The organism is Flavobacterium sp. 2 (genome assembly GCF_049949195.1).
In the GTDB taxonomy this organism is placed as follows: Bacteria; Bacteroidota; Bacteroidia; order Flavobacteriales; family Flavobacteriaceae; genus Flavobacterium.
The window spans coordinates 2,825,899-3,056,584 of the sequence record NZ_CP188206.1; the positions used below are offsets into that span (position 1 = coordinate 2,825,899).

At 33.9% G+C, this 230,686-nt stretch carries 191 protein-coding genes and 1 tRNA gene (1 of these 192 cut by a window edge); 104 read left to right on the forward strand and 88 right to left on the reverse strand.

The genetic code is table 11. From position 1 onward, the window contains the following. Positions 1 to 177: 177 nt before the first annotated feature. The 11 genes from araA to ACNFIH_RS12190 all read right to left on the reverse strand — a co-directional run bounded on the left by araA (position 178) and on the right by ACNFIH_RS12190 (position 18,937). A complete protein-coding gene (gene araA, locus ACNFIH_RS12140; protein ID WP_132988144.1) occupies positions 178 to 1,686 on the reverse strand; it encodes an L-arabinose isomerase in 1,509 nt (502 codons plus the stop codon). 155 nt (positions 1,687 to 1,841) lie between these two features. Continuing rightward, positions 1,842 to 2,543: an L-ribulose-5-phosphate 4-epimerase gene (locus ACNFIH_RS12145; RefSeq protein ID WP_115887881.1), complete on the reverse strand. Its 702-nt coding sequence runs from the start codon at positions 2,541 to 2,543 to the stop codon at positions 1,842 to 1,844. Beyond that, on the reverse strand, positions 2,527 to 4,218 hold the full coding sequence (locus ACNFIH_RS12150; protein ID WP_426483351.1) for a ribulokinase: 1,692 nt from the start codon (positions 4,216 to 4,218) through the stop codon (positions 2,527 to 2,529). Before ACNFIH_RS12150 ends, ACNFIH_RS12145 begins: the two co-directional genes overlap by 17 nt. A gap of 167 nt (positions 4,219 to 4,385) precedes the next feature. Next, on the reverse strand, positions 4,386 to 6,371 hold the full coding sequence (locus ACNFIH_RS12155; RefSeq protein WP_426483352.1) for an alpha-L-arabinofuranosidase C-terminal domain-containing protein: 1,986 nt from the start codon (positions 6,369 to 6,371) through the stop codon (positions 4,386 to 4,388). A 259-nt stretch (positions 6,372 to 6,630) separates the two neighbouring features. Further along, complete coding sequence (locus ACNFIH_RS12160; RefSeq protein WP_426483353.1) at positions 6,631 to 7,614, reverse strand: arabinan endo-1,5-alpha-L-arabinosidase; 984 nt, start codon at positions 7,612 to 7,614, stop codon at positions 6,631 to 6,633. A 9-nt stretch (positions 7,615 to 7,623) separates the two neighbouring features. Beyond that, positions 7,624 to 9,939 (reverse strand): beta-L-arabinofuranosidase domain-containing protein, encoded by a 2,316-nt coding sequence (locus ACNFIH_RS12165; RefSeq protein ID WP_426483354.1) that lies wholly within the window; start codon positions 9,937 to 9,939, stop codon positions 7,624 to 7,626. Positions 9,940 to 9,993: 54 nt separating this feature from the next. Beyond that, entirely contained in the window at positions 9,994 to 10,953 is a 960-nt protein-coding gene (locus ACNFIH_RS12170) for a glycoside hydrolase family 43 protein (protein WP_426483355.1), read from the reverse strand. An 80-nt stretch (positions 10,954 to 11,033) separates the two neighbouring features. Continuing rightward, the gene (locus tag ACNFIH_RS12175) at positions 11,034 to 12,659 is read right to left on the reverse strand and encodes an arabinan endo-1,5-alpha-L-arabinosidase (protein ID WP_426483356.1); all 1,626 of its coding nucleotides are present in this window, start codon (positions 12,657 to 12,659) and stop codon (positions 11,034 to 11,036) included. A 12-nt stretch (positions 12,660 to 12,671) separates the two neighbouring features. Beyond that, the gene (locus ACNFIH_RS12180) at positions 12,672 to 14,219 is read right to left on the reverse strand and encodes an alpha-N-arabinofuranosidase (RefSeq protein ID WP_426483357.1); all 1,548 of its coding nucleotides are present in this window, start codon (positions 14,217 to 14,219) and stop codon (positions 12,672 to 12,674) included. Between the two features lie 81 nt (positions 14,220 to 14,300). Continuing rightward, the gene (locus ACNFIH_RS12185) at positions 14,301 to 15,863 is read right to left on the reverse strand and encodes a RagB/SusD family nutrient uptake outer membrane protein (RefSeq protein ID WP_426483358.1); all 1,563 of its coding nucleotides are present in this window, start codon (positions 15,861 to 15,863) and stop codon (positions 14,301 to 14,303) included. A gap of 29 nt (positions 15,864 to 15,892) precedes the next feature. After that, positions 15,893 to 18,937 (reverse strand): SusC/RagA family TonB-linked outer membrane protein, encoded by a 3,045-nt coding sequence (locus ACNFIH_RS12190; RefSeq protein WP_426483359.1) that lies wholly within the window; start codon positions 18,935 to 18,937, stop codon positions 15,893 to 15,895. Between the two features lie 557 nt (positions 18,938 to 19,494). On the opposite strand from ACNFIH_RS12190, the gene ACNFIH_RS12195 reads away from it, so the two are divergent. Beyond that, the gene (locus tag ACNFIH_RS12195; protein ID WP_035646480.1) at positions 19,495 to 20,184 is read left to right on the forward strand and encodes an NUDIX hydrolase; all 690 of its coding nucleotides are present in this window, start codon (positions 19,495 to 19,497) and stop codon (positions 20,182 to 20,184) included. 284 nt (positions 20,185 to 20,468) lie between these two features. Here ACNFIH_RS12195 and fsa read toward each other — a convergent pair whose 3' ends face one another. After that, positions 20,469 to 21,125, reverse strand: coding sequence for a fructose-6-phosphate aldolase (gene fsa / locus ACNFIH_RS12200; protein ID WP_035646483.1), 657 nt, complete (start codon positions 21,123 to 21,125; stop codon positions 20,469 to 20,471). A gap of 308 nt (positions 21,126 to 21,433) precedes the next feature. Beyond that, positions 21,434 to 22,432 (reverse strand): GntR family transcriptional regulator, encoded by a 999-nt coding sequence (locus ACNFIH_RS12205; RefSeq protein ID WP_426483360.1) that lies wholly within the window; start codon positions 22,430 to 22,432, stop codon positions 21,434 to 21,436. A gap of 102 nt (positions 22,433 to 22,534) precedes the next feature. Between ACNFIH_RS12205 and ACNFIH_RS12210 the strand changes: the two genes are divergently transcribed. The 7 genes from ACNFIH_RS12210 to ACNFIH_RS12240 all read left to right on the forward strand — a co-directional run bounded on the left by ACNFIH_RS12210 (position 22,535) and on the right by ACNFIH_RS12240 (position 32,074). Further along, positions 22,535 to 23,587, forward strand: a complete 1,053-nt coding sequence (locus ACNFIH_RS12210; protein ID WP_426483361.1) for an aldose epimerase family protein — start codon at positions 22,535 to 22,537, stop codon at positions 23,585 to 23,587. 5 nt (positions 23,588 to 23,592) lie between these two features. Continuing rightward, positions 23,593 to 24,633, forward strand: a complete 1,041-nt coding sequence (locus tag ACNFIH_RS12215) for a glycoside hydrolase family 53 protein (protein ID WP_426483362.1) — start codon at positions 23,593 to 23,595, stop codon at positions 24,631 to 24,633. 139 nt (positions 24,634 to 24,772) lie between these two features. Next, positions 24,773 to 27,115 (forward strand): glycoside hydrolase family 2 protein, encoded by a 2,343-nt coding sequence (locus tag ACNFIH_RS12220; RefSeq protein ID WP_426483363.1) that lies wholly within the window; start codon positions 24,773 to 24,775, stop codon positions 27,113 to 27,115. Further along, positions 27,115 to 28,275 carry a galactokinase gene (gene galK, locus ACNFIH_RS12225; RefSeq protein WP_426483364.1) on the forward strand — a complete coding sequence of 387 codons (1,161 nt, stop codon included), beginning with the start codon at positions 27,115 to 27,117 and terminating at the stop codon, positions 28,273 to 28,275. The genes ACNFIH_RS12220 and galK overlap by 1 nt, the downstream gene beginning before the upstream one ends. Positions 28,276 to 28,292: 17 nt before the next feature. Further along, positions 28,293 to 29,342 (forward strand): UDP-glucose--hexose-1-phosphate uridylyltransferase, encoded by a 1,050-nt coding sequence (locus ACNFIH_RS12230; protein ID WP_426483365.1) that lies wholly within the window; start codon positions 28,293 to 28,295, stop codon positions 29,340 to 29,342. A gap of 288 nt (positions 29,343 to 29,630) precedes the next feature. After that, positions 29,631 to 31,316, forward strand: a complete 1,686-nt coding sequence (locus tag ACNFIH_RS12235; RefSeq protein WP_426483366.1) for a sodium/sugar symporter — start codon at positions 29,631 to 29,633, stop codon at positions 31,314 to 31,316. A 152-nt stretch (positions 31,317 to 31,468) separates the two neighbouring features. Further along, entirely contained in the window at positions 31,469 to 32,074 is a 606-nt protein-coding gene (locus ACNFIH_RS12240; RefSeq protein ID WP_142449948.1) for a hypothetical protein, read from the forward strand. A 20-nt stretch (positions 32,075 to 32,094) separates the two neighbouring features. Here ACNFIH_RS12240 and ACNFIH_RS12245 read toward each other — a convergent pair whose 3' ends face one another. Next, the gene (locus tag ACNFIH_RS12245) at positions 32,095 to 33,345 is read right to left on the reverse strand and encodes an NAD(P)/FAD-dependent oxidoreductase (RefSeq protein ID WP_426483367.1); all 1,251 of its coding nucleotides are present in this window, start codon (positions 33,343 to 33,345) and stop codon (positions 32,095 to 32,097) included. Between the two features lie 101 nt (positions 33,346 to 33,446). Here ACNFIH_RS12245 and ACNFIH_RS12250 point away from each other — a divergent pair, with 101 nt between their 5' ends. The 34 genes from ACNFIH_RS12250 (at position 33,447) to dusB (ending at position 65,928) form a co-directional block, all read left to right on the forward strand. Beyond that, a complete protein-coding gene (locus ACNFIH_RS12250) occupies positions 33,447 to 34,967 on the forward strand; it encodes an HAL/PAL/TAL family ammonia-lyase (RefSeq protein WP_426483368.1) in 1,521 nt (506 codons plus the stop codon). A 38-nt stretch (positions 34,968 to 35,005) separates the two neighbouring features. Next, positions 35,006 to 36,229 (forward strand): WG repeat-containing protein, encoded by a 1,224-nt coding sequence (locus ACNFIH_RS12255; protein ID WP_426483369.1) that lies wholly within the window; start codon positions 35,006 to 35,008, stop codon positions 36,227 to 36,229. Between the two features lie 37 nt (positions 36,230 to 36,266). Further along, positions 36,267 to 36,998, forward strand: a complete 732-nt coding sequence (gene fabG / locus ACNFIH_RS12260) for a 3-oxoacyl-ACP reductase FabG (RefSeq protein ID WP_426483370.1) — start codon at positions 36,267 to 36,269, stop codon at positions 36,996 to 36,998. An 83-nt stretch (positions 36,999 to 37,081) separates the two neighbouring features. Next, positions 37,082 to 38,317: a beta-ketoacyl-[acyl-carrier-protein] synthase family protein gene (locus ACNFIH_RS12265; RefSeq protein WP_426483371.1), complete on the forward strand. Its 1,236-nt coding sequence runs from the start codon at positions 37,082 to 37,084 to the stop codon at positions 38,315 to 38,317. Further along, positions 38,310 to 38,564 carry an acyl carrier protein gene (locus ACNFIH_RS12270; RefSeq protein WP_035646520.1) on the forward strand — a complete coding sequence of 85 codons (255 nt, stop codon included), beginning with the start codon at positions 38,310 to 38,312 and terminating at the stop codon, positions 38,562 to 38,564. Before ACNFIH_RS12265 ends, ACNFIH_RS12270 begins: the two co-directional genes overlap by 8 nt. Next, the gene (locus tag ACNFIH_RS12275) at positions 38,564 to 39,445 is read left to right on the forward strand and encodes a lipid A biosynthesis acyltransferase (RefSeq protein WP_426483372.1); all 882 of its coding nucleotides are present in this window, start codon (positions 38,564 to 38,566) and stop codon (positions 39,443 to 39,445) included. The genes ACNFIH_RS12270 and ACNFIH_RS12275 overlap by 1 nt, the downstream gene beginning before the upstream one ends. A 146-nt stretch (positions 39,446 to 39,591) precedes the next feature. Continuing rightward, a complete protein-coding gene (locus ACNFIH_RS12280) occupies positions 39,592 to 40,494 on the forward strand; it encodes a dialkylrecorsinol condensing enzyme DarA (protein WP_426483373.1) in 903 nt (300 codons plus the stop codon). Positions 40,495 to 40,513: 19 nt separating this feature from the next. Then, on the forward strand, positions 40,514 to 41,647 hold the full coding sequence (locus ACNFIH_RS12285) for a beta-ketoacyl-ACP synthase III (protein ID WP_035646525.1): 1,134 nt from the start codon (positions 40,514 to 40,516) through the stop codon (positions 41,645 to 41,647). Further along, a complete protein-coding gene (locus ACNFIH_RS12290; protein WP_426483374.1) occupies positions 41,648 to 42,079 on the forward strand; it encodes a hypothetical protein in 432 nt (143 codons plus the stop codon). 8 nt (positions 42,080 to 42,087) lie between these two features. Continuing rightward, a complete protein-coding gene (locus ACNFIH_RS12295) occupies positions 42,088 to 42,552 on the forward strand; it encodes an ABC transporter permease (protein WP_426483375.1) in 465 nt (154 codons plus the stop codon). A 12-nt stretch (positions 42,553 to 42,564) separates the two neighbouring features. Next, entirely contained in the window at positions 42,565 to 42,831 is a 267-nt protein-coding gene (locus tag ACNFIH_RS12300) for a hypothetical protein (protein ID WP_426483376.1), read from the forward strand. Positions 42,832 to 42,852: 21 nt separating this feature from the next. Beyond that, entirely contained in the window at positions 42,853 to 43,257 is a 405-nt protein-coding gene (locus ACNFIH_RS12305) for a hypothetical protein (RefSeq protein WP_426483377.1), read from the forward strand. Then, positions 43,257 to 44,255, forward strand: coding sequence for a BtrH N-terminal domain-containing protein (locus ACNFIH_RS12310; protein ID WP_426483378.1), 999 nt, complete (start codon positions 43,257 to 43,259; stop codon positions 44,253 to 44,255). Before ACNFIH_RS12305 ends, ACNFIH_RS12310 begins: the two co-directional genes overlap by 1 nt. Before the next feature lie 6 nt (positions 44,256 to 44,261). Further along, positions 44,262 to 45,014, forward strand: a complete 753-nt coding sequence (locus ACNFIH_RS12315; protein ID WP_426483379.1) for an ABC transporter ATP-binding protein — start codon at positions 44,262 to 44,264, stop codon at positions 45,012 to 45,014. Beyond that, positions 45,004 to 46,287, forward strand: a complete 1,284-nt coding sequence (locus ACNFIH_RS12320; RefSeq protein WP_426483380.1) for an ABC transporter permease — start codon at positions 45,004 to 45,006, stop codon at positions 46,285 to 46,287. The genes ACNFIH_RS12315 and ACNFIH_RS12320 overlap by 11 nt, the downstream gene beginning before the upstream one ends. Then, entirely contained in the window at positions 46,262 to 46,711 is a 450-nt protein-coding gene (locus ACNFIH_RS12325; RefSeq protein WP_426483381.1) for an acyl-CoA thioesterase, read from the forward strand. The genes ACNFIH_RS12320 and ACNFIH_RS12325 overlap by 26 nt, the downstream gene beginning before the upstream one ends. Positions 46,712 to 46,832: 121 nt before the next feature. After that, positions 46,833 to 47,975, forward strand: a complete 1,143-nt coding sequence (locus ACNFIH_RS12330) for a beta-ketoacyl synthase N-terminal-like domain-containing protein (RefSeq protein ID WP_426483382.1) — start codon at positions 46,833 to 46,835, stop codon at positions 47,973 to 47,975. Positions 47,976 to 47,984: 9 nt separating this feature from the next. Further along, positions 47,985 to 48,416, forward strand: coding sequence for a hypothetical protein (locus ACNFIH_RS12335; RefSeq protein WP_426483383.1), 432 nt, complete (start codon positions 47,985 to 47,987; stop codon positions 48,414 to 48,416). A gap of 16 nt (positions 48,417 to 48,432) precedes the next feature. Next, complete coding sequence (locus ACNFIH_RS12340; RefSeq protein WP_426483384.1) at positions 48,433 to 49,050, forward strand: 3-oxoacyl-ACP synthase; 618 nt, start codon at positions 48,433 to 48,435, stop codon at positions 49,048 to 49,050. 2 nt (positions 49,051 to 49,052) lie between these two features. Next, the gene (locus tag ACNFIH_RS12345; RefSeq protein WP_426483385.1) at positions 49,053 to 49,310 is read left to right on the forward strand and encodes a phosphopantetheine-binding protein; all 258 of its coding nucleotides are present in this window, start codon (positions 49,053 to 49,055) and stop codon (positions 49,308 to 49,310) included. A 92-nt stretch (positions 49,311 to 49,402) separates the two neighbouring features. Further along, positions 49,403 to 50,605 (forward strand): beta-ketoacyl-[acyl-carrier-protein] synthase family protein, encoded by a 1,203-nt coding sequence (locus tag ACNFIH_RS12350; protein WP_426483386.1) that lies wholly within the window; start codon positions 49,403 to 49,405, stop codon positions 50,603 to 50,605. Continuing rightward, positions 50,602 to 51,663 (forward strand): beta-ketoacyl synthase N-terminal-like domain-containing protein, encoded by a 1,062-nt coding sequence (locus tag ACNFIH_RS12355; protein ID WP_426483387.1) that lies wholly within the window; start codon positions 50,602 to 50,604, stop codon positions 51,661 to 51,663. The genes ACNFIH_RS12350 and ACNFIH_RS12355 overlap by 4 nt, the downstream gene beginning before the upstream one ends. After that, positions 51,660 to 52,445 (forward strand): polysaccharide deacetylase family protein, encoded by a 786-nt coding sequence (locus tag ACNFIH_RS12360; protein WP_426483388.1) that lies wholly within the window; start codon positions 51,660 to 51,662, stop codon positions 52,443 to 52,445. The genes ACNFIH_RS12355 and ACNFIH_RS12360 overlap by 4 nt, the downstream gene beginning before the upstream one ends. Positions 52,446 to 52,545: 100 nt before the next feature. Continuing rightward, a complete protein-coding gene (locus ACNFIH_RS12365; RefSeq protein ID WP_426483389.1) occupies positions 52,546 to 53,172 on the forward strand; it encodes an outer membrane lipoprotein carrier protein LolA in 627 nt (208 codons plus the stop codon). Then, positions 53,138 to 53,773, forward strand: a complete 636-nt coding sequence (locus tag ACNFIH_RS12370) for a hypothetical protein (protein ID WP_426483390.1) — start codon at positions 53,138 to 53,140, stop codon at positions 53,771 to 53,773. Before ACNFIH_RS12365 ends, ACNFIH_RS12370 begins: the two co-directional genes overlap by 35 nt. Positions 53,774 to 53,793: 20 nt before the next feature. Continuing rightward, positions 53,794 to 54,399 carry a porin family protein gene (locus ACNFIH_RS12375; protein ID WP_426483391.1) on the forward strand — a complete coding sequence of 202 codons (606 nt, stop codon included), beginning with the start codon at positions 53,794 to 53,796 and terminating at the stop codon, positions 54,397 to 54,399. A 3-nt stretch (positions 54,400 to 54,402) separates the two neighbouring features. Beyond that, entirely contained in the window at positions 54,403 to 54,774 is a 372-nt protein-coding gene (locus ACNFIH_RS12380; RefSeq protein WP_426483392.1) for a 3-hydroxyacyl-ACP dehydratase, read from the forward strand. Positions 54,775 to 54,776: 2 nt separating this feature from the next. After that, positions 54,777 to 55,262, forward strand: coding sequence for a hypothetical protein (locus ACNFIH_RS12385; protein WP_426483393.1), 486 nt, complete (start codon positions 54,777 to 54,779; stop codon positions 55,260 to 55,262). 18 nt (positions 55,263 to 55,280) lie between these two features. After that, positions 55,281 to 56,468 (forward strand): DUF2062 domain-containing protein, encoded by a 1,188-nt coding sequence (locus ACNFIH_RS12390; RefSeq protein ID WP_426483394.1) that lies wholly within the window; start codon positions 55,281 to 55,283, stop codon positions 56,466 to 56,468. A 160-nt stretch (positions 56,469 to 56,628) separates the two neighbouring features. Continuing rightward, the gene (locus tag ACNFIH_RS12395; RefSeq protein ID WP_426483395.1) at positions 56,629 to 60,309 is read left to right on the forward strand and encodes a 1-acyl-sn-glycerol-3-phosphate acyltransferase; all 3,681 of its coding nucleotides are present in this window, start codon (positions 56,629 to 56,631) and stop codon (positions 60,307 to 60,309) included. A gap of 1 nt (position 60,310) precedes the next feature. Continuing rightward, the gene (locus ACNFIH_RS12400) at positions 60,311 to 61,825 is read left to right on the forward strand and encodes a phytoene desaturase family protein (RefSeq protein WP_426483396.1); all 1,515 of its coding nucleotides are present in this window, start codon (positions 60,311 to 60,313) and stop codon (positions 61,823 to 61,825) included. Between the two features lie 7 nt (positions 61,826 to 61,832). Beyond that, positions 61,833 to 63,500 carry a C45 family autoproteolytic acyltransferase/hydolase gene (locus ACNFIH_RS12405; protein WP_426483397.1) on the forward strand — a complete coding sequence of 556 codons (1,668 nt, stop codon included), beginning with the start codon at positions 61,833 to 61,835 and terminating at the stop codon, positions 63,498 to 63,500. Beyond that, positions 63,497 to 64,786, forward strand: coding sequence for a phenylacetate--CoA ligase family protein (locus ACNFIH_RS12410; protein ID WP_426483398.1), 1,290 nt, complete (start codon positions 63,497 to 63,499; stop codon positions 64,784 to 64,786). Before ACNFIH_RS12405 ends, ACNFIH_RS12410 begins: the two co-directional genes overlap by 4 nt. 149 nt (positions 64,787 to 64,935) lie before the next feature. Then, positions 64,936 to 65,928: a tRNA dihydrouridine synthase DusB gene (gene dusB / locus ACNFIH_RS12415; RefSeq protein WP_035646589.1), complete on the forward strand. Its 993-nt coding sequence runs from the start codon at positions 64,936 to 64,938 to the stop codon at positions 65,926 to 65,928. A 43-nt stretch (positions 65,929 to 65,971) separates the two neighbouring features. On the opposite strand, the gene ACNFIH_RS12420 is transcribed toward dusB, so the two are convergent. From ACNFIH_RS12420 to rbfA, 3 genes are all read right to left on the reverse strand, one after another. Beyond that, positions 65,972 to 67,399, reverse strand: a complete 1,428-nt coding sequence (locus tag ACNFIH_RS12420) for an MATE family efflux transporter (RefSeq protein WP_426483399.1) — start codon at positions 67,397 to 67,399, stop codon at positions 65,972 to 65,974. 167 nt (positions 67,400 to 67,566) lie between these two features. Further along, on the reverse strand, positions 67,567 to 68,766 hold the full coding sequence (locus tag ACNFIH_RS12425) for an ABC transporter permease (protein WP_035646596.1): 1,200 nt from the start codon (positions 68,764 to 68,766) through the stop codon (positions 67,567 to 67,569). Between the two features lies 1 nt (position 68,767). Next, positions 68,768 to 69,160: a 30S ribosome-binding factor RbfA gene (rbfA, locus tag ACNFIH_RS12430; RefSeq protein ID WP_035646598.1), complete on the reverse strand. Its 393-nt coding sequence runs from the start codon at positions 69,158 to 69,160 to the stop codon at positions 68,768 to 68,770. 229 nt (positions 69,161 to 69,389) lie between these two features. Here rbfA and ACNFIH_RS12435 point away from each other — a divergent pair, with 229 nt between their 5' ends. Further along, on the forward strand, positions 69,390 to 69,809 hold the full coding sequence (locus ACNFIH_RS12435; RefSeq protein WP_426483400.1) for a CBS domain-containing protein: 420 nt from the start codon (positions 69,390 to 69,392) through the stop codon (positions 69,807 to 69,809). 46 nt (positions 69,810 to 69,855) lie between these two features. Here the strand turns inward: ACNFIH_RS12435 and ACNFIH_RS12440 are convergent, their stop codons facing one another. From ACNFIH_RS12440 to ACNFIH_RS12530, 19 genes are all read right to left on the reverse strand, one after another. Next, positions 69,856 to 71,109: a murein hydrolase activator EnvC family protein gene (locus tag ACNFIH_RS12440; protein ID WP_426483401.1), complete on the reverse strand. Its 1,254-nt coding sequence runs from the start codon at positions 71,107 to 71,109 to the stop codon at positions 69,856 to 69,858. Between the two features lie 23 nt (positions 71,110 to 71,132). After that, entirely contained in the window at positions 71,133 to 71,915 is a 783-nt protein-coding gene (locus ACNFIH_RS12445; RefSeq protein WP_426483402.1) for a DUF4292 domain-containing protein, read from the reverse strand. A 6-nt stretch (positions 71,916 to 71,921) separates the two neighbouring features. Then, positions 71,922 to 73,271 carry a tetratricopeptide repeat protein gene (locus ACNFIH_RS12450; protein ID WP_426483403.1) on the reverse strand — a complete coding sequence of 450 codons (1,350 nt, stop codon included), beginning with the start codon at positions 73,269 to 73,271 and terminating at the stop codon, positions 71,922 to 71,924. Between the two features lie 51 nt (positions 73,272 to 73,322). After that, a complete protein-coding gene (locus tag ACNFIH_RS12455; protein ID WP_142449911.1) occupies positions 73,323 to 74,339 on the reverse strand; it encodes a sugar phosphate nucleotidyltransferase in 1,017 nt (338 codons plus the stop codon). Between the two features lie 93 nt (positions 74,340 to 74,432). Next, positions 74,433 to 74,867 carry a dUTP diphosphatase gene (dut, locus tag ACNFIH_RS12460; RefSeq protein ID WP_035646609.1) on the reverse strand — a complete coding sequence of 145 codons (435 nt, stop codon included), beginning with the start codon at positions 74,865 to 74,867 and terminating at the stop codon, positions 74,433 to 74,435. Between the two features lie 25 nt (positions 74,868 to 74,892). Next, positions 74,893 to 76,353: a lipopolysaccharide biosynthesis protein gene (locus tag ACNFIH_RS12465; RefSeq protein ID WP_035646884.1), complete on the reverse strand. Its 1,461-nt coding sequence runs from the start codon at positions 76,351 to 76,353 to the stop codon at positions 74,893 to 74,895. A gap of 93 nt (positions 76,354 to 76,446) precedes the next feature. Further along, positions 76,447 to 76,893: a GNAT family N-acetyltransferase gene (locus ACNFIH_RS12470; protein ID WP_426483404.1), complete on the reverse strand. Its 447-nt coding sequence runs from the start codon at positions 76,891 to 76,893 to the stop codon at positions 76,447 to 76,449. Between the two features lie 540 nt (positions 76,894 to 77,433). Next, the gene (atpG, locus tag ACNFIH_RS12475; protein ID WP_142449909.1) at positions 77,434 to 78,294 is read right to left on the reverse strand and encodes an ATP synthase F1 subunit gamma; all 861 of its coding nucleotides are present in this window, start codon (positions 78,292 to 78,294) and stop codon (positions 77,434 to 77,436) included. Positions 78,295 to 78,378: 84 nt separating this feature from the next. Beyond that, positions 78,379 to 79,956, reverse strand: a complete 1,578-nt coding sequence (gene atpA / locus ACNFIH_RS12480) for a F0F1 ATP synthase subunit alpha (RefSeq protein WP_142449908.1) — start codon at positions 79,954 to 79,956, stop codon at positions 78,379 to 78,381. A gap of 38 nt (positions 79,957 to 79,994) precedes the next feature. After that, positions 79,995 to 80,528, reverse strand: coding sequence for an ATP synthase F1 subunit delta (gene atpH, locus ACNFIH_RS12485; RefSeq protein WP_426483405.1), 534 nt, complete (start codon positions 80,526 to 80,528; stop codon positions 79,995 to 79,997). A gap of 4 nt (positions 80,529 to 80,532) precedes the next feature. Further along, complete coding sequence (locus tag ACNFIH_RS12490) at positions 80,533 to 81,033, reverse strand: F0F1 ATP synthase subunit B (RefSeq protein ID WP_026727280.1); 501 nt, start codon at positions 81,031 to 81,033, stop codon at positions 80,533 to 80,535. Positions 81,034 to 81,121: 88 nt separating this feature from the next. After that, complete coding sequence (gene atpE, locus ACNFIH_RS12495) at positions 81,122 to 81,322, reverse strand: ATP synthase F0 subunit C (RefSeq protein WP_026727281.1); 201 nt, start codon at positions 81,320 to 81,322, stop codon at positions 81,122 to 81,124. A 33-nt stretch (positions 81,323 to 81,355) separates the two neighbouring features. Further along, the gene (atpB, locus tag ACNFIH_RS12500) at positions 81,356 to 82,534 is read right to left on the reverse strand and encodes a F0F1 ATP synthase subunit A (protein WP_426483406.1); all 1,179 of its coding nucleotides are present in this window, start codon (positions 82,532 to 82,534) and stop codon (positions 81,356 to 81,358) included. Between the two features lie 118 nt (positions 82,535 to 82,652). Further along, the gene (locus ACNFIH_RS12505; protein WP_142449906.1) at positions 82,653 to 83,045 is read right to left on the reverse strand and encodes a hypothetical protein; all 393 of its coding nucleotides are present in this window, start codon (positions 83,043 to 83,045) and stop codon (positions 82,653 to 82,655) included. Positions 83,046 to 83,108: 63 nt separating this feature from the next. Then, entirely contained in the window at positions 83,109 to 83,330 is a 222-nt protein-coding gene (locus ACNFIH_RS12510; RefSeq protein ID WP_035646626.1) for an AtpZ/AtpI family protein, read from the reverse strand. Next, positions 83,311 to 83,706, reverse strand: a complete 396-nt coding sequence (locus tag ACNFIH_RS12515; protein ID WP_035646629.1) for a bactofilin family protein — start codon at positions 83,704 to 83,706, stop codon at positions 83,311 to 83,313. Before ACNFIH_RS12515 ends, ACNFIH_RS12510 begins: the two co-directional genes overlap by 20 nt. A gap of 4 nt (positions 83,707 to 83,710) precedes the next feature. Then, positions 83,711 to 86,320, reverse strand: coding sequence for a tetratricopeptide repeat protein (locus tag ACNFIH_RS12520; protein WP_426483407.1), 2,610 nt, complete (start codon positions 86,318 to 86,320; stop codon positions 83,711 to 83,713). 87 nt (positions 86,321 to 86,407) lie between these two features. After that, positions 86,408 to 87,103, reverse strand: coding sequence for an ABC transporter ATP-binding protein (locus ACNFIH_RS12525; protein ID WP_426483408.1), 696 nt, complete (start codon positions 87,101 to 87,103; stop codon positions 86,408 to 86,410). A gap of 81 nt (positions 87,104 to 87,184) precedes the next feature. After that, complete coding sequence (locus tag ACNFIH_RS12530; RefSeq protein ID WP_035646638.1) at positions 87,185 to 88,645, reverse strand: DUF5687 family protein; 1,461 nt, start codon at positions 88,643 to 88,645, stop codon at positions 87,185 to 87,187. 126 nt (positions 88,646 to 88,771) lie between these two features. Here ACNFIH_RS12530 and ACNFIH_RS12535 point away from each other — a divergent pair, with 126 nt between their 5' ends. Both ACNFIH_RS12535 and ACNFIH_RS12540 read left to right on the forward strand, forming a co-directional pair. After that, positions 88,772 to 89,824 carry a 2Fe-2S iron-sulfur cluster-binding protein gene (locus ACNFIH_RS12535; RefSeq protein WP_426483409.1) on the forward strand — a complete coding sequence of 351 codons (1,053 nt, stop codon included), beginning with the start codon at positions 88,772 to 88,774 and terminating at the stop codon, positions 89,822 to 89,824. 439 nt (positions 89,825 to 90,263) lie between these two features. Beyond that, positions 90,264 to 90,509: a hypothetical protein gene (locus tag ACNFIH_RS12540; protein ID WP_426483410.1), complete on the forward strand. Its 246-nt coding sequence runs from the start codon at positions 90,264 to 90,266 to the stop codon at positions 90,507 to 90,509. Positions 90,510 to 90,595: 86 nt separating this feature from the next. Here the strand turns inward: ACNFIH_RS12540 and ACNFIH_RS12545 are convergent, their stop codons facing one another. Together ACNFIH_RS12545 and ACNFIH_RS12550 are read right to left on the reverse strand one after the other, a co-directional pair. Continuing rightward, positions 90,596 to 91,603 carry a glycosyltransferase family 9 protein gene (locus ACNFIH_RS12545; protein ID WP_426483411.1) on the reverse strand — a complete coding sequence of 336 codons (1,008 nt, stop codon included), beginning with the start codon at positions 91,601 to 91,603 and terminating at the stop codon, positions 90,596 to 90,598. Between the two features lie 40 nt (positions 91,604 to 91,643). Next, positions 91,644 to 92,249, reverse strand: a complete 606-nt coding sequence (locus ACNFIH_RS12550; RefSeq protein WP_426483412.1) for a DUF4254 domain-containing protein — start codon at positions 92,247 to 92,249, stop codon at positions 91,644 to 91,646. A gap of 111 nt (positions 92,250 to 92,360) precedes the next feature. Between ACNFIH_RS12550 and upp the strand changes: the two genes are divergently transcribed. Beyond that, positions 92,361 to 93,014 carry a uracil phosphoribosyltransferase gene (gene upp / locus ACNFIH_RS12555; protein ID WP_426483413.1) on the forward strand — a complete coding sequence of 218 codons (654 nt, stop codon included), beginning with the start codon at positions 92,361 to 92,363 and terminating at the stop codon, positions 93,012 to 93,014. Here upp and ACNFIH_RS12560 read toward each other — a convergent pair. Beyond that, on the reverse strand, positions 93,009 to 93,938 hold the full coding sequence (locus ACNFIH_RS12560) for a DUF6427 family protein (protein ID WP_426483414.1): 930 nt from the start codon (positions 93,936 to 93,938) through the stop codon (positions 93,009 to 93,011). The two genes, upp and ACNFIH_RS12560, sit on opposite strands and share 6 nt — an antisense overlap. 142 nt (positions 93,939 to 94,080) lie before the next feature. Here ACNFIH_RS12560 and ACNFIH_RS12565 point away from each other — a divergent pair, with 142 nt between their 5' ends. Continuing rightward, positions 94,081 to 94,311 (forward strand): DUF6341 family protein, encoded by a 231-nt coding sequence (locus ACNFIH_RS12565; protein WP_031453858.1) that lies wholly within the window; start codon positions 94,081 to 94,083, stop codon positions 94,309 to 94,311. A gap of 43 nt (positions 94,312 to 94,354) precedes the next feature. Here ACNFIH_RS12565 and purD read toward each other — a convergent pair whose 3' ends face one another. After that, positions 94,355 to 95,629: a phosphoribosylamine--glycine ligase gene (gene purD / locus ACNFIH_RS12570; protein WP_426483415.1), complete on the reverse strand. Its 1,275-nt coding sequence runs from the start codon at positions 95,627 to 95,629 to the stop codon at positions 94,355 to 94,357. A 135-nt stretch (positions 95,630 to 95,764) separates the two neighbouring features. On the opposite strand from purD, the gene ACNFIH_RS12575 reads away from it, so the two are divergent. Genes ACNFIH_RS12575 through ACNFIH_RS12585 form a run of 3 tightly spaced genes read left to right on the forward strand, consistent with a single transcriptional unit; the run spans position 95,765 to position 97,634 of the window. After that, complete coding sequence (locus ACNFIH_RS12575) at positions 95,765 to 97,075, forward strand: phenylacetate--CoA ligase family protein (protein ID WP_426483416.1); 1,311 nt, start codon at positions 95,765 to 95,767, stop codon at positions 97,073 to 97,075. 36 nt (positions 97,076 to 97,111) lie between these two features. Continuing rightward, the gene (locus tag ACNFIH_RS12580; protein ID WP_426483417.1) at positions 97,112 to 97,237 is read left to right on the forward strand and encodes an ORF6N domain-containing protein; all 126 of its coding nucleotides are present in this window, start codon (positions 97,112 to 97,114) and stop codon (positions 97,235 to 97,237) included. Continuing rightward, positions 97,218 to 97,634, forward strand: coding sequence for an ORF6N domain-containing protein (locus ACNFIH_RS12585; protein ID WP_426483418.1), 417 nt, complete (start codon positions 97,218 to 97,220; stop codon positions 97,632 to 97,634). Before ACNFIH_RS12580 ends, ACNFIH_RS12585 begins: the two co-directional genes overlap by 20 nt. Before the next feature lie 66 nt (positions 97,635 to 97,700). On the opposite strand, the gene ACNFIH_RS12590 is transcribed toward ACNFIH_RS12585, so the two are convergent. Continuing rightward, entirely contained in the window at positions 97,701 to 98,468 is a 768-nt protein-coding gene (locus tag ACNFIH_RS12590) for a glycosyltransferase family 2 protein (protein ID WP_426483419.1), read from the reverse strand. Between the two features lie 72 nt (positions 98,469 to 98,540). Further along, positions 98,541 to 99,524: a UDP-glucuronic acid decarboxylase family protein gene (locus ACNFIH_RS12595; protein WP_426483420.1), complete on the reverse strand. Its 984-nt coding sequence runs from the start codon at positions 99,522 to 99,524 to the stop codon at positions 98,541 to 98,543. A 184-nt stretch (positions 99,525 to 99,708) separates the two neighbouring features. Here ACNFIH_RS12595 and ACNFIH_RS12600 point away from each other — a divergent pair, with 184 nt between their 5' ends. Beyond that, on the forward strand, positions 99,709 to 100,785 hold the full coding sequence (locus ACNFIH_RS12600) for a glycosyltransferase (RefSeq protein ID WP_426483421.1): 1,077 nt from the start codon (positions 99,709 to 99,711) through the stop codon (positions 100,783 to 100,785). Here ACNFIH_RS12600 and ACNFIH_RS12605 read toward each other — a convergent pair. The 9 genes from ACNFIH_RS12605 to ACNFIH_RS12645 all read right to left on the reverse strand — a co-directional run bounded on the left by ACNFIH_RS12605 (position 100,754) and on the right by ACNFIH_RS12645 (position 110,827). After that, complete coding sequence (locus ACNFIH_RS12605) at positions 100,754 to 102,058, reverse strand: O-antigen ligase family protein (protein ID WP_426483422.1); 1,305 nt, start codon at positions 102,056 to 102,058, stop codon at positions 100,754 to 100,756. The two genes, ACNFIH_RS12600 and ACNFIH_RS12605, sit on opposite strands and share 32 nt — an antisense overlap. After that, positions 102,030 to 103,094, reverse strand: coding sequence for a hypothetical protein (locus ACNFIH_RS12610; protein WP_426483423.1), 1,065 nt, complete (start codon positions 103,092 to 103,094; stop codon positions 102,030 to 102,032). Before ACNFIH_RS12610 ends, ACNFIH_RS12605 begins: the two co-directional genes overlap by 29 nt. Positions 103,095 to 103,103: 9 nt before the next feature. Beyond that, positions 103,104 to 104,123: a glycosyltransferase family 2 protein gene (locus ACNFIH_RS12615; RefSeq protein ID WP_426483424.1), complete on the reverse strand. Its 1,020-nt coding sequence runs from the start codon at positions 104,121 to 104,123 to the stop codon at positions 103,104 to 103,106. 11 nt (positions 104,124 to 104,134) lie between these two features. Next, positions 104,135 to 105,439 carry an oligosaccharide flippase family protein gene (locus ACNFIH_RS12620; protein WP_426483425.1) on the reverse strand — a complete coding sequence of 435 codons (1,305 nt, stop codon included), beginning with the start codon at positions 105,437 to 105,439 and terminating at the stop codon, positions 104,135 to 104,137. 4 nt (positions 105,440 to 105,443) lie between these two features. Then, positions 105,444 to 106,418, reverse strand: a complete 975-nt coding sequence (locus ACNFIH_RS12625) for a hypothetical protein (RefSeq protein ID WP_426483426.1) — start codon at positions 106,416 to 106,418, stop codon at positions 105,444 to 105,446. Positions 106,419 to 106,426: 8 nt separating this feature from the next. Next, positions 106,427 to 108,106: a DUF6909 family protein gene (locus ACNFIH_RS12630; RefSeq protein ID WP_426483427.1), complete on the reverse strand. Its 1,680-nt coding sequence runs from the start codon at positions 108,104 to 108,106 to the stop codon at positions 106,427 to 106,429. An 89-nt stretch (positions 108,107 to 108,195) separates the two neighbouring features. Continuing rightward, positions 108,196 to 108,759: a transposase gene (locus tag ACNFIH_RS12635; protein WP_426483428.1), complete on the reverse strand. Its 564-nt coding sequence runs from the start codon at positions 108,757 to 108,759 to the stop codon at positions 108,196 to 108,198. 71 nt (positions 108,760 to 108,830) lie between these two features. Next, on the reverse strand, positions 108,831 to 110,315 hold the full coding sequence (locus ACNFIH_RS12640; RefSeq protein WP_426483429.1) for a GH3 auxin-responsive promoter family protein: 1,485 nt from the start codon (positions 110,313 to 110,315) through the stop codon (positions 108,831 to 108,833). Positions 110,316 to 110,326: 11 nt separating this feature from the next. Further along, entirely contained in the window at positions 110,327 to 110,827 is a 501-nt protein-coding gene (locus ACNFIH_RS12645; RefSeq protein WP_035646673.1) for a hypothetical protein, read from the reverse strand. A 210-nt stretch (positions 110,828 to 111,037) separates the two neighbouring features. Between ACNFIH_RS12645 and ACNFIH_RS12650 the strand changes: the two genes are divergently transcribed. Continuing rightward, positions 111,038 to 111,217 (forward strand): Sec-independent protein translocase subunit TatA/TatB, encoded by a 180-nt coding sequence (locus tag ACNFIH_RS12650; protein WP_426483430.1) that lies wholly within the window; start codon positions 111,038 to 111,040, stop codon positions 111,215 to 111,217. Positions 111,218 to 111,291: 74 nt separating this feature from the next. Here ACNFIH_RS12650 and ACNFIH_RS12655 read toward each other — a convergent pair whose 3' ends face one another. After that, complete coding sequence (locus ACNFIH_RS12655; RefSeq protein ID WP_426483431.1) at positions 111,292 to 113,415, reverse strand: Tex family protein; 2,124 nt, start codon at positions 113,413 to 113,415, stop codon at positions 111,292 to 111,294. Positions 113,416 to 113,531: 116 nt separating this feature from the next. On the opposite strand from ACNFIH_RS12655, the gene ACNFIH_RS12660 reads away from it, so the two are divergent. Then, positions 113,532 to 113,801 carry a DUF1294 domain-containing protein gene (locus ACNFIH_RS12660; protein ID WP_035646894.1) on the forward strand — a complete coding sequence of 90 codons (270 nt, stop codon included), beginning with the start codon at positions 113,532 to 113,534 and terminating at the stop codon, positions 113,799 to 113,801. Positions 113,802 to 113,945: 144 nt separating this feature from the next. Here the strand turns inward: ACNFIH_RS12660 and rpiB are convergent, their stop codons facing one another. Together rpiB and ACNFIH_RS12670 are read right to left on the reverse strand one after the other, a co-directional pair. After that, positions 113,946 to 114,377: a ribose 5-phosphate isomerase B gene (rpiB, locus tag ACNFIH_RS12665; protein ID WP_008465784.1), complete on the reverse strand. Its 432-nt coding sequence runs from the start codon at positions 114,375 to 114,377 to the stop codon at positions 113,946 to 113,948. An 805-nt stretch (positions 114,378 to 115,182) separates the two neighbouring features. Then, positions 115,183 to 115,416 carry a putative signal transducing protein gene (locus ACNFIH_RS12670; RefSeq protein ID WP_026727317.1) on the reverse strand — a complete coding sequence of 78 codons (234 nt, stop codon included), beginning with the start codon at positions 115,414 to 115,416 and terminating at the stop codon, positions 115,183 to 115,185. Positions 115,417 to 115,525: 109 nt separating this feature from the next. On the opposite strand from ACNFIH_RS12670, the gene rnr reads away from it, so the two are divergent. From rnr to ACNFIH_RS12685, 3 genes are read left to right on the forward strand one after another with little or no spacing between them, the layout of a single operon-like run. After that, a complete protein-coding gene (gene rnr, locus ACNFIH_RS12675; protein WP_426483432.1) occupies positions 115,526 to 117,706 on the forward strand; it encodes a ribonuclease R in 2,181 nt (726 codons plus the stop codon). A 23-nt stretch (positions 117,707 to 117,729) separates the two neighbouring features. After that, a complete protein-coding gene (locus ACNFIH_RS12680) occupies positions 117,730 to 118,398 on the forward strand; it encodes a head GIN domain-containing protein (protein WP_035646681.1) in 669 nt (222 codons plus the stop codon). 6 nt (positions 118,399 to 118,404) lie between these two features. Next, positions 118,405 to 119,085: a LysE family translocator gene (locus tag ACNFIH_RS12685; RefSeq protein WP_142449879.1), complete on the forward strand. Its 681-nt coding sequence runs from the start codon at positions 118,405 to 118,407 to the stop codon at positions 119,083 to 119,085. 444 nt (positions 119,086 to 119,529) lie between these two features. On the opposite strand, the gene ACNFIH_RS12690 is transcribed toward ACNFIH_RS12685, so the two are convergent. Together ACNFIH_RS12690 and folB are read right to left on the reverse strand one after the other, a co-directional pair. Further along, positions 119,530 to 119,600: transfer RNA gene (locus ACNFIH_RS12690), tRNA-Cys, on the reverse strand. Between the two features lie 94 nt (positions 119,601 to 119,694). Beyond that, positions 119,695 to 120,054 (reverse strand): dihydroneopterin aldolase, encoded by a 360-nt coding sequence (folB, locus tag ACNFIH_RS12695; RefSeq protein WP_035646687.1) that lies wholly within the window; start codon positions 120,052 to 120,054, stop codon positions 119,695 to 119,697. A gap of 107 nt (positions 120,055 to 120,161) precedes the next feature. Here folB and ACNFIH_RS12700 point away from each other — a divergent pair, with 107 nt between their 5' ends. The 5 genes from ACNFIH_RS12700 (at position 120,162) to ACNFIH_RS12720 (ending at position 124,689) form a co-directional block, all read left to right on the forward strand. Continuing rightward, entirely contained in the window at positions 120,162 to 122,279 is a 2,118-nt protein-coding gene (locus ACNFIH_RS12700; protein WP_426483433.1) for a glutamine--tRNA ligase/YqeY domain fusion protein, read from the forward strand. Between the two features lie 829 nt (positions 122,280 to 123,108). Then, the gene (locus ACNFIH_RS12705) at positions 123,109 to 123,588 is read left to right on the forward strand and encodes a hypothetical protein (RefSeq protein ID WP_426483434.1); all 480 of its coding nucleotides are present in this window, start codon (positions 123,109 to 123,111) and stop codon (positions 123,586 to 123,588) included. 90 nt (positions 123,589 to 123,678) lie between these two features. Beyond that, complete coding sequence (locus ACNFIH_RS12710) at positions 123,679 to 124,005, forward strand: YtxH domain-containing protein (protein WP_035646694.1); 327 nt, start codon at positions 123,679 to 123,681, stop codon at positions 124,003 to 124,005. 73 nt (positions 124,006 to 124,078) lie between these two features. Next, positions 124,079 to 124,429, forward strand: a complete 351-nt coding sequence (locus ACNFIH_RS12715; RefSeq protein WP_035646698.1) for a hypothetical protein — start codon at positions 124,079 to 124,081, stop codon at positions 124,427 to 124,429. Positions 124,430 to 124,434: 5 nt separating this feature from the next. Next, positions 124,435 to 124,689: a DUF6327 family protein gene (locus tag ACNFIH_RS12720; RefSeq protein WP_035646701.1), complete on the forward strand. Its 255-nt coding sequence runs from the start codon at positions 124,435 to 124,437 to the stop codon at positions 124,687 to 124,689. A 25-nt stretch (positions 124,690 to 124,714) separates the two neighbouring features. Here the strand turns inward: ACNFIH_RS12720 and ACNFIH_RS12725 are convergent, their stop codons facing one another. Both ACNFIH_RS12725 and gltX read right to left on the reverse strand, forming a co-directional pair. Continuing rightward, entirely contained in the window at positions 124,715 to 125,701 is a 987-nt protein-coding gene (locus ACNFIH_RS12725) for an SPFH domain-containing protein (RefSeq protein WP_426483435.1), read from the reverse strand. A gap of 256 nt (positions 125,702 to 125,957) precedes the next feature. Then, positions 125,958 to 127,463, reverse strand: coding sequence for a glutamate--tRNA ligase (gene gltX / locus ACNFIH_RS12730; RefSeq protein WP_426483436.1), 1,506 nt, complete (start codon positions 127,461 to 127,463; stop codon positions 125,958 to 125,960). A gap of 162 nt (positions 127,464 to 127,625) precedes the next feature. Between gltX and ACNFIH_RS12735 the strand changes: the two genes are divergently transcribed. The 7 genes from ACNFIH_RS12735 to ACNFIH_RS12765 all read left to right on the forward strand — a co-directional run bounded on the left by ACNFIH_RS12735 (position 127,626) and on the right by ACNFIH_RS12765 (position 139,531). Then, positions 127,626 to 131,036, forward strand: coding sequence for a hypothetical protein (locus ACNFIH_RS12735; RefSeq protein ID WP_426483437.1), 3,411 nt, complete (start codon positions 127,626 to 127,628; stop codon positions 131,034 to 131,036). Next, the gene (gene ybeY, locus ACNFIH_RS12740) at positions 131,033 to 131,452 is read left to right on the forward strand and encodes an rRNA maturation RNase YbeY (RefSeq protein WP_426483438.1); all 420 of its coding nucleotides are present in this window, start codon (positions 131,033 to 131,035) and stop codon (positions 131,450 to 131,452) included. Before ACNFIH_RS12735 ends, ybeY begins: the two co-directional genes overlap by 4 nt. A 431-nt stretch (positions 131,453 to 131,883) precedes the next feature. Beyond that, positions 131,884 to 133,755: a tRNA uridine-5-carboxymethylaminomethyl(34) synthesis enzyme MnmG gene (mnmG, locus tag ACNFIH_RS12745; RefSeq protein WP_426483439.1), complete on the forward strand. Its 1,872-nt coding sequence runs from the start codon at positions 131,884 to 131,886 to the stop codon at positions 133,753 to 133,755. Between the two features lie 320 nt (positions 133,756 to 134,075). Beyond that, entirely contained in the window at positions 134,076 to 134,924 is an 849-nt protein-coding gene (locus ACNFIH_RS12750) for a class I SAM-dependent methyltransferase (RefSeq protein ID WP_426483440.1), read from the forward strand. A 672-nt stretch (positions 134,925 to 135,596) separates the two neighbouring features. After that, positions 135,597 to 136,178, forward strand: coding sequence for an OmpH family outer membrane protein (locus ACNFIH_RS12755; protein ID WP_426483441.1), 582 nt, complete (start codon positions 135,597 to 135,599; stop codon positions 136,176 to 136,178). Positions 136,179 to 136,281: 103 nt separating this feature from the next. Then, positions 136,282 to 138,561 carry a helix-turn-helix domain-containing protein gene (locus ACNFIH_RS12760; RefSeq protein ID WP_426483442.1) on the forward strand — a complete coding sequence of 760 codons (2,280 nt, stop codon included), beginning with the start codon at positions 136,282 to 136,284 and terminating at the stop codon, positions 138,559 to 138,561. Positions 138,562 to 138,769: 208 nt separating this feature from the next. Then, on the forward strand, positions 138,770 to 139,531 hold the full coding sequence (locus ACNFIH_RS12765; RefSeq protein ID WP_426483443.1) for a hypothetical protein: 762 nt from the start codon (positions 138,770 to 138,772) through the stop codon (positions 139,529 to 139,531). A gap of 35 nt (positions 139,532 to 139,566) precedes the next feature. On the opposite strand, the gene ACNFIH_RS12770 is transcribed toward ACNFIH_RS12765, so the two are convergent. Next, on the reverse strand, positions 139,567 to 140,010 hold the full coding sequence (locus ACNFIH_RS12770; protein ID WP_426483444.1) for a hypothetical protein: 444 nt from the start codon (positions 140,008 to 140,010) through the stop codon (positions 139,567 to 139,569). 128 nt (positions 140,011 to 140,138) lie between these two features. Then, the gene (locus tag ACNFIH_RS12775) at positions 140,139 to 141,104 is read right to left on the reverse strand and encodes an SPOR domain-containing protein (RefSeq protein WP_035646730.1); all 966 of its coding nucleotides are present in this window, start codon (positions 141,102 to 141,104) and stop codon (positions 140,139 to 140,141) included. A gap of 436 nt (positions 141,105 to 141,540) precedes the next feature. On the opposite strand from ACNFIH_RS12775, the gene ACNFIH_RS12780 reads away from it, so the two are divergent. From ACNFIH_RS12780 to ACNFIH_RS12810, 7 genes are all read left to right on the forward strand, one after another. Continuing rightward, complete coding sequence (locus ACNFIH_RS12780) at positions 141,541 to 141,948, forward strand: hypothetical protein (RefSeq protein ID WP_035646732.1); 408 nt, start codon at positions 141,541 to 141,543, stop codon at positions 141,946 to 141,948. A gap of 25 nt (positions 141,949 to 141,973) precedes the next feature. After that, positions 141,974 to 143,734, forward strand: coding sequence for a sensor histidine kinase (locus ACNFIH_RS12785; protein WP_426483445.1), 1,761 nt, complete (start codon positions 141,974 to 141,976; stop codon positions 143,732 to 143,734). Further along, entirely contained in the window at positions 143,731 to 144,342 is a 612-nt protein-coding gene (locus ACNFIH_RS12790) for a response regulator transcription factor (protein WP_426483446.1), read from the forward strand. Before ACNFIH_RS12785 ends, ACNFIH_RS12790 begins: the two co-directional genes overlap by 4 nt. A gap of 172 nt (positions 144,343 to 144,514) precedes the next feature. Then, positions 144,515 to 145,537, forward strand: coding sequence for a hypothetical protein (locus ACNFIH_RS12795; protein ID WP_426483447.1), 1,023 nt, complete (start codon positions 144,515 to 144,517; stop codon positions 145,535 to 145,537). 342 nt (positions 145,538 to 145,879) lie between these two features. Beyond that, a complete protein-coding gene (locus ACNFIH_RS12800; RefSeq protein ID WP_426483448.1) occupies positions 145,880 to 146,518 on the forward strand; it encodes a hypothetical protein in 639 nt (212 codons plus the stop codon). A gap of 200 nt (positions 146,519 to 146,718) precedes the next feature. Next, positions 146,719 to 147,819 carry a DNA-processing protein DprA gene (gene dprA, locus ACNFIH_RS12805; protein WP_426483449.1) on the forward strand — a complete coding sequence of 367 codons (1,101 nt, stop codon included), beginning with the start codon at positions 146,719 to 146,721 and terminating at the stop codon, positions 147,817 to 147,819. A gap of 75 nt (positions 147,820 to 147,894) precedes the next feature. Beyond that, positions 147,895 to 148,752, forward strand: a complete 858-nt coding sequence (locus tag ACNFIH_RS12810) for a hypothetical protein (RefSeq protein ID WP_426483450.1) — start codon at positions 147,895 to 147,897, stop codon at positions 148,750 to 148,752. A gap of 68 nt (positions 148,753 to 148,820) precedes the next feature. Here the strand turns inward: ACNFIH_RS12810 and trpS are convergent, their stop codons facing one another. Further along, a complete protein-coding gene (gene trpS, locus ACNFIH_RS12815; protein WP_035646749.1) occupies positions 148,821 to 149,795 on the reverse strand; it encodes a tryptophan--tRNA ligase in 975 nt (324 codons plus the stop codon). A 280-nt stretch (positions 149,796 to 150,075) separates the two neighbouring features. Here trpS and ACNFIH_RS12820 point away from each other — a divergent pair, with 280 nt between their 5' ends. Together ACNFIH_RS12820 and ACNFIH_RS12825 are read left to right on the forward strand one after the other, a co-directional pair. Continuing rightward, a complete protein-coding gene (locus ACNFIH_RS12820) occupies positions 150,076 to 150,453 on the forward strand; it encodes a GxxExxY protein (RefSeq protein WP_426483451.1) in 378 nt (125 codons plus the stop codon). 150 nt (positions 150,454 to 150,603) lie between these two features. Continuing rightward, on the forward strand, positions 150,604 to 151,389 hold the full coding sequence (locus ACNFIH_RS12825; RefSeq protein WP_035646751.1) for a lysophospholipid acyltransferase family protein: 786 nt from the start codon (positions 150,604 to 150,606) through the stop codon (positions 151,387 to 151,389). Between the two features lie 537 nt (positions 151,390 to 151,926). Here the strand turns inward: ACNFIH_RS12825 and recA are convergent. The 4 genes from recA to ACNFIH_RS12845 form a co-directional block, all read right to left on the reverse strand. Continuing rightward, on the reverse strand, positions 151,927 to 152,934 hold the full coding sequence (gene recA / locus ACNFIH_RS12830) for a recombinase RecA (RefSeq protein ID WP_142449857.1): 1,008 nt from the start codon (positions 152,932 to 152,934) through the stop codon (positions 151,927 to 151,929). A 161-nt stretch (positions 152,935 to 153,095) separates the two neighbouring features. Further along, positions 153,096 to 153,608 (reverse strand): acyl-CoA thioesterase, encoded by a 513-nt coding sequence (locus ACNFIH_RS12835; protein ID WP_035646756.1) that lies wholly within the window; start codon positions 153,606 to 153,608, stop codon positions 153,096 to 153,098. Positions 153,609 to 153,642: 34 nt separating this feature from the next. Then, positions 153,643 to 154,026, reverse strand: a complete 384-nt coding sequence (locus tag ACNFIH_RS12840) for a hypothetical protein (RefSeq protein ID WP_035646758.1) — start codon at positions 154,024 to 154,026, stop codon at positions 153,643 to 153,645. Positions 154,027 to 154,033: 7 nt separating this feature from the next. Continuing rightward, positions 154,034 to 155,182: an ATP-binding protein gene (locus tag ACNFIH_RS12845; RefSeq protein WP_142449854.1), complete on the reverse strand. Its 1,149-nt coding sequence runs from the start codon at positions 155,180 to 155,182 to the stop codon at positions 154,034 to 154,036. 435 nt (positions 155,183 to 155,617) lie between these two features. Here ACNFIH_RS12845 and ACNFIH_RS12850 point away from each other — a divergent pair, with 435 nt between their 5' ends. The 17 genes from ACNFIH_RS12850 (at position 155,618) to ACNFIH_RS12930 (ending at position 200,092) form a co-directional block, all read left to right on the forward strand. Continuing rightward, on the forward strand, positions 155,618 to 156,070 hold the full coding sequence (locus ACNFIH_RS12850) for a hypothetical protein (RefSeq protein ID WP_026727351.1): 453 nt from the start codon (positions 155,618 to 155,620) through the stop codon (positions 156,068 to 156,070). 188 nt (positions 156,071 to 156,258) lie between these two features. Further along, positions 156,259 to 157,548: a hypothetical protein gene (locus ACNFIH_RS12855; protein ID WP_426483452.1), complete on the forward strand. Its 1,290-nt coding sequence runs from the start codon at positions 156,259 to 156,261 to the stop codon at positions 157,546 to 157,548. A gap of 98 nt (positions 157,549 to 157,646) precedes the next feature. Beyond that, a complete protein-coding gene (locus tag ACNFIH_RS12860; protein WP_426483453.1) occupies positions 157,647 to 158,060 on the forward strand; it encodes a hypothetical protein in 414 nt (137 codons plus the stop codon). Next, positions 158,057 to 159,541: a gliding motility protein SprC gene (sprC, locus tag ACNFIH_RS12865; RefSeq protein ID WP_426483454.1), complete on the forward strand. Its 1,485-nt coding sequence runs from the start codon at positions 158,057 to 158,059 to the stop codon at positions 159,539 to 159,541. Before ACNFIH_RS12860 ends, sprC begins: the two co-directional genes overlap by 4 nt. Position 159,542: 1 nt before the next feature. Next, positions 159,543 to 164,420 carry a PorP/SprF family type IX secretion system membrane protein gene (locus ACNFIH_RS12870; protein ID WP_426483455.1) on the forward strand — a complete coding sequence of 1,626 codons (4,878 nt, stop codon included), beginning with the start codon at positions 159,543 to 159,545 and terminating at the stop codon, positions 164,418 to 164,420. A gap of 127 nt (positions 164,421 to 164,547) precedes the next feature. Beyond that, positions 164,548 to 189,273, forward strand: coding sequence for a T9SS type B sorting domain-containing protein (locus tag ACNFIH_RS12875; protein ID WP_426483456.1), 24,726 nt, complete (start codon positions 164,548 to 164,550; stop codon positions 189,271 to 189,273). Between the two features lie 43 nt (positions 189,274 to 189,316). Beyond that, a complete protein-coding gene (locus ACNFIH_RS12880) occupies positions 189,317 to 190,291 on the forward strand; it encodes a PorP/SprF family type IX secretion system membrane protein (RefSeq protein ID WP_035653473.1) in 975 nt (324 codons plus the stop codon). 158 nt (positions 190,292 to 190,449) lie between these two features. Beyond that, the gene (locus ACNFIH_RS12885; RefSeq protein WP_426483457.1) at positions 190,450 to 191,541 is read left to right on the forward strand and encodes a sensor histidine kinase; all 1,092 of its coding nucleotides are present in this window, start codon (positions 190,450 to 190,452) and stop codon (positions 191,539 to 191,541) included. Next, a complete protein-coding gene (locus tag ACNFIH_RS12890; protein WP_426483458.1) occupies positions 191,538 to 192,227 on the forward strand; it encodes a LytR/AlgR family response regulator transcription factor in 690 nt (229 codons plus the stop codon). The genes ACNFIH_RS12885 and ACNFIH_RS12890 overlap by 4 nt, the downstream gene beginning before the upstream one ends. A gap of 168 nt (positions 192,228 to 192,395) precedes the next feature. Beyond that, positions 192,396 to 193,139 carry an intradiol ring-cleavage dioxygenase gene (locus tag ACNFIH_RS12895; protein WP_426483459.1) on the forward strand — a complete coding sequence of 248 codons (744 nt, stop codon included), beginning with the start codon at positions 192,396 to 192,398 and terminating at the stop codon, positions 193,137 to 193,139. Between the two features lie 18 nt (positions 193,140 to 193,157). After that, complete coding sequence (locus ACNFIH_RS12900; RefSeq protein WP_426483460.1) at positions 193,158 to 193,853, forward strand: hypothetical protein; 696 nt, start codon at positions 193,158 to 193,160, stop codon at positions 193,851 to 193,853. Positions 193,854 to 193,862: 9 nt separating this feature from the next. Beyond that, positions 193,863 to 194,366, forward strand: a complete 504-nt coding sequence (locus ACNFIH_RS12905) for a hypothetical protein (RefSeq protein ID WP_426483461.1) — start codon at positions 193,863 to 193,865, stop codon at positions 194,364 to 194,366. 258 nt (positions 194,367 to 194,624) lie between these two features. Continuing rightward, positions 194,625 to 195,812, forward strand: a complete 1,188-nt coding sequence (locus ACNFIH_RS12910) for a phosphoglycerate kinase (RefSeq protein WP_426483462.1) — start codon at positions 194,625 to 194,627, stop codon at positions 195,810 to 195,812. A 110-nt stretch (positions 195,813 to 195,922) separates the two neighbouring features. Then, positions 195,923 to 197,749, forward strand: a complete 1,827-nt coding sequence (locus ACNFIH_RS12915; protein ID WP_426483463.1) for a LysM peptidoglycan-binding domain-containing protein — start codon at positions 195,923 to 195,925, stop codon at positions 197,747 to 197,749. A 45-nt stretch (positions 197,750 to 197,794) separates the two neighbouring features. After that, entirely contained in the window at positions 197,795 to 198,760 is a 966-nt protein-coding gene (locus tag ACNFIH_RS12920) for a DUF4837 family protein (RefSeq protein WP_426483464.1), read from the forward strand. 137 nt (positions 198,761 to 198,897) lie between these two features. Then, positions 198,898 to 199,545 carry a DUF1579 domain-containing protein gene (locus tag ACNFIH_RS12925; protein WP_426483465.1) on the forward strand — a complete coding sequence of 216 codons (648 nt, stop codon included), beginning with the start codon at positions 198,898 to 198,900 and terminating at the stop codon, positions 199,543 to 199,545. 100 nt (positions 199,546 to 199,645) lie between these two features. Further along, positions 199,646 to 200,092, forward strand: a complete 447-nt coding sequence (locus tag ACNFIH_RS12930) for a GNAT family N-acetyltransferase (RefSeq protein ID WP_426483466.1) — start codon at positions 199,646 to 199,648, stop codon at positions 200,090 to 200,092. 151 nt (positions 200,093 to 200,243) lie between these two features. Here the strand turns inward: ACNFIH_RS12930 and ACNFIH_RS12935 are convergent, their stop codons facing one another. From ACNFIH_RS12935 to rnpA, 4 genes are all read right to left on the reverse strand, one after another. Further along, positions 200,244 to 201,047, reverse strand: a complete 804-nt coding sequence (locus tag ACNFIH_RS12935; protein WP_426483467.1) for an OmpA family protein — start codon at positions 201,045 to 201,047, stop codon at positions 200,244 to 200,246. Positions 201,048 to 201,054: 7 nt separating this feature from the next. After that, positions 201,055 to 202,692, reverse strand: coding sequence for a S41 family peptidase (locus tag ACNFIH_RS12940; protein WP_142451324.1), 1,638 nt, complete (start codon positions 202,690 to 202,692; stop codon positions 201,055 to 201,057). A 2-nt stretch (positions 202,693 to 202,694) separates the two neighbouring features. Then, positions 202,695 to 203,519, reverse strand: a complete 825-nt coding sequence (locus ACNFIH_RS12945) for a DUF4349 domain-containing protein (RefSeq protein WP_426483468.1) — start codon at positions 203,517 to 203,519, stop codon at positions 202,695 to 202,697. An 80-nt stretch (positions 203,520 to 203,599) separates the two neighbouring features. Beyond that, entirely contained in the window at positions 203,600 to 204,004 is a 405-nt protein-coding gene (gene rnpA, locus ACNFIH_RS12950; RefSeq protein ID WP_426483469.1) for a ribonuclease P protein component, read from the reverse strand. Positions 204,005 to 204,129: 125 nt separating this feature from the next. Between rnpA and ACNFIH_RS12955 the strand changes: the two genes are divergently transcribed. From ACNFIH_RS12955 to ACNFIH_RS12965, 3 genes are all read left to right on the forward strand, one after another. Next, entirely contained in the window at positions 204,130 to 204,870 is a 741-nt protein-coding gene (locus tag ACNFIH_RS12955) for a lysophospholipid acyltransferase family protein (RefSeq protein WP_035653482.1), read from the forward strand. Positions 204,871 to 204,924: 54 nt separating this feature from the next. Beyond that, positions 204,925 to 205,917 carry an acyl-ACP desaturase gene (locus ACNFIH_RS12960; RefSeq protein ID WP_142451328.1) on the forward strand — a complete coding sequence of 331 codons (993 nt, stop codon included), beginning with the start codon at positions 204,925 to 204,927 and terminating at the stop codon, positions 205,915 to 205,917. Positions 205,918 to 206,124: 207 nt separating this feature from the next. Then, positions 206,125 to 206,775 carry an HD domain-containing protein gene (locus ACNFIH_RS12965; RefSeq protein ID WP_426483470.1) on the forward strand — a complete coding sequence of 217 codons (651 nt, stop codon included), beginning with the start codon at positions 206,125 to 206,127 and terminating at the stop codon, positions 206,773 to 206,775. Between the two features lie 426 nt (positions 206,776 to 207,201). Here the strand turns inward: ACNFIH_RS12965 and ACNFIH_RS12970 are convergent, their stop codons facing one another. From ACNFIH_RS12970 to ACNFIH_RS12990, 5 genes are all read right to left on the reverse strand, one after another. Then, positions 207,202 to 207,324: a FeoB-associated Cys-rich membrane protein gene (locus ACNFIH_RS12970; protein ID WP_208110888.1), complete on the reverse strand. Its 123-nt coding sequence runs from the start codon at positions 207,322 to 207,324 to the stop codon at positions 207,202 to 207,204. A 6-nt stretch (positions 207,325 to 207,330) separates the two neighbouring features. Further along, the gene (feoB, locus tag ACNFIH_RS12975; protein ID WP_035652601.1) at positions 207,331 to 209,430 is read right to left on the reverse strand and encodes a ferrous iron transport protein B; all 2,100 of its coding nucleotides are present in this window, start codon (positions 209,428 to 209,430) and stop codon (positions 207,331 to 207,333) included. Beyond that, complete coding sequence (locus ACNFIH_RS12980; protein ID WP_035652602.1) at positions 209,430 to 209,669, reverse strand: FeoA family protein; 240 nt, start codon at positions 209,667 to 209,669, stop codon at positions 209,430 to 209,432. Before ACNFIH_RS12980 ends, feoB begins: the two co-directional genes overlap by 1 nt. 103 nt (positions 209,670 to 209,772) lie before the next feature. Next, positions 209,773 to 210,438, reverse strand: a complete 666-nt coding sequence (locus ACNFIH_RS12985; RefSeq protein ID WP_426483471.1) for an SCO family protein — start codon at positions 210,436 to 210,438, stop codon at positions 209,773 to 209,775. Between the two features lie 84 nt (positions 210,439 to 210,522). Next, positions 210,523 to 211,446 (reverse strand): DMT family transporter, encoded by a 924-nt coding sequence (locus tag ACNFIH_RS12990; protein WP_426483472.1) that lies wholly within the window; start codon positions 211,444 to 211,446, stop codon positions 210,523 to 210,525. A gap of 202 nt (positions 211,447 to 211,648) precedes the next feature. Between ACNFIH_RS12990 and ACNFIH_RS12995 the strand changes: the two genes are divergently transcribed. Then, positions 211,649 to 213,709, forward strand: a complete 2,061-nt coding sequence (locus ACNFIH_RS12995; protein ID WP_035652609.1) for a M13 family metallopeptidase — start codon at positions 211,649 to 211,651, stop codon at positions 213,707 to 213,709. A 44-nt stretch (positions 213,710 to 213,753) separates the two neighbouring features. Here the strand turns inward: ACNFIH_RS12995 and ACNFIH_RS13000 are convergent, their stop codons facing one another. The 13 genes from ACNFIH_RS13000 to hemA all read right to left on the reverse strand — a co-directional run bounded on the left by ACNFIH_RS13000 (position 213,754) and on the right by hemA (position 224,195). Further along, positions 213,754 to 214,203 (reverse strand): GyrI-like domain-containing protein, encoded by a 450-nt coding sequence (locus ACNFIH_RS13000; RefSeq protein WP_426483473.1) that lies wholly within the window; start codon positions 214,201 to 214,203, stop codon positions 213,754 to 213,756. 162 nt (positions 214,204 to 214,365) lie between these two features. Next, positions 214,366 to 214,776, reverse strand: coding sequence for a c-type cytochrome (locus ACNFIH_RS13005; protein ID WP_426483474.1), 411 nt, complete (start codon positions 214,774 to 214,776; stop codon positions 214,366 to 214,368). 1 nt (position 214,777) lies between these two features. Next, on the reverse strand, positions 214,778 to 215,770 hold the full coding sequence (gene hemB, locus ACNFIH_RS13010; protein ID WP_115887722.1) for a porphobilinogen synthase: 993 nt from the start codon (positions 215,768 to 215,770) through the stop codon (positions 214,778 to 214,780). Between the two features lie 77 nt (positions 215,771 to 215,847). Continuing rightward, complete coding sequence (locus ACNFIH_RS13015) at positions 215,848 to 216,750, reverse strand: fructose bisphosphate aldolase (protein ID WP_426483475.1); 903 nt, start codon at positions 216,748 to 216,750, stop codon at positions 215,848 to 215,850. A 63-nt stretch (positions 216,751 to 216,813) separates the two neighbouring features. Next, positions 216,814 to 217,752: a DUF4421 family protein gene (locus tag ACNFIH_RS13020; protein ID WP_426483476.1), complete on the reverse strand. Its 939-nt coding sequence runs from the start codon at positions 217,750 to 217,752 to the stop codon at positions 216,814 to 216,816. After that, on the reverse strand, positions 217,743 to 218,645 hold the full coding sequence (gene hemF, locus ACNFIH_RS13025) for an oxygen-dependent coproporphyrinogen oxidase (protein WP_426483477.1): 903 nt from the start codon (positions 218,643 to 218,645) through the stop codon (positions 217,743 to 217,745). Before hemF ends, ACNFIH_RS13020 begins: the two co-directional genes overlap by 10 nt. Beyond that, on the reverse strand, positions 218,642 to 219,187 hold the full coding sequence (locus ACNFIH_RS13030) for a GNAT family N-acetyltransferase (RefSeq protein WP_426483478.1): 546 nt from the start codon (positions 219,185 to 219,187) through the stop codon (positions 218,642 to 218,644). The genes hemF and ACNFIH_RS13030 overlap by 4 nt, the downstream gene beginning before the upstream one ends. A 3-nt stretch (positions 219,188 to 219,190) precedes the next feature. Then, a complete protein-coding gene (locus ACNFIH_RS13035) occupies positions 219,191 to 219,568 on the reverse strand; it encodes a hypothetical protein (RefSeq protein WP_426483479.1) in 378 nt (125 codons plus the stop codon). Between the two features lie 77 nt (positions 219,569 to 219,645). Beyond that, positions 219,646 to 220,671, reverse strand: coding sequence for a uroporphyrinogen decarboxylase (hemE, locus tag ACNFIH_RS13040; protein WP_426483480.1), 1,026 nt, complete (start codon positions 220,669 to 220,671; stop codon positions 219,646 to 219,648). A 52-nt stretch (positions 220,672 to 220,723) separates the two neighbouring features. Continuing rightward, a complete protein-coding gene (locus ACNFIH_RS13045) occupies positions 220,724 to 221,389 on the reverse strand; it encodes a uroporphyrinogen-III synthase (RefSeq protein WP_426483481.1) in 666 nt (221 codons plus the stop codon). Next, positions 221,389 to 222,312 (reverse strand): hydroxymethylbilane synthase, encoded by a 924-nt coding sequence (gene hemC / locus ACNFIH_RS13050; RefSeq protein ID WP_426483482.1) that lies wholly within the window; start codon positions 222,310 to 222,312, stop codon positions 221,389 to 221,391. Before hemC ends, ACNFIH_RS13045 begins: the two co-directional genes overlap by 1 nt. 103 nt (positions 222,313 to 222,415) lie before the next feature. After that, positions 222,416 to 222,820 (reverse strand): GxxExxY protein, encoded by a 405-nt coding sequence (locus ACNFIH_RS13055; RefSeq protein ID WP_111425384.1) that lies wholly within the window; start codon positions 222,818 to 222,820, stop codon positions 222,416 to 222,418. 124 nt (positions 222,821 to 222,944) lie between these two features. Then, the gene (gene hemA / locus ACNFIH_RS13060; protein WP_035652641.1) at positions 222,945 to 224,195 is read right to left on the reverse strand and encodes a glutamyl-tRNA reductase; all 1,251 of its coding nucleotides are present in this window, start codon (positions 224,193 to 224,195) and stop codon (positions 222,945 to 222,947) included. Between the two features lie 227 nt (positions 224,196 to 224,422). Here hemA and ACNFIH_RS13065 point away from each other — a divergent pair, with 227 nt between their 5' ends. From ACNFIH_RS13065 to ACNFIH_RS13090, 6 genes are all read left to right on the forward strand, one after another. Next, complete coding sequence (locus tag ACNFIH_RS13065) at positions 224,423 to 225,295, forward strand: helix-turn-helix domain-containing protein (RefSeq protein ID WP_035652643.1); 873 nt, start codon at positions 224,423 to 224,425, stop codon at positions 225,293 to 225,295. A 246-nt stretch (positions 225,296 to 225,541) separates the two neighbouring features. Then, a complete protein-coding gene (hemH, locus tag ACNFIH_RS13070) occupies positions 225,542 to 226,555 on the forward strand; it encodes a ferrochelatase (RefSeq protein ID WP_426483483.1) in 1,014 nt (337 codons plus the stop codon). A 33-nt stretch (positions 226,556 to 226,588) separates the two neighbouring features. Continuing rightward, on the forward strand, positions 226,589 to 227,137 hold the full coding sequence (locus ACNFIH_RS13075; protein WP_426483484.1) for a CopD family protein: 549 nt from the start codon (positions 226,589 to 226,591) through the stop codon (positions 227,135 to 227,137). 142 nt (positions 227,138 to 227,279) lie between these two features. Further along, positions 227,280 to 228,695 (forward strand): ATP-binding protein, encoded by a 1,416-nt coding sequence (locus ACNFIH_RS13080; RefSeq protein WP_081909398.1) that lies wholly within the window; start codon positions 227,280 to 227,282, stop codon positions 228,693 to 228,695. A gap of 10 nt (positions 228,696 to 228,705) precedes the next feature. Further along, positions 228,706 to 229,488 (forward strand): enoyl-CoA hydratase/isomerase family protein, encoded by a 783-nt coding sequence (locus ACNFIH_RS13085; RefSeq protein WP_426483485.1) that lies wholly within the window; start codon positions 228,706 to 228,708, stop codon positions 229,486 to 229,488. Positions 229,489 to 229,683: 195 nt separating this feature from the next. Next, on the forward strand, positions 229,684 to 230,082 hold the full coding sequence (locus ACNFIH_RS13090; protein ID WP_035652651.1) for a hypothetical protein: 399 nt from the start codon (positions 229,684 to 229,686) through the stop codon (positions 230,080 to 230,082). Positions 230,083 to 230,151: 69 nt separating this feature from the next. On the opposite strand, the gene ACNFIH_RS13095 is transcribed toward ACNFIH_RS13090, so the two are convergent. Beyond that, a protein-coding gene (locus ACNFIH_RS13095) for a metal-dependent transcriptional regulator (protein ID WP_035652653.1) crosses the window boundary here: on the reverse strand, positions 230,152 to 230,686 show its 3' portion. It continues 119 nt past the right edge of the window; only the last 535 of its 654 coding nucleotides appear in the window; its start codon lies off the right edge, out of view; its stop codon occupies positions 230,152 to 230,154.

Genomic DNA, 230,686 nt, shown 5'->3' on the forward strand with positions numbered 1-230,686 from the left:
TTACACAGATTTTCAGATTATTTTTAAATCCGTTTTATCTGCGCTTTTGCGATAGCAAATCCGTTTTATCTGCGTTTAATTTTTTCCATATAATTAAGCGCAACAAGTTAAAAGTAACAAAAAAACTTTAGTCCCGATAGCTATCGGGATAGCAACTCAGAACCTTAGTATCTTAGATTAAAGTCCATGTTGAAACAAATGATAATACGCTTCGTTAGCGTTGATTTTATCTTTGAAATCTCTTACAGTAGTTTTTTCATCGATTACTAATAACTCAATTCCAGCGATATCAGCAAAATCTTCCATATACTCAGTTGTCAATGATTGGCTGTAAACTGTATGGTGCGCTCCTCCAGCAAGAATCCAAGCTGTTGCTGCGATGTCAAGGTTTGGTTTACAATCCCAAAGAACTCTTGCAACTGGTAATTTTGGTAATTCAGCCATTGGTTTTACCGCTTCAACTTCGTTTACAATTAAACGGAAACGAGTTCCCATATCTACCAAAGAAACATTGATTGCGTCTCCAGCTGGCGAATTAAACACCAAACGAGCAGGATCTTCTTTTCCGCCAATTCCTAAAGGATGCACTTCACAAGAAGGTTTTCCGTCAGCAATAGAAGGACAAATTTCCAACATATGCGATCCTAAAACGTATGATTTTTGTGGCGTGAAATGATACGTATAATCTTCCATGAAAGAAGTTCCACCTTCCAAACCAATATTCATTACTTTTAAAGCTCTTACCATTGCAGCAGTTTTCCAGTCTCCTTCTCCACCAAAACCATAACCATCGGCCATTAATCTTTGTGTTGCAATTCCTGGTAATTGTTTCCAAACTCCAAGGTTTTCGAATGTATCAGTGAAAGCTCCGAAACCTCCTTCTTCAAGGAAAGCTCTTAATCCTAATTCGATTTTTGCCGCTTCCGCTAAAGAACTTCTTTGCGCACCGCCTTCTTTTAAAGAATCAGTTAAGTTATATGATTGTTCGTAAACCGCTAATAAATCAGCTAATTGTTTATCGGTTACTTTTTCGATGTGTTTTGTAACGTCTGAAGAATCGAATCCGTTTACTGAAACGCCAAAACGAATTTGAGCTTCTACTTTATCGCCTTCTGTAACCGCAACTTCACGCATATTGTCTCCAATACGAGCCACTTTTAGGTTTTGAAGTTCATCCCAACCTAAAACCACTCTTGACCAGATTCCTAGTTTTTTCTGAACTCTTTCATCTTCCCAATGCCCAACAACAACTTTACGTTTTTTACGCATTCTTGACATAATGAAACCGAATTCACGGTCACCATGAGCCGATTGATTCAAGTTCATGAAATCCATGTCGATACTTCCCCACGGAATTTCAGCATTATATTGTGTATGTAAATGACATAATGGTTTTTTCAAAATGCTCAAACCGCCAATCCACATTTTTGCTGGTGAAAAAGTATGCATCCAGGCAATAATCCCGATACAGTTTTTCTCTGAATTTGCAGCCAAACAAACATCTAAAATCTGCGAAGGCGATTTTACCACATCTTTGTAAACCACTTTTACCGGAATTGAAGACGAAGCGTCTAATCCTTTTGCAATTATCTGCGAATGTTCTGCTACTTTTCTTAGTGTTTCTTCACCGTATAATTCCTGGCTTCCTACTACAAACCATACTTCTTTTTGAGAAATGTCTATCATTTTGTTATTTTTTGTTTCAAGTTTCAGGTTTCAGGTTGTTGGAATCTGAAAACTCGATTTGTTATGTTTTTGTTTTGTTTCTGTTTGTTTCAAGTTTCACGTTTCACGTTCCAACAACTTGAAACTTGAAACAAAGAAAACCTGAAACAAAACCTTTACTGTCCGTAATACGAATCTTTTCCGTGTTTGCGGTTGTAATGTTTCTTTATTAATGAATCTTTTAATCTTGGTGCATTTGGATTTATTTGCAAAGTCAGGTAGGCCATTTCTGCCACCACTTCTAAAACTTTACTGTTGTAAACCGCTTTTGCAGCATTTTTTCCCCACGCAAACGGACCGTGATTTCCTATCAAAATCATTTCTACTTCTTCGTATGAAAGATTCTTTTCTTTGAAGCAATCCAAAATCTGAATTCCGGTATTGTGTTCATAGTTTCCTTCAATAAGAGAATCTGCCATTGGCGGAGCACACGGAATATCAGCTGTCAAATGATCGGCATGTGTTGTTCCGAAAATTGGAATATCTTGTTGCGATTGTGCCCAAGCAACTGAGTACGTTGCGTGAGTATGTGCAACGCCTCCAATATTTGGCCAATTTTTATATAGATAAGCATGCGTTTTTGTGTCAGATGACGGACGCATGGTTCCTTCAATAACATTATTATCAAAATCGACAATTACGATATCTTCTGGTTTTAAATCTTCGTAAGGAACACCGCTTGGCTTAATGGCAAAAACACCATTTTTTCTGTCCACGGCGCTCACATTTCCGAAAGTATAGACAACCAAATTCAATGCATTTAACTGCATGTTGGCTTCGTAACATTCCTGTTTTAAATCTTTATACTGAGAACTCATTTTGAGAAATTTTAATGGTTGGATCTGCAAAAACACTTAATTGTTCGTAAGCGATAAGCAGTTTGTTATACGCCGCAACTTTATCTAATTGAGGGAAATATTCTCCGTCAAAATCACTTCCGATTTTCTGACTTGCCTCAATTACATTTGGATAAATTCCTGCTGCAACGGCTGCATAAATTGCCGCGCCTAAGGCCGGAGTTTGGTCTGAAGCTGCTATTTTAATTGGCTTGTTTAAAACATTCGCCAATGTCTGCATAATGAAAGGAGATTTTCTAGCAACACCGCCAATTCCGATAACGCTGTCGATTTTTACACCTTCTTCTTCAAAACGGTCTACAATTTTCTTCGCTCCAAAACAAATTGCATTAACTAAAGCTTTAAAAATATGAGGCGCTTTTGTTCCTAAAGATAAGTTTGAAATAGCACTTTTTACTTCCTGATTGGCATCTGGAGTTCTACGTCCATTAATCCAGTCCAAAGCAATTGGAAGACTTTCTGAAACCGGAATTTTCTCCGCTTCTTTCGTTAATTCTACAATTAATTTATCGCTGAATTCTTCTCTTAATTGTTCTTTTTGAGTTTCATTTAAAAGTGATGTAGCACCTAATAAATGTTCTGTCGACCACATTAATAATTCTTTATACCATGCCAATAAATCTCCAAAAGCAGATTGACCTGCTTCAAGACCAATAAATCCTGGAATAACCGAACCATCAACTTGTCCGCAGATACCGCGAACCGTTTTTGTTCCCACTTCGTCATAAGAACCAACTAGAATATCACAAGTTGAAGTTCCCATAACACGAACTAAAGTATTTTCTCCAATTTTAGCTCCCACAGCTCCTGAATGCGCATCGAAAGTTCCAACAGCAATTATTGTGTCTGTTGAAAGTCCTAAACGGTCTGCCCATTCTTTGCTTAAATTTCCTGCTGCTAAATCAGATGTATAGGTTTCATCGTATAAATTACCACGAAGCTGTGCTAAATACGGATGTAATTTTTCTAAGAATTCAACTGGCGGTAATCCGTTCCAGTCTGTGTGCCACATCGCTTTGTGACCTGCAGCGCAACGGCTTCTTTTGAAGGTTTTTAAGTCTTTATCTTCAATTAATAAATACGTCATTAAATCGCAGTGTTCCATCCAAGTATACGCTGCATTTTTAACCGCTTCATCTTGTCTTGCAATGTGAAGGATTTTTGCCCAAAACCATTCTGATGAGTATATTCCCCCAACATATTTTGTAACGTCTTCTCCGCCCCAGCTTACCGCAAGTTCGTTGATTTCGTTTGCTTCATTAATAGAAGTATGATCTTTCCATAAAACCATCATCGCATTTGGGTTTTCTTCAAAGCCTTTTGTCAATGCTAATGGTGTTCCGTCTTTTGTAACTGGAACTGGAGAAGATCCTGTTGTATCAATACAAATTCCGCGAACTAATGACGGATCAACTTTGCTTTCTTTTACAACATTTTGAATCGTGATTTCTAATCCTTCGATATGATCCAAAGGATGCTGACGAAATTGATTTATAGACGCGTCACAATATTGTTTGTTTTTCCATCTTTTGTAATGAGAAACATTCGATGCTAATTCCTGCCCATTTTCAGTATCGATAAGCACCGCTCGAACAGAATCTGTTCCGTAGTCCAATCCTATAACGTAATTTTTCATTCGAAATTCATTTTTAATAATGACAAATATAATTATAATTCATTTATAAGTGTACAATAAACACTTAATAAAAACTGAGCTTTGAATTTTTACAAATAATGCATCAAAACAAGCAATTATGACAAAAACAGAAAATAAATGTTGGTTTAACATTTATTCTGTTGCGATTATTTCATCTTAATTTTCAAAACCGTTACTGAATAAGCTGGAAAATCGTACTGAACTTTGCTTCCGCTTACTTTAAATTCGCTTTCTTTCGGACTAATTTTAGTTGGAGCATCAAAAGAATTTTCATCGTTTATTCCGTCTCCTTTTAAAATTATTGCTGTGCCTTTTGAATCTAATTTTGCTCCTTTCAAATCAATTGAAACATTTTGAGAAGCCGAATTTGCATTCACAATTTTCAAAATCACTTCTTTAGAATTCACATCTTTTACTGCCGATGCAAACAAATCATTTTGACCTGTAACTGCTTTTCCATCTTTTGTAATGTTGATTAAATCGGTTCCTTTATTATTTGAAAATAATTTCTGAACATAATAATTTGGCGTTCCGTATGACTGTAAATTGTTGAACCAAATCATATCTGGTGTCCATTGCCAACCTTCTACGTGCGCTAATAAAGGCGCGTAAGAAGTCAGCTGAACAACCTCAGCATTACGCTCCATTCCGGTCATGAAAGCGGCTTCAGAGAAAGCGCATTCCCAGTTGTTTTTATTTTCCGGACTTGCAATGGCTACACTTTGTGCTGCATATTCTCCAGCAAAAATCTTTGGTCCTTTACGGTCGTAATTGTCGTAACGCGTTACATTTTTACGGAACCAAGCTGGATCTTTATAATAATGTTCATCAACAATTTCGGCGTTTAATTTTTTAAGTTCTTTCATGCCATAATCGTAAAAATCTCCGTCAGGAAAAGGTCCCGTTCCAGACACAATTGTGATGTTTGGATATTTTGCTTTAATGGCTTTTTGAAACACTTTAAAACGCTCAATATAATCGGGGCCCCATTGCTCATTTCCAACTCCAATGAATTTTAAATTGAATGGTTTTGGATGTCCCATATCAGCTCTAACTTTTCCCCAAGCTGTAGTTGCATCGCCGTTTGCAAATTCGATTAAATCTAAAGCATCTTGAACATAAGGATCGATTTGATCCATCGGAACTAATTCTCCTGTGTTGAATTGACAAGCCATTCCACAGCTTAAAATTGGAAGCGGAGAAGCGCCAATATCTTCTGAAAGTTGGAAATATTCAAAAAATCCTAAACCAAAACTTTGGAAATAATCTGGTGCCGGGCGATGTGAAAATTCCATGTTCCAACGGTTTACTGCTGTTTCTCTGTCTTCAACATTTCCTACCGATTTTTTCCATTGATAACGTTCTGCCAAAGTTCTTCCTTCAACAATACATCCGCCAGGAAAACGTAAAAATCCTGGTTTCAAATCGTATAATAATTGTACTAAATCTTTACGAAGTCCGTTTTTTCTTCCTGCCCAAGTATCTTCTGGAAACAATGAAATATTATCTAAATCAATTACGCCATTTCCTTCAAAAGTGATTTTCAATTTTGCTTTTGCTTCTGTTCCTGAAGATGTTAATTGAGCCGAATAATTGGACCAATCACTTGATGTTGGCACAACCGAAGTTTCGCCTAAAACTTTATTGTTTTTGTCAATAAATTGGAATTTAATTTTTGAAATATTTCCTGAAATTTTTGAAGCTTTTAAAGTCAGATTGTACTTTAAATCTTTCTTGATTCCCATTCCTCTGAAACCTTCATTAATCAATTCATAACCAGAAGCGTCATTAATAGTAACTCTACAATAATTATGATTTGTTCCTTTTTGAGAATACTGAATCACATTTGCAATTCCTGATTCGGTGTTTAATTTATGACGGTCGCTTTTAGGCTGATTCCATCCCATTAATGGAAATTGGAATTCGAAAGATCTGTTTTTGATCATTTCGGCATACAAACCACCATCTGCAGCAAAATTGATATCTTCAAAAAACACTCCGTACATTGTAGGCTGAATTTTTGTTACTGTTTTCGCAACATCAACTTGAAGATTATTTTTTTGTGCCGATGCATAAACGCCGCTCAGCATTAAACCGCAAAGGGTAATTTTTGTAATTAAATTGGACTTCATTTTTTATTTATTTAAATGTGTTTTATGGCACGCGGATGACGCGGATAAAACGGGTTTTTAATTTTGTTTTCTATTGTGGCTTTAACTTAAACACATAAAATCATAGTTGTACATTGTCTAAAAAAGGCATTTCATTTATTTAAAACACACATAGTTGTGTGTTTAAATTTTCTCTCGCAGATTAGGCAGATCTATTTTGATCTTTTATCTAAATAGTCTAAAATCTTGCTTCTTTGTTCTATTTTCTATAATCTATATTCTATTTCAAAACAGGCCATAAATCAGCATCCCATTTCATTTCTTTTACTACTAATCTTGGTGTTCCGTTCGTTTTCTTTTCATAAGCGTGATAAAAAATGTAATCTTTTCCATCAAATGTATAAGCACTGTTATGTCCTACTCCAAAATAATTTTCATCGCCTTGAACTACGATGGTTCCACCGCCTTCGGTTAATAATTTTCCATCTTTATCAACATAAGGTCCGGTTACGTTTTTTGATCTTCCAACCACAACCTTATAGGTGCTTTTTTCTCCGCGACAGCATAAATCCCAAGAAAGAAATTGATAGTAATATCCGTTTTTCTTAAAAATAAATGGAGCTTCAAGTGCGCCGTCACCCGGATCAGAATCAGCTAATTCAAAAGTTCTTTTTCGTTTTGAGATCGTGTGCCATTCTTGAGGCTGGGCGATCGATTTTAGATCGGGATTTAATTTTACCATTTTCAAGCCTTCCCAAAAAGAACCAAATGAAAGCCAAGGCGTATTGTTTTCATCAAAAACCAAATTCGGATCAATGGCGTTCCACATGTCACGATTAGGCTGTGATTGAATTACAATTCCCTGATCGACCCATTTGTAATTTTTATCAGATGGATCTAAAGTCGTATTTGTAGCGACTCCAATTGCCGAAGTATTTTTGGCGAAAGCCGAAACCGAATAATACAGATAATATACATTGTTGTGCAATGAAATATCTGGTGCCCAAATATGATTTTTGAAATCGGCGGCAACACCATCTGCCCAAACCGGTTTTTCTTTGAAAACCGGTGGCTGTTTGTCCCATTTTTTTAAATCTTTTGAACTAAAGACACTAATTCCGTTTCCGGTACAATATAAATAATAAGTGTCTTTCTGTTTAATCACAACCGGATCGTGAACAACAATGTCTTGTGCAATTACTGCTGATCCGGTTAGAATAAATAGGAGTGATAATATTGATTTTATTTTGGTGTACACTTCCATGATTATTTTTTATTTTACAATTCTTATTTGAGAAATTTTAGACGTTTTTTTGCCGTCTTTAGACATAATTTTCAAATTAATAATTTGAGTATTGTCTAATTTGAATTGAATTATCTTATCTTTTTTTGTGACAATTGCAGCAGGTTTTTCATTAATAAAAACATCAAGGTTATCCGTTTTAAAGTCTCCTAAAAAACTAATTTCAATAAATTTGCCTTCTAGATTTTTATTAACCATTTGATAGGAAATATAAGAGCTGGTATTTCTCCAAAAACCATCTTCCTCATAACCCGATTCACTTTTTTCTCCTTTATAATGGTGATCTACTTCAGGCTGTTGTTCTCCACAATTTATTTTATCGACCGTGTTAGCTTCAATAGCCATCGCTTCGATTTCCTGTTGTTTTAACAATGCTTGTTTTTCTTTGTAATCTTCTGGTTTATAGGTTTGAAAATAAATTTGATAACGGGCATCGTGTATTTCAAAGAAGGGTTGTAATTCTAATGAATCTAACTTAAAGCGCATATTACCTAAATCTTTAAGTTTTGAAACATAACTTCCCTCTTCTCCTACTAGTGCATAAGCTTTGTCTAACGAAACATATTTTCCTTGAGCAACATGTCCCATTCGGCTATCATCGGCAAACAAACCATCTAAATTTTCAGTAGAGGTTTTAGCCGCTAATACAATAGGACCATTTACAAATGCGGCCCAATTGGAGCCATCGGGCAACTTTTCCAAATGAGTTGAAGTCTGGAATGTAATAGTTATTTTATCTCCTGATTTCCATTTTCTTGCCAGACTAACATAGTTGGCTGGTTTGGTATCTGTTTTTTGCAATTTTCCGTTAACTAAAATTTCGAAATTCGTTGCCCATTTTGGATAACGAATATTCAAAACAAAAGATTTAGGATTTTTAAGTTTTAGAACAATCTCAGTATTATTTTCATAAGGAAATTTTGTAGTTTGCTCTAATTCTATTCCTTTTTCCTTCCAATTTAAAGTGGATGGAATAAAAAGATTTACAAAAATATCATGCTCTGAATGGCTATAAATTAATTCTCCATATTTAGAATGATTTTCAAGTCCCGTCCCAACGCAACACCACATGCTGGTTTCTGGCTGCGAGTATACACGATAATGATTTGGTCGAATTGGAGTAAAATACACAAAACCACCTTTATTAGGCTCTTGGCTAGAAAGAATGTGATTGTAAAGTGTACGCTCATAAAAATCAAGGTAACTCACATCGTTTTTGTCTAAAAACAACGCTTTACTTAAACGTTCCATATTGTAGGAATTACACGTTTCCGGGCCTTGATTTGATTTTAGCATGCCGCTAAAATCATTTATAGGATTGAAATGTTCAGCAACGCTATTTCCTCCAAAAGCGACAGTTCTTTTTTCGGTGACATTTTTCCAAAAAAACTGCGCGGCATCGGACCATTGTTTATTATCCGATAGCTTTCCAATTTTCTCAAAACCAATAACTTTTGGTATTTGTGTATTAGCATGTAAACCCGTTAGTTTGTCTTCCTTTTTAATTAATGGATCGAGAATGGCTTTTTGCGAAAGCTTTTCAGCCGTTTCAAGATATTTTTTGTTTTTTGTGATGCTATATAAATCAGCAAAAGATTCGTTTATACCACCATGTTCTGTTTTTAAGATTCTTTGAATTTGCTCATCAGAAAGAGGTCGGATCAATTCGATAAACCAATCTCCTAATTTTATTACAATTTCTTTTGCCTTTTCATTACCCGTATAATTGTAGGCATCAATTAAACCTGCAAAAAGTTTATGAATATTATAGATTGGAACCCAGGTATTATTTAAACCAAAACCACTACCATCTATATCTCCTTTATGAATTCTATCCCAAAAGACTTTTCCTTCAGGAATACCTCCAACATAACCAGTTCCGTCCTTTTGCTGGCAACGATCCAATTCAGAAATCATATAATCCAAACGTTCTTTAATTTCTTTATTTCCCGTAGAAGCATACATCATTGATAATGCTGCTAAATAATGACCTCCTATATGTCCATCAAGACCTATATTTTCCCAGTTGCCATATCTATCCGCTTTTGTAGCTAAGCCGGCAGCTATCAAATAAGGTGCTAGTAGTCGATCTGGATTTAGGTCTAATAAATATTTAAGATCAACATTTTGAGCATTTTTGAAAGGACCACTAGTTAGTTTTATCTCTTGCAATTTAAATTCCTGCATCTGCGCGATTGAAGGAATAGTAATTAAGAGAGTTGCGATTAAATAAAATGATTTAATCGTTATTTTTTTCAAACTCACTTTCATATAGGAGAAAACCATGTGTTTAAAATATAATTGTTAAAATGTTTGTGTTTTTTCTCAACCTTTTCTTGATTATTCTGTAATTCCTTCAGACGTCATAACTACTCTTTTCATTGTTCCATCTTTGTTATAAAATAATTTATCAACGCAAACCGATCTTCTAAAACTTCCTCCATGCGGAATTGATGCTCCATTGTGATAAATAAAATACGATTGTCCTTTAAAATCAATTATCGATTGATGATTCGTATTGCTGTTTCCAGCCAATTCATTTAAAATTCCTTTAAATTCCCACGGACCTTTTATTGATTTGCTCATGGCGTAGGCAATTTTTTCTGGAAATTCGTATGCGTATGACAAATAATACCAGTCTTTGTGTTTGTGAATCCAAGGTGCTTCTGTATAATTTGGAAGTTTTATATGATGAATTTCTCCATCTATTTCCGTCATATTCTCTTTTAATTTTGCATAATGGCAGGCAGTATTTCCCCAAAACAAATACGCTTGTCCATCAGTATCGATATAAACCGTCGGATCGATATCATCCCAGCTTATATCGGTATATTTAGTCATGTCATTTGTAATTAAGGCTTTTCCTAACGCATCTTTAAAAGGTCCGATTGGACTATCTGAAACTGCAACACCAATTGCTTTTCCAGGAATTGTTCCGTGTTCAACCGTTACAAACCAATAAAATTTCCCATTTCTTTCAATTACCTGCGAAGCCCAAGCATCACTTTTTGCCCATTTAAAATCAGTTACTTTTAACGGTACCGGATACGATTCCCATTTTTTCATATCTGAAGAAGAATAAACAACCCATTCATTCATCTTATAAAAATTAAAATCGTTTGGCGCTTCATCATGACCGGCGTATAAATACACTTTGTCTTTGTAAACCAATGCTGCCGGGTCGCCTGTGTATTGATCTTTTATAATTGGATTATTGAATTTTGAAGGATCAACTTGAGCAATCGTTTTGCACGAAATAATTAATGATAAAATGGATAAGCTTTTAAGTAAATTCTTCATTCTGTATTTTTTTTGCCACAGATTACAGGATTAAATTGATTTTTTTTAATCTTTTTAATTCTGTAATCTGTGGCTTATTTCTAATTTATCTTTTTACCCCAAACCGGCAAACCGGCAGCGGTGTATCCAGAATAACTCAAAGTCACTTTTCTGGTTGCTAGTTCCCAATCCCAAGCATCGGATACATTACATTTTACTCCGTTTACCGTCAAGATTTTTTTAGTGCTGTCATACGACCAAGTTCCTGTTGCGTCACCACTTACTTTTTTATCGGCTGTCAAATAAATTGTTCCTGCTTTTTGCATGGTTTTGTATTGGTAATTCATTGTGATTTGTTCCCAAGTTCCAATGAAACTTGCCTCTGTAATTGTTGTTGCTGGAACTCCTGCGTAACGTTCAGCTTCTACAACCGGCCAACCATCTTCTGTCCATTGAATGACGCGAACGTGTCCCATCATTACCGCATTTGAAACTGCAATTCCGGCAACACCTTCAGGCAAACGCGCCTGAGAAGCGTAATACCATTGTTTTCTATCTGGATTTTGAAAAACGGCACAATGCGAAAATCCAACCCAGCCTGTATGATTTTTAAATTGGTATGGATGCGTTACCATTGGATAACATTCTGATCCAGTTGTGATACTGCTTCCGCTGATAGTTAAATATGGACCTAAAATACTTTTTGAACGTGCAACACGCGTATTGTAAGCAACCGACAATTCATCATATGCTAAGAACAAATAATAATATTGTGTATCTGGATTGTAGATAATTTCAGGGCCTTCAAGCGCTTGCCAGCGATTTGTACTGACGTTTCCGCGTCCTGCAATTCGTACTCCGTAATCGTCAATGGTTTTTAATTTAGAGGGTTTTCCTGTTGCTGGATCCAGTTTTAAAGCTGCAATTCCAGAATGCCAAGAACCATAAATTAAATACTGATCGCCTTCTGGGGTCTGAATAAAACTCGGGTCGATGGCGTTGAATTTAAAATAAGCATCCCAATCGTTTCCTCCATTTCGAACGTAACTTTTTACGCCATCTGGTTCAGAGCAAACTACCATTCCTTTATCAACCCAATTATTTGAAGCCAAATCATCTGTTTCGGCTAAACCAATAAAAGCGCGTTCTGACCAAGATGTATTAGTATCTGTTCCTGTAATTGGATTCGTAACGACAATGCTGTAATACATTCTGAATTTGTTTCCCACTTTTCGAACGCAAGGCGCCCAATATCCGTAACTCGGATTGGTAATTGGAGGAAGCGCCGGATTCATTCTTGCTCTTTTATTGTTCAAAGAATCTTTTACCCAACCAGGAGCTGTAGTCATTGAAGATCCCATGAACTCCCAATTGATTAAATCTTTTGATCTTCTGTAGAAAAAATGTCCGTTGCCTTCGTGTGCATTTCCGTAAGAAGCATCAGTTTGGTACATATAATAATATTCTCCAGATTTTTCTACCGATGGATCGTGCACGTTGGCTAAATTCCATTGCGATCTGTTTCCCCAACTTGAAATTGAAGTATAATTATCAGCATAAGTTGGCCCCGGAAAAGCTGGTGTAACCACTGGCGGATCGACCACTACCGGCGGATCTGGAGTTACTGGTGTATCTGGACTGTCGCTTGAACAGCCAAATACCAATAACGCACCTAAAAACATTCCTATATACGGCATTATTTTTAGAATGGAATTTGATTTTTTCATGTTTTTATATTTTTATTTTCCTTCTAAAACAACAACTGAGAAAGGAGGAATTGTGATTTCAAGTTTTCCTTTTTTGTTTTCGAAACCTTTAAAAACTGTTGGAACAATTTTGTTTGGTGTATCGAATGAATTGTAATCTTGTAATTTAGCCGATGTTAAAACTATTCCTGTGAAGTTTTTAACGCCAAGTTCGTTTACATCAATTTCTATTTTGTTTTTGTTTTTTGCATCAACATTTACTAAAGAAATATGAACTGCACCATTTTTATCTTTTGATGCTGCTGCAGAAACGGCAGGAAGTGTTTCTCCGTTAAAAGTATAATTTGGCGAAGTAAAACTTACCGGCAATAATTTTGCGTCTTGATGCACGCTGTACATTTTCATTACATGGTACGTTGGCGTTGTGATCATTTTTGCTTTGTCAGTTAAAATTACCGCTTGTAAAACGTTTACGCATTGTGCTAAGTTTGCCATTTTAACTCTGTCAGCATGGTTGTTGAAAATATTCAATGTTGAACCAGCTAAAACTGCGTCACGCATTGTATTTTGCTGATATAAAAACCCTGGATTTGTCCCTTTTTCAACTTCGTACCAACCTCCCCATTCGTCTACAATCATGGCAACTTTTTTCTGTGGATCGTATTTATCCATAATAGCGGCATGTTTGGTAACAAGTTCTTCCATTTTTAAAGCCGATTTCATTGTTTTGAAATAACCTTCTTCTGTAAAATCTCTGTCATCACCTTTTTTAGCCCATTCAATTACAGCGTAATGGTGAACACCAAGTCCGCCTAACATATTATTTGGAATGTTTTTCATTAAAACTTCTGTCCAATTATAATCGGCACTGTTTGAACCTGACGCAATACGCGTTAATCCACCAGTATTTTCCCAATCCGACATGAATGTTGCAAATTTTCTGTATTCTCCAGCATAATATTCTGCTGTCATATTTCCTCCGCATCCCCAAGCTTCATTTCCAATTCCCCAGAATTTAACTTTCCAAGGTTCTTTTCTTCCATTTTTTACACGCAAATCGCTCATCGGACTTTTGCCTCCAAAATTGGTGTACTGAACCCAATCCGCTAATTCCTGAACGGTTCCGCTTCCAACATTTCCTGACAAATAAGGTTCAGCTCCAAGAAGTTCACACATATTTAGGAAATCGTGAGTTCCAAAACTGTTGTCTTCTGTTACACCGCCCCACCATTTGTTTACAATAGTTGGTCTTTGTTCTTGTGGGCCAATTCCATCTTTCCAATGGTACGTATCGGCGAAACATCCGCCAGGCCATCTTAAATTCGGAATTTTTAAATCTTTTAAAGCAGCGATAATGTCATTTCTAACTCCTTTTGTATTTGGTATTTTTGAAGTATCTCCAACAAAAAATCCGCCGTAAATACAACGTCCTAAGTGTTCAGCAAAATGTCCGTAAATGTTTTTGTTGATTACCGGAGCATCAGCATTATTTTTTATGGTTACAACTGTGGTTTGATTTTGGGCAAAACTAACCTGATTACAAAGGGTAATAAGAAATGTGATTAAAAGTGCTTTTTTCATAATGTTTTTATGTTATAATATCATGTGAAGATTTTTAAGCCTCCACATGATATTAGGTATTCTAACTAATTCAAATAAATATTAATAACTATCATTTTGTTTTGTTCCCGGATTGTTATCCATTTCTAACTGTGGAATTGGGAAATATTCTCTTCCTGGCGCATATGAATTAAACTCAACATCTCTTGTTTTTAACCAAGCTAGTTTTGTAGCATCCTGCAACCATCCCCAACGACGGATATCATCAAAACGGTGTCCTTCAAGAGGGAATTCCAAGAATCTTTCGTGTCCAATTTGATCTCTCATTTGAGCCTGATTCATTCCTGGTTTTGCTGTTGCTAAATCTGGCAAGTTCACTCTGTTTCTTACCATTTGAATATAAGTGTAAGCTCCAGGAGTATCTCCAGTTTCATTTAAAGTTTCAGCATACATTAATAAGATATCAGCATATCTTAACAAACGCTCGTTAATTCCTGATCTCCAATCGTACTCATCAGCAAATTGACCATCTGAATTTTGGTATTTTCTGCAGAAGATATCATTTAAATCGGCTGGACTTGTTGCATAAAAAGTAGCAAAATCTTTTCCGTACAATTGCATTCCGCCTGGTTTATTATAAAATATTGTCGCGTCTAAACGAGGATCTACAGCATTCGTTTTTGTTTTTTCCTGCTGATATTCATTAAATAATGTCCATGAAGGCTGAACGTCTGTCCATCCAAAAGCTCTTGGTGCATAAGTAATCGCACGAGCAGAAGTTTTTCCCCAACCTGAAGCAGGTGCACCGCCCCAGCCTAAATCAACTCCACCTGCATCTCTGCTGAATTGCACTTCAAAAAGAGATTCAGAATTGTTTTCATTTGCAGTAGTAAAATTATCTCTGTAGTTTGAAACTAATGAGTAAACTCCTAAATCAATTACTTGTTTGAAAGTTGTTTTTGCATTTGCAAAATCTTTAGTAAACAAATAGGCTTTTCCTAAATATCCTAAGGCAGCTCCTTTTGTTGCGCGTCCTTTTTGCCCTTTATCTATTCCTGTAATGGCGTCATAAGATGTTGGAAGCAATTCGGCAGCAGCTTTAAAATCAGCAATAACCTGAGCCCATCCTTCTGCTTCTGTTTTTTGTGGCGTGTATAATTTAATTTCTGTTGGAATTGGAACATTTTTAAACATGTTTACCGCATGAAATAAATACAATCCTCTTAAAAAATAAGCTTGTCCTAAAATTCTATTTTTAAGTGCTGCATCTTCGAATTGTATCTCTGGAACATTAGTCAAAACTTGATTGGCACGGTAAATTCCCTGATAATAGGTTTCAAAAGCCCATCCATAAATTGCAGGATCTGTTGGGTTTGAGTTGAAACGACCTACATTGTACATCGCTCCCCAAGGGCTATTACTGCGCGTATCATCACCTTTTAAATCTAAAAGCAATGGCGTGCTTCTCATATAAGTTCCATCTGTAAGCAAACTTCCGTAAGCGGCATTTACTCCTTCGATTGCATCTTGATCTGTTTTCCAAAATGAACCTGCAGTTTCAACGTTAGGATCCACTTGGTTCAAGTCTTCATTATCAACGCAACTTGTGGTTACAAGCGCCAGTGAAAAGAAAACTGTTATATAATTAAATACTTTATATTTCATTTTAATTCGTTTTTAATGGTTAGGATAGATTAAAAAGTTACTTCAACACCCAAAGAAATTGTTCTTGGATTTGGGAATGATCCAGCATCATATCCTCTAGAAAATAATCCGTCATTGTAATTAAAATCTGGATCGTAACCTTTGTATTTGCTAATGATCCATAAGTTTTGACCATTTACATATACTTTCGCTCTTTGAATAAACAAATCTTTTGGCATTGGAATTGAATATCCAATTTCCAATGTCTGCAATTTGATATAATCACCACTTTCAATAAATCTGTCAGAATCTCTTGCATTTCCGTTTGGATCTCCAATAATTGGACGAGGAACATTTGTATTTGTATTTGTTGGCGTCCAGTAGTTCAATGCGTCCACACTATGATTTCCATATTGCTCTGTCATTAAATTACGATACAATCCGTTGAATACTTTGTTTCCTCCTGAACCTTGCCAGAACATTGAGAAATCCCAATTTTTATAATTTGCACCAAAATTGATTCCGTAGCTGTATTTCGGAATTGTAACTCCCATAAACTTTCTATCAGCATCTGTAATCTGGCCGTCACCATTTAAATCAGCAAATTTTAAATCTCCCACACCTGCATTCGTCTGAGTTGGTGATGAAGCTAAATCAGCTGCATTTTGGAAAATTCCAGCCACTTGATACGTATAAAGTTCTCCGATAGATCTTCCAACCTCTGTTTTTGAAGCGGCTCCATAAATTGGATTTCCGTCAAGACCAATTTGTAAAACCTCATTTTTCAAGGTTCCTAAGTTTGCCGAAATATTGTATTTAAACTCGTGGTGATTGTTGTTGTACGTTGCTGTAAACTCAAAACCACTATTTTTAACTGCACCTGCATTTGTTGTAATACTTGCTGGGAATGCTCCAGTCGAATATGGCAATGGAACTCCAATCAATAAATCTGTTGATTTTTTCTGATAGTATTCAGCTGTAATCTGCAAATCATTGTCTAAGAATCCAAGTTCAACAGCAACGTTTGAAGTAGCTGTTTTTTCCCAGTGAACATTTGGGTCAATAGCACTTACAACCGTAGTTCCAGGCGCTAAAGTATTATTGAAATCATATCCTGCAAAAGCATTGATTGTTGGCGAATACGCATAAACTCCAAGTGTATTGTTTCCTAATTCCCCGTAACCTCCTCTTAATTTGATTGTGTTAAACCAATCTGGCAAATGGATGAATTTTTCGTTGCTTAATTTCCACGCTCCTGAGAAAGAGTAGAAATTTGCCGTATTATTGTCTTCACTGAAAAGTGACGTTTTATCTTGTCTGAAGTTTCCTGTAATGAAATAACGATCATCATAAGAATAGTTCAAACGACTTAAGTATGAAATATTTGTAAGCGTATTTTTGTATTCACCAGCGCTTGTAGCATCAGCGTATTGAATTTGGCTGATTTCGCCTGGCGTATATCCAACACCTCTTGACCAATGTCTGTAGTAATCATTTCTTTCTTGAATCCATCCGCCTAAAGCATCGATTTTGTGTTTGTCTAAAGTAATTTCGTAAGTCAATAAGTTGTTTACGAAAGTTCTTTGTTGATTTCCGTTATCAACATCTAAAGAAGCTTCATCATTTGTTGTAATATAATACCATCCTAAATCACTAGGCGGAATGAATTTTCTGTTTTGAAAATCCAATCTGTCATAACTTAAATCTAATTTATATTTTAAGCCTTTAATGATTTCCAATTCTCCCCAAAGATCCCCAATAAAACGGCTTCTTTGTCCATTATTCGTAATCAGATTATTGTAACCAATAACGTTCATAGAGATTGCTCTCTGAGTTAAATTGTCAGTTCCACCATAACCACCAAGTCTTTTTGAATCGTAAACTGGCATTGTTGGAACGGCTCCTAATAAATCAACAATTGCAGATTCTCCTCCATTGTATTCATTAAAGTTTTCTTTACCAGATTTTGTATATCCAATTTTTGAACCGTATTTGAATTTTCCTTTTTTACCATATAAATTCAAATTCATAGAATATCTCTCGTAATCCTGAGGCGAATTCAAATAACTTGTATTTTTGAAATAATCTGTATTTAAGTTGTAGCCCAACGTTTCAGCTCCTCCGCTAAAAGTAAGCGAGTGATTTTGAACAAGACCTGTCTTAAAAGCTTCTTTTTGCCAATTTGTATCTACATTTTTAATGTATGAAGGACTGTTTGGATCATTTCCTGGTGCAATTCCTAATCCAGCATTTTGTTCAGCAGCCGAAGTGATTTTTTGATACCCTACACGATCTGTTACATCCCATGTTTTAGCTACATTCTGAAAACCTACAAGCGATTTGTATTTAATGTCCAGTTTGCCTGACTTACCTTTTTTAGTCGTAATAATTACAACCCCATTTGCTCCCTGAACACCATAAATAGCCGCAGCAGATGCATCTTTTAAAACCTGCATCGATTCAATATCTCCTGGTGCAAAATCATTTGGGTTCGATACAATCATTCCGTCAATAACAAAAAGAGGATTGTTATTTGTGAATGAATTGATACCTCTAATTTTAACATTCACAAATCCTCCAGGCTCTCCAGATGATTGCACAGTTACACCGGCAACTTGCCCCTGAAGCATTTTTGCAGGATCATACGTTACGGTTTTTTTAGCCGCTTCCATATCAACTACACCAATTGAACCGGTAAGATCCGCTTTCTTTTGTGTACCGTAACCTACAACTACTACTTCATTAAGTTTATTTGTGTCTTCTCCTAATGCTAGATCAATTTTTGATTGACTTCCTACAGTGATTTCTTGGTTTTGAAATCCTATAAATGAAAAAACTAAAACATCACCTTGAGATGCTTTAATCGAATACTCTCCATCAAAACCTGTTGTTGTAACGGTTTTGGTTCCTTTTATCATAATATTCACACCCGGCAATGGTAATTTGTCCTGAGCCGAGGTAACAACTCCGCTAATCGCTTTGCCTTGAGCCGACATTTGATTAGCAGAGAATAATAGCATCATTAATGCTAAAAGCCATTCTTTTTTTGGCAACAAAAAGTTGCAATAAAAAAATAATCGTTGGTTTGTTATCATAAGGTTTAATTAAGTTGGTTAGTGTATAATTATAAGTGTTAATTTTACATTTGTAAATTTAACTAAAAAAAAACCTCATAAACAAATTAATATGGCAAAAAAAACGCTGAAAAAAAATGCATATCATAAATTAAGTGTAAAATACACATTAATAAATTGATGTTTTTTTCAAAAAAAAGACCTTTTTAAAGAGTTATTTGTGTAAAATCTACACTTTTTATCAAAAAGCCACTTTTTAATCAAAAAAACGACTTCTGAAAAAAATTTATAAATAGGCTGTTTTAGAATAATTTGCGGTTTAAAAAATATTTTATTTGTAAAAAAAATCTTGTTTATGAAGTTTAATTTTCTGCAAGAATTGCTTCGAATATTAAAAAAACGGCTTATTTTTGTTCCGAAAACGTTTGAAAATGATAAAATAAGCTTCTATTTGCTGTTTTATTATGATTTGTTTTAACTTCTATTTTTGATAATTTTTGGTTTTAAGTGTAAAATCTACATTAATAAATTATGAAACGTATTAGGAAGTTTATATATTTACCACAAAATATAGATTTATGCTAAACAGTTATAGCTCTGCTGATAAAGCGTTATTAGCGGTAGATTGTATCATTTTTGGTTTCGACAATCAGGGTTTAAAAATACTTTTGATCAAAAGGGACTTTGAGCCAGAAAAGGGCAAATGGTCTTTGATTGGGGGGTTTTTAAAGCGTGATGAAGTACTGGATAATGCCGCGACAAGAATTTTAAATACATACACAGGTTTAAACGATATTTATATGGAGCAGCTTTATGCCTACTCTGAAATTGATCGTGATCCTGTTGAAAGAACCATTTCGGTTTCCTATTATGCTTTGATTAATATCGAAAATCATAATGCTGAATTGATTAAAAATTATCATGCGCAATGGTTTAGTATTACCGATGCACCAAATCTGATTTTTGACCACAACGAAATGGTTGAACATGCCATTAGAAGACTTCGATACAGAACTTCAATAAAACCAATCGGATTTGAATTGCTTCCTGAGAAATTCACAATGCGTCAATTATTGGAATTGTATGAAGCTATTTTGAGCAAAGAATTAGACAAACGAAACTTTATAAGCAAAATCAATTCTTTAGAAATCCTGAATAAACTAGATGAAAAAGATATGGGATCTTCTCGAAAAGGTTCTTACCTCTATACTTTCAATAAAGAAAAATATGAAGAAAAGTTACTTAACGATTTTGTGCTGAATTTATAAATGATTGGCCCGCAGATCGAGCGGATCAAACTGATTTACACAGATTATTTTTTATATTTTTAAAAAAACAAAACCCTGAAAGCCACAAACTTTCAGGGTTTTTACTTCAATAAAACTACTATTAAAAAACTAAACAAATTTTCCTTTTAAAAATTATCTCTCGCAGATCTGGCAGATTTAAGGGATTTTTTTCTGCTGAATCCGCTAAATCTGCGGGAAACATTTTTTCACAAATCAATCCGTTTTCATCCGCTTGATCCGTAAAATCCGTGGTCTAAAAATTTTTAGCTATTTCCTTTTTGGTAATCTGCTAAAAATTGTGCTAAACCAATATCTGTCAACGGATGTTTCAACAAACCTTCAATTGCGCTTAACGGCCCTGTAATAACATCTGATCCAATTTTTGCACAATTGATAATGTGCATTACATTTCGAACTGAAGCCGCAAGAATTTGAGTTTCATATCCAAAATTGTCATAAATCAATCTGATTTCTTCAATCAAATTCATCCCGTCAGTCGAAACATCATCCAAACGCCCGATAAAAGGAGACACATAAGTTGCTCCAGCTTTTGCGGCCAATAACGCCTGACCTGAAGAAAATACTAAAGTGCAATTCGTTCTGATTCCTTTATTTGCAAAATATCGGATTGCTTTTACACCATCTTTTATCATCGGGATTTTAACTACAATCTGAGGATGCAACGCTGCTAATTTTTCGCCTTCGGCAATCATTCCTTCAAAATCCGTCGAAATTACTTCGGCACTTACATCGCCTTCTACCAATTCGCAAATTTTTATGTAATGATCTAAAATATTCTGCGCTCCTGTAATTCCTTCCTTTGCCATTAATGACGGATTTGTGGTTACACCATCTAAAACCCCTAAATCATTGGCTTCTTTAATATCTTTTAAATTTGCTGTATCTATAAAAAATTTCATTTGTCTTTTTTTTGATTGGTTATAATGTTTTCTGCGCCCTTATTTTTATTAGAAAATCCGGAATTTCAAATAAAAAAATTGGCCTTAAAATGTTTCTTTTTACAGAATTTCGAAAGAAAATCATTCTGTCAAAACGAAATAAATAATAAGTGTAAAATTTACATTTACAAATGTATGCAAAATAATTCCACAAAAACAAAAAAATTGTTTCCTTATTTTTTTAATTAAAAAGATGCTGATTTATCAAACAAAAAGAAATTTGTTTGATATATAATTCACAAGTAGAAGAAAATAATATTTTAAAAAGATTAGAGCGAATTACGCATAATCAAAGACGATTTGTTCTCGATTTGTTCTTTTTTTCCTTTCAAAACCATTTCGGCCAAAATTTTTCCCATGGTTTCAAAGTGAGTCGAAATTGTCGTGATTCCGTTTGCCACGATTTTTTTTAATCGTGTTTCGTTATAAGAAATTATTCCGAAATCAATTCCTAGTTTCAAATTCTGATTTCTTGCATTTTCAATTACATGAACCAATTCACGATCAGTTGGAATAATATAAACATCGCCAATATTGATTTTTCGATCTGTAAATTCGTTTATAATTTCATATTCAAAATTGTATTCGGAACAAAAAGCCTCAAAACCCAATTTCATACCGAGCGGCTCTCTAAATCCGGGAAAAATTAAAATCAGTTTTTTGTAGTTTTTCAATCTTCCTTTTGCGTTATACAAACCTTCAAAAATATCTTTCTCGTGATTTTGATAAATAGCAGGATACGCTTTCAAATCGGGATTAGTTTGATCCAGTATGATAACTTCGTTTACTGGTAGGGTTTTTAACGAAGCCGCCGTATCAAGCAAATTTGTTGGCATGATAATATATTTTGTGTAATTGCCATTACTGTCATTTATGAGCTTTTGAAAAACCTGAATATTGAAATGATGAAAGAAAATATCGACCTGAACATTTTTTCCGATATTTTTTAAAAACGAATTATAAATGTCTTCCTTGAAAATATTCAATTCATCAAAAAGCAAAAAAACCTTCTGTTTTATAGTGGTTTCAACGCTTTTAACATAATAACCTTTGCCAGGAATGGCGTAAATAATTCCTCTTTTTTTCAATTCGTCATAGGCTAATAAAACCGTATCGCGTGACAATGAAAAAGCCAGACAAACCTTATTGACCGACGGAAGACGATCGCCTTTCACCAATTTTTCTTCGTCAATAGCCTTTTCAATTGAAAGAATTATCTGCTTATATTTTGGCAAGCCAATGTTATTCTGGATAGAAATAATATTCATGGAAATTGAAATTTTGGCGCAATATACGAAAAACTGGTAGGTACTGGTATGCAAAAGCAGAAAATGTTTCTAATTTTGAATTTCACTTTTGTCAAAAATACCATGGAAATAAAACATATATCGCATTTTCAAGATTCATCTGCTTTCAAATCGTTTGGTTTAACCCTTGATAACGAAGAAATTCTCTCTTTTGAATTGTCAAATAAAAACGAAATGAAAGTACAGTTGATCAATTACGGAGCGACTGTTACTTCTCTGCAAATTCCTGTTAATGGAAAACTGGTTGATGTGGTTTTAGGTTTTGATACATTAGAATCCTATATCGCTTCATACAATTTGCCAAGTGCTCCATATTTCGGAACAACTGTGGGGCGTTATGCAGGAAGAATCAATAAAGGTGTTTTCACATTAAATGGAAAAACATTTCAATTGGCAGGAAATAATAATGGAAATGCTTTACATGGCGGAAATGTTGGTTTTGGAAAAAAAGCGTGGAATGTAACTGATATAACTTCTGGTGAAAATCCATCAATTACTTTTAGTCTTTTAAGTGAAGATTTGGACCAAAATTATCCGGGTGCTTTGCACGTTGATTTAAAATATACGTTGACAGAAGCAAACGAACTTCTGTTGGAATACAAAGCAACAACTACTGAAGATACAGTAATTAATTTAACGCATCACAGTTATTTTAATTTGAATGGTCACGATTCGACTGTTTTGGATCAGGAAATGACAATTGTTTCGGATAAATTTTTAGAAACAGATTCAGATAATATTCCGACAGGAAAATTCACAGCCGTTTCTGGTCATAATTTTGATTTCAGAACAGCCAAAAACTGTCCGGCGTCAATTGACAATTCATTTGTAATTGAACCTTCAAATGAAGTTGTAGCGACATTATACAGTACGAAAACGAAATTGAAAATGAGTGTTTACACCGATCAGCCAAGTGTGCATATATATGTAGGCGGAAATTGTTTTGACACTTTGAAAGGAAAAGAAAATGCAAATTATCATCCGTCAAGCGGAATTTGTTTTGAAACGCAAAATTTTCCAGATGCACCAAATCAAGAACATTTTCCAAATTCTGTTTTGAAAAAAGGAGAAGAATATCATCAAAAAACAATTTACAAATTTGAAAATGTAATTTAAGATTTATGAAGAAGATCAAATTATTATTAAGCCTTTTTGCTATTGCTGTTTTCGCTTCATGCACGACAACAAAAGACAGTAAGGAAACAAAACCTCAAGAAAATGGTTTTGCAAAAGGAGCCGATGTTGGCTGGTTGCCTCAAATGGAAGCAACGGGTTATAAATTTTATGACACTGACGGAAAAGAAAAAGATTGTCTGCAATTATTGAAAGACAGAGGAATCAACACGATTCGTTTGCGCGTTTGGGTAAATCCGAATAATGATAAAGCAAGCGGACATTGCAGTCCGGAAGAAACAGTGGTTATGGCAGTTCGTGCTCAAAAAATGGGAATGCGTATTATGATCGATTTTCATTACAGCGATTCATGGGCAGATCCTGGCAAACAAAATAAACCTGCCGCTTGGGCAAAACATTCTTTTGCTGAACTTTTGAATGATGTTTACAATCACACTTTCGATGTTTTGACTTTGTTGAAAAAAGCCGGCGTAACTCCAGAATGGGTTCAGGTTGGAAATGAAATTCCGGGTGGAATGCTTTGGCCGGAAGGAAGTTCAGACAATTTTGGACAATTGGCACAATTACTTAATAAAGGATACGATGCGACAAAAGCAATCGATTCAAAAATAAAAGTAGTCGTGCATCTAGACGAAGGAAATAAAAGCGAAAAATTCAGATGGTTTTTTGACAAAGCAACTACTAATAACGTGAAATACGATGTAATTGGAATGTCATATTATCCATACTGGATCAAAACCGATTACAAAAGCACCATTTTAGATTTAGAAAACAATCTGAAAGATATGGCTTCGCGTTACAATAAAGAAGTGATGGTAGTTGAAGTTGGTGGTGATTATACTGAGGTACAAAACACAAAAGAAATGCTTGAAGCTACTATAAAAGCAGTAAAAAGTGTTCCGAATAACAAAGGTTTAGGCGTAATTTATTGGGAACCGGAAGGCGAAAAAAGCTGGAGCGGTTATCAATTAAGTGCTTGGCTTTCTGACGGAAAACCTTCGCCGGCATTGGATGCTTTTAAGAATTAAGTAATTCAATACAATTAAATTTAACACAACATATATTGTAGAGACGCACCGCAGTGCGTCTACGCAACGAATATCCACAATACTTTAGACGCACTGCAGTGCGCCTCTACGAAATATTGGAACCATAATAAAAGTAAAAATGAAATTAATTTTTAAATCCATATTCTTCTTATTTCTACTTAATTTTTCTTTCGGAAAAATTCAGGCGCAGTCACGCACAAAAGTAAATTTTGGTGCCGACTGGGAATTTAAAAGAGAAGAAACTCCAGCTCAGGATTGGGAAAAAGTAACGATTCCGCATACTGCAAGATTAGAGAAATTAGTTGTAATTAAACAATTTCAGGGAACATCTTGGTATCAGAAAAAATTCAAAACTAGTATTTCAAAAGATCAAAAAGCCTTTATTTATTTTGAAGGCGTAATGCAGGAAGCTGATGTTTGGATCAACGACAAAAAAGTAACCAATCACAAAGGCGGATATTTGCCTTTTACGGTTGATGTTACGTCGTATTTGAATACCAACAATGAAAACACAATTAAAGTAAAAGTCAACAACGAAGACAATCCGGATTTCTTGCCTGGGAAACCAATTAAGGATTTGGACTTTAATTATTATGGTGGAATTTATAGAAATGTATATTTTGTTACCACTTCAAAATTATATATTACAGATGCTGTAAATGCTAATAAAGTGGCGAGCGGCGGTCTTTATGTAAACTTCAAAAACATTACAAAAACCGAAGCTTCGGGAACGGTTCAGGTGCATTTGCAAAATGATTTTGAAGCGGAACAAAAAGCGTTTTTAAAATTTATTTTAACAGATAATAAAGGCAAAAAAACCGAAATCAAATCGGATAGTTTTTCGGTTAAACCGAATGCTGATTTTGTCTTGACTCAAAATATTTCGGTTGCAACTCCAAAATTATGGTCAATTCATAATCCGAATTTGTACAAATTAGAAGTTCAGATTATTTCGAATAATAAAGTTGTTGATTCTTATTCAGAAAAAATCGGAATCAGAAAATCAGAAATAAAAGCTGATGGCTATTATTTGAATGACGAAAAAATCTACATCACCGGAACAAACGAACATCAGGAATATCCATATTTAGGTTACGCCATTTCTGATGAAGCACAATATCGTGATGCGGTAAAAATCAAAAATGCCGGTTTTGATTTTGTACGTATGTCACATTATCCGCACGCCGAAGCTTTCTTAAATGCTTGCGACGAATTGGGAATTTTGGTTATGAACAGCTTAACAGGCTGGCAGTTTTTTGGTGGAGAACAATTCCAAAAAAGTGCATATCAGGACATTCGCGATATGACAAGAAGAGATAGAAATCATCCGAGTATTATTTTTTGGGAAGCTTCATTAAACGAAACCAATATGTCGCCAGAATTCATGAAAGAAGCGACAAAAACCTTAAAAGAAGAATTGCCTTTTAACCATAATTACAGCGCAAGTTGGATCGACAACGACAATTACGACATCTTTATTCCGGCGCGCCAACACGCAAAAGCGCCAGATTATTGGACAAAATACAACAAAGGAAACCGTAAAATTTTCATTGCCGAATATGGCGATTGGGAATATTATGCTCAAAATGCAGGTTTCAACCAAACTGAATTTGCGAATTTAAAAGAAGAAGAAAGAACATCAAGACAATTACGCGGCGCTGGAGAAAAAAGACTTTTACAGCAAGCTTATAATTTTCAGGAAGCTTCAAATTCAAACCGAAGAGGAGCCTCAACAATTGGAGAAGCAAACTGGGTTATGTTTGATTACAATCGCGGTTACAGCCCAGATTTAGAAAGTTCTGGAATCAGCGATATTTTCAGAATCCCGAAATTCGCTTATTATTTTTATCAAAGTCAGCGCGATGCCAATGTGGTTTTGGATAAAAAATTATTTTCTGAACCAATGGTTAATATTGCCAACTTCTGGACTCCAGAATCACCATTAAATGTTACTGTTTACAGCAATTGCGATGAAGTGGCTTTATATGTAAATGATATTTTAATTTCTAAGCAAAAACCAACTGTAAACAACAACAGCGACAAATTGGAACATGCACCGTTTATTTTCAAAGTAACAGCATTTCAAGCAGGAACTTTGCGTGCTGAAGGATTCATCAAAGGAAAAAAAGTGGCTTCAAACAGTGTAAAAACCCCAGGAAAAACTTCGAAAATTGAATTGAGTTATGATCTTTCTTCGGTAAAAATAAATCCTGATTCTCCAGATATGGTTTTCGTTTACGCTAAAATTACTGATGAAAACGGAACAGTAATTCCAACAGCAACGAACGAAGTTACTTTTACTTTAAGCGAAGGAAATGCAGAAATCATTGGTCAAAATCCTGTTCAGGCTGAAGCCGGAATTGCAACCATAATTCTGAAAACAAAAGACCTTAAAAAGAAAATTGTGCTAAAAGCAATATCAAATAATTTACAAGAAAACACTATTACAATTACTAAATAATGAATGAGATTTTAATTCAAAACACCACAGCATTTTTTGAGAAAACTTTCGGGTCTGCTCCTCAAAAAATTGTACTTTCTCCAGGAAGAATCAACATCATTGGAGAACATATTGATTATAACGACGGTTATGTTTTGCCAGCCGCAATTGACAAAGTAATTTGTTTTGCTTTTGAGAAAAACAACACCCAAAAATCTAAAGTAATCGCTATCGATTTAAATGAAGAATTTGAAATCGATTTGACTCAAAAAATCGAATTGAATGATGCCGTTTGGACAAATTATATTCGTGGCGTAATCAAACAACTTCAGGATAACGGTTTTGCTTTTGAAGGTTTCAACTGTGTTTTCAGTAGTAATATTCCAGTTGGATCTGGATTATCTTCTTCGGCAGCTTTAGAATGCGGAATGATTTTCGGAATAGCAGCACTTTTCGACTTAAAAATTGAAAAGAAAGACATAGCATTATTAGGACAAAAAGCAGAACACTGGGTTGGAATCAACTGTGGAATTATGGATCAGTTTTCAAGCGTTCATGGACTTGACAACAAAGTAATTAAATTAGATTGCAACACTTTGGAATTTGAATATCACAATGCTGATTTCAAAGATTATTCTTTGATTTTAATGGACAGCAACGTGAAACATTCTCTTTTCACTTCAGAATATAATACGAGAAGAATTGAGTGCGAGCAAGGTTTAGCGATTATCAAAAATCATTTTCCTGAAGTAAAAACTTTTAGAGACTGTAAAGAAGAACAGCTTTTGAGCATTCAGGATAAATTTGATCCAACTGTTTTTAAAAGAGTTCATTTTGTTGTAAAAGAAATTAACCGAGTAATCAAAGCATGTGAGGCGCTTGACAAAGGAAATATAGAACTTTTAGGACAATTGCTTTTTGAAACGCATTACGGTTTATCACAAGAATATGCAGTAAGCTGCGAAGAATTGGATATGCTTGTAGATACTGCAAAAGCTGATGATGCGATAATTGGTTCTCGTTTAATGGGTGGCGGTTTTGGTGGCTGTACGATAAATTTAATTAAAAAAGGATATGAAAATGAGGTAAAACGTAAGTTTTCAAATCTTTATTTAGATACATTTGGAATTGAATTAAAATTCTATGATGTAAAAATATCAAACGGAACACAACTACTTTAATACCGCAACACATTACAATGAAAAATTTTGACATTAACGAAGATCCTCACAGACGTTTTAACCCTTTAATTAACGAGTGGGTTTTAGTTTCACCTCATCGCGCAAAACGTCCTTGGCAAGGGCAAAACGAAACTATCGCTACTGAAGCTTTGCCAAAGTATGATCCAACTTGTTACTTATGCCCTGGAAATGTTCGTGCCAACGGAATGAACAATCCTAAATATGAAAGCAGTTTTGTTTTCGAAAATGATTTTGCTGCCATGAAACAGGACGAAATTATTTTTGAAGAAGATATCAAACACACTTTCTTTAAAGCAAAACCGGAGCAAGGAATTTCAAGAGTAGTTTGTTTTTCGCCAAGACACGATCTGACTTTGCCAGAAATGGAAGTTGATGGTATTGAAAATATCATCAGAACATGGCAAAAAGAATATACCGATTTAGGAAGCATTAAATATATCAATCACGTTCAGATTTTTGAAAATAAAGGAAGTGTAATGGGCTGCAGCAATCCGCATCCGCACGGACAAATTTGGGCGCAATCCTCTTTGCCAACGCAAGTTGAAAAAACACAAAATAGCTTAAAATCTTATTTCGATAAAAACAACAGAACGCTTCTTGAAGATTATCTTCAGGCAGAATTAAAATCAGGAGAACGTATTGTAATCGAGAACGATCATTTTGTTGCATTAGTTCCGTTTTGGGCAATTTGGCCATATGAAACCATGATTTTAAGCAAAAGAGCTTTTGGAAAAATCACTGATTTTACTTCAGAAGAAACAACTGCTTTTGCTAAAATCTTAAAACAGCTTACAATTAAATACGATAATTTATTCAGTACTTCTTTCCCATATTCATCAGGAATTCATCAAGCGCCGACGGACGGACTGAAGCATCCTGAATGGCATTTCCATATGCATTTTTATCCACCATTATTGAGATCGGCAACGGTTAAAAAATTCATGGTTGGTTATGAAATGATGGGCGAATCACAAAGAGACATAACTCCTGAAAAAAGTGCCGAAATTTTAAGACAGCAATCTGATGTACATTATAAAAGTCTTTAAAAACAGACTTGAAAATGTGTCAAAATCAAAACTGTTTTAAAATTTAACATAATAAATTGATTATAAATGTAAAAAACACATTTGTAAATGGTGTAGATATGGAATTTTATTATACTTTTGGCTTTCATTCTTATTTTCATAAAAAAATAACAGAATAAAAACAGATATCTTAGTTTTAACAAGATAAAACAACAAAATAATAGGTTTCGGAAATTATAATTAAAAATGAATTCATAAAACCACTTTACAAACAATCACCTATACTAATTTTTTAAAATACTATTAACAATGAACCAGAACCTCGCTTTCGCCGATTATGCGGTTTTTATTATTTATTTCATCGTAGTTTCTGCCTACGGTTACAGTGTTTACCGCAAGCGTAAACAAGACGAACATGATGCTAAAGCTTATTTCTTGGCTGAAGGAAACTTAACTTGGTGGGCTATTGGAGCTTCATTAATTGCCTCAAATATCTCTGCTGAACAATTCATCGGAATGAGCGGTGAAGGTTTCTTTTTAGGAATCGCTGTTGCTGCTTACGAATGGCTTGCTGCTGTTGCTTTAATTATAGTAGCCGTTTGGTTTATTCCTGTTTATCTTAAAAACAAGATTTACACGATGCCTCAATTCTTAAAAACACGTTACAACGAATCGACTGCTTTGATTATGGCAGTTTTCTGGTTGTTTTTATATGTTTTTGTAAACTTAACTTCTATTCTTTATTTAGGAGCTGTTGCTATTAACGGACTTGCAGGTGGTCAATATCTGCATGTAATCATGATTGGATTGGCTGTTTTTGCTTTATTTATCTCTTTAGGAGGTATGAAAGTTGTAGCTTATACAGACGTTATTCAGGTTGCGGTTTTAATTATTGGAGGTTTAGTAACTTCTTATATTGCTTTGACAACTGTTGGAAGTGCTTTTGGAGTGGGAGAAAATGCGATTGCTGGTTTCAAGGTTTTAATGAGAGAAGCACCTGAGCATTTCAAAATGATTATTCCAAGACCAACAGCAACTTCGTCTCAGCTTGAAATTGATAAATATTTAACTTTCCCTGGTTTGATGTCTTACCTTGCTGGTATCTGGATCATCAACTTAAACTATTGGGGATGTAACCAATACATTACACAAAGAGCTTTAGGTGCTGATTTACAAACGGCTCGTACAGGAATTTTGTTTGCTGGTATGTTAAAATTATTAATGCCTCTTATCGTGATGCTTCCTGGTATTGCAGCTTATGTTTTATACCAAAACGGAGAATTGCCTCAATTAGTTGGAGGAAAAGATGGAGCTTACTCAGCCATTTTAACTTTCTTGCCAACAGGTTTAAAAGGACTTTCTGTTGCCGCTTTGACTGCTGCAATTGTAGCTTCGTTAGCTGGAAAAGTAAACAGTATTTCGACTATTTATACATTAGACGTTCATAAAAAATACATCCAAAAAGAAGCGGGTGAAAAACAACAAGTAAACATTGGTAGAATTGCGGTTTTTGCTGCAATGCTTTTAGCTGTATTATTTACATGGAATGATATTTTAGGAATTGGAGGAGTTGGTGGATTCACTTACATCCAAAAATATACTGGATTTATCAGCCCTGGAGTTTTCGCGATGTTCTTCCTTGGTATGTTCTGGAAAAGAACAACTGGAACTGCAGCTATTGTAGGTGTAATTTTAGGATTTGTTTTATCTGTTTTATTCAACGAATATGCACCTGCTTTATTCGGAAACGACACGTTACTTTATACTGCTTATCCTAACGGAAAAGGAGCTTTTGAAATTCCTTTCCACATTTGTATGGGATTATCATTCTTCTTTACAATGTTAGCGATGATCGGAATCAGTTTTGCCGGACCAAAAGTAAATCCAAAAGCGTTTGAAATTGACTCTGAAATGTTTAAAGTAAAACCACAAACTACAGTTTTAATCGTAATTACATTATTGATTATTGTTGCACTGTACGTTAAATTCTGGTAGTATAATTTTTACTATATTATTTTTTGAAGATTAAAAGGCTGTCTGATGATTAGACAGCCTTTTTTTATTTGATAAAATTTTAAAAGAAAAAACCATAATCTGACCGATTTGGTTATTTTTGGCCAAAAAAAATAAACTAACAAACCTAACAAATGAAAAAACTAATTATTGCCTGCTTCTTTATTTCAGCAACTGCTTTCTGCCAGGATATGGAAGTTTTAAATGGAAGCTTTGACTTTTTAAAAGATCAAAAAGAAATCAACGTAGAATTTGATTATAGCAATTTTACTATGATGAAAGAAAATAAACCGGAAGCACAATATGTTGAAGAACACAAAGCTGATTTAGATAAAAAAGCAAAAGGAAACGGAAATCTTTGGCACAAAAGATGGGTTGTTGCTAAAGACCAAATCTGGACTCCAAAATTTTTAGAAATTGGAAATGTTGTATTAGCCAAAGCAGGTAAAGAAGTAAATTTTCAGGAAGGCTTAAACACTCCTTATACTTTAATAGTAAAAACTGTATGGATTTACCCAGGTTGGGATGCTGGAATCATGAAACAACCAGCAAAGGTTACTACCGTTTTATCTTTTGTAGAAACAGCCAACAAGTCTAATGTTTTATTAGAAATTTCAAGTATGGAAGCTCCGGGAGATCAATGGGGAAATAATTTCAATAACGAAACAAGAATTGGAGAAGGATACGCCAAAACAGCAAAATCGTTATCTAAGCTTTTATTGAAAAAAGCATTCAAATAAAATCATAAAAAAAGCCCTGATTATTCAGGGCTTTGTTCTTTTTGCATATTTAGTAAATAGGCCATATTTGCAATAACATGATCATGTTTCTTCACAAACGGATTTTCTTCATTCCAGACATATCCTGCTAAAACCGAACATATTTTCTCTTTTACTTCGGGATTTTCAGGCTGATGGAAAAACAATGTTTGAAGATTTCCTGTGTACCATTCCTGAACATAGGTTGTGAAAACTGCTATTCCGCGTTTCATATATTGCGTAAATTCAACTTCCCAATCTACTTTAATTCCTTGTGATTCTTTCAAATATAATTTCGCTGCCAACATTCCGGATTCAGTCGCAAAAGCAACTCCTGATGAAAAAACAGGATCCAAAAATTCAGAGCTATTTCCAGTTAGAGCAAAACCGTCGCCGTACATTCTTTTTACAGCTCTTGAATAATTTTCTAATTTAACGGGTTCGAACAAAAATTCTGTTCCTTTGAATCTTTTAATATAATAATCTGATTTCTGAATTGCATTTCGCAAAGCCTCAGCATTGTCTTTATTTTCAGAAAGTGAATTAATAAAATCAGTCGGACCAACAACGCCCAAACTAGTATTTCCATTTGAAAACGGAATTACCCAAAGCCAAACTTCAGTTTCTAAAATATCAAATGAAATCTGAGTTCCTTCCTCGCCTTCTTCTCTGTTTATATCTTTAACATGCGTAAATATCGAAGAATGCGGATCTAGTTTTGACGGTGTATCCAAATCTAAAAGTCTTGGCAAAACACGTCCATATCCGCTGGAATCCACAATAAATTTGGCGTGGATTTCTTTTAAATTTCCGTCCTTATCTTTTACAATTGTTTTCGAATTTTTTCCTTCAAAAGAAACTTCTAAAACCTCTGTTTCAAATTCTAAGTCAATTCCTTTTCGAACTACTTCCTGCGCCATTGTGTTATCAAAATCGGCACGCGGAACCTGCCAGGTCCAGTCCCAGCCTTCTCCAAATTTCTGACTGAAATCAAAAACACAAATTTCTTCACCTCTGATAAAACGGGCTCCTAATTTTTTTTCAAAGTTCATTGCATTCAGCGCATCATACAGCTCTGCCTCTGCAAAATGGTCCATCACTCGCGGAATAAGGCTTTCGCCGACCACAAGTCTCGGAAATTTTGTTTTTTCTACAACTTTGACCTTGACATTATTTTTATGAAGATACGATGCTGAAACGCATCCTGAAGGTCCTGCACCAATCACTAAAACATCAACAAACTCCTTTGTCATAATAAAAATGTTATGAATTATTAACTTACATTTGCGTTCATCAAAATAACTACAATTATTTTGATAATTAAAATTAAATTAGCACAATCAAATACGGTTTAATGAACACAATTAATGAATATTTAAGTTTAGCAGAATTCGAGTCAATCATTTTTGGAAATAACAAAGTTGCAATCAGTGATGTAGTTTTAAATCGAGTAAATGAAAGCTTTAATTTCCTGAAAGAATTTTCGGGAAACAAAATAATATATGGTGTAAACACTGGTTTTGGACCAATGGCTCAATATAGAATTAAAGAGTCCGACCAAATTCAGCTACAATATAATTTAATCCGAAGCCACTCTTCTGGAACCGGGAAACCTTTGAGTCCGGTTTGTGCAAAAGCGGCAATCCTGGCACGTTTAAACACACTTTCTTTAGGAAATTCAGGAGTTCATCCGTCAGTTATCCACTTGATGGCAGAATTAATTAATAGAGATATTACACCTCTAATTTTCGAACACGGCGGTGTTGGTGCAAGCGGCGACTTAGTTCAATTATCACATTTAGCTTTAGTCTTAATTGGCGAAGGTGAGGTTTTTTATAAAGGTGAAAGAAGACCAACTCCAGAGGTTTTTGATATTGAAGGTCTAAAACCAATTCAGGTTGAAATTAGAGAAGGTTTGGCGTTAATCAACGGAACTTCAGTAATGACAGGAATTGGCGTTGTGAATGTTCATCATGCTAAAAAATTATTAGACTGGTCATTAAAATCTTCTTGCGCGATCAACGAATTGGTTCAGGCGTATGACGATCATTTTTCGGCAGAATTAAACCAAACGAAACGCCATAAAGGACAACAGGAAATCGCAGAAAGAATGAGACAAAACCTTTCTGACAGTACTTTAATCCGTAAAAGAGAAGATCATTTATATTCTGGCGAAAACACAGAAGAAATTTTCAAAGAAAAAGTTCAGGAATATTATTCTTTAAGATGCGTTCCACAAATTTTGGGACCAGTTTTAGAAACTATAAATAATGTCGCTTCAATTTTAGAAGACGAATTCAACTCGGCAAACGACAATCCGATTATCGATGTAAAAAACCAACACGTTTATCACGGAGGAAATTTCCACGGCGATTATATTTCGCTTGAAATGGACAAACTGAAAATCGTTATTACCAAATTAACGATGCTGGCAGAACGTCAATTGAATTATTTATTGAATTCAAAAATCAACGAAATTCTTCCTCCATTCGTAAACTTAGGAACTTTAGGATTTAATTTCGGAATGCAGGGTGTTCAGTTTACCGCAACCTCAACAACTGCTGAAAGTCAAATGTTGTCAAACCCGATGTATGTGCATTCAATTCCAAACAACAATGACAATCAAGACATTGTAAGCATGGGAACAAATGCGGCGGTAATTACCTCAAAAGTGATCGAAAATGCTTTTGAAGTTTTGGCTATCGAAATGATTACCATCGTTCAGGCAATTGATTATTTAGGTCAAAAAGATAAAATTTCATCGGTTACTAAAAAATGGTACGATGATGTTCGCCATATTATTCCGGAATTTAAGGAAGATCAGGTTATGTATCCTTTTGTTCAAAAAGTAAAAGATTATCTGATCAACAGCTAAATCTTTTTTTCACATATTAATTATTGAATCTTAAAATCATGAAAAAACCGCTTATTTTTTTGTTGCTAGTTTTCATTCAATTTGTTAATAGTCAAGAACTGGCATTAGTTAAAAAGAATTCAAAAATCGGATATATTTCCAAAGACGGCTCTTTTAAAATCGAACCTCAATACAAATCTGCCAGAAGTTTTTCTGAAGGATTAGCTGCAGTAGAAAATGGTGGAAAATGGGGATTTATTGATGCAAAAGGAACCTGGGTAATTCCAGCCGATTTTAGTAATGCCAAAGATTTTAACAGCGGAATTGCAATCGTACAAAAAGATAAAGAGTGGGTTTACATTAATACAAAAGGCGAAGTTCAGAAAGCTCCGGCTTCAGAAAAATTATTTGATTTTGACAACGGCGTTGCTTTTATCAGACAAAACAACAAAGTTGGATTAATCAATAATAAAATGACTGTTGTTTTAGAACCAAAATACGACCAGATCAAACCTTTTGAAAACGGTTTTGCCAGAGTTGAACTGAACAAAAACTGGGGAATCATAAACACAGCCGGAAAAGAACTTGTTGAACCTGCTTATGCTGAAATTGGAAATTATTTCAAAAACACAACCTGGGCAAGAAAAGACAAAACTTTCGGTCTTGTAAGTGCAGGGAAATTTATTCCTGTTGATGGTGCTGAAAAAATCTGGGATTTTGAAACTCAGGATTTGACATTTGCTAAAAAGAACGGAAAAATCGGTTATATTGATTTAAAAGGAAATTGGGCAATTCTACCTATATATGATAAAGGAAAAGCTTTCTCAAAAAACCTGGCTCCTGTTTTAGTTGGAAAAAAATGGGGATTTATTAATCCGGAAGGAAAATTTGTAATTGAACCAACTTATAATGATGCCGAAGTTTTCAGTTCAAACGGATTGGCTCCGGTGAAAGAAAGCAATTGGGGATTCATAAATGAAACAGGAAAAATAGTAATTCCGACACAATACGGAATTACAACAAATGCTATTATCGCCATGTTTACGCAACAAGACAAAGGATTTATTGATGGCGTTGCGAGAGTAAAAAACGAAGGAAAATGGGGTTTTCTTAAACCAGACGGAACGGTTTTAAGCAATCAATGGTTTGAAAATGCTGAATTATTTTCGAAATCAGAAAAAAATCAAACTACTGAAGCTGTAGCAGAAAAACCTAAAGAAGAAACCAAGCCAGCAAAAACTACTGCAAAACCAGCAAAAAAGCCGGTCAGCAAGAAAAAATAATACTATTTAGCCCCAATAAAATATAAAATCTTACATAATGAAATGTGTATTAGTAACAGGCGGTTCAAGAGGAATTGGAAGTGCAATTTGTAAAAAATTAGCCGTTGAATCTGATTATCATATTCTGATTAATTATCATTCCAATCAAACCGCTGCTGAAGAAACACTTCAGGAAATACAAAAATTAGGAGCAACCGGAGAAATTCTGGGTTTTGACGTTTCTAATTTTGAACAAGTACAAAACGTTTTAACAAAATGGCAGGAATCAAATCCTGAAGCTCTAGTTGAAGCGATTGTAAACAATGCAGGAATTACAAAAGACGGTCTTTTTATGTGGATGACGCCACAAGACTGGAATAGTGTAATGAATACAAGTACAAACGGATTTTTTAATGTAACGCAGTTTTTCATTCAAAAAATGCTGCGTAATAAATATGGCAGAATCGTAAATATAGTTTCGGTTTCTGGAGTTAAAGGAACTGCCGGACAAACTAATTATTCGGCTGCAAAAGGAGCTATTGTTGCCGCAACAAAAGCGTTGGCTCAAGAAGTGGCAAAACGAAATATTACTGTGAATGCTGTTGCACCAGGTTTTATCAGAACGGATATGACAAGTTCGCTTGACGAAAAAGAATTATTAAAATTAATTCCCGTAAATCGTTTTGGAGAAGCGGAAGAAGTTGCCGATTTGGTAAGCTTTTTGATTTCTAAAAAATCAAGTTATATTACCGGCGAAATTATTAATATAAACGGAGGAATATATTCTTAAGAATACTATGTTTGCATAATATTTTAAGTTTTTTTAAACATAGAAAATTACACTTTAAGGATAAAAAATTACTTTGAAAGACAATGAATAAGAGAGTTGTAATTACTGGAATGGGAATTTATTCTTGTATCGGAACTTCTTTAAATGAAGTAAAGGAATCTTTATACGAAGGAAAATCCGGAATTAAATTTGATTCTGAACGAAAAGAATTTGGTTTCCAGTCGGCTTTGACCGGAATGGTTCCAAAAGCTGATTTGAAAAATTTATTGACACGCAGACAACGTATGAGCATCGGTGAAGAAACCGAGTACGCTTATATGGCTACTATCGAAGCATTGAAAAATGCGAATATAGACGATGCTTTTTTTGAAGAAAGAGAAGTTGGAATCATGTACGGAAACGACAGTGTTTCTAAAGCCATTATTGATGCTACAGATATTGTTCGCGAGAAAAAAGATACTGCCTTAATTGGTTCTGGAGCGATTTTCAAATCGATGAACTCGACGGTAACAATGAATCTTTCGACGATTTTTAAACTTCGTGGAATCAATTTAACCGTAAGTGCCGCTTGCGCAAGCGGATCTCATTCTATCGGATTGGCTTATTTTTTAATAAAAAGCGGTTTTCAGGATATTATAATTACTGGCGGAGCTCAGGAAATCAACAAATATGCGATGAGCAGTTTTGATGGTTTAGGTGTTTTTTCGAATAGAGAAAACGAGCCTGAAAAAGCCTCAAGACCTTTTGACGCCGGACGCGACGGATTGATTCCGAGTGGTGGTGGCGCAACTCTAATTTTAGAAAGCTACGAATCGGCAATTGCAAGAGGCGCCAATATTATTGCCGAAGTTTCCGGTTACGGATTTTCATCAAACGGCGGGCATATTTCAACTCCAAATGTTGAAGGACCAGCCACAGCAATGCAGCGCGCACTTGAAGATGCCAAATTAAATGCATCAGATATTGAATATATAAATGCGCATGCAACCTCAACTCCGGTTGGAGATGCAAACGAAGCCAAAGCCATCTTTGAAGTTTTTGGTGAGAAAAATCCTCCTGTAAGCTCTACAAAATCAATGACAGGCCACGAATGTTGGATGGCCGGAGCAAGCGAAATCATTTATTCTATTATAATGATGCAGAACGATTTCATTGCACCAAACATCAATTTGGAGAATCCAGATGAAGATGCGATGAAATTAAATTTAGTTAAAACTACGTTAAACAAAAAATTTGACATATTTTTGTCCAATTCTTTCGGTTTCGGAGGAACCAACTCTGCGTTGGTGGTTAAAAAGTTTAAATTGGACAATGAATAAAGAAGAGATTATAGCGAGAATTAATGGTTTTTTGGTTGATGAGTTTGAAGTAGATAATGATGAAATTGAACCAGATGCTAATTTAAAAGATACACTTGGGTTAGACAGCTTAGATTATGTTGATTTAGTAGTTTCTATTGAAGCTAACTTTGGTGTAAAATTGGTTGAAGCTGATTTCGTTGGAATTGCAACTTTTCAAAACTTCTATGACCTTATTGAAGCCAAACTAAAAGCTAAAGCTGCTTAATGAGTCAATGGGATGGCAAATCAAAAGGTACTGTTTTAGGTTATAGAATATTCGTTTTTTTAATACAAAAAGCGGGTGTCAAATCTGCTTATGTCTTACTTTATTTTGTTGCTTCTTATTACTTTCTGTTTCTAAAGAAAAGTAATAAGGCAATTTCTTACTATTTCAAAGAAAGACTTCAGTATTCTTATTTTCAGTCAAAAAAAATGGTTTTCAAAAGTTATTACACTTTTGGACAAACTATTATTGACAAAGTTTCGATTTCAGCTGGAATGCGAAATAAATTCACCTATGAATTTGACGGAATCGAAATTCTGAAAAAACTTTTAGCCGAGAAAAAAGGCGGAGTTTTAATAAGTGCTCACGTTGGAAATTTTGAAATCGCCGAACATTTTTTTGGCGACATCGATCTTGATTTCCAAATCAATCTTGTAACAACAGATTTGGAACATTCTGCAATTAAGCATTATCTGGAAAGCGTTACACAAAAATCTGCCGTAAAATTTATTATCATAAAAGACGATTTATCTCATATTTTTGAGATCAATGCGGCTTTGGCCAATAATGAATTGGTTTGTTTTACTGGCGACCGCTATTTTGAAGGAACCAAATCACTTTCTGAAGAAATTCTTGGTAAAGAAGCTAATTTTCCTGCTGGCCCATTTTTAATCGCTTCCCGATTAAAAGTTCCTGTTGTTTTTGTATATGTCATGAAAGAACCAAATCTTCATTATCATTTATACGCCAGAGAAGCAACAGTAAAACACCGCGATGAAAAAGGTTTATTAAAAGAATATGTAAAAAGTGTTGAAAGCATTTTACAAAAATATCCACTGCAATGGTTCAATTATTTCGATTTTTGGAATGATTTGAAAAGCTAGTTTTTTCGTCACGAATTCACGAATTATCACAATTTAATTAAAAATAAATTCGTGAATTCGTGGCGGAAAAACATTCTATTAAACAAGAAAATTCGTTTAAAATAATTTACTTATTTTTGTTCGCAACCAAAGAAAGTAAACCTAAAATGAAAAATGTTCTCGTTATTTTTTATTCTCAATCTGGACAACTAGAATCCATTGCGCGTAATATTGCCAAACCCTTTTTAAATTCAGATGAAATAAAAGTAACTTTTCATGAAATTCAATTGGAAAAACCTTTTCCTTTTCCGTGGAATAAAACTACTTTTTTTGATGCTTTCCCAGAATCATTTCTACAAATTCCAACGGCTTTAAAACCAGTTCCGGATGAAATTCTGAACACAAAATTCGATCTTATTTTACTGCATTATCAAGTTTGGTATTTAACGCCTTCCATTCCTATGAATTCTTTTCTAAAAAGTGCTGACGGTAAAAATATTCTAAACAATACTCCCGTTATTACTATAAACGGTTCCCGAAATATGTGGATAATGGCGCAGGAAAAAGTGAAAGTTTTATTGCAGGAAGCCAATGCAAAATTGGTTGGAAATGTTGCATTAGTTGATCGTGTTGGGAATTTAATCAGTGTCATTACTATTGTAAACTGGATGTTTTCTGGAGTAAAGAAAAGATATTTAGGATTTTTTCCTTTGCCTGGAGTTTCCGATAAAGACATTCAGGAATCGGATAAATTCGGCGAAATCATGCTTTCAGAATTCAAGCAAAATAAATTAGAAGATTTACAGCCAAAACTAGCCGAAATTGGAGCCGTAAAAATCAGTCCGTATTTAGTAACTGTAGACAAAACGGCTAACAAAATCTTTAATAAATGGTCTAATTTTATTCATAAGAACCAAAAAAACAGAAAACTGCTTCTTAAATTATTTTATGTTTATTTATTCCTTGCAATATGGGTAATCTCGCCAATAGTATATATATTGCATGTTATTAGCTATCCGTTTAAGATTAAAACTATAAAAAAAGAAACTCAATACTATCAAGGAGTTTAGAAGAGGAGAAAATTATATTATGTTTGACGTATATATTACCAAAGCCGCAAAATACCTGCCTAATGAAGCTGTTTCAAACGATGAAATGGAGAATTATTTAGGACTGATAAACGATACTGCTTCAAAAGCAAGACGTATTATTTTGCGCAATAATAAAATTACAACCCGATATTATGCCGTTGACAAAAATGGCAAAAGCACGCACAGCAACGCTGAACTGGCAAAAAATGCAATTTCGCAGTTGTTTGATGAAAATTTCACCGATCAGGATTTAGAAGTGCTGTCCTGCGGTACTTCATCACCTGATGTTTTTGCGCCTTCACACGCCGCAATGGTTCACGGATTATTGAAAAATAAATCGGTTGAATTGAACTCTTCTTCCGGAATTTGCTGTTCTGGAATGAATGCGTTAAAATATGGTTTTCTTTCTGTAAAATCTGGAAATTCAAAAAATGCTATCTGTACAGGATCTGAAAAGGTTTCAACCTGGCTTTCGGCACAACAATATAATCAGGAAATCATCAACTTAAAAAATCTGGAAGAACAACCTATTATTGCGTTCAAAAAAGATTTCTTGCGTTGGATGTTATCGGACGGAGCTGGTGCTTTTTTATTGGAAAATAAACCAACCGGAGAAGTTTCATTAAAAATCGAATGGATGGAAGCCTATTCGTATGCCTTCGAATTAGAAACTTGCATGTATGCTGGCGGAGATAAATTAGAAAATGGAGAAATAAAACCCTGGAGTGAGTACAAACCTGAACAATTACTAAACGAATCTATTCTGGCAGTAAAACAGGATGTAAAACTACTTGACGAATTTATTTTGCCAAAAGGTGTCGAAAGTATGAGCGATGCCATGGCAAAACACAATGTTACGGCAGACGATATTGATTATTTTTTACCACACGTTTCTTCTCACTTTTTTGTTGATGGCCTTAAGAAAGGGTTATTAGAAAAAGGAATTGACATTGCCGATGAAAAATGGTTCATGAATCTTTTGAGAGTTGGAAATGTTGGGTCAGCTTCGATTTATATCGCTGTTGAAGAATTAATAAATTCTGGAAAATTGAAAAAAGGAGATAAAATTTTCCTTTCAGTTCCAGAAAGCGGAAGATTCTCATTTGCTTACGCGTATTTAACTGTCTGCTAAATGAATGCTTCTATACTTTTAGAAAAAGAAGCTGTAGAAAATCTGCTTCCGCAAAAGTTTCCTTTTGTAATGGTAGACCGTATGTTTTCGTATTCTGAAACCGAATTGACTTCTGGATTAAACATTCAAAATGATAATATATTTTTAGAAGAAAATACTTTTTTAGAAGCTGGATTAATCGAACACATGGCACAGTCTGTTGCTTTGCATACCGGTTATCAGTTTTTCTTAAAAAACGAAACTGCTCCTACAGGTTATATTGGTTCTATTAAAGATATTCAGATTAAAAAATTGCCTAAAACCAACGATACCATTCAGTCGAATGTTACAATTTTACAAGAATTTGCCGGAGTTACTTTAGTCGATATTGTGACATTTTTGAATGAAGAAGAAATTGCAAGCGGACAAATGAAAACCGTTTTAGCCAAATAATTATGACGATGAAAGTTGGAATCGACATACAAAATTATTTACCACACCGAGCGCCAATGCTTATGGTTGATTTGATTTTGGAAATTGATGCCACTTCAGTTGAAACCGAATTTTTAATCAAAGAAGACAATATTTTTGTTGATAAAGGCATTTTAATAGAAGCCGGTTTAATCGAAAACACAGCGCAAACTTGTTCTTCAATTGTTGGAAAAAAGTATTTTTTTGAAGAGGACGGAACCGAAAATGTAAATGTAAATGTTATTGGTTTTATCAGCGCTTTAAAAAATCTAAAAATACATGCATTGCCAAAAGTTGGCGACGTTATTACGACCAAAGCAATTTTGGTTTCCAAATTTGTTGGCGACGATTATACTTTATGCACCATGAGTTGCGAAAGTTTATTGGAAGACAAAATACTGTTAGAATGCGAAATTAATTTGTTTATTCAGAAGACGATTTCGGTTGAAGAATAATTAAATATCGAAATGGATACAAAAAAAACGCTTTATCATTTATTTATCCGATTAGGAATTTTAATAGCCATATTAGTTTGTATTTTTCTATATGGTTTTATTAAAGTCGATTTTTTTGCAGAAGCTTTTTTTTTGATTCAAGCTTATTGCCTGTTTCTATTATTAGAAATGATTTATTTTTTTGTCAAAAAATTTAAAAATTTAGCTTTAATAGATCTTGGTTTTTTAATTGTACTCGAAATATTACCTGTTTTGGTTTTTACAAAATTAATGGTATAGATTTTAAATAAAAACACCGTCATGGAAAAAGAAAATGTACCTCAGCACGATGGAAATTTAAGCAAAAAAAATCTCAAGGAATTGGTTTATGCAACCGATGAAAACGGGAATTATACTACCGCTTTGAGTACAGGCTGGGAACCAAAAGCCATTGCACTTTCCAACGCAATCGACGATATAAAAGAACGCGCAGAAGAAGCCAGAATCAAAGTTAAAAACGGAGAATTGAGTCCGATTTGTTATTTTATGGAACTCAATAAAATGGATCTTTCGATTCTTGCCGGATATGTCGAAATGTGGAAATGGCGCGTAAAAAGACATTTTAAACCTTCCGTTTTTGCCAAACTAAACGACAAAACTTTACAAAAATATGCCGACGCTTTTGACATTTCAATAGCCGAATTAAAAAACTTTAAAACAGATTAATGCAAGTTACTTTTACACATCATCAATCTGCTCATTGTGAAAACGGAGTAGCTTCAAACCTCTTAAAAAACAGCGGACTCAATATCAGCGAACCGATGGTTTTCGGAATTGGTTCGGGACTATTTTTCGTGTATTTGCCTTTCTTAAAAGTAAATCACGCGCCGGCGATCAGTTATAGAACTTTGCCGGGACATATTTTTAATAAAGTTGCCAATCGCTTAAATCTTAAAATAAAAAGACAAAAATTCTCTTCGGTTGCCAATGCAAACAAAGCTTTAGAAGAAAATTTAAAAAACAATATTCCGACTGGATTGCAAGTTGGCGTTTATCATTTGAGTTATTTTCCTGATGAATATCGCTTTCATTTCAACGCGCACAATTTAGTCGTTTACGGCAAAACCGAAACAGATTATTTGATCAGCGATCCAGTAATGGAAACGGTTACCACTTTGACTCACGAGGAAATGGACAAAGTGCGTTTTGCCAAAGGTGCTTTTGCGCCACGCGGACAAATGTATTATCCAATTCAGATTCCGAGTGAAGTTGATTTAAAAAATGCGATCATAAAAGGAATCAAAAATACCTGTCGCGATATGTTGGCGCCAATGCCAATTGTGGGCGTTCGCGGTATTAAAATGGTTTCGCGCCAAATTAGAAAATGGCCTAAAAAACATGGTGTCAGAAAAGCCAATCATTATTTGGCGCAAATGGTCAGAATGCAGGAAGAAATTGGAACCGGAGGCGGAGGTTTCCGATTTATTTACGCCGCGTTTTTGCAAGAAGCTTCGGTTGTTTTAGAAAATGAAGAACTGAAAACACTTTCGAAAGAAATGACACAAATTGGAGATTCATGGCGCGATTTTGCCGTTGAAGCTTCCAGAATTTATAAAAATAGAAGTGCGAAAGAAGACGCATACAACGCCATTGCCGATGAACTTTTAGACATTGCGAATCGCGAAGAAATCTTTTTCAAAAAACTAAAAAAAGCAATCAGCTAAGATATTTTGAATTCCATTATAAAAATAGAATCCCTTTCGAAAAAGTACAAAGATGCCGATCAGTTTTCTTTGAACGATGTTTCGCTGGACATAAATGAAGGCCAGATTTTCGGATTATTAGGTCCGAATGGCGCCGGAAAAACCACTTTAATTTCGATGCTTTGCGGATTGATCAAACCGACTTCGGGACATTTTTCGATTGATGATTTAGACTATCACAATCATTCATCCAAAATCAAAAAAATCATCGGCGTTGTTCCTCAGGAATATGCTTTGTATCCAACGTTGACCGCAAGAGAAAATCTGCATTATTTTGGAAGCATGTACGGTTTGAAAGGTTCCGACTTGAAGGATAAAGTCATCGAAACTTTAGATCTTTTGGGCTTATTGAAATTTGCTGATAAACAAATTCATACTTTTTCTGGCGGAATGAAACGCCGTGTCAATTTGATTGCCGGAATTCTGCACAATCCAAAAGTTTTATTTTTGGATGAACCAACTGTTGGCGTTGATGTCCAATCAAAAAATGCGATTTTAGATTATCTGAAAATATTAAATCAACACGGAACTACCATTATTTATACCTCACATCATTTGGCTGAAGCCGAAGATTTCTGCACGAATATTGCCATTTTAGACCGAGGCAAAATTTATGCAAAAGGAACGCCGTCAACCTTAATTGAGACCACAGAAAATGCCAGAAATCTCGAAGATGTTTTTATTTCATTAACCGGTAAAGACTTGAGAGATGCTATATAAAATCTGGATGTCGATAGTAAAAGAATTTCTTTTATTGAAAAGAGATTTAGGTGGTTTGATTATTTTATTTATCATGCCGTTAGTTTTGGTTATCACGGTAACGGTCATTCAGGACAGCTCTTTCAAAACGGTCAGCGACACTAAAATTCCGATTTTATTGGTTGATTATGACAAAGGTTCTGTTTCGAAAACGGTTTTTGATAATTTAGAAAAAAACCAATTATTCACCGTTATCACTCAAATTGACAACAAACCGATTACGGAAGAAGTTGCCAGAGAAAATGTTTACAAAGGAAAATTTCAATTGGCTATCGTAATTCCGAAAAATCTAAGCGTTGATTTGCAAGCCAAAGTCGATCAGAATGTCGAAAACATTGTGAGCAAAATGGGTTTTACAGACAGCGTTGCAAAACCGGAGAAACCAAAAGTTATCACGCAAAAAGAAGTAAAATTATATTTTGATCCGGCGGTTCAGCTGAGTTTCAAAAATTCGGTTATGAATGCGATTGACAAAATGATTTCGCAAATCGAAACCAAATCGATTTACACGACTTTTCAAAATCAGTTAGGCGAAGAAAATACCAAATTCGATCAAACGAGTTTTATTACTTTCAAAGAAATAATTCCGAAAATAAACAATAAAGAAGTATTGCCCAATTCGGTTCAGCACAACGTTCCGGCCTGGACACTTTTTGCAATATTTTTTATCGTGATTCCGCTTTCCATCAATATTGTAAAAGAAAAATCACAAGGAACTTTTGTTCGATTGTTGACCAATCCAACTTCCAATTTAATTGTCATTATTGGCAAAACCATTACGTATTCTGTCATTTGTATGATTCAGTTTTATATGATGGTTGCCGTTGCGATTTTCTTGTTTCCGCACATTGGTTTGCCTCCGCTAAATATTGAAGGACATTTATTTTTGATGAGTGTTGTCGCTTTATTTTCAGGTTTTGCCGCCATCGGATTCGGAATCTTATTAGGAACTGTTGCGAATACTCAGGAGCAATCAGCTCCGTTTGGTGCGACAAGTGTTATTATTTTAGCAGCCATCGGAGGCGTTTGGGTTCCTGTTTTTGTAATGCCAAAAATGATGCAGCTTATTGCCAAATCTTCGCCCATGAATTGGGGTCTAGAAGCGTTTTATGATGTTTTACTGCGCAATGTTTCTTTCATCGAAATCATTCCAAAAATAAGTTTGTTATTTTTGTTCTTTATAATCACCACTTCCATTGCCTTATTTTATGACAAAAAGAAAAGAACAGTATAACGAAGCCTCAGACTTAACCGTTTCGCACGAAATCAGAATTCGTTTTAACGAAACTGATCCGCTTGGAATTGTTTGGCACGGCCATTATATTACCTATTTTGAAGACGGTCGCGAAGCCTTTGGACGCCAACACGGACTTACGTATTTGGACATTGCAAAAACGGGTTATACGACTCCAATTGTAAAATCAAAATGCGAGCATAAATTGTCTCTGCGTTACGGTGATGTTGTCACAATCGAAACCACAGTTGTCGACACTCCGGCCGCGAAAATAATTTACCGTTTTAAAATTATTGACGCTCAAGGCGAAATTGCCTGTACCGGCGAAACAACTCAGGTTTTTTTAGATAAAGAAGGGAATTTAATGCTAACCAATCCTCCTTTTTATGAGGAATGGAAAAGGAAAGTTGGGTTGTTGAAGTAAATTTTTTTCGCCACGACCCGAGCGATAGCGAACAGGCGAAGCAATTCACGAATTAGCAAAAATTAAATCTGCTCAATCTGCCAAATCTGCGAGCAAAAATTTCACGAAATTAAAATCGAAAATGTCAAAAGAAATATACATCACACAAACGAATTGTATCACGCCTTTAGGATTTGATGTTGAATCGAACATCGAAGCGATTTTGCGTAGTGATTCTGGTATTCAATTGCATGAAGATATTTCATTAATGCCAATGCCTTTTTATGCCGCAATTATTTCTGACGAAAAAATAAACAACGCTTTTGCAAAAATCAGCGCTGAAACTAAATATTCCCGTTTAGAGAAAATGATGATTTTGGCTTTAGAGCCGATTGTCAAAAATTCGGGAGTTGAATTGAATTCAAAAACCGCTTTTATACTTTCCACTACAAAAGGAAATGTGACGGCTTTAAAAAACAATTCGAAAGAAAATTTTAATAATGCCAATTTAGATGTTTTAGCTAAAAATGTTGCCAATTTCTTCAAGTTTACAACACAGCCAATTGTCGTTTCAAATGCCTGCGTTTCTGGAATTTTAGCCGTTTCTGTTGCTAAAAGAATGATTCAATCGGAACTTTATGATAATGTTTTTGTAGTCGCTGGCGATGAAGTTTCAGAATTTGTTTTGTCTGGATTTAATGCTTTTCAGGCGATGAGTGAATTACCTTGTAAACCTTATTCTAAAAACAGGACCGGAGTAAGTTTGGGCGAAGCAACCGCTGCAGTTTTAGTTTCGGCGGAAGCCAAAAATGCTAAAATAAAAGTAATTGGTGACAGCTCGATAAACGATGCGAATCATATTTCCGGGCCTTCAAGAACGGGCGAAGGTTTGTTCAGAAGTATTCAGAATGCTTTGAAAGAAGCCAAAATTGAAGCCAACAAATTAGATTATATTTCAGCCCACGGAACTGCAACTCCGTTCAACGACGAAATGGAGGCGATTGCGTTTAGCCGTTTAGATTTACAAAACGTTCCCATCAATAGTTTGAAAGGATTTTACGGTCATACGTTAGGCGCTTCAGGATTATTGGAAACAGTAATTGCAATTGAATCTGCTAATCGAAATTTGCTTTTTGAATCGAAAGGTTTTGATGAAATTGGTGTTAGTGAAAGTGTAAATGTTATTGAGAAAAATGAAGAAGCAACTATTGAGTATTTTTTGAAAACAGCTTCTGGATTTGGCGGTTGTAATACGGCGGTTGTTTTTGAGAAAATTAATAAGTAAATCTTAGAAATGAAGAAAATTATTATCGCTTTGTTTATCATTAATCTAAACATCATTCATTGTCAAAGTTTAGAGAATTTAAAAAAATCTGATACTGTTTACATTCTATTTGATCATGGAAAAAACCAAGAAAAATTCTTTGAAGGATCTTTGAATCCATTTTATACTTTTTTCTTTCACAATAGTATTTATAAACAATTCCGTTTCAAGCATCTTATTTCTGAAAATTATGAAAGCATAACAAAGCAAAATGTTTTTTTAAAGAAAGAAAAAAACAAAATTATTGATGGCAATTTTTTTTATGAGTATAATACAACAGAGCTATTAGATTTTTTTGAGAAAAAAAGAGTTTTATATATTATAGATACTGATGATTTTAAAAACAACGATATCATTTTGAAAAAAGTAATTTTTGAAAGTACTTTTGAAAGAGGACAATAATATCTATGAAAAATAAATGACTCAAAACAAAACCTACATACAATCCTACATCACAATTCAAAACAACGAAATTGTTTTGAACGGAACTTCTGTATTCAAAATTGATCCGACAGATTTTGCTGATTTCTCCAAACAGGCATTGCGTAATTTTGAAATCCAATATCCAAAGTTTTTCAAAATGGATACTTTGAGCAAATTGGCTTTTTTAGGATCAGAATTGCTTTTGAGTCCGATAATTTCTGCAGAAGAAGAAAATAATATCGCTTTGGTTTTGGCCAATAAATCGTCAAGTTTAGATACCGATGTAAAATATCAGGAATCGATTTCTGATAAAGAAAACTATTATCCGAGTCCGGCGGTTTTTGTTTATACGCTGCCAAATATTTGTTTGGGCGAAATAAGTATCCGTCATCAGTTAAAAAGTGAGAATTCTTTCTTTATATTTGATGCTTTCAACGCCGAATTTCTGTCTAATTATTCAGATATTCTCTTAAACACAAATAAAGCAGATTCCGTTTTGTGCGGTTGGGTCGAATATTTTGACGAAAATTATAAAGCTTTTCTTTGTGTTATCAGCAAAGAAGAAAACGAAAAATATACACACGAAAATATCAATACATTATACAATAAATAATCATGGAAGCATTAAAAGAAGAATTAAAAAATAAAATTATAACGACTTTAAACTTAGAAGATATCGCTGTTGAAGACATTGCTGATAACGATCCTTTGTTTGGAGACGGTTTAGGTTTAGACTCGATTGATGCACTTGAATTGATCGTGATTTTAGATAAAGATTACGGAATTAAATTGGTTGACCCGAAGGAAGGAAAATCAATTTTTCAGTCGATCGAAACAATGGCGGCGTATATTAACGCGAATAGAACTAAATAAAGACTTCTTAGACTTGCTTAGATTTTTAGACTTCTTAGACAAAAAGTTTAAAAATCTAAGAAGTCTAGAATCTAAAAATCTAAGAAGTCTAGATGAAAAAAGGTGTAGCAATAACGGGAATGGGAATTATCTCTTCGATTGGAAATTCAGTCGAAGAAAATTATATTTCCCTAATCGAAAATAAAATCGGTATTTCCAGAATTGAAAATATCCCGACGGTTCATGCTGATGTCATCAAAGTTGGTGAAATCAAAAAAACCAATGAAGAATTGATTTCGGAATTGCAACTTTCAGAAAATAATAATTTTTCTAGAACGGCTATGATTGGTGCTTTGGCAGCAAAACAAGCGGTTGAAAATGCTGGAATTACTTCCATAAACGAATTTAGAACCGGACTTATTTCGGCTACAAGCGTTGGTGGCATGGACATGACTGAAAAGCATTATTTCGATTATTTCGAAAAACCGGAATTGGTCAAATACATAACTTGTCACGACGGTGGCGATGTGGCTGAAAAAATTGCATCAGAACTTGGTTTAAAAGGAATGGTAACAACAATCAGTACGGCTTGTTCCTCGGCAGCAAACTCCATTATGTTAGGCGCACGTTTAATAAAATCTGGAAAACTGGATCGCGTAATTGTCGGGGGAACTGATGCTTTAGCAAAATTTACCATCAACGGATTCAAGACTTTAATGATTTTATCTGACGATTATAACAAACCTTTCGACAATAACAGAAAAGGATTAAATCTTGGCGAAGCTGCTGCTTTTTTGGTTTTAGAATCGGATGAAATTGTTGCGAAGCAAAACAAAAAAGTCCTGGCAAGAGTTTCTGGTTACGGAAATGCAAATGATGCTTTTCACCAAACTGCTTCTTCAGAAAATGGCGATGGCGCTTATTTGGCAATGAAAAAAGCTTTTGAAATTTCAGGAATAAAACCTTCTGAAATTGATTATATCAACGTTCACGGAACCGCAACGCCAAATAATGATTTGTCCGAAGGAAGAGCTTTACTCCGAATTTATGAAGATGAAAAAGTGCCGGATTTCAGTTCGACAAAACCTTTTACGGGTCACACTTTAGCGGCGGCGGCGGCGATTGAAGCTGTTTATTCCGTTTTGGCAATTCAAAATAGTGTGGTTTATCCAAATTTGAATTTTGAAAATCAAATGGAAGAATTTGAATTGAAACCTCAGACAACTTTAAAAATGAAAAATATCGAACACGTTTTATCCAATTCTTTTGGTTTTGGCGGAAATTGTTCAACCCTTATATTTTCTGCTAACAAATGAAAAAAACATATATAAATGGAGTAGGCTGTATTTCGACTCAAAAAACATTTGATACTGTTTTTTTAGAAGAAGCTGTAATCAACAATTCTGAAAATGTTTTGTCGATCGTTTCTCCGGTTTACAAAGATTATATTTCGCCTGCGATGAGCAGAAGAATGGCGAAAGGAGTGAAAAACGGAATCGTGGCTTCGACTTTGGCGATGAAAGATGCCAATGTTGAAAACGTTGATGCAATTATAACCGGAACGGGTTTGGGTTGTATCGAAGATTCTGAAAAATTCTTGAAAAACATTCTGGATAATAATGAAGAATTCTTAACTCCAACTTCATTTATTCAATCGACTCATAATACTGTTGGCGCACAAATCGCACTTTCTTTACAATGCAAAGGTTATAATTTTACGTATGTAAACGGAGCGGTTTCTTTTGAATCGGCACTTTTAGATGCTAAAATGCAGATTGAAGAAGACGAAGCCAATTCAATTTTGGTTGGTGGAGTTGATGAAAACGGAGATTATACTTTATCGCTTTTTAAATTGGCCGGAAGAATTAAAAAGGAAAATGATCTTCCTTCTGAAGTTTTAAATGCTAATTCCAGCGATGTTGTTTATGGCGAAGGCGCGAGTTTTTTTGTTTTGGAAAATGAAAGAAAAGAAAATACGTATGCAGAAATTCTTGATATTGAAATCGTAAATACTTTGGAAGAAAATGAAATTGAAAATACTATTATCACTTTCTTAAAACATAATAATTTACAAATTTCAGATCTTGATGCTGTGGTTTTAGGTTTTGACGGAAACTCAGATTCTGATTTTTATTATAAGAATCTTTCTAAAAATGCTTTCGCAGAAACGCCTCAATTATATTACAAACACTTAAGCGGAGAATATGACACTGCTTCTGCTTTTGCTTTGTGGATGACATCTAAAATTATAAAAACTCAGGAAATTCCTGAAATTATAAAAGTAAATTCCATTGAAAAACCAGCTTACAATACCATTTTATTGTACAATCAGGTTAATGGAAAAAATCATAGTTTTACGTTGCTTTCAAAATGATAACGCATAAAAACATATCTGTTTTTTTTATCTTTTTATTGCTCGTATTATTTCTTTTGAATCTTTATACAGCAATTAATTTTTGGTGGTTTGTTTTAATTGTTTTGATTTGGCTTGGAATAAATGCTTTTGGTTCTGCTCGAATTTCTTCTAATTATCATGTAAAAGCTTTCTGCGATAATCCTTCGGAAACAGAAAAAAAAATTGCCTTAACTTTTGATGACGGACCAAGTGAATTTACTTTGGAAGTTTTGGAACTTCTGAAAAAATACAATACCAAAGCGACTTTCTTCTGCATTGGAAAAAATATTGAAGCACATCCTGAAATTTTAAAACAAGTTATTGCTGAAGGTCATTTGGTCGGAAATCATTCGTATTCTCATTCTAAGTTTTTCGATTTTTATCATGAAGACAAAATAACAGATGAACTTCGCAAAACTGATAAATTGCTGGAAAAATTCACTTCCAAAAAAATCAACTTTTTTCGTCCGCCTTACGGAGTTACGACACCTTCAATTCGAAGAGCTTTAAAAGTTACCGGACACAAAGTTATTGGATGGAATATTCGTTCGCTTGACGGCGGAATAAAAAATCAGGATTTGATTTTAAGCCGAATTAAAAAACGAGTTTCTCCCGGCGGAATTGTACTTTTGCACGATACTGCGCCACACACTGTTTTGGTATTGGAACAGTTTTTGCAATTTTTACAGCAAAATAATTATGAAGTTGTTTCTGTGGAGGAATTACTGAATCTTAATGCTTATGAAATTGAACGCGGATAAAACGGATTCGCTAACGCGAAGACGCGAATTTAAACGGATTTTCTTAAATTAAAAATTTGTGCAATTCGTGGCAAAAAAACAAAGCACAATTTAAAAAAATATGAAAACTAAAATAGCGCTACTAATTCTATTTATTTCGGGTAATTTGTTCGCCCAAGAACAAAAAATGACCGATGCTGAAATTGCTTCTTTCAAACAAGATGTAAATGTGGTTTCGAAAAAAATCAAAACTTTGAGCACTGATTTTGTTCAGTACAAACATTTGGATTTTTTGTCAAAAGACATTGAAACTTCGGGAAAAATGGTTTTTAAAGAACCGGCTTTATTGTCTTGGCAATACAAAAAACCATACAACTACAGCATTGTTTTCAAAAACGGAAAAATCCTGATTAACGACGAAGGAAAGAAAAGCGCGGTTGATATTGGCAACAGTAAAATCTTTGCAAGAATCAATAAACTGATTATTGGAAGCGTCAGTGGAAATATGTTTGACGACAAAGAATTTACGATTTCGTATTTCAAATTGAAAGGTCAAAATCTGGCGAAATTTGTACCGAAAGATGCGACGCTGAAAAAATACATCAAACAAATCGAACTGACTTTCGACAAAGAAGAAGCAACAGTTGTTCAGGTAAAATTATTAGAATCATCTGAAGATTATACCCGAATTGTACTTAAAAATAAAGTAATCAATGCAAAAATCGACGATTCAATTTTTACTAATTAATTGTTTTCTGGCAATTGTTCTAGTTTCTTGTGGCTCGGTCACCAAAAATTACACGCCTAAAAAATTAGATAAAACGGCTATTGAAGTTCCGTATTTCGCCGACCCAAATGCTGATTATGTTTACAAAACAAACATCACGGTTTACGGTCATGAAATGTCTGGAATTTTCATTGCCAAGAAAATAAATGACACAACGCATCGAGTAGTTTTTACCACTGAATTTGGAAATAAATTACTAGATTTTGAAATTGCTGAAAAGACTTTTAAAGTCAATTCTATAGTTTCTGAATTGGATCGAAAAATCCTAATTAATACATTAACTGAAGATTTCAGAATTCTTCTTAAAAAAGATTTTCTGATTCAGGAACAGTTTGAAAATGTAGATTTTAACATTTATAAATCGGCAGACGATGGTCGTGACAATTATCTTTTCTTCTCAAAAAAAGACCAAAAATTAGAAAAAGTAGTACGTTCTTCTAAAACAAAAGATAAAATAACAATTACTTTTACTTTAGAAAACGATAATTTTGCTAAAAAAGTCGTCATTTTACATCAGAATATCAAGTTGAAAATTGAACTGAATTATTTTAAATCAGAGTAAAAATATAAACCAAACCAACTATGAAAAAATTAACCTTATTTGCATTTGTACTATTTATTGGCCTTGCTTCAATGCAAGCACAAGTATCAGTAAATCCAGGTATTAGAGGTGGTTTAAACCTTACAAGTTTAACCAATATTGATAACAACAGCATGAAAGCTGATTATTATATTGGAGGATTAGTTGCAATAAAATTCAATAAGTATTTTACACTTCAGCCTGAAATAACATATTCAAGACAAGGTGCTGAAGGAAGAGAATATTATAATGGATCAAATGCTTTTCAGAATGCAAAATATGAGTTGAATTATGTAACGCTTGGAGCTGTTGCAAAATTTAACTTTGGAGGAAAAGGTTTTCATGTATTGGCGGGGCCATCACTTGATTTGAAGACAAGTGATAATTTTGGGCGTTACGGATATGATCCAATTGGTACAGATTTTTCATTTGTTGGCGGTATTGGCTATACGTTACCAAACGGTTTAACTTTTGAAGCAAGATTTAAACAAGGTTTAATCGATATTTACGGTTATGACGGTATTGATTATGATGACTACTATTATGACCAAATTATTTTAAATCAGGTATTGCAGTTTGGTATTAGTTATACTTTTAAAGTAAAATAAAAAATGGTTTTAAAAGATTTTTACAAAATACTTTCGGAAGAAAAAATATCAGATTCTAAATATACGATTACGATTTTGGTCAATGAAAAACATGAAGTTTTCAAAGGTCATTTTCCTGGAAATCCGATTATGCCGGGTGTTTGCATGATACAAATTATTAAGGAATTGACTGAGAAAATTACTGCGGAAACTTTAATGATTCAAACACTTGCCAATGTAAAATTTATGGCACTTATTAATCCGGAAGTTAATCCCGAGTTACGTTTAGAGCTTGACATCACAACAACCGAAGATAATTTGGTTAAAGTAAAAAACACCACCTATTTTAATGACACAGTTGCCTTGAAATTAAGCAATGTGTACAAAAGAATGTAATTATGAAACTGCTATTGACATTGCTTTTATGGGTAAATTTTGTGGGCACTCCAGATTTGGCGTCCATCAGAAAAATGTACACAACTGTTACAAAATCGGAAAGTAATGCAAAAGAATTTTCTGAAAAACTAGCTGGTATTTCTGATGATGCAAATAAAACTTTAGTCGCTTATAAAGCCGCTTCAATTTTATTGGATTCTAATTTCAAGAAAAAATTAAAAGATAAAATAGACCGTTTTAAAGAAGGTGCAAAACTTCTTGAATCGACTATAAAAAGTGAACCAGACAATATCGAAATCAGAATGATTCGATTGAGCATTCAGGAAAATGTTCCAGGAATTACGGGGTATAAAAAGAATATAAAAGAAGACAAAAAATATCTTACAGAGCACTATGCTGATCAAAGCGGTGCTTTAAAAGAATATCTAAAAGACTTTATTTTACAATCAAAAAGTTTTTCTGAAAAGGAGAAACAATTTGTGAAGTAAGCGAAAGCATAATTTTCCATGGAACCTAATTTACATCAGCACGATTTATTAAATACCACTTCTTTCTGTGTTATTGTCCCGACGTACAATAATCAGAAAACGCTAAAAAAAGTGCTGGATTCTATTTTAGATTTCACTACAAATATTATTATTGTCAACGACGGTTCTACAGATTCTACTTCTGAGATTTTAAAAGAATATACTCAGCTTACGCAAATTCATCATCCTAAAAATATAGGAAAAGGTCGTGCGCTGAGAAATGGTTTTAGAAAAGCAATCGAACAAAATTTCGAATACGCGATTACTATCGATTCTGACGGACAGCATTTTGCTTCTGACATTCCTAGTTTCTTAGAAGAAATTCAAAAAGAACCAAATGCGCTTTTGATTGGAAGCCGAAATATGACGCAGGAAAATGTTCCGAAGAAAAGCAGTTTCGGGAACAAATTTTCAAATTTTTGGTTCAAGTTCGAAACCGGAATCAAACTTGATGATACACAATCTGGTTTCAGATTATATCCGCTGCAATTACTTCCGAAACAATTTTACACCAATAAATTTGAGTTTGAAATTGAAGTGATTGTGCGCGCGGCGTGGAAAGGAATTGTAGTAAAAAACATTCCGATTCAGGTTTTGTACGATCCCGCAGAACGCGTTTCACATTTTCGTCCTTTTAGGGATTTTACAAGAATCAGTATTTTAAATACGGTTTTGGTTACGAATGCTTTATTGTATATCAAACCAAGAGATTTTTTTAGAAGAGCAAAAAAAAAAGGTTTTAAAAAATTCTTTCTTGAAGATATTCTAGAAAGTAACGATTCTAATTTCAAAAAATCTGCCGCAATCGCGCTGGGCATTTTTATTGGATTTTCACCTTTTTGGGGATTTCAAACTATTTTACTTTTTACTTTTGCTGCTATTTTCAGGCTTAATAAAGTCATTGCTTATTTGACTTCAAATGTTAGTTTTCCTCCATTTATTCCCTTTATTATTTACGCTTCACTTCAGGTTGGAAGCATTTTTGTGTCGAGTGACGCCCCTTTAGTTTTAGACAGTTCGATTACGCTGGACGATATTCAAAAAAATGCTACACAATATATCGTAGGAAGTCTTATTTTAGCATCCGTTTCCGCGCTAACGGTTGGTTTTATAAGTTATTTGCTTTTAACTGCTTTTAGTTCTAAAAACAAACCGAATATTAAATAAAAGTTTTGCCACAGATTAAAAGGATTAAACAGATTTCTTAGCCACGATACGAGCGATAGCGAACTAGGAACGAATTAATTTAACTTAATTTGCGCGCACATGGCAAGGTTTAAAATCATTTTAATCCTTTTAATCTGTGGCTAAAAAAAAATAAAAAACAATGCATCAATATTTTTACGCCATTCATTTATTTGTAAATAAAAGAAAATCGCTTTCGGTTTTTTTGGCTTTGTTGATGCTTTTAGTTTTCGGTTTTTTCGCTTCTCAAATTAAATTTGAAGAAGATATTACCAAATTAATTCCCGCCAATGACAAAGCCGACGTCACAGCAAAAGTCTTAAAACAATTAAATTTTGCCGATAAAATAACCGTCATTTTCAAACTCGAAAAAAACGGTTCTGCAGAAGATTTAAAAGAAATGGCGAGCATTTTTTCAGACAGTGTTTCAAAATCCTGCAAACCTTATGTTACCGGAATCCAAGGAAAAATCGACGAAGAAAATATTCAGGAAACCATCGATTTTGTTTACAATAATCTGCCTCTTTTTCTTGAAAACAAAGATTATGAAGACATTCAAAACAAACTGAAAAAAGACAGTATTGTAGCAACGGTTGAAGGAAATTATAAATTGATTATCTCGCCTTCGGGATTTATCACTAGAGATTTTATCCAACGAGATCCGCTTGGGATTTCGTTTATCGCCTTAAAAAAATTACAGCAATTAAATATTGGTGACGATTTTATGCTCGACAATGGTTTTGTAATGACGAAAGACAAAAAGAAACTTTTGCTTTTTATAACTTCAAATCTTCCGTCAAGCGAAACCGAAAAAAATACAGTTTTTGCTGCAAAGCTAAAATCAATTCAGGAAAATTTAAATCAGAAATACAAAGGCAAAACTTCGATCAGTTATTTTGGTTCGGCTTTAATTGCGGTTGCTAATGCCAATCAAATTAAAAGTGATATTGTCCTGACGACATCAATTGCGATGTTTACGCTAATGCTGATTCTGATTTTATTCTACCGAAAAATATTGATTCCGTTAATTATTTTTCTTCCAACGGTTTTTGGAGCTTTATTCGCCGTTGCGTTTTTATATTTTGTAAAAGAACAGATTTCAGCAATTTCTCTCGGAATCGGATCTATTTTACTCGGAATCACGATTGATTATTCGATTCATATTCTCACACATTACAAACACAATAGCGATGTAAAAACGTTGTACAAAGACATTACGATGCCCGTAATCATGAGCAGTTCAACAACGGCTGTTGCTTTTTTATGTCTGCTTTTTGTAAAATCTGATGCCTTAAATGATCTCGGAATTTTCGCTGCAGTTATTGTGATGGCGTCTGCATTTTTCTCGCTTTTGATTGTGCCGCATTTGTATAAACCAAAAGAAAATCCGGCGGAACACAAGAAAAATGTCATTGATAAAATGGCGCATTTCTCCTTTCACAACAATAAATTCCTGATTGGATTTTGCGTTTTAATTACGATTATCTGTTGCTTTACTTATAATAATGTTGGTTTCAATAATGATTTATCGCAATTAAATTTTGTTCCGAAGGAAATCAAAGCAGCCGAAAAACAACTCGAAGAAAGCACGAGCTTAACGTCAAAAACCATTTATGTGGCTTCGTACGGAAAAAGCATGGACGAAGTTTTGCAAACCAACAGCAAACTTTTTACTGATTTATCCAAAGAAAAAACACAAAACAAAATATTAAATTTCAGTTCTGTTGGAGGAATAATGCTTTCACAAAAAGAGCAAATTGAAAAAATTGAAAAATGGAATTCGTTTTGGGACGCCAATAAAAAGCAAGTTTTACAATCGCAATTAATTGCCGAAGGTTCAAAACTCGGCTTTAAGCCAACTACTTATTCCGCTTTTTTTGATCATTTGAATTTTGATTTCAAACCAATTTCTTCCAATGATTATTTGAAAATTCAGGCGCTTCAATTAAAAGAATTTGTAACCGAAAAAAATGGTTTTTATACGATTTCGACTTTAGTAAAAGTTTCGCCAGAACAACGCGATGCATTTGTAAAATCGGCTTCAGCCAAAAATAATTTAATTGCCATCGACCGCCAGCAAATGAACGAAACGTTTTTCAGTACTTTGAAAACCGATTTTAATTCGCTTGTCAATTATTCATTTGTGGCTGTGATTTTAATTCTGTTTTTCTTTTTCCGAAGAATCGAATTGGTCATTGTAAGCTGTATTCCAATTGCATTGACCGGAATTGTAACAGCTGGAATTATGGGCATTTTTGGCATTCAAATGAATATTTTCAGCATGATTGTCTGCACCTTGATTTTTGGTCATGGTGTCGATTTTAGTATTTTCATGACAAGCGCGCTTCAAAAAGAATATACAACCGGAAAGAACGAAATAGCGATTTACAGAACCTCTATAATTCTGGCGGTCATCACAACCATTTTAGGAATTGGCGCTATGATTTTTGCCAAACATCCGGCACTGACTTCGATTTCATCGGTTTCTTTGATTGGGGTTTTTTCAGCGCTGATTATCACGTTTATCTTCTACCCGATTCTTTTCAAACTTTTTATATCCAATCGTTCAAAAAATGGAAATCCACCATTTCATTTACGAACTTTTATCCACGGAATTCTTTCGTTTAGCTATTATGGTTTGGGTGGAATTGTAATGTCGATTTTCAGTTTTACGCTGATGCCAATTTTGCCATTGAGTGCAAAAACGAAAATGAAAGCTTTTCGATATGTGGTTTCAAAATTCATGAAATCGGTATTATATTCGAATCCGTTTATTCAAAAAAGAGTCGTTAATAACTTCAATGAAAATTTCGAAAAACCGGCCATAATAATTGCCAATCATTCTTCATTTTTAGATATTTTATCTGTCGGAATGCTGAGCCCAAAAATTATTTTTCTGGTAAGCGACTGGGTTTACAACTCGCCTATTTTTGGTGGCGTTGTTAGAAAAGCCGGATTTTATCCTGTTTCAGAAGGCTTGGATAGCGGTGTTGAACATTTGCGCAAAAAAGTTGAAGAAGGTTATTCTTTGATGGTTTTTCCGGAAGGAACACGCTCGGAAAGTAATGTTGTAAAACGATTCCATAAAGGTGCATTTTTTCTTGCTGAACAATTTAATCTTGATATTATTCCAGTAGTTATTCATGGCGCTTCTGAATTAATTCCGAAAGGCGATTTTGTTATTCATAACGGAAAATTAACGGTTACGATTTTAGAACGAATCAAACCTGAAAATCTTTCATTCGGAAAAAATTATGCCGAAAGAACGAAACAAATAAGTACTTTCTTTAAAGCTGAATATCGCAAAATTCGTCAGGAATTAGAAGGCGCAGATTATTTTAAATCCATGCTGCTTCACAGTTATGATTATAAAGAAATTGAAGTTGTAAACAGTGTAAAAAAAGATCTGAAAAACCATCTCGAAACTTATTTTCTTCTTGGAAAACAGTTATCGGCGAAAGCCAAAATATTTCATTTGGCCAATGATTACGGACAATTAGACGTTTTATTAGCATTGCAGGAACCGCAGCGAAAAATTCATTCCTACATTGCTGATGAAGAAAAACGTGATATTGCCAAAATCAATTATATCGTTAATAAGAGAAAAATATCGTATCTCGAAAATTTAGAAATTCTGCCTGAAAATAATTATGATACGCTTTTAATTTCGGGTGAAAATGCAGAAAATGAAATTCAGAAATTAATAGTTCTCACTTCGTGCGTAATTTTGATAGACTCTCCGAATTTAAAAAACACTATCCTTAAATTTGGTTTTGATTGTGTTTTAGAAGAAAACGAACTTATTATTTTTAAGAAAAAATAAAATGAAAGAACATTACGATGTAGTTATCGTCGGTAGCGGTTTGGGTGGCTTAGTGGCTTCCATAATTCTGGCTAAAGAAGGCTACAGCGTTTGTGTGCTCGAAAAAAACAATCAGTACGGCGGAAATCTTCAGACTTTTGTTCGCGATAAAACTATTTTTGATACCGGAATTCATTATATCGGAGGTTTAGACGAAGGCCAGAATCTGCATCAATATTTTAAATATCTGGGAATTATCGATAAATTAAATCTGAAGCAATTAGATCAAAATGCTTTTGATATTATCTCTTTTGAAGATGATAAAACCGAATATCCACATGCGCAAGGTTATGAGAATTTTGTTGCGCAACTGACAAAATATTTTCCGGAAGAAAAAACAAACATTGAGAATTACTGCCAAAATTTACAAACCATTTGCAACTCTTTTCCGCTCTATAATTTAGAATGGGAAGGAAAATATGATCCTGAAATTTTAACGCTCAACGCGAAAGAAACCATCGATTCGTTTACTGAAAATGAAAAGCTGAAAGCTGTTTTGGCCGGTTCTAATTTTCTATATGCGGGCATTCCGGACAAATCGCCTTTTTATGTTCACGCCTTAATTGTGAATTCTTATATTCAGAGTTCATGGCGCTGCATTAACGGCGGAAGCCAGATTACAAAACAGCTTTTAAAACAATTAAAAAAATACGGCGGCGAATTTTACAAACACAAAGAAGTTACACGTTTTGAAGTCGAAAACCATAAAGTGAATTCGGTTGAAATGAAAGACGGAACTCGAGTTTCCGGAACTTATTTTATTTCGAATATCGAACCCAAAACGACTTTGAAAATGGCTGGCGAAGAAAACTTCAGAAAACCATTTTTCAACCGAATTCAAAGTCTTGAAGGTGTACTTTCGGCTTTCAGTTTGTATTTGGTTTTTAAACCGGAGACTTTCAAATACATCAACCATAATTATTATCATTTTAAAAACAGCAACGAAGTCTGGACGGCACACGAATACGACGAAAATTCCTGGCCAAAAACCTATATGGCTTCTATGAACGCTTCTAAAGAAGAGGAAATCTGGGCTGACGGAATGACTTTTATAACCTACATGAAATTTGACGATGTTTTGCCTTGGGCCGAAACATTCAATACAACTGTAGAAAAAAATGACCGCGGCGAAAGTTATGAAGAATTTAAAGCCCGAAAAGCAGCTAAATTTTTAGATGAAATCGAAATAAAATTTCCTGGAATCAGAGATTGTATTAAATCAATTCATACTTCGAGTCCGCTTTCCTATCGCGATTATATTGGTGGTGATAACGGAAATATGTATGGTTATGTGAAAGATTCTAATAATCCGCTGAAAACACTTATTCCGTCAAAAACCAAAATAGACAATTTATATCTTACGGGTCAAAGCATCAATATGCATGGTGTTTTGGGCGTTACAATTGGCGCTGTTGTAACTTGCTCCGAAATCTTGGGAAAAGAATATTTGATTACCAAAATTAATCAGGCAGAATAATTGAATTATGAGAAACCGAATCATATATCTTTTCTGCCTTTGTTTTTTAGAAATTCTGGTTTCTTGCGGAACGGCAAAATCTAAAAATCATCAGCCTGATATTTCAAAATTTAATGCTACAAAACCTGTTGTCACTAAACTTTCTGACAGTGTTTTTATCGCTGGAAATAATTCGCTTTTAAAAAATAAACAAGGACTTTGGGAATTATATGTTGAAGGCGATCCATTAGAAATTGGTTTAAACACCGGCGCTTTGTCTGATTCACTTTTGCAAAAACAACAACAAATATTTTTCTCCAAAATAAAAGATTTAGTTCCGTCGAAATTCGAACAGAAGATGTTGCGCCATTTCTTAAAATGGTACAATAGGAAATTATATGCCAATGTTCCCGAAGAATATCAAACGGAAATTTTTGGCGTTTCACAATATACTTCGCATGAATTTGACAACATCGCGCCACAATATCAACGTGGTTTGTACTTGCATGCGGCGCATGATATTGGTCACGCTTTGCAGGATTTGGCTTTGGTTGGCTGTTCGTCATTTGCCGCTTGGGGAGAAAAATCGGAAGATGGAAATTTAATTCTTGGGCGCAATTTTGATTTTTATGTAAATGACGCTTTCGCAGAAAATAAAATCGTTGCGTTTATAAAACCACAACAAGGACATAATTTTATGATGGTTTCCTGGCCCGGAATGATTGGCGCTGTTTCTGGAATGAATCAGCAAGGTTTGACCGTTACAATTAATGCGGCAAAATCGGAAATTCCGTTAACTGCAAAAACACCAATTTCAATTTTAACTCGCGAAATTTTACAGCATGCACAAAATATTGACGAAGCAATTGCCATTGCAAAAAAACGATCAGTATTTGTTTCCGAATCAATTATGGTGGGAAGTGCACAGGATAATAAAGCAGTTTTAATTGAAGTTTCTCCAAAAAAAATGGACGTTTATGAAGTTCCAAACAGCAATCAATTAATTTGTTCAAATCATTTTCAGAGTGACGCTTTTAAAAATGAAAAACGAAATTTAGGGCAAATTGCAGACAGTCATTCGGAATATCGTTTTGAAAGAATGCAGGAACTTCTTTCTGAAAACAAAAAAATAAATCCTGAAATTGCTTCTGAAATTCTTAGAAACAAAAATGGTTTGAATGATATTCCGCTTGGTTTTGGCAACGAAAAAGCGCTGAATCAATTATTGGCGCATCACGGAATTATTTTTAAACCGAAAGAAAAATTGGTTTGGATTTCGGCAAATCCGTTTCAATTGGGTGAATTTGTTTGTTATAATCTGGATTCGATTTTTAACGGAAAAAAGACAAATACCACAATTTCATTTGAGCAGGAAAATCTAAATATTGCCAAAGATCCTTTTATCAAAACCGAAGCTTTCCAGAACTTTAAAAAGTTTAAATCCGAAAATCATCAAATGGATTTGTATCTGAAAAACAAAGAAACAATTTCGCCCGAATTTATTCAGCAATATCAATCGTTAAACCCTGATTATTGGGTTGTATATTACAAAGCAGGGTTGTACTTTTATCAAAAAAAACAATTCCGCGCTGCTCAGATTAATTTTGAAAAAGCACTTACAAAAGAAATTACTACCGCTCCTGAAAAAGCAAAAATTGAAAAATATTTAAAAAAACTCAAAAGAAAATTACAATGATTCCAGCAATAGAAAAAGATTCTTTAGAAGAAATTAAAGTTTTTCAGGAACAAAAATTAGTCGAACTTTTAGCTTACATCAGCGAGAATTCTCCTTTTTATAAAAGACTTTTTGCCGGACAAAATATTGATATTTCGAAAGTAAAAACTCTAGAAGATTTACAGTTTTTGCCTGTTACTACAAAAGAAGATTTACAGCAATATAATGATGATTTTTTGTGTGTTCCGCAACATAAAATTATTGATTACGCTTCGACCTCAGGAACTTTGGGCGATCCGGTAACTTTTGGTTTAACCGATTCTGATTTGGATCGATTGGCTTATAACGAAGCCATTTCATTTGCCTGCGCCGGAATTGCAGAAGGCGATGTCGTACAATTAATGACGACAATTGACCGAAAATTTATGGCCGGACTGGCTTATTTTCTTGGTTTAAGAAAATTGAAAGTTGGCGTGATCCGTGTTGGTGCGGGAATTCCGGAAATGCAATGGGATTCGATTTTAAAATACAATCCGAGTTACTTAATTACGGTTCCTTCTTTCCTTTTGAAATTAATTGAATATGCCGAAATTCACGGAATCGATTATAATAATTCGAGCATAAAAGGTGCTATCTGTATTGGAGAATCTTTGAGAGAACAAGATTTTTCAATGAATATTTTATCCAAAAAAATTACGGACAAATGGAATATTAAGTTGTTTTCGACTTATGCTTCTACCGAAATGAGCACCGCTTTTACAGAATGCGAACATGGAAAAGGCGGGCATCATCATCCGGAATTGATCATTGTTGAAGTTCTCGACGAAAATAATATTCCGGTGAAAAATGGCGAAACTGGCGAACTTACTTTTACTACTTTAGGAATTGAAGCCATGCCGTTATTGCGTTTTAAAACCGGCGATATTGTTCAAATTCACGACGAACCTTGCGCTTGCGGACGAAATACATTACGTGTTGGTCCAGTTGTTGGCCGTAAAAAACAAATGATAAAATACAAAGGCACAACACTTTATCCGCCAGCGATGAATGATGTTTTGAGCAGTTTTGATAATATCGAAAATCATTTAATCGAAATCTCAACCAACGATTTAGGCACCGATGAAATCTTGATTAAAATTGCCGTAAAAAATCAAACTCCAGAATTTCTACAAGAAATAAAAGATCATTTTAGAGCCAAATTAAGAGTAGCTCCAAAAATAGAATTTGCTTCAAAAGAAGTTTTGAATCCTTTGGTTTTTAATCCAATGAGCCGAAAACCAATTCGATTTTTCGATTATAGGTCTTAATATAGGGACAAAGTAACAAAGGGACAAAGGTTCAAAGTCTGTTAATCAGCACTATAAAAAACCCTTTGTCCCCTTGTTACTTTGCGCCTTTGTCACTCGAATTGCACAAATTCGACTAAAATGTTGTAATTTTGCAAAAAATTATGAAGATGGTCAAGATTGGCAACATAGAATTACCCGAATTTCCTTTACTACTTGCTCCGATGGAAGATGTGAGCGATCCGCCGTTTCGCAGATTATGCAAAACGCACGGTGCTGACATGATGTATTCTGAATTTATTTCATCGGAAGGATTGATTCGTGATGCTATAAAAAGTCGAATGAAGCTGGATATTTTTGATTATGAACGTCCTGTCGGAATTCAGATTTTTGGTGGTGATGAAGAAGCGATGGAAATGTCGTCTAAAATTGTTTCTACAGTAAAGCCAGATTTAGTAGACATTAACTTTGGATGTCCGGTAAAAAAAGTTGTATGCAGAGGCGCTGGTGCAGGAGTTTTAAAAGATGTTGATTTGATGGTTCGTTTGACCAAAGCGGTTATCAAAGGAACTGATTTGCCTGTTACGGTGAAAACACGTTTAGGTTGGGATGATAATTCTATTAATATTGATGAAGTGGCTGAAAGACTTCAGGATATTGGAGTTCAAGCTTTGACAATTCACGCCAGAACCCGCGCACAAATGTATAAAGGTCATTCAGATTGGTCGCATATTGCACGTGTAAAAAACAACCCAAGAATTACAATGCCTATTTTTGGAAACGGTGATATCGACAGTCCGGAAAAAGCATTAAAATATAAAAACGAATACGGAATTGACGGCATCATGATTGGTCGCGCCGCGATTGGTTATCCGTGGATTTTTAACGAAATCAAGCATTATTTCAAAACGGGTGAACACTTACCTGCTCCAACGGTTATTGATCGTGTTGAAGCTGCCAGAAATCATTTGCAATGGTCGATGGATTGGAAAGGCGAACGTTTAGGAATTGTAGAAATGCGTCGTCATTATACCAACTATTTTAAAGGAATTCATTCTTTCAAAGAATTCAAACAAAAATTAGTTACAACTGATGCACCTGAAGATTTATTCGCCATTATGAAAGAAATTGAACAGGTTTATGCAGGATATGAATTTGTTTAAAAAATATAAAAAAGGCCTTCAAATTTGAAGGCCTTTTTGTTTATTATACTTGAACACGTTTCCACTTTCCTCTTTTGTAGAAAAAGATTCCAGCCAAAGTAATAGCAGTTTCAGCAACCGGAATTGCAATAAAAACTCCTGTTGGCCCCATATTGAAATATTTTGCCAATACAAATGCTAGCGGAATTTGGAACAACCAAAACCCGAAGAAATTAATTCCTGTTGGCGTCCAGGTATCTCCTGCTCCATTGAAAGTATTGATTAAAACCATCCCAATTCCGTAGAAAATAAATCCGATGCTCATGATCTGTAAAGCTTCAATCGCAATAGTTTTTACCTGATTGTCATTCGTAAAAAACGAAATAATATATTGTCCAAAAACCAACGTAATAATCATAATCGAAGCCATAAAAATTACATTATATCGTGCAGTTGTATAGACCGATTTTTCTGCACGTTCGATTTGTTTCGCACCTAAATTCTGTCCAACCAAAGTCGCTGCAGCATTACTCAATCCCCAAGCCGGAAGTATAAAAAACATCATAATTCTTAAAGCAGTTTGATAACCTGCAGAACCATGATCGCCACCTGTTGTTGCTACTAATTGTGCCAAGAAAATCCAACTGCAGGAAGCGATTACAAACTGCAAAATTCCCGGAGCTGCGATTTTTACTAAAGCTTTTATCTGTGTGAAATCGGGAGCGAAATATGGAATCTTGATTTTTAAAATTCCGTTTCCGAAAAACAAATGATAAACCTGATACAAAACTCCAATGCTTCTTCCAATTGTAGTTGCCAAAGCAGCTCCAATCAATCCGAAAGCAGGAATTGGTCCAAAACCATTAATTAAAATTGGACATAAAATGATATTGCAGATATTGGCAATCCAAAGACTTTTCATTGCAATTGCGGCATTTCCAGCTCCACGGAAAATTCCGTTTATCAGGAACAAAAGCATAATGCACAAACTCGAACCAATCATGATTTGTGTAAATCGGAAACCGTGTTCGGCTGATTCTATTGAAGAACCCATTAAAATCAAAATATCTTTTGCATAAATAATTCCCAAAACACTAATTAAAGCGTTTACGGCAATTGCAACAATAATAGCTTGCATTCCGGCTTTGGCAGCTGCAACTGGATCTTTTTCTCCAATGCGCCTTGCTACAACTGCGGTTGCTGCCATACTCATTCCTATTGCTAGTGAGTATATAATTGTTAAAACGGATTCTGTCAATCCAACAGTCTGAATCGCAAAACTGCTATGTTTCAAATGTCCGACGAAATATAAATCGACCAAGGCAAAAACCGATTCCATCATCATTTCCAAAACCATTGGAATGGCTAATAGAATTACAGCTTTTTTTATACTTCCTGAAGTATAATCAAATGATTCGTCGCCTTTTAGAGCTTGTTTTAAAGTGGTGAAAATTTTAGAAAATAGACTTTTCTGTATTGTAGTTTCTGTCATGATAAGTTAGGATAAATGAAAAAATTGGTTCAGATGTACTAATCTGAACTCGAAAAAACGTAAGTATCCTAATTATTTTAAAAAATAAATCAGGATTAGGCAGAAACTATCATATGCGGTAATTTTTTGAGACGATAAATATAGGAAATATTTTTTAGCCCGAAATATTAATCTAAAAGCTTTTTACTTACACGGCTACAAGCAATTAAAGAAGCCAAAAAACCTAAAGAAATAATGGTTCCTAAAACAATCAAGATATTTTCAATTGTAAAAACAACCGGAAATGCCAAAGTTGGCGTAATCATAATCAGTTCATATTTCTGTTGCAGTAACACTAAAATGACACCTAATATAAGTCCGATTATACCACCGAAAACACTCAGCAAAGTTCCTTGAAGAAGGAATATTTTTCGCAGATGGCTAATTTCTGTTCCAAGATTAAAAAGGGTTTTAAGATTTCCTTTTTTCTCTAAAATCATCATAATCAAAGCACCAATCAAGTTAAAAAGTGCTACAATAATAACCAATGTAAAAATCAGATATACCGCTATGTTCTCGGTATTTAACATTCTATACAAAGATTCATTCAGCTGCGCCCGATTTCTAAGCGTGACTTTATTTTTGAAAATACTTTCTAGCTGTGATCTGATGGCACTTTCATTTGCATTTTCTTCCAGATTAAATTCAAGTCCCGAAATTTGATTGGTTTTATATTCCAATAATTCCTGTACCAAACCTAAATCAGCAAAAACATATTTTGAATCTAAATCTTCGCTGATGGAGTAAATCCCCACCGGAAGAACATCTGTTTTTGTAAAAGCGTCATCCGGATTTTCAATCGCTCCTTTTCCTGGTTTTGGCGCAAAAATCTGCAACGGATTTTCGAAATCCAAAACTCCCAATGAAAAGTCACGAGAAATTCCATAGCCTATTACAACCTGATAGGTATCTGGTTTTAACCATTGTCCGGTGAAAAGCTTTTTTTTGATATCGTTGACCACTGGATAATTACGATCAACTCCTTTTAAATAAGTAACTTTCTGTTTGTCCTTAAACAAAAACAAAACGCGTTCTTCAATAATTTTGGTGTATGAAACGACACCATCAATTTTCTTGATTTGACTTTCCTGTTCTGGTGTAATCAAAAATGATTTTCCATACGTACTTGTCATTTTTAAATCGGGATCAATTTCGTTTGTAAACGACAAACTAAAAACTTTTAATCCGCTAAAAACAGATAAAACCACAAACAAAGCCATCGTGCCGGCAACAATTCCTAAGCTCGCAATACGATTAATGATATTGATAGCGTTATTTTTGCTTCGGCTAAAAATGTAACGTTTGGCTATGTAAAGGGGGAAATTCAATTTATGATTTTCTTCTTTTTTCTAAAAGATCACGGTTTTCAATTGGGTTTTCTTTTCCTGCTAAAGCATTGTCGATTTTTTCGATATAATCTAATGAGTCATCGATAAAAAACACCAAGTTTGGTACGCGGCGCAATTGCAAACGCACACGCTGTGATAAATCGTGTTTAATTAAAGTTGTATTTGATTTAATTCCTTCTAAAGTTTCTTTGGCTTTCTCCTGAGGGAAAATGCTTAAATATACCGTTGCCACAGATAAATCTGTAGTAACACTAACTTTGGATACCGAAATTACTAAATTGGTAATTCCGTTTTTTCGCACTTCACCTTGCAAAATATCAACCAAATCTTTCTGGATGACACCGCCTATTTTTTTCTGTCTATTTGTTTCCATACTGCAAAAATACTATTTTTAAATTCAATCGGTTAACTTCGGCTCAAGATATAGATTGATTTTTCAAATGAAACATCATTTTGTTATCATTTTATACTTTTCCTTCTTTTATATTTAGAAAAAAGAAAACACATAACCATCTTATTTTCAAATAGTAAACCTGATAAAAATCATATTTTTTAAACACTTCTTTTGCGACCTTTGATCTAAACATTACAACTTATTTATCATGAAAAAGAGAGAACCAATAAGTCACATTATGACAAAAACCGTGGTGACTGCAAATGAAAAAGATGATTTAAAAACAGTAGTTGAAAAATTAAAGAAAAATACAATCCGTCACATTCCAATTGTTAAAGGAAAAGAAGTGGTGGGTATTATTAGCCGAACCGACATCAACCGGTTAACTTTTGGCGCTTTGTTTGAAGGACAAGAAGGTGCTGATGAAGCCATACTTGATATGTTGAATATTTCTCAGATTATGACTTCAAAACCAAGAACAGTTTCATCTGACATGGTTATTAAAGATTTAGCTGAAATTTTTGCTAAAGAAGATTTTCATGCATTACCTGTTGTTGATCATGACGAACTTAAAGGAATCGTAACTACAACTGATGTCATTAAATATTTACTTGAACAATACGATTAATAAAACTTAAACTTAATAAAAAAGGGAGCTCAATAGCTCCCTTTTTTTATCTGTTTTGTAACCATCCTTCCGGATTCATATTTGTCGTATTTTGAAGTATCAAAAACTTAATGGTTGTTTTTCCTGTATCTCCGCTGGTTCTTACTTTTCCAATGCTTTGTTTAGTATTCACTTTATCCCCCTTTACAACTGATACCGAACTTAAATTTTGATAAACTGTAAAATAATCTCCGTGCTGAATCATAACTGCTCTGTTGATTGGTGATAAAACAATTACACTCGAAACCTCCCCTTCAAATACTGCGCGGGCTGTTGCACCTTGTTCGGTTGTAATCTCAACTCCCGAGTTATGAACTGTAATTGACGGATGCAGCGGGTGTGGCTGATCTCCATAACCTAATGAAACAAATCCTTTTTCAACCGGCCATGGCAATTTTCCTCTGTTTGCTTTAAAATCAGCAGCTAATATTTTTCCTTCTGGTGTCAAAGCAATTTTTGAAGAAGAAACTGGCGCTGTTGAAGCTGTAGATCCAGGATTATCTTTAGCTCGTTCCAGAGCTGCTTTTCTATTTGCTTCAGCAATTGCTTCACGAATCAAACGATCAATTTGTCTGTCGATTCTTTTTGCTTCTGCTTGTTTATTTCTAGTGTCGGCAATGATTTTATTTTTATCCTTTTTAAGAGCGTTTACTAGTTTTTGTTGTTCTTTCTTTTCAACTTCCAGACTTATTTTTTCCTTTTGGTTTTCAGCAATAATCTTTTTCTTAACCTGTCTCTGGCCGTCAAGTTTTGCATTAAAATCAACTAATTGTGCCGATTTAGACTCAATTTCTAAACCTTGATTTTTTCTGTAATTCGTATATTGTTTTAAATATTGTGCTCTTTTATAAGCTTGCAAAAAGCTCTCTGAAGATAAAATAAACATTGCCCTACTTTGCTCAGATCTACTTTTGTATGATTTTAAAATCATTTTTGAATAGTCTGCTTTCAAAACTGTCAATTCTTTTTTCAATTTGTTAACCTGAACTTGATTAATATACATATCATTGCTCAAAACCCTTTCCTGTTTTGCAGTGGTATTAATCAGTTTTTCTTTCAGCTTAATTTTATTCGCCTGAATTAAATATATATTTACTGCCGATTTTTCTTGCTTCTTTACAGACTGCAGCATTTTTTCATTATCTCTAATTTCCTGCTGAATTTGTGCTTTGCGCTGTTCAAGTTTTTCTTGCTGCGAATCCTGTGCCCACATAAAAGTCGTGGCACAAATAAAAATTAGGCTTAGGAGAAATTTTGGCATGTTTCTGTTTTCTTTTTGCAAATTTACTTAATTATAACTTTTTTATACCCACTTGGAACACTATATGGAAAAGAAAGTTCTTCATTAAATGAAATATTATTATAATTTAAATTAATATTTGTTTTCCCTTTTGGTTGAACTGCATTAATTTCAATGGTTGTTGGAAGCGTTCCCTGATTAAAGGTTTTACTGTCAGAATAAATAATTTCAAGCTGTACGTTTTCTGAAGCTTGTGAAATTTCTTCTTTCTGAATTAAATATTTTTCCGAATCTAAATAAAATATCTTTTTTACTTTTTCTTCTTTTTCATCTTCTAAACGAAAAAGGTTTTCTACGATTGTCTGTGTATATTTTCCTTTTCTTAAATCGTCTAAGGCTTCTCCAACCAATAAATTCTGAACTTTACTATAATCTAGTTCTGTTCCCAGCCATTTGCTTAAACTCGTAAAGTCACCTTCGTAATAAGTACCTTTTATTTTTTCATAATAGCTAACTGTTGTTGGCGTAATCAAAGCTTTTGCCATTGTGATTCCGAGGAAACGAACACTTATTAAAATCTGTTTGTCTTTTTCAATTTTTATATCAGCAGTAACATTTTGACTTTGTTTCTCATCTTCATATCTCGCACTTGCTTTTATACTTAAAGTTGAGAAATCTAACTTATTGTTATAATGTTTTTCAATTGCTTTTTTATCTTCTTTTGGCGCTTCTTCAGTTTTGTTATTGTTGTTTTGTACTGCCACAGCTTTCGATTTGCATGAAATCACAAATACCGACAGCAACACAATTGCTATATATTTTTTCATCTTTTCCTATTTCTTTTGTTTTAATAACTCATTGGCCTTCAAAAAGTATTCCTCTTTTTTCTTGGCGTCTCCCAATCCATTATAAGCCTCTCCTAACTGAATATTAAAATTTGATTCCAATTTTTTATCATCAACAACATAATCAAGCCCCATCTCTAAAACGGTTTTTGCGTTCTTAAATTGTTTTAACTGATTGTTTCCCAGTCCGGCATAATAATAAAATTGTGGCTGACTTGGATAAACTTCAATCATATTCATGGCTCTTTTGGTCATCGGTTCAAATTGTTTTGCCTGTGTATAGGCTTCAAGCAAAAGCAAATTGGTTTCACGATCTGTATCAGAATTTGCCTTTAAATCTTTTTCATAATATTTAATTGCATTTTCAAACTGGCCTTTGCTATGATAAAATTTCCCAATTTCTTTGGCAACATTCACATTTGGATCATTATCAAAATAAGAAATTGCTTTTTCTAAATCTGGAGCGTATTGCGGATTTTTATTGGTATAAATCAAAAATTCATTCAAAGTTCTGTGCTTAATTTTCGAATCAATTTTTGAACTTGCCAAAATAACATTCATTGACTTGATTGCTTTATCAGCCTGGTTTGCATCTAAATATGTTTTGAATAAACTTACTTGCGCCCATTCCGAATTTGGAACTTCTTTTGCCAATTTTGTCGCAACTTCTAAAGCCTTGTCATTATCATCTGATTTTGAATATAAGACGATAAGATTAAGATAATTAGATTCTTCTTTCGGATTCTTTTTTATCTGATCGATCAAATTCGAAATTTCAGCATTTTGATATTTTCCCTGCGAAAGGATCTGCATTTTATAACGATCACGATCTTCCGATTTTCCGAATTTATCATTCATTTCGTTTATCGCTATAAGTGCTTTATCAAATTGATTTGTAATCATATATAATGAAATCAAATCATCTTTGTACTCTTCATCAAAAACAATAATTTTCTGAATCGTTTCTATCGCCAGCGGATAATTCTTGGTTTCATAACTTACGTCATAAATTCCAAGCCAATACCATTTGTTTTTAGGATTTAACTGCGTTGCTTTCTCAAAAGCCGTATTTGCATTTTGATAGTCTTTTAAAGCAAAATAATTTTTTCCTAATTCAAAATAAGCAACAGCATCATTAGGTTTTAGTTTTACACATTTTTCTAATGATACTATGGCTTTATCATAATTTTCAATTCCTTTTTGTTTTAAAGATTCATAAAAAGCATCTTGATATTCGTCTGGAGCCATAGCAATATCTTCCGGTTCAGTCTGAGCCAAAACCGAGTTTGAATTGCCAAGCAAAACGAAAAATAAAATTATCCAAACGCCTTTTTTCATTCTTTTTATAATTTATTTTAAACCAAAAAGAATCTTCTGAAAAACTCTTTTTTATTCTAAAACTGAATAATCTCCAATACTAATACTAGTAAACTTACCATCATAACTAACGTGATTTCCAATCATCGCATTGTCTAAGTTAGCGTTTTTTATTTGAGAATAAGTTTGTATTAAGCTATTTTTAATAGAACTGTCTGTAATTCGGCAACCTTTTCCAACTGAAACATTTGGCCCAACTGTTGTATTTTTTAGTACTACATTTTCACCAATATAACATGGCGGAATAATTGTTGCGTTTTCTAACGTCACATTATAATCTACTAAATGCTCGCCGTCGTTATGCAAAAATCCTAACATTCTGCTGTTTGTTTCAACAGTCACATCTTTGTTTCCGCAATCCATCCATTCGTCAACACTTCCGGTTTTGAAAACTTTTCCGTTAGCCATCATAGCTTTAATTCCGTCGTTAATTTGATACTCGCCACCATTTTGAATATTATTATCCAAAACGCCTTGAAGTTCTTTTTTCAAATCTCCAACTTCTTTGAAATAGTAAATTCCGATAACGGCTAAATCACTTACAAACTCTTTTGGTTTTTCGACCAATTCTATAATTTCATTGTTCTGATTCAATTTTACAACTCCAAAAGCTTCTGGCTGATCAACTTGCTTTACCCAAATTACAGCATCGGCCTGAGGATCTAATTCAAAATCAGCTCTAATCAAAGTATCCGCGTAAGCAATAACAGCTGGACCAGATAAAGATTCTTTCGCACACATAATGGCATGACCCGTTCCTAAAGGTAAATCCTGACGGTAAATAGACGCTTTTGCACCAAGTCCTTTTGCCAAATCTTGCAAGCTTGTTACAACATCTTCACCAAAAAAAGCTTCATCACCTAAAATAAAAGCAACTTCTTCAATTGGTTCTTTTAATATTTTAGCAATATCTTCAACTAATCGGTGAACTATCGATTTTCCTGCAACAGGAATTAATGGTTTTGGAACTGTTAAAGTATGCGGTCTAAGTCTTGAGCCACGGCCCGCCATTGGAACGATTATTTTCATTTTTGTATTTATTTTTTAGGGGAAGATTTGAAAATCTTCTTGAGTTGGTTCTTATTTTTTGGATATTGCAAACTGAAAGCTGAGACTGAAAACTTATTTCACTCCAGTACTTCCAAAGCCTCCAGCGCCTCTTGAAGTTTCTGAAAGTTCTTCGACTTCAATCCACTCTGCTCTTTCGTGTTTTGCAATTATCAATTGCGCAATTCGCTCTCCATTTTCAACTACGAATTCTTCATTTGATAAGTTTACTAAAATCACTCCTATCTCACCTCTGTAATCTGCGTCTACAGTTCCTGGAGAATTCAAAACTGTTACACCTTTTTTAGCTGCCAGTCCACTTCTTGGTCGTACTTGCGCTTCGTACCCAATTGGTAATTCAATGAAAAGTCCTGTTTTAACAATGGTTCTTTCTAAAGGTTTTAATGTAATCGATTCTGTTAAATTGGCACGAAGATCCATTCCTGCCGAAGCAATAGTTTCGTAGTTTGGCAAGTCGTGCTGTGATTTATTTATGATTTGTATTTTCATTTGTAATTTAAAATTTTAAACGGGCTTATTTTTTCTTTAGTATTCCTTTTATGGTATCTTTTTCATAATGATAAACCATATACATAAAAATTAAAAGAAGCGGAATTCCAACATAATATTTCTCTCTAAATCCGTAAAATGAAATTATTGAGAATACTATTGAAACACCTAAATAAGCGCCAATTTTGTTCATATCATAAGGAATTGGGTAATATTTATTTCCAAGGATATAGGAAATAAGCATCATGCTTCCGTAAGCAGAAATGGTCGCAATTGCAGAACCATAATAGCTGTATTTCGGAATTAAAAGATAATTTAAAACCAAAGTTACAATTGCGCCAACAATAGAAATGTAAGCACCAATTTTTGTTTTGTCTGTCAGTTTGTACCAAACCGATAAGTTATTGTAAATACCTAAAAAGAAATTTGCCAAAATAATCAGCGGCACTACTTTCATGGCTTCCCAATATGATTTATTATCTAATAATAAAAATTTTAAAACGTCTGCAAAAACAATAACACCCAATAAAATTAATGATCCTAAAATCACAAAATATTTCGTGATTACAGCATAAGTCTGCGGAGCATTTTCATTTTTTGCATGACTAAAAAAGAAAGGTTCAATTCCTAATCTGAAAGCGGTTGCAAAAAGAACCATAAACAAACCTAATTTGTAACAGGCTGAATATGCTCCAACTTCAGATTTTGCTAAATTTTCAGGAAGTAAATATCCTAATAAGATTTTATCGAAATGCTCATTTACGGCAAATGCCAATCCGGCAACCAAAATTGGAAGACCGTATTTCATCATTCTTTTCCAAAGTTCCGGATCGAATTTTCGTCCAAGCGAAAGATAATTTGGCGAAAGCACAATAAAAGTAGCTAAACTTGCCAAAAGATTTGCAATGAAAATATAAGCAATCTGGAAATTCTCAATATATAAATTATCCCAAACCGAATTAGGATTTGAAGCTGCAAGTTTTGGCAAATACATCAAAAAGAAAATATTCAGCAATAAATTAATTATAACATTTCCAATCTTAATTGCTGCGTAAACCATCGGGCGCTGATTGGCTCTTAATTTAGAAAAAGGCACTAAAACCAAAGCATCCAGAACTAAAATCCAAACCGAATAAGTAACATATTGAGCATCAACTTCGGCCCAGCTTGCAAGTGTATTTCTAAAAATTAAGGCGGCGAATAAAAACCCAATTGACGACCAGAAAATTGAAATTGTAGAAGTTGCGATTACATTTTTTTTATCTTCTTCGGCACTGTAGAATCTAAAAAATGCCGTTTCCATTCCATAAGAAAGAACAACATTAAAGAAAACCATCCAAGACAAAACGATCGAAACTTCGCCATATTCTGCTGTTGGTAAAATACCTGTATATAATCTGACCAATAAAAAACTAAGCATCCTTGGTAAAACCGTTGCTAGTCCGTAAATCGCAGTTTGTTTGAATAGATTTTTATATAATCCCAAAATAATTTTTAATAAAGTTCGTAAAACAAAAATAACCAATTCTTTGGTTTATTAATGATTTTGCAGGCTCAATAAAAGAAGTTGTATGTTTTTTTATTGAGTCAGTTTGTTCTCATCCAAAACTTTCACAAAATGAAATCCTTTTGGTCCATAACCTTGATTGTAGTAAAAACGATGAGCGCCAAAATTTCCGGTAAATGCGTCTAAAACAATACTGCTACATCCTAAATCTAAAGCTTTCTGATCAATATAGTCTGTCAATAATTTTCCAATCCCTTTAGACCTGTGTTCCGGATTAACAACAAAATTATCAATCTCAAGATATTTTCCTGTCCAAAGTTTTGTTGCCGACCAACATCCCGTAATTCCTAAACAAATATCATTATCAAAAACGCCTATCTGAATGTAATTGTGAGGCACCATTTCTAAAAGAAATGATTCATATTTCTCTATTGAAATTTTAGGATAAAGAAATCGCATGGTATCAATTTGTGCCAGCATTTCGTCAATTGTAGTAAGTTCTCGTATTTGAAATTCCATTTTAATAAAAGATAAACCTCAAAATTACTCAATTTTTATTACGCCTTCTATATAATTCTGAAACAACTGTATATGTGAAATCTATAAAATTCAAAAAAAATTATATAAATTTTTACAATTGCTTCTGTATTAACTTTGTAACACAGGGAATGAGGAAAGCTAAAATACAACCCTTTAAAAAAGCAAAGCATCGGGACGGATAAAGCTAGTTTGTTCCCACAAAAGACAAAGCACAAGGGATTGATTCTGCTGAAATGTAACCCTCAAAAAAAACAGAGCATTGGGATTAATAAAGCTAGTTTGTTCCCATAAAAGACAAAGCAAAACAGAGGTGATAAATCTGTGCAATAATTTTATAAAATGGTATTGATTCTCAATTTTTGGGTAAATTGAGAATCACCATTTTATAACAAACAAAAAAATTCAATTTCTATATAAAAGAGATAAAGCCGATACTTGGGGGGTGTCGGCTTCTTTTTTGCACAAAAAAAAAGAGCCTACAAATTATTGCAGGCTCTTTTTTTATTTTTAGATGTCTTATTATCCGTTCAAAGCTTCTGCTCCACCAACGATCTCTAAGATTTCGTTTGTAATTGCAGCTTGACGTGCTTTGTTGTAAGTCAATTTCAATTGGTTTCTTAATTCCGTTGCGTTGTCAGTTGCTTTATGCATAGCTGTCATACGTGCTCCGTGTTCTGAAGCAAATGAATCGCGAATACCTTTGTATAATTGTGTTTTTAATGATTTTGGGATCAAAGTCAACACGATTTCTTCTTTTGAAGGCTCGAAAATATAATCTCCAGTTGAAGCCGCTCCATCAGATTTAATAGGTGCTAACGGTAAAAATTGCTCTGTCTGAACAATTTGTGTTGCAGCATTTTTAAACTGATTGTAGATTAATTCGATTCTGTCATATTCTCCAGATAAGAATTTTTGAGTCAAATTATCTGCAATTCCAGCAACGTTTTCAAAAGTTAAGTGATCAAAAATTGCATTATGATGACCGTGAACTTTAAATGTTTTAGACAAAACATCGTTTCCTTTTTTCCCAATAGGAAAAACATCAACTTGTTTTCCTGCATAAAATTCAGAACGGTTTTTAACCTCTTTAATAATATTCGAATTGAATGCACCACATAAACCTCTGTTTGAAGTTATAGCTACAAGCAATACTTTTTTTACTTCACGCTGTGTTGTGTAATCTCCTCCAACTTCACCATCAAGTGTAGCAGAAAGATTTTGCAGCAACTCTGTTAATTTCTCGGCATAAGGGCGCATTGCAGTGATTGCATCTTGTGCTTTCTTAAGCTTTGCAGCAGAAACCATTTTCATTGCCGATGTAATCTGCATCGTCGATGAAACGGAAGTAATTCTATTACGGATTTCCTTTAAATTTGCCATGTATATAGTTGTTGGTTGTTAGTTGTTGGTTGATAGTTACTTGGATAATTCCAACAACAATCAACCAACAACCATCAACTAAAATTAGTTATATTTTGCTGAAACTTCTTTTGCTGCTTTTTCAATAACATCTGTAATGTTATCGTCAAATTTACCAGCTTTCAACGCGTTAAGCGTATCTTTATGTTTACTGTTTAAGTAAGCTAAGAAATCAGCTTCAAATTCTTTTACTTTATTTACAGGAACACTTTTCAATAAGTTTTTAGAACCAGCGTAAATAATTGCAACTTGGTTTTCAACAGGATAAGGATCATTTAAACCTTGTTTCAAGATTTCAACGTTTCTTTTTCCTTTTTCAATTACGTTTAAAGTAACAGAATCCAAGTCAGAACCAAATTTAGCGAAAGCTTCTAATTCACGGAATTGAGCTTGGTCTAATTTTAAAGTTCCAGAAACTTTTTTCATTGATTTAATCTGAGCATTACCTCCAACACGAGATACAGAGATACCTACGTTGATAGCAGGACGAACCCCAGAATTGAACAAATCTCCATCAAGGAAAATCTGACCATCTGTAATAGAGATTACGTTTGTTGGGATATATGCAGAAACGTCACCAGCCTGAGTTTCGATAATTGGTAAAGCAGTTAATGAACCACCACCTTTTACGATAGACTTAATAGAATCTGGTAAATCGTTCATGTTTTTAGCGATACCATCATCTGCGATTACTTTACAAGCGCGCTCTAATAAACGAGAGTGTAAGTAGAAAACGTCTCCAGGGTAAGCCTCACGTCCCGGTGGTCTTCTTAATAAAAGAGAAACCTCACGGTAAGCAACAGCTTGTTTAGATAAATCATCATACACGATAAGTGCTGGACGACCTGAATCTCTAAAGTATTCTCCAATTGCAGCACCAGCGAATGGAGCATAAACTTGCATTGGAGCTGGGTCAGAAGCATTAGCTGCAACAATAACTGTATAAGCCATTGCTCCTTTTTCTTCTAACATTTTAGCGATTCCTGCTACAGTTGAAGCTTTTTGTCCAATTGCAACATATATACAGAATACAGGTTTTCCTGCATCATAAAATTCTTTTTGGTTCAAGATTGTATCGATACAAACAGTTGATTTACCTGTTTGACGGTCACCGATAACAAGCTCACGCTGACCACGTCCAACTGGGATCATAGCATCAACTGCTTTTACTCCTGTTTGTAATGGTTCAGTTACTGGCTGACGGAAAATAACTCCTGGCGCTTTTCTTTCTAAAGGCATTTCGTATAAGTCTCCACCGATTGGTCCTTTTCCATCAATTGGAAAACCAAGAGTGTTAACAACACGTCCTACCATTTGCTCACCTACTTTAAGAGAAGCAATACGTTGAGTTCTTTTTGCAGTAGATCCTTCTTTAAGTCCAGTTGATGGTCCTAAAAGTACCACACCAACATTGTCCTCTTCAAGGTTCAATACGATACCTTCCATACCGTTATCAAATTCTACTAACTCACCATATTGTACATTCGACAGCCCGTAAATACGAGCAATACCGTCTCCAACTTGAAGTACTGTTCCTACTTCCTCTAGCGTAGCACCAGATTCAAAACCTTCTACTTGCTTTCTTAATATTGCTGAAATTTCAGCAGGTTTGATTTCCGCCATCTTAATTTATAATTTAGACACTTTTATGTGTAATAAAACTAATTACTTAACTCTCTTTTTAATACTTGTAATCTGTTTGCAACAGAGGCATTGTATTGATTATCGCCTATTCTCAAAATAAATCCACCAATGATTGAAGGATCTACTATATTTTCAATTGTAATTTTTTTATCTGATAAAGTTGCAACTTTAGCTAAAACCTTAGCTTCTAAAGCAGCATCCATAGGAATTGCTGTAGTAACTTTTGCTACTTCAACACCATTACTCTCATCAAATAATTTATTGAATTCTGATGCAATTGCGCCTAGAATTTCAAATCTTTTGTTTTCAAATAATAAATGGAATAAACCTTTAGTTACACCGTTTACATTTGCAAAAACTTCTAAAAGAGCACTTTCTTTAACTTCAACTTTTGTAGTTGGGTTTAGAATAAACGTACTCAATTCTGTATTTGTCTCAATTGCATTTGCAATTGATTTCATATCGTTATTTACAGCTTCGGCAACACCTTTAGAGTTTGCTAAGTCCAGAATTGCTTTTGCATAACGAATTGCTGCTCTTGTACCTGCCATAATCTTAGTTTAACTTTACGTCACCTAACATTTTCTCAACTAATTTAGTTTGAGATTCTTTGTTAGATAATTCTTCTTTCAATAATTTTTCAGCGATGCTTAATGATAAAGTTGAAACTTGAGATTTCAATTCAGCCATTGCAGCATTTTTTTCACTTTCGATAGCAGCTTTAGCTTGCTCGATCATTTTTTGACCTGCCTCTTGTGCTTCGTTTTTAGAATCAGCTATCATTTTCTCTTTCATTTCGCGAGCTTCTTTCAACATCGCGTCACGTTCTGCACGAGCTTCATTCAAAATTCTTTGATTGTCAGCTTGTAAGTTTTCCATTTCTCTCTTTGCGTTTTCAGCAGAAAGCAATGCATTTTTAATACCTTCTTCTCTTGCAGTAATAGATTCCATAATTGGTTTCCATGCAAATTTCACTAAAAGTAAAATCAATACTAACAAGATTAAAGCTTGCCAGAAGAATAATCCGAATGAAAAATCGTTAATTAACTTATCCATTTTATAACTATATTAAATATTTAATTTCTTTTTTAAAGTAACAACACCTTTAACCAACCGTTAAAGATGTTGTTAGTTTTTTTCTTTATTAGTTTTTTCCTAAGATCAAAGCAGCAAATGCTAAACCTTCTAATAAAGCCGCGATAATAATCATCGCAGTTTGAATTTTACCAGCAGCTTCTGGCTGACGAGCAATAGCGTCCATAGCAGATCCACCGATTTTACCTAAACCTAAACCTGCACCGATTACTACTAAACCAGCACCTACTAAAGTTGGAATTGTTCCCATAACTATTTATATATATAAAATTAAACTTCTAAATTAGATAATTGCGGTTTCATCTTCATGGTGGTGAGCGTGGTCATGATCCTGAACCGCCATACCAATAAATAATGATGACAACATTGTAAAAATAAATGCTTGTAAAAATGCAACTAAAACTTCAATAACAGAGATAAACAATGTCAATCCTAAAGAGATTGGCAAATCAGCTGCTAAATTTTTTCCAACGAAAATCATTCCGATCAAACTCATGATTACTACGTGACCTGCAGTAATGTTTGCATACAAACGAATTAATAATGCGAATGGTTTTGTCAATGTTCCTAAAACCTCAATTGGTGCTAAGATAATTTTCATTGGAACTGGTACTCCTGGCATCCAGAAGATGTGTCCCCAATAATCTTTGTTTGCACTAAATTGTGTAATGATGAAAGTGAAAGCTGCTAAACAAACTGTAATAGCAATATTTCCTGTAACGTTGATTCCTAGCGGAGTCATTCCTAATAAGTTTAAAACCCAAACAAAGAAAAATACAGTTAATAAGTAACCCATATATTTACGGTATTTTTTCTCTCCAATGTTAGGAACTGCGATTTCATCTCTAATGAAAATTATAAGAGGTTCTAAAACTCTTCCAAATCCTGTTGGGATTGGTCCTTTTTTATATGATTTTGCTAAACCAGTAAACATTAAGAATAATAGCACTGCAACAAAAAGCATTGAAACAACATTCTTTGTCATAGAAAAATCTAAAGGTTTTTCGTTTTCTGGATGACCGTGCTCATTAAAAGTAATTGTTCCGGCTGCATCTGTTTTATAAATTTTACCGTGAACTAATTTGTAGAAGTTTCCGTCAACTTCTGCAACTGTTTCACCAAAGTGGAATTTTGAAGAAGAGAAAACTTTTAAACCTCCGTCAATAAGTATAACTGGTAATGGAAAACCAAAGTGTTTGTTTTCTTTTTCATCTTGAAAGAAAACAAAATCGTGAGAATCTTGTAAGTGGTGATCAATGAAAGCATCTACTTTTGCTTTTGGGTCAAGAGCAACTGCGTGCTCTCCTTCCGCTGGAGCATCGTGTGAAATTACTTTCTCTTCGTGAGCCGTTTCAGTTTGTACATGCGTTGAATCATTCTCTGAGTTTGCAAAACCCATAATTGGTAGAGAAGCTACAAAAGCTGCTAGAATAAAGCTGAGTGGTTTGTTTGAAATCACCATATCGTGGAAAATCTTATTTTTTTACGTTTCTAAAATTTGGTGCAAAGGTACATTTTTTATTAATATTCAAAAGGATATGAAAAATTATTTTTGAACCTTGTTTTACATATTCGCGATTTTAACGCTTTTCATTTAATAATCGGACAGTTAAAAGCGTCTGAAATAACAAAAACAAAATAAATGTTATAAAAAAACTGACTTTTTCAACATTGACCGTTTCGGTTTTGTTTTCTAAAATTGGCTGCAAAATTAAATATCCCAACAACATTTGAGTAAAAGTTCCGAATAAGAAAACCATCCCTACGATTTCAAAATTCTTATTTTTTACCTTTAATAATATAAGGTATAGCAAAGCTGACAATCCGAAGAAAATTAAATACAGTAGTTCTATACTGTAATGAAACTTTTGAAAATTAATTTCCAGCAAAAAGAAAGCGGCTATATGCACTATACAGGCAACAACAGCAAAACAAAATAAATGAAAAACAGGTTTGTAATTTTTTAATGACATTTCAGGTAATTTTTTGCAAAGATGCAACTTTTATCTAAAGCTGCTATAAATGAAAAAATTACTTTATTTATTAATGTCGTTAACTTGGCGGATAACGTTATATAATGCAAGGCCTACACCGGCCATGACAAAAATCGTATTATAATAAACTTTTGGGCTCGGATGGTTTTCATCGAGCCAGGTTCCGAAATAAGAGAACAAAAAAATAATGACTCCCATTTGAAATGGAATATTAATTAATGCAAGCCATTTATTTCTCCTATTATTATTCGGTTCCTTTTCCATCTTCTAATAGTATTACCTGATTGGAATTTAACATGGTACAAGAAGCGGTAAAGTCTGCTCCAGGTTCAATCGATAATTTTCCAACGGCGATTTCTCCATGAATACGTGCCGTTCCTTTAATATTAAGGACTTCTAAAACTTTTAATTTTCCTTGAAATTCTCCTTCAATATCAGCATTGTGACAGATAATTTCTCCTTTCACAATTCCTGATGCACCAATGACAAGTTTTCCTTGCGAAGTAAAATTTCCAATAAGTTCGCCGTCCAGTCTAAAATCAGCTTTTGAAACAATATCACCAACAATGGACGTTCCTTCTACAATTCTGTTGGTTTTTCCTAAATTCTCTGTACTGACTTTTTTGACTTTTTCAAACATGGTTTTATGGGGTTTTTGGGGCTAAATACGTTTCAAGATTTTTTTTGATTTGAACTACCTTATAATTATCACTTGAAATAATAATTGGCATATTCGAGATTTTATATTTTTTATCCTCTCTCAAAACTCCTGAAACATCTTTGGCATATGCCTCTGATTTTAAACCATGAATAACTACAAAACTTTCGGTTTTATTGTATTTGTCAAATGAAGTTGTTAGTCGTTCGTAATTTTCAACCAACATGTATACCTTAATTGCTTCCTCAATTTTTTTAACCGTTTTAGCATCATTATTCGAAACTGGATATAAAATTTTCCAATTTTTTCCGTCAACTGCCGTGAAATCAAGTTTTTCTAAATCCGGAATTTGTTTTTCCAAAATTTCTCTGGCACTTTTTCCTTCTTCGCTGTTTGGATAATTATCTGCAACTGTTTCCAATCCTTTTTTATACGCGGCCAAACCTTCTACTTTTCCTAAAGTATTTGCTTTCAGCAATTCAAATTTAGAAACAATATCTTCACCAGCATATTGATTGATCAGATTATCGATGTTGTTTAAAACTTCTATAAACTGTTCCTCTTCATATAATTTAAACCATTTTTTATATTCCTTATCGGCAGAAACTAAATCATCTGAATTTGCATTATTTAAAATCTGCGCATATCTTGAAGTTGGATAATTACCTATTATATCAGACTTTATTCTTTCAGCCCTTGCCGGATTGGTAATTTGATAAATTTTATACAAATTATACATCGATGGCAAAATCAATTTTTCTTCAGGTTTATTTTGCAATAATTGCTCAAGCTTATCGCTAGCTAATTTGTATTCTTTGAACTTTTCTTTATAAATAAGTCCCAATTGATAATATGCAAAGTTTCGTTCTTTTCCAATGCTGTCCATAACTGTTGGACTTGTCGGAATCTGATTTTCATAAAATGCCGTCGTATATTTTTCCGGAATTTCCGGTTGCAACGCATTTATAGAATCCTGATTGATATTTAATGAATCTTTTAAAGCAGTATTAACAATTGATTTTGATGAAGCTAATCTCCAATTTCCGCCTATGACACGATTTCCCCACTGTTTTCTAAACTGCAGTTTTCCATAGGAAACCGTTGTTGGGTTGTAAAAATAAAAAGTGCTTGCAACATCATTTCCAGATGGCGGATTAAATGCTCCCGAAACCAAATCTGTCTTATTAGGTTGTTGCGGATTAATTGCCGAAGAAATATTATTTGCATCCGTATTACGCTGAACGTTTGCCAATTTTTCTTTTTCTTTTTCTTCAGCCAATTTTTTAGCATCGTCACTCTTTTTAAGTTCTGCGATGTAAATTTCAAAGTATGTTTTTCGTTCTTCTGCTGGTAAATTGTAAACCTTTATAATACTATCGTTGCGTTTTGCAATTCCTTCGTATTTAATTACGTTATCGAGATTTTTTCTGTTTTTTTCAATTAAGGCAAACTCTCTTGTTTTGGGATTTAATTTTACCAAAGTACTGTCATAGTATTTTGCCGCCATTGTATAATCTGTATTTCTAAAATACATATTTCCAATGTTTCGATAGGTAGATGCAACTAAATAAGGATCTTTAGATTTTCTTGCCAAGGAATGGTTGTAGAATTCCAATGCATCTTTTTGCTCGTTATTTTTATCGAAAAAAACACCCATTTCATAAAAAAGAATGTCATAGTATGGTCTGTTTTCGCGATCTTCAACTAATTTATTATATGCTTCGATAAACAAATTATGATCGTCTTTTTCATAATCGAACATCTGTGCTTTCTTCGCATAAGCATGCATCATGTATTTACGATCTGCTTTTCGGTTCATGTCGATTACGCCGTTATAAAAGTAAATAGCACTATCTCTTTTTCCGGCTTCCTGATATAATTGTCCAAGAATAAAACGGTAACGCGCTCTGTCTTCATTTATTCTGGTAAAATTTTCTGCGATTTTCAATTTGGCAACAGCGCTGTCTTTTTCTTCTGTATTTAAAAAAGCTTCGGCCAATAATGCATTTGCATCAGAAAAAGTCTGTTTGTCTAAGTCTGTTTTCTTTAGTAAAAGATTGATGTTTTTAATAACAATAGCATCGTTTCCGAGACGCATATTGGTTTTTTCACGCCAAATTTTTGCGGTATAAATATTACTGCTGTTTGGATATTTATAAAGAATATAATTGAAAGCTTCTAATGCAGGAATAAAACGCTGATCATAATATCTTGCTTTCCCCAGCATTAGGTACGCTTCATCAATCTGATAATTTTTTTCTCTTCCTCCAATATTCATGGAGTGTTTCTGAATGGCTTTTGTTGCTTTCGTTTCTGCTAGTTCAAAATCAGGATTCTTTGTTTTTTCTCCTTCCGAAAAATTTTCATCAAACTGCATTTTTTCAATTGGCAGTATTTTCCAAAAATTATCCTGATTATTGTTCTGAATTGATTTTAATCCTTTTTCAAGGCCAATTCCACCATTATACAAAATGTTATATTTTGTACTTAGAGCGTGCGAATTTCTGTTCACGAAAGTATTATTCTTGGTAGAACAGGCTATCAAAAAGAATAAAAAAGCAGTAAAAAAACAATATTTAAGAGTATTCTTTTTCAATAGAACTAATTTTTAAAGCATAAACTTATAAAAAGCACTTTTAGTATATGACTTGTAAAAATACGCTTCTTTTTGAAATATAGAAACTTAAACTGCAAAAAACGATTCGAGCTCTTGTAAGGTTTCTTCTGAGGTTTGAATATCTTTTACAATTTCACCTTTATTAAGCGCAACAATTCGGTCACAAACTTCAACCGTGTGTTGCAAATCATGACTTGAAACCAAAACGGTAACATTCGGATCTTCAGCCAATTCTTTAATAATTTTCTTCAAACGACTCACAGTTGTCGGGTCTAAATTTGCAAAAGGTTCGTCTAAAATTATCACTTCCGGATTGCCAATAAGTGTTGCAATAATGCCTACTTTTTTCTGATTTCCTTTTGATAAATCGCGAAGGTATTTTTTGTTGTTTAAAATTTCTCCATTAAAAAATTCTTCGTGTTTACTTAAAAGTGCATCAATATCTGCTTTATTTTGATGGCGCAAATCACCAATAAAATAAAAATACTCCTCTGGTGTCAAATAGCCAATAAGGAAACTTTCGTCTAAAAATGAACCCGTGAAAGATTTCCAGTTTTCACTAGTATTTACCTGAATATCATTTGTTTTTATATTTCCAGTCGAAGGCTGAATAAGATCCAGAAGCAAACTAAAAAAAGTGGTTTTTCCTGCGCCATTATTTCCGACAAGTCCAAAACTTTGTCCTTTTGGAATTTCAAGATTATTAATATTTAAAACTGTAGTATTGTTATATTTTTTTGAAAGTTGATTTACTTGTATCATGGTAATGTTAGATTTTAGATTGTTGATTTTAAATTTTAATGGAATAAAATTATCTCATTATCAAATTGGTAAATTTTCTAATTAACTCTTTTGTTTATAAGCACTTATTGTACTGTATTTTTCGACTTTGTATCTTTTTTCAATTATTGAAAAAACTTTATTTCTAAATACAAATCCTAAAACTCCTGCTCCTGCAACCAGCATTAAGCCTAGTGTTTTATCTCCGAGATAAAGTCCGATTCCATAAAGTCCCAAAGGCAATAATAATTTTGGCAAAGTCAATAACATTGCATTTACATTAAATGCTTTTTTATCTCCAAAAGCACCGCCGGCGTTACTCAAATCAATTGGAGTTTTTGTAAATGCTCCTCCCAAAAGAACCAAATGAGAATTTACTCCAATATTGTAAATGGCGCCAACCACAATAGTCAAATAAACCTGCCATCCGTAAAAAAGATAAAATGAAGCCAAAATTGTCGATACAAAAGTGGCAATAACAATTAACCACCATTTTGAAGTAATATAACCGCGATACGGAATATTTTGTGTCATCATCAATTGATAATACGAACTGTCCCAGCTTGGTACAAACTGTCCAAAGACAAATAAAAATCCGCCTGAAACAAATATTCCCGCAAAAATATACATGACCGCTGGCTGGTGTGTATTGCCAAAAAAGATCAATCCGTAAAACAAAAAGAAGAAACTCATGATAATAGTCGTTTTTGACCTCTTGTTTCTTTTAATCAATTTAATGTCATTTTTCAAAAAAGTCCCCAATGTTCCAAATTGATTTAGCCAGGAAAGATTTTCAGTCGTCGCTATGTCTTCTTTCTTAGAAAGTCCGGCATCTAAATATAAATTGTTTTTGAAATATTTAAATGTAAATGCATACAACCCTCCTAATAACAAAACAGGAATCAAAAACAGCCCTTTTATAGTGTAAAGTCCCTGGAAAAAAGGAGTTGTGAAAATTGTAATATCAAAAAGCTTATAATATTGTGCAGCTCCAAAAGCTAAAGCAAGCCCAATAAAAACAACAAATAATTTGTCGATATTACTTAAAATAATATTCAAAAAATTGTTGATATAGATTAATGAGAAAATCGCCAAAAGCCAAAATAAAATTCCCAAAATATCATATCCTTCAATAATAAGAACAATTGAAAAAGGCACAAAGAAAAGCGCATGAACCCAGTTAAAAAAAGACAATGCCGTTTTGCCTAAAGAGAAATGAACAATGGTTGGTTTTTTAAAAGGCAAAACCAATAATGGTTTGATATTAAGAACCGGAATCGCCTGCATTAACAAACGAACCACAAGATCAAGCAAAAAATAATAAATCAAGAATTTGTTGATGGTTACTAATGGTTCAAGGTTCATTTTTTTGAGTACATAAAATGCGCCTACTCCCATTGCAATAAAAATTACCGAAAAGTAAACCATCAAAAACCCAATTAAAATTTTCATGGCCAGATTTGCTCCAAATGAAGCTGATCTTACAAAGGCTTTCCATTCGAGATAAATAAACTTTTTAATCATGGTTATTCAGTTTTAGTTTTTCAGTAAGAGACCAAATGTAGGAAAACGTTACAAAAAAAGTTAAAAAAATTATTTTAGTAAGTGTCAATTACTTAGTGTTTGCTACTTTTGCAAAAAAAATAAATCATGCCTTCATTCTTAAAACTTATAATTAAAGAGGTAAAACGTGAGACTGCAGAAGCCGTTTCAGTACTTTTTAATGTTCCTGAAGAACTAAAATCAGACTATAAATTTATAGCTGGACAATACATAAATTTAAAATTAACACTTGACAATCAAGAAATAAGACGTGCTTATTCTATTTGCTCTGCGCCAGAAAGCGGTGAATTGCGAATTGCAGTTAAAGCGGTAAAAAATGGTCTTTTCTCTCAGTTTGCCAACACAAAGCTTAAAGCTGGCGATGTTCTTGAAGTAGGACATCCTGAAGGTAAATTTACTTTTGAACCAGAAGCTGACAGACAAAAAAATTATGCGGCGTTTGCTGCAGGAAGCGGAATTACTCCAGTTCTTTCTATCATAAAATCAGTTTTAAAAAGCGAGCCAAAAAGTTCATTTGTATTGGTTTACGGAAATAAAACTCCTGAAGCAACTATTTTTCATCAAGAACTGCACGATTTACAATTGCAATATGTAGGTCGCTTTTTCGTACATTATGTATTTAGTCAGGCTAAAGCGGAAAATGCTTTATTTGGAAGAATTGAAAAATCTGCTGTAAATTTTGTATTGAACAACAAACACAAAGAACTTCAGTTTGACAAGTTTTTCTTGTGCGGACCAGAAGAAATGATCAATACAGTGTCAGATATTTTAAAAGAGAAAAATGTAAAAGATTCAGCAATTAAATTTGAGCTTTTTACATCTTCTTCTGAAGAGCATGCAATTCAAGGTTCGCAGGAAGGTCATACAAAAATTACGGTTTTAGTTGACGATGAAGAAGTTACTTTCGAAATGTCTAAAAAACAAACCATTCTTGACGCTGCTTTAAAACAAGGTGTTGATGCTCCATATTCTTGCCAGGGCGGAATTTGCAGCAGCTGTTTAGGACGTGTTACAGCCGGTACTGCTGAAATGACAAAAAATTCAATTTTAACAGATGGTGAAATCGCAGAAGGTTTGATTTTAACTTGCCAGGCGCACCCAACATCAGATACTATTTATGTTGATTACGACGACGTATAGACATTTAAAATTCCAATAAAAAAAAATCCAAATTCCAATTTACTACAGGAATTTGGATTTTTTTATACCGTTCTTTTTTATCAGAGTTTAAAATATCGATTCCTTTTCAAAAAGCGATTTTAGATAATACATAAAAAAGACTATATGTATTTAAATATTTTTTAGAAAATGTCCTGAAAATTTACTATATTAGTAGTGCGTTTGAACCTGATAAATCCTGCTTTATCTTAAAGATAGATTTTATAAGGCTATATTTAATTGTCAACACGTTTTTAAAACACTACACATTATGGCAATGCATCACTACCTCCGTTTGACTTTTATATTACTTTTTGTAATATCATCTTTTGTCGTGGTCTACTTTGTAATTAAAAAAAGAAGAAACCGAAAAGCTCCTAAACTTCTTTCAAAAGAAAACTATCCTTCAACACTTGAAGAAATGAAAGAAATATCAGTCGAAAATGATAACTTTTTTAATATTTGGCCGTACGTAAGTGAACTAAAAGCTGCCAAGATTTTATCAAATAAAATTAAAGAATCAGAATTAATCCATAAAGTTTATAGAAATTCAACTAACAATTTGGAACACGTTTTACTTGTTACTGAACAAGAAAACCGTTTTGTTGAAATTGTAGTTGATAGAAAGAAAAAGAAAGCAATGGGTTATCTTTTTCTGAATTTATAAGACATCCATAACCTTTATCAAAATAAAAAAATCCAAATTTCAACTTTGTAATTGGAATTTGGATTTTCTATTTATTGGAATTTCTACTATAACTGAGACTGAATAGTGTTAACTATTTTCTTTGGAGAAATCGTTCGCATCGCATCTTCATAACCTTCAACAATTTTATTTCCATAAACAGATGTTGGTAGTTTTGGGTATTTATTTCTATCAGAAGTTAAAGCGTTTTCCATACTCTGATTAAATGGCAAAAATCCTGCATACGGATGTGTTGCGCCCCAAAGTGTTACAACTTTTACGCCCAACATTGCAGCAATATGCGCATTACCAGAATCCATTGAAAGCATTACATCCAGATTGCTTATCAATTTTAATTCTTGCTGAAATTTAATTTTCCCGGCAACATTTATTACATTTTTAAAAGGCTCAGAAAGCGAATCTAAAATTTCGATTTCTTTTTTTCCGCCCCCAAAAAGCAAAATAGTTTGGTCTTTGTTTTCGGCTAATTTTTCAATTACTTCCTTCATTAAATCTAAAGGATAAACCTTAGAATCATATTGTGCAAAAGGCGCAATCCCGATTAATTTTTGATAATTCTCACCGATTAAGTCTGTGATTTCAGCACTTAAAACTGCTTTTTTAGGAAATTCGGAATTTGATAAATCTACCGGAAAACCCAATTCTTCAAACACTTTGGCGTGTCTTTCAAACATCGTTGGCAATTGCTTGAAAATCTTATTTTCAGCACGAGTTAATTCTTTTTTTCCTTCTCGGCCTTTATCTACAGTTGCTCTTTTTTTTCCGCTTAAAGCGAAAAGCAAACTCACAACTTTGGATCTTAAAACATTATGAAGATCTGCAAAAGCATCTATTTGCAATTTTTTCAAATCTCCGAATAATCTCAAAAGCCCAGGAAATCCTTTATGTCTTTCTTTTTCATCAAAAGCAAAAAATTCCAGATTCGGAATTCCGTCAAAAAAAGGTTTAAAAAAAGGACGGGAAATAACCGTCAATTTTACCTCTGGATATTGTTTTACAAAAGCGCGTAAAACAGGAACCGTCATGGCGACATCTCCCATTGCGGATAGTCTCATGACGGCTATGTGTTTAATTTTGGTAGACAAGTCGGCCAAATTATTTTTTATTTTGATATAAAACAGGGTTCAAATCATCATCATTGTACATTTTCATTTGTTTGTACACTTTCATGAATTTTTCACCACTTTCAATATCTGTCAATAATTCTTCAATTGCTGTAGATAAATCTGTTCTTTGTTCTAAAAGAATGTTTAATTTTTCCTGACATTTATCTCTGTGTTCTTGCGAAGCCTCTGCACGAGTAGCTTCTTCATGCATGTGATAAATTTTTAAAGCCAAAATAGACAATCTGTCAAATGCCCAAGCCGGACTTTCAGAGTTGATTTTTGCACCATCTTTTGCTTGTACAGAACTGTATTTTTGCAAAAAGTAGCTGTCGATATATTCAACCATATCAGTTCTTTCCTGATTTGAAGCGTCGATTCTTCTTTTCAAAGTCAATGCTGCAACCGGATCAATTTGCGGATCACGAATAATATCCTCAAAATGCCATTGAACAGTGTCAATCCAATTTTTTAAATATAATAAATGCTCAAATTTATCCTTTGGATAAGGATTGTTAATGGGCTGATCAACATTATCAAATTGGTGATAATCTTTGATACTTTGTTCGAAAACAGAATATGCTAATTTTGAAAACATGTCTTTAATTATTAGAGACACAAAGATACTTTTTATACTTTTATGGTGTGAAAAAAACTATTATTTTTTCATTTTTGCGTTAAAAACAATCAATAATTTTAAAAATTACATATGAAAATTCATTATATATCTGAAAATAACAGCGTACTGAATCATTTTTTAGGCCAAATCAGAAATGTAAATATTCAGAACGACAGCATGCGTTTTCGAAGAAATATTGAGCGAATTGGAGAAATTATGGCGTATGAACTGAGTAAAACTTTACCGTACAAAAACGTCGATATTCAGACACCGCTAGGCATTAAAAAAACAACCGAAATTGCATCTGATATTGTTTTATGTCCTATTTTAAGAGCTGGATTACCACTACATAATGGCTTTTTGAATTATTTTGATCATGCTGAAAACAGCTTCGTTTCGGCCTGCAGATTTCATCCAAACAATGATGATGAATTTGAAATTTTAGTTGAATATCAAGCGATTTCAAACCTCAACAATAAAACTGTTTTATTACTTGATCCCATGTTGGCAACCGGACAATCAATCGTTGCGGTTCACGAAAAATTAATGCAGAATACTACTCCGGCCGAGTTTCATATTGTTGTCGTTATTGCTGCTCCGGAAGGTGTTGCACACTTAGAAAAAAATCTTCCTGATAATTGCCATTTATGGGTTGCCGCTCTTGACGAAAAACTAAATGAGAAAAACTACATTGTTCCCGGACTTGGCGACGCCGGAGATCTTGCCTATGGAAGCAAATTATAATTGAGAGAAAAAAGTAAATAAACTGCAGCAAATAAGAACATAAAATACAATTTCGTTGTTTAATTTTTGCTGCATATATTCTACATGGCTCGATGCCATAAGGGTTAATGGCGTAATGCTAAACAACAGTAAATCATTGCTTTTGTTAGGTGAAAGAATAAAAACAAAAGCCGCAATAAAAAAACAAGCCACTATTTTTTTATACGAAGTATGCACAATCTGAGGTCTGTTTGATAAAGTCATTAACATTGAAACCACAAAAAATAAAGCTACCGCAACATAAATTGACAATGCTCCATTTTCGTAATTGTTTTTAAAATAGTCGATATTTAAATCAATAACAGCTCTTTTTTCAACAAATGCAATGGCATCAAAATGAAATAAAAGTGATACCATTAAAAAGATTAATGAAACTGCTAAAAGTGCTACAAAAGGTAAAACCCAGTTTCTATAATCGCGTGAAACGTGAAAAATAATGGATATAAAAACTAAAATCAGGAAAAGAATACACCAAAATTGAAATAAGGATGCAATTAAAATCCAAAAAGAAGCATCAAATATTTTTTCTTTAGAAGATTTTAAAGACTGTAACGAAATCAATCTTCGAAGTGCCAGAAGCAGAAAAAAATTCGCATAAATAACATTTGAATCGTTAAATATGGTCGGGAAAAATAAGATAAACAACAAGTAGAAAAAAATCGCGTATCCGTTGTCTTTGCTGAGCCCGTTCTTCTTTGCAATGAAATTAATCAGGAAAAAAGAAGCCAAAACAAAGCACAGCAAACTTACTTTTTGGAATCCCAAAAAATAATTAGTAATCCAGGACGGATCCTGAATTTGAAACAGAAAAAAGAAAACCAGTATTAAAATTACGACCAAAGAATAATTTAATGGTGTAGATTTTTTAAAAACACTTGTTATCATAAGGATATTTTATACTTTTGTGATTGTAAAGATAATACTTGTTTAAAATGAAAAACCGAACAAGTTGAAAAAAGATTTGATTAATCAAATTTTGTCTTCAAAGCATTACACAACAATAAATAACATATAATTTTAAAAAATTATGACAGCTTTTTTTGAAGGAATACAATACTTATTCGTTAACATTTTGTTTGCTCCTCTTGACTTTTTACGTCGTTTGGAATTAATTACATGGTTTGGTGCAAACACTATTAACTGGATTTTCATGATCATCTGTTCATGTGCAATCGTTTATTGGATTAAACAATTACGCATTTTTGATGACGCTGGTACAGAAAACCAAGATACAACAGCTCATTCATTTTTAAAATAATAAACCAAACCCTTTAATTAAAAAGGGCTGGTGAATTTATTTTTTAAATTAAATCGAAGCCGATATCTTTCCTAAAATACATCTTATCAAAGCTTAGTTTATCTATGTTTTGGTAAGATTTTTTTATGGCCTCCTGGAAATTATCTCCATAAGAAGTCACCGCAATTACACGTCCTCCATTAGTAACGACATTTTCGCCATCTAATTTTGTTCCTGCATGAAAAACTATAGAATCAGTAACATTTTCTAATCCAGAAATTACTTTTCCTTTTTCGAAATCCTCAGGATATCCGCCAGAAACTACCATTACAGTTGTTGCGCTTCTTGGATCAACTTCTAAATTGAAATCTCCTAATTTTTGATCTGCGACAGATAAAAACAATTCTACTAAATCTGATTTTAATCTTGGAACCACAACTTCAGTTTCAGGATCTCCCATTCTTACGTTGTATTCAATAACGATTGGTTCGTTTTTTACATTGATTAAACCAATGAATACAAAACCTTTATATTCGATTCCGTCTTTTTGGAAACCTTCGATTGTTGGTTTTACGATACGAGTTTCGATTTTTTCCATCAAAACAGCATCTACGTAAGGAACCGGAGAAACTGCTCCCATTCCGCCTGTGTTTAAACCTGTATCGCCTTCACCAATACGCTTGTAATCTTTTGCTGTTGGAAGAATTTTATAGTTTTTTCCGTCAGTTAAAACAAAACAGCTTAATTCGATTCCGTCCAAAAATTCTTCGATAACAACTTTTGCACTTGCTGTTCCGAATTTAGCGTGAACCAACATGTTTCTTAATTCTGTCTTTGCTTCTTCAAGATCCTGAATAATCAAAACACCTTTTCCTGCCGCTAAACCATCTGCTTTTAAAACGTATGGTGGCTGTAAAGTTTCTAAGAATTCGCATCCTTTTTCAACTGTTTCAGCAGTAAAACTGTCATAAGCTGCAGTCGGAATGTTGTGTTTCATCAAGAATTCTTTTGCAAATTCTTTACTTCCCTCTAATTGTGCACCCAATTTTGATGGCCCAATAACCGGGATATTTTTTAAACTTTCGTCATTTTTAAAATAATCGTAAATACCTTTTACCAACGGATCTTCTGGCCCTACGACTACTAAACTTATATTTTCTTTAAGGACTAATGCTTTTACAGCTTCAAAATCAGTTGCAGATATTGCAACATTTTCAGCGATTGCAGCAGTTCCTGCATTTCCTGGAACTACAAAAAGTTTTTCGCAAAGCGGACTCTGAGTCATTTTCCAAGCAAAAGCATGCTCTCTTCCGCCTGATCCCAATAATAAAATTGTCATGGTGTTGTTGTATTTAGTTGTGGTGCAAAAATACTTGCTTTTGCACGTAAAAAATAATTAAATCTTCAAAAAATTGTTGGTTCTGCCCTGTTAGTAATTCCTAAACATTATTTTTGACGAAAATTATCCCGAAAAATGATTCGTCTTTTTGATCTTTCGCTTCAGTTAAATGGTTTTCCGATAAAGAAGGCCAAAGCCGAATTGCAGAAAATTGTTCATTTTTCTGAAGAAGAATACGCTTCGTTTCTTAAAAACAAAAAAACAGAAATTGTTGACTTTCATTTAAAAAACAACTCTTTTTACAAAGAATTGATCGGAAATGCAACTGCTGAAAATTGGGAAAATCTTCCAATTTTAAACAAACAAAATCTTCAAAAGCCTCTCGAAGAAAGACTTTCAAAAGGTTATTCTAAAAAAAATATTTACCTCAACAAAACATCGGGATCAAGCGGAACTCCATTTGTTTTTGCAAAAGATAAATATTCGCACGCTTTAACTTGGGCTTCGAATATTATGCGTTTTGGCTGGTTCGGGATTGATTTTAATCATTCGTATCAAGCGCGTTTTTATGGCATTCCGATGGATTTTATTGGATACCAAAAAGAACGTTTCAAAGATTTTTTAACGCATCGTTTTCGTTTTCCTGTTTTTGATTTATCTGATGATGTTTTGGAAAAATTTCTGAAGAAATTCAGAACCAAAAAATTCGATTATATCAACGGTTATACAAGTTCAATTGTACTATTCGCTAAATTTTTGGAACAGAGAAATATCATTTTAAAAGAAATTTGTCCAACTCTAAAAGCTTGTTTTGTTACTTCGGAAATGCTTTTTGAAACAGATAAAAAACTGCTTGAGAAACAATTCGGAATTCCAATTATAAGTGAATACGGGGCTTCAGAATTGGATTTAATTGCTTTTGAAAATCCGCAAGGCGAATGGCAGGTAAACTCAGAAACGCTGTTCGTGGAAATTTTAGATGAAAATAATAATTCTGTTCCACATGGAACAGAAGGAAAAATTGTGATTACATCTTTATTCAACAAAGCAAATCCTTTTATCAGATATGAAATTGGCGACATTGGAATTTTGGACGAAAAAAGTACGCCACAAAAACCAATTCTAAAAAAATTAATTGGAAGAACCAATGACGTTGCAATTCTTCCAAGCGGAAAAAAATCACCAGGTTTAACATTTTATTATGTAACCAAAAGCATTATTGAAGATGATGGAAATGTAAAAGAATTTATTATCAAACAAATCAAATTGGATACTTTTGAAATTGAATATGTCGCCGAAAAAGAATTAGTTTCAGAACAAATTCAAAAAATAAAAGAAGCTATCAATTTATATTTAGAACCGAATTTACACTTCACTTTTACAAGAAAAACTGTCTTAGAAAGAACCAATCGCGGTAAACTAAAACAGTTTAAATCATATTTATAAATAAAATCTTACATTTGTTTTTCTAATTAAAAACTTATGAAAGATCAATCTTTACTTTCTGAAGAAACAATTTCTAATAAAATATATTTTATTCGTGGTCAAAAAGTGATGCTTGATTTTGACCTTGCAAATTTATATGAAGTTGAAACAAGAAGATTATAACGAGCAAGTAAAAAGAAACATATCTCGCTTTCCCTCTGATTTTATGTTTCAGCTCACTGAAGCTGAATTACAAAACTTGATGTCGCAAATTGCGACATCAAGTTGGGGAGGAATTAGAAAACTACCTTTTGCCTTTACTGAACATGGTGTATTAATGTTATCTAGTATCCTAAAAAGCGACAAAGCCATCCAAACCAATATTCAAATTATGAGGATTTTCACGAAAGTGAGACAAATGCTTCTAGATACAACAGAAATTAAAGTTGATATTCTACAGATTCAGAAGAAGTTAGAAAATCATGATAAAAATATTGAATTGGTATTTTCTTTTTTGGATGAACTGACTGAAAAGAAAGGAAATGAATCTGAAAGAGTGAAAATTGGATATAAAAAATAATTCTCTAAAGTCGCAATTTGCGACCTTAAAAACTTGATGTCACAAATTGCGCCTTCAAGTTGAGTTTTAAACTTTCTTAATATACTTTGGTTTAATTATCAATTGAGTAAACAAAAACCTTATCATCAGTAAAATTGAAAAAACGAAATTATATCCGTGGAATTCTCTGTAAACACCAAAATTGTGTTTAATCAATTTAAATTTGGAAGAAGAAACAGAATCTTTTCTAATTCTATAAAAGGCCAAAGGTTCTGGAACTGGTTTAGACATTTTAATTTGTTTTACGATCGTAAGCCATATTCTCCAATCTTGACGTTTTTGTGAAGTTTCCAAAATAATTTTCCCGAAATAATCTGCGTCATAAATGGCGGTTAAATTTCCAACATAATTACAGAAAAATAATTCTTTATATGTTAACGGATTTGGTGATTCAACCCTTCTATTTAAATCATTTCCTTCTTCATCAATTGAATCATAAAAACTAAAAGTAAAATGCAGGTTATTCGTTTTTAAAAATTCAATTTGTTTTTCTAATTTCTCAGGAAACCATAAATCATCGGCGTCTAAATAAGCAATATATTTTCCTGTAGCTTTTTCTAAAGCGGTGTTTCTGGCAAAACCATTTCCGCGATTTTCTGGTGATTTAAAGAGCTTTATTCGACTGTCTTTTTGCGCAAATTCTTCAATAATTGCAACCGTTTTATCCGTTGATGCATCATCGGCCAAAATCATTTCCCAATTTGTATAGGTTTGATTTTGAACTGATTCAATTGTTAATCGAATGAACTTTTCAGTATTATATGTTGGTACAATAATAGAAACTAATTCGCTCATTGATGCTGATTTTTTTGGAATTGAATTAAAAAACAGCCCGAATTCAATTGAAAATTCGAGCTGTGTGAAGTGTTATTTTATATAGCTTGAAAAGTCTTTGTGTTCTTCTTTAGCAAGTTCTTCAAGAGATAATGATTTGAAATATTCATAGGTAATTTTCATTCCTTCTGCTCTGTTTACTTTTGCTTCCCAACCAAGCAATTCTTTTGCTTTTGTAGTATCTGGCTGACGCTGTAAAGGATCGTTTATTGGCAGTGGATGATAAACCACTTTCTGGTTTGTTCCTGTCAATTTTATGATTTCTTCTGCAAAATCTTTAATTGTAATTTCGTCTGGATTTCCAATGTTTACTGGATAAACATAATCTGAATGCAATAATCTGAAAATACCTTCAACCTGATCATCAACGTAACAGAAAGAACGTGTCTGCATTCCGTCTCCAAAAATCGTTAAATCTTCTCCACGTAAAGCCTGGCCAATAAAAGCCGGAATTACACGTCCGTCATTTAATCGCATTCTTGGTCCGTAAGTATTAAAAATACGTACGATTCTGGTTTCTACACCATGAAAAGTATGATACGCCATTGTAATTGATTCCTGAAAACGTTTTGCTTCATCATAAACGCCACGTGGACCAATTGTATTTACGTTTCCATAATATTCCTCAGTTTGCGGATGAACCAACGGATCGCCATAAACTTCAGAAGTTGATGCAATCAAAATTCTGGCTTTTTTAACTCTCGCTAAACCCAATAAATTGTGTGTTCCCAAAGATCCAACTTTCAAAGTCTGAATCGGGATTTTTAAATAATCTATTGGACTTGCAGGCGATGCAAAATGCAAAATATAATCTAACTCACCCGGAATGTGAACAAACTTGGTGATATCATGATGATAAAATTCAAAGTTTTCCAGCTTGAATAAATGCTCAATATTTTTAAGATCTCCCGTAATCAGGTTATCCATTCCAATAACAAAATAGCCTTCTTTAATGAATCGATCACACAAATGCGATCCTAAAAATCCTGCAGCTCCAGTAATAAGTATTCTTTTCATAATTGATTTAATTGAACATTTTCAGATTTCATTTGGTAATAAAATCCAAGATAGACGCACAAATGTACTAAAATATATCTCCTTTCAAATTACTCTTGAATCTGTAACTTAAAAAGAAGTTTTGTGATTTCAGATAATTATTAAACTCATTTATCTATTTTTACCCGCAAATAAAACCACTATTTTGAAAGTTGTACATGTAATTGAGGCGCTGGGCGGCGGCGTTTATACCTATTTTAGAGATTTATCGACTTTCTTTGGAGATGATGAAATAAACCAAAACATAGAAACCACTATTATTTATAGCGGTAATCGAAAAGAAATTGATGCTCAAAAAATCAAATCTGAATTCTCAGATGGCATTAAACTGATCCAGGTTAATATGGTTCGGGAGCTTTCTCCTTTTCAGGATTTAAAATCGGCTTACAACTTAACTAAAGAACTGAAAAAAATCAATCCGGATATCATCCATCTTCATTCATCAAAAGCGGGTGTTTTGGGTCGAGTTGCCTATTTTTTCTTATTTAAAAAAAAGAAACTCTATTATACGCCTCACGGATATTCGTTTTTAAGAACAGATATTTCAAGTGCTTTCAGAACGATTTATTGGACAATTGAGAAAAATTTTCAATGTTTTTTTGGCGGAACAATTGTAGCTTGCGGCGATACAGAACAGAAAATCGCTCAAAAATTAGGACCCGCAAAATTAGTCCGAAACGGAATTGATATCGCTAGTGTACAAGAACATTATAAACCTCATCTAAACGAGAAATTAACGATTGGAATTATGGCCCGAATTACAGCAGCCAGAAATCCCGAAATGTTCAACCAAATTGCTTTAAAATTCCCTGATTTTAATTTTGTATGGATTGGTGACGGCGAATTGAGACATTTAATTACAGCTCCAAACATCAGAATAACGGGCTGGATTTTAGATCGAAAAACGGTTTTAAAAGAACTAAATAATATTGATATTTATATGCAGACTTCTCTTTGGGAAGGATTGCCAATTGCCGTTCTTGAAGCTATGGCATTGCAAAAACCTGTAATTGCCACTAATATAATTGGTAATAAAGATGCTATTTTGCACAACAAAACCGGATTTCTTTTTACTGATATTTCAGAATTGGATGGCTTTTTTGAAACTTTAAAAAATCCTGAAACCAGAACAGAATTTGGTGAAAATGCTTTGGCAAGATGTTACACTCTATTCGACAAAAATCAAAATTTTAAACAACTTCTGGCACTTTATCAAGAATAATTTTCTGTTGAAGCCAATAACTTGCAAAAATTGATGACCATAATCCGCTGAAGGCAATTCCGTCAAAGCGGAGCAAAAAATCATCAGTTAGATTTGAAGTGAAAAAAATCAGAAAAAACGAAAGTATCATCGCATTTTTCAAATCGTAACCTAAATAACCAATCGCAAAAATATAAATTGCTACGACCAAAGGTCCGAGAATTCCGAATTTTAATAAAAAATCCAAAAACTGGTTGTGTGTCGGAAACTCATATTTAGCTAAAAATTGCTGATTTGTGGCTTTGTAATATTTATTTAATTCGGGTTTTCCATCAGAAGCGCCAACGCCAAAAGGAAGGTGTTGCACAGACAATTCCCAAGCCGATTTCCATATCGAAATCCTTGTAACCAATGAATTAAAAACCTTAATTTCGGGATGATCAATTTCGTCCAATTTCCCCACTTTATCCATATAGGCAAAAGTTACTGACGAATATTTTTCTTTCATATAAGGATTTTTCTGAACGAATAAAAACAGAATTCCGCCCAATAAAATAACAATCGCAAAACCAGTTAAAACAATCTTTTTCAAATTGAATTTTGATCGGATTTCATAAAAGAAAACAATCAAAAATCCGATTAAAACATTTATTAAAGCCATTCTCGTATTTACCAAAAGCACGAAGAAAAAGGAAGATAAAAAAACGAATAGCGTACTGATTTTAAATACCAATTTCTCCTGATTTTTAAAACTTTCAAAAACAAAATATAACGCACAAACCGATACAAAAGCCAAGTGCATATTCAATGCCGGCGCATGAATCCCAATACTGTTTGCAAATTGATAACCCATTTCCCATAAATCAATTCGGTTAAGATATTTCTCCACCAAATCTGGAAACAGAACTACAAAACGGATTAAGAAAAAAAACATAATTAACGTTGTTCCAATAACATAAGTCCGAACTGTTTTAAGAAAATTGACGCGCTGATAATTTCCAATAATAAACAAAGGAAAAATCAATAACGATGTTCTTTTTTCAATTGCCTTTAATCCTTGGCCAAATGAATCATTATTCCAAAAAAGTAATAATTCCAATAAAATTGGCGAAGCAATACAAGCCATTAAAATGAGCTGTTTTTTAGAATATTTCAGATTTTTGAAAAACACCAAATTAAACGCAGCAAACAAAATAATCAGCAATGAACACGGTTTTCTGAAAATCATCATAACCGCAATCGCACAAAGAAAAATGTGAAATATTTTATTGAAGTTCTTTTCGGAAATGTTCATAATATAATGCAAAATAGATTAAAGGAAAAATCCCAATTTTATGTCGGACAGCCGAACCTAAATCAGGTTCAAAAACACCCTGAAGGATAAAAAAAGAAAACAAAATGAACATAATTAAAAGCTCATAACGGTACTTTTTTCTTTCTTTTAAACATTTGGAAAAACGAACCAATAAAATGTAAAACACCAAAAGTTGCCAAATTACAAAAACAATAATTTGAGGCGAAAGAATATGTTTTAAACCATTTACAGGAAGATTTACAGTAAAAAAACCGTAAAAAATTCCAATCGCTTCTCCATACCAGGTATCTGTTTTTACAGGCGATGTAATCATCGAATTGGCGTCTCCGGAAACCATTCGGGTACTGTTCACCACTTCCCTGCTGATTTCAGAAAAATATTTTCCTTTCAAAATTCCGTAGCTCAACGATAGAAAAACGGCAATCAGCAATCCGTAGAAAATTGTGCTTACGGTTTTATTTTTAAAATTAATGAAACTCACCAAATACATTCCACCGCCAACAACGGGAATCAAAGCAAAATAAGGTCGATATAAAGCTCCAAAAACAATTAAGAGCACTGATGCTATAAAAATGGTTTTCGGGAACGAAAACCGCTCATTTTGGCACAACAAAACAATTACCGCAATAAATAGATATGTTATAAATTCCTTTGATGGCATCGATATGAAAATCGCTATCATAAAAATACCCAAATAGACTAAAATGTTTTTGATATTCAGTTTTTCGAAGTTATCCGGAATCCCGATTTTGTATAAAATATAGATCAATATAGGAAACTGAATTAAGGCAATTACTGGAAAAGGAAGATGCCTGAATCCAATCACTTTATAAAACAAAATCGTAAGCGGATAACTCCCGAAATACCCAATTTCGTTGTACTTATCATAAATAATAATGGCTGTATCAAAGAAGAATTTTGGAGGCAAAACAAAATAAGCCAGAAATGCCACAACTAAATTAGCTGAAGCAATCAGCAAAAATGCCGCTGTACTTTTTTTGATTAATAATTGCATATTTCTCGTTTACTTTGACGCTCTGCGTTTTTTATTCAGGCTTCTTTTTAATCGGTAACCATTCAAAAAGAAAATCAAGGTTTTAAAGGACAAAAAATTATAAAATTTCATCACTTTGTCCACTTTTATGTTTCGTCCTTTTTTAAGGAGGTATTTCCAGGAAATTAAATCGTGCCAAATTTGCTTTTGTGTTTCAGGCGTCAAAACATAAAAATCCTTTAGAATTACCACATAATTGCAGGCCCAATAATTTTCGATGACTTTGTTTAGAGTTTCTGACAGTGTTTTTTGCGCACTCAGACCCTCTTTTACCATTTCATAAACGTCTTGAATATGTTTTGCACTTACCGTTGTTGTTATTGAACCCTCGCGCGCCTGACGGTACACATAAAATGATTTCGGATAAATGCTAAAAGTATTCAAATAATACATCAATTTTCCGCACCATTCTATATCTTCTGATTTTCTTCCAACAGGAAAAAACAATTTATTGTCAATTAAAATCGATCTTTTTATTACTTTATCCCAAGCCGAAGCAACGTATAAATCGTGATAAACTAAGTTTACAATTTCGTCTTCAAATTTCCCGCTTTTATTTTTTATAAATCGCTGATTGTATTTGCAGTGCACATCATTTTTTGAAAAAAAACGACTTTCCTCATGAATAATAATATCGGGATTTGTCTGAGAAATTAAATTGTTCAAATCTTCCAAAACCTGTTTTCCTTGCCAATAATCATCGCTGTCAGTAAAAATAATATAATCGCCCTTTGCTGATAATAATCCTGTATTTCTCGCATCAGACAATCCGCCATTTTCTTTGTCAATCAGGATTATCTGTGAAAATTTTTGCTTGTATTTCTGGCAAATTTCGAGCGAAGAGTCAGTCGATCCGTCATTGATTAAAATTAGTTCAAAGTCAGAAAAACTTTGGCACAAGATGCTGTCTAAACATTTTGGCAAATAATCCTCAACGTTATAAACAGGAATAATAATGCTAAAAAGCAAAGTCTCTTTCTGGATGTTCATAGCATAACTTTTTAATGCAAAAACACTTTTATTTTATCTTTTCGATAAATAACGATTGCCGAAACAAGGTTCCAGAAAAAAGAACTTGAAACAAAAGCAATCGCGGCGCCGGTCATTCCGTAAATGGGAATTAAAAATCGGTTCAAAGTAAAATTAATTACAACCGCAATCATTAAAATAACCTGAAAAATATGCTGTCTTCCCGTCATATTCAAATAAACCGAAGCTGTTCCAAATGCCGAACAAATTCCCTGACCAATAATCAAAATTAAAAAAGCCTCCTGAGCCACAACATATTGATGTCCAAAAATGGATAATATATGTTCTGAAAAATAACTAATCAGCACAATAACCGGAAGCGTAATTCCGAAAATTATGCGCGCGCTATGTCTGGAAACTGCTTTTAATTCTATCATTTTATGGCCCGAAAAATATTCTGCAATTTTGGCCGAAACTGTAATATTTATCGAAACAATTATTATAGAAATAATCGTCATTATTTTAACTCCAACCGAATAAAAAGCAACGGTTTCATCGTTTCGATATTTCTTTAAAAACATAATATCAAAACACATTAATAAAAACAACGCCATTGCACTGATTGCAATTGGATATGATTTTAAAAACACTTCTTTATGCGAAAATTTTTCAGCGGTTTTTAAACATTCTGTTTTTCTAAAATAGATAAAAACAAAAAACGAGCTCAACGCTGCGAGAAAAACAAATCCAAGTAGAAAAACATCAACCAAATACTCTTCTTCGTGCCAATAAAACAAAATCACTGAACCAATAATCAATGGAACATATTTGATAATATTCCGAAATAATTCGGCTACATATAATTTATCTAAAGCTCTGAAAACCTCTGTATTTAAGATCGAAATTCCAGAGAAAAACAACGTTGCCGCAGCTTTTAAAAGTATCGAATATACATCAGAATCAGCAAAATAGTTGTTAATCGTTTCTTTGCTGATAAGCGCAATAATCAGCAAAACCAGTAACGAAGTGCAAAAAAGCATTAGAACCATTTTTGCATATATCTTTTTTAATTCTTCGAGCGCATTTTGGCTTGCTAGTTTTCCTTTAAAATACAAAATCGACTGATCAAAGCCGAGCAAGCAAATACTTCCAATCGATAATAGAAATGAACGCACAAAATCGTACTGTCCAACTAATTTTGGGCTATAGGTTTTGGTAAGGAAAACGGTAAATCCAAATAACAATAATGCTCCAAAAACACGAAGTGATAAAGTGCTGAAAATTTGTTTTAAAAACAGATTTTTCGAAATCCTTTCTAATATAGCGTTGGTTTTCAATTTTTTAAAGTTGGTTTTCCTTTGAAAGCGCAAGCTGTTTGCGATAAAAATTCAAAAACAGACTTACCAGAACAAAAACAAAAATAAAGACAAATGGAAGAATCACTTTTAAATTTCCGTTCACTATTTTATTTTCATTTATATTCAGCGTAGAATTGATTTCTTTGATTGTTTTATCAAAAGTGATTAATTTGAATCTGTTTTTTCCTTGCTCAAGAATCAGTTTTTGTTTGGTTTTAAGAATGTCGTTCAATTGCAGATTTTCATTATAATAAACCACTTTATCACTTTTTGATTTGCTCGAAAGACCTTTTAAAACCTGATCTATTTGCGCAATTATAGTATCATTTTGCGCAATTTCTTTTTCAAGATTTTTATATCCAATTTTTTGAATCGCGTCAAAATAAGCCGAATTGTTCAAATATTTCAACAACGGTTCAATCACTTGTTTTTCGCTTATTTCTTCATTTGAAATAAAAGTAATTGTATGATACGTATAATTTTTGCTGGTTACATTGTCTTCTAAAACCTTTTTCACATCGCCAACCTCAGCCATTAATTTAATCAGTTCCAGATTTTGTTCCTTGTCTTCAATAAATTTGTAAACATCGGCAACAGGTTTAATTTCAATTCTTTTGATTGCATTTCGGTCAGAAATTCCTATCTGCGATAAAAAATCAATATCGCCTGCTGCAATTTTAGCCTGAATCAAATCAATTTTGGCGTACAAATAATCGACACTTTCAAAATTTGGTGCAACAACAACCTCATTCTTAAATGTTTTTTTATTCGAATCTAAATAAAATCCAAGAGCAACCCCAAGTACAATCAAAATAAGAACTGTAATCCATTTTCGGATAAAAAACTGAATCGTTCTAAAAATTGATCTGCTAACACGATCAAAAAAACCTCCAATGCTTTTTGAAAGCTGAAAAATATCAATTTCCTGATCTGTATTCTGGGGTACTTTTGTACTCATTTATTCGTTTATTTTACGTTGAAAATTTGTTCCAAAATTTTAATAGTAATCAAATACGTTGGTTTTACGCCGGTTGTTCCTAATCCACCTGAAGCCAATGTACTTCCGGTTTCCAAAGGATTATCTGATGCATAATATGCGTAACGCACTTTAATATCGTGCGGCACGCTTTTTCTAATTTTAGATGCCGACTGAATTGCTTTTTGGTAGTACGATCCTTCCATTTCCAGACCAATTACACCCCAAGTCGATTCGTGGAAAAACTTCAATAAATCTCTGTTTTGCAAAGATGTTCCTAAAACAGTCACCATTGCGCCTTCAAAAATTGCAATGTCATTTCCTTCAAACATAGCGCCTGTTAATTCATTTTCGAAGAAATAATTATCAGCCGTTCCTTCGTTGATATGTGCTGTAGGAATCATGATATCGCCTTTTCCGCCTTCCAGAATTCCGGCTTTACCCATAATCGAAACCGATTTAACATTCAGTAACGTTTCTTTTTTAAATGGTTTTAAAAGTTCATCGATGGTTTCATAAGCCTGCTCGCCGAATGCATAATCCATTACGATAATTACCGGTTTTTCTTCACCTACATTTGCGTTTGAAAATGCTGTTTTTGACCAGTCAATTTTAGCTGTATCAAAAATCTGAACATCGATATTTGTTCCTGAACAATCTGGTAAAGAAATCATTCCGTTTTTAAGTGCTAATTCTTCAACATGACTTCTAATTTCTTTTGAACCTGAACTGCTCAATTCTTCATAAATAAAGAAATCGGCTTTGCCTTTGTATTTTGAAGTTAATAATGGCGTCGCAAAAATTGAATTCATCACACTGTGCATGTTGGCACTGATCACGTGAATTGGTCGTTTTAAAAGATCGTTTGCTTTTAAAACTTCCTTGATATTTGTTGCCCAGATTTCTCCGTGAATATGATGTCCTAAACGCTCACGCAAAACAGGACTGAAAGTAATTGTTCGTTTATTGTTTTCAACAATTTCTTCGATTGCCAATTTTCCTAACCAATAAATTACGTGCAAGAAACGATCTGGCGCATTTTCTGAACCGAAAGCATCGTAAATATCTAAAACTTCTTCAAAAGTTCTGGCTAAGATATTCGCAACGTGCGAAATTGCTTTTTCTTTTTCAATCTGCGAAAGCTTTTTTGTCTGCGTAACAGCTTGTTCTAATTTTAGCCAATCGCGCGAAACTTCTCCGCCGTCGTCAATTAAAACTCTGTTTTTGATTTTATGCGATTCTATGAAAATAAAAGTCAAATGCGTCAGAATATCATAAATGTCTGAACGTCCGCGCGTGATTTCGACATTCATTTGTTCTTCGTCGATTCGGTAACAGTTTCTTCTTCTTTTTGGAGGAACAATTGGCTGAAAATGCGATTTTGAATATCCTTCGTCTGAAGTTAAATTGATGAATCGGCATTGTTCAATTCCTATCGGAAGACGCTCTATAACGTACAAAAGTCCGTTTAGTTCTACTTTTTCTTCGGCGATATTTCCGTAAATTTCCGGACGTAAAGCCAGTAATGATTCTCTTAAACTGTCGCCAGAAACTCCCATTGGTTTATAAAAACCACGGTTGAATAAATGGCGCATTGTAATGTACATTTTTTCAATAGCCGCAGATGATTCCTGCGCTCTTGATCTTGATATATGTTTGGTTTCTTTCATGCTATTTTATTTTGTAAACTCAAATGTAAATTCAAATGTAGGGAAATACAAGGCATGCCTCATATCTACAATATGATTTTTTTTTAAAATCATATTGATTTATTTTTTGTTTTAAATTTATCCTTTGCCCAATTTTCTGGATTTGAAACAATGTAATCGGAAATTCTTTGATAGTCATTATTACTTCTAATGATATTGTCGTAAAATAATTTTTGCCATTTATGTGGATATCCTAATCTGTTGGCATGTTTGGTTACGGCAGATTTATAGGATCCAACAATTGACGAAATGGTGTTTTTTCCAATATTTTGAAACCGTGGAGACAGGGGGTGTTGAGACAGGGCATGCCCTGTCTCTACGTTGTTATTGGTCGATTGTTTATCGATAATCAAAATTCCATGAATATGATTTGGCATGACCACAAAATCGCCTAATTCAATATTTTTATGATGTATTGGAATTTGATGCCACAATAGATCCGCAATAATTCCGACCTCTGACAAAATCATTTTATTATTTTGAATTTTTCCAAAATAATGTTCTCTGTCTTGTGTACAAATTGTTATAAAATAGGCTCCGTTCCAACCATAATCCCACCATTGCGCTCTTATTGAAGAAATGCGATATTTATTTTGAAATTTTTCTTTATTCATAATAACTTAATGCTTCTATCTTTTTTTATTCATTAAAAAAGAGGCATTAACTTACAAATATAAATATTTTCCTACTTTAAATTATCCGCAATCTTTCTATCATTCGACAATCTCGGAATTTTATTTTGTCCTCCTAATTTTCCCTGTGATTTCATATATTCCTGAAATCCGTTTTTTGAAACTTTGGTAATAACTACTTTTTGCAAAACATTTCCAGTAATTAAATCGTCATAATATATGTTTTGTTTTCGCATCGAATCGTCGATCGCTTCCGCGAAAATTTCAATGCTTTCCGGTTCTCTTTCAAACTCTATTAACCATTCATGATACGGTAATCCGCTTGACGGCGTAATTTGAGGCGCAACCGTAAATTCATTTATTACGATATTAGTTCCAGCGGTCGCTTCTTTCATTGCGTTTTCTACTTCATTGGCAATAACGTGTTCTCCAAAAGCCGAAATATAATGTTTGATACGTCCAGAAACTATAACACGATATGGAGCCAAAGACGTAAACTGAACAGTATCGCCAATATTATAACCCCAAAGACCTGCATTCGTAGAAACAATCAAAGCATAATTTACACCCAATTCAACTTCTCCAATAGTATATCGTTTTGGGTTTTCGGTAAAAAATTCATCGGCTTTAATGAATTCGTAGAAAATTCCAGAATTCAAAAGTAAAAGCATTCCTTTTTCTTTTTGAGAATCTTGATAAGCAAAAAATCCTTCCGAAGCCGGAAATAGTTCAATACTGTCTACTTTTTTGCCAATCATTTGTTCAAATTTGGCGCGATACGGTTCGTAATTTACGCCTCCGTAAATGAACAAATTAAAGTTTTTGAAAATCTCGCTGATCTTTTTTCCATCGCTTTTTTGCTGTAAACGCTCAAAATACATTTGTACCCAAGACGGAATTCCTGAAATAACCGACATATCTTCTTTGATCGTTTCGTCAACAATAGCGTTTACTTTGGTTTCCCAATCATCAATACAATTGGTTTCCCACGACGGCATTCGGTTTTTCTGCAAATATTTCGGAACAAAATGTGCGACGATTCCAGAAAGTCTTCCAAATTTGATTCCGTGTTTTTCAGTTAAAATTGGGCTTCCTTGCAGGAAAATCATTTTTCCATCAACAAAATCGGCATTTCCGGTTTCGTGAATATAATGCAGAATCGCATTACGCGCAGCTTTAACGTGAAAAGGCATTGATTCTTTTGTTAAAGGAATATATTTTGCGCCAGAAGTCGTTCCTGATGTTTTTGCAAAATAAATTGGTTTTCCTTTCCAAAGAATATCTGCTTCACCAATTTTGACTTTTTCAATATATGATTTCAAGTCTTCGTAATCCCGAATTGGAACGTTTTTTTGAAAATCTTCAATCGTTTTTATGCTTCCAAAATCATGATCTTTTCCAAATTCAGTTTCTTTTGCATTTTGAATCAAATTTTTAAAAACTTCAAATTGCGTTGCAACTGGTTTATTTGACCAAGTTTGTGTTTGATTGTATATTTTTCGCGCAAAAATTTTTGCTGCTATCGATTTAATTGACATTTGATATGGTATTATTTTTTGTCGCTTTTCTTTTTCTTGGTTTTGTTTTCGCCTGATTCTTTCTCTATTTTGGCAACATCTTCTCTAAGTTTTATTTCTTCTTCAGAAGCTTTCATATTGAGTTCACCTGGTTCGTCAACTTCTGCCAAAATGGAATCTTTATTGAATTTTGCATAATCCAGTTCGCCTCTCAAAACTTTCTGAACGCCTTGCAAATAGGCTTCATTTTTCTTTAGCGCCGTTTCTAATGAATCAGATTTTATTGCCAATTTAGTCGCATTCCGTTTCAATTCAGTCGAAGAATAACCCGGAATAAATTCGCGCAATGGTGTAAATGCAATAATAAAAGTGGTTACTAAAATTAAAAATATTCCACCTAAAGTAAACGTAACAAAGACATTCATTAACGTTAACCGAAATGAAAAAATCTCTTCAAATGTGTTTTCATTCAAAATTACCAATCGGTTTTTGATGAATAATTTTTTTCTGAAATCAAATTTTTTCTTCGTCATTTTAGATGATTATATGAGCAAATATAGCAATTAATAGTATTGATGGCGGCGAAGAAAAAACGACAAATAATGTAATTTTATTATTTTATAAAATATTTAACGCGGTAAGAAACAAATATTTTAATCCAAAATCTCTTGTTGTTCGTATATTCTATATACCTTTGCGGTGAAAAACGAAAATCAATTTGCTCCGGCATTAAATATAAAACGATGGGAAGATTAGGTCTTACAGAAATCCTTGTTATAGTAGGTATTGTGATATTACTTTTTGGAGGTAAAAAAATTCCAGAATTAATGAAAGGTTTAGGAAGCGGAATCAAAGAATTCAAAAACGCTGCTAAAGACGATCAACCTGCGGCTTCTAAAAAAGAAGAAGAAGAAACGAAATAAGAAATTCGAACGTATTAATAATCCCAGATTACAAATTGTAGTCTGGGATTTATTTTTATTGTCTGTTGGAATTTTTACAAAATCATCGTCAACTGAATTCTCTTTCTATCTTCATCAACTTCAGTAACCTTCACATCAACATGTTGGTGTAATTTTACCACTTCATTTACATCACTTACAAATCCGGCTTTTAACTGAGAAATATGTACCAAACCACTTTCTTTAATTCCAATGTCAACAAAACAACCGAAGTTGGTGATGTTATTAACAATTCCTGGTAAAATCATTCCGATTTTTACATCTTTGATCGATTTTACGTTTGCATCAAATTCAAAAACCTTAGCAGACTTTCTTGGGTCTAATCCAGGCTTTTCAAGCTCTTTAATGATGTCTTTTAATGTTAGTAAACCAATTTCAGGTGTAATATACTTTTCAGGCTTAATAAGCGCTGTTTTCTCTTTGTTTGCAATTAAGTCGTTTAGAGAAATGTTCAAATCTTTCGCCATCTTTTCAACAACTGGATAAGCCTCTGGATGCACTGCCGAATTATCTAGCGGATTTTTAGCATTTGTAATTCTGATAAACGCTGCGCCTTGCTGATAGGCTTTATCGCCCAAACGCGGTACCTTTTTTAACTGCTTTCTGTCTTCGAAAGGTCCGTTTTCAGAACGATATTGTACAATGTTTTCGGCAAGCTTCTCTCCTATTCCACTCACATAACTTAGTAAATGTTTACTTGCGGTGTTGATATTAATTCCAACCGAGTTTACGCAGCGAATTACTGTACTGTCCAATTCTTCTTTTAATTTTGTCTGATCAACATCATGTTGATATTGTCCAACTCCAATGGCTTTTGGATCGATTTTAACCAATTCGGCCAAAGGATCTGAAAGTCGTCGCCCGATAGAAACTGAACCACGAACCGTTACATCATAATTTGGAAATTCTTCTCTCGCAATTTTCGAAGCTGAATAAACCGAAGCCCCAGCCTCAGAAACAATAAAAACCTGCACCGGTTTGTCGAATGCTATTTTTTTTATGAAAAATTCGGTTTCTCTTGAAGCTGTTCCGTTTCCAATAGAAATAGCATCAATTTGATACGCATTTACCATTGAACGGATTTTCTTGATCGCCATTGATTCCTCATTTTGAGGCGCGTGTGGATAAATAGTTTCATTGTATAATAAATCGCCTTTTTCATCCAAACAAACTACTTTACAACCGCTTCTAAATCCTGGATCGATTGCCAAAATTCGTTTTTCTCCCAAAGGCGGAGCCAATAATAACTGACCTAAATTGTTTGCAAAAACCTGAATAGAATTCGCGTCGGCTTTTGCTTTTGCTTCCTGCAAAGTTTCATTTCCAATCGCAGGATTCAATAAACGTTTATAACTATCCTCAATTGCCAGCTGTAAATGAGCTGTTGTATTATTTTGTTTTTTAATGATAATTTCGTCAATAACATCGTAAGCGTCATCGATATCAACATCGATTTTCATTTTGATAAAACCTTCATTTTCTGCACGAAGCATTGCCAATAAACGGTGTGCTGGCGCTTTTGTCAACGATTCTTCCCAATCGAAATATTGACTGAATTTTTGTGCACCTTCTTCTTCGGCTTTCTTTTTAACCACTTTTGTGGCAATGGTTGCTTTTCTCTGAAATAATCTACGAAGCTGTTTACGAACATAAATATTTTCGTTAATCCATTCAGCTACAATATCTCTAGCGCCCTGAATTGCCGCTTCTTCATTAATTACATTTTCATTAATGTATTGCGTTGAAAGGAAATCTATATCGACATCACTTTCTGAAATAATCAATTTTGCTAAAGGCTCTAAACCAAATTCGCGGGCAACATCTGCTTTTGTTTTTTTCTTCTTTTTGTATGGAAGATAAAAATCTTCAATTTCCTGTAAATCGAAACTATCTTCAATTTTTTTCTTCAATTCTGGCGTAAGCGCTTTTTGCTCTTCAATAGATTTAAGAACGGCTTCTTTACGTTTTATAAGTGTATCATAATCTTTTTGCAGTTTTGCAATCAGCTCAATTACAGTTTCATCAAGATTTCCTGTACTGTCTTTTCGGTAACGCGAAATAAACGGAATCGTACAATCTTCTTCTAATAATTTTACTGTGTTTTGAATACTTACTGCCGGCGCCTGAACAGACTTGGCAATGAATTGAATATTAGTCATACTTTTAATGAAATAAATTCTTAATTATAAATTAGTATAATTTACTTGTTAAAACATACAAGGAAAATCACTAACCGTTCGGCTAAAATAATATCTTTGTTTTTAATATTATGTCAATGGAAATTTTTTTACTCTATTTTTTATTTATAAATATCATCGTTTTTATTCTTGCTGGATATGATAAACATCAAGCTCGAAAAAATAAACGAAGAATCCCTGAAAACACGCTATTCTTTCTACAATTAATTGGAGGAACTCCAGGTTTATTAACAGCGATGTTAATCTTCAGACATAAAACGAGTAAAACTTCATTTATTGTCAAATTCACGCTGATTTTTTTAATTCAAGCTTTCTTCATTTACCTTAAATTAAGTTCTAAAATATAGATATTAACATTGTTAATAACCTTAAAACTTAATATTTAATTAACTTAAAATCAATTATTTATAATAAAAAACCGGGCGGATTTAAAAATCCGCCCGGTGTATATTTATCTATTGGTGCGAAGCACCGAATTTTTTTTTGACTTTTTATGCGCAAGCGATTTTATTCACTCTATTTTGATGTCTTCCACCTTCAAAAGCAGTATCAAGAAAAGTTTCAACGATTTCAACAGCTTGGTGAATAGAAGTAAAACGCGCTGGAATGCTCACAATATTTGCATCGTTGTGTAAACGTGTTAAATAAGCGATTTCTTTAGTCCAACATAAGCCAGCTCTTACTTTCGGGTGTTTATTAACAGTCATTGCGATTCCATTTCCGCTTCCGCAGATTACAATTCCAAAATCAGCTTTTCCTTCAGACACATCATTTGCAACCGGATGCCCAAAATCTGGATAATCTACAGAAGCATCAGTATCTGTACCATAATTAGTTACTTCATATCCTCTAGCTTTCAGCATTTCAACAATTGCTTTTTTATATTCTGGACCTGCGTGATCGTTTCCTATTGAAATTTTCATTTTTCTATACTATTTAGTTGTGTCTTGCAAATTTAATTAAAGAATATCGAAGTAACCGTTTTTAAAAACATAAAATATATCTTTCCGCCACGAATTCACGAATCTTTAATAATTTCAAAATTTCATAACTGTATTTAAAAAAAATTCGTGAATTCGTGGCTAAACTCAACTATCTTACTGTCAAAACCTTATCAGTTATTAACAATTTTGATAACTCTATAACTATCTCACAATCAATGAAAAATAAACAGAATATTTGTTAAAATTTTGAGGTGTTAATAGGACTTTGTAATTGCTTGATATTCAATTAACTTTAAGTTAACAGAAAATGTTAATAAGTTCGAAAAGAAAATTAGAAGTTTTTTTTGGTTGTGTCGAAAAAAAACCTAATCCAAAACCGGAATGAAATATGCAAGAAAAGTTTCGTGAATTTTTGGAAAAGTTATCAATATCAAAAATGACATTTTCAACAGAAATCAACATATCAACTTATCTACAAAATGAATTCATTTTTGGTTGTCAACCGTTGTTAATTAAAATACAAAAAGTCTTATAAATTAATCATTTAACTAAATATAACTATGTTGATAACTCAATATAACTAAGAGAAACTTCATTTCAATACTTTTAAAAATAAATTTATTCGACATATTAACAAGCTATAATAACCATAAATTTTTTTTAAATTTTTAAAAATCTTTTTTGTTGTATTTAATATATGTTGAAAACTAAAAAAGATGAAAAGGAAAAAAAATTTTTTTTGAATTGAATTTTACCTTGATTTGAGTTTGTTTTGAATTTTGTTTCAGACAATTTTCAGAGGATTGTTGAGATTGTCCAGAATTTCCTGAACTTGTTCGAAATCGTCCGGATGAACTTTCAGGCGAATGCCTCCCAGCGCTGCAGAATACATTGGAGCGACTGAAAGCGTCATTTCGTTTTCAAAGAAATACGGAATTTCTTCCTGTTCAAGTAAGTGTTTCAGAACCACAGTTTCGTGCTGATAATTGAATATGGCGATGGTTTTAAAGCTTTCCATAAAGGTCTTTTTGTAAATGTACGAAAAGTTATATTTTTAATAATTCTAATTGTTAAAATCTATATTCTGATATCTTATTTGTAATTTTAAACCTTATAAGAAAAGATATATGAGTAAGAAAATTAGAAAGCCGATAAAAAAAGAGAAAGATTTCTCTAGTAAGATAGTAAAAATTTTATCGCAAAGTGCTAATAAACCATTCAATTATAAACAAATAGCTGCAAAGCTTGAACTTGATGATACAAATAGCAGAAATCAGATTATTAAAGATTTGAAAATTCTTGCAGCTCAAAAGAAGATTATTGAAACTGAACCCGGAAAGTATTTAATCAAAGCAATTAGTCAGGATTATTACGAAGGAACGATAGATATGACGAGCAGAAAAACGGCTTATTTTATTTGTCCCGACTTTGCAGAAGATGTTTTTATTCCGACAAATAATTTGAATAGAGCATTAGATAAAGACAAAGTAAAAGTTTACGTTTATAACCGAAGAAAAGGAAAAAGACCTGAAGGTGAAGTAATTGAAGTTATAGAAAGAGATAAAACAGAGTTTGTTGGAGTTATTGATATTCAGCCCAATTTTGCTTTTGTTTCGACTGCAAATCCTAAAATGTATACCGATATTTTTATTCCAAAAGATAAAATGGGTGAAGCAGAAAACGGTGATGTTGTTTTAGTTAAGATTGAAGATTGGCCAAAAAGAGCTGATAGTCCGTTTGGATCTGTTATCAGAGTTTTAGGAAAACCAGGAGAACATAATACAGAAATTCATGCTATTTTAGCTGAATACGGATTGCCTGCAGATTTTCCGGTTGAAGTAGAGGTTTTTGCACAAAAACTAGATACTTCAATTCAGGAATCTGAAATTGCAAAACGTCGTGATATGCGTGATACACTTACGTTTACGATTGATCCAAAAGATGCAAAAGATTTTGATGATGCGTTGTCTTTCAAAAAGTTAGAAAATGGAAACTTCGAAATCGGAATTCATATTGCCGATGTTTCTTATTATTTAGAAGAAGGAACAATCCTGGATGATGAAGCATATCAACGAGCAACTTCAGTTTATTTGGTTGATAGAGTAGTGCCAATGCTTCCGGAAGTTTTGTCTAATTTTGCGTGTTCGCTTCGTCCGAATGAAGAGAAATATACATTCTCTGCAGTATTTGAAGTTTCGCCAACTTCACAGGTTATTAACCAATGGTTTGGAAGAACAGTAATTTATTCCGATCAGCGTTTTGCTTACGAAGAAGCACAATATATCATCGAAACAAAAGACAATACGATTCCGGTTGATATTTCAATTACTGGAGAATCTTATGTAGTTTCTGATGAAATTGTGGAAGCTACTTTAAAATTAGATGAATTAGCTAAAATTTTAAGAAAGAAAAGAATGCAGAATGGTGCTATTTCTTTTGATAAAGTAGAAGTGAAATTCAATTTAGATGCTGAAGGAGAACCAGAAGGAGTGTATTTCAAAATTTCAAAAGATGCGAATCATTTGATTGAAGAATTCATGCTTTTGGCCAATAGAAAAGTGGCAGAATACATTGGAAAACAAAAGAAAACCTTTGTTTACCGTATTCACGATGAACCAAATGAAGACAAATTAATTGCAATGGCAACAGTAATTGCTAAATTTGGATATAAAATAGATTTCCGTAATAAAGGCGATATTTCAAAATCATTGAATGCCTTGATGGAAGAAGTAAATGGAAAAAAAGAGCAAAACTTAATTGATACTCTTGCGATTAGAAGTATGAGTAAAGCCAAATATTCGACAGAAAATATTGGTCATTATGGTTTAGCTTTTGATTATTATAGTCATTTTACATCGCCAATCCGTCGTTATCCAGACGTTATGGTACACAGATTGTTGCAATATTATCTGGATGGAGGCGCTTCTGTAGATGAAGAAACGTACGAAACAAAATGTCTGCATTGTTCGAATATGGAAAGTTTAGCGACTAATGCTGAACGTGACAGTATCAAATACATGCAGGTTAAATACATGCAGGATCATCAGGATGAAGAATTCCTTGGAGTTATTTCTGGTGTTACAGAATGGGGAATTTATGTTGAAATCGTTTCGAATAAATGTGAAGGAATGGTAAGAATCAGAGAAATAAAAGATGATTATTATACTTTCGATGAAAAACAATATGCATTGGTTGGAGCAACTTCAAACAGCATTTTGCAATTGGGAGACGAGATTTATGTTAAAGTAAAAAATGCTGATTTAGTGAAGAAACAACTTGATTTTCATTTTTTACGAAGAGCCGAATAGTTATTAATTAAAAAAATAAAAGTATGAAAAAGCTAATTATTGGAGCAGTAATTTTATTTGTTCAAATGTCTTTTGGTCAGGTTACTAAAGACTTAGGTGATTTTGATACCGTAAAAGTATTTGATAAGTTAAGTGTAAAATTAGTTCAGTCATCTGAAAATAAAATTGTTATAAAAGGGGCAAGAGAATCTGAAGTAGAAGCCGTAAATAAAAACGGAACTTTGAAATTAAGAATGCCTTTTCCAAAGCTTTTATCAGGAAATGATCTTGATATTACGCTATATTACAAACATATAGAACTTATAGATGTAAACGAAGGAGCAGAGGTAAAAAGCAGTGAAGCTATCAAAGCAACTTCTTTTAAAGTAAGTGCTCAGGAAGGCGGAATAATTGATGCAGCATTAGATGTTGATAAACTAAAAGTAAGTTCAGTTTCTGGAGGTAAAATTACTTTGACAGGTAAGGCAGCAAATCAAGATGCAAGTTTAGGAGCCGGAGGTTATTTATTAGCAAGTAAATTAGAAACGTCTCAGACTACTGTAAGCGTTTCTGCGGGAGGAAAAGCTGATGTGAATGCATCAACCCTTGTTGACGCAAAAGTAAGCGCAGGAGGCTCTATTTACATTTATGGAAAACCTAGACAAATAAACCAAAAAACAGTTTTTGGTGGTAAAATTGAAGAAGTAAAATAATTTTTGATGATAAATGATATTCTGGCTGGACTGCCATGGGGACTTGTTCTGAGCTTTATGGTAGGTCCGGTATTTTTTGTTTTATTAGAAACCAGCATTACAAAAGGATTTAGAGCTGCAATAGCTTTTGATTTTGGAGTTGTTTTAGGTGATGTTTTTTTTATAGCTATTGCTTATTTAGGAAGTTACAGACTGATTTCCAGCTTAAAAGATGATCCTGCACTTTTTATTTTTGGAGGTATAATAATGCTTGCCTATGGCGTAATTTCTTTTGTTAAATTGAAAAAAGAAGAAAAAATCAATGATGAAGAAATTGATCGTGATATCTTGAAAAGAAATTATGGAAGTTTGTTTGTAAAAGGCTTTTTACTTAATGTTATCAACATTGGTGTTCTTGGTTTTTGGCTTGCCGTAATTATTTCTGTCGGACCAAAATTAGATATGCAAACTTCAAGAATGATGACATTTTTTACTTCTGTAATCATTACTTATTTATTAATTGATTGTGGTAAAATTTTATTAGCCAAACAGTTAAAATCAAAAATGACTCCAACTAATATTCTTAAAATAAAAAAGGGAATTAGTATCGTTTTAATGGTTTTCGGATTTGCTTTAGTAATTCAAGGGTGGTTTCCTAAAGAAAAAGAAATGGTTAAAAACGCTTTTGAAAGAATAGAAAAGAAATAGTTGTTGATAACTCAAAAATATAAAATTAAGCCTCTGAATTTCAGAGGTTTTTTTGTGTTTATAATTGTTAGTTTTGAAATTTTTATAAAGTTATTTACATAGATTTTGTCATTTCGACGAAGGAGAAATCTTCGCAAGTAACTCCGTAATAATTGTCCAATCTTTGTCGAGCTTCTTGTGAAGATTTCTCCTTCGTCGAAATGACAAGATCGTGGAAAGTTTAAACATAAAAAAACCTTCAAATTGCTTTGAAAGTTTTAGAGGCATCGTCCGGATTCGAACGTAAATCTTTATCTAATTTTTTCTAAAAATTAAACATAAAAAAACCTTCAAATTGCTTTGAAAGTTTTAGAGGTATCATCCGGATTCGAACGTAAATCTTTATCTAATTTTTTCTAAAAATTAAACATAAAAAAAACCTTCAAATTGCTTTGAAGGTTTTAGAGGCATCGTCCGGATTCGAACCGGAGTAGGAGCTTTTGCAGAGCCCAGCCTAGCCGCTCGGCCACGACGCCATTGCTTGAACGGATGGCAAAAGTAACTAAAATCTTTAAATTTCAAAAGTTTCGAATGAAGTATTTTAAAATTTTAGATTTTTAATTTGAAAAATTACTTTCTAATTTCCGTCATTTTTATTGTAACTGATTCAACATCACCGCCAATAGGTGGATTTACTTTTGAAACCCAAACTGTTGTTTTTTCTACCGTTTCTATCTCTGCAAGCACTCGAATATTGATTCTTTTGGCCACATGTTCCAATAAATGGGAACGAATTGCCATTTCTTCGGCAACAATTTTATTCAAATGAACGTAATCAACAGTGTCTAAAAGATGATCTGTTTCGGCTGATTTCTGAAGATTTGTTTTAATTTTTAGATCGACAGTATAATCAGATCCAATTTTTCCTTCTTCAATTAAACATCCGTGGTAAGAAAAAGTACGAATGTTTTTTAGTTTTATAACTCCCATTTTTATATTGTTTCACGTTTAAAGTTTCAGGTTTTACGCTAGTTAAATAACTTTAAACCTGAAACCTGAAACCTTTTTTTTATCTTTGCTAAAATTACTATAAAATAATGGCATCAGAAGAGAAATCACTCAATTTTATTGAACAAATCATAGAGGAAGATTTAAAATCAGGTCTTTCACAAACTAAACTTCATTTTCGTTTTCCACCAGAACCAAATGGTTATTTACATATTGGTCATGCAAGTTCTATTGCATTAAATTTTGGTTTAGGAATTGATTATCAGTCACCTGTAAATTTACGTTTTGACGATACTAATCCTGAAAAAGAAGAACAGGAATTTGTTGATGCTATTAAAAAAGATGTTGAATGGCTAGGTTATACTTGGGCAGAAGAACGTTATGCATCAGATTATTTTCAACAATTATACGATTGGGCTGTTTTATTAATTAAAAAAGATAAAGCGTATGTTGATAGCCAATCTTCTGAAGAAATGGCAACTCAAAAAGGAACGCCAACAACTACAGGAACTGACAGTCCATACAGAAATCGTTCTGTTGAAGAAAATCTAGATTTATTCGAAAGAATGAAAAATGGTGAATTTGAGGCTGGTACACACATTCTTCGTGCAAAAATTGACATGAAATCAACAAACATGTTAATGCGTGATCCAATTATGTACAGAATTTTACACAAACATCACCATAGAACTGGAGATAGTTGGAAAATTTATCCAATGTATGATTGGGCACATGGACAAAGTGATTATTTAGAAGCGATTTCACATTCATTTTGTACACTTGAATTTTTGCCTCACCGTGAATTATACGATTGGTTTTTAGATCAAATTTTAGATGAAAATAAACTGCGTCCTAAACAAAGAGAATTTGCAAGACGTAATTTATCGCATACTGTTGTTAGTAAAAGAAAATTACAGCAACTAGTTAAAGAAAAGCATGTTAACGGTTGGGATGATCCAAGAATGTCAACAATTTCTGGATTAAGAAGACGTGGTTATACAGCTGCATCTTTACGTAATTTTGCTAACACAATTGGTATTGCAAAACGTGATAATTTAATCAATGTATCGGTTTTAGAATTCTGTATTCGTGAAGATTTGAACAAAATTGCACCTCGTGTAATGGCTGTTTTAGATCCTGTAAAATTGGTAATTACAAATTATCCAGAAGGAAAAGAAGAATGGTTAGAAGCAGAGAACAATCAGGAAGATGAAAGTGCTGGTTTCAGAAAAGTACCATTTTCTCGTGAATTATACATCGAAAGAGAAGACTTTTTAGAAGAAGCTCCAGCTAAATTTTTCCGTTTGACTTTAGGAAAAGAAGTACGTCTTAAAAATGCTTATATTGTTAAAGGTGAATCAGTTATAAAAGATGCTGAAGGAAATATTACAGAAATTCATGTAACTTATGATACTGATTCTTTAAGTGGAAGTGGAACAGAAGCTAGCCAAAGAAAAGTGTCTGGAACATTGCATTGGGTTTCTATCAAACATGCTTTGGAAGCTGAAGTTCGTTTATACGATCGTTTGTTTACAGATGAAGCTCCGGACAGTTATAAAGAGAAAAATTTCTTAGATTTTGTGAATCCAAATTCATTAGAAATTGTGACTGGATTTGTTGAACCAAGTTTAGCAACAGCTCAAAATGAAGATAAATTTCAGTTTCAACGTTTAGGTTATTTTACTGTTGATAAAGACTCAACTGCTTCAAAATTAGTATTTAACAAAACTGTTGGATTGAAAGATGCTTGGGAAGAAAAAGGTAAAAAAGAAGAAAACAGTATCAATAATTCTTTGAAAGATATCAACAAATATTTTAAAGTTGAGACAAAACCAGAACGTATTGCAATTGAAAGTGCAATAGGGGAGAACATCAAAAACATTTCTACTTTTTCACTTTTACAGAATTTTTTGAAGAAGAATATCAACAATAATAAGGCTTCGCTTTTGTTTTCTCAGTTTATTTTGAAGTATTCGAACTGGAAATCTACAGATTTTGAAGAAGAGGATATTAAAAAATTATATTCAATGTCGTTAAAAAGTGAATCTACTTATGTAAGATCAAAAGCACTTTTAAATTTAAGAGATATTGAAAGTGAAAGTTTGAGAAATCAATTTTCTGAAGAAATTTTAAAATTAAATTCAAATCCTCCAAAAAATGCTTCGGAAAGAGAAATAGAAATTCTTTCTGAAATGGTGAAGAACTAATATCAACTTAATTTATTAAAAGCGCTTTTATAAGCGCTTTTTTTTATTATATAGATTAACTATTAAAATTTAAAATTTAATAATTTTTATAGATTAAAAGTGACTTTCATAAATTAATTTTAAGGCATTTTTTAATTTTGTCCATCTCTTGAATCCTTTTTTTAGAAATGTTTTTTTAAAACTCTTTATTTTAAGTTTTGCCTTTTTTGACCCATTTTTCCAGATTTTTAAGATTAAAAAATGAAAATGCATCGTTTTTATTATTATTAATTATTTCTATATAATTATATATTTAATTAATTTTTATTATTATTTATAAAAACTATTAAAAAATATATTTTAATAATTTATTTAGATTAAAATCAGCCTTCATAAATTGATTTTAAGCGAATATTTTTAAAGGTTGGATAGATAACTCGTTTTTTAAATTATTGTTTATTTTTGGCTTTAATTTAAGTTTTTACTATCATTTTTGTCAGTTTAACGGGTTGTTAACATACAATTGTTTATAAAGTTGGTATTTTTATCTCAATACTAAAAATCAGAGATGATTTTTATAAAAATTAAAATTTGCCGTTATAGAAACGAAACTGAAATTTATTGGTTTTAAAAATTTATAATTTTTACTACAGTAGATTTTCAATATTGATTTCTTGAAAAGACAATTTTATGTTCTCATTTTTATTGTGATGTAATTTTGATAATATTTCGCGTAAAAGGTATTTTTCAAATTATTTCATAATGTACAAAATTCCATAACATTGAATTTGTGTGAAGCTTTAGTTTTTAAATTTCAAATCTGATCATTTTTAATTTAAATCTAATAATCATGAAAATTTTATATTTTACGCTAGCAATGTTATTTGCAAATATTGCAATTTCTCAAACACATCAAATTACAAAACACAATGGTGAACAACTTGATGTTAATTTCATTAAAAACGAAAACGGTTTAATTTATTATTCACTAAACGGAAGTGCAGAAGAGGTGAAGATCAGTAAATATGCAGTTGCGAAAATTACGAATAAACAAACCAATCAAACTCAAAAAATCTCTGATAAAATAGTTGTTGATTCAAAAGATGATTACAAAATGGTAACTGTTTTGCCTCAAGAAAAGACAATAGGATTAAAACAAGCTGCTAATTTTTCTGGAGTTTCGACAAGGACAAAAGGTGAACCGCCAATTGCAAATCAAAACCATACTGCAATGAGAATCAAAACTCAATCTGCTACAAATGGTTATCCTTTTGTGAGTTATGTTCAAAAGTCAGATGGTAAATACGAAGCTGTTGCTTATATGTATTAATTATATTGTTAAATTTATGTAAATACCATTTATTCAGTAATTTATATTTTAAAAAAGTTTACCTTTATTACTCATTTAAATTTTAATATTATGTCAAAGAACTTAAATACTGCAGCCGCAATTTTAGCTGCTGCTGCTGCTGGTGCAGCAATCGGAATTTTATTTGCTCCAGACAAAGGATCAAAAACTCGTGCAAAATTAAAAGAAGGTATTGATGATGCTACACATAATTTAAAGGATTCACTTTCTGCAAGTTCTGAAGTACTTCGTGAAAAATTTACGCATGCAAAAAAGAATCTTGATGGAACTTACGACGAATTACTTTCAAATATGAGTTACAAAACAGAAGAAGTAATTTCTTTTTTAGAATCTAAATTGGCTGATTTAAAAGCTCAGAACGCTAAACTTCAAAAATAATATCATTCTAAAAACACATTACTTGTTTATATTTGATCAAAAGTAATGTGTTTTTTTATTTAAAATCAGAATTATGGCTTTTGAAGAATTAAAAGAAAATACTGAAAATATTCAGGATCAGGCTAAAGAATATATTGAAAGTCATTTGGCTTATTATAAGCTTTGGGGTTTTAAAGTGGCAATGAAATCAACCACTTTAATTTTTAAGTTTACTTTGATTTTGGTTTGTTTTACAATGGTTTTAATTTTTGGATCTTTTGCTGCAGCGTATGCTTTTGGCAGTTTGTTTGAAAGTAATGCCCTGGGATTTTTGACAGTAGGAGGGATCTATTTGTTTTTTACAATCTTACTTTTCTTTGTAAAAGACAAGTTTGTGGAAGGACCAATTTTAGAGAAATTTTCAGAAATCTTTTTTAATGATTAAGAATTATGGAAAGGAAAAAATACTCATCGTACGCAGAACTTGATCGAGATCTGGAAATTTTAAAATTAGAAAAAGAGATCAATTATCAGAAATTAGTTTTAAGTATTCAAAAAACAAAAGAGAGCATAACACCGCAAAAAATTGTAAATGGTTTTGTTTCTTCTTACACAGATTACTTTAAAAAATCGTATCCGAAAATTTTACAGTCTATTATACCTTTTGTTATCAATTGGTTTATGAATAAAAAAAGAGGCAATTAAGCCTCTTTTTTATTTTAGTATCATTTTATTGAGCTGTTTCTGTTGGCTCTGAAGTATCTGATGGATTGTAGTTTATATCAGAATTATTTGTTTTTTTAACTTTTCTAGGTTGTCTTTTCATCTCTTCTCCAATTATATTTGAAGCTGAAAAACTAGTTACCATACTATTTAACATATCACTTGCAGCTTGTGGAGAGTTTGGTAATAATATCAAATTTGAATTTGTATCAGCTCCAATAGCTTGTAGTGTATCATAATGTTGTGTAATTACGATCAATGCAGATGCTTCTTGTGAATTGATTCCAACATTGTTCAAAACTTCAACACTTTCTACTAATCCGCGTGCGATTTCTCTACGCTGATCGGCAATACCTTGACCTTGAAGTTTTTTACTTTCGGCTTCAGCTTTTGCTTTGGCTACAATCCTAATTCGTTGTGCTTCAGATTCAAACATTGCTGCTGTTTTTTCTCTTTCGGCTGCATTGATTCTGTTCATTGCATTTTTTACCTGAATATCTGGATCAATATCTGTTACAAGTGTATTGATGATGTCATAACCATAAGTTGTCATCGCTTCGTTCAATTCTCGTTTTACTGCAATTGCAATATCATCTTTACGAACAAAAACGTCATCCAGAATTAATTTAGGAACCTCGGCACGAACAACGTCAAATACATAAGCAGTAATTTGATCATGTGGATATTCTAGTTTGTAAAAAGCTTCATATACATGTTCCTGTATTACTTTAAACTGAACAGAAACTTTCATTTTGATAAAGACATTGTCTTTAGTTTGTGTTTCAATAAGAACATCTAATTGTTGAATTTTCAGATTTACACGACCTGCAATTCTATCAATTATTGGAATTTTTAATTGTAAACCCGAATTTCTAACACTTGTAAATTTTCCAAAGCGTTCTACGATAACACTTGTTTGTTGTTTTACAGTAAAGAAAGACGACAGTAAAATAAATAATCCGAAGACTATTAGAATAATAAATGCTGTACCCATGGTGATAATTAATTTAGATTTTTGATCTTGGTAAATTACGAAAATTCTTCTAAAAGAAAATTTTAAAACATTAAAAAAACGCTAAGAACATTTATTAGGTGTTTCTTAGCGTTTGCTTTTTTTACCATTAAGGTATTAAGTTAATTAAGTTCAAGCTTTGTCAAGAGAATTAAGTTTGGCTTTATGAACTTAAAATATTATATTTTTTACCATTAAGTAAAGCTTAATTAACTTAATACCTTAATGGTAAATTTTTTTATAAAGTTGCAATTGCTTTCTGAATTCTCGAAATAGTTTCTTCTTTTCCGATAATCTCAACAATGTCAAATAGGTGAGGACCTTTAAGAGCTCCAACCAAACTTAGTCGGAAAGGTTGCATTACTTTACCCATTCCGATTTCGTTTTTCGTTAACCAATCTTTTACGATTGCTTCGATATTAGCCGAATCAAAACCATCAATATATTCAAGTGTTGAAATCAATTCCTGCATTAAAGCTGGAGTTTCTTCCTTCCAATTTTTACTTGCTTTTTCATCATAAGATGTTGGTGCCTGGAAAAAGAAATCAGTTAAATCCCAAAAATCTGAAACAAAATTTGCTCTTTCTTTAATCAATGAAACGATTCTTGTAACATCATATTTAGAAACATCAACACCTTTTTCAACCAAAATAGGAGAGAAGTCTTTCGCTAAATCTGCATCATTTTGTTTGATTAAATATTGATGATTGAACCATTTGTTTTTTTCCGGATCAAATTTTGCTCCCGCTTTATGAACTCGGTTTAAGTCAAAAGCTTCTACTAATTCTTCTAAAGAAAATAATTCTTTATCAGTTCCATCATTCCAACCTAACAAAGCAAGGAAGTTTACAACCGCTTCCGGGAAAAATCCTTTCTCTCTGTAACCAGATGAAATGCCTTCTTCAGTTTTCCATTCTAATGGAAACACTGGAAATCCTAATTTATCACCATCTCTTTTAGATAATTTTCCGTTTCCGACAGGTTTTAAAATCAAAGGTAAATGTGCAAATTCCGGAGCATCCCAACCAAAAGCTCTGTACAATAAAACGTGAAGTGGCATAGATGGTAACCATTCTTCACCGCGAATTACGTGTGAAGTTTCCATCAAATGATCATCAACAATATTAGCTAAATGGTAAGTTGGCATTCCGTCACTTTTAAACAAAACTTTATCATCAAGTAAGTTCGTTTCGAACTTAACATCACCACGAATGATATCTTTTAAATGTAAAGTTTCATCAACTGGAGTTTTAAAACGAATCACATAATGTTCTCCATTTGCAATTCTTTTAGAAACTTCGTCAGCAGAAATTACTAAAGATGTATCTAATTTTTCACGGTTATGATGATTGTATATAAAAGTTTTTCCTTCAGCTTCATGTTGTTTTCTGTGAGCATCAAGAGCTTCCGGAGTATCAAAAGCATAATATGCCCAACCAGAATTGATTAGTTGATCAGCATAAGTTTGGTATAATTCTTTACGATCACTTTGTCTGTACGGACCAAATTTTTCATTTTTTCCAACAGTTTCTTCAGGAGAAATTCCTAACCATTCCAAAGCTTCCATAATATATTCTTCGGCACCTGGAACAAAACGTGTTTGATCTGTATCTTCAATTCTCAGATAAAAAACACCGTTATGTTTTTTTGCAAATAAATAATTAAATAGGGCAGTACGAACTCCGCCAATATGTAATGGTCCAGTCGGACTTGGTGCAAAACGCACTCGAACTTGCTTTGACATTTGTTTATAATTTTGTGCAAAGATACGATTCTAATTAGAGAATTAGAAAATGAGTTTAATTAGATAATGTCTTGTTTGTAGCTTAATTGACTAATTTTCTCATTGATCATTATCTAATTAAAATTACTACTTTTATAGGTTATAATTAAAAGAGATTTTATTTTGAAAACATCATCTGCAATATATCAGAAGTTAGAAGGATTTATAAAGAAATATTATATGAACGAATTGATAAAAGGAGGACTTCTTTTTATTGGTTTCGGACTTTTGTATTTTCTGTTTACCCTTTTTATAGAGTATTTTCTTTGGCTTAAACCATTAGGAAGAACACTTTTATTTTGGATATTTATTGGAGTAGAAGTTTTTCTGCTGTTTCGTTTTATCTTATTTCCAATTTTTAAGTTGTTCAAACTTCAAAAAGGAATCGATTATAATCAGGCTTCGTCTATTATTGGAAATCATTTTACAGAAGTAAGTGATAAACTAACGAACTTTTTACAGCTTTCTTCCAATGAAAATTCTGCCGAAAGTTCAGAATTGATATTGGCTTCTATAGAACAAAAAGCAAATTCATTGCAACCAATTCCGTTTGGAAATGCCATCAATTATAAATCAAATAAAAAGTATTTGCCATTAGCTTTAATTCCGGTTTTGCTATTTGCAGTCTTTTTTGTTTCTGGAAACAGCAATATCATTTCTCAAAGTTTTAATAGAGTAGTGCATTTTAATGCTTCGTTTTTACCTCCGGCACCTTTCAAATTTGTGGTTTTAAATGACAATCTTCAGACAGAACAAAACAAAGATTTTATTGTAAAAGTTGAAACTGAAGGAAACGTTGTTCCGGAAAATGTGATGATCCATATTGGTAACGAAAGTTATTTTATGGAATCTTCTCAAACCGGAAAGTTCGAATTCAAGATTGAAAAACCAACTTCAGATGTTCAGTTTTCTTTGGAAGGAAATTCAGTTTCATCAAATGAATATGAATTAAAAGTTATTACAGTTCCATCGATTGCCAACTTCGAAATGGTTTTGAATTTTCCATCTTATCTAAAAAAGAAATCAGAAACTATTCAGGGAACTGGAAATGCAATCGTTCCTGAAGGTACATCTGTAACATGGAAAATGTCTACAAAGTCAACTCAGGAAATTGTTTGGAAAGATGAGAACTCAGTATCTAAATTTAATAAAATAGAAGATGAATTTAAGTTATCAAAAAGCATTAATCAAAATACAGAATATCAAATTTTAACTTCAAATAATAAAGTTAAGAACTACGAAAAATTAGATTATCAGCTTTCAGTTATCAAAGATCAGCATCCAACAATATCAGTTTCGCCTGCTCCGGATAGTTTGAAATTAGATAAGAATTATGTTCTTGGAAGGTTAGGAGATGACTACGGTTTATCTAAATTACAAGTTGTTTATTATGAAAAAAACAAAATACAAACAGCTAAGCGCGGAACCATTCCTGTTAAGCAAGCAGTATTTGATCAGTTTGTTTTTAACTTTCCGAGTAATCTTCCGGTAGAAGAAGGAGTATCGTATGAATACTATTTTGAGGTTTTTGATAATGATGCACCACACGGATTTAAGAGTACAAAGTCTTCTACATTTTCAGATCGAGTTGCTACAACTGATGAAATTCATGATGCAGAATTACAACAGCAAAATGCGAATATTAATAGTTTGTCGAAGTCATTAAAGAATCAGGAAAAGCAATTTTCTGAAATGGATAAACTGAAAAATACAGGAAAAGAAAAAGACAATTTAGAGTTTAAAGATCAGCAAAAAGTAAATGATTTTATCAAACGTCAGAAACAACAAGACGAATTGATGAAACAGTTTACTGAAAAAATGAATAAGAATTTAGATAAATACAGCGCTGAGAAAAAAGATAAAACTGCCGAAGATTTACAAAAGCGTTTGGATAATGCCGAGAAAGATTTAGAAAAGAATCAGAAGTTATTAGATGAATTAAAGAATTTAAATGATAAATTAAACAGCGATGAGTTGTTTGACAAGATGGAAAAATTCAAACAAATCAGTAAAAACCAATCTCGTAATTTAGAACAATTAGTTGAATTAACGAAACGTTTTTATGTAGAAAAGAAGGCAGGACAAGTTGCTGAAAAATTAAATAAACTGTCAGAACAACAGGAACAGTTATCAGATAAAGACAAAGAAAACACAAAAGAGAAGCAAGACGAAATCAATAAAACATTTGATAAAATTCAAGAAGATCTTAAAGATTTGAAAGAGGAAAACAATACACTTAAATCTCCTTTGGATATTCCGAAAGATGCTTCAAAAGAAAAAGATGTCGAGAATGATTTGAATAAAGCTTCAGAAGAATTGAGTAAAAAGAATACTTCTTCGGCTAAGCCAAAACAGAAAAGTGCTTCTAAGAAAATGAAGAGCATGGCACAACAAATGGAATCTAATATGGAAGCGGGTGACCAGGAACAATTGCAAGAAGATGTTGCAATGCTTCGTCAAATTCTGGATAACCTTTTAGCTTTCTCATTATCTCAGGAAGATGTGATGAAACAATTTAAATCAATGAAATTAGGTTCTTCTGCTTATACGAAGAACATAAAAATTCAGCAGAATTTAAAACAACAGTTTCGTCATGTTGATGATAGTTTGTTTGCAATGTCTCTTAGAAATCCAAAAATTGCAGAAGATGTAACCAAGGAAATTGGAAACGTACAATATAATATGGATAAAGCGATTGAAGTTTTAACCGATGTCCAAATCCCAAAAGGAGTTTCGCATCAGCAATACGCTGTTTCATCTGCAAACAAATTAGCCGACTTTCTAAGTGATCTTTTAAATAATATGCAAATGTCAATGGCGAACCCTGGAGCAGGAAAACCAAAACCAGGTGATGGGCAAGGAATGCAATTACCAGATATTATTCAAAAACAAAAAGGTCTGGCTGATAAAATGAAGGAGGGAATGAAGCCCGGTGATAAGCAAGGAAGTGGACAACAAGGAAAAAGTGGAGAAAGCAAACCAAGTCAAGATGGTCAACAAGGGAAAGATGGAAATGGAAAAGACGGAAAGAATGGACAGGGTAAAAATGGTCAAGGTGGAAAAGAAGGAGGAAAAGGAAAAGAAGGAGGAAAAGGAAAAGATGGAAATGAAGGCGAAGATGGAGAAGGTGATGCTGAAAAGATAATGGAGATATATAAAGAGCAAGTCAAACTGCGTGAAGCATTGCAAAATGAATTAGCTAAAAAAGGTTTAGACGCACAAGGAAGATATGCAATCGAACAAATGAAAGCTTCAGAAAAACAAATTTTAAATAAAGGATTTAAGAACGAGAACCTTCAAAGAATTTTAAATATTCAACAAGAATTGCTAAAATTAAACAATGCAGTTCAGCAACAAGGTCAAGATACGAAGCGTCAATCTGAAACAAATAAGACAGAATTTCCTAATCGTTCAAATGCTTTACCAAGCTCATTAACTGATTATTTAAATAGTGTAGAAATTTTAAATAGACAATCGCTACCTTTGCGCTCGAATTTTAATCAAAAGGTTCAAGAATATTTTAATACAAAATGATAAATTTTAATTACGAAACCGAATTTTCTTTAGACAACGAACAAGCTTTTACAGATTGGTTGAGCGCAGTTATTGTTTCTGAAAAGAAGAATGAGGGAGAAATAAATTATATTTTTTGTGATGATGAATACTTGCATAAAATAAATGTAGAGTATTTAAACCACGACACACTAACAGATATTATCAGTTTTGATTATACTGTTGGCAACGAATTAAACGGAGATATTTTTGTTTCTGTAGAAAGAGTAGAAGACAATGCAAAAGATTTTAATGTTTCTTTTGAAGAAGAATTGAAACGTGTGCTTGCTCACGGTATATTACACTACTGCGGATACAAAGATAAAAGTGATGCTGATGCAGAACTAATGCGTTCAAAAGAAGATGAAAAGATTGCAATGTTTCACGTGAAACAGTAATTAAACATCTAAATAAATAGCGTAAAATGTTTCACGTGGAACATGTTTTTTAAAGAAAAGTATTTTGTGTTCCACGTGAAGCGTTTATAATTTTCGAATTTTAATTCTAAGATTTCGTTCCACGTGAAACATGAAAGATGATTTAAGTTTAATAAGTTGTTTCACGTGGAACACGTGAAGTTTATTTAAAACGGAAAGATGGAATAAAATGTTTCACGTGAAACATTGAATTTTTGATTTTTGATTTTTGATTTTTGATTTTTGATTTTGGAAGAAGTTATAAGTGTTCCACGTGGAACTTTTAAGTTTGGTTTTGGAACTTGAAACCTGAAACCTGAAACCAAAATAAAACAGTTCCACGTGGAACAAAAGAAAAATAAAGTTAATTCTGAGAACCGCCTTAAACGGTTTCCAGAGAATAGTAAAACAAAATGTTTTTAGAAGAATACGATGTTATTGTAGTTGGTGCTGGTCATGCAGGATCTGAAGCCGCGGCAGCGGCCGCAAATTTAGGATCCAAAACTTTATTGGTTACAATGAGTTTGCAGAACATAGCTCAGATGTCTTGCAATCCTGCGATGGGAGGAATTGCAAAAGGACAAATTGTTCGTGAGATCGATGCGCTTGGAGGTTACTCTGGAATCGTTTCAGATCGAACTGCAATTCAGTTTAAGATGTTGAACAAATCAAAAGGTCCAGCAATGTGGTCGCCGAGAGTTCAAAGTGATCGAATGCGTTTTGCGGAAGAATGGAGAATGATGTTGGAGGGAACTCCAAATTTAGATTTTTACCAAGAAATGGTAAAAGGTCTGATTATCGAAAATGGAAAGATAAAAGGAATTAGAACTTCTCTTGGAATTGAAATTCGATCCAAATCGGTTGTGTTGACAAACGGAACTTTTTTGAATGGATTGATTCATATTGGAGAAAAACAATTTGGTGGAGGAAGAGCGGGCGAAAGTGCTGCAACTGGAATTACCGAAGATTTAGTGAAAGCCGGATTTGAAGCTGGAAGAATGAAAACAGGAACGCCACCACGAGTTGATGGACGTTCTTTGGATTATTCGAAAATGAACGAAGAAAAAGGAGATGCAAAACCGGATAAGTTTTCTTATTCGGATTTGACGGTTCCGTTGACGCATCAAAGATCTTGTCATATGACATACACGTCGCTGGATGTTCATGATATTTTGAGATCTGGTTTTGATCGTTCGCCAATGTTCAACGGTAGAATAAAAAGTATTGGCCCAAGATATTGTCCGTCGATCGAAGACAAGATTAATCGTTTTGCAGATAAAGAACGTCACCAACTTTTTGTGGAACCAGAAGGATGGAAAACTTGTGAAGTGTATGTGAACGGATTTTCAACTTCACTTCCAGAGGATATTCAATTTAAAGCTTTGCGTACAGTTGCTGGTTTTGAAAATGTAAAATTTCTTCGTCCAGGTTACGCGATCGAATATGATTATTTCCCACCGACACAATTGAAACATACTTTAGAAACGAAGTTAGTTGAAGGGTTATATTTTGCCGGACAAATTAATGGAACGACAGGATATGAAGAAGCAGCTTCACAAGGTTTGATGGCCGGAATAAATGCGCATTTAAAAGTGCATGAAAAAGCGCCATTAATTTTAAAACGTGACGAAGCTTATATTGGAGTTTTGATAGACGACTTGATTACGAAAGGAACGGAAGAACCATATCGTATGTTTACATCGAGAGCAGAATATAGAACATTGTTGCGACAAGATAATGCCGACTTCAGATTGACGCCAATGTCATTCGAAATTGGTTTAGCTTCTGAAGCAAGAATGCGAAGAATGGAACACAAATTGAACGAGTCTGAAAAGATGGTTTCTTTTTTTAGAGAAACTAGTGTAACGGTTGCTGAAACAAATCCAATTTTGGAAGCGAAGGAATCGGCACCAATTTCTCAAGGTGATAAAATGTTTAAAGTTTTTTCTCGTCCACAGATTGAATTGGAGGATATGTTGAAATTTGAAAAAGTGGAGGCATACATTAAAGAAAATGATTTGGATGAAGAAATTGTTGAGCAAGCCGTAATCCAAGTTAAATATTCTGGCTACATCGAAAAGGAAAGAAATAATGCTGATAAACTAAATCGTTTAGAAGAAGTAAAAATTCCAGAGAATTTCGATTACAATAAAATCAAATCCATGTCGATTGAAGCGAAACAAAAATTAAGTAAAATTCGCCCAGTGACAATTTCTCAAGCTTCAAGAATTAGCGGAGTTTCACCAAGTGATATTTCCGTGCTTTTGATTTATATGGGAAGATAAAAATGTTTCAAGTTTCAGGTTTCATGTTTTTGGTGAAACCTGAAATTTTGTTTTTATTTGTTTTTCGTTCCACGTGAAACTTAAACCCTGAAACAAAGAAAACCTGAAACAATAAATAAATTGTTCCACGTGAAACTTTTTTAAAAAGTATAATGTTGAATTATTTTTAAATAAAATAAAAATAGTCATAATCGTAAAAATTGACAATTATTCATCTTTACGATTTTGAATAAAAAACAAGATATATGTTTAAATGAACTTTGGTTCAATTCAACATAAATTCAAACCCGAATTCTATTAAAAAAAACTATTAACTTAAAATGGACGTTTTAAATAAAAAACATTTTCTTACCGTAAAAGACCATTCTGTTTCGAAAGAAATTTTCGAATTATATCATGATGAAAATTTGGATATGCTGATTACATCACCACAACCAGATTTGGAAAATTTAGGAAGATATTACGAAAGTGAAGATTATATTTCGCACACAGATAACAAACGTTCTGTTTTTGAAAAAGCATATCATTTTGTAAAAAGTATCGCTTTAAAAAATAAACTGAATTTGATTAATTTGGAACAATCTCAAAAAGGAAAAATTTTAGACATCGGTGCTGGAACAGGAGATTTTTTATTGACAGCAAAAAATGATGGTTGGAATGTAATTGGAATTGAACCGAGCGATCGTGCAAAAAATATTGCGAAACAAAAAGGAATTTCGTTTGTTGAAGAAATGAGCGAATTAGAAAATAATTCTTTTGACGTTATTACCATGTGGCACGTTTTGGAACACGTTCCAAATTTAGAACTTCAAATTCAGGAATTGAAACGTTTATTAAAACCAACTGGAACATTAATTATTGCGGTTCCAAATTTCAAATCGTTCGACGCAAAACATTATGGAGAATTTTGGGCAGCTTTTGATGTACCAATTCACTTTTGGCATTTTTCGAAAAAAGCCATCAAAATGCTTTTTGAAAAAGTCGACATGAAATTAGAAAAAGTGCTTCCAATGAAATTTGATTCATTTTATGTGAGTCTTCTTTCTGAAAAATACAAAACCGGAAAAATGAATTTTATAAAAGCATTTTTTATCGGTTTACGATCAAATTTAAAAGCGTCTTCAACAAAAGAGTATTCATCGCACATTTACGTCCTAAAAAACAACTAAAACGCAAAATAAGCGCGTTTAAAGCGTTTTCTTAGGTAAAAGGAGGGTTTGTGTTGTCTTTTTTGAGAAAACGGCTCTAATAAAAGCTATGAAAGTCACTTTTGATAGTGATATTTTATAGCTTTTTTTTCGTCCATAAAGAAAACTAATACCTTAAAATCACTGCAGTTTTTGGAATTTTTTCTTGTTTTTTTCGATTTAAAATTTTGGATTTAATCAGGCAAAAAATTTCGGATTTTTTTTTGCTTTCGGTTTTTTTCTAAAAAATGAATATCCAAAAAAGTTTCAAAAAAAATTTCGTTTCAATTTTCAAAAAAAAATGAAATTTTAAAATAAACATTTATTGCGCCATTTTTTCATCGATTTTTAGAAACAGAAAAATAGAAAAAGTTTTAGAGATCGATTATACGCTTAAAAAGAAGTAAAACTTAAAATAAGCACATTTAAGGCATTTTTATAGGTAAAATGAGGCTTTGTGTTGTCTTTTTTGAAAGTATATCTTAGACTAAAGCTATGGAAGCCACTTTTAATAATGATATTTTATGAAACCCTTTTATGCCATAAAGAAAACTAATATCATAAATTTTTAGCATTTTTTAAACTTTATGTTGGTGCTATTTATTTTTTTATATTTTTGTCTTTCATACCAATAAAAAAAATAGAAATTTAGAAATGAAAAAAGCATTAGTAATTATCGGACTTTCAATTTTGGCTGTTTCTTGTAATAAAACAGCGGAAGTTAAGGAAGTAAAAACAGCTTACGTAGATACTTCAGTTTTAATGAAAGAATACACTGAAGCAAAAGACCTTGAAGCTAAATACAAAGCTCAGGCGGAGGAAAAAGGGAGACAACTACAAGCTGAAATTACTCGTTTTAAACAAGACGCTGCTAATTTTCAAAGCCAGGCGCAGGCAAATGGCCAGCAATGGGCACAACAAAGAGGAGCTGAATTGCAAAAAAGAGAGCAACAATTGGGTTATGCTCAACAAGCTTTATCACAGCAATTACAGCAAGAAAGCGGTGTAGAAATGGATTCTTTAATCAGCGGTGTTAAAAAATTCATCAAAGATTACGGTAAAAAGAACGGTTACGCATACATTTATGGTACAGGTGATGCTGCATCAATTTTATATGCAGAAGATAAATTTGATATCACAAAAGATATCATTAAAGAATTGAATGAGAAGTACAAAGCAACTCCAAAAACTGATGGAAAAGCTGCTGCAAAAGAAGGTGAAGAGGCAAAAAAATAAACTACCAAACTAACTAAATTTTATGAAAAACCTAAATCAGTAATTGATTTAGGTTTTTTTCTTTTATAAAAATGCGATATTTTTGACGTTTAATACCCGCTTAATGCAAAACGTTTCAGAAGCTGCAGCTTACACCTTACAATTCATAAATCAAACGCAAAAATCGATATTTCTTACTGGTAAAGCCGGTACAGGAAAAACTACTTTATTGCGTGAAATCATTGCTACTACACACAAAAATACTGTCGTTGTGGCGCCTACGGGCATTGCAGCGCTTAATGCAGGTGGTGTTACGATTCATTCGATGTTTCAGTTGCCTTTTTCTGCTTTTATCCCCACTTATGAGGAGAGTTCTCAGTTTACAGAAACAGTGAAATTTGAGAATAAAGAATCGTTGCGAAGACATTTCAAAATGAACAATGTCAAGCGTAACGTTATTCGAAATATGGAGTTGCTGATTATTGATGAAGTCAGTATGCTTCGTGCTGATTTGCTGGATGCTATCGATTTTATGATGCAGACAGTTCGAAGAAATACGCGTGCTTTTGGCGGTGTTCAAGTGCTTTTTATCGGAGATTTATTGCAACTTCCGCCCGTAATTCGAGATGAAGAATGGCGTACGCTTCGAAATTATTATAAGGGGAAATTCTTTTTTCATTCGCATGTAATTCAGCAGAATCCACCGATATATATTGAATTATCTAAGATTTACCGTCAGAGTGACGATGTTTTTATTTCGGTTTTGAATAATCTTCGAAACAATCAAATTACAAAAGAAGATATTGAGGTTTTAAATCAATATGTCAAACCCGATTTCGATTTAAAAATGAATCCGGGTTATATAACTTTAACGACACATAATGCAAAAGCTGATGCAATCAATGAACAGGCAATCAATGATTTGCCGGGAAATGAATTTTCGTATCAGCCATTTGTAGTTCACGATTTTCCCGAGAAAATTTTTCCTGTTGAAGAAAATTTGAAGTTGAAGGTTGGTGCTCAGGTTATGTTCGTCAAAAATGATTTGTCTTTTGATAAGCGATATTTTAATGGAAAAATGGGCGTGATAAAATCGCTTTCTCCAGAAGAAATCTTCGTTCATTTTCCAGAAGAAAATAAAACTATTGAGGTTGAGAAATATGAGTGGAAAAACATTCGTTACAAGGTAAACGAACTTACAAAAGAGATTGAAGAAGAAGTTTTAGGAACATTTGCACATTATCCTTTAAAGTTAGCTTGGGCAATTACGGTTCACAAAAGCCAAGGTTTGACTTTTGAGAAAGCAGCGCTTGATGTATCGCAAGTTTTTCTGCCTGGACAGGCATATGTTGCACTTTCGCGTTTAACGTCCTTAAATGGGCTTATTTTGCTTTCTTCGATGCAAATGAATGGTCTTTCGAACGATCAGGATGTTATGGATTATGCTTTGAATAAAGCGACTGAAGATGATTTGAAAAATTCGCTTCATTTTGAAACCAAGAATTTTATTCATAACTATTTGATTAACAGTTTTAACTGGACAGATTTAGCGCAGGAATGGCGCAATCATCGTTTTAGTTATAACGAAAATGCCGTTGCTTCTGAAAAATCAAAACATTCGGCATGGGCGCATAAACGTATGGATACGATTGAAGCATTGGCAGATCCTTCCCAGAAATTTATTCAGCAACTCAATAAAATTTTCAACAAAGAAACTGTCGATTTAGTTTTTGTAAAAGAAAGGGTAGAGGCAGCTTATGATTACTTTTTTAAGCCAATGGATAAATTGGTTTCAGATCTTTTAAGTAAAATGGCTGAAATTCAGAAATTTAAAAAAGTAAAGGAATTTTACGAAGAATTGTCTGTTTTGGACGATTTACAAACTAAAGCGGTTTTGCGTTTAATGAAAGCAAAATTGCTTGTCGAAATTGTGGTTTCCCGTGAAACAATCAGCAAAGAAAGTTTGACTTCTCCGGCGATTAAGAATTATAAAACAGATAAAATTTCTAAAATCAGAGAAGAGTTTAAAATGGCAAATGCGGACATGTTTCAGGTTGATGAGCCTGTTACGCGTTATTCTTATAAAAAAGCGGATAAAACGGCTGAAAAAGCTGTAAAAAAGACAACTGTTGAAGAAACGTTCGATCTCTGGATTGAGAAAAATTCTGTTGAAGATATTGCGCGTATTAGAAAACTGACGATACAAACGGTCGAAACCCATTTGATAAAACTGATTCAGGCAAAAAAAGTTGATATTGTTGATGTACTTCCAGATGATAAAATTCTGGCGCTTCGTGATGCTTTTGAATTTTATCAGGAAGAATCTTTAGCGCCGTTAAAAGAAAAATATGGGGATGAATTTACCTGGGATGAACTTAAAATGTTCAAAGCCAGTATAAACTGATTTCAATAGAGAAATTTAGAATTTCCACAAAAAAACATTATGTAAAATAGAATTTAAAATAAAAGCAATTCTTAAAATTTACTCCTAGAAAAGTGTTTCACGATAAACAAATTAGCGATGGTTTTAAACCTCAATAAGAACTAAATTTAATTTGATTATATTTGATTGTTTTTGTGATAGTTAGTTTTTAATTAAAATTTTTTTTAAGATGAAAAGAAGCTATTTATTTGTAATTCTATCGATTCTAATCTGTAATTATGCATCTGCCCAAGAGGCAAGTTCAGAGTACCAGATATTTGCAAAGCGTTTTATTGAAAACATAAAAGACAACAAAAAAGAAGCATTAGCGGATCTGGTTGTTTACCCACTGAATAGGGAATATCCAATACCTGATATAATCGATAAAACAGATTTTATAAAGCGATATGATGAAGTTTTTGATGCTAATTTTAAAGATCAAATCATAAAATCGAATCCTGAAAAAAATTGGTACGATATGGGCTTGCGAGGCATAATGCTTAATAAGGGAAGTATTTGGCTCGATGTAGACGGACGTCTGACGGCAGTTAATTATTTGTCGAAATTTGAAATTGATCTCAAAAAGAAACTTATTGCCGAGCAGAAAAATGATTTAGATGCAAGTATTAATTATTTCCAGACTCCAATATGCATCTTAGAAACGGATAAATTCATCATCAGAATCGATGATCTCGGTAAAAATAACTATCGTTTTGCATCATGGACAATTGGAAAAAAGATGAGTGAAAAGCCTGATATGATTCTTTATAAGGGTAAACTTATTGTCGAAGGTATTGGTGGCAATCATCAATATGAATTTGCAAATGATAAGTATACTTACGAATGTGCAATTATAATTTTGGGCGAAAAAAATTCGCCTCCGGCCAGATTTACTATATATCAGGGAAGCAAAAAAATACTTCTTCAAGATGCTAAAATTGTTTCACGATAAACAGAAAGCCTATTCAAATCGAATAGGCTTTCTGTTTATAGCGCTGACATAACTTTTTCAAGGTCTTTTTGCTGTGTTATTTGCGTTAATTTTAGTTTTTGAATAGTAACCTCGTTTTCTTTTGTTTTTATGCGCATTTTTTGCGTTTCTTCTTCAGAGATGGTTGTCGAGGTAATTTTATTTTCTAGTTTTTGATTTGTTGCCTGAAGCTTTTCGATTTTATTTGTTGTTGATTTCAAATTATCTTCAGATTTAACCAGATTTTTCTTTTTTAATTCGATTTCTTTTAATTTGCTTTTTAATTCTGTAATTTTTGTATCTAATGCTTTATGATTTTTAGCGCTAGTATTTTTAAAATCGTTTTCTAATTTTCTTTGCTCCGCTTCCTGTGTTTTTATATATGTATTCGTCTCTTGCGCAAAGAAATAAGAGCTGTTCATCAGAAGAATTGTCAATAGTATGAGTTTAAATTTTTTCATCGTTTTTTCTAAATTTAGTGAGGAAGCTAAATTATGAGATGAACTAAATAGGGAATATCACTTGAGAGTTTTAAAACAGCAGAATAAGCCAAAAAAAATCCGATTCAATTGAATCGGATTTTTAAGTTTTATAAGTTTTCGACTAATATCCAGGCATCTGGATTTTCGCCTTTTTGAATTTCTTTTTGCGCTTTAGTAGCTTCAGCCATAGTAGCGTAACTTCCATATAAAACAGGGAATAGTCCATGTTTGTTTTCGCCGAGCATACGCGCCTGATAACCATCTTTTATTAATTGATCGTAAGCTTTTTTAGCATTTGCTTCACTTCTGAATGCTCCCGCCATAATGTGATAAGGCATCAGTTTAGCTTCTGGAGATTCTACTTTTGCAGAGTCAACAGAAAGTGTCACTGCTGGCAATGGATTCTGAATGAAGAAGGTAGCTTCCTGAATTTTGTTTTCAACTTTTTTCTGAACAGCACTTTCAACCACTAAAGTTTTTGAATCAATTTGATTTTGATACAAAGGATATCCAATGCTTCCTGTAATACCAAGTCCTAAAATAAAAATAGCAGCATATTTCAAGAAAGGATTTGAAGATCTTGTTTCTTCATCTTCATAAAGTGCTATGGTTTCTTTTTGTGAAACTTCGTCTAATTTTCTTTCTAAAACTTCTTTCTTGATAAGAGGAGAAATAAACGGACTTAATCCAAAAGAACTTGCTAAATAATTGGTTTGGTCATTTGGTGTGAAAATGATGTTCTTTTCAGAATTCAAACGAATTTCACCAATATTTTTTAAGCTAATCGTGCCATCTTCTTCGAGCGTTTTTTGCCAGCTTAAAACCTCAAATGCGATTGCACTTACGGCAAAACCATAAGATGTTTTTTCAGCATTAGCAATATGATTTGCAAGCAAACCATCATTGTTTTTTAAATGACTGTTGAAAGAAATCAATTTCTTAGGAGGATTAAACGAATTCGTGTTTTCATTCAGCTGTGCTGATTGAATTTCGGTTAAAAATGCACCAAATCCCGGAACCGTTACACACTGATAACGATACAATAATTGTCCTATGTAAGTTTCGATTTTCATAGTAACAAAGTTAGGGAACGAATATAGTTATCAAAATTTTATTCACAATTTTTATTAACAATTCTGATTTTTTTATAGACAATTGATTTTTAGATTTTTAATCAAAATCTTATTAAAATTTGTACTTTAGCTAATGCTTAATTTTTGTGTTTTATTAAGAAATTACGTTGATTTTAATCTAAAATCCATTTAATTTTTATTTCTATTTTACATAATATTTTTTAAGCAATGCCAAATTGCAAACATGTTTTATTTATTAGCCTCAATAAAGGTAGATGAAGTTAGTAATGGAAAAGATAAAAAAGTAAACTATTGATTTTCTTAAAATTAAAGTGTTTTAAGGTTTTGGATCATTTTACTAAATACCTATTTGTAGGTATTTTTTTTCTTTTATAAATACATAGATTTGATTATTATTAACTTAAAAAATTAAACTATGGAAGATTATTACGTACGAGGTACTATTTTAAAAGAAAGAAAAGCAGTTATTGCAGTAACATTACCTGCGCCTTCAGAAGATAATAAGTATGAGATTTATAAGGTCTATAATCTCACAGACACACAAAAAAACAAAATTCTAATTCATTTTAAAGATCGCTTAGGAAAGCCTTTGGAAGCGGACGATAATTTAGTTTCATTTGTTATTGATTTAACAGGGAAGGAATTTGATTCAATTAAATTTCGTAAACGAATTATCGTAGGTCTTTATCATAAAAATGAAGATATAAACGAATCATTGGAACCATTAGAAAAAATATTTGAAAAAACTCAATTACCTCATGGAGCCATTCCTGACTCAACTGGAAAAGGAACAATTCGAGAAGGTGAGGAAGATGGTTTATAATCGATTACATATAACTTTTTGTTTTATGCTCACTTTACTTTGTACGGTGAGCATTTGCATGGGGCAAAATAAAGTTTTGAGTTCCATTGAAAAATCTATTGAAAAAGGGAATTCAAAAGAAGCATTGAAGGAACTTTCAGTGATAAATACGACAGCTTTTTTACCCGAAGATTTAGGGTATTATTATTTTTTAACAGCAAAAAGTTATAGTAAACAAAACAACGATGTAAAAGCTATTGAAAATTATCTAATAGCGAAAAAACAATATCTGAAAGCCAATATTGTAGAGAAAGCAATGGAAATTAATCTCAACATTGCTTCGTTATTAGTGACTTACAAAGACAATACTCAAAAGCATCAATTCTATCTCAAAGAATATATGGATTATGCTTTTTCTACAAAAGATGATTCGAAAATTCTTAAAGGCTATGTTCAATTAGCTTCTTTAAAAATAAACAACAAAGAAGCTCAGGAGAGTCTGTCTTACTTTAGAAAAGCATTAACTCTAAACAAAAAAGTAAAGGACAAAAAACTTGAGAGTAAGATATATAATAATCTGGCTGTACTTTTTAGTGATGTTTTATACAAACCAGATTCCAGTTTGTATTATCTGCGTAAAGATAATTTGCTTTTACATCAGGAAAAAAGACCAAATCCCAACTACATTTGTTATAACTTGATGAATCAGGCATCAAATTATTCTCAGCTTCGTCAGTACCAAAAAGCAATTGATTTATTACATCAGGCAGATAAAATAAAGCTGATTGAATATGTTAAAGTTAACAAGGAAAATATAAATAAATTTCTTTATTTGAATTACAAAGACGCCAATGATCTTAATAAAGCATTATATCACTTAGAAATTTCAAATAAATATCATGACTCTTTAAATACAGAACAGCAAAATATTGCCATTAATAATTTTGATACCAAATACAAAACCAAGGAAAAAGAACTTGAAAATCTTCAGTTAAAAACAGACATTAAAATAAACAATGTAATTTTATATCTGATAGCGAGTGTTTTAATTATTGTTTTGTTAATTAGTGTTTTAGGATATAAAAACATAACCAAAAAGAAAAAAATCGCAGAACAAGAGAAACTAATTGAAATACAAAAAACCGAAAAAATACTCAGAGACCAAGAGCTAAATGATATTGATTTAATGCTTGAAAGTCAGGAAAAAGAACGTCAAAATATAGCCAACGAATTGCATGATGATTTGGGCAGCATTTTGGCTACTTTAAAATTAAATTTCCAGAATCTGAAGCGTCAAAGTGAAGTTGAAAACCAACCAGAAAATAAACTTTACGACAAAACCGATGTATTACTTGAAGAGGCTTATCAAAAGGTTCGAAATATTGCACATCTCAAAAACCTGGGAGTTATAGGCAGTGAAGGATTGTTGGTTGCAGTTAATAAAATGGCTGAGAAAATGAGTGTTTTAGAACATTTAACTATCAATGTTATTCCGTTTGAACTTACAGAAAGATTGGAAAATACGATAGAAGTTGCCTTATTTCGAATGATCCAGGAACTGTGTACAAACATTATAAAACATTCTGAAGCAACAGAAGTAAACATCTATTTAACACAAGGATCACCAAAGGAAATTAATGTCATTATTGAAGATAATGGCAAAGGATTCAATCCGAAAACGATTGTCGGGAAATCCGGTATAGGCCTTAAAAACATGGAGAAAAAAGTAGAACAGATGGGCGGAACATTTACAATCGATTCAATTTTAACCAAAGGGACTTCCATCATTATAGATTTGCCATTATGATCACAATAATTATTTCCGAAGACCATCAGTCGCTTATAGACGGTATTAAACTTTCTTTAGAATTTGAAGAGGATATTACCGTTGTTGGTGAAGCCAATGATGGAGATGAATTAATACAATTGGTTCGAAGTAAAAGACCACAGATTGTAATTACAGATATCCGAATGCCAAAATGTGACGGAATTAGTGCTACGAGAATAATTAAGCGTGAATTTCCTGAGATTAAAATTATTGCTTTTAGCATGTTTGATCAGTCGGAAGCTGTTCAACAAATGAAAGAAGCAGGGGCCTCAGGATATATTATGAAAAACTCCCCACTTAAAAAATTAATCCAAGCGATTAGAGCCGTTGTAAGCAACGAAACTTTTTTTGACGACGCAATTGTTGTAAAAGACGAATTAACTAAAGAAAACATTCTTTTAAGCACTAGAGAGAAGGCAATTTTAAGACTTATTGGAGAAGGAAAAACATCTAACGAAATCGCTGAAGAACTTTTTATAAGTAAAAGCACTGTAGATACCCACCGTAAAAATATCCTCAAAAAAATGAATCTTTATGGTAAAACCGATTTAATACGTTTTGCTGTAGAACGGAAATATGATTTTTAAATTTCTCTATAACAGACTTAATGCAGATATAAATTAATTGAAATAAATTTTAACCAAAAAATCCCTATTTGTAGGGATTTTTTTTTGCTTCATAATTTAGAATTTTGGTTTAACAATCAACCAGTTAGCCGAAAAGGGTAGATAGAGTAGGCAAACCTAAAAAACATAAATTATGAAACCAAAAAGTACTTATTTAGTAGTATTAATGACAATCTTATCGCTTGTTAATACGGAATTCTTATTTAGTCAATGTGAAGGAAATCAACCAGAATTAGAAACAATTAAGCTTAAATACGAATCCAAATACAAGGATATCGAAAAGAAATCTAAAGAAATAGAAAAAAGTGCGCCAAACCCTGACAATCCAGGTGAAGTTGCTATAGGAGTCGATGTTGACATTAAGATGAATGAACAACATTTTGCTTTAGATTTGGTTTCTGTTACAATGAAAGATAAAAAAATATCTTTTGGATTACCACAGATTACAATGGAACCAAAATCAATAAAATTTGATGAAGTTTATACAATAATGGTTATCAAGAAAACAGGACAATATCCTCAAGTTTATTGTAAAGACACTTGGATACATGTTGGTCCTATTAAAACTAAAGGAGCTCCAAAATGTACTACTGTCTGGAAAGATATTTTAACCAGCGTTCCAGAGATACACACAAGAACTGTAGAAATAAAAACGAATTTGCCACAATTTAAAATGGCAACGACAGAATTTATCACCGCTATTCCAGAGTTTAAAATGGTAAGACAAGATTTTAAAATGAACTTGCCTAGTATAATTGTAAAAAATGTGAAAGCTGAAACTAAGCAAATGGAAAAGGATACAGAAGAATTAAAAAATTACAGTCAAGATTTAATAGGGGAACAAAAAAAGGATTTTGCTAGTGCGATTTCAGAAAATTTCCAATGTCAAAGAAGTAATCTTTTAGCTAAAAGAGATGAACTTACAAGTAGTTTTTTAACTTCAGTTAAAGAGATAGATTCAAATATCGAGCAATTAAATGCAAATGGTTTTGATCCTTCTAATTTAAAATCTTCAGATGGTCAGACGATTAATCTTCTAGAATTGAAAAAACAATTGGCTGAGAAAGAGAAAGAGGCATTAACAAGTATTGATAATGCGATTAATGACCTAAATGTAATGGAAAAAGAAACATTAAATAAATATTTTGCAGCGTAAAATCTAAATGCAGCTTATGTCTATAAATAATCACTTCCTAGTGAATTCTTGTAATAAAAAATCCCTATTTGTAGGGATTTTTTTTTGTCTCATAATTTGGAATTTTGGTTTAATAATCAACCAGTTAGCCGAAAAATAAGTGTTAGAGTTTTTTATGCCTTATTGTACTAAAGATTTTCAAATTTTAAGTAATTAAAGTATGAATAGAAACAAAACTTAGAATGAAGATATATCGAGTTGTTAAAAGGCGAACGAGCTGAAAATGGACTATAAATAAAATAATAAGAAACAGGTTCGCTGAAAACTGACTAGAGTAAGCAATTATATTAAAACTCATTAATTATGAAAGAAGAAGAAAAACCACAAATTACAGTAAAAGAACAAAAAGAAATGCTTTTACGAGCAAAAGGATTTGAAGAATTTATCCAAAGTTTTCCTGATAATTCTAATAATTTTGCTGATAATCCGATAAGATGCACTGGCTCACTTTCTCCCTTTACCGATGTTAGAAGAGGAGAGATTACTAGTGAAATAATTATTGCGAAAGATTATTATTTAGATCCTAGAAATCAAGAGGGTACTCTTGAAGAACGCAGGGCAAAAGTGAGAGTTGTAATACAAAGAGTTTTCAAGAAATTTATTGAGCAAAGAACACAAGAGTACGAATCTGTAAAATGTCATTATAGAGGTATAGATTGGAATAAACCAGGTGGTTCTAGCTGGAAAACGATTACATGTCAACCAGGTTTTTATTTTATTGAAGAATCTCTTGTTAGAACAATGAATGGAGATTGGAAAGAAGGACCAGTATGGGGATTAAATCATTCAAGTCTTTCCTGGAAAACGGGTGGGCATAGAAGAAGTGAAACTTTTGCCGAGGTTGACGCAAAATACTTTCAAATTCCTATTAAAGTTTTAGACGAATTAAATTCTGCAAGGAAAATTTTGCACGATTTAGGTATACCAACCGAACTTTCTTAAGTAGCAATATTTTGAATATCAGGTGATGATTTATTTAATTTAATGCTAAAGCTATTCATAACAATGAATAGCTTTATTTTTTTGAATGAATTGTAAAAAGTAGAAGACTATTTTTTCGAAAGAAATTACTTATAATTTGTTATTTTTGCTTCTTTTAAAATAAACCTATTTTTTCACCGCATTTAATGTATTCAATATCCATGTCAGATCAAGATTTATTTTATTTGTTAGCCCTAATGAAAGTGGATGGAGTTGGAGATATTATGGCTAAAAAATTGTTGTCGAATTTTGGAAATGCTGAAGCTATTTTTAAAGCAAAATCAAAAGAAATAGCTGCAATTGATGGAATTGGTGCGGTTTTATTAAAAAACCTTAAAGATAAAACCGTATTCGAAAAAGCCGCAAAAGAATTAGAATTTATAAAATCGGATAATATAAAAGTTTCCAATTTTCAGGATGGAAATTATCCGGATAAACTTAAACATTGTATCGACGGTCCGGTGCTCATATTTACTTCTGGTAATATAGATTTAAGTAACAAAAAGATTATAAGTATTGTTGGAACTCGTCAGATAACTTCTTATGGAACAGAATTTTGTCGAAAACTTATTGAAGATCTCGCGCCTCTGGATCCCGTTATTATAAGTGGTTTCGCCTATGGAGTCGATATCGTAGCACATCAATTGGCCTTGGAAAATAATCTACAAACAATAGGTGTTTTGGCACACGGATTAAATCAGATTTATCCACGAACGCATAAAAAATACATGGCAAAAATGGAAGAAAATGGCGGGTTTATTACTGAATTCTGGAGTTCTTCAAGTCCTGACAAAGAAAAGTTTGTACGCCGAAATCGAATTGTTGCGGGCATGACCGAAGCTACAATTGTTATAGAATCTGCAGACAAAGGCGGTTCATTGATTACAGCCAATTTAGCGAATGATTATAATCGGGAAGTTTTTGCCGTTCCAGGCCGTGTTACAGACCGATATAGTCAAGGTTGCAATAATCTTATTAAAACGCAAAAGGCAAATGTTTTAACCAGTGCCGCCGATTTGATTTACGTACTAAACTGGGATCTTGAAAATAAACCCAAAACAATTCAAAGACAGCTTTTTGTGGAGTTAAATCCTGATGAAGAATGTATCTATAATTTCTTGATTAAAAACGGAAAAGAGTTATTAGATATCATTGCTTTAGAGTGCAATTTCCCAATTTTTAAAATATCCGGAATTCTCTTAAATATGGAACTTAAAGGCCTAATCAGACCTTTGCCCGGCAAAATGTTCGAAGCAATTTAAGTGTTTTTTTAACACAGAAACTTGGATTAAATGATATAAAGAATATATTTGTTTAACCAAAAAACTAAAGTTAAAATGAACATAATTGAATTATTTGAAAATGCTGGAATTTATAAAGCAAACATACAATCTTTCAGCGCTGAAGATATTGATAAAGCAAGAAGACAGTTTGAAATTGAGCGATCTGGAAATACAAATGTACAGCCTGATTTAGGTAGCAATTTGGTTTTAGCAATTGAGAATTATGCCAATCAGCTGTTGTTTATTAGCAATAATAGAATATTATACAACTTCTTTTCAAAAAAGAATTATTCACGAAATCGATTCATTACAGATCACCCGATTTCCTCTAGTAAAGAGGATGTTAGAGTTTTTATCGATAAATTTTTGTCTAAAGATCTAGATGCAATTTTAGAATATTATATATCAAATAACAGATTTGATAATATTGATGATTTATTTGAAGTTAAGGAATATTTGCCTGAAAGTTCGCTTGATAAATTAAGTAATAAGGTGTCGGAAAAATTAGATTATGCTATTCAAACGGTTAATGGAAATTTACAGCCAGCTGCTATAAGTGAGACAGTTGAGTTTTTAAAATACCGAAGTTTTTATATTTTGGTTTCTCATTTTAGATCTGCTGAAAAAGACGAAAAAATCAGAGCAGTTTATAACAAAGTGTACAATCTGCACAGTAATTCAGTTGTTAGACATGAATTGTTAAACCCAATGATTTCTTCTTTAATAAACTATAATGCGGTTGATTCTGATCTGAATAATTTATTCAGAAAAAACAAAAATCAACTTGATGCTGCACAGGAAAGAGTAGATAATGCCAGCAGTTCATCTGGCTTTTCAGGTTGGTCAATTGTCGTGATTGTAATTGTAATTATTAGAGTAATTCTGCTAATAGCTAGGCTTGGAAGAGCTTAATAAACAGAATATTAAATAAGAAAAAAGCCTAATAGATTTAGTTTCTATTAGGCTTTTTAATTTTGGTTTTATTTTTCAAATCCCAAAACGTTGCGAACTTTTTCTAAAACGCCATCTGCAACTACCGAAGCTTTTGCAGCGCCTTTTTTAAGAAGTGCATCAACTTCTTCAAGATTGTTGATATAATAATTATACTTTTCTCTTTCCGTTTTAAATTTTTCGGTAATCAATTCAAAAAGAGCTTGTTTTGCGTGACCGTAACCGTAATTTCCGCCTAAATAATTGGCTCTCATTTCAGCAATCTGAGTTTCATTTGCTAACAAAGAATAAATTGCGAAAGCGTTGCAGGTATCAGGATTTTTTGGTGCTTCAAGAGGTGTGCTATCAGTTTCGATGCTCATTACTTGTTTGCGAAGCGTTTTATCGTCAAGAAAAATATTGATAATGTTATTAGCAGATTTACTCATTTTTCCACCATTTGTTCCTGGAATCAACATGCTGTCTTCTTGAATTTTAGCTTCCGGAATTACAAAAGTTTCACCCATTTGATGATTAAATCGCGATGCAACATCACGCGTAATTTCTAAATGCTGAAGCTGATCTTTTCCAACTGGAACGAACTCAGCATCATATAACAAAATATCTGCAGCCATCAACATCGGATAAGTGAATAACCCAGCGTTTACATCATCCAAACGATCTGATTTATCTTTGAAAGAATGTGCTAAAGTCAATCTTTGAAACGGAAAAAAACAGCTTAAGTACCAAGTCAATTCAGCAGTTTGAGTCACGTCTGATTGTCTGTAAAAAGTAACTTTATCAGGATTAAGCCCGCATGCAAGCCATGCTGCCGCTGTGCTATATGTATTTTCTCTTAATGTTTTGCCGTCTTTAATTTGTGTAATCGAATGTAAATCAGCGATAAACAAATAAGACTCATTTGCAGGATTATTCGATAATTCAATTGCCGGAATAATTGCTCCCAGTAAGTTTCCTAAATGCGGCGTTCCTGTACTCTGAACACCAGTAAGTATTTTTGCCATTATTTTTGTTTCTTAACCGCAAATGTCGTGATGTTTTTTCTAATGGCAAAGTTCATAAGAATTTAACGAAGCGTTTTAAATGTTTGTTGTGTGTTTTTTAACGCAGAGATCGCAGAGTTTTTTCGCAGAGAAAATGAGTTTTTTAAATTGATTTGCTTTGCAATAAGTTCTCTAAGCTTGATGTTTAGTAGAATTTGGTTTGTAAAATTTTCTTGTATTTGATTAAAAAGGAATTTAATAAAAATAAGAATATATTTATTAAATTTGATTTTTTGTATTTATGACAGAGAACGAAATATCAACTATTATCATTGGACTTGCTATCGAAATTCATAAAAAATTAGGGCCAGGTTTATTAGAGAATGTCTATAAAGAATGTTTGTTTTATAAAATTAAGAAGCGCGGACTTCTTGTAGAAAAAGAAAAGGCAATGCCATTAATTTTTGAAGAAGTTCAACTTGATTGCGGATATCGAATTGATTTGCTTGTCGAAAACAAATTTCTAATCGAAATTAAAAGTGTAGAATCTCTTAGCTTGAATCATTTGGCACAAACATTAACATATTTAAAATTAGGAAACTATAAACTTGGTTTACTTATAAATTTCAATGAAACTCTCCTAAAAAATGGAATCAGAAGAGTCATAAATAATTTATAGATAAAGCTCGGAGAACTTATTGCAAAGCAACCCTCAAAAAAACTCATTTTCTTTGCGAAAAAACTCTGCGCTCTTTGCGTTAAAAAGAAGCAAAGGTTATAGTAAAAAAATCTCTATATAATTCATTTCTGTTTTCTTACTTTTGAAGTTATGAAAATATTAAAAATTACTTTTTGGATTCTTTGGCGCATTTGGTTTTATGTTTTAATGGCCATTCCGATATTGATTATGTTGCCGTTTTTACTGATTTCTATCATATCAGAACGTGGTTACCCCTATTTCTTTAAAATGGCCCGCATTTGGGCTAAATTTATCCTTTTCGGGATGGGTTTTTATTACAAAGTAAAGCGTGAGCAAAAGCTTATCAAAAATACAAGCTATATGATTGTCGCAAATCATACTTCGATGACAGATATTATGCTGATGTTGGCGATTATTAAAAACCCTTTTGTTTTTGTTGGAAAGAAAGAGTTGGTGAAGATTCCATTGTTTGGGTTTTTCTATAAAAGAACTTGTATTTTGGTTGATAGAAATTCTTCAAAAAGTAAAAATGAGGTTTTCAAAAGAGCTCAAAACAGGCTTAATCAAGGACTTAGTATTTGTATTTTTCCCGAAGGCGGTGTTCCAGATGATGAAAGTATTTTGCTGGATGAATTTAAAGACGGCGCTTTCCGACTAGCAATAGAGCATCAAATCCCAATAGTTCCAATTGTTTTTGCTGATAATAAAGAACGCTTTTCGTATACTTTTTTAAGCGGTAGTCCAGGAAAAATGCGTGCAAAAATTCTCCCATTTGTTGAAACAAAAGGCGTAACAGGCGAGCATCGAAAAGAACTCAGAGAGCAAGTCCGACAATTGATATTTGACGCATTAGTTGAATTTCAGAAAAAAATTTCGAAAAAAACGATTTTAAAAACAGAACCCGATAATCCTTAAGCATCAGGATTATCGGGTTTTCTTTTGAACTAAAATAACCCCTTATTTATATTCAAAATCTTATCTGTGAATGATTTTTTCAGAAATAAATCGCAATACCTTTTTAAACTTCAATTTGGTTTTTCTTCGGTTTTTATTGTACAACACTTCTATTTTCTCTTTCATAATTTAAAAACATTAAGGATTGATAATAAGGAGTTTGGTTAAAACTCAAGTTAACGTCACAATTTAATAGAGAGTAAAAAATGAAAAAGGTTGCGTGAGATATAAAATTTTTTCTCGTAAAGGAATAAAAACCCGTCAGTACCAAACAAACCGACGGATTTTTATTAAAAAACAAATCAACCAAATTCGTTCTAAAATTTTTTAAAAGGCATTTATGGCGATGCCAATTAAAATTTTATATCTACTTACTAGATGATATAATTTTGAAAAGGTTGCGTTGATTTTTGATTTTTTTTAAAATAAAAAACCCAACAAGATTTTGACTTGTTGGGTTATGATATATAAACCTGCAATTTTCAGATTTTGAAAGGTTTAAGCGTTTGCTAATTCTTTCATATGTTCTTTAATTTTAGCTTCTAATTCATCAGCTAATTCCGGATTATCTTTAATTAAAGATTTAACGGCATCACGACCTTGTCCTAATTTTGTGTCACCATAGCTAAACCAAGATCCCGCTTTTTTAACGATATCAAATTCAACTGCAAGATCAAGAATTTCTCCGGTTTTTGAAACTCCTTCTCCGTACATAATGTCGAATTCGGCAGTTTTAAATGGCGGAGCCACTTTGTTTTTAACAATTTTAACTTTAGTTCTGTTTCCAATTACGTTTTCACCATCTTTAATTTGTGAAGAACGACGAATATCTAAACGTACTGAAGCATAGAATTTTAATGCGTTACCACCGGTTGTAGTTTCTGGATTTCCAAACATTACACCGATTTTTTCTCTCAGCTGGTTGATAAAGAAAACAGTACAATTTGTTTTGCTAATTGTTCCCGTTAATTTTCTTAAAGCCTGAGACATCAAACGTGCGTGAAGACCCATTTTTGAATCTCCCATTTCACCTTCAATTTCGCTTTTTGGAGTCAAAGCAGCAACAGAGTCAATTACAACAATGTCTATAGCTCCAGAACGAATTAGGTTTTCAGCAATTTCTAAAGCTTGCTCCCCATTGTCTGGTTGAGAAATGATTAAGTTTTCGATATCAACGCCTAATTTCTCAGCATAATTTCTATCAAAAGCATGCTCAGCATCTATAAAAGCAGCAATTCCGCCAGCTTTTTGAGCTTCGGCAATTGCATGTAAAGTTAAAGTGGTCTTACCAGATGATTCTGGTCCGTAAATTTCAATGATTCTTCCTTTTGGGTATCCATTTACTCCAAGAGCTAAATCAACTCCAAGTGAGCCAGAAGAAATCGTTTCTACCTCCACAATGGCTCTGTCGCCCATTTTCATTACGGTTCCTTTTCCGTAAGTTTTGTCAAGTTTATCAAGCGTTAATTGTAACGCTTTTAATTTGGCTTCTTTGTCTGAACTCATATCTTTTTAAATTATCTTAATTGTTATTTTTTTTGCATTTAAAACATAAATCAAAAGTAAGAAATAACTTTCGTATTGTTATTTAGCTGACTTGTAAATTGCAAAACTACTTCTTTTTTTTGGAGTTTGGTTGTCACAAATTGTTACAAATTGCTACAATTTTACTCTATAAATAATGCCTTTAATTCTGTCGCATCAGAAGGTTTCATTTTGCCAGCAAGCACTAAACTCAACTGTTTACGACGTAAAGCAGCATCAAAACGTTGGATTTCAAGTTCGGTTTCCGGAATAATTGCCGGAACTTCAACAGGTCTTCCAGTGTCATCAACAGCAACAAAAGTATAAATTGCTTCGTTGGCTTTTGTTCTGCTTCCAGATTCGCGGTCTTCTACCCAAACGTCAATGAAAACCTCCATTGAACTTTTGAAAGATCTTGAAACTTTTGCTTCAACAGTAACAACACTTCCTAGTGAAATTGCTCTGTTGAATGCCACGTGATTTACAGAAGCCGTAACCACGATTCGGCGAGAATGTCTGCGCGCGGCAATGCTTGCGGCACGATCCATTCGGGCTAATAATTCGCCGCCAAAAAGATTGTTTAAAGGATTTGTTTCGCTCGGTAAAACTAAATCTGTTAAAATAGTTATGGATTCTGAAGGGTGTTTTGGATTCATTTTTTTATTGTAAAAATTATAAATAAAAAGCTGATTAATTCAGCCAGTAAACCGCCATTACAGCTGGAATAAAATAGATTACTATGGTTCTCGCGCCATCGTAATCTTTTGCTAATCTTTGTCCGAAAAGCATCATTAGTAAACTGATGCAAGAAAAAATTGCACCGTAAAAACCAAACTCTCTGCCACTGTTTAATAAAAGCTGAATTGCTCCAACAACGGATAAAATTCCAGAAATTAATTCTAAAATTAAAAGATGCAATAATGCAAGCGGCACTTGATTTTTTAACGGCGTGTTGGCAAAATGACCTTTTAGCCATTCAACATTGTCTTTCCAATAAAATATTTTTTCATATCCTGATTGTAAGAATGTTAAAGCTAAAAAAGCCAGAATTAAGATAGAGGCAGGATTATTCATTTGAAGTCTATTTTTTATGAATTAAACGAGTAAGTTTTATTGATAAATCGGTTAAAATTATTTTTGCATTTCCGTTTCTTTCAATGTGATACATTGCATCTGAAAGCTCTTTGAAAATTTCATGAATATTATTTCCGTTAACAAAAGGTGCAAAATTTTCGAGTTTGAATTTATCCACTTTCGGTTCAATGTAAACCAAGCTTGGCGCCTGATAATTAAGCATTAATGCCTGACGGAACATTTCGATGCAAAACTGAATGAATTTTTTCTGGCTTTCGCGTCCAAGTCCGGCAATTTCTTCACTCCAGGAAATCAAATCCTGAATTGCTGCAGCATTTCCTTTGGCTCTAAATGCGGCACGAACCCAGTTTACAAACCATTGTTCGAATGGATATTCAGAATCATCTTCTTTCAATAAATGCATTGCTTTATTAAAATTTCCCTGAGCCTGATGCGCAATTTTTTTAGCTAAATTTTGATCAATATTTTCTCGTGAAACTAAAGCGTCGGCTATTACTTTTTCAGGAAGACCATTAAAGTGAATTACCTGACAACGAGAGCGAATGGTTTGAATAATATCTTCTTCATTTTCAGAAATCAGAATAAAAATAGTTTTATCTGAAGGTTCTTCAAGAAGTTTCAAAAGTTTATTTGAAGCCGCGATATTCATTTTATCGGCCATCCAAATAATCATGATTTTATAGCCGCCTTCGTAGGATTTCAGCGAAAGCGATTTTAAAACTTCCTGCGCATCCTCGACTCTGATTTCTCCTTGCTTGTTTTGAACGCCCAATATTTTATACCAGTCAAATAATCCTCCGTAAGGCATTTCCTGGATAAAAGTTCTCCAATCCTGAATGAAATCCAAACTTTTTGGTTTGGTTTTGACATCTTCGGTGGTAACAGTTGGGTAAATAAAATGCAAATCAGGATGCGAGATATTTTGAAATTTTAAATTGCAGGACTCGTTTCCGTTTTCATTTTCATTGCCTGTATTGTTGCACAAAATGTATTGCGCATAGGCTATAGCAGTTGATAATGTGCCGCTTCCTTCGGGCCCAATAAACAATTGTGCATGCGGAATTCGTCCTGAAGATGCACTTTTTATCAAGTGACTTTTGATATAATCCTGACCTAAAATTTGAGAAAATTGCATGAAGCAAAGATAGAAGAAAATGGTGGAGTCAAAAACTTTAGATTAAAAGATTATGGGTTGTCTTAAAATTGAAAAATTTGAGAAATTTTTTTTGAAAAAAAACGGAGATGTATAGGCATAATTTTGTTAATAAATTACTTCACGCGAGTAGATATGAAGACTTTTTTGTTAATATTTTTTTGCCAAAAACGATAAACGTAATGAAATTTTAGCTATTTAATGTTAAAATCTACCACTTTTTTATAGGTAATGTCTTACGGTTTTTGTTTTAACAAATTTAACAAAACCCTCGTTAAAACGCAGATTTTCTCGACATACGACTGTTTTTTAAGTTTTTTTTAAGGATTTTTTTTGAAAAAAGAAATCAATAAAGTTGCAATTTAAGTTAAATTATATATTTTTGTTTGCATCAACAACCATTTATAAATAGAATCTATGAAAGGGAAAATTATTTTATTAAGTACACTTTTTTTCTTGACAACTGCAGCTGTTTCAGCGCAGGCAAAAAATGCTCCAAGAAGTATCATTAGTACAACAGCTCTTATCAGAAAATACCATGATCAAAAAGAATTGAGTGGTATGCAAAAAGGAGAACTTTTGGAATTATACATTGAGCGTATTAAAGTTTTAGTGAAAACTCTCCCTTACATTGCTTTGGTTACTAAACCAGGTGTTACTATGGCCGACTTAGGTATTCCGGACGATAGTGAACACAAAAAAGTATTAGACAACCAAGCGGTTGGTACTACAACTTTCCTGGATACTACGGTAGACTTCCAAAGAAAAATGATGCCTTATTCAGATAAAGGAAACTTGATCGCGGCAATTTTATTTTACGAAAGCACATTGAAATCATTACACGAGTTCAACGATTTGAACGAAATGTAATAAATAAAATATTTTTAAAACCTTTTTTAACGTGTTTACGTAGATGATTTAGATTTTCGAAAAACATTTTAAAAGAGCGATAAAAAATAACTCGTTCTCGATGTGTTCTGATTATTTCGGAAAAATCGAGATGAGTTTTTTCATTTACGCATACCCAAATTTATTATTAACCCTAATACCCCCTTATCATGAAAAAAATTACTCAAATGATCTGCGTTCTTTTGACAGTTACTAGTATGAGTGCTCAGCAAGAGAAAGGAATTATGGGCTACAACAATTGGTTAAATAACTGGACCGAATTTAAGCCTAACAAAGTAGAGTATGGAGAAGCAAACCAAATTTTAGCAGGAAATATTTCTGTTAACACTAAATTGCTGAAAAGGAATGTTTATGTTTTGCAAGGCAACGTTTATGTTACAAACAATGCAGTATTAACAATCGAACCAGGAACTTTAATTATTGGTGATTTCGAAACTAAAGGAACATTGGTAGTTACAAAAGGTGCACAACTTGTTGCAGATGGTTTAGAGACTGATCCAATTGTATTTACTTCAAACCGCAGCCAGAAAAAAGCTGGAGACTGGGGTGGAGTTGTACTTCTTGGAGATGCTCCAATTAACAAATTTGGAGGTGTTGGTTCTTACAACTTAGATCTTGATCCTACACTTACTTCTTATGGTGGCGACAACGTAAACGGAAATTCAGGTATCTTGAGATTTGTTAGAATCGAATTTGCTGGAAAAAAAGTTAAAGGTGCAGATACTTTCAATGGCTTGACTGTTGCTGGTGTTGGTGCTAAAACGATACTAGAAAATGTAATGGTAAGCTACTCTGGAGGTGATTCATTTGCTTTCTTTGGAGGAGATTTAAACGCTACGAAACTAGTTTCTTACAAATCAATCAACGACGATTATAAATTTACTCAAGGTGTTCAATGCCGTTTATTTAACTCATTGGCAGTTAGATCATCTTACTTATCAAGTAACAAAGACGGATCTCGTTGTATGGAGGTAAAAACTTTCGAAAAGAAAAGCGAAACAGATTTTACTAAAAAACAAACACTTGTTGTTGCAACAAATATTACAATGTTAAATGATAGTGATAACATTAAAGCTGATATTCAGGCAGGTTTAGTAAAAGAGGCAGTTTATGTTGCCGAAACTGCTTCTCTTGAAATGAAGCGTAGTGTAATCTCTGGATTTAACCCGGCCGTTCTATTGGACAGCAAAACTGAGATTAATGATGCCAACCTTAAAAAAATCAAAATTGAGGAAATGTATTTCAACTTATGTAACGGAAATATCTTTACAGAATACAATTCTAACAATGAAGATTTAGAGGGCTGGTATGGAAACCCTGTGTTCTTTAACGTGATGTCACAAAGTGATAACAAAGAAACTTTCATTGATATCTACAATGCTAAAAAACCAGATTTCAGATTGCAATTAGGAAAAATTACAGCATCTAGCGGAAAATAGATAAGTTTCGATTTTTATTTCAAGAGCGTAAATTTTATTAATTAAGTCCCCAGACACAATTTATGTCAGTCTCGTGACCAAATAAAGATCAGAACATAATGGCCCCATCTATAAAAAAATATTTTATTTATATTATATTTTTGGTTTCGCCTGCAGTAGCAATAAATGCACAATGCAAGTCAGGAAACATTGTTTCTAATGACACAAAATGCATCGCAGCGGCGTGTAACAACAACCAAAAAACAGTAATAGCTGGTACATCAGTGATCAGCAAATTAGATAATTCTAATCAGTTAGCAGTAGAGCTATCCATCCCCAAGGATAGCTTTGCTATAGCTACTGATTGTAATGATCAGACAACTTCAGAATGCAAGGAAAACGCATCAATTACAGCTTCTTATTCTGTTCTTGCGAAGGACATTATTGAGAACTATAAATATGATTTTTCTGAAACATTCATAGATATTTTGTTTTTTGAAAATATAGACTTAGCAAGAACTAGAACTATATGATTCAGAAAACTACGCTATCTGTAATCCGATTTATTCTTTTTTTTAGTATTTTTTTATGTACTAAAACAAATAGCTATGCCCAGACAATAGTGCCTCAGCAACTTGGATATCCAAGAATTTGTGCTGGGCTTATTGTCGATGGGAAGCCTTTTAATGAGTATAACGCGACTTTCAGCTATGTAGATTTCCCTGCTGGTACTACTTTCGAAGTAGAACTTTCAGATGACTTAGGAAATTTTACTACACCAACTGCAACTACAAAAATTTCAATTACCGATAATGCAGCTTTACAGCAACAAACTATAAAGTTTGCGGTTCCAACAAATTTGAAGGGATCTGATACGTATAGCATGCGAATTAAAAGTAATACCGCAACGCCTGTTTATAGTTTAAGATTTAGAAATTCTCAAGCTGTAACGAGTTTCCCTATTTATTACAGAACTTATGTAGAATCCTTTTTTATCAATGATAAACTGGCAACTGCAACTTATTGTACTGGCGGAAGTTTAAGTCTTTCTATTTATAATCCTACACCAGCAGATATACCGTCATCTCCCGCAAACTATTCAAATCTTAAATATAAATGGTTTAAAGATGACGTTGCAATTGCAGGACAAAGCGGTAAAACGTTATTGGTAAATGCTCCAGGTGTTTATTATGCACAAATTGATTACGGAGGCTGTAATGATGAAAACTTTAGCTCAAACAGAGTTACAGTAACTTCATCAACATCGGGATCATCTGTAACTGTAGATTCAAGCTTAGGAAATCCATTTTGTTCAAGCGGAACAGGTACGACTTTAACAGCAACAGCTGGTAATAAATACCAATGGAAAAAAAACGGTGCAGTAATTACCGGAGCCACAAATCGCAGTTATACTACAAATGAAGCTGCAGTTTATACTGTTGATGTTGATTTTGGAGGATGTACAGCTACAGGAACAATCGATTTAAAAGGAAACAATTTTACAGCTTCATTAAATGTCCCAGCGGCGAACGTTATTGCTCCAAACGAAACTTTAAGCGTTACTGTGACTACAAATGCGGTTAATCCAACTTTCCAATGGTTTCTTGGAAATAATGTGATTTCAGGTGCTAATACCAACACTTATGTGGTGTCTGCACGTGGAAATTATAAAGTAAAAGTAAGTCAGGCAGCAGGATGTGTTGTTGAACAAGAATTACCTTTTACAGTTAGTTACGATGGTGATCCAGCTACTTCTGTAGAAAAAATTGCAAATATTATAAGCTTGAGCAGTTATCCGTATGATGTATGGGATATTCCGAGTGAATACAAAAACCCAGAAACTAGTGTTAAAATAATTAGTTCAAACGGAGACATGGTTCTTGATGTTGTCAACTATCAAGGCGATTGGCCCCCGTCTGGATCAATTGATATTAAAAATGTAAATCCAGTATATTACTATGTCATTCAATCCGGGACAGGTGAAAGAAAAGGATCAATAACCCTGATAAAATAAGATGAAGAAAATCCTACTATTCATGACTTTATTTTACGGTTTATCAAATGTACTCTATGCTCAAGATACCAAATCTGAGGATGGAGTTGTTTCGTTTTCTTTACCTATCAGAAATTCTTTAAAGTTTAATAGATACATAATTAATCCAACGTTCAGTTTTGTACGCGAATCAAATCCTTATGTAAGTTTTTATAATAAAAGACAATGGGTTTCATTTGACGATGCTCCAAATACTTATTTATTTGGTTATTCTGGCCGTTTTAGAGAGAATGAAGCTTTCGCTTTTGGATTATTTCAACAAAATTATGGTGTTTTTACAGTATTTGGAGGAGTAGCCAATTTTGCCCATAATATCGTTTTGCAAGAAGATAGCAATTTGACATTTGGACTTAATGTGGGTGCCTACCAAAGTGGTTTAAACAAAGGTAAAATTGTTACAAATGATCCAAATCTTCCAATTGATAATATTCAGTCAAACACATTGCTTACTGTAAATCCGGGTATTAACTACGGTACAGCATTTCTTGATTTTGGGTTATCGATCAACAATTTGGTTCTTTACAATTTTGGTTCAGGAATGGTAAAGGATGATCCGGAAAGAGCGATCGAGTTGCATGCAATGTACACAGGTTATATTGACAGCTACGGATTTTTCGACAGAAGTAAATTTTCCGGAATTGTAAAAACAGAAATTAAAAAAGATAAAACTGTTTTATCTGGACTTGCCATGCTAACGATTCCACAAGGAGTTTGGGCTCAAGCTGGATATAATACTTTATATGGTGTTTCGGCAGGTTTAGGTGTAAATATTTCACCTAGTATTGCGATCGAATACAATTATGAAAGAGGTTTTGGCAATTTTACAAATTTGGGTGGTTCTCACGAATTTGCAATTGCATATAAATTCAAAAGCAGAAATTACTATTACGGTGATGATGATGAAGGTTCACTTATTGATCCATCAAAACCAAAACCTGTAATGGCTAAAAAAACAACATCTGCTCCAGTTACAAGAGTAGATGGTGCTGAAAAAGCAAGATTGGCTGCTGAAGCAAAAGCAATTGCTGATGCAGAAGCGAAACAAGCAAGACTTGCTGCTGCTGAAAAAGTGAAGGCTGACGCCGAAGCTGCAGCAAAAGCAAAATTAGAAGCAGATAATAAAGCTAAAGCCGATGCAGAAGCATTGAAAATAAAACTTGCTGCAGATGCAAAAGCTAAAGCAGATGCTGCAGCTGCAACAAGAGCACAAACTGCAACTGCAAACAGAGCGGTTGCTACAACACAAAAAACACAAGCACAACTGGCAGCAGATAAAGCCAGAGCAGATGCAGAGGAACGCAGATTGAAATTGGTTGCTGATAACAAAGCCAGAGTAGATGCTGCCGCTGCAGCAAGAGCTCAAGCTGCTGCAAACAAACCAGCAGCAGTAGCAGCAAAAACACCGGCACAGTTAGCTGCTGATAAAGCGAAAGCTGATGCAGAGGCAATGAAATTAAAACTAGCTGCCGATGCGAAAGCCAAAGCGGATGCTGAAGCTGCAAAAGCTAAAGCAACTGGAGCACCTCAAAAAACACAAGCAGAATTAGCTGCAGACAAAGCTAAAGCTGATGCAGAAACTGCTGCTAAAGCAAAATTAGCAGCCGATGAAAAAGCGAAAGCAGATGCGGAAGCATTGAAAGTTAAATTAGCTGCAGATGCAAAAGCAAAAGCAGATGCTGCTGAAGCGAAGAGAAAAGCTGATGCAAAAGCAAAAGCTGAGGCTGCGGATTTACAATCGATTTTAGCTGCCGATGCAAAAGCAAAAGCAGATTCAGATGCTTATCAGGCTAGATTAGCGGCTGAAGCAAAAGCGAAAGCAGCTTCTGAAGCTAAAACGAAAGCTGCAATTGATGCTGCAAACAAAGCGAAAGCTGCCGCAGCATTGAAAGAAAAAGCTGCCGCAGATGCTGCCTTAAAAGAAAAATTAGCTGCTGACGCAAAAGCAAAAGCAGATGCAGAGGCGAGACAAGCATTAATTGCTGCAGAAGCAAAAGCGAAAGCGGATGCAGAAGCATTGAAAATAAAACAAGCTGCTGACGCAAAAGCGAAAGTAGAAGAAGATGCAAGACAAGCAAAATTAGCTGCTGATGCAAAAGCGAAAGCCGATGCAGAGGCGATTCAGGCGAAACTTGCTGCAGATGCAAAAGCAAAAGCTGACGCAGAGGCATTACAAGCAAAATTAGCTGCTGATGCTAAAGCAAAAGCAGATGCGGAAGCACTTCAGGCAAAACTTGCTGCTGATGCAAAAGCGAAAGCAGATATGGAAGCTTTACAAGCAAAATTAATTGCTGACGCAAGAGTAAAAGCAGATGCTGAAGCTACGGCAAAAGCAAAAGCTGATGCTGAAGCAAAAAAATTACAAGAAGCAGAAGAAGCTCGTCAGGCGAAATTAGCTGCAGATGCGAAAGCAAAAGCGGATGCTGAAGCTCTTAAAGCGAAACAAGCTGCTGATGCAAAAGCGAAGGCTGATGAAGAAGCTCGTCAAGCAAAATTAGCTGCTGATGCAAAAGCAAAAGCTGATGCTGAAGCTTTACAAGCTAAACTTGCTGCTGATGCTAAAGCAAAAGCAGATATGGAAGCATTACAAGCAAAATTAATTGCTGATGCAAAAGTAAAAGCAGATGCTGAAGCAACCGCAAAAAAATTACAAGAAGCGGAAGAAGCTCGTTTGGCAAAATTAGAAGCAGATAATAAGGCGAAAGCTGATGCTGAAGCATTGAAAGTAAAACTAGCTGCTGATGCAAAAGCCAAAGCTGATGCAGAAGCTTTACAAGCAAAACTTGCTGCAGATGCAAAAGCGAAAGCAGATGCAGAGGCATTACAAGCGAAATTAGCTGCCGATGCAAAAGCGAAAGCGGATGCCGAAGCATTAAAAGTAAAACTTGCTGCAGATGCGAAAGCCAAAGCTGATGCTGAAGCTTTAGTAGCAAAACAAGCTGCTGAAGAGAAAGCAAAAGTGGAAGAAGAAGCTCGTCAGGCAAAACTAGCTGCTGACGCAAAAGCGAAAGCTGATGCCGAAGCATTAAAAGTAAAACTTGCAGCTGACGCAAAAGCGAAAGCTGATGCCGAAGCATTAAAAGTAAAACTTGCAGCTGACGCAAAAGCAAAAGCGGATGCTGAAGCTTTACAAGCAAAACTAGCTGCAGATGCAAAAGCAAAAGCTGATGCAGAGGCATTACAAGCGAAATTAGCTGCTGATGCGAAAGCAAAAGCGGATGCAGAAGCATTAAAAGTAAAACTAGCTGCAGATGCAAAAGCCAAAGCTGACGCAGAAGCATTACAAGCAAAATTAGCTGCAGATGCAAAAGCCAAAGCTGACGCAGAAGCATTACAAGCAAAATTAGCTGCTGATGCGAAAGCAAAAGCGGATGCAGAAGCATTAAAAGTAAAACTAGCTGCAGATGCAAAAGCCAAAGCTGACGCAGAAGCATTACAAGCAAAATTAGCTGCAGATGCAAAAGCCAAAGCTGACGCAGAAGCATTACAAGCAAAATTAGCTGCTGATGCGAAAGCAAAAGCAGATGCTGAAGCGTTAAAAGTAAAACTAGCTGCAGATGCAAAAGCCAAAGCTGATGCTGAAGCTTTACAAGCAAAACAAGCAGCTGACGCAAAAGCTAAAGCAGATGAAGAAGCTCGTCAGGCAAAATTAGCTGCAGACGCAAAAGCAAAAGCGGATGCTGAAGCGTTAAAAGTAAAACTTGCTGCTGATGCTAAAGCTAAAGCCGATGCAGAAGCGCTTCAAGCGAAACTTGCTGCCGATGCAAAAGCAAAAGCCGACGCAGAAGCATTACAAGCGAAACTAGCTGCAGATGCGAAAGCAAAAGCGGATGCAGAAGCATTACAAGCAAAATTAGCTGCCGAAGCAAAAGCAAAAGCAGACGCAGAAGCGTTACAGGCAAAACAAGCTGAAGAAGCGGAATTAAGAGCTAAGCAAGCAGCGGATGCAGCAGCAAAAGCGGCAGAAGCTCAAAAAGATGAAACAGCAAAAGCTATTGATAATTTAACGCAATCATTAGATGCGTCAAATAAAAATCAAAGTGATTTATTGGCTCAGTTTAATGCTACAGTTGCAAACAAACAAAAAGACCTGAATGATTTAAGAGAGGAAAATGACTTAAGTGAAAAAGGAATTTACAAAGAACCGAAACCATTCAAGAGTGTTGCAGCAGAGAACAGTCAGCTAGAAGCTTTGAAAACAAATATTGCTGAGGCAAACAGAATTCAAAAAGATGAGATTGCCAAGTTGACGAATTTATATAACGAAAGACTTAAAAAAGTTCCGAATAAAAATGACGCTTTAAACAGAGCTTATCTAGAAAAGATAAATCAGTTGAAAGCAGCACAATTAAAAATGGAACAAGATAGTGCAGCGTTACTTGCGAATTTAGAGCGTATTAAAGCAGAAACTGAAATCGAGAAAAAACGTAGAATTAAGCGTGCAGCTTATGAAAACGATCAAGGAAGATACAATCAGGATCTAGCAGCTCTTAAACGTATTAAGGAAACTACTAAAGTTAGCAGTACGCCTTTAACAGCAAGTGATTTTGATTTTGGTGAAGACCAATCAAATATGCAGATCATCAAGAATATTAAAAATTCTGATAGTGGTTATTATATGATTGTTGCAGTTCACAGCAGTGTTGAAAAAAGAGATGAATTCTTGACCAAAGCAGTTGCTGCGGGACGTTCAGACATTAATTTCTTCTATAATATAGCAACAAGTAAATATTACATCTATTACGAGAAATATGAGGGATTACAAGAAGCGACTAAAGCATTAGAAGCTAAAGGAAATAAACCTTATAATGGAAAAATGGCCATCGTAAAAGTGGAGAATTAATAATAGACAATAAGAGTTAAGCACCTTATTTTTTAAGGTGCTCGTTAAAAATAAATAGTTTAAAGCGGCCAAAATTTTAATCGCTAATGCCCCTTAGAGATTAAGAAGGCCACAAAAATTAAATACCATGAAAAAACCTACTATTCTTAAAATTGCAATATTGCTTCTGTTGATTTTACAAGCAGATGTAGTATTTTCTCAAACTTATAAGGCTTTTAATAAAGAATATACCACACAGGTTAGAGGAGATATTATTAACATTGGAAATAGTATACTTAACAGAGGTACTAAGAAATCTGATGGTACTTATAGTGTAAGTCCTAACACACCTTTTAGCGGTACTACTAGTAATGATACAAATGGTAATTTTGATATGTACTATATCAATGTTGACCCTGTCTCGAATAACACTGAGAAAATATTCAGTTCGAGTAGTGCTACTCTTACAGTGCCAAATAATATTGCTCCTGCAGCTCCTTGTTATAAAGTTGCTTATGCTGCTTTGTATTGGTCAGGTATTTTAAGATCACCAGCAGATAGAACAAAAATTAAAAATGTAAAAATTAAGGTTCCCAATACCACTAATAGTAATTATCAGGATGTGGTAGGAACCGTTATTTGGGATATTGATAAAAATGCTGATGGTATTTCTGATTCAGGAGGTAATAAAACACAAGCTTATGCCTGTTTTGCTCCTATTACATCATTATTAAATGCAACTAATCCAAATGGAGTTTACACCGTAGCAAATGTACTAGCTACTGAAGGTGTAAAGAATACTAACGGTTCAACTGGTTTGGCCGCTGGATGGTCTCTTTTTATTATTTATGAAGATAATTCATTACCAACCAAGTCAATTTCTACTTTTAATGGATTTTTTGGGATAGGTAGTAATGCAGGCCCTATTAGCACAACGGTTAATGGTTTTACGACTCCAGATCTAGGTGACGTTAATGGAAGAGTCGCTTTTTCAGCTCTTGAAGGGGATCAAAATTATTCAGGTGATTACCTTTACATTAACAGTAAGTCTATTACGACATCACCAAGTTCGGTGAGACCAATAAATAATTTCTTTAAAAGTTCGATAACAACTTCGAATGGTGTATTTACAGATAGAAATCCTAATGGTACCAATACTTTAGGTTTTGATGCCGGAGTTCTTGATATTACGCCCCAAAGTGGAATTATTCCAAATAAAGCAACATCTGCACAAATCACCATAGGTACAAATGTGGATGTTTATATCAATTATTTTTTGGCTTTTTCAGTAGATGTTATTGCGCCTAATGTTAAATTGATAAAGAAGGTACATGATGCAGCTGAAGTTGACGCAGAAAATAAAAATGTAACATTAGGTCAGGAGTTGCGATATACTTTATCATTTAAAAATAGTGGAAATGACAGTGCAACCGAATTTACGATAACGGATCAGTTGCCAACTAACACCAATTTTAATTTTCCAGCAGATATTTTTAAGTTGCCTACTGGAATGACCATAGCTAACAATGTTACCTATAATGCTGCAACTCGAACTATAACATTCAAGGTACCAAATAGTTTGGTTGAAAAAAATGATCCGGAAGAGACAATCCGTTTTAAAGTCAAAGTGGTAGATGATTGCGCTTCATTGATAGATGCTTGTAATAATGTTATTAGAAACTCTGCGCTTACAAGCTATCGCGGTAACCCTGCGGCAGGTGGAGGTGGTAATGGTACTCTATTTGGAGATACGAGTTATGCTTCTGCAAATTCTTGTAATGCTACACCTCAGTCTACAAATTTCCTTGTAGGTTTAGATGCTTGTAAAAATAGTAAAGCAGAAATCTGTTTGACAGATATGGACCTTTCTGCAGCTGGTGGCTATACAACTTACAAATGGGGAACAAGCTCAGCTTATAATCCTGTTTTAGGAACAAATCAAAAACTTAAAATTACAGGACCAGGAACATATTATGTTTATAGTACAAAAACAGGTTGTCCTGATTTCGAACAAATTATTACTGTAACAGATGGAGGTGGAGTAAAAACCAATCCAATTATTAAATATGCAGATAATAAAGATTCTAATGGTGTTATTGCTCCTTGTGATATTGATGGAAAACCATTGCCAAAAATATTTCTTTGCGGTGCCAATGATTCAAGACTTTTTGATTTAGCACTTCCATCGGCAACAGTTGTATGGGAAAAAACGACTTGTGTTCGTCCCCCACTTTCAGAGTTATCTGATTTATGTGCTGACGAAAGAACAACTTGCACCTGGGTTTCAGCAGGACCAAACGGTTCTCTTTTTACAGCTAGTGAAGCAGGTTATTATAGAGTAACCATTAGTTCAGGAGGTTGTGTAAACAAATTTTATTTTAATGTCTACAAAAGTGATGTTGCTATAAATGAAACGCATAAAAATATTTTATGTACAACTCCAGGAAGCATTACCGTAGATAAACTTACAGGATATGAATTTAGCTTGACGCATGTTCTGATTCCGGCTTCTAGTTCTACTACTACTGCTTGGGGAGATAATAATGTTTTCAGCATTACAGATGCAGGTAATTATGTTGTAAATTATAGACTTAAAAATGTCAACCCAACTTGTGCCTACAAAACAAATCAGATTATCATTGCTAAAGATGATTTTACAGCTGGAATAGATAATCCAACTGAAAATCCACTTTGTTTTGGTGATAAAGGAAGAATTCAGGTAAGTGCCACAAGCGGATTTACAGGATATTATTACACACTTTATGAAGATGGTGTTAAAGTTCAAGAGTTAGGACCTTTAACAGATCGTACACATGCATTTGAAAACTTAACACCAGGGAAAACTTATACTGTTGACGTTTTTACTAAAAAACCAGATAACACTATAGAGTGTACTGCAACAGTGAGCAGAGCTATACCTAATCCAGCAGCTGCTTTAACTCTAACATCTTCAGTTATAAAACCTCTTACAGCTTGCGCTGATGGACAATATAGAATTACAGCAAGTGGCGGTAAAGCTCCTTATGCATTTTTTGTAGACGGTTCAACAACTGAGTATGCATTGGATGAAAATGGTAATACTGATTTGAATTCAATAATATTAAATACTCCTACTGCAAAAGAGTATACTATATTAGTACGCGATTTTAATCGTTGTGAAACTACCTATAAATTTACAGTTCCAGCAAACCCTAAACCAGTATATACCGTTGTTCCATCAACTATTAACTGTTATGGAGAAAAAGGATCAATTACTGTAAATGTAACAAACGCAAATGGCTATGCTTTAGAATATAGTATTGATAATGGCGCTACATTTGGTTCAAATCCAACATTCTTAAACTTAAAAGAAGGAACTTATAACGTTGTTGTTCGATATACATTATCAGGACAAACATGTACAGACCCTGCTCAAGCTGTTGCAATTTTACCTCCGGCAAATGCCTTAACTGCTTCTGGAGGAGTTTCAGAATTAGCAGGATGTAGACTTGGAGGTCTTGGCGGAAGATTAAGATTTACTAACGTTACAGGTGGTACTATTCCTTATGAATTTTCATTTGATGGAGGAGCAAGCTGGCAGACTTCGCCAGAGAAAGATGTTATGGATGGTACATATGTGCTTATCGTTAGAGATTCTAAAGGTTGTACTTATAAATTACCTTATGACGTAATTTTAGATCCAAAACCAGCAGATCCACAAATTGACCCAATTAATGTAGTTTATAACTGTACTGGTACGGGAATAGCTACTGTAACGGTTAATAATCCTGCAAATGGAAATTATTCATACGAATATTATTTAGATGATGTTCCAAATACACCAATTGATAATAATGTATTTACAAATGTTATATCAGGAAGTCATAATATTAAAGTTAAATATAAATTAGTAGACGCTAGTACTTATAGTAATTTATTGAAAGAAGATTTCGGAAGTGGAGATCCTACTACAAGTCCAGGTATTGCGGCGGCTTATTGTTTTAATAATCAAGATCCAATCATTCACACGTGTCCTAATCCTACTAGATCGGTTGAGGATAATCAATATTCTGTAGCTAGTTTCTTTTGGAGAAGCGATAATGCTTGGTATCACTTTAAAGATCACACTACAAACGGTGTAGATCCTAATGGAAGATATTTATTAGTAAATATTGGTGGTGCGGCAGGTCTTGATGGTGTACTTTATAGTAAACCAATTGCAGACGTTATTCCGAATCAGCCGATAAAGGTAGATATTGCTGTTGCCAATTTATTAAATGCAGGTCAGCCAGGTGGAGCACCAATTGTTAAATTTCAATTGGTTAATCCAGCAGGTGTAGTCGTTGCTGAAGCCGACACGGGAAAAATTGCTGAGGATCCAAATGATCCAAACAGAACAAAATGGATTGAAATTCCAACAATCTCTCTAAATCCAGGACCTAATACCAACTTGACATTTGTTGTCCGTTCAGGAAGTACAGTGTATGGAGGAAACGATTTATTGATTGATGATATTTCAGTTTACCAATTACCGAAGTCTTGTTTACAAGAGCAAAAAATTCTTTTTGATGTTGGAACAGATAAAGCATTTACTGTTTTAGAACCAGTTATTCAAGATGTTGCTTGTAACGGAGGAAACACAGGATCAATTACAATCACAGCTCAAAATTTTGGTACAAGGTTCTATTATTCTATAAATGGTGGAACTCTTCAAAGTTCTACAACATCTCCAGTTACTATTAACGGATTAACTGCAGGAAATTATTCTGTGGTTGTACAAAGCGATGCAGCAGGAACTTGTTCAAAATCATATAGTAAAACTATTGGATCTCCAAGTGCTGTGACAGTTACAGCAAGTGTTACTACGCCGCTAACATGTAATCCAAATTCTGCTGCTATTACAGCTGTTGCTGGAGGAGGAACTTCTCCATATAAATATGAACTTAGAGCTGCAGACGGTGTTACAGTTATCACCGCATTTCAAGATTCAGCTGTATTTACTGGTTTAGGAAAAGGAACTTATACAGTTGCTGCTAAAGATTTAAGAGGTTGTTCTTCTGCAGTTTCAACTGCGGTTATTATAAATGACGCGCCACCAGTTACAGCAAGTTTAGCAAGTTCATCAGATTTATGTTTTGATGCTAATAAAGCTACAATAGTCGTTACAGCTTCAGGAACAGGAACATTATCTTATAGTTTAGATGGTGCTGCTGCTGTGAACACAAATACTTTCACTAATGTAGGAGTAGGAAATCATACTGTAGTAGTTACAGACAGTAATAATTGTTCAGTTACACTTAGTAGTATTATTGTTGCGCCAGAATTAAAGGCTACTGCAACAGTATCTGCCGGATTATCTTGTACAACGACAGGAGCAACTATTAAAGTTGATATTACTGGCGGTAAGTCAACTTTTACATATAAAGTTAAAGTTGGAACTGGTTCTTATGGAGCAAGTACTAACGTGACTGGAACTACATTTAATTATCCTGCGTCAGGAGCTGGTGATTATACTTTTGAAATTTCAGATTCTAATAGCCCAACGTCTTGTAAGGCAGAAGTTAGTGTAACAGTAGCTTCAATTTCAAATCCAACAGTTACTGCAACGCCAGTACAGGTAAAATGTAATGGAGCTTCTACAGGTGAGGTTACATTAGCAGCTTCAGGCGGATCATTAAGCTACTCTTACAGTTTCAACAATAGTCCATTTAGTGCTACTGTTAAATATACAGGGTTAAAAGCAGGTATTGCTTATCCATACCAAGTAATAGACACTAACGGCTGTACATCAGCTATTGGATCAATTACATTAACAGAACCAACAGTAGTTCAAGGAACTATTAATGCAACAGAACTTACATGTAGTAGTACTGGAACAGTTCCGGCTGTTGTTACTGTAACAGGATCTGGAGGAACAGGACCTTATCAATATAGTTTCAACGGAACTTCAAACTTTACAACTACTAATACTTATTCAACTTCTGCCGCTGGTACAGTAACAGCTTATATTAAAGATAGCAATAACTGTCAAATTGGACCGTTAAGTATTACAATTGCGACTTTATATCAAATTACTGATATTACAATTACTGATAGTGGTTATGATTGTTCGACAACTCCTCCAGGAGGTCATGTTAATATTGCAGCTGTAAAAGGTGGTGTTTCGGCGCCAATTCGTTATCAAATTATTTCAGGTCCTGCAGGATATGATACAGCAACTAATTCTGATGGTGAGTTTAAATCATTAGCTCCAGGAAGCTATATTTTTCAAGCTACTGATATTAAAACAGGTTGTTCATTTACTAAACCATATACAGTTAATGGTTCACCAGATATTGTAACTGGAGGATCAATCCTTACGACTATTAAATGTTATGGTGGTACAGGAACAATTCAGTTTACTGTTAATGGAATAAAGAGCAGATTTGATTATGTTATTAAAAATGGCTCAGGAACTACTATCCAGAGTGCAAACAACTTAGTTGGATCAACAAATACTACAATTACCGTAGGAACAGCTTTACCAGCTGGTGCTTATACTATAACTGCAACAGACAGAACAACAAAATGTCAGTCTGCTTATACAGTAACATTAACACAACCAGCTAATGCATTAGATGTTACAGCAACGGTTCCAAACATCAATTGTAATAATGGTCAGGCAATTATTACAGCTGTTGGCTCAGGCGGAACAACTAGTTATACTTATGCAGTTGTAATAAAAGGTGCGGTACCTACTGCCGGTGCGTATGGAACTGATCCTAAATTATCTGTTAATACAGTTAATGGTACAAAAGTAGATTGGGATGTTTATATTAAAGATGCTAACGGTTGTATTGATTTTGTTTCTGTTAAAGTTTTACAAGATCAAACTCCAAGCGTTACAGCTACTTTAGATAACCAATGTACAGGTTCTGGAAATAAATTCAGAATTACAGCAAATGGAACTGGAGGAATTGCTCCATTAACATATGGAATCAATGGTGCTACAGGTGCTTTTGGTTCAGATAATTTCTTTGATGTTGTTGCTAGCGCGACTCCATATATCGTTTGGGTAAAAGATGCTAACGGTTGTACTGCACAAGCAGCAGCTATTACAGTTTATCCACAATTAACTGCAACAACTGCAATTAAAGAATTGGACTGTTCTACAACAAGTCCAGATGCTACAATCACAGTTACTCCTAATGGAGGAAAAAGTCCATATACTTATCAAGTTTCTACAAATAACGGAACTTCTTATAGCGCTATGGCTTCAAATGTTTATACAACTTCAACAGCTGGAACATTCTTAATTAAAGTTACAGATGCAAATGGTTGTACGTTCGTAACTACTACTCCAATACTTTCTATTTCTAATCCAACAGTAACAGCGAACCAAATTAATGTAAGCTGTAATGGAGGAGCAGATGGTTCAGTACAATTAATTGGAGCTGGAGGTTCATTAACAGGAGGTCAGAATTATCAATATAGCAAATACGGAATCATTTATGGATCTGCTTCTTCTTTCACAGGATTAGCAGCTGGAGATTACGATTTCTTTGTAAAAGACAGTAAAGGTTGTGTTGGTAAAATTACAGTAACCATAACAGAGCCTTCTAAATTAGTTGTTAGCGCGAGTGCAACAAAATTCACATGTAGTGCTACAAATACTAAACAAGCGGCTGTAGTAACGATTGCAGTTCCAACAACAGGAACATCGCCATACGAATACAGCTTCAATGGTGGAGGATATGCAGCTGGAAGAACTTTAACAGTAAATGATAACGGAACAGATCAGGTTATTAACTACTCTGTAAAAGATGCAAAAGGATGTATTACTTCAGGATCATTAACTTTAAATAAATTAAACCCACCTGTTATTGCTAGCGTTACACCTACAGCAGTAACTTGTATTGCGACATCAAGTTCAGTTACAGTTACAACAACTGTAGGGACAGGAGTTGCACCATTGACATACACTATCATTTCTCCGGCTACAGCTACAGGAAATACTACAGGAGCTACATCAGGAGTATTTACAGGTTTGGCACCGGATACTTATACATTTAAAGTTACCGATGCAAACGGATGTTACGATACTAAATCAATTACCGTTAATCCAGTGACGCAAATTGCTATTGCAGGCAACAAGAATAATGATGCAAAATGTAAAGGCACGTCAACAGGAAACGGAACATTTACTATTTCTGGTATCGCTACAGTTGGAAACTACAGTTTCACATTAACAGCAGGAACTTTAGGAACAGGCACATTGACAAAATCAGGGAATACCCTGTCATTGAGCAATGTTGCAGCTGGAATTTATACAGTTTCAGTTACCGATACAGCAACAGGTTGTAGCAATTCAACTTCAATTACAATCGGGGAGCCTGCATTGGCTTTAGATGTTACAGCTTTGGCTACAAACATCAATTGTAATAATGACAATGCTACAATTACAGCAACAGCAACAGGAGGAACAACAAACTACAGCTATGCGGTTGTGAAGCATAATGCTACAGAACCTCTAGCGACAGCTTATAATGCGAGCAATATCCTGACAGTTGATACAAACAGCGGAGCTGATATGAGCTGGGATGTTTATGTTATGGATGCGAGAGGTTGTAAAGATTTTGTTCAGGTTACATTATCAGCAGATCCTACGCCTTCAGTTACAGCGGTTTTAAGCAACCAGTGTACGGCTTCAGGAAGTGGATTCACTATTACAGCTACAGGAACAGGAGGTAAAGGCACTTTACAATACGGAATCAACGGAGTTGGCGGAGCTTTCTCAACGAACCCTGTTTTCAATGTTTCTGCTTCGGCTACAGCTTATACAGTTTGGGTAAAAGATGCCAACAACTGTACGGCTTCGGCTACGCCAATTATGGTTTACCCACAATTGACGGCTACTATAAAGATCAGCAAAGAGCTAGACTGTAGCGCTACTCCAAATGCAGAAATCACAGTTGATATTTCAGGCGGAAAATCTGGCTACACTTATAGAGTTGACCCAGGAACTGGAACTTATGGTTCAGTTACTCCGGTTGTAGGATCACAAATTGTTTATGCAAATGCTGCAACAGCAGGAACATATAATTTTGAGATTACAGATTCAAATTCACCTGCTTGTACAAGAATAGTTTCTATTCAGGTAAATGCGATCAGTAATCCAACAGTAACAGCTACTCAGGTAAATGTTACTTGTAATGGAGGATCAAACGGTTCGGTATTATTAAGAGGAGCTGGCGGATCAGGTTTTTATACTTACAGTAATGCACTTGCAGGAACTTACGGTGTAAGCAACAGTTTTACAGGACTTACAGCAGGATTGCATACTTTCTATGTAAAAGACAGTAAAGGATGTACAGGCAGTGTTGATGTTACAATCACTGAACCTACGGCTATTGTGGCTACTCCATCAGCGACTAAATTCACATGTAGCGCAACCAATGCAAAACAATCGGCATTGATTACTGTTACAGGAACAGGAGGAACAGGAGCTTATACATACAGTTATAACAACGGAACAACTTTTGTGGCAGGTAATACATTGTCAGTAAATGATAATGGTGCTTCACAAACATTCAATATTATTATTAAAGACGCTAACGGCTGTCTTTCACCAATGGTTCCAATTACATTGGCTCCATTGAATTCGCCAAAAATCAATACAGCTACTGCTTCAGCAGTAACTTGTATTGCAACAACAAGTACGGTTACAGTTACAACAACTGCAGGAACGGGTGTTGGAACATTGGCTTATACTATCATTGCACCTGCGTCAGCGACAGGAAATACTACAGGAGCTACATCAGGAGTATTTACAGGTTTGGCACCGGATACTTATACATTTAAAGTTACCGATGCAAACGGATGTTACGATACTAAATCAATTACCGTTAATCCAGTGACGCAAATTGCTATTGCAGGCAACAAGAATAATGATGCAAAATGTAAAGGCACGTCAACAGGAAACGGAACATTTACTATTTCTGGTATCGCTACAGTTGGAAACTACAGTTTCACATTAACAGCAGGAACTTTAGGAACAGGCACATTGACAAAATCAGGGAATACCCTGTCATTGAGCAATGTTGCAGCTGGAATTTATACAGTTTCAGTTACCGATACAGCAACAGGTTGTAGCAATTCAACTTCAATTACAATCGGGGAGCCTGCATTGGCTTTAGATGTTACAGCTTTGGCTACAAACATCAATTGTAATAATGACAATGCTACAATTACAGCAACAGCAACAGGAGGAACAACAAACTACAGCTATGCGGTTGTGAAGCATAATGCTACAGAACCTCTAGCGACAGCTTATAATGCGAGCAATATCCTGACAGTTGATACAAACAGCGGAGCTGATATGAGCTGGGATGTTTATGTTATGGATGCGAGAGGTTGTAAAGATTTTGTTCAGGTTACATTATCAGCAGATCCTACGCCTTCAGTTACAGCGGTTTTAAGCAACCAGTGTACGGCTTCAGGAAGTGGATTCACTATTACAGCTACAGGAACAGGAGGTAAAGGCACTTTACAATACGGAATCAACGGAGTTGGCGGAGCTTTCTCAACGAACCCTGTTTTCAATGTTTCTGCTTCGGCTACAGCTTATACAGTTTGGGTAAAAGATGCCAACAACTGTACGGCTTCGGCTACGCCAATTATGGTTTACCCACAATTGACGGCTACTATAAAGATCAGCAAAGAGCTAGACTGTAGCGCTACTCCAAATGCAGAAATCACAGTTGATATTTCAGGCGGAAAATCTGGCTACACTTATAGAGTTGACCCAGGAACTGGAACTTATGGTTCAGTTACTCCGGTTGTAGGATCACAAATTGTTTATGCAAATGCTGCAACAGCAGGAACATATAATTTTGAGATTACAGATTCAAATTCACCTGCTTGTACAAGAATAGTTTCTATTCAGGTAAATGCGATCAGTAATCCAACAGTAACAGCTACTCAGGTAAATGTTACTTGTAATGGAGGATCAAACGGTTCGGTATTATTAAGAGGAGCTGGCGGATCAGGTTTTTATACTTACAGTAATGCACTTGCAGGAACTTACGGTGTAAGCAACAGTTTTACAGGACTTACAGCAGGATTGCATACTTTCTATGTAAAAGACAGTAAAGGATGTACAGGCAGTGTTGATGTTACAATCACTGAACCTACGGCTATTGTGGCTACTCCATCAGCGACTAAATTCACATGTAGCGCAACCAATGCAAAACAATCGGCATTGATTACTGTTACAGGAACAGGAGGAACAGGAGCTTATACATACAGTTATAACAACGGAACAACTTTTGTGGCAGGTAATACATTGTCAGTAAATGATAATGGTGCTTCACAAACATTCAATATTATTATTAAAGACGCTAACGGCTGTCTTTCACCAATGGTTCCAATTACATTGGCTCCATTGAATTCGCCAAAAATCAATACAGCTACTGCTTCAGCAGTAACTTGTATTGCAACAACAAGTACGGTTACAGTTACAACAACTGCAGGAACGGGTGTTGGAACATTGGCTTATACTATCATTGCACCTGCGTCAGCGACAGGAAATGTTACTGGAGCTACGTCAGGGGTATTTACAGGCTTGGCTCCAAACGTGACTTATACATTCAAAGTTACAGATGATAATGGCTGTTACGATACTAAATCGGTTACTGTAAATCCAGTTACACCGATTGCGGTTTCAGTTAGCAAACTAAGTGACGTTAAATGTAAAGGAGATACTTCAGGATCTGCTAGATATACAGTTTCAGGATTTAGCAGTACTGGTAACTACACGGTTGCAGTTACAAGTTCTCCAACAGGTTTACCATACACAACAAGTACTAGTGGAGATGTTATCACTTTAACAGGATTATCTGTGGGAGATTATACACTTTCAGTGGTTGATAACACAACTGGATGTCCAGCAAATGCTACGATTACGATCAGTGAGCCAGCAAATGCTTTATCAGCAACTTTCGCAACAGTTAACGCTAACTGTCTTGTTGGTACTTCAAAAGTAACGGTTACTGCTGCAGGCGGAACAATCGCTTACAAATATGCTTTCATCCACGATGGAGCAATACTTAATGCTTCTGATTTTGGACCAAGCAATGTTGCTTACCTTGATCCGGCAATCGCTAATTGGGATGTTTATGTAAGAGATGCTAACAATTGTCAGGTTAAATTAGATGTAACAATTGCTAAAGATAATGCTCCAACAGTTACAGCTTCAGCTGTAGGTCAATGTTTAGGTGTTGGTACTTATACAATTACTGCTGTTGGTACAGGAACAGGTACTTTACAATATAGTATCAATGGTACTTCTTACCAAGCAGGTAATACATTTACAGTTACTGCAGCTGGTACTTATAACATTTGGGTTAAAGACGCAAATGGTTGTACAGCTCAAACTACTGTTCCAGTTATTGTTAATGATAAATTAACTTTATCTGCTCAATTAGATAAAAACATTACTTGCGTTGTAGGAAGTGAGGCAGCTCAAATTACTTTAACAGCAGGTGGAGGAAATGGAGTATACACTTATTCATTCACAAGCTCAGCAGCTGCTCCAACAGCAGTTCTATCTGGAAATGTGTTGACAACTAGTGATGCTGGAAATTATACTTTCACAGTAACTGATGGACGTGGTTGTACAGTTACAACTACAGTGCCTATTAGTATTACATTGCCTGTTTATCCAGATATTACAGGTGTAACTCAAACGCAATTTATTAACTGTTTTGGAGAGGAAACCGCTGCTATTAATATTGTAGTAGATAATACTAAAGGGCTTTCCCCGTTTGTATTCAATGTAAGAAGAACAGCTCCTACGGTTAAAGATTATTTTACACAAACTTCAGGTTTATCAGCTGGTGATTACACAATCACGGTTACAGATTCAAAAGGTTGTACAGATACACAAACAATTACGATCAATGAGCCAGCAAAAATTGTGGTTACAAGTCATGCAGTTAACATTACTTGTGTGCCAGGTGTTGGAACTTCAAAAGGATCAGTTATTGTTGACAATGTAACTGGAGGTACTGCACCTTATACATATTATGTTACAGGTATTAATAATTATTATGCATCAGAAAATAACCTTTCAGGAACAACTTCTGTTACTTTTGATGTAGTTGATTTTGGTTTATATCAAATTCGTGTAGTTGATGCTAAAGGATGTACAGTAGTTAAATCAGATGTATTAGTGGCTTCTCCACCTTCTGCGCTTGACATTCAGGTAGATCTTTCAACAGTTTATTGTACAGCTGTTGGTCCAATTCCTGCGGGTGGTACCGCGGTGGTAAAAATTGGATCATCATATGTTGGACCATTGCCATTTCATTTTAATATTTATAGAGGAGCTACACCACCTCAAATCTTTACTGCAGATGGTACAGATGGATGGCAGGGCGAAGATCCAGCAGGAAGTAAACAAACTACGTTCACAGGTCTTACTCCTGGAGTACAATATACTTTTATCGTTTATGATGAAAACACAAAATGTTATTATTATCAAGTTGCTGGTGATAAAATACCAACAAATTCTCAGTTAACTGTTACTGCTACTGGAAATAATATTACTTGTACTGGTGCAGCTGATGGTGCGGTTAATTTTGTTGTTACAAATCCTTATACAGCAGCTACCCCGATAACAATTAGCTATGATGTAATCAATGCTTTTAATAATATAAGCACAGGATTAACTGGAACTTCTCCAAGTACGACTTCAAATTTTGTAATGTCAAACGTTGGACCATTACCAAAAGGTACTTATTATGTTTTAATCAAAGAAGTTGTTGGACCAAATGCAGGTTGTAGTGTTGCGTCAGCCAACTTTAATATTTTGGAATCTCCAAAACTACTGGTTCTTACAGCTTCAGTAGCTAAGAAAGCAAATTGTGCAAATAATTCCGGAATTATTACAGCCACTGCATCATTTGGAACAGCTCCATATACTTATCAATTATTGCCTGATACAGCTGTAGCTCCTACAAGCGGTAGTTCAGGATGGAATACTCCAAATACTTTTAATGCAAATGCAGGCGATTATATAGTTTATGCAAAAGATGCTTACAACTGTATTAAAGCATTCCCAATTACACTTGATAAATATACTGATCCAACTATCAATGTACCAGCTGCGATATGCTATACTGGAAGCCCATTTACGTTTACAATAACTGGTTCAGTTGATTCAAGTATTGTAGGCGGAGCAACTTATAGTGTTGACGGAAGTACATTCCAGAGTTCACCTACGTTTACTTTTAGCGCAGCTAAAGTTTATACGTTGTCAATTAAAGATGGAAATGGTTGTATAGCAAGCACACCTTTCGAAGTCAAACCACAACTTAAACTTGATGTTAAACAAACAAGAGATTTAAGCTGTATTGTTGGAAGTGAAGATGCTCAATTTACTTTAACCGCTGCGGATGGTTATGGTTCTTATACTTATGCATATACTTATAATAGTGGTACAAGTACTGCTATGCCAACAAATGTTTTAACAGCAAGTGGTGTAGGTACTTATGTATTTACGGTGACTGATGCTCAAAACTGTCAGGCAACTTATACTATTAATTTAGATGCTATTCCGGCAATTGCTTTTACGGTTTCTTCTGTAAATGCTAGTTGTAATGGAGCTTTTGACGGAACTATTACAGCTGTTGTATCTGGAGGTGTTGGTCCATTTAAATATCAATTAGAAGATGGTGGTGTGCCAATTGTTGCTTACCAAGATTCAAATGAATTTAAAAACTTGCCTGCAAAAACTACTTATGTAGTAAGAGTTAAAGATGCAAGAGAGTGTACAGATAATAAAGCTGCAACTATTGGTCAACCAACGATTTTGTCCGCTACATCATCAGTGACAACATCATTGTTATGTACAGCAGGAAACGCACCATCAAAAGCTGTTGTAACGGTTGTACCATCAGGTGGAACATCTCCTTACCAATACAGCTATGACAATGGCGCAAGCTATTCTTCAAATGCTACTTACGAGACCTTCGCAGGTATCACATTTGATGTAAAAGTTAAGGATGCAAACGGATGCGAGGTTACCATCACAAATGGTGTTAACGTACCGGCATTGAATCCTCCGACAGATATGGATATCGTAGGAACACCGATTTTCTGTCTTCCAGCTGCTAGACAAACAAGTACAGTTACAATCAGCAACGTACAGAACGGTGTAGGTACAAAATCATTTGCGATCTTGTCTCCTGCTTCACAAGCTGGAAACATTTCTGGTGCATCAAGCGGTGTATTCACCAACTTGCCAGCGGGTACTTACTTATTTGAAGTAAAAGACGCGAACAACTGTACTTATGAAGAGTCTTATATCATTGATCCGGTAACCAATATAGCGGTTGCAGGTCAATTGACAGCAGATGTTTCTTGTAACGGGGGCAACGATGGTTCGGCTACATTTACTGTATCAAACAATACAGGAGCAATCAGTTATGTATTTACAACAGGAACTGGAACACTTGCATTATCAGGAAATGTAATTACGGCTACAGGTTTAGTGGCAGGAAATTATACATTACAGGTAACTGACAATACGACTCTGTGTACAGCTACAGCATCAGTTACGGTTGCTCAGCCAGCTGCATTAGGTCTGACTGCTAATCCATTTGTGAATGCAAACTGTAATTCAGATGCTCAGGCGAGTGTAGTTGCTACAGGCGGAACGGCTCCATATACTTACTCATTCGTAGTAAGAGGAGCAGCTGCAGGAACTTACACAAGTTCAAACAGTGCTATGCTGAATCCTGCAACGTCATTGGATTGGGATGTTTATGTGAAAGATGCTCATAACTGTGTTATTTCAGCACCGCTTCAGATCTCGATTGTTAAAGATCTGCCACCAACAATTGTAATGCCAGCGCCAATTTGTTTCCAAGGTGCAGCAATTGCAATAGATTTATCAGTTGGTCAGACTGTACCGGTTGGAACTCCAATTTACAGAATCAATGGAGCAAACCAGACAAACCCTATTTATAACATCACAGCTCCGGGAACTTATCAATTAAGCATTATTGATGGAAACGGATGTGAATCAAATATTGTTAGTTATGAAGTTAAGCCTCAGGTTACTTTGGTAGCAGAGCTTCTTCAGGATCTGACATGTACTTTGGCTGCGGACATCAAATTGACGCCAGGCGGAGGAACAGGAGTTTATCCTACTTATGAGGTTGAAATCAACGCTAGTGGAACTTATGTTGCGCTTCCTGCTACTTATGCAGCTGGAACGTACAAGTTCAGAGTTACGGATTCTCAGGGATGTCAGGCTGTGTCTAATGTTATTACAGTGACACCGACTACAACTCCAATAGCAACGTTTGTTCAAACAAATGTAAGCTGTTATTTGGGAAGCAACGGAAGCATCGTAGTTACGGCAGCTAACGGAATTTCTCCATACAAATATCAGTTGTCACAAGGAGCTACTATATTGAAAGCTTTCGCTACAGCTGATACATTTACAAACTTGGCAGCTGGAACTTATGATATTCAGGTGATGGATGCTAAGGAATGCGTTTCGGTTAAAGTTCCTGTAACTATAACTCAGCCAACAATATTGGCAGCTACATCATCAGTGACAACATCATTGTTATGTACAGCAGGAAACGCACCATCAAAAGCTGTTGTAACGGTTGTACCATCAGGTGGAACATCTCCTTACCAATACAGCTATGACAATGGCGCAAGCTATTCTTCAAATGCTACTTACGAGACCTTCGCAGGTATCACATTTGATGTAAAAGTTAAGGATGCAAACGGATGCGAGGTTACCATCACAAATGGTGTTAACGTACCGGCATTGAATCCTCCGACAGATATGGATATCGTAGGAACACCGATTTTCTGTCTTCCAGCTGCTAGACAAACAAGTACAGTTACAATCAGCAACGTACAGAACGGTGTAGGTACAAAATCATTTGCGATCTTGTCTCCTGCTTCACAAGCTGGAAACATTTCTGGTGCATCAAGCGGTGTATTCACCAACTTGCCAGCGGGTACTTACTTATTTGAAGTAAAAGACGCGAACAACTGTACTTATGAAGAGTCTTATATCATTGATCCGGTAACCAATATAGCGGTTGCAGGTCAATTGACAGCAGATGTTTCTTGTAACGGGGGCAACGATGGTTCGGCTACATTTACTGTATCAAACAATACAGGAGCAATCAGTTATGTATTTACAACAGGAACTGGAACACTTGCATTATCAGGAAATGTAATTACGGCTACAGGTTTAGTGGCAGGAAATTATACATTACAGGTAACTGACAATACGACTCTGTGTACAGCTACAGCATCAGTTACGGTTGCTCAGCCAGCTGCATTAGGTCTGACTGCTAATCCATTTGTGAATGCAAACTGTAATTCAGATGCTCAGGCGAGTGTAGTTGCTACAGGCGGAACGGCTCCATATACTTACTCATTCGTAGTAAGAGGAGCAGCTGCAGGAACTTACACAAGTTCAAACAGTGCTATGCTGAATCCTGCAACGTCATTGGATTGGGATGTTTATGTGAAAGATGCTCATAACTGTGTTATTTCAGCACCGCTTCAGATCTCGATTGTTAAAGATCTGCCACCAACAATTGTAATGCCAGCGCCAATTTGTTTCCAAGGTGCAGCAATTGCAATAGATTTATCAGTTGGTCAGACTGTACCGGTTGGAACTCCAATTTACAGAATCAATGGAGCAAACCAGACAAACCCTATTTATAACATCACAGCTCCGGGAACTTATCAATTAAGCATTATTGATGGAAACGGATGTGAATCAAATATTGTTAGTTATGAAGTTAAGCCTCAGGTTACTTTGGTAGCAGAGCTTCTTCAGGATCTGACATGTACTTTGGCTGCGGACATCAAATTGACGCCAGGCGGAGGAACAGGAGTTTATCCTACTTATGAGGTTGAAATCAACGCTAGTGGAACTTATGTTGCGCTTCCTGCTACTTATGCAGCTGGAACGTACAAGTTCAGAGTTACGGATTCTCAGGGATGTCAGGCTGTGTCTAATGTTATTACAGTGACACCGACTACAACTCCAATAGCAACGTTTGTTCAAACAAATGTAAGCTGTTATTTGGGAAGCAACGGAAGCATCGTAGTTACGGCAGCTAACGGAATTTCTCCATACAAATATCAGTTGTCACAAGGAGCTACTATATTGAAAGCTTTCGCTACAGCTGATACATTTACAAACTTGGCAGCTGGAACTTATGATATTCAGGTGATGGATGCTAAGGAATGCGTTTCGGTTAAAGTTCCTGTAACTATAACTCAGCCAACAATATTGGCAGCTACATCATCAGTGACAACATCATTGTTATGTACGGCAGGCAATGCTCCATCAAAAGCGGTTGTTACGGTAACTCCATCAGGAGGAACATCTCCATACCAATACAGTTATGACAATGGAACAAGCTTCTCAGGAACGAATACATATGAGACGTTTGCAGGAATTACATTTGATGTAATCGTTAAGGATGCAAATGGCTGTACATTCACTATCACAAATGGTGTTAACGTACCGGCATTGAATCCTCCAACAGACTTGACATTCGCAACAACAGTTCCAGTAACATGTTTAGTGAAAGGAACAGTTGACATTACAGGTCATACAAATGGTGTTGCTCCATTCCAATATGAGATTTTATCTCCTATTGTAAGAGCTAAACAAGCTTCTACTACATTTGCAAACTTAGATCCGGATACTTACGTATTCCAGATTACAGATGCAAATGGATGTACATATAATGAGTCATACACTGTTGCGCCGGTAACAAATATTACAGTTGCAAGTTCATTAATTAAAAATGTGTCTTGTAATGGTGGTACTGACGGTTCAATTAAATTTACAGTTGAAAACAAAGCAGGTGGATTTACATATTCATTAAGTCCAGCTTTAGGTACAGCAACTCAGGTAGGTGATGTTATAACAGTAACTAATTTACCAGCTAATACGTATACACTTACAGTGACAGATGCTATTACAGGTTGTACGGCTACAGCGATAATTGATGTTGCTCAGCCAGCTGTTTTAGATGTTGCTTTAGTTTCTAAAACTGCAGCAAATTGTTACTTAGGTTCTATCGTTACTGTTCAGGCAACAGGAGGAACTCCAGTATACAAATATGCATTTGTTAAAGCTGGAGTTACACCAACAGCAACAGATTTTTCAACTAGTAATAGTACAGTGTTAGCTTATGATGATTTAGGATCAAATGATTGGGATGTGTATGTTCAGGATGCAAACTTGATTTGCTCTGATAAAATACTTGTTACAATTACGAAACATCAGGCACCAACTATTAATCCTAATGCTAATGTGTATTGCTACACTGGTGGACCAGTTCCAATTACAATTACAGGAACAACTGATCCAGCAATTGCAACTCCACCAATGTATAGTATAGGTAATGGTTATTATGCTAGTCCTAACTTTACGTTGAATGCACCAGGAACTTACGAATTCTTTATTAAAGATGGTAATGGTTGTGTGGCAAAAGCTACTTATGTATTAAGACAAGAATTGTTGATACAAGCAACTCTTACTCAAGATTTAAACTGTACTACAAACGATGCAACAATTACATTGACAGCAACGCAAGGTACAGGTGCAGGAACATATGCTTTCGAATATGATCTTAATAACAGTGGTGTTTATAACCCAGTTACAGCATTGCCATTTGTAACTAGTACAGCAGGAACTTATACTTTCATAGTAAAAGATGCTGTAACTTGTGAGGCAGTTTCTGTTCCGGTAGTAGTAACGCCGCTTACTATTCCAACATTTGCAACTTCGGCAGTAAATGCATTATGTCAAGGTGATTTGAACGGAAGTATCACGGTAACAGCTTCGAATGGTGTTGCACCGTACAAATACAGCATTAATGGAGGAACTTTTGTTAACTCTAATATTTTTGCTGGATTAGGAAGAGGAACTTATGCAATTGCTGTTATGGATGCTAAAGGATGTTCGTCAGCTGCAGTAAATGTTGATATCAACGAACCAACTGTGTTAACAGCTACAAGTGTTGTTTCACCATTTGGATGTGATCCTTCAAACACTGCAAAAGATGCATCAGTTACGCTTACAGCTCATGATGGTACTACACCATATAGCTATAGTTTTGATAATGGTGTGAGTTTTGGAGCTTCTCCTACTCATACTGTGAACTCAGCATCTACGATTAATTATGTTGTAGTTGATTTTAATGGATGTAGAGTATCAGGATCTGTAACAGTTCCTGGATATAATCCACCAACTAAATTCGATCTTTCGGCTACGCCAATTTACTGTAATACAGTTGGAGGTGTTGCGACTGTGACAGTTAGTAATATTGTTGGAGGTGTTGCACCATTTAATTATGCAATTACTCAACCAACAGGTTCAGCAACTTCAAATACAACAGGAAGTTTCGCGAGTCTATTGCCAGGAACTTATGTAATAAAAGTGACTGATTTTAATGGATGTAGTACTTTAAATTCAATTGAAGTTAAAAAAGCAAGCGAAATCAGTGTAGATGCTCAATTATTGAGCGATGTATTATGTAATGCTGGTACAACAGGATCTATTGCCTTTACAATCAGCAATTATATCGCTCCGGCTAATTATACATTTACATTGTCTCCAAATAACGGAACATTCACGCAAACAGGTGATGTAGTGACTTACACTGGATTAACTGCAGCTAGTTACACATTCACAGTTACTGATAACACATCAGGATGTACAGATAATGTTTCTAACTTCATTGTTAACCAGCCAGCTGCTGCATTGAACTTTACAATGGCCGCTACAAGCATTACTTGTAATAATAAAAATGCAACTATCACAGTAACTGCAACTGGAGGTACTCCAGCTTATAGTTATGCTGCTGTTGCAAGTGGAACTGCTGCTCCAACAGTTTACAGTACTGATAACAAAATTGTTGTTGATACTAATAACGGAACTGTTTTAGCTTGGGATGTTTATGTGAAAGATTTTAACGGATGTACAACTTTAGTTAAAACACAAAATATTTCAACTGCTCCACTTCCAAGTGGTATTACAGCAAATGTTGCTAGCCAATGCCCTAGTGCAACTGGAACTTACGATTTCACAGTTACTGTGACTTCTGGAGTTGGACCATTTGAATATAGCATTGGTGGTGGCTTCCAGGCAAGTCCAACATTCAGTGTGAACTCTTCAGGTTCTTATGATATTACGGTTAAAGATGCCAACGGATGTACAACTACTGTAACAGGTGCTGTTGTAATCAGTGGAGCTCTTGATTTACAGTTAGATGTTCAGAAATTACCAAGTTGTGATTTCCCTGACGGAAGAATTGTAGCGAAAGCGACAGGAGGTTCTGGAAACTATAAATACACTTCTGGAGCTTATATTCCGGTAATTGCAGGAACAACAGCAACATTCAACAATATGGCTGCTGGTTCTCATACAATTACAGTTGAAGATTTAACAACAGGATGTAAAGATGTTGTTACTGTTGAAATGAAAGCAGCAACACTTATTACAGGTCTTAGTTTAGAGAAATACGATGTTAAGTGTAATGGTGATTCTAATGGACTAATTATTGTTCATTTAGCTCCAAACGCTCCAGGCGTAAATGACAACCCGGTTTATACTTACACGTTAACAGGAACAACTATTGGAAATGTTGCCGTAAGCAGAGGACCTCAAGAAAGTAATGTTTTTGATAACCTTTTACCAGGTGATTATACAGTAAGAGTAACTTCTGGAAGAGGATGTAATGCTCAGGCAGATACAAGAATCATACAACCAGCACCAGTTGTGGTTAATGCGCCAGCTGTTACATCATTTGTATGTACAACAGGTACAAACACAACTAACTTTGCTAGTATTACAGTTAATTCTGTGACAGGTGGTACAGGTCCTTATGTTCTTTATGAGTTCAGTAAAAACGGAACTGTAGTTCAAAGCAGCAGTTCTAATGTTTACAATGAAACTGATCTTGCAGGTGGTTCTTATACTGTTAGAGTATTTGACAGCAATGGTTGTATAGGATCTTCTACGACTCCAATTACAATTGCACCATTTATTACTATGGATGACTTAAATGTTGCTGTAGTGACGCCAATTACTTGTGTTGCAAATGAAACTATTCAGGTTTCTGTTACTGCAACAGGAGGAACTCCAACAGGATTAGTTTATACGCTTAAAGGTATAGAAGGCACTGTATTCAATCAGACAAATCCAACAGGATTATTCTCTGGATTAGCGATTGGAAAATATGAAATAACTGTATTTAACCCAGCAACTGGATGTACAATTAAAGATTATCATTACATATATGATCCTAATACTTTCATAATCAAAGCTACTCCAATAAATGGTGAAATATGCTACGGAACAGCTGATGGAAGTGTAGACTTATTGTTTGTTGACACTTTATTGATTCCAACAAATGATGCAGGAGCATTTACATACACAATTACTGGTCCAGTACCAAGTTCAGGAACTTCTTCAACTGCAGGTCCTGTTACAATTACTGGATTAACAGCGGGACAATATACAGTAACAGCTACATTAACTAGTGCTACTGGTCCACAATGTACAGTAAGTACGGTATTCAGCATTAAACAACCAATAGCTCCATTAGCGATTACGAAAACACAATCGCCAATTACATGTGCTGCTGGAAATAATGACGGAACAATTTCAGTTGCAGCTTCTGGTGGATATGATATGACTTATGAATATGAGCTAGTTGGTCCAGTAAGCAAAACGTACTCTACAGAGAATGTATTTACAGGTTTAACAGCTGGTGCTTATACAATCAATGTGAGAGATGCAAAAGGATGTATTGCTACAACAACAGCAACACTTGTTAATCCAGCGCCTATTGTTGTAAACGCAACACCAAGTGCAACAATGTTGTCTTGTCATGGAGATAAGAGTGCAGTAATTACTGTAGCTCTTCCAACAGGAGGTCAGGGAAGTAACTATATGTACACATTAAATAAGATTTCTGATACCCCAATTAGTGTTGAAGGTCCACAATCAAGCCCTGTATTTGCAGGATTAGGTGCAGGAACTTACACAGTAACTGTTACAGACGGATTTAGTTGTTCTGCTACATCTGCTCAGATTGTGATTAACGAACCTACAATTGTTGAAGGAAGCGTGATTCAATCTAAGATCCAAACTTGTACCACACAAGCACAGCTTACATTAAGTGCTGTTGGAGGAAGAGCTCCTTATACTTATAGTTTAGACGGAACTACAGTTTTAGGAACATTCACTTCTTCAGTTACATTTAATGTTGCTCCGGGAGTTTATAGCTATATCATTAAAGATGCTAACGGTTGTACAGGATTTGCAACAAATGGTATTACTGTTGCTCCAATGATTCCTTTAACTGTTGATTTAGATGTTTCTAGTGCAATAGTAAGATGTAAAGGTGATGCAACAGCGATCTTGATTGCTAAGGCAGAAGGTGGTTTAGGAAATTATGTTTACACATTATATAGCGGAACTACAGGTACAAATATCGTACGTGCAGCACAAAGCAATGGTACATTCTTAGACTTGCCAGTAGGTTTCTACAGAGTAGGTGTACAAAGTGGAGATTGTAGCAAAGTGAGTGCAGCATTTGAAATTATTGAGCCTCAAACTCCATTTAGAGTTGAATTTGCTCAAACAAATGTGAGCTGTTTCGGTGAAAGCAATGGTAAAATGGTAATCACTGCAACTGGTGGAACTGGAGCATACAAATACTCTATTTCTCCAGACTCTGATCAATACGATACTAAAAATGTATTTGAGAACTTAGCGGTTGGTCAGTATACTGTAACAGCAATCGATGCAAACGGATGTAACGAGGTATACACTTTCACAATTACACAGCCAGAATTATTGAGAGGAAGAGAAGTTCCAAACTCTATGATTCCTGAAGTGTGCGTAGGTGACAAAGACGGTGCGTTTAGTGTTGAAATTTTAGGCGGAACTGCTCCATATAAAGTAAGTCTGGATAATGAAAAAGGTCCATTTACGGCAGGTGCAGCAGGTCAGACTATATTTGACTTTACTAACTTGACAGGTGGTGCACATACAGTTTACTTTACAGATGCAGCAGGATGTATGAGTTTACTAGCAGTAAACATGCCATTACCAGTTGTTCTGAATCCAACAGCTGAAGTAAATTATGACTGTGTTGACAATAAAGCTGCTAATATGGTAACGATTACTGTTGATAAGAGCATAACGAACCTTGCTGATGTTGATTACCAACTTGATGGAACGGGTGCTTACCAACCAAGCAATATCTTTAGAAATCTTGCTCCAGGTAACCACTACGTAACAGCGAGACATACTAACGGTTGTGAAGTGCCAACGGCAAGTTTCCAAATCAAAGCTGTTCAGCCATTAAAACTTGCTTTATCTGCAGGTAAACCTGAAATGAATATCATTTCAGTAACGGCAACAGGTGGAGCACCAGCTTATGAGTATAGCTTCAATGGAGAACCGTTTACATCTTCTAACACATTCAAAATCTACAAATCTGGTGATTATGTAATAGTTGTTAGAGATCAAAATGGTTGTACATCGACTATTACAGTGCCAGCGACATATATTGATGTTTGTTTAGACAATTACTTTACTCCTAACGGAGATGGTGTTTATGATACTTGGGGACCTGGTTGTACTAATATTTACAACAACCTTGAATTCTCAATCTTCGACAGATACGGTCGTGTAATTGCTAAATATCACTATGGTCAAAAATGGGACGGAAGATACAATGGAGAGGAATTGCCTTCAGGTGATTACTGGTATGTTCTTAAACTAAATGACGAGAAAGATGCAAGAGAGTTTGTTGGACATTTCACTTTATACAGATAACAAAATTTGAGCCCCAATGATGTTATCTAAAAAAATTATTACAATGAAAAAGTTTATTTTATCCCTAGTACTCATGGCTGTAACAACAAGTTACAGCCAAGAGTTAAACCTACCGGTGTTTACCCAGTATTTAGCTGATAACCCATTTGTACTTTCACCTGCTTACGCTGGTATTGGAGATAACCTTCGAATTAGAGCAAATGGTTTGACGCAGTGGGTTGGAATTAAAGATGCGCCTGAAAACCAGTCTTTATACGCTGATTTTAGAATCCTGGATCGTTCTGGTGTTGGAATCTCGATTTACAATGACAAAAATGGATACACAAGACAAACTGGTGCTAAAGTTTCCTTTGCGCATCACTTGATTTTGGATTATTATTCTAAACAATATTTGTCTTTTGGTATTTCGTATAACTTCAACAGTTTCAGAATTGATATTGATGAATTTAACAATACGATTGAACATCCAATACTGGATCCTTCGGTAACAGATAATCGTTACACGGGAAATAATAACTTTGACATTAGTGCATTGTATCGTAATAAAAACTTCTATTTGAGTTTTAATGCGAATAACGTATTGAAGAAAAACGTTGATAAATATCGTGGAGTAGAGCCAAATCTGCTTTCAAACTATCAGGTGTATACCGGATATGTTTTTAACGACGGAGAAAATAGACGAATCGAATATGAACCATCTATCTTCTATCAATATTTTGCAAGTGATAAACGTTCGACAACCGATTTCAACTTCAAATACAGACGTTACAATCGTTATGAAGATTATTATTGGATCGGAGTTTCATACCGTATGTTAAACGACCAGTTCCCAAAACCATTATCTGTCGGACCAATGGCCGGTTTCATGAAGTCTAGATTTTACTTCGGATATTCCTATCAGGTTATGTTCAACGATTTAGGGAATTATAATACAGGTACTCACGTAGTAACCATAGGTTTTGATTTCTTGCAGGCTATCAGTAACTGTCCTTGTACGCAGAGTCCAGTTCACGATTAATAAGAACAAAACCATTTCTTAGGCTAAAGAAGCCATTATTACAAAGCGAGTCGCAACATTATGTGTTTTTACCGCAATAATTTGAAATAAACTTACAATAACATTAAATTTGAATAGTATCAATTTGCATCGTCAAAATGATAAATCAAATTTGATTTATGAAAGCTAAATTTTCACTTTACGCGAAACACATTGTTTTGTGCCTCGCTTTTTTATTTTTGCCGTATGCCTTCACATCGACAAATACGATTTTTTCATTGCCGCATTTATACACCAATGCGCATGATCGTATTTATTTTTTCATCTATTTTACACTACTTTGTTTTTTCTATTTTAACTATTATTACTTAATTCCGAAATTCTATTTTTCCGAAAAGAAGTTCATTTACTATTCCATCATCATCGGATTTCTTCTTTTTTTTCTTTGGATATCAACTACTTTAGATCATCCTGCCCGAAATTTTTTAGATTTTAGAAATCCACCGGAACATTTTGAGCACAATCCTGGTTTGTTTCCAGAAAAATTTCCTCCGCCCCCTTCGATGGTTAAAGAAATGCCTTTTGATTTTGTAGGCGGTCCGCCAACACAGTATGGACATACCGCTTTGGTTTATTTAATTGGAGTAATTTCAAGTCTGCTTTTTGCTATCACAGGAAGATTGCAGAGTGTTGAAAAAGAAAAAGTAAAATCGGAGTTGGCATTTCTAAAAGCGCAAATCAATCCGCATTTTTTATTTAATACTTTGAACAGTATTTATGCATTGGCTTTAAAAAAAGACGATAAAACTCCAGATGCAGTTGTGCAGCTTTCAGAATTAATGCGTTACATCATGACCAATTCTAATGATGAAGTCATTGATTTGACCAAAGAAATCAATTACATCAATAATTTTATTTCACTCCAAAAAACACGTTTGGGCAATACCGTAATTGTTGATTATGAAGTCACAGGAAATACTATTGGAAAACAAATCACTCCCTTAATTTTAATCTCTTTCATTGAGAATGCATTTAAATATGGTGTAAACCCAGATCAAACTTCTGAAATTTCTATCAGTATTGATATAAAAGAGGAACAACTGACTTTATTGGTTTCTAATAAAAAGACTTTTTCAATACAATCTGAATCAGGAATTGGACTTCAGAATACAATTGAAAGATTAAAGTTGGTTTACCCGAATAAACATCAGCTTAAAATACAAGATACTCCGGAAAAATACGTTGTAAATCTATCTATAAAAGTAGGATGATAAAAGCAATTGCATTAGATGACGAGCCTTTGGCATTAGAAATTCTTCAGAGTTTATGCGACACTATTGATTATGTAGAATTGGATAAAGTTTTTACAAGATCAGATGAAGCGTTTAAATATCTAAAGAAATATCCCGTTGATTTATTGTTTTTGGATATCAATATGCCGTCAATTTCTGGTTTGGATTTTTACAAAAAGCTGCCTCACAAAACAATGGTCATTTTTACAACAGCCTATTCTGAATTTGCTGTTGAAGGTTTTACACTGAGCGCGACCGATTATCTTTTAAAACCAATTTCACTTTCCCGTTTCCAGCAAGCGACTGAAAAAGCTTTTTCACAATGGAAACTACAAAATCAAAATATTGAACAACAACATCTTTTCATTCGTGCCGACTATAGTTTGATAAAAATCCTGTTTTCAGATATTTTATATATCGAAGGTTTAGATGATTATCTGAAAATTCATATTCAGAATCAAAAAACAGTTGTGGCAAGAATGACATTAAAAGCAATCCTTCAAAAATTGCCTGAAACCGAGTTCATCCGTGTGCATCGTTCGTTTATTATTCCAGTTTCTAAAATAGAGAAAATCAGAAATAAAGTAATTTTTATTGACCAGGCCGAAATTCCAGTTAGCGCCAGTTACGAAGAAGCTTTTTTTGCTCTTTTAGACAAGAAATAAAGACAGTCTAAATTGAATTATTTTTACTACAAAAAAATATATTTTCTCCGTTTACCTCATAAATTTTGTGGTTTACCTCAAACATTTTCCAACGCTTTAATTTCGAATAATTTTACTCGAAAATAACTGTTAATCATTCTATTGGTATAACATTTAAAACAAAAAGCAATGAAAAGAAAAGAGTTTTTAAGAGGTTTGGGTTTAATCGGAATTTCATCTTTGGCAATTCCTATTATAAACTCTTGCAGTAAAGACGATGTGTCTGATGCTGATACAGATTCAGGTTCTTCTTCTGGTTCAGGATCTTCTTCTGGCGATTGTTCTGTTAGTCCTTCAGAAACAGCTGGACCTTTTCCAACAATTACGCCATCATCTTTAGTAAAATCAAATATTGTAATGGATAGAACCGGTGTTGGTTTTACTATTAAAATAACGATTAAAAACACAAAAGCAAATTGTGCTGCTTTAAAAGATGCTATTGTAGACATTTGGCATTGTGATAAAGACGGTTATTATTCTGAATATGGCGGAACTTCAATGCAATCGGTAAATTACACTTCGGTTCATTTTTTAAGAGGAAGGCAAACAACTGACGAAAATGGTTTGGTCACTTTTACTTCAATTTTCCCGGGTTGGTATTCTGGCCGTGCGACACATATTCATGTTCATATTTACAGCGCAAGCGGAACATCGCTATTGGTTACACAAATTGCTTTTCCTGAAGGATCAAACAGTGCGGTCGCGCTAGTCAACGCATCAACGCAAAATGGTTACACAAAAGGTTTGAGTGGTTATACTAATAATGCTTCTGATAACGTTTTCTCTGATTCAGTGGCAAACGAAATGTCAACTGTAACCGGAAGCGTAAGTGACGGTTTTGTTTTAACGCATACAATTAATGTAGCGTCCTAGTTTTAAAATTAAGTTATAATGATAGTTCAAATACCAGCTCAAATTTATAAGTCAGATTTTCGAGGTGCTTTCAATTCTCCGAAACACAACCGTTTTTCAACTTTTAACTTCGAAAATTATCAGGATTTATCCAGAAACGGATTCGGATCTTTAAAAATCCTTAACGAAGTAATATTAGCTCCCCAACAACGTATCACAAGATTTGTTAGTTCAAATACGAATGTTATTATTCTGCCGCTATTCGGCGGAATTGAATATAAGGATAATATCGGTAATGAGGAGTTTCTACGTGTCGATCAAATTAGAGTCTTAGCCGCAGACGATGATTTGGAAATAGAAATATTTAATCCTTATAAAGAAGAGAATGTTAGTTACCTCGAAATTGATTTTCAGATGGGAAAACAATATTTCAAAAATTATTTTCAGCAATATAAGGTAGATTTAAATGCTCATAATAAACTGAATAATTTATTCGAAATTGAAAGAGCAATTGGTTTCATCGGTGTTTATGATGGAAGAAAAGAAGGTTTTTTTGCTTTAAGAAATGCTGAAAATGGTGTTTTTGTTTTCGTTATTCACGGCGCTTTCGAAATTGAAAATCGACTTTTAGAAGCAAAAGACGGTTTAGGAATTAAAAAAGTTGGAACTATTGAATGGGAAGCATTATCTGAAAATGCTGTTTTATTAGTCATGGAAGTTCCTTTGGATAAGTAAATTAAGAAAATGGAAATCAAGAAAATAAAACTCGCTTATCGAATTGTTATTGATTCTTCTTCGACTTTTCTTTGGGACAAATATGTTTTCGAAGATACTTTCAAAGAATATCAAATGCAGAGTCAGCAGTTTAATTTTGAAGCAAATCCGAAAAACACTTTTCGTGAATTATTGGCCGAAAATCAAAAAGCAGAGAAATTGCATTTTTTAACCGGAATTGCAGTAAGTGGCTATGTTGAACAATTGAAAGGAAATTTTCATCGTGTTACAGATGTTCTCGGAAACTCTTATTTTCCATTTATTAATTATCAGCTGGATATTATCAATACAGATTCTACAGATTCATCAAAACATAAAATCGGAATTACTTTTTATTCCCCTTTATTAACTTATTTCGGAATTGTCGAAGGAAATTATCTGGTTTCTAAAAATACAGAAGAAACTAACGAATTCGAAACTATCATGTTTCCTGTTCAAAAGAATTTATCGATCTGTTTTCTCCAAAATAAATAGTAAGCATAAAAAAACAGAAATTATTCGTTTCATTTTTTGCCTTTTCTGTCAGTCTGTAGACAGGAAAGGTTTTTTTATATAAAAGAAGATGTAAAATTTGCATTTAAAATTGTGTTTAATATTTAATAAACCAATTTATTTGTGAAATTATAACGTTTTCGTTCTTTTAATTATCGATTTTTTAGTATATCCGAATTTATTAGTACTCCAAAAGTTCTATATTTGTTGTTCTTTCAAAAAAATTAAAAAACTAGTCAAATGAAAACTTTAAACGATTTCGATTTTAAAAATAAAAAAGCAATTATTCGTGTTGATTTTAATGTCCCTTTAGATGAAAATTTCAATGTAACTGATGCAACACGTATTGAAGCTGCGAAACCTACAATTGACGCTATTTTAGCGCAAGGCGGAAGTGTAATTTTAATGTCGCATTTAGGAAGACCAAAAGGTGCTGAAGAAAAATACTCATTAAAACATATTTTAAAAACAGCTTCTGAAATTTTAGGAGTTCAAGTGAAATTTGCTGAAAACTGTGTTGGAGAACCAGCTCAAACTGCTGCAAAAGATTTAAAACCTGGAGAAGTTCTTTTATTAGAGAATTTACGTTTCCATGCTGAAGAAGAAGCTGGAGATGTTGCTTTCGCAAAAGAATTGGCTTCACTTGGCGATATTTATGTAAACGACGCTTTCGGAACTGCGCACAGAGCACACGCTTCAACTACAATTATTGCTCAGTTTTTCCCAACTGAAAAATGTTTCGGAACATTATTGGCAAAAGAAATTGACAGTTTAAATAAAGTATTGAAAAACAGCGAAAAACCTGTTACTGCAGTTCTTGGAGGTTCAAAAGTATCTTCAAAAATTACAGTTATCGAAAATATCTTAGATAAAGTGGATCACATGATTATCGGTGGAGGGATGACTTTTACTTTCGTTAAAGCTCAAGGTGGAAAAATTGGTGAGTCTATCTGCGAAGATGACAAACAAGATTTAGCTCTTGAAATTTTAAGATTAGCAAAAGAAAAAGGTGTTCAGGTTCATATTCCAGTTGATGTTGTTGCTGCAGATGATTTCTCAAACACTGCAAATACTCAGGTTGTTGATGTAATTGCAATTCCTGACGGATGGCAAGGTCTTGATGCAGGTCCAAAATCTTTAGAGAACTTCAAAAAAGTAATTTTAGAGTCTAAAACTATTTTATGGAATGGTCCATTAGGAGTTTTTGAAATGGAAACTTTCTCAAAAGGAACAATCGCTTTAGGTGATTATATCGCTGAAGCTACAGAAAACGGAGCGTTTTCATTAGTAGGAGGAGGAGATTCTGTTGCTGCTGTAAAACAATTCGGTTTTGAAGATAAAATGAGTTACGTTTCAACAGGTGGTGGAGCTATGCTAGAGATGCTTGAGGGTAAAGTTTTACCTGGAATTGCAGCAATTTTAGAATAAAATATCACAATTAACATTTTTTTGCGTATTTTTAAACACTAAACTTTTTAGTTTTGCAAAAATACGTCTCTTATAATTTATTGATTTATAAGATTTTAAAAAAATGTTATATGATTGTACGGAAAATATCTTTAATAGTCGGAGTTCTATGTTCAATGTCGATGTTTGCACAGCAATCTCCATCATCAGAAGTAGAAGTAAAGCCAGAAGTAAAATTATCGTATCTCGATTCGGTTAAAAGCACATTCAAAAAAAATGACGTGGCTGCAAAAGCAGACAGTCTTTGGATGAAAGAATTAACAAGTCTTGATATTTATGATGATCTATCAAAAGATATTCAAACCATTAATTCAGACGTAACGGTTGATCAGGAATTGCCAACAGAATTGCTAAAACAGCGTTTGCAGGCAATGAACGAAAAATCTCCGTTTAATATAGAATACAATCAAGGTTTAGAAAACTTAATAAAGTCATTTCTTAAGAATCGTAAAAAATCGTTTTCTCGATTAATGGCTTTATCAGAATATTACTTTCCAATTTTCGAGGAATCGTTCGCAAAGAACAATGTTCCTTTAGAAATTAAATATTTAGCCGTTGTAGAATCTGCTTTAAATCCTAAAGCAGTTTCTAAAATGGGCGCCACAGGACTTTGGCAGTTCATGTACGGAACTGGAAAACAATACGCTTTAAAAATCGATTCTTATGTTGATGAGCGTAGCGACCCAATGAAATCTACAGCTGCGGCAAGCGATTATTTTACCAAAATGTTTGAGGTTTTTAATGATTGGGAACTTGTTTTAGCATCTTATAATTCAGGACCTGGAAACGTTACCAAAGCCATTCGCCGTTCTGGCGGACAAACAAAATACTGGGATATTCGCAGTAATCTTCCAAAAGAAACTCAAGGTTATGTTCCGGCATTTTATGCAACAATGTATCTTTTTGAATATCATAAAGAACACGGAATCAACCCAGAAAGAGCTGTTGTCAAAAACTTCGAAACAGATACGCTGAACATCAAAAAAGAAATGACTTTCAAACAAATCGCCGATTTGCTTGATATGCCACAATCACAAATTCAGCTTTTAAATCCTTCTTATAAATTAAATGTTGTGCCTTATTATCAAGGAGAACAGCATTGTCTTCGTCTTCCGAAAGATAAAATTGCGACTTTTGTTTCTAACGAAAAACAAATTTATGCCTATGTTGATTATATGTCAACGATACGCACAATGCCTGCAAAACTGGCTTTGAAAGTGGCACCGAAAGTAAGATTGCAACCTCAGAAAACAAATTCGGATTTTCAATTCTATGAAGTTCAAAAAGGAGATAATTTAGGAGCAATCGCTGAAAAATACGATGTTAACCTGGCTGATTTAAAGAAATGGAATGGATTAAAATCAAATAATGTTGCTTTAGGAAGAACATTGAAAATCAAATCGGACGTTGATAGCTCTAAGATTTCAAAAGATGTAAAAGTAATTCCTGCTGTAGAGAAAAAGTCTGAAGAAGCAATTGCAGCTGCAGATGATAAAGAAAAAGTTGCTACACCACAGGAATATGTTGTAGCGGCTGGCGATAATTTAGGAAGCATTGCAAAGAAATTCGGTACGACTATTGCGGAGTTAAAAGAACTTAATGGTCTTACTTCAAACAATATTGGTTTAGGAAAAACTTTAGTGATTTCTAAAGAAGTTCCTGCAATTGAAGAAACTGCAAATGTAAATACTGCTATCGCGTCGAATGTTTCTATTGAATCGTTCAAGAAAGGTGCAGCATCGAAAAAAATCAGTGAAGATTATTACGTTAAAAAAGGAGATTCTTTATACAGTATTTCAAAAAAATATCCTGGAGTTACGATTTCAGATATTAAAAAATGGAATGGTATAAAAGATGGAGATATTAAACCCGGAATGAAACTTAAAATAAACGGATAATAAAAAAATCATCTAAATTTGGGTTTTATTTCATAAATTAAAAAAATGAATAAAACCCTTTTTTTATTTCTACTAGTGCCGTTTTTACTGATTTCATGTCTTAAAAACGATAAGCAATCGCAACCAGTCTCTGGCAAAACAAACACAATTTCGGTTATCATAGATGATCAGTTGTGGTACGGAGAGGTTGGCGACACCATCAGAAATAAATTTGCTTCGCCTGTTTGGGGCTTGACTCAGGAAGAGCCTCTCTTTACAATCAATCAATATCCTGCACGCTTGCTCGAAGGTTTTGTTACAGATAGTAGAAGCATAATTGTTGTTAAAAAAGCAGCAACCGACAAGTTCGAAATCATTCGAAGCAAAAAACTCCCACACAATACTTTTCGCATTTACGGAAAATCAGTAGATGATATTATTTGCAGCATTGAACTCAATTCTGCTCAAATGATAAAAATTATCCGTGATGCAGAAATTGAAAAAATTCAACAGGATAATAGTAAATCATTACTTAATCAGGCTATTATCAAAAATAAATTCCATGCCACGCTTGAAATTCCTGTTGGTTACGAATACATGCTTCATAAAAAGAATTTTATTTGGCTTAAGAAGAACATTATAAGCGGTAATACAAGTTTGCTTGTTTATCAGGTTCCGCTTCGATCCTTTAAAAAGTCAAATATAGTCGGTGATATTATAAAAATGCGAGACTCTGTCGGTGCATACATAAAGGGAAGAGAACCAAATACCCGAATGATTACCGGTGAAGCTTATGCGCCTTATTTTACATCAACATTTTTGGACGGAAAAAAAGCCTATGAAACGAAAGGAAGCTGGGAAATGAGAAACGACTTTATGGCCGGACCTTTTATTAATTATGCTATTATAGACGAAAAATATAATCGGATTTTAGTAATTGAAGGTTTTTGTTATTCACCTTCCAATCAGGAACGCGATTTAATGCTGGACTTAGAAGCGATTATTAAATCAGTTAAGATTGATAAAAAGTAGTTTTTTTGGTTTCAAGTTCTATCTGTGTGTTAGAATTAAGCTTTTCGTATAGCAAAACCTGAAACCTGAAACCTGAAACTTGAAACTAAATGTTTTTTCATTAAATTTGTTTGTAACAAACATAAAAACAAATACTTATGAAAAATGTAGCCGGAATATTAGTAGTATTGATATTAAGTTTTATTTCTTGTAAAAAAGAAGTAAAAACAGAAACAGTAACAACAAAAGATTCAGACAGTATTAAAACCGAAGAACCAATTACTGAAGCTGAAGCACCTGTAGATTCTGCAACACAGGTAAAAGCATGGCAAGCGTATGCAACTCCAGGAGAACCTCATAAAATAATGACAGAGGAAGTTGGAACATGGACTTGTGATATGACTTTTTGGTATGAGCCAAATGGAAAACCGGAAAAAGCAACTTCAATAGCAACCGTAAAAATGCTTTTCGGCGGGCGTTATCAAGAAACTGATTATAAAGGTACTATTATGGGAGCTCTTTTTGAAGGAAAAGGAACGTTAGCATATAATAATGCCACTAAAGAATTTACGAATACTTTTATTGACAATATGGGAACCGGAATGATGGTGGCTTATGGTAAATATGACGAAAGTACAAAAACAATCGAATTAAAAGGAGAAACTGTAGATCCTGTAAAGGGGGAAAAAACTCCCTATCGTGAAGTTTATACTATTGTTGATCCGACAACTAGAAAATTCGAAATGTATGATATGAAAAACGGTGCCGAATATAAAAGCATGGAAATTATTTCGAAGAAGAAATAAAACGATATTTTCTCATTTAAAGAAATTCCAATTACAGTTTGTGATTGGAATTTCTTTTTTTAAACTAATTTCGTCTTTTCGACTACAACAATAATGAATAATGGAATTAAAATGGAAAATAAAGCCTTTTGAGGCATTAACGGTTAACGAACTATATGATTTGCTTAAATTGAGAAGCGAGATCTTCGTAGTGGAGCAAAACTGCGTTTATTTGGACCTTGACGGCAAAGACAAGAAAGGTTTGCATTTAATTGGTGAATTTGACGGCAAAATTGTTGCTTACACGCGTTTATTTGATGCCGGAATCAGTTTTGATAACGCTTCGATAGGGCGAGTAGTTGTAGATGCCAATTATCGAGATAGAAAATGGGGACATGATTTAATGCGTGAATCAATTGCAGCCATCAAACAAAATTTCGGCAAAGATCAAATTACGATTGGGGCTCAGTTATATCTAAAAAAGTTTTACGAAAGCCATGGTTTTGTCCAAACCAGCGAAATGTATTTAGAAGATGATATTGAACATATTGAGATGATCCGTGGTTAAGAATTTTAGCGCAAAAACAATTAACGCAACTTTTTTGCATTAATTGTTTTTGCGCTAAAATTATTTCATAATCATCTAAAAAATAATTTAATAATAGTTTTTTTTAAAGTATTACTTTAAGTAAAATGAAGTTTTTTTTGAATTAAACGATTCATATCTTCGTAATCAAAAACTCAACTCTGCGGTCATATTTATCTCCTTTTCCTAGCGGATATTTATTGCCGCAACCTTGATACGTCATTCGGTTTTTAGAAACTTTTTTAGAACTTAGATAATTAAAAACCGTTTTGGCGCGGTTCCAGGAAAGTCTTCTTTCTTTGGTGGCTTTGTCAATTCCGTCTTCATATAAATCGGGAGTGCAGCAAACGTGACCTCTTATTTCAAATTGTATACTTTTTTGATGAAGAAGTTTCTCGGCAATTTTGTCCAGCTCTTTTTTTGAAGTGGAGGTTAATACTGAACTTCCAATATCAAATAGTATACTTTCTAAATAGATTTTGTCGCCAACTTTTAAATTGTCTTTAAAAGAAGTATAAATGCCTTTTCCAAAACTGTTTCGTTTTACTACTATCAAATCAACCCGCCGATTTCGGGTGCGGGTTTCATGAAGATTTTCGACAGTATCAGGTCGTACTACAATACGGCCTTTTCCTTCTAGAATCACAATTTTGCTTTGATTGAATCCCGCAGATGTCAACAGATTCTGAATCGTATTGGCACGATTGTTCGATAATCTAAAATTATATTCGTCTGTACCGCGATCATCGCAGTATCCGTAGATTTGTATTGACTCGACTTTTGCCGTGTCAATGCTTTTAATGAAATTAATTACAACTTCGGTTTGTAGAGGAGTTAGATCGTATTTGTCAAACTCAAAATAAATGGTTTCAATAGGTTTTTGCTGTGCCGATAAATTGTAAATAATAAACAGAAATAGGGCTAAACAAAGTTTCATTTCATTTTTACATTTTTAAAATCGTTTTGTACTCAGTTTGATTATTTAAAACGCTGACCGCTTTCTTAATTTCTGAATTGTTTTTTAAATAAAATTGATATAAACCTTCTTGATATTGATATCTTTTGATGAGTTCTTCCTGAATTAAATTTCTGATTTCTTTTTGATTTTTATCCAGTAAAGTGTTTTCGCTTTTTTCCAATGCAGCTAACAATTGCTGATATTCCGGAGCAATTGTTTCGTCGATTTTTTCGTTTTTTGCTGCAGCAAGCGTATTTTTCAAAGCAACTTCAGTTTCGGTGTCAAAACTGATTTTATTAGTTTTTAAATATTGTTTGAAACCTGCATAGTCAGCATCAGTCAGAACCGGAATTTTATCACCAAGATTTGGGTTTTTATAATAATAAGTCGTTGCATAATCAAAAATACCGTCGTTTTTTAATAAAGCACTCGTTATCGGACTCATTTTTGTTTCGTCTAATTCAATGTCAGGCAAAACACCTCCACCATCATAAACCGTTCTTCCTTTTCTGGTTTTAAAAGCGTTAAAGTTTTTTGCTTCCGTTCTTTGAGCAACACCATTTTTGTCTTTATGCGCATAATCTAACGCCTGAATGCAACGCCCAGAAGGAGTGTAGTAGCGGGAAATAGTAACTTTCAATTGTGTTCCGTAAGTCAAATCAACCGAACGCTGAACCAATCCTTTACCAAAACTGCGGCTTCCTAAAATCACGGCACGATCCAAATCCTGTAATGCTCCAGAAACAATTTCAGATGCAGATGCGCTTCTTCCATTAACCAAAATTGCTAGTGGAATTTCAGTATCTACTGGTTCTTTAGTCGTTTTATAGGTATTATTGTGTTTTTCAATTCTTGATTTTGTTGTAACGATCACTTCGTTTTTTGGAACAAATAAATTACAGATATCAATCGCTTCGTTTAGCAAACCTCCCGGATTTCCTCTTAAATCTAATACAATTTGAGTTGCTCCGTCTGCTTTTAATTTTTCCAAAGCGTCTTTTACTTCAGCAGCAGCTTTTCGGCTAAAATGAGAAAGAACAATGTAACCTGTTTTGTTATCAATTTTTCCGTAAAACGGAACCGATTTAATATCAACTTCATCCAAAACCAATTCTGTTGTATTGGTTTTTCCCTGGCGAAGGTATTTGATTTGGATTTTGGTATTCTTGGTTCCCTTCATTAATTGAGAAGCATCATCTTTATAATCTGCTATCAAAACATCGCCAATCTGAATAATTTCGTCGCCAGCTTTTAATCCCGCTTTGTCTGCAGGATAATTTTTGTACGGTTCGCGAACAATCAAACGGTCTTTTTTTCTGGAAATCAAAGCACCAATTCCAGTATATTCTCCAGTATTGTTGATTTTGAAATTCACAACATCCTGTTCGTTAAAGTAAACGGTGTAAGGATCCAAACTTCCCAACATGCTTTTAATGGCTTTGTCCATCAAATCGCCCGGATTGGTTTCGTCAACATAATTTGTATTTACGGCTTTGAATAAAGTTGTAAAAATTTCTATTTGTTTCGCAATTTCAAAAAAATCTTCTTTGAAACTGGTTCCAATAAATAATAATCCCGCTGCAACGGTTGGTATGACGAACTTCTTTTTTAAATATGGGTACATGATTATGCTTTTTTTCTTTTAAATCTTTTTCTAATAAAATAGGCTAATACACAAAATATAATTACAAACGGCCAAATGCTGATAATTGATATAAAGAAGCTTGACAAGCTAAAAAATCCTGATTTAATTGCGGTCCAGATTTTTGATCCGTATGATAGTTGCACCGCTTCCTGTTCTGGAAGGTTTTTGTAAAACTCAATTCTAACAGTACTTTCAGAAACTCTACTTTCTAAATATTTTAATTGACCTTCTTTTGCTTCAATTTCTTCGCGGATAATTGAGATTTGCTTTTCTATTTCTAAAATCTCGCTGATTTTTGTGGCTTTTTGAAGAATTTGCAAATAACGTTCTTCAAGTTTTCGTTTGTTTTTTAATCTTGTAGTAAGGTCAATATATTGTTCTGTAACATCTTCTGCAGAAATATCTTTTCTTTCGAAATAAGAAACTCCTTTTGAAATCGTATTGATAAAGGTATCAAAATTTTGACTTGGAACTTTAATTGTAAGATTCCTGAAAACCGAATTGTAATCTTTTCCTTCAGAATCTACTAAAACAGTTGCTTTGTTTGCTGTTACCGCGGTTTTGATTTGATTGAATGTTTCTTCTAAATCATTTGTTTCAAATCTAAGAGAGGCTTCTTTTATAATTTTTTGCTCAATTTCAGGCGAAGAAGCATCTAGATTTTTATCGGCACCGCCAGATTCATATTTTTTTGCTGGCAATTTTACTGCTGAGATTGCCATATCAGCATTTACAATTTCTTCACTGTTTTTTGAGCAGCTCGAAAAAATTAAACCCAAAAAGAATAAATAGAAAATAGATCTCATAAAGTTCCAATTTAGAGCTAAAACTACAATTTTTTTATAATTTTTTGCCCAAATTGATAAATAAAGTTGCCTTATAAGACTTACGATTCTGTTTTATTTTCAGAATCCGGAGTTTTGTTTATTTGTTGAAGGAATTTCTCAAACAACTGAATCGTTTTGGTATTGATTTCCTGATACGATAATTTGTCTTTTGTCTGATAAAAAAACATAATCGAATACGGTTGATCGAGTTGATCTAAAAGCAAATGTTTGTTTAATCGATAGGTTTCTCGCAGTACTCTTTTGAAGTAATTTCGGTCAACGGCTTTCTTGAAATATTTCTTTGAAACTGAAACGCCAAGCTTAATTTTTTCTTCTGAATTTTCTTCGGCTTCACGATAAACCAAACGGAGCGGATATTTTGACACCGATTTCCCTTCAGAAAATAGTAATCCAATTGTCGTTTTGCTTTTTAAGCGTTCATTTTTAGGGTAAGTGAAGTTCATTTAGTTCAGAAAAAATTTGCAAATTTTACGGCAAAGGTACAATTAAACGAGAAAAACAGTTATTGTTTTCAATTTTTATAAGGCTAAAAATATATTTACTACTTTTGGCAATTAATTTTTCAGGCATGCAAAAGATAATTTCGTACCCAATATCTGTTATTTACTATTTATGTTTTGGATTGTGTTTGGTGGTTTTTCATCCGATACAATGGTTTTGCTTAAATGTTTTTGGATATCAGGCGCACAAAAAAAGTGTGGATTATTTGAACTTTTGGCTTTTAAGATGTACAAATCTTGTTGGAACAACGTATAAAGTGACGGGAGTAGAAGATATTCCGACAGGAGTTCCAATCATTTTTGTTGCCAATCACCAAAGTATGTACGATATCGTTACAATGATTTGGTACTTTAGACGTTTTCATTGTAAATTTGTAAGTAAGAAAGAGTTAGGAAGCGGAATCCCAAGTGTTTCTTTCAATTTGAAACACGGTGGATCAGTGCTTATTGACCGTAAAGACCCTAAACAAGCGATTCCTGTAATCAAAGGCTTGTCTGAATATATCGAAAAAAACACCAGATCTGCAGTTATTTTTCCGGAAGGAACCCGCAGCAAGACTGGAAAGCCTAAAGAATTTGCCCAAAGTGGTTTAAAAATCTTGTGTAAATACGCACCATCAGCTTATGTTGTGCCGGTGAGTATTAATAATTCATGGAAAATGGTTCGCTACGGAATGTTTCCTGTTGGTTTAGGAAACAATCTGACTTTTACAGCTCACAAAGCAATGGCGGTAAAAGATTATGATTTTGCCGAATTAATGGCTTTGACTGAAAAGGCAGTTGTAGAAGGAGTAAACGAGTATAAATAGATTTTTGTTTTTAGCCAAAGTGCTGAAACTTAAATCCCAAATCAAAAATAAGTAATGTCTATAAAAAACATTAGATTAGAAGTAATGCAGTTTTTGGAAAAAAACGTGGATAGCTTCGTTGAACAGTATTTAATTCCAGTGGAAAAAATTTGGCAGCCGTCAGATTTCTTGCCTAATTCTGAAGGAGAAAATTTCTTTGAAGAGGTTAAAGAATTGCGCGAAATTGCTAAAGAACTTCCATATGATTTCTGGGTTACGCTTGTTGGTGATACCATCACTGAGGAAGCTTTGCCTACATATGAATCATGGTTAATGGATGTAGAAGGTGTGGATCAGATTGAAAACGGCGGAAACGGCTGGTCAAAATGGATCAGACAATGGACTGGAGAAGAAAATCGCCACGGAGATCTTTTAAATAAATACTTGTATTTGTCTGGTCGTGTGAACATGCGTGAAATCGAGATGACAACACAGCATTTAATCAACGACGGATTTGATATTGGAACTGGAACTGACCCGTACAAAAATTTTGTATATACTAGTTTTCAGGAATTAGCAACTTACGTGTCGCACAATAGAGTAGCACAGATGGCGAAGAAATTTGGAGATAACAAGTTGTCTAAAATGTGTAAAATGATTGCAGGAGACGAAATGCGTCATCATCATGCATATAGCGAGTTTGTAACTAGAATTTTTCAGGTAGATCCAAGTGAAATGATGCTTGCTTTTCAATACATGATGAAGCAGAAAATCGTTATGCCAGCTCACTTTTTGAGAGAATCTGGTCAAAAAATCAGCTCTGCATTTGAGCAGTTTTCAGATTCAGCGCAACGTATTGGCGTTTACACTGCAAATGATTACGTTGATATTATGCAAAAGTTGATCACTAAATGGGAAATTGATAAAATTTCTAATTTGACAGATGAAGCCGAAAAAGCACGTGATTATCTGATGAAATTACCAGGACGTATGGCTAAAATTTCTGAAAGATTGGTAATTCCTGCTGAAGGTCATATCTTCAAATGGGTAGAGCCAGCTAGACTTTAATTTTAAAGTTTTTAATATAGATTTTATTAATTGCAATAAAGTTGCGATTTAAAATAAAACATAAAACATATGTTGATTGTTAGAGGCTTACCAGCTTTTTGCAATCAACATTTTTTATAAAATACCGATTAAGATCTGATTAAGGCAGTTTAATCTCGAATAAAACAGAAGGCTTTAAAAGGACTCAAAAAATTTCAAAATGCACTTATGAATACATCCTTAATAAACAAAACAATTGCTTTTGTAAAAGAAAAATTAAACGATGCTGAAGGCGGACATGATTGGTTTCATATTGAACGTGTTTATAAAAATGCTTTGCTAATTGCAAAAGATACAGATTGTGATATTACAATTGTGCAGCTTGGTGCTTTATTGCATGATATTGCCGATAGTAAATTTCATAACGGAGACGAAACAATTGGTCCAAAGACAGCACGTGCGTTTTTAGAAACAGAAAATGTTTCAGAAGACATCATTCAGCATGTTGTAAATATTATTGAAAATATCTCTTATAAAGGCGGAAATTTTGAAAAGAAGTTTACTTCTGTCGAATTGGATATTGTTCAGGATGCGGATCGTTTGGATGCAATAGGAGCTATTGGCGTTGCGAGAGCGTTTAATTATGGCGGATTTAAAAACAGAGCTTTATATGATCCTGAAATTGCTCCAATAACAAACATGACGAAAGAAGAGTACAAAAAAAACAATGCTCCGACTATTAATCATTTCTACGAAAAGCTTTTGCTTTTGAAAGACAAAATGAATACAGAAAAAGGCAAAGAAATTGCAGCTCAAAGACATCATTTTATGGAAACCTTTCTAGCTCAATTTTATGCTGAGTGGGAAGGAGTGAAATAGTTTTCGACAGACAATTCGTTTCAAATAAACAAAAAAGCAGCTTCAAATTCTGAAGTTGCTTTTTGTTTTAAATGAGATTCTATTTTAATTACAAGAACTTTTAATGTTGATTTATAATTTGAATTTTAAAAGGCACATTATCCCGAAAGCGCACAAAAATCCAAAAGAAAACCATAATAATCTAGCAACTCTGTTGTCTCTTACAATTTCTTCTTTTTCAAAGTTTGTCATTTTAATGTAGTTTTATTGATGTAAAAATAAATTTCTCATTTATTATACATGCATACTAAAAGCTTTAAAATCATTAAAATAAGACATTTTTCTTTTGGTAAAGTTTTTTAAAAAATAAAAAAGCTCCACAAAGAATTTTAATCTCGTGAAGCTTTTTGAAATTTCTCTTGAATGTTAGGACGTCATTATCTTTTTTTAAGAACATCCACAATTTCCATCTCCGCAGTCTTTTTTCTTTTTAGATTTCCAGAAGAATTTCTTAATCAAAAATGCTACGGCAAATCCTAATATGGCGAAAGCTATAATTTCTTGAATCATGACGCTTTATTTTAATAGTTGATATGCGATTAAAGCAGTAAAATAAGCTAGTCCACTCATAAATACCAGTTGCATTGCCGGCCATTTCCATGAGTTGGTTTCTTTTTTTGTAATGGCTAATGTACTTGCGCACTGCATTGCAAAGGCATAAAACAGCAATAATGAAATTCCGGTTGCAAAATTAAATACTTTTTGACCTGTTTCAGGATGAATTTCCTGTTGCATTTTGCTTTTTATAGTCGATTCATTGTCAGTATCTCCAACGCTGTAAATGGTGGCAAGTGTTCCAACAAAAACTTCTCTCGCTGCAAATGAACTGATTAATGCAATCCCGATTTTCCAATCGTAGCCTAAAGGCGCAATTGCCGGCTCGATTGCTCTTCCCATTAATCCGATATAAGAGTTTTCTAATTTTTGAGAAGCGACTTCATTTTCAAACTGAACTTCGTTTAGTGTAGTTTCTGCAAATTTTTCTTTCACAATGCTTTCGGCTTCATTAAAATCTTTTCCAGGACCATAAGAAGCCAAAAACCATAAAATAACAGAAATGGCTAAAATGATTTTACCGGCGCCCACAATAAATGCTTTGGTTTTCTCTACAACATTGATTCCGACATTTTTAAAAAGAGGCAATTTATAACTTGGCATTTCGACTACGAAATACGTTTTTGATTCTAATTTTAAAACCTTATTTAAAATATAAGCGGATAGAATTGCCGTCGCAAATCCGAGAATATAGAGAAACATTAAGGTTAATCCCTGAAGATTCAATATTCCAAAAACGCGTGTACTCGGAATTACCAGCGAAATAATAATAGCATAAACAGGTAATCTTGCCGAACAAGTTGTGAATGGCGTTACCAAGATTGTAATTAATCGTTCTTTCCAGTTTTCGATATTTCGAGTTGCCATAATTGCGGGAATGGCACAGGCAGTTCCTGAAATCAAAGGCACAACGCTTTTTCCTGAGAGCCCGAATTTGCGCATTATTTTATCCATTAAAAAAACAACACGGCTCATATAACCGCTCTCTTCCAAAATTGAAATGAACAAGAATAAAAAGGCAATTTGCGGAATAAAAATAATAACGCCGCCAATTCCCGGAATAATTCCCTGCGAAAGTAAATCGGTTAAAATACCACTTGGTAATGTTTCGGCAGCCCAAGCGCTTAAAGATGCAAAAGTGCTGTCAATGAAATCCATAGGAATTGTTGACCAGCTGAATATCGATTGGAAAATCAAAAATAAAATCGCAAAGAAAATAACATAGCCCCAAACTTTGTGCGTTAAAACGCGATCCAGTTTTGCACGAATGTCTTTTGCCATTGATGCATCGACTTTTAATCCTTCTTTTAAAACGTCGTTGATAAACTGATAACGTTTAATAGTTTCTTTTTGTTGAAGACGCTTTAATTCAGAATGTGATTTGGTAAAAGTGCTTCTGATTTCATTTCTGTCCAAATTCGAAAAATTGACATCCTGTGTAATAACAAGCCACAGTTTGTACAACAATTGATTCGGAAATGCGTGTTGGAGTTTTTTGAAATATTCTTCGTCAATTACCGAAGCGTTAAGGCAAGGTTCGTGCGGAATGGTTTTATACGAAACAATTAATTCCTTTAAAGCATCAATTCCTAAACCTTTTCGGGAACTTACCAGAGCAATTTTAGTTTTTAATTTTTCTTCTAAAAACGGAATATCTAATGAAATTCCTTTTCTTTCCATACGATCAGACATGTTTATCACTAAAATCGTTGGAATTTCAAGGTCTTTTATTTGAGTGTAAATCAGTAAATTTCTTTTCAGATTTTCGACATCTGTTACCACAACGGCAACGTCAGGATATAATTTGTCGTTTTTATTTAGCAAAAGTTCAATAACTACGCTTTCGTCCATTGAACTGGCATTCAAACTATACGTTCCTGGTAAGTCTAAAATATTGGCTTTGATATTATGCGGAAGTTTGCAAAATCCCATTTTTTTCTCAACCGTAATTCCAGGATAATTTCCAACTTGCTGGTTTAAACCCGTTAATTGATTGAAAACAGAAGTTTTTCCGGTATTTGGATTTCCAATAAGGGCAACATTAATATTTTGAACACTCATTATAAATTGCTTTTGATAAGTTCAACTTCAATTTCACGAGCTGTTTCGATACGAATTGCAACATGCGAACCGTTAATGTCTAAATATAATGGATCTCCAAAAGGAGCAATTTGTAATAATTCGACTTCACTTCCCGGCAAACAACCCATTTCTAATAATTTTAGAGGAATAAGATCGATATCAAAATCTTTGATAATGGCTTTCTCGCCTTTTTTCAGAGTGTGAATTGTATTTTGCAAGCTTATTTAGATTGAGTTTAGATTGCAAAAGTAGGCAATAATTCTTTATTTAAAGGCATTTAACACTTTTGAATATGCTAAATCTTTCTAAAAATAAGGGATTTTACTCTTTGCACAAGAAATCTATGTCTTCTAAAAGACGTTTGATTTCTTCTTTATTGGTTCCGTCATAAAAACCGCGAACACGTCTTTTTTGATCAACCAAAACGAAATTTTCAGTATGAACCATATCATACAATTGATCTGGTCGGCCAAGTTTAACTGCCAAATATGATTTTCTGGCCATAGTGTAAATCTCTTTTTTGTCGCCGGTAACCAAATTCCATTTGCTGTCTACAACACCATATTTTATGGCATATTCTTTTAAAACCGAAACGCTATCGACTTCTGGGAAAACAGTGTGTGAAAGCAGCATTACTTTTGGATTGTTTAAAACGGCTTTCTGAACATCAACAAGATTGGTTGACATTTTTGGACAAATAGAACCACAAGTTGTGAAAAAGAAATCGGCTACATAAATTTTACCTTTGTAATTTTTTTGAGTGATTGTATCGCCATTTTGGTTTACAAACGAAAAATCAGCAATTGTGTGATATTTACTTTTATATTGAATCGTACTGTCAACTAATTCCGGATTTACATCAGACGGATTGTAAATTGGAAGTGTTTTTTGTGGTTTTAAAGCCGAATAAAATAAGGATATCGTAACAACCGAAAATACAATTAAAACAATAAAGAATTTGCGGTATTTATATAGAAGCGATTTCATAAAAATAATTTGGCGCAAAAATACAAAAAGAGCATTTTAAAATACTTACTCTTAAAGCTTTTTAACAGCTTATTAGAATTTCATTTAAGCTTTGTTTTTTCGGATGGATTTGTTCACCAGATATATTCCTGATAAAGTAACTACACTTCCAAGAATTATGGCTTGTGTCAGCATTTCTCCAAAAATAAAAAAGCCTAAAACCATAGCTACAATCGGATTAATGTAAACATAAATACTGCTGATTTCTGTTGGAAGATGCTGCAACGTATAGATGAAAGCAATGAAAGTTAATACGGAACCAATGATTACAAGATAGCCAATTGCCCACCATGAAGTGGTTGGAATTTCGGCAAGCGAAATATTCATCTCTAAAGGCTCAGTAATTCCGTAAAGAATGAAACTTGAAATTAGCATTTGAAGACCTAAACTGAAATAAGGATTGAAACTCGCTGCTTTCTTCTTAATAAACAAAATTCCAAACGCCCATGTGATGGTTGAAATAACTGTCAAAAGGATTCCGAATTGAAAATCGGGTTTGAAAAAGTCAGTCAAATGATCAATGAAAATAATACAGATGCCGCCAAAACTGATTAAAATTCCTGTTATGGCAAGTTTTGCAACTCTTTCGCCATTGAAAAAGTTAATAATGATAATCCAAATTGGAAAAATAGCACTGATTATTGCACCAAGTCCGCTACTGATGTATTTCACACCCCAAGTACTTAAACCATTGCTGCAAACAAAATTCAAGAAGGCAAGAATTAAAATGGTTATCCACTGTTTGCCTTTTGGCCAAGGTTCTTTTTTCAGAATAAAATAACCAACATAGATTAGTCCGGCTAAAAACTGACGAATCATGGCCAGTTGAAGTGCTGGCATATGTTTTACACCTTCTTTTGATGCAAGCCAAGTTGTTCCCCAACCAAAACTTACCCAGCATAAAGCTAAAATTGGAAGTCCAATTGCGTCAACTTTTCCTGAAACTGCATTCTGAATTTTTGCTTTCACTTTGATGATTTTTCTTTTGACAAATATTCCAAAAACAATTTCAAAAATTGGGTATAAATCTCACAGATTATTAATGAAATTTTTAGCTGTATTCTATTCGGAAATTTAATATTAAAGAAGAGTTTTAATTATTGGAAAATTTTAACATAGTATTCAAAATAATAACAATATGTTTGTGTATATACTAAAACAATAAATTATAATGATTAAAAAGCTTACTAAACCAATGTTTTGTGTAGTTTCTGCAATGTTAACGATAACAGCAGTTCAAGCTCAAGATGCAAAACCAAAAGAACCAGGTATCAATATTGCCAATATGGATACTAAAGTAAGTCCAAGCCAGGACTTTTTTCGTTATGTAAACGGAGCTTGGTTAGACAAAACTGAAATTCCTAGTGATAGAAATTCATGGGGAAGTTTTAATGAATTGCGTCAAAAGACAGACGAGAATTCACTTGCTATTTTGAAAGAAGCTTCGAAAAACCCGAAGTATAAATCAAATACTGACCAAGGTAAAGCAATCGCTTTATTTAACACTATCATGGATACTGTTGGAAGAAATAAAAGAGGAGTTACACAACTTCAGCCTTATTTGAAGAAAATCGACGCTATTAAAAATGTTTCGGATCTTCAAAACTACATTACTGAAATGCAACTTTCTGGCGGATCAGGTTTCTTTGGAGTTTATGTTAGTGCTGATGCTAAAAACAGTAATAAAAATTCTGTGACTTTAGGACCTGGAACTCTTGGTTTATCTGATAAAGATTACTACAATTCAGATGATAAAGATTCTAAAGAAAAACGTGAAAAATACGAAGTTCACGTTGCTCGTATGATGCAGTACATTGGGGAATCTCCTGCAAAAGCAAAAGAAAGTGCAAAACAAATTTTGGCTTTGGAGGTTGAAATGTCTGCGCCAAGATTGGATCGTGTTGAAAGAAGAGACAGAAGAAAACAATACAATCCAACAGCTGTTGCTGATTTGAAAAAGAATACACCATCAATTCAATGGGAAAAATATTTCACAGGAATTGGAATGGCAAAATTAGATACTGTAAATGTGGCACAGCCTCGTTACATGATCGCTTTAGAAAAAACTTTTACTGAAAAGAAAGTAGAAGCTTGGAAAGAGTACTTAAAATGGTCTCTATTAAACAGAGCTGCTTCAACTTTGACTACAGATATCGAAAATGCAAATTTTGATTTCTACGGAAAAACATTAACTGGAGCTTTAAAACAACGTCCACGTGAGGAAGTTGCTTTGCAAGTAATCAACGGAGCAACTGGTGAAGCTTTAGGAAAACTTTACGTAGAGAAATTATTCCCTGCTGAAGCAAAAGCAAAAGCAAAAGACATGATTGCTAATGTAATGTTGGCGTATGAAAACAGAATCAATGCTTTGCCTTGGATGTCTGCTGAAACTAAAGTTAAAGCTATTGAAAAATTAAAAAAATTAACGGTTAAAATTGGATATCCAGACAAATGGAAAGATTATTCAAAATTAGAGCTTAAAGATGTTAAAGAAGGCGGAACGTATTTTGATAATATGAAAAATATTTCAAAATGGGCTTACGCTGACAATTTATCTAAACTTGGAAAACCAGTTGATAAAACAGAGTGGGGAATGTCTCCACAAACTGTAAATGCTTATTTCAATCCATCTTACAACGAGATTGTTTTCCCAGCGGCGATTTTACAGCCACCTTTCTACAATTATCAAGCTGATGCTGCTGTAAACTATGGTGGAATTGGAGCAGTTATTGGACATGAAATCTCTCACGGTTTTGATGATTCTGGTGCTCGTTACAATGCTGACGGAAACTTAGTTGACTGGTGGACAGCTGATGATTTAAAACAATTTACTGCTCTTGGAGGAGATCTTGCTGCGCAATACAGCGCTTTAGAGCCATTGCCAGGAATTCACGTTGACGGTAAATTTACTTTAGGTGAAAACATTGGAGATTTAGGAGGAACAAATGCTGCTTACGATGGTTTACAATTGTATTTGAAAGCAAACGGAAATCCAGGATTAATCGACGGATTTACTCCAGAACAGCGTTTCTTTATTTCTTGGGCTACTGTTTGGAGAACAAAATCTAGAGACGAAGCAATTAAGAGCCAAGTTAAAACAGATCCGCACTCTCCAGGAATGTACAGAGCTGTTGTGCCAATTAAAAACTTAGATGCTTTTTACCAGGCTTTCGGAATTAAACCAGGAGATGCTATGTATCTTGAACCAGAGAAAAGAGTTAAAATCTGGTAATCTTATAAATATTAAAACGGCGCTTATTAAGCGCCGTTTTTTTATTATTTAATAGCAATATAAATGTCAACCTCAGCATTTTCAGGATTTTGAGCTTTTGCGCCATAAACTTCAAAATCACTTGTAAAAGTTCGGTCCAGATTTAATTCCCATATTTTTAGCCATTCGTTATAGACAATTCCATCGGCCAAATTCCCTTTTGGTGTGAATTTTTCATAATTAGAATTTGGAATTGTTATCCCCGTCATTTCTTCTGGAATACTATTCAGATTGTCTACCACACAGCCTAAAATTGTGGTATAAGGTCTAGTGTGATCTTTTTCGTAATCTGTATAAATGCAAATGATATCTTGCGAAATTTTGTTTGGAATTTTCTCTGCAATGGATTCTGATAAAAAAGTGTTCCAAAGAGCCGGAATGTCTTTTGCCGATTGTCCATTTTCATTCGTTGTTCTAATCGAAATTCCAATTACACTAAATTCTTGATTGTACATTATGTTTAAATTTATTGGTTGATGACCCAAAATTAAATCCGAGTTGTGACAACAGTATGTCATCAGTATCAATTAACTTCAAGATTTAACTTTTTCGAAAACTGTATAAATAAAAAACGACGCTATAATAAGCGCCGTTTTTTATTTTATAATAAGACCAAGTTACTTTGAATAGCTGTAAATATAAGCTTCTATAGCTTTTAATTCCTCATCAGACATTTCTTTGGTTACTGCAAAATTAGTCTGCATTACCGCAAATTGACTCGGATCGACAATTGGATCTGCGTTTCCTTTTAAGAAAGTGGTGATGTCACCTTTTTTGTCTTTATAGATTTTTGCTATTTCCTGAATGCTCGGGCCAATAACTTTTTGATCAGGTTGATGGCAAGAAGTACAATTTCCTCTTCCTTCAAAAATTTCTTTTCCTAAATCAACTGGAGTTGTGGCTTTCGCCGATTCGCCTTCGGAAGAAGTTTCTGTTGTACTTTCAGATGACTTTCCGAAAGGTTCCTGACTCTCTTTTTTGCATGAAGCAAATACTAAAACGGCGGCTAAGAATACTGCTTTTTTCATTTTATTTATTTAAAATTACTGCAGCTTCTTTTGCAAAATAAGTTGAGATAATACTAGCCCCTGCACGCTTAATGCAATAAAGTTGCTCTATCATAATTTTATCATGATCAAGCCACCCTCTTTCTGCTGCGGCCTTTACCATCGCGTACTCACCAGATACTTGGTAAACCGCAACCGGCACGTGAACGGCATTTTTTACCTCACGAACGATATCCAAATAAGCCATTCCCGGTTTCACCATTACGATATCTGCGCCTTCTTCAACGTCTAATAATGCCTCTCGAATTCCTTCAATTCTGTTAGCATAATCCATTTGATATGTTTTCTTGTCTTTTGGGATATTTTGAGAATCTACGGGAGCAGAATCTAACGCATCACGAAACGGACCGTAAAATGCAGATGCATATTTTGCACTGTAACTCATAATGCCAACATTATGATGGCCGTTTTCTTCCAAAGCTTTTCTGATTGCCAAAACTCGTCCGTCCATCATGTCGCTTGGCGCTACAAAATCGGCTCCGGCTTCAGCATGGCTTAAACTCATTCTTGTTAAGGCGTCAACAGTTGCGTCGTTGATTAATTGACCGTTTTCGATAATTCCGTCGTGACCGTAGATTGAATACGGATCAAGAGCAACATCGGGCATTACAATCATTTCCGGAACAGCATCTTTAATTGCACGAATTGTTTGTTGCATCAAACCATCTTTATTCCAAGCCTCGGTACCTTTATTGTCTTTTAAATTGTCGCTGACTTTTACGTAAATATTTACCGCTTTGATTCCTAAATCCCAAGCTTCTTTTACTTCTTTGATTGTGTTATCCAACGAATGGCGATAAATTCCAGGCATTGAAGGAATTGCCGATTTTATATCTTTTCCTTCGGCAACAAACATTGGAAGCATAAAATCCTGCGGACTTAGACTTGTTTCGCGAACTAAAGAACGAATAGATTCATTGGTTCTTAAACGACGGTTTCTTTGTAATGGGAACATTTTAATTTGTTTAAAGTTTAAAGTTTCAGGTTTTGTCCTGAAAATATTCATTTTTTGTGTTTTATTTTCTAAAGCTTTTATGTAATTGAAGCTTTGTAAATTTCTTTAATTGTGCTACTTAACTCGTTATTGAAATCCGTATCAGATTGTCCGGCTGAAAGTCGTTCTGATAATGCTCTTGAGAAACTGGCAATCAATCCGTGATTTTGTGACAATTTTTCATTGGCCTCATCACGAGAATAACCTCCTGATAGCGCAACGACACGCACAACATGCGGATCAGCCATTAAATCACTATAGAAATTATTTACGGTTGGAATCGAAAGTTTCAGCATCACTTTTACATCTTTATCAAGTTTGTTAAGTGCTTTTAAGATTTCTTCTTTTAAGATTTCTTCTGACTTTTCTTTATCTGAACTGTAAATATCAACTTCCGGCTCGATAATCGGAATTAATCTTTTTTCGAAGATTTGCAAACCAACTGCAAATTGTTGTTCAACAACTTCTCGAATTCCGGCTGGATTGGCTTCTTTAATTACTGAGCGCATTTTAGTTCCAAAAACATTTCGCTCTACTGCTCGGGTTAACAATTCATCTAAACCGGAAATAGGTTTCATGATTTGAACTCCATTTGAAAGATCAGCAAGTCCTTTGTCTACTTTGAGAAACGGAACGATGTTTTTCTTTTCCCATAAATAATCGGCTGTCCATTGTCCGTCGATTTTACGATCCATTGTATTTTCAAACAAAATTGCTCCGAGAATATATAGACTATCAAATGCAGGACTCTTTATAATTCTTGTTCGCATTTCATGAACAAGTGTGTACATTTCTTCATCATTCGTGTAACTGCTTTCCTGTACGCCGTATTGTGCTAAAGCTTTTGGAGTACTTCCACCACTTTGATCAAGTGCGGCGATAAAGCCTTTTCCGGAATGCATACGATTTAATTGTGCCGTTTTTACATCTGTCTTTTCCATAATAATGATTTTTAATTATTAGAAATCCCTGCTTATGCTTGTTTTTGCTATTTTGAAGCCTTTTTAAAGACCTATTTTCTTATTTGCCTTGTCGTATACTTCTTTTACTTTTTTTGGAGGATCAAATCGATAACCTGCGGAAATTTTTAAAGTGACAATATTGTCATTCAATCTCGGATCTACCTTTTCGTCCTGATCAAAGGTTACCGCATTCAGACTTGCAAAAGCAAAGAAACGATCTTGATTATAAGCTAATTTTAAATTTAAATCGGCTTGATATAACGCTGAGGTATCTCCGTCAACATCGTTAATTCCGGCACCCAAACCAATACCTGCTCCAATTAAAACGCGATCACTTATTACAAAATTATAAAAGTAAGAAGGCGTTAAAGTAAATACGTAAATATCTCCAGGTGTTGTATCGGGCGTATTTAGGTCAATATTGGTGTAATAGAAAGAAAAATTTGGAATAAAACTTCCGGAACTTTTGGTTTGCCATTCATTTTGGTTTACCAATGCTTTGAATGAGAATTTGTCATTAAAAACATAGGAAGTCGATCCGCCAATTTTTGTACTTCGCATATTGGGCATTTGTGCAGTAAAATTATCATCACTGACATAAAACCCTTTTTGATTGATAAAAGTTAAGGACTGCATCCATTTTTTATAATAAAAACGGGTGTTGAAATTAAAATTTTTAGAATGGGAATCTCCCGTATTTCCACCAAGAAATTTCGGAGCAAAACCAATCGTAATATCAATAATCTTGTAATTTAAACTAAAACCGATTTGCTCTTTGCGATTGGGAATAAGATCAAGATATATCTTCGGATCCTGATTATCTGATGTAATTTGAAAACTATTTGAAGTGTCTAAATAATAAACACTGGCCGTAATTTTATCATTATAGGATTTAAAATAGGGATTTTGCAAAGTGTCATTTTGAGCGAAACACCCAAAAACACTTGCAAAAAACGCTACATAAATCAGTTTTACATCCATTCGCGTGGGTTTTCTAACACATTTACCAATTTCTCTTCTTCGCTTCCTGCTTCTGCATGATGATCGTAAACCCATTGCACATGCGGAGGCAAACTCATTAAAATACTTTCAATTCTTCCATTCGTTTTTAAACCGAATAAAGTTCCCTTGTCATGAACAAGATTAAACTCAACATAACGACCACGACGAATTTCCTGCCAGTTTCTGTTTTCTGGAGTATATGCTAAATTTTTTCTTCTTTCTACAATTGGAACATAAGCTTCCAGGAAACTATTACCAACCTCAGTTACAAAGTTATACCAATTTTCCATTGACATTGATTCATTTGCTTTGCAATAATCAAAAAATAAACCTCCAATTCCCCGAGCTTCATTTCTATGTGCATTCCAGAAATAGGAATCGCACTGTTTTTTGTATTTCGGATAAAACTCTGGATTATGCTTGTCACAAGCGGTTTTACATGTTTGATGAAAGTGTTTTGCATCTTCTTCAAACAAATAATAAGGCGTTAAATCCTGTCCGCCACCAAACCATTGTTCGATTACTTTTCCAGATTCATCATACATTTCAAAATAACGCCAGTTTGCGTGAACCGTTGGTGTCATTGGATTTTTCGGATGTAAAACCAAACTTAATCCGCAGGCAAAAAAATCGGCTTCGCCAACATTAAACATTTTTTGCATCGTTTCAGGCAATTTTCCATGAACTGCAGAAATGTTTACGCCGCCTTTTTCGAAAACATTTCCGTTTTCAATAACACGTGTTCTTCCGCCGCCGCCTTCCGGACGTTTCCAAAGATCTTCACGGAATTTTGTAGTTCCGTCAACAGCTTCTAATCCAATACAGATTTGGTCTTGCAATTGTTGTATGTATGCGTAAAATTTGTCTTTCATTGTAAATTGTATTCTGATTTAAGAAGTCCGAAGTAAACGGTGTTTTGTAATGTGCCATCACCATTTCTAAATTCGTCTCTTAAAATTCCTTCTTGTTTAAAATTATGTTTTAATGCAATTCGTTGACTTGCTAAGTTTATTTCTGAAGTACAGATGAAAACTTTATTCATCGTCAATTCGTTAAAACAAAAATCGAGTGCCTTAGAAACCATTTCGGATGTAATGCCTTTGCCTTGAAAATCCTCGTCGATAAAATAACCTAACTCACATTTTGAAATTCGGTAATCAATAGTTTTTACACACAAATAACCAATTAGATTATTTGTTTTTATATCTCGGGCGAAGAAATAATATCCTTCACCGTTTCTTTCTTTGTCTTTATTAACGGAGATAAAATTTTCTGCTTTTTCTGGTGAGTCAGAATTAGCTAGTGTTACAGGGAAAGTTTTTCCAATGTGATTTTTATTCTTATCAATCAGTTTATAAAACTCTTTAGGAAGAATATTTTCAATTCGGTCTGTTTTCCAATCAGTAAAACTCATCTTTTATTTGTTTTTTAGAGAAGCAATTTTAGTATTGATTCCGAAAGAAAAAACTTTGCTTTCTTGTTGGATATATTGGTAAATCGCTAAAGCTTTATTTTCAAAATTATTGTTTTCAGTTTTTGAAAATTCGACTAATATATCAGCAAATTGTTCTAATTGTTCCCAATCAAAATGAAGACGAATCAATAATCCTGTTAGATCTTCATTTGAATAATCAACTAAACTTTGAATGTTTAACCCGAATTCTTTCAGTTGATTTTCAATTTCTGATTGTTGTAAAGAAGTCAAAGGATAAGGCACAAAAATAAGAGTTCGTAACGTTTTAAGTACGTTATCAATTCTGATTTTATCCTCATCTCTTAAACCTTTGTTTAACATGTTTTAAGTTGTTGGTTTATGGTTTATGGTTGATAGTGTTTTTTATCCAACAACTATCAACCATAAACAATCAACTATTATTGCCCGTATTCTTTCACCGCGTCAATAAACGCTTTTGCGTGATCTACAGGGATATTTGGTAAAATTCCGTGACCTAAATTTACGATATATTTATCTTTTCCGAATTCGTCGATCATTTCGTGAACCATTTTCTTGATAGTCGGAATTGGAGAAAGCAATCTTGACGGATCGAAGTTTCCTTGCAAAGTAATATTTCCACCAGACAAATAACGAGCATTTCTAGCCGAACAAGTCCAGTCAACTCCTAATGCAGAAGCTTTACTTTTGCCCATATCGCCAAGAGCAAACCAACAACCTTTTCCGAAAACAATAACTGGAGTAATTTCAGCTAAAGCGTCAACAATCTGGTTGATGTATTTCCATGAAAATTCCTGATAATCAACAGGAGAAAGCATTCCTCCCCAAGAATCAAAAATCTGAACGGCATTTACTCCTGATTTTACTTTTTCTTTTAAGTATAAAATTGTTGTATCTGTGATTTTTTGCAATAAAGTATGGGCTGCAACTGGATTTGAAAAGCAGAAACCTTTTGAAGTATCAAAACTTTTAGAACCTTTTCCTTCAACAGCATAACAGAAAATTGTCCATGGCGAACCAGCGAAACCAATTAATGGCACTTCGTCGTTCAGCATTTCTTTAGTCAATTTTACTGCATCGAAAACATAACCTAAAGTTTCATTTACATCTGGAACATAAACCTGATTTACTTGCTCCATTGTACGGATTGGATCTGGAATAATCGGACCCAAATTATCTTTCAATTCTACGTGGATTCCCATTGCACGTGGCACTACCAAAATATCTGAGAATAAAATAGCAGCATCCGGAGCAATTCTGCGAATTGGTTGAACTGTAATTTCAGCAGCTAATTCTGGAGTTTCGCAACGCGTAAAAAAATCATATTTATCACGCAGTTCTCTAAATTCAGGTAAATATCTTCCTGCCTGACGCATCATCCAAACTGGCGGACGCTGAACTGTTTCTCCTTTTAATGCTTTTAAAAATAAGTCGTTTTTTAACATGAGTTTTTTATTTTAGTTGCAAAGTCGCAAAGTGACAAAGTTGCAAAGGTTTTTATTTATATTCGTGAATTACATCTTCGATTACGTCTTCAATTGTAGGCTGATCTGCGATGATTATATTTTTTGTGATTTTTGATAAAGCTTCTGCGGTGGTATTGCCAATGCAGAAACAGATTTGTTTGTTTATAGTATTGTCTTTTAGATAACTTTTAACTCCAGACGGACTAAAAAACAAAATCGCTTCAGGATTTGCTTTTATTTTCTGAGGCTGTAGCGTAGTTTCATAAACCTGAATTTCATTGAATTTAATTCCGTTTTCTTTTAAAGCTTCTGGTAAAGTATCTCTTCTTAAATTCCCGCTGAAAAAAGTGTAGCTTTCATTTCCATAAATCAAAGTGATAATTTCTGCCAAATCAGATGCATAACCTGTGTAAGCCACAACATTAAATCCATTATCTGTCAATAAAGTTTTGGTTTTAAGTCCAACGCAGTACACGTTTTTCTTTTTTAGCTCTTCTGATTTTGGATCTGATAAAACACTATGAACGGCATTCTGACTTGTAAAAATTAGACTTTCGTTGAGGTCTTTTAATTCGAAAGCTTTGTTTTCGGTTTTAATGAAATCGGCTTCGATTACTTCTACGCCATATTTCATTAGTTCTTGCTTATGAAGAGGTGATAATATTTTAGTAGATACTATTTGAACTGGATTTGCCATTATTTCTTCAGGGATTCTTTGATTTTCTGCATTAATTCGGTTCCTCCATTATTCAAAATTTCCTGAGCCGCGTTGAAACCTAATTTTTTCCATTCTGAAATATCAACCGTTTTGTTGATTTCCAATTTTTGTTTTCCATCAACAGAAAGCAAAACACCTTGAAAATGTAAAGTATCTTCGTCTTCATTGTAAGTTACCAAAGCTCCAATTGGCGCCGTACAGCCACCTTCCAACGTTCTTAAAAACTGACGTTCAATGTAAGTACAAATTTCAGTTTCAATATGATTTAATTGCGAAAGTGCATCTAAAGTATAATTGTCATTTTCCATTGCCACAACTAGCATTGCTCCTTGAGCAGGCGCGGGAATCATCCAATCTAAATTGATATAGTTTTCAGGTTTTAAGTTGATTCTTTCCAAACCTGCCGCCGCAAAAACAGCTCCGTCCCAATCATTATCCTGTAATTTTTGCATGCGCGTATTCACGTTTCCACGTAAATCAACCACCGTATGATTTGGATATTTATTGTACCAAAGCGCCTGGCGACGTAAACTTCCTGTCGCAATCGTACTTGGGTTCGCGAAATCAGGATTGCCTTTAAGTACTAAAATATCTAAAACATTGGCTCTTTCCAAAACAGCAGCCTGAACAATTCCTTTTGGTAAAGCAGTCGGAACGTCTTTCATCGAATGCACGGCAATATCAATATCACCATTAATCATCGCAATGTCAAGCGTTTTGGTAAAAATTCCAGTAATTCCTAATTCGTAAAGAGGTTTATCCAGAATAATATCGCCTTGAGATTTAACCGCAACAATTGAAGTTTTATAACCCAAATCATTTAGTTGTTTTTCGACATTATGTGCTTGCCAAAGTGCTAATTCGCTATCGCGAGTTCCAATTCTGATTGTTTTTTCAGCCATGTTTTTTCTTTTTTACCATTAAGATATTAAGGTTATTAAGCTTCTCTTTGTCAGAGAACATTAAGCTTAACTTTTTTAATATCTTAATGGTTCAAAATTTTATTTAATCTATTAATCTTGCGAAATAATCATTCACAAGTGGTTTCATTGATTTTGTAATGTTTGTTGTGTTGAAATTTATCAATAGTCCTTGAGGTCTTTGTAATAATTTCATATAAGTTAATAATTGCGCTTCGTGAATTGGCAAAAGATTTTCAATAGCTTTTAATTCAACAACAACACAATCGTTAACCAATAGATCTATTCTTAAATCTGATTCAAATTCAAGATCGTAATAATCAATTTTAACAGATAATTGTTGTTTTACATCATATCCGTTTCGTTCTAATTCATATTTGAGGCACTTTTCATATATGCTTTCTAAAAGTCCAGGTCCCAAAGCTTTGTGCACTTTTATAGCAAAACCTGTAATTTCATAAGCCAATTGCGTAACCTCTTTTTTTGTCATAGAACGTATTATTGTTTTTACCATTAAGAGATTAAGTTAATTAAGCTTTGTGTTCAAAAATAGCTTGGCTTAATTTTCTTCGACAAAGATTGACTTAATTCTCTTAATGCCTTAATGGTAAAATTTAAGATGCTTTTATTTTGAAGACTTTCTCGATCCATTCGATGCTTTCATCAACCATGGTATCGTCGTCTTTTAAATGATTTGCAAAATGAGTAGTGATTTTCTGAATGATTCTATTACTGATGATTTCAGCTTGTTCTTCATTGAAATCAGCGATTTTTTTGCTTTGGAAATCCAATTCAGAAGCTTTGATCGCGTTTAATTTTTCTTTTAAAGCATTAATTGTTGGAGCAAATTTTCTGCCTTTCATCCAAATTACAAATTCTTCTTTGATTTCTTCAATAATTGCTTCAGCCGCAGGAATATGTAATTTTCTATTTTCCAAAGTTTCATCTGTCAATTGAGACAAATAATCCATATGAATCAACGTTACACCTTCCAATTCCTCAACGTTTTCATGAACGTTTTTCGGAATCGACAAGTCCAAAATCAATAAAGGTTTTTTAAGATTCAAAATCGCTTTGTCAACCGTTGGATTTTGAGCGCCGGTTGCTACAACGACAACATCGGCTTTTTGAAGTTCTAAGTGTAATTCAGAATAATCTTTAACAATCAGATTTAATTTTCCGGCCAATTTCTCAGCTTTGTCTTTCGTTCTGTTGATTAAAGTAATATGTTCGTTTTTAGTATGTTTTACTAAATTTTCACAAGTGTTTCTTCCGATTTTTCCAGTTCCGAAAAGTAAAATGTTTTTGTTGCTGATATCTTCAACATTCTTCAAAATATATTGTACCGATGCAAAAGAAACCGAAGTAGCACCAGAACTAATTTCCGTTTCCGTTTTAATTCTTTTGCTCGCCTGAATTACCGCATTCACTAATCTTTCCAAAAAAGCATTCGCCAGACCTAAAGATTTTGAATGGATAAAAGACGTTTTAATTTGGGATATAATTTCGAAATCACCTAAAATCTGACTATCTAAACCAGTTCCTACACGAAATAAGTGATTGATTGCTTCCTGATTTTTGTAAACGAAACCAACTCTTTGAAAAGCGTCAACAGAGCCGTTGCTATTATCGCAAATCAATTTTATTAATTGAAATGGATGTTCTGCAAAACCGTAAATTTCGGTTCTGTTGCAGGTTGAAGTAACTAATAAACTTTCTATTCCTTCGTTTTTAGCTTGTTCCAGTAAACGAGTCTTCGCAACTGCATCCAAACTAAATTGACCTCTGACCTCAGCATCAGCTTTTTTATAACTCAGACCAACTGAGTAAAAATAAAGGTGTTTCGGTACGTTATTGTTTTCCATAAATTCACTTTCATAAAAGTGCAACAAAATTATTACTATACCATCGATAAAAATAACGCTAAAAGTACTTTTTATGTCGCTGTATGTTTTTTTGAACCTAAATAGGTGTTTTTGAGTAAAAAGGACTATTTTTGTAGCAAAATCAACTCATTTCAAGTGATTAGTTTAGAGTGATTCTAAATAAGATTTTGCGTTAGTTTTGATTTTAGTAAAAAAAAAATATCGCTATGAGTTCTCAAGAAGTTATAAAAATTGAAGACGACTTTACGCTGATCCGTTTTCAAAATGACAGTTTAGAGCCATTTTATGCGCAGCATGAAATAGGTACTGGTCTGATACAGTTCCACTTCGGGATAAAAGGCAATGCTAAATTCTTGTTCAATCAAGGTTCTTATGCTTTGGATTTGAAGGAAGAAAAATCGTTGCTTTTATACAATCCGCAGAAAGAATTGCCACTTAATTTAGAATTGGCCCCAAACTCGTGGGTGATTTCGGTAATTGTTTCGATTAAAAAATTTCACGCGTTATTTTCTGCTGAAGCCGATTATATTACGTTTTTAAGTCCTGATAATAAGGACAAAAAGTATTATAACGAAGGGAATATCAGTCCGTCAATGGCGATTGTTTTGAGTCAGTTGTTTCATTATAATCTTCATCCATCTATAAAAAACCTTTATTATAAAGGAAAAGGATACGAATTATTGAGTTTGTATTTTAATAGAACCGAAGATCCAAATGCAGAACAATGTCCGTTTTTGATCGATGAAGATAACGTTCTAAAAATCCGAAGAGCAAAAGAAATCATCATCGCAAACATGGCCGAACCACCAGGATTACAAGAATTGGCAGATGAAATTGGTTTGAATTTGAAGAAACTTAAAATGGGTTTCAAACAAATTTACGGAGATACGGTTTACGGTTTCCTTTTCGATTACAAAATGGATTTCGCCCGAAAACTATTAGACAGCGGTTCGTATAATGTAAACGAGGTTGGACTTAAAATAGGTTATAGCACGGGAAGTCATTTTATAGCAGCATTCAAGAAAAAGTTTGCCACAACTCCAAAGAAGTATTTGATGTCGATTAATGCGAATGTTTAAATTTTTTTTAGCCACGACCCGAGCGATAGCGAACAGGCGAAGCAATTCACGAATTTAATCTGCTTAAATCTGTGTAAATCTGCGTGAAAAATTTCACGAATTATCCAAATCGATTTTAAATATTCTACAATAATTAAAAAGTAATAATTATCATATTTCGAATAAAGTACAGCGTTTACTTTTGACGAAATTTTAAAAACAAATAAAAAGCTTAAAGCCTAGTGCTTAAAGCCAAAAACAAAAAACATGAAAGGCGTATTATTAGTAAATCTTGGGTCTCCAGAAAGTCCAACTCCAAAAGATGTAAAACCTTATTTAGATGAATTTTTAATGGATAAATACGTGATCGACGTTCCGTATTTATTGAGAGCATTATTGGTTCGCGGTATTATTTTAAGAAAAAGACCAGAAGAATCTGCACACGCTTACGCAAAAATTTGGTGGGATGAAGGTTCTCCTTTAGTAGTATTGTCTGAAAGAATGCAGAAAAAGGTTCAGCCTCTTGTAAATGTTCCAGTTTCTTTAGCAATGCGCTACGGAAGCATGACAATAGAAAAAGGACTTCAGGAATTAAGTGATAAAGGAGTTACAGACGTAATGCTTTTTCCTTTATATCCGCAATATGCAATGGCTTCAACTTTAACTATTTTAGTAAAGGCCGAAGAAATTCGCAAGAAGAAATTCCCTCACATGAAATTTACAGATGTTCCGGCATTTTACAATAAACCGGATTACATCAAAAATTTAGCCGATTCCATTCAGAAACATTTAATTGGTTTTGATTACGATCATTTATTGTTTTCTTACCACGGAATTCCAGAACGTCATATTCGCAAAACCGATGTGACTAAATCGCATTGTAAAATTGACGGATCTTGCTGCAACACGCCTTCGCCAGCGCATGATTTTTGTTATCGTCACCAATGTTACGAAACAACAAGACAAGTTGTTAAATTATTGGGACTTCCTGAAGATAAATACAGTCTGACATTTCAATCGCGTTTAGCGGGAGACAAATGGTTAGAACCTTATACAGATGTTGAAATTGATAACATGCCTGCAAAAGGAATCAAGAAATTAGCAGTTGTAACACCAGCTTTCGTTTCAGATTGTTTAGAAACTTTAGAAGAAATCGCCATGCGCGCCAAAGAAGATTTTGAAGCAAAAGGTGGCGAAGAGTTCTTGGCAATTCCATGTTTGAATGATGATGATGAATGGTGCCAGACGGTTTCTAACTGGATTAATGATTGGGCTAAATAGAAGAAAGAGGCAAGAGTAAAGAAAAAAGACTTTATGGAATATTATAACTATCTAAAATCACTGCACTTAATTTTTGTAATCACTTGGTTTGCGGGTTTGTTTTATATTGTGCGTTTGTTTGTGTACCAAATTGAGGCAAATGAAAAACCTTCGCCCGAAAAAGAAATTCTTCAGGCGCAATACAAAATAATGGCCTATCGTTTGTGGTACATTATTACATGGCCGTCAGCAATTTTGGCGAGTATTTTTGCTTTTTGGATGCTGTTTTTTACAGACGCTGGTCATATTTGGATCAAAATGCCGTGGATGCATGTAAAATTGTGTTTCGTTTTTCTTTTATATTTATATCACGGAAAATGCCATCAAATTTTCAAACAATTGCAAAATGATGAGGTGAAATATTCCAATAATTTTATGCGTTTGTGGAATGAAGGTGCAACAATTATTCTATTTGCTGTTGTCTTTTTAGTAGTTTTAAAAAGTGCCATCAACTGGATTTTCGGCGTAATCGGGATTATTTTATTCTCGGTTTTAATAATGCTGGGATTCAGGTTTTACAAGAGAATTAGAGAGAGAAAATAGTTATGAGTTTTGAGTTATGAATTATGAGTTGTAAGTTTATGACACATAATTCATAATTCATAACTCATAATTTATAACTAAAAAGATGTTGAACAACTTCAAAATGTCAATGCTATCGCTTCGTACCAGGATTTTCCTGTCGATGATTGTATTGATTGTTGTGGCATCTTTTTTATTGGCTTCGATTTCGATTATTCAGTTTAAGACTGAGGCCAAAGAATACCATCAAGAACGTTTAGAACGAAAAGAGAATGCGGTAAAAGAACACATCAATTATGTTCTTTCGACTACTACATATCCGCTGAAAACCCAAAATCTGGATTTGATTTTTAAAGATAAAATCCACGAATTAGCTCAGATTCATAAAATCGAAATTAATATTTATAGTCTTGACGGAAAACTTTTAAAATCTTCAAAAGAGTCTTTCGCTGTTGATAAAGCGCCGCCGCCAATTCCGGAATATATTTTGAAATTGGTTCGTTCTTCGATTGAAAAACGATTTGTAGACATTAAAACTATAGACGGAGTTAAAAACCGATCTTCATACAGTTTAATTAAAGACGAAAAATTCAAACCACTCGGAATTCTGAATCTTCCCTATTTAGAAGATGACGGTTATTATGATAATGAGTTGAATACCTTTTTAATTCGTTTAAGTCAGGTGTATTCTTTTATGCTGATTGTCGCTTTTGGATTAGCGTATTTCCTTTCTACTTATATTACAAAATCGCTTAAAACCATTTCAGATCGTTTGGAAGAAACCAATCTGGATCAGAAAAACGAGAAAATTGTTTTAGAAGCCAATAGTAAAGAAGTCAATTTCCTTATAAAAGCATATAACGGAATGGTGGATAAACTAGAAACGAGTGCAATTAAATTAGCGCAAAGTGAACGTGAAGAAGCTTGGCGTGAAATGGCAAAACAGGTTGCACACGAAATTAAAAATCCGCTTACGCCAATGCGTTTAACTGTGCAAAGTTTTCAAAGAAAATTTGATCCAAGCGCTCCTGACGTTAAACAAAAGATGAATGATTACTCCGAAACCTTAATTCAGCAGATTGACACGATGACGGCTGTCGCTTCAGCATTTTCGAACTTTGCTTCAATGCCGGCGCAACAAAATGAAACATTAAATGTTGTTGAGGTTGTCGAATTGGCTTTGGATATTTTCAATGAAGATTATATTTCTTTTGAAAGTGATGAAGAAGAAATCATTTCTACGATGGATCGCACGCAATTGATTCGTGTAATTACCAATTTGGTTAAAAATGCAACTCAGGCAATTTCTGAAAGTCAGTTTCAAAAATCAATTGTTGTTACGGTAAAAAGAAGAAACAACAATGTTGAAATCGCCGTGAAAGACAACGGAATCGGAATTCAAAAACAAGATATCGGCAGAATTTTCGAACCAAAATTCACCACTAAAACCAGCGGAATGGGACTTGGTCTCGGAATTATCAAAAACATCATAGAAAATTATAAAGGAACAATTACCTTTGAATCAACATACGGAAAAGGAACCACTTTTAGGGTTTCTTTGCCTATTACAAACTCATAAAATCAGCGTCATGAATTACGAAAATATTTTAGTTGCAATAGAGGAGAGAGTTGCAACCATTACGATTAACAGACCAGCTAAATTAAATGCTTTAAACAAGGAAACAATCAGTGATTTGAGCAAAGCAATTAAATTGTTAAGCAAAAATGAGGAAGTTCGCGCTATAATTTTAACTGGAAGTGGCGAAAAAGCTTTTGTTGCTGGAGCTGATATTTCAGAATTTGCAAACTATACGGTTGTTGAAGGTGCGCAATTAGCTGCGGAAGGTCAGGAAACTTTGTTCGATTTTATCGAAAACCTTAAAAAACCTGTTATTGCAGCCGTAAATGGTTTTGCCTTAGGCGGAGGATTAGAATTGGCAATGGCGTGTCATTTTAGAGTAGCTTCAGATAATGCAAAAATGGGATTGCCAGAAGTTACTTTAGGATTAATTCCAGGTTACGGAGGGACACAACGTTTGCCTCAATTAGTTGGAAAAGGCCGTGCAATGGAAATGATTATGACTGCAGCTATGATTTCTGCCGAAGAAGCAAAACAATACGGTTTGGTTAATCATGTTGTGCCTCAAGCAGAACTTTTGTCGTTTACAACGGTGATTGCGCAAAAAATCATAAAAAATGCACCGTTTGCTATTGCAAAAGCCATAAAAGCAATCAATGCTAATTATGAAGACGGTAAAAACGGATTTGATACGGAAATAAAATCTTTTGGAAAATGCTTCGGAACTCAGGATTTTAAAGAAGGAACAACGGCATTTTTAGAAAAACGTAAAGCTGAATTTACAGGTAAATAATTTTTTTCTTAACCGCAATCCCGATAGCTATCGGGAGCAAGGGATTACGCAAAGCACGCAAGAAAATTTAAAAACTTAGCGAACCTTGCGTAAATCTTTGCGACCTTTGCGGTTAAAATTAGAGACAAAGATTGTAAAACCTTAGTCCCGATAGCTATCGGGATAGCATCTCAGAACCTTAGCACCTTAAAAAAAATGTACGAACCAATATTTGCCCTTTTTTGTGAACGAGTTAAAGAAAGTATTCAAGCCGGAACTTTCGCAAAACTGACTTTGGCAAAAACAATGGGCGACACCGAAATCAAAAACATCTATTTCAGATTGGTTTTGAATGAAGATAACACATTCTCAATTTCCCTGACGACTCGATATAAAACAGAAGAAATTGAAAGTATTCATACTTTAGATGAAGCTTTATTGATTCTTGGTACTTATATAAAAAATCCGTTTTTGACTGCTTTACTTTTTACAACAGAAAACGATCTCACTTTCAAAGTAAATAAAAAGAATGCAGGAAGTATTATTGAGCAGCCACCGACATTTAAAAATGCATCGCCGGTTATGTTAGAAATGATTGAGAAAGGAATTGTTTAGAAGGCAAAATTAATAAAAAAAGAGCCAAAACTATTTAAAACAGTTTTGGCTCTTTTTTATTTCCTATAATTAAACCAGTTTCACAAACAAATTAGAGGCAATTTTATTTGAAATAGATAATTCCCTTCCATCAACCTTAATTTTTACCGATAAATCGAAAGATTCTTTAGATAGAAATTCGATTTTAGAGCCCAAAGCAATTCCTTGTTTGTCCAGATATTTTAAAAATTCTGAAGAAGTGTCTTTAACACCAACACAAACACCGGTTTGGTTTTCTTCTAATTCAGATAAAAGCTGTTTTTCAATTTTAATGATTCGGCCATTTGCATCCGGAATCGGGTCACCGTGTGGATCTTCCGTCGGATTTCCCAGAAAATCATCTAAACGATTAATCAATTGTTCTGATTTGATGTGTTCCAATTGTTCTGCAATATCGTGAACTTCATCCCAGCTGAAATTTAGTTTTTCAACTAAAAATACTTCCCATAAACGATGTTTTCTAACAATCATTTTTGCAGCAAGTTTTCCGTTTTCAGTTAAAGAAACACCTTGGTATTTTTTATAGTTTACCAAATCTTTCTCTGCCAGCTTTTTAAGCATGTCG

What these genes read in the sequence shown, in the direction of transcription:
- araA (WP_132988144.1), bottom strand. Translation starts at nt 1,686, where the DNA reads ATGATAGACATTTCTCAAAAAGAAGTATGGTTTGTAGTAGGAAGCCAG.
- ACNFIH_RS12145 (WP_115887881.1), bottom strand. Translation starts at nt 2,543, where the DNA reads ATGAGTTCTCAGTATAAAGATTTAAAACAGGAATGTTACGAAGCCAAC.
- ACNFIH_RS12150 (WP_426483351.1), bottom strand. Translation starts at nt 4,218, where the DNA reads ATGAAAAATTACGTTATAGGATTGGACTACGGAACAGATTCTGTTCGA.
- ACNFIH_RS12155 (WP_426483352.1), bottom strand. Translation starts at nt 6,371, where the DNA reads ATGAAGTCCAATTTAATTACAAAAATTACCCTTTGCGGTTTAATGCTG.
- ACNFIH_RS12160 (WP_426483353.1), bottom strand. Translation starts at nt 7,614, where the DNA reads ATGGAAGTGTACACCAAAATAAAATCAATATTATCACTCCTATTTATT.
- ACNFIH_RS12165 (WP_426483354.1), bottom strand. Translation starts at nt 9,939, where the DNA reads ATGGTTTTCTCCTATATGAAAGTGAGTTTGAAAAAAATAACGATTAAA.
- ACNFIH_RS12170 (WP_426483355.1), bottom strand. Translation starts at nt 10,953, where the DNA reads ATGAAGAATTTACTTAAAAGCTTATCCATTTTATCATTAATTATTTCG.
- ACNFIH_RS12175 (WP_426483356.1), bottom strand. Translation starts at nt 12,659, where the DNA reads ATGAAAAAATCAAATTCCATTCTAAAAATAATGCCGTATATAGGAATG.
- ACNFIH_RS12180 (WP_426483357.1), bottom strand. Translation starts at nt 14,219, where the DNA reads ATGAAAAAAGCACTTTTAATCACATTTCTTATTACCCTTTGTAATCAG.
- ACNFIH_RS12185 (WP_426483358.1), bottom strand. Translation starts at nt 15,863, where the DNA reads ATGAAATATAAAGTATTTAATTATATAACAGTTTTCTTTTCACTGGCG.
- ACNFIH_RS12190 (WP_426483359.1), bottom strand. Translation starts at nt 18,937, where the DNA reads ATGATAACAAACCAACGATTATTTTTTTATTGCAACTTTTTGTTGCCA.
- ACNFIH_RS12195 (WP_035646480.1), top strand. Translation starts at nt 19,495, where the DNA reads ATGCTAAACAGTTATAGCTCTGCTGATAAAGCGTTATTAGCGGTAGAT.
- fsa (WP_035646483.1), bottom strand. Translation starts at nt 21,125, where the DNA reads ATGAAATTTTTTATAGATACAGCAAATTTAAAAGATATTAAAGAAGCC.
- ACNFIH_RS12205 (WP_426483360.1), bottom strand. Translation starts at nt 22,432, where the DNA reads ATGAATATTATTTCTATCCAGAATAACATTGGCTTGCCAAAATATAAG.
- ACNFIH_RS12210 (WP_426483361.1), top strand. Translation starts at nt 22,535, where the DNA reads ATGGAAATAAAACATATATCGCATTTTCAAGATTCATCTGCTTTCAAA.
- ACNFIH_RS12215 (WP_426483362.1), top strand. Translation starts at nt 23,593, where the DNA reads ATGAAGAAGATCAAATTATTATTAAGCCTTTTTGCTATTGCTGTTTTC.
- ACNFIH_RS12220 (WP_426483363.1), top strand. Translation starts at nt 24,773, where the DNA reads ATGAAATTAATTTTTAAATCCATATTCTTCTTATTTCTACTTAATTTT.
- galK (WP_426483364.1), top strand. Translation starts at nt 27,115, where the DNA reads ATGAATGAGATTTTAATTCAAAACACCACAGCATTTTTTGAGAAAACT.
- ACNFIH_RS12230 (WP_426483365.1), top strand. Translation starts at nt 28,293, where the DNA reads ATGAAAAATTTTGACATTAACGAAGATCCTCACAGACGTTTTAACCCT.
- ACNFIH_RS12235 (WP_426483366.1), top strand. Translation starts at nt 29,631, where the DNA reads ATGAACCAGAACCTCGCTTTCGCCGATTATGCGGTTTTTATTATTTAT.
- ACNFIH_RS12240 (WP_142449948.1), top strand. Translation starts at nt 31,469, where the DNA reads ATGAAAAAACTAATTATTGCCTGCTTCTTTATTTCAGCAACTGCTTTC.
- ACNFIH_RS12245 (WP_426483367.1), bottom strand. Translation starts at nt 33,345, where the DNA reads ATGACAAAGGAGTTTGTTGATGTTTTAGTGATTGGTGCAGGACCTTCA.
- ACNFIH_RS12250 (WP_426483368.1), top strand. Translation starts at nt 33,447, where the DNA reads ATGAACACAATTAATGAATATTTAAGTTTAGCAGAATTCGAGTCAATC.
- ACNFIH_RS12255 (WP_426483369.1), top strand. Translation starts at nt 35,006, where the DNA reads ATGAAAAAACCGCTTATTTTTTTGTTGCTAGTTTTCATTCAATTTGTT.
- fabG (WP_426483370.1), top strand. Translation starts at nt 36,267, where the DNA reads ATGAAATGTGTATTAGTAACAGGCGGTTCAAGAGGAATTGGAAGTGCA.
- ACNFIH_RS12265 (WP_426483371.1), top strand. Translation starts at nt 37,082, where the DNA reads ATGAATAAGAGAGTTGTAATTACTGGAATGGGAATTTATTCTTGTATC.
- ACNFIH_RS12270 (WP_035646520.1), top strand. Translation starts at nt 38,310, where the DNA reads ATGAATAAAGAAGAGATTATAGCGAGAATTAATGGTTTTTTGGTTGAT.
- ACNFIH_RS12275 (WP_426483372.1), top strand. Translation starts at nt 38,564, where the DNA reads ATGAGTCAATGGGATGGCAAATCAAAAGGTACTGTTTTAGGTTATAGA.
- ACNFIH_RS12280 (WP_426483373.1), top strand. Translation starts at nt 39,592, where the DNA reads ATGAAAAATGTTCTCGTTATTTTTTATTCTCAATCTGGACAACTAGAA.
- ACNFIH_RS12285 (WP_035646525.1), top strand. Translation starts at nt 40,514, where the DNA reads ATGTTTGACGTATATATTACCAAAGCCGCAAAATACCTGCCTAATGAA.
- ACNFIH_RS12290 (WP_426483374.1), top strand. Translation starts at nt 41,648, where the DNA reads ATGAATGCTTCTATACTTTTAGAAAAAGAAGCTGTAGAAAATCTGCTT.
- ACNFIH_RS12295 (WP_426483375.1), top strand. Translation starts at nt 42,088, where the DNA reads ATGAAAGTTGGAATCGACATACAAAATTATTTACCACACCGAGCGCCA.
- ACNFIH_RS12300 (WP_426483376.1), top strand. Translation starts at nt 42,565, where the DNA reads ATGGATACAAAAAAAACGCTTTATCATTTATTTATCCGATTAGGAATT.
- ACNFIH_RS12305 (WP_426483377.1), top strand. Translation starts at nt 42,853, where the DNA reads ATGGAAAAAGAAAATGTACCTCAGCACGATGGAAATTTAAGCAAAAAA.
- ACNFIH_RS12310 (WP_426483378.1), top strand. Translation starts at nt 43,257, where the DNA reads ATGCAAGTTACTTTTACACATCATCAATCTGCTCATTGTGAAAACGGA.
- ACNFIH_RS12320 (WP_426483380.1), top strand. Translation starts at nt 45,004, where the DNA reads ATGCTATATAAAATCTGGATGTCGATAGTAAAAGAATTTCTTTTATTG.
- ACNFIH_RS12325 (WP_426483381.1), top strand. Translation starts at nt 46,262, where the DNA reads ATGACAAAAAGAAAAGAACAGTATAACGAAGCCTCAGACTTAACCGTT.
- ACNFIH_RS12330 (WP_426483382.1), top strand. Translation starts at nt 46,833, where the DNA reads ATGTCAAAAGAAATATACATCACACAAACGAATTGTATCACGCCTTTA.
- ACNFIH_RS12335 (WP_426483383.1), top strand. Translation starts at nt 47,985, where the DNA reads ATGAAGAAAATTATTATCGCTTTGTTTATCATTAATCTAAACATCATT.
- ACNFIH_RS12340 (WP_426483384.1), top strand. Translation starts at nt 48,433, where the DNA reads ATGACTCAAAACAAAACCTACATACAATCCTACATCACAATTCAAAAC.
- ACNFIH_RS12345 (WP_426483385.1), top strand. Translation starts at nt 49,053, where the DNA reads ATGGAAGCATTAAAAGAAGAATTAAAAAATAAAATTATAACGACTTTA.
- ACNFIH_RS12350 (WP_426483386.1), top strand. Translation starts at nt 49,403, where the DNA reads ATGAAAAAAGGTGTAGCAATAACGGGAATGGGAATTATCTCTTCGATT.
- ACNFIH_RS12355 (WP_426483387.1), top strand. Translation starts at nt 50,602, where the DNA reads ATGAAAAAAACATATATAAATGGAGTAGGCTGTATTTCGACTCAAAAA.
- ACNFIH_RS12360 (WP_426483388.1), top strand. Translation starts at nt 51,660, where the DNA reads ATGATAACGCATAAAAACATATCTGTTTTTTTTATCTTTTTATTGCTC.
- ACNFIH_RS12365 (WP_426483389.1), top strand. Translation starts at nt 52,546, where the DNA reads ATGAAAACTAAAATAGCGCTACTAATTCTATTTATTTCGGGTAATTTG.
- ACNFIH_RS12370 (WP_426483390.1), top strand. Translation starts at nt 53,138, where the DNA reads ATGCAAAAATCGACGATTCAATTTTTACTAATTAATTGTTTTCTGGCA.
- ACNFIH_RS12375 (WP_426483391.1), top strand. Translation starts at nt 53,794, where the DNA reads ATGAAAAAATTAACCTTATTTGCATTTGTACTATTTATTGGCCTTGCT.
- ACNFIH_RS12380 (WP_426483392.1), top strand. Translation starts at nt 54,403, where the DNA reads ATGGTTTTAAAAGATTTTTACAAAATACTTTCGGAAGAAAAAATATCA.
- ACNFIH_RS12385 (WP_426483393.1), top strand. Translation starts at nt 54,777, where the DNA reads ATGAAACTGCTATTGACATTGCTTTTATGGGTAAATTTTGTGGGCACT.
- ACNFIH_RS12390 (WP_426483394.1), top strand. Translation starts at nt 55,281, where the DNA reads ATGGAACCTAATTTACATCAGCACGATTTATTAAATACCACTTCTTTC.
- ACNFIH_RS12395 (WP_426483395.1), top strand. Translation starts at nt 56,629, where the DNA reads ATGCATCAATATTTTTACGCCATTCATTTATTTGTAAATAAAAGAAAA.
- ACNFIH_RS12400 (WP_426483396.1), top strand. Translation starts at nt 60,311, where the DNA reads ATGAAAGAACATTACGATGTAGTTATCGTCGGTAGCGGTTTGGGTGGC.
- ACNFIH_RS12405 (WP_426483397.1), top strand. Translation starts at nt 61,833, where the DNA reads ATGAGAAACCGAATCATATATCTTTTCTGCCTTTGTTTTTTAGAAATT.
- ACNFIH_RS12410 (WP_426483398.1), top strand. Translation starts at nt 63,497, where the DNA reads ATGATTCCAGCAATAGAAAAAGATTCTTTAGAAGAAATTAAAGTTTTT.
- dusB (WP_035646589.1), top strand. Translation starts at nt 64,936, where the DNA reads ATGGTCAAGATTGGCAACATAGAATTACCCGAATTTCCTTTACTACTT.
- ACNFIH_RS12420 (WP_426483399.1), bottom strand. Translation starts at nt 67,399, where the DNA reads ATGACAGAAACTACAATACAGAAAAGTCTATTTTCTAAAATTTTCACC.
- rbfA (WP_035646598.1), bottom strand. Translation starts at nt 69,160, where the DNA reads ATGGAAACAAATAGACAGAAAAAAATAGGCGGTGTCATCCAGAAAGAT.
- ACNFIH_RS12435 (WP_426483400.1), top strand. Translation starts at nt 69,390, where the DNA reads ATGAAAAAGAGAGAACCAATAAGTCACATTATGACAAAAACCGTGGTG.
- ACNFIH_RS12440 (WP_426483401.1), bottom strand. Translation starts at nt 71,109, where the DNA reads ATGCCAAAATTTCTCCTAAGCCTAATTTTTATTTGTGCCACGACTTTT.
- ACNFIH_RS12445 (WP_426483402.1), bottom strand. Translation starts at nt 71,915, where the DNA reads ATGAAAAAATATATAGCAATTGTGTTGCTGTCGGTATTTGTGATTTCA.
- ACNFIH_RS12450 (WP_426483403.1), bottom strand. Translation starts at nt 73,271, where the DNA reads ATGAAAAAAGGCGTTTGGATAATTTTATTTTTCGTTTTGCTTGGCAAT.
- ACNFIH_RS12455 (WP_142449911.1), bottom strand. Translation starts at nt 74,339, where the DNA reads ATGAAAATAATCGTTCCAATGGCGGGCCGTGGCTCAAGACTTAGACCG.
- dut (WP_035646609.1), bottom strand. Translation starts at nt 74,867, where the DNA reads ATGAAAATACAAATCATAAATAAATCACAGCACGACTTGCCAAACTAC.
- ACNFIH_RS12470 (WP_426483404.1), bottom strand. Translation starts at nt 76,893, where the DNA reads ATGGAATTTCAAATACGAGAACTTACTACAATTGACGAAATGCTGGCA.
- atpG (WP_142449909.1), bottom strand. Translation starts at nt 78,294, where the DNA reads ATGGCAAATTTAAAGGAAATCCGTAATAGAATTACTTCCGTTTCATCG.
- atpA (WP_142449908.1), bottom strand. Translation starts at nt 79,956, where the DNA reads ATGGCGGAAATCAAACCTGCTGAAATTTCAGCAATATTAAGAAAGCAA.
- atpH (WP_426483405.1), bottom strand. Translation starts at nt 80,528, where the DNA reads ATGGCAGGTACAAGAGCAGCAATTCGTTATGCAAAAGCAATTCTGGAC.
- ACNFIH_RS12490 (WP_026727280.1), bottom strand. Translation starts at nt 81,033, where the DNA reads ATGGATAAGTTAATTAACGATTTTTCATTCGGATTATTCTTCTGGCAA.
- atpE (WP_026727281.1), bottom strand. Translation starts at nt 81,322, where the DNA reads ATGGGAACAATTCCAACTTTAGTAGGTGCTGGTTTAGTAGTAATCGGT.
- atpB (WP_426483406.1), bottom strand. Translation starts at nt 82,534, where the DNA reads ATGGTGATTTCAAACAAACCACTCAGCTTTATTCTAGCAGCTTTTGTA.
- ACNFIH_RS12505 (WP_142449906.1), bottom strand. Translation starts at nt 83,045, where the DNA reads ATGTCATTAAAAAATTACAAACCTGTTTTTCATTTATTTTGTTTTGCT.
- ACNFIH_RS12510 (WP_035646626.1), bottom strand. Translation starts at nt 83,330, where the DNA reads ATGGAAAAGGAACCGAATAATAATAGGAGAAATAAATGGCTTGCATTA.
- ACNFIH_RS12515 (WP_035646629.1), bottom strand. Translation starts at nt 83,706, where the DNA reads ATGTTTGAAAAAGTCAAAAAAGTCAGTACAGAGAATTTAGGAAAAACC.
- ACNFIH_RS12525 (WP_426483408.1), bottom strand. Translation starts at nt 87,103, where the DNA reads ATGATACAAGTAAATCAACTTTCAAAAAAATATAACAATACTACAGTT.
- ACNFIH_RS12530 (WP_035646638.1), bottom strand. Translation starts at nt 88,645, where the DNA reads ATGATTAAAAAGTTTATTTATCTCGAATGGAAAGCCTTTGTAAGATCA.
- ACNFIH_RS12535 (WP_426483409.1), top strand. Translation starts at nt 88,772, where the DNA reads ATGCCTTCATTCTTAAAACTTATAATTAAAGAGGTAAAACGTGAGACT.
- ACNFIH_RS12540 (WP_426483410.1), top strand. Translation starts at nt 90,264, where the DNA reads ATGAAAGAAATATCAGTCGAAAATGATAACTTTTTTAATATTTGGCCG.
- ACNFIH_RS12545 (WP_426483411.1), bottom strand. Translation starts at nt 91,603, where the DNA reads ATGAGACTATCCGCAATGGGAGATGTCGCCATGACGGTTCCTGTTTTA.
- ACNFIH_RS12550 (WP_426483412.1), bottom strand. Translation starts at nt 92,249, where the DNA reads ATGTTTTCAAAATTAGCATATTCTGTTTTCGAACAAAGTATCAAAGAT.
- upp (WP_426483413.1), top strand. Translation starts at nt 92,361, where the DNA reads ATGAAAATTCATTATATATCTGAAAATAACAGCGTACTGAATCATTTT.
- ACNFIH_RS12560 (WP_426483414.1), bottom strand. Translation starts at nt 93,938, where the DNA reads ATGATAACAAGTGTTTTTAAAAAATCTACACCATTAAATTATTCTTTG.
- ACNFIH_RS12565 (WP_031453858.1), top strand. Translation starts at nt 94,081, where the DNA reads ATGACAGCTTTTTTTGAAGGAATACAATACTTATTCGTTAACATTTTG.
- purD (WP_426483415.1), bottom strand. Translation starts at nt 95,629, where the DNA reads ATGACAATTTTATTATTGGGATCAGGCGGAAGAGAGCATGCTTTTGCT.
- ACNFIH_RS12575 (WP_426483416.1), top strand. Translation starts at nt 95,765, where the DNA reads ATGATTCGTCTTTTTGATCTTTCGCTTCAGTTAAATGGTTTTCCGATA.
- ACNFIH_RS12580 (WP_426483417.1), top strand. Translation starts at nt 97,112, where the DNA reads ATGAAAGATCAATCTTTACTTTCTGAAGAAACAATTTCTAATAAAATA.
- ACNFIH_RS12590 (WP_426483419.1), bottom strand. Translation starts at nt 98,468, where the DNA reads ATGAGCGAATTAGTTTCTATTATTGTACCAACATATAATACTGAAAAG.
- ACNFIH_RS12595 (WP_426483420.1), bottom strand. Translation starts at nt 99,524, where the DNA reads ATGAAAAGAATACTTATTACTGGAGCTGCAGGATTTTTAGGATCGCAT.
- ACNFIH_RS12605 (WP_426483422.1), bottom strand. Translation starts at nt 102,058, where the DNA reads ATGAACATTTCCGAAAAGAACTTCAATAAAATATTTCACATTTTTCTT.
- ACNFIH_RS12610 (WP_426483423.1), bottom strand. Translation starts at nt 103,094, where the DNA reads ATGCAATTATTAATCAAAAAAAGTACAGCGGCATTTTTGCTGATTGCT.
- ACNFIH_RS12615 (WP_426483424.1), bottom strand. Translation starts at nt 104,123, where the DNA reads ATGAACATCCAGAAAGAGACTTTGCTTTTTAGCATTATTATTCCTGTT.
- ACNFIH_RS12625 (WP_426483426.1), bottom strand. Translation starts at nt 106,418, where the DNA reads ATGAGTACAAAAGTACCCCAGAATACAGATCAGGAAATTGATATTTTT.
- ACNFIH_RS12630 (WP_426483427.1), bottom strand. Translation starts at nt 108,106, where the DNA reads ATGAAAGAAACCAAACATATATCAAGATCAAGAGCGCAGGAATCATCT.
- ACNFIH_RS12635 (WP_426483428.1), bottom strand. Translation starts at nt 108,759, where the DNA reads ATGAATAAAGAAAAATTTCAAAATAAATATCGCATTTCTTCAATAAGA.
- ACNFIH_RS12640 (WP_426483429.1), bottom strand. Translation starts at nt 110,315, where the DNA reads ATGTCAATTAAATCGATAGCAGCAAAAATTTTTGCGCGAAAAATATAC.
- ACNFIH_RS12645 (WP_035646673.1), bottom strand. Translation starts at nt 110,827, where the DNA reads ATGACGAAGAAAAAATTTGATTTCAGAAAAAAATTATTCATCAAAAAC.
- ACNFIH_RS12650 (WP_426483430.1), top strand. Translation starts at nt 111,038, where the DNA reads ATGGGAAGATTAGGTCTTACAGAAATCCTTGTTATAGTAGGTATTGTG.
- ACNFIH_RS12655 (WP_426483431.1), bottom strand. Translation starts at nt 113,415, where the DNA reads ATGACTAATATTCAATTCATTGCCAAGTCTGTTCAGGCGCCGGCAGTA.
- ACNFIH_RS12660 (WP_035646894.1), top strand. Translation starts at nt 113,532, where the DNA reads ATGGAAATTTTTTTACTCTATTTTTTATTTATAAATATCATCGTTTTT.
- rpiB (WP_008465784.1), bottom strand. Translation starts at nt 114,377, where the DNA reads ATGAAAATTTCAATAGGAAACGATCACGCAGGTCCAGAATATAAAAAA.
- ACNFIH_RS12670 (WP_026727317.1), bottom strand. Translation starts at nt 115,416, where the DNA reads ATGGAAAGCTTTAAAACCATCGCCATATTCAATTATCAGCACGAAACT.
- rnr (WP_426483432.1), top strand. Translation starts at nt 115,526, where the DNA reads ATGAGTAAGAAAATTAGAAAGCCGATAAAAAAAGAGAAAGATTTCTCT.
- ACNFIH_RS12680 (WP_035646681.1), top strand. Translation starts at nt 117,730, where the DNA reads ATGAAAAAGCTAATTATTGGAGCAGTAATTTTATTTGTTCAAATGTCT.
- ACNFIH_RS12685 (WP_142449879.1), top strand. Translation starts at nt 118,405, where the DNA reads ATGATAAATGATATTCTGGCTGGACTGCCATGGGGACTTGTTCTGAGC.
- folB (WP_035646687.1), bottom strand. Translation starts at nt 120,054, where the DNA reads ATGGGAGTTATAAAACTAAAAAACATTCGTACTTTTTCTTACCACGGA.
- ACNFIH_RS12700 (WP_426483433.1), top strand. Translation starts at nt 120,162, where the DNA reads ATGGCATCAGAAGAGAAATCACTCAATTTTATTGAACAAATCATAGAG.
- ACNFIH_RS12705 (WP_426483434.1), top strand. Translation starts at nt 123,109, where the DNA reads ATGAAAATTTTATATTTTACGCTAGCAATGTTATTTGCAAATATTGCA.
- ACNFIH_RS12710 (WP_035646694.1), top strand. Translation starts at nt 123,679, where the DNA reads ATGTCAAAGAACTTAAATACTGCAGCCGCAATTTTAGCTGCTGCTGCT.
- ACNFIH_RS12715 (WP_035646698.1), top strand. Translation starts at nt 124,079, where the DNA reads ATGGCTTTTGAAGAATTAAAAGAAAATACTGAAAATATTCAGGATCAG.
- ACNFIH_RS12720 (WP_035646701.1), top strand. Translation starts at nt 124,435, where the DNA reads ATGGAAAGGAAAAAATACTCATCGTACGCAGAACTTGATCGAGATCTG.
- ACNFIH_RS12725 (WP_426483435.1), bottom strand. Translation starts at nt 125,701, where the DNA reads ATGGGTACAGCATTTATTATTCTAATAGTCTTCGGATTATTTATTTTA.
- gltX (WP_426483436.1), bottom strand. Translation starts at nt 127,463, where the DNA reads ATGTCAAAGCAAGTTCGAGTGCGTTTTGCACCAAGTCCGACTGGACCA.
- ybeY (WP_426483438.1), top strand. Translation starts at nt 131,033, where the DNA reads ATGATAAATTTTAATTACGAAACCGAATTTTCTTTAGACAACGAACAA.
- mnmG (WP_426483439.1), top strand. Translation starts at nt 131,884, where the DNA reads ATGTTTTTAGAAGAATACGATGTTATTGTAGTTGGTGCTGGTCATGCA.
- ACNFIH_RS12750 (WP_426483440.1), top strand. Translation starts at nt 134,076, where the DNA reads ATGGACGTTTTAAATAAAAAACATTTTCTTACCGTAAAAGACCATTCT.
- ACNFIH_RS12755 (WP_426483441.1), top strand. Translation starts at nt 135,597, where the DNA reads ATGAAAAAAGCATTAGTAATTATCGGACTTTCAATTTTGGCTGTTTCT.
- ACNFIH_RS12760 (WP_426483442.1), top strand. Translation starts at nt 136,282, where the DNA reads ATGCAAAACGTTTCAGAAGCTGCAGCTTACACCTTACAATTCATAAAT.
- ACNFIH_RS12765 (WP_426483443.1), top strand. Translation starts at nt 138,770, where the DNA reads ATGAAAAGAAGCTATTTATTTGTAATTCTATCGATTCTAATCTGTAAT.
- ACNFIH_RS12770 (WP_426483444.1), bottom strand. Translation starts at nt 140,010, where the DNA reads ATGAAAAAATTTAAACTCATACTATTGACAATTCTTCTGATGAACAGC.
- ACNFIH_RS12775 (WP_035646730.1), bottom strand. Translation starts at nt 141,104, where the DNA reads ATGAAAATCGAAACTTACATAGGACAATTATTGTATCGTTATCAGTGT.
- ACNFIH_RS12780 (WP_035646732.1), top strand. Translation starts at nt 141,541, where the DNA reads ATGGAAGATTATTACGTACGAGGTACTATTTTAAAAGAAAGAAAAGCA.
- ACNFIH_RS12785 (WP_426483445.1), top strand. Translation starts at nt 141,974, where the DNA reads ATGCTCACTTTACTTTGTACGGTGAGCATTTGCATGGGGCAAAATAAA.
- ACNFIH_RS12790 (WP_426483446.1), top strand. Translation starts at nt 143,731, where the DNA reads ATGATCACAATAATTATTTCCGAAGACCATCAGTCGCTTATAGACGGT.
- ACNFIH_RS12795 (WP_426483447.1), top strand. Translation starts at nt 144,515, where the DNA reads ATGAAACCAAAAAGTACTTATTTAGTAGTATTAATGACAATCTTATCG.
- ACNFIH_RS12800 (WP_426483448.1), top strand. Translation starts at nt 145,880, where the DNA reads ATGAAAGAAGAAGAAAAACCACAAATTACAGTAAAAGAACAAAAAGAA.
- dprA (WP_426483449.1), top strand. Translation starts at nt 146,719, where the DNA reads ATGTCAGATCAAGATTTATTTTATTTGTTAGCCCTAATGAAAGTGGAT.
- ACNFIH_RS12810 (WP_426483450.1), top strand. Translation starts at nt 147,895, where the DNA reads ATGAACATAATTGAATTATTTGAAAATGCTGGAATTTATAAAGCAAAC.
- trpS (WP_035646749.1), bottom strand. Translation starts at nt 149,795, where the DNA reads ATGGCAAAAATACTTACTGGTGTTCAGAGTACAGGAACGCCGCATTTA.
- ACNFIH_RS12820 (WP_426483451.1), top strand. Translation starts at nt 150,076, where the DNA reads ATGACAGAGAACGAAATATCAACTATTATCATTGGACTTGCTATCGAA.
- ACNFIH_RS12825 (WP_035646751.1), top strand. Translation starts at nt 150,604, where the DNA reads ATGAAAATATTAAAAATTACTTTTTGGATTCTTTGGCGCATTTGGTTT.
- recA (WP_142449857.1), bottom strand. Translation starts at nt 152,934, where the DNA reads ATGAGTTCAGACAAAGAAGCCAAATTAAAAGCGTTACAATTAACGCTT.
- ACNFIH_RS12835 (WP_035646756.1), bottom strand. Translation starts at nt 153,608, where the DNA reads ATGAATCCAAAACACCCTTCAGAATCCATAACTATTTTAACAGATTTA.
- ACNFIH_RS12840 (WP_035646758.1), bottom strand. Translation starts at nt 154,026, where the DNA reads ATGAATAATCCTGCCTCTATCTTAATTCTGGCTTTTTTAGCTTTAACA.
- ACNFIH_RS12845 (WP_142449854.1), bottom strand. Translation starts at nt 155,182, where the DNA reads ATGCAATTTTCTCAAATTTTAGGTCAGGATTATATCAAAAGTCACTTG.
- ACNFIH_RS12850 (WP_026727351.1), top strand. Translation starts at nt 155,618, where the DNA reads ATGAAAGGGAAAATTATTTTATTAAGTACACTTTTTTTCTTGACAACT.
- ACNFIH_RS12855 (WP_426483452.1), top strand. Translation starts at nt 156,259, where the DNA reads ATGAAAAAAATTACTCAAATGATCTGCGTTCTTTTGACAGTTACTAGT.
- ACNFIH_RS12860 (WP_426483453.1), top strand. Translation starts at nt 157,647, where the DNA reads ATGGCCCCATCTATAAAAAAATATTTTATTTATATTATATTTTTGGTT.
- sprC (WP_426483454.1), top strand. Translation starts at nt 158,057, where the DNA reads ATGATTCAGAAAACTACGCTATCTGTAATCCGATTTATTCTTTTTTTT.
- ACNFIH_RS12870 (WP_426483455.1), top strand. Translation starts at nt 159,543, where the DNA reads ATGAAGAAAATCCTACTATTCATGACTTTATTTTACGGTTTATCAAAT.
- ACNFIH_RS12875 (WP_426483456.1), top strand. Translation starts at nt 164,548, where the DNA reads ATGAAAAAACCTACTATTCTTAAAATTGCAATATTGCTTCTGTTGATT.
- ACNFIH_RS12880 (WP_035653473.1), top strand. Translation starts at nt 189,317, where the DNA reads ATGAAAAAGTTTATTTTATCCCTAGTACTCATGGCTGTAACAACAAGT.
- ACNFIH_RS12885 (WP_426483457.1), top strand. Translation starts at nt 190,450, where the DNA reads ATGAAAGCTAAATTTTCACTTTACGCGAAACACATTGTTTTGTGCCTC.
- ACNFIH_RS12890 (WP_426483458.1), top strand. Translation starts at nt 191,538, where the DNA reads ATGATAAAAGCAATTGCATTAGATGACGAGCCTTTGGCATTAGAAATT.
- ACNFIH_RS12895 (WP_426483459.1), top strand. Translation starts at nt 192,396, where the DNA reads ATGAAAAGAAAAGAGTTTTTAAGAGGTTTGGGTTTAATCGGAATTTCA.
- ACNFIH_RS12900 (WP_426483460.1), top strand. Translation starts at nt 193,158, where the DNA reads ATGATAGTTCAAATACCAGCTCAAATTTATAAGTCAGATTTTCGAGGT.
- ACNFIH_RS12905 (WP_426483461.1), top strand. Translation starts at nt 193,863, where the DNA reads ATGGAAATCAAGAAAATAAAACTCGCTTATCGAATTGTTATTGATTCT.
- ACNFIH_RS12910 (WP_426483462.1), top strand. Translation starts at nt 194,625, where the DNA reads ATGAAAACTTTAAACGATTTCGATTTTAAAAATAAAAAAGCAATTATT.
- ACNFIH_RS12915 (WP_426483463.1), top strand. Translation starts at nt 195,923, where the DNA reads ATGATTGTACGGAAAATATCTTTAATAGTCGGAGTTCTATGTTCAATG.
- ACNFIH_RS12920 (WP_426483464.1), top strand. Translation starts at nt 197,795, where the DNA reads ATGAATAAAACCCTTTTTTTATTTCTACTAGTGCCGTTTTTACTGATT.
- ACNFIH_RS12925 (WP_426483465.1), top strand. Translation starts at nt 198,898, where the DNA reads ATGAAAAATGTAGCCGGAATATTAGTAGTATTGATATTAAGTTTTATT.
- ACNFIH_RS12930 (WP_426483466.1), top strand. Translation starts at nt 199,646, where the DNA reads ATGGAATTAAAATGGAAAATAAAGCCTTTTGAGGCATTAACGGTTAAC.
- ACNFIH_RS12935 (WP_426483467.1), bottom strand. Translation starts at nt 201,047, where the DNA reads ATGAAACTTTGTTTAGCCCTATTTCTGTTTATTATTTACAATTTATCG.
- ACNFIH_RS12940 (WP_142451324.1), bottom strand. Translation starts at nt 202,692, where the DNA reads ATGTACCCATATTTAAAAAAGAAGTTCGTCATACCAACCGTTGCAGCG.
- ACNFIH_RS12945 (WP_426483468.1), bottom strand. Translation starts at nt 203,519, where the DNA reads ATGAGATCTATTTTCTATTTATTCTTTTTGGGTTTAATTTTTTCGAGC.
- rnpA (WP_426483469.1), bottom strand. Translation starts at nt 204,004, where the DNA reads ATGAACTTCACTTACCCTAAAAATGAACGCTTAAAAAGCAAAACGACA.
- ACNFIH_RS12955 (WP_035653482.1), top strand. Translation starts at nt 204,130, where the DNA reads ATGCAAAAGATAATTTCGTACCCAATATCTGTTATTTACTATTTATGT.
- ACNFIH_RS12960 (WP_142451328.1), top strand. Translation starts at nt 204,925, where the DNA reads ATGTCTATAAAAAACATTAGATTAGAAGTAATGCAGTTTTTGGAAAAA.
- ACNFIH_RS12965 (WP_426483470.1), top strand. Translation starts at nt 206,125, where the DNA reads ATGAATACATCCTTAATAAACAAAACAATTGCTTTTGTAAAAGAAAAA.
- ACNFIH_RS12970 (WP_208110888.1), bottom strand. Translation starts at nt 207,324, where the DNA reads ATGATTCAAGAAATTATAGCTTTCGCCATATTAGGATTTGCCGTAGCA.
- feoB (WP_035652601.1), bottom strand. Translation starts at nt 209,430, where the DNA reads ATGAGTGTTCAAAATATTAATGTTGCCCTTATTGGAAATCCAAATACC.
- ACNFIH_RS12985 (WP_426483471.1), bottom strand. Translation starts at nt 210,438, where the DNA reads ATGAAATCGCTTCTATATAAATACCGCAAATTCTTTATTGTTTTAATT.
- ACNFIH_RS12995 (WP_035652609.1), top strand. Translation starts at nt 211,649, where the DNA reads ATGATTAAAAAGCTTACTAAACCAATGTTTTGTGTAGTTTCTGCAATG.
- ACNFIH_RS13000 (WP_426483473.1), bottom strand. Translation starts at nt 214,203, where the DNA reads ATGTACAATCAAGAATTTAGTGTAATTGGAATTTCGATTAGAACAACG.
- ACNFIH_RS13005 (WP_426483474.1), bottom strand. Translation starts at nt 214,776, where the DNA reads ATGAAAAAAGCAGTATTCTTAGCCGCCGTTTTAGTATTTGCTTCATGC.
- hemB (WP_115887722.1), bottom strand. Translation starts at nt 215,770, where the DNA reads ATGTTCCCATTACAAAGAAACCGTCGTTTAAGAACCAATGAATCTATT.
- ACNFIH_RS13015 (WP_426483475.1), bottom strand. Translation starts at nt 216,750, where the DNA reads ATGGAAAAGACAGATGTAAAAACGGCACAATTAAATCGTATGCATTCC.
- ACNFIH_RS13020 (WP_426483476.1), bottom strand. Translation starts at nt 217,752, where the DNA reads ATGGATGTAAAACTGATTTATGTAGCGTTTTTTGCAAGTGTTTTTGGG.
- hemF (WP_426483477.1), bottom strand. Translation starts at nt 218,645, where the DNA reads ATGAAAGACAAATTTTACGCATACATACAACAATTGCAAGACCAAATC.
- ACNFIH_RS13030 (WP_426483478.1), bottom strand. Translation starts at nt 219,187, where the DNA reads ATGAGTTTTACTGATTGGAAAACAGACCGAATTGAAAATATTCTTCCT.
- ACNFIH_RS13035 (WP_426483479.1), bottom strand. Translation starts at nt 219,568, where the DNA reads ATGTTAAACAAAGGTTTAAGAGATGAGGATAAAATCAGAATTGATAAC.
- hemE (WP_426483480.1), bottom strand. Translation starts at nt 220,671, where the DNA reads ATGTTAAAAAACGACTTATTTTTAAAAGCATTAAAAGGAGAAACAGTT.
- ACNFIH_RS13045 (WP_426483481.1), bottom strand. Translation starts at nt 221,389, where the DNA reads ATGGCAAATCCAGTTCAAATAGTATCTACTAAAATATTATCACCTCTT.
- hemC (WP_426483482.1), bottom strand. Translation starts at nt 222,312, where the DNA reads ATGGCTGAAAAAACAATCAGAATTGGAACTCGCGATAGCGAATTAGCA.
- ACNFIH_RS13055 (WP_111425384.1), bottom strand. Translation starts at nt 222,820, where the DNA reads ATGACAAAAAAAGAGGTTACGCAATTGGCTTATGAAATTACAGGTTTT.
- hemA (WP_035652641.1), bottom strand. Translation starts at nt 224,195, where the DNA reads ATGGAAAACAATAACGTACCGAAACACCTTTATTTTTACTCAGTTGGT.
- ACNFIH_RS13065 (WP_035652643.1), top strand. Translation starts at nt 224,423, where the DNA reads ATGAGTTCTCAAGAAGTTATAAAAATTGAAGACGACTTTACGCTGATC.
- hemH (WP_426483483.1), top strand. Translation starts at nt 225,542, where the DNA reads ATGAAAGGCGTATTATTAGTAAATCTTGGGTCTCCAGAAAGTCCAACT.
- ACNFIH_RS13075 (WP_426483484.1), top strand. Translation starts at nt 226,589, where the DNA reads ATGGAATATTATAACTATCTAAAATCACTGCACTTAATTTTTGTAATC.
- ACNFIH_RS13080 (WP_081909398.1), top strand. Translation starts at nt 227,280, where the DNA reads ATGATTGTATTGATTGTTGTGGCATCTTTTTTATTGGCTTCGATTTCG.
- ACNFIH_RS13085 (WP_426483485.1), top strand. Translation starts at nt 228,706, where the DNA reads ATGAATTACGAAAATATTTTAGTTGCAATAGAGGAGAGAGTTGCAACC.
- ACNFIH_RS13090 (WP_035652651.1), top strand. Translation starts at nt 229,684, where the DNA reads ATGTACGAACCAATATTTGCCCTTTTTTGTGAACGAGTTAAAGAAAGT.